General features: G+C 71.8%; 143 protein-coding genes, 2 tRNA genes and 2 pseudogenes (1 of these 147 only partly in view). 61 read left to right on the top strand and 86 right to left on the bottom strand.

What is annotated here, in order from left to right; translation table 11 throughout:
* The first annotated feature begins 471 nt into the window (after positions 1–471).
* The 7 genes and pseudogenes from ACWDVW_RS06765 (at position 472) to ACWDVW_RS06735 (ending at position 10,537) form a co-directional block, all read left to right on the top strand.
* Positions 472–972, top strand: coding sequence for a BlaI/MecI/CopY family transcriptional regulator (locus tag ACWDVW_RS06765; protein WP_449945589.1), 501 nt, complete (start codon positions 472–474; stop codon positions 970–972).
* 40 nt (positions 973–1,012) lie between these two features.
* Positions 1,013–1,888 carry a M56 family metallopeptidase gene (locus ACWDVW_RS06760; RefSeq protein ID WP_449945605.1) on the top strand — a complete coding sequence of 292 codons (876 nt, stop codon included), beginning with the start codon at positions 1,013–1,015 and terminating at the stop codon, positions 1,886–1,888.
* A gap of 127 nt (positions 1,889–2,015) precedes the next feature.
* Positions 2,016–3,686 carry a thiol reductant ABC exporter subunit CydD gene (cydD, locus tag ACWDVW_RS06755; protein ID WP_449945587.1) on the top strand — a complete coding sequence of 557 codons (1,671 nt, stop codon included), beginning with the start codon at positions 2,016–2,018 and terminating at the stop codon, positions 3,684–3,686.
* Positions 3,683–5,548 (top strand): thiol reductant ABC exporter subunit CydC, encoded by a 1,866-nt coding sequence (cydC, locus tag ACWDVW_RS06750; RefSeq protein WP_449945585.1) that lies wholly within the window; start codon positions 3,683–3,685, stop codon positions 5,546–5,548. The genes cydD and cydC overlap by 4 nt, the downstream gene beginning before the upstream one ends.
* A 383-nt stretch (positions 5,549–5,931) precedes the next feature.
* Positions 5,932–6,774 (top strand): annotated as a pseudogene (locus ACWDVW_RS06745) (DNA primase); the annotation flags it as partial.
* 40 nt (positions 6,775–6,814) lie between these two features.
* Positions 6,815–9,190, top strand: a complete 2,376-nt coding sequence (locus tag ACWDVW_RS06740; RefSeq protein ID WP_449945583.1) for a transposase — start codon at positions 6,815–6,817, stop codon at positions 9,188–9,190.
* A gap of 129 nt (positions 9,191–9,319) precedes the next feature.
* Positions 9,320–10,537 carry an ABC transporter substrate-binding protein gene (locus ACWDVW_RS06735; RefSeq protein WP_449945581.1) on the top strand — a complete coding sequence of 406 codons (1,218 nt, stop codon included), beginning with the start codon at positions 9,320–9,322 and terminating at the stop codon, positions 10,535–10,537.
* A 74-nt stretch (positions 10,538–10,611) separates the two neighbouring features.
* Here the strand turns inward: ACWDVW_RS06735 and ACWDVW_RS06730 are convergent, their stop codons facing one another.
* From ACWDVW_RS06730 to ACWDVW_RS06715, 4 genes are all read right to left on the bottom strand, one after another.
* On the bottom strand, positions 10,612–11,205 hold the full coding sequence (locus ACWDVW_RS06730) for a GTP-binding protein (RefSeq protein WP_334628720.1): 594 nt from the start codon (positions 11,203–11,205) through the stop codon (positions 10,612–10,614).
* A gap of 1 nt (position 11,206) precedes the next feature.
* Positions 11,207–11,584, bottom strand: coding sequence for a DUF742 domain-containing protein (locus ACWDVW_RS06725; RefSeq protein WP_396741472.1), 378 nt, complete (start codon positions 11,582–11,584; stop codon positions 11,207–11,209).
* Between the two features lie 100 nt (positions 11,585–11,684).
* On the bottom strand, positions 11,685–12,089 hold the full coding sequence (locus ACWDVW_RS06720) for a roadblock/LC7 domain-containing protein (protein WP_131057168.1): 405 nt from the start codon (positions 12,087–12,089) through the stop codon (positions 11,685–11,687).
* Complete coding sequence (locus ACWDVW_RS06715) at positions 12,086–15,541, bottom strand: nitrate- and nitrite sensing domain-containing protein (RefSeq protein WP_449945578.1); 3,456 nt, start codon at positions 15,539–15,541, stop codon at positions 12,086–12,088. Before ACWDVW_RS06715 ends, ACWDVW_RS06720 begins: the two co-directional genes overlap by 4 nt.
* Before the next feature lie 194 nt (positions 15,542–15,735).
* Here ACWDVW_RS06715 and ACWDVW_RS06710 point away from each other — a divergent pair, with 194 nt between their 5' ends.
* A complete protein-coding gene (locus ACWDVW_RS06710) occupies positions 15,736–16,344 on the top strand; it encodes a uridine kinase family protein (RefSeq protein ID WP_449945577.1) in 609 nt (202 codons plus the stop codon).
* Between the two features lie 16 nt (positions 16,345–16,360).
* On the opposite strand, the gene ACWDVW_RS06705 is transcribed toward ACWDVW_RS06710, so the two are convergent.
* Positions 16,361–17,440, bottom strand: coding sequence for an adenosine deaminase (locus tag ACWDVW_RS06705; RefSeq protein WP_357211655.1), 1,080 nt, complete (start codon positions 17,438–17,440; stop codon positions 16,361–16,363).
* Between the two features lie 74 nt (positions 17,441–17,514).
* Between ACWDVW_RS06705 and ACWDVW_RS06700 the strand changes: the two genes are divergently transcribed.
* Positions 17,515–18,408, top strand: a complete 894-nt coding sequence (locus tag ACWDVW_RS06700; RefSeq protein WP_449945575.1) for a putative RNA methyltransferase — start codon at positions 17,515–17,517, stop codon at positions 18,406–18,408.
* On the opposite strand, the gene ACWDVW_RS06695 is transcribed toward ACWDVW_RS06700, so the two are convergent.
* The 11 genes from ACWDVW_RS06695 to ACWDVW_RS06645 form a co-directional block, all read right to left on the bottom strand.
* On the bottom strand, positions 18,405–19,085 hold the full coding sequence (locus ACWDVW_RS06695) for a DUF4272 domain-containing protein (RefSeq protein WP_131051650.1): 681 nt from the start codon (positions 19,083–19,085) through the stop codon (positions 18,405–18,407). The two genes, ACWDVW_RS06700 and ACWDVW_RS06695, sit on opposite strands and share 4 nt — an antisense overlap.
* A gap of 109 nt (positions 19,086–19,194) precedes the next feature.
* Positions 19,195–20,475, bottom strand: coding sequence for a thymidine phosphorylase (locus ACWDVW_RS06690; protein ID WP_449945573.1), 1,281 nt, complete (start codon positions 20,473–20,475; stop codon positions 19,195–19,197).
* A 200-nt stretch (positions 20,476–20,675) separates the two neighbouring features.
* Positions 20,676–21,380, bottom strand: a complete 705-nt coding sequence (locus tag ACWDVW_RS06685; RefSeq protein ID WP_449945572.1) for a cytidine deaminase — start codon at positions 21,378–21,380, stop codon at positions 20,676–20,678.
* 16 nt (positions 21,381–21,396) lie between these two features.
* Positions 21,397–22,677 (bottom strand): ABC transporter permease, encoded by a 1,281-nt coding sequence (locus tag ACWDVW_RS06680; RefSeq protein ID WP_449945570.1) that lies wholly within the window; start codon positions 22,675–22,677, stop codon positions 21,397–21,399.
* 3 nt (positions 22,678–22,680) lie between these two features.
* Entirely contained in the window at positions 22,681–24,006 is a 1,326-nt protein-coding gene (locus ACWDVW_RS06675; RefSeq protein ID WP_449945568.1) for an ABC transporter permease, read from the bottom strand.
* Positions 24,007–24,162: 156 nt separating this feature from the next.
* Positions 24,163–25,812 (bottom strand): ABC transporter ATP-binding protein, encoded by a 1,650-nt coding sequence (locus tag ACWDVW_RS06670; RefSeq protein ID WP_449945603.1) that lies wholly within the window; start codon positions 25,810–25,812, stop codon positions 24,163–24,165.
* A 247-nt stretch (positions 25,813–26,059) separates the two neighbouring features.
* Positions 26,060–27,124 carry a BMP family lipoprotein gene (locus tag ACWDVW_RS06665; RefSeq protein ID WP_449945601.1) on the bottom strand — a complete coding sequence of 355 codons (1,065 nt, stop codon included), beginning with the start codon at positions 27,122–27,124 and terminating at the stop codon, positions 26,060–26,062.
* Positions 27,125–27,399: 275 nt separating this feature from the next.
* Positions 27,400–27,741, bottom strand: coding sequence for a hypothetical protein (locus ACWDVW_RS06660; protein WP_449945567.1), 342 nt, complete (start codon positions 27,739–27,741; stop codon positions 27,400–27,402).
* Between the two features lie 50 nt (positions 27,742–27,791).
* Positions 27,792–28,664, bottom strand: a complete 873-nt coding sequence (locus tag ACWDVW_RS06655) for a sugar ABC transporter permease (protein WP_449945565.1) — start codon at positions 28,662–28,664, stop codon at positions 27,792–27,794.
* Positions 28,664–29,683 (bottom strand): carbohydrate ABC transporter permease, encoded by a 1,020-nt coding sequence (locus tag ACWDVW_RS06650; RefSeq protein WP_449945563.1) that lies wholly within the window; start codon positions 29,681–29,683, stop codon positions 28,664–28,666. The genes ACWDVW_RS06655 and ACWDVW_RS06650 overlap by 1 nt, the downstream gene beginning before the upstream one ends.
* A gap of 100 nt (positions 29,684–29,783) precedes the next feature.
* Positions 29,784–31,088: an extracellular solute-binding protein gene (locus tag ACWDVW_RS06645; protein WP_396740756.1), complete on the bottom strand. Its 1,305-nt coding sequence runs from the start codon at positions 31,086–31,088 to the stop codon at positions 29,784–29,786.
* 326 nt (positions 31,089–31,414) lie between these two features.
* On the opposite strand from ACWDVW_RS06645, the gene ACWDVW_RS06640 reads away from it, so the two are divergent.
* Together ACWDVW_RS06640 and ACWDVW_RS06635 are read left to right on the top strand one after the other, a co-directional pair.
* The gene (locus ACWDVW_RS06640) at positions 31,415–32,497 is read left to right on the top strand and encodes a LacI family DNA-binding transcriptional regulator (RefSeq protein WP_449945561.1); all 1,083 of its coding nucleotides are present in this window, start codon (positions 31,415–31,417) and stop codon (positions 32,495–32,497) included.
* A gap of 205 nt (positions 32,498–32,702) precedes the next feature.
* On the top strand, positions 32,703–34,334 hold the full coding sequence (locus ACWDVW_RS06635) for a glycoside hydrolase family 13 protein (protein ID WP_449945559.1): 1,632 nt from the start codon (positions 32,703–32,705) through the stop codon (positions 34,332–34,334).
* A 126-nt stretch (positions 34,335–34,460) separates the two neighbouring features.
* Here the strand turns inward: ACWDVW_RS06635 and ACWDVW_RS06630 are convergent, their stop codons facing one another.
* From ACWDVW_RS06630 to ACWDVW_RS06610, 5 genes are read right to left on the bottom strand one after another with little or no spacing between them, the layout of a single operon-like run.
* Positions 34,461–34,898, bottom strand: coding sequence for a hypothetical protein (locus ACWDVW_RS06630; RefSeq protein ID WP_396740762.1), 438 nt, complete (start codon positions 34,896–34,898; stop codon positions 34,461–34,463).
* A 54-nt stretch (positions 34,899–34,952) separates the two neighbouring features.
* Positions 34,953–35,876: a YihY/virulence factor BrkB family protein gene (locus ACWDVW_RS06625; protein ID WP_449945556.1), complete on the bottom strand. Its 924-nt coding sequence runs from the start codon at positions 35,874–35,876 to the stop codon at positions 34,953–34,955.
* 3 nt (positions 35,877–35,879) lie between these two features.
* Complete coding sequence (locus ACWDVW_RS06620) at positions 35,880–36,425, bottom strand: 2'-5' RNA ligase family protein (protein ID WP_350695842.1); 546 nt, start codon at positions 36,423–36,425, stop codon at positions 35,880–35,882.
* A gap of 49 nt (positions 36,426–36,474) precedes the next feature.
* The gene (gene trpS, locus ACWDVW_RS06615) at positions 36,475–37,500 is read right to left on the bottom strand and encodes a tryptophan--tRNA ligase (protein WP_396740766.1); all 1,026 of its coding nucleotides are present in this window, start codon (positions 37,498–37,500) and stop codon (positions 36,475–36,477) included.
* 33 nt (positions 37,501–37,533) lie between these two features.
* Complete coding sequence (locus tag ACWDVW_RS06610) at positions 37,534–38,532, bottom strand: hemolysin family protein (protein WP_449945553.1); 999 nt, start codon at positions 38,530–38,532, stop codon at positions 37,534–37,536.
* A gap of 116 nt (positions 38,533–38,648) precedes the next feature.
* Between ACWDVW_RS06610 and galE the strand changes: the two genes are divergently transcribed.
* Together galE and galK are read left to right on the top strand one after the other, a co-directional pair.
* Complete coding sequence (gene galE / locus ACWDVW_RS06605; protein ID WP_449945551.1) at positions 38,649–39,632, top strand: UDP-glucose 4-epimerase GalE; 984 nt, start codon at positions 38,649–38,651, stop codon at positions 39,630–39,632.
* Entirely contained in the window at positions 39,629–40,786 is a 1,158-nt protein-coding gene (gene galK, locus ACWDVW_RS06600) for a galactokinase (protein ID WP_449945549.1), read from the top strand. The genes galE and galK overlap by 4 nt, the downstream gene beginning before the upstream one ends.
* 661 nt (positions 40,787–41,447) lie before the next feature.
* Here the strand turns inward: galK and ACWDVW_RS06595 are convergent.
* From ACWDVW_RS06595 to ACWDVW_RS06555, 9 genes are all read right to left on the bottom strand, one after another.
* Complete coding sequence (locus ACWDVW_RS06595) at positions 41,448–42,767, bottom strand: sulfate adenylyltransferase subunit 1 (protein WP_449945548.1); 1,320 nt, start codon at positions 42,765–42,767, stop codon at positions 41,448–41,450.
* Positions 42,767–43,678, bottom strand: a complete 912-nt coding sequence (gene cysD, locus ACWDVW_RS06590) for a sulfate adenylyltransferase subunit CysD (protein WP_350695852.1) — start codon at positions 43,676–43,678, stop codon at positions 42,767–42,769. Before cysD ends, ACWDVW_RS06595 begins: the two co-directional genes overlap by 1 nt.
* A gap of 74 nt (positions 43,679–43,752) precedes the next feature.
* The gene (locus tag ACWDVW_RS06585) at positions 43,753–44,574 is read right to left on the bottom strand and encodes an inositol monophosphatase family protein (protein ID WP_449945545.1); all 822 of its coding nucleotides are present in this window, start codon (positions 44,572–44,574) and stop codon (positions 43,753–43,755) included.
* A gap of 30 nt (positions 44,575–44,604) precedes the next feature.
* Positions 44,605–45,195 carry an aminoacyl-tRNA hydrolase gene (gene pth / locus ACWDVW_RS06580; protein WP_449945543.1) on the bottom strand — a complete coding sequence of 197 codons (591 nt, stop codon included), beginning with the start codon at positions 45,193–45,195 and terminating at the stop codon, positions 44,605–44,607.
* Between the two features lie 109 nt (positions 45,196–45,304).
* Positions 45,305–45,985, bottom strand: a complete 681-nt coding sequence (locus tag ACWDVW_RS06575) for a 50S ribosomal protein L25/general stress protein Ctc (RefSeq protein ID WP_449945542.1) — start codon at positions 45,983–45,985, stop codon at positions 45,305–45,307.
* Positions 45,986–46,291: 306 nt separating this feature from the next.
* On the bottom strand, positions 46,292–47,272 hold the full coding sequence (locus ACWDVW_RS06570; protein WP_131051673.1) for a ribose-phosphate diphosphokinase: 981 nt from the start codon (positions 47,270–47,272) through the stop codon (positions 46,292–46,294).
* Positions 47,273–47,332: 60 nt separating this feature from the next.
* A complete protein-coding gene (gene glmU, locus ACWDVW_RS06565) occupies positions 47,333–48,859 on the bottom strand; it encodes a bifunctional UDP-N-acetylglucosamine diphosphorylase/glucosamine-1-phosphate N-acetyltransferase GlmU (protein WP_449945540.1) in 1,527 nt (508 codons plus the stop codon).
* Between the two features lie 73 nt (positions 48,860–48,932).
* Positions 48,933–49,003 (bottom strand) — tRNA-Gln (locus tag ACWDVW_RS06560).
* Positions 49,004–49,047: 44 nt separating this feature from the next.
* Positions 49,048–49,776 carry a helix-turn-helix domain-containing protein gene (locus ACWDVW_RS06555; RefSeq protein WP_449945538.1) on the bottom strand — a complete coding sequence of 243 codons (729 nt, stop codon included), beginning with the start codon at positions 49,774–49,776 and terminating at the stop codon, positions 49,048–49,050.
* A gap of 132 nt (positions 49,777–49,908) precedes the next feature.
* On the opposite strand from ACWDVW_RS06555, the gene ACWDVW_RS06550 reads away from it, so the two are divergent.
* Complete coding sequence (locus ACWDVW_RS06550) at positions 49,909–50,874, top strand: acyl-CoA desaturase (protein WP_449945536.1); 966 nt, start codon at positions 49,909–49,911, stop codon at positions 50,872–50,874.
* Between the two features lie 112 nt (positions 50,875–50,986).
* Positions 50,987–51,676 carry a TetR family transcriptional regulator gene (locus ACWDVW_RS06545; protein WP_449945599.1) on the top strand — a complete coding sequence of 230 codons (690 nt, stop codon included), beginning with the start codon at positions 50,987–50,989 and terminating at the stop codon, positions 51,674–51,676.
* A 39-nt stretch (positions 51,677–51,715) separates the two neighbouring features.
* Here ACWDVW_RS06545 and ACWDVW_RS06540 read toward each other — a convergent pair whose 3' ends face one another.
* From ACWDVW_RS06540 to ACWDVW_RS06510, 7 genes are all read right to left on the bottom strand, one after another.
* On the bottom strand, positions 51,716–52,195 hold the full coding sequence (locus ACWDVW_RS06540; protein ID WP_449945534.1) for a DUF4383 domain-containing protein: 480 nt from the start codon (positions 52,193–52,195) through the stop codon (positions 51,716–51,718).
* 213 nt (positions 52,196–52,408) lie between these two features.
* Entirely contained in the window at positions 52,409–52,864 is a 456-nt protein-coding gene (locus ACWDVW_RS06535) for a DUF4383 domain-containing protein (protein ID WP_449945532.1), read from the bottom strand.
* Positions 52,865–52,981: 117 nt separating this feature from the next.
* Positions 52,982–54,784, bottom strand: coding sequence for an ABC-F family ATP-binding cassette domain-containing protein (locus ACWDVW_RS06530; protein WP_449945530.1), 1,803 nt, complete (start codon positions 54,782–54,784; stop codon positions 52,982–52,984).
* A gap of 335 nt (positions 54,785–55,119) precedes the next feature.
* Positions 55,120–55,359, bottom strand: a complete 240-nt coding sequence (locus tag ACWDVW_RS06525; protein ID WP_449945528.1) for a hypothetical protein — start codon at positions 55,357–55,359, stop codon at positions 55,120–55,122.
* A gap of 269 nt (positions 55,360–55,628) precedes the next feature.
* On the bottom strand, positions 55,629–56,576 hold the full coding sequence (locus ACWDVW_RS06520) for a 4-(cytidine 5'-diphospho)-2-C-methyl-D-erythritol kinase (RefSeq protein ID WP_449945526.1): 948 nt from the start codon (positions 56,574–56,576) through the stop codon (positions 55,629–55,631).
* A 97-nt stretch (positions 56,577–56,673) separates the two neighbouring features.
* The gene (rsmA, locus tag ACWDVW_RS06515; protein ID WP_449945597.1) at positions 56,674–57,546 is read right to left on the bottom strand and encodes a 16S rRNA (adenine(1518)-N(6)/adenine(1519)-N(6))-dimethyltransferase RsmA; all 873 of its coding nucleotides are present in this window, start codon (positions 57,544–57,546) and stop codon (positions 56,674–56,676) included.
* A 2-nt stretch (positions 57,547–57,548) separates the two neighbouring features.
* Positions 57,549–58,439 (bottom strand): TatD family hydrolase, encoded by an 891-nt coding sequence (locus ACWDVW_RS06510; RefSeq protein WP_449945525.1) that lies wholly within the window; start codon positions 58,437–58,439, stop codon positions 57,549–57,551.
* Positions 58,440–58,528: 89 nt separating this feature from the next.
* On the opposite strand from ACWDVW_RS06510, the gene ACWDVW_RS06505 reads away from it, so the two are divergent.
* The gene (locus ACWDVW_RS06505) at positions 58,529–59,779 is read left to right on the top strand and encodes a hypothetical protein (protein WP_449945524.1); all 1,251 of its coding nucleotides are present in this window, start codon (positions 58,529–58,531) and stop codon (positions 59,777–59,779) included.
* Positions 59,780–59,858: 79 nt separating this feature from the next.
* A complete protein-coding gene (locus ACWDVW_RS06500) occupies positions 59,859–60,710 on the top strand; it encodes an alpha/beta fold hydrolase (RefSeq protein WP_449945522.1) in 852 nt (283 codons plus the stop codon).
* Between the two features lie 131 nt (positions 60,711–60,841).
* On the opposite strand, the gene metG is transcribed toward ACWDVW_RS06500, so the two are convergent.
* A complete protein-coding gene (gene metG, locus ACWDVW_RS06495) occupies positions 60,842–62,656 on the bottom strand; it encodes a methionine--tRNA ligase (RefSeq protein ID WP_449945520.1) in 1,815 nt (604 codons plus the stop codon).
* Positions 62,657–62,805: 149 nt separating this feature from the next.
* Between metG and ACWDVW_RS06490 the strand changes: the two genes are divergently transcribed.
* Positions 62,806–63,768, top strand: coding sequence for a hypothetical protein (locus tag ACWDVW_RS06490; RefSeq protein WP_449945518.1), 963 nt, complete (start codon positions 62,806–62,808; stop codon positions 63,766–63,768).
* Between the two features lie 52 nt (positions 63,769–63,820).
* Here the strand turns inward: ACWDVW_RS06490 and rsmI are convergent, their stop codons facing one another.
* A complete protein-coding gene (rsmI, locus tag ACWDVW_RS06485) occupies positions 63,821–64,690 on the bottom strand; it encodes a 16S rRNA (cytidine(1402)-2'-O)-methyltransferase (protein ID WP_449945516.1) in 870 nt (289 codons plus the stop codon).
* A 66-nt stretch (positions 64,691–64,756) separates the two neighbouring features.
* Here rsmI and ACWDVW_RS06480 point away from each other — a divergent pair, with 66 nt between their 5' ends.
* Positions 64,757–66,436, top strand: coding sequence for a dolichyl-phosphate-mannose--protein mannosyltransferase (locus ACWDVW_RS06480; protein ID WP_449945514.1), 1,680 nt, complete (start codon positions 64,757–64,759; stop codon positions 66,434–66,436).
* 325 nt (positions 66,437–66,761) lie between these two features.
* Here ACWDVW_RS06480 and ACWDVW_RS06475 read toward each other — a convergent pair whose 3' ends face one another.
* Positions 66,762–67,052: a hypothetical protein gene (locus tag ACWDVW_RS06475; protein WP_396740803.1), complete on the bottom strand. Its 291-nt coding sequence runs from the start codon at positions 67,050–67,052 to the stop codon at positions 66,762–66,764.
* Positions 67,053–67,313: 261 nt separating this feature from the next.
* On the opposite strand from ACWDVW_RS06475, the gene ACWDVW_RS06470 reads away from it, so the two are divergent.
* The 4 genes from ACWDVW_RS06470 (at position 67,314) to ACWDVW_RS06455 (ending at position 71,571) form a co-directional block, all read left to right on the top strand.
* Positions 67,314–67,970: a 4'-phosphopantetheinyl transferase family protein gene (locus tag ACWDVW_RS06470; protein ID WP_449945513.1), complete on the top strand. Its 657-nt coding sequence runs from the start codon at positions 67,314–67,316 to the stop codon at positions 67,968–67,970.
* A 169-nt stretch (positions 67,971–68,139) separates the two neighbouring features.
* Positions 68,140–69,363, top strand: a complete 1,224-nt coding sequence (locus ACWDVW_RS06465; protein WP_449945512.1) for a hypothetical protein — start codon at positions 68,140–68,142, stop codon at positions 69,361–69,363.
* A gap of 97 nt (positions 69,364–69,460) precedes the next feature.
* Entirely contained in the window at positions 69,461–70,768 is a 1,308-nt protein-coding gene (locus ACWDVW_RS06460) for a VWA domain-containing protein (protein ID WP_449945511.1), read from the top strand.
* Entirely contained in the window at positions 70,768–71,571 is an 804-nt protein-coding gene (locus tag ACWDVW_RS06455) for a peptidase (protein WP_449945509.1), read from the top strand. The genes ACWDVW_RS06460 and ACWDVW_RS06455 overlap by 1 nt, the downstream gene beginning before the upstream one ends.
* Before the next feature lie 70 nt (positions 71,572–71,641).
* Here ACWDVW_RS06455 and ACWDVW_RS06450 read toward each other — a convergent pair whose 3' ends face one another.
* The 4 genes from ACWDVW_RS06450 to ACWDVW_RS06435 all read right to left on the bottom strand — a co-directional run bounded on the left by ACWDVW_RS06450 (position 71,642) and on the right by ACWDVW_RS06435 (position 76,707).
* Complete coding sequence (locus ACWDVW_RS06450) at positions 71,642–74,059, bottom strand: DUF4132 domain-containing protein (protein WP_449945507.1); 2,418 nt, start codon at positions 74,057–74,059, stop codon at positions 71,642–71,644.
* Positions 74,059–74,454, bottom strand: a complete 396-nt coding sequence (locus ACWDVW_RS06445) for a hypothetical protein (RefSeq protein ID WP_449945505.1) — start codon at positions 74,452–74,454, stop codon at positions 74,059–74,061. Before ACWDVW_RS06445 ends, ACWDVW_RS06450 begins: the two co-directional genes overlap by 1 nt.
* Positions 74,455–74,490: 36 nt before the next feature.
* Positions 74,491–75,885 (bottom strand): family 43 glycosylhydrolase, encoded by a 1,395-nt coding sequence (locus ACWDVW_RS06440; RefSeq protein WP_449945503.1) that lies wholly within the window; start codon positions 75,883–75,885, stop codon positions 74,491–74,493.
* Between the two features lie 372 nt (positions 75,886–76,257).
* A complete protein-coding gene (locus ACWDVW_RS06435) occupies positions 76,258–76,707 on the bottom strand; it encodes an SgcJ/EcaC family oxidoreductase (protein ID WP_449945501.1) in 450 nt (149 codons plus the stop codon).
* A gap of 315 nt (positions 76,708–77,022) precedes the next feature.
* Here ACWDVW_RS06435 and ACWDVW_RS06430 point away from each other — a divergent pair, with 315 nt between their 5' ends.
* The gene (locus ACWDVW_RS06430) at positions 77,023–77,229 is read left to right on the top strand and encodes a hypothetical protein (RefSeq protein WP_449945499.1); all 207 of its coding nucleotides are present in this window, start codon (positions 77,023–77,025) and stop codon (positions 77,227–77,229) included.
* A gap of 297 nt (positions 77,230–77,526) precedes the next feature.
* On the opposite strand, the gene ACWDVW_RS06425 is transcribed toward ACWDVW_RS06430, so the two are convergent.
* Together ACWDVW_RS06425 and ACWDVW_RS06420 are read right to left on the bottom strand one after the other, a co-directional pair.
* A complete protein-coding gene (locus ACWDVW_RS06425; protein WP_449945498.1) occupies positions 77,527–77,961 on the bottom strand; it encodes a VOC family protein in 435 nt (144 codons plus the stop codon).
* 24 nt (positions 77,962–77,985) lie between these two features.
* Complete coding sequence (locus tag ACWDVW_RS06420; RefSeq protein WP_449945496.1) at positions 77,986–78,465, bottom strand: hypothetical protein; 480 nt, start codon at positions 78,463–78,465, stop codon at positions 77,986–77,988.
* A gap of 69 nt (positions 78,466–78,534) precedes the next feature.
* On the opposite strand from ACWDVW_RS06420, the gene ACWDVW_RS06415 reads away from it, so the two are divergent.
* On the top strand, positions 78,535–79,227 hold the full coding sequence (locus tag ACWDVW_RS06415) for a HEAT repeat domain-containing protein (protein WP_449945495.1): 693 nt from the start codon (positions 78,535–78,537) through the stop codon (positions 79,225–79,227).
* The gene (locus tag ACWDVW_RS06410) at positions 79,214–80,245 is read left to right on the top strand and encodes a HEAT repeat domain-containing protein (RefSeq protein WP_449945493.1); all 1,032 of its coding nucleotides are present in this window, start codon (positions 79,214–79,216) and stop codon (positions 80,243–80,245) included. Before ACWDVW_RS06415 ends, ACWDVW_RS06410 begins: the two co-directional genes overlap by 14 nt.
* Positions 80,246–80,251: 6 nt before the next feature.
* Here ACWDVW_RS06410 and ACWDVW_RS06405 read toward each other — a convergent pair whose 3' ends face one another.
* Both ACWDVW_RS06405 and ACWDVW_RS06400 read right to left on the bottom strand, forming a co-directional pair.
* The gene (locus ACWDVW_RS06405) at positions 80,252–81,025 is read right to left on the bottom strand and encodes a M23 family metallopeptidase (RefSeq protein ID WP_449945492.1); all 774 of its coding nucleotides are present in this window, start codon (positions 81,023–81,025) and stop codon (positions 80,252–80,254) included.
* A 113-nt stretch (positions 81,026–81,138) separates the two neighbouring features.
* Positions 81,139–81,882 (bottom strand): SDR family oxidoreductase, encoded by a 744-nt coding sequence (locus ACWDVW_RS06400; RefSeq protein ID WP_449945491.1) that lies wholly within the window; start codon positions 81,880–81,882, stop codon positions 81,139–81,141.
* 254 nt (positions 81,883–82,136) lie between these two features.
* On the opposite strand from ACWDVW_RS06400, the gene ACWDVW_RS06395 reads away from it, so the two are divergent.
* A complete protein-coding gene (locus tag ACWDVW_RS06395) occupies positions 82,137–82,718 on the top strand; it encodes a DM13 domain-containing protein (protein WP_449945489.1) in 582 nt (193 codons plus the stop codon).
* Positions 82,719–82,813: 95 nt separating this feature from the next.
* Positions 82,814–83,509, top strand: a complete 696-nt coding sequence (locus ACWDVW_RS06390) for a proteasome protein (protein ID WP_449945488.1) — start codon at positions 82,814–82,816, stop codon at positions 83,507–83,509.
* Between the two features lie 100 nt (positions 83,510–83,609).
* Here the strand turns inward: ACWDVW_RS06390 and ACWDVW_RS06385 are convergent, their stop codons facing one another.
* A complete protein-coding gene (locus ACWDVW_RS06385; protein ID WP_449945487.1) occupies positions 83,610–84,068 on the bottom strand; it encodes an ArsI/CadI family heavy metal resistance metalloenzyme in 459 nt (152 codons plus the stop codon).
* Positions 84,069–84,174: 106 nt separating this feature from the next.
* Here ACWDVW_RS06385 and ACWDVW_RS06380 point away from each other — a divergent pair, with 106 nt between their 5' ends.
* From ACWDVW_RS06380 to ACWDVW_RS06370, 3 genes are read left to right on the top strand one after another with little or no spacing between them, the layout of a single operon-like run.
* The gene (locus ACWDVW_RS06380; protein ID WP_449945485.1) at positions 84,175–84,543 is read left to right on the top strand and encodes an ArsR/SmtB family transcription factor; all 369 of its coding nucleotides are present in this window, start codon (positions 84,175–84,177) and stop codon (positions 84,541–84,543) included.
* Positions 84,540–85,277, top strand: coding sequence for an aquaporin (locus tag ACWDVW_RS06375; RefSeq protein WP_449945483.1), 738 nt, complete (start codon positions 84,540–84,542; stop codon positions 85,275–85,277). The genes ACWDVW_RS06380 and ACWDVW_RS06375 overlap by 4 nt, the downstream gene beginning before the upstream one ends.
* Positions 85,274–85,714 (top strand): arsenate reductase ArsC, encoded by a 441-nt coding sequence (locus ACWDVW_RS06370; RefSeq protein ID WP_449945481.1) that lies wholly within the window; start codon positions 85,274–85,276, stop codon positions 85,712–85,714. The genes ACWDVW_RS06375 and ACWDVW_RS06370 overlap by 4 nt, the downstream gene beginning before the upstream one ends.
* A 195-nt stretch (positions 85,715–85,909) precedes the next feature.
* Here ACWDVW_RS06370 and ACWDVW_RS06365 read toward each other — a convergent pair.
* From ACWDVW_RS06365 to ACWDVW_RS06340, 6 genes are all read right to left on the bottom strand, one after another.
* Positions 85,910–85,986, bottom strand: a tRNA-Ala gene (locus ACWDVW_RS06365).
* 489 nt (positions 85,987–86,475) lie between these two features.
* Positions 86,476–87,369, bottom strand: coding sequence for a divisome protein SepX/GlpR (sepX, locus tag ACWDVW_RS06360; protein ID WP_449945479.1), 894 nt, complete (start codon positions 87,367–87,369; stop codon positions 86,476–86,478).
* Positions 87,370–87,548: 179 nt separating this feature from the next.
* Positions 87,549–88,190, bottom strand: a complete 642-nt coding sequence (locus ACWDVW_RS06355) for a GNAT family N-acetyltransferase (RefSeq protein ID WP_350695917.1) — start codon at positions 88,188–88,190, stop codon at positions 87,549–87,551.
* Between the two features lie 30 nt (positions 88,191–88,220).
* Positions 88,221–89,534, bottom strand: a complete 1,314-nt coding sequence (locus ACWDVW_RS06350) for a molybdopterin molybdotransferase MoeA (RefSeq protein ID WP_449945477.1) — start codon at positions 89,532–89,534, stop codon at positions 88,221–88,223.
* Positions 89,531–90,484: a UTP--glucose-1-phosphate uridylyltransferase gene (locus ACWDVW_RS06345; protein ID WP_449945476.1), complete on the bottom strand. Its 954-nt coding sequence runs from the start codon at positions 90,482–90,484 to the stop codon at positions 89,531–89,533. Before ACWDVW_RS06345 ends, ACWDVW_RS06350 begins: the two co-directional genes overlap by 4 nt.
* Positions 90,485–90,493: 9 nt before the next feature.
* The gene (locus tag ACWDVW_RS06340) at positions 90,494–92,734 is read right to left on the bottom strand and encodes a diguanylate cyclase (RefSeq protein WP_449945474.1); all 2,241 of its coding nucleotides are present in this window, start codon (positions 92,732–92,734) and stop codon (positions 90,494–90,496) included.
* Positions 92,735–92,852: 118 nt separating this feature from the next.
* On the opposite strand from ACWDVW_RS06340, the gene ACWDVW_RS06335 reads away from it, so the two are divergent.
* Both ACWDVW_RS06335 and ACWDVW_RS06330 read left to right on the top strand, forming a co-directional pair.
* Entirely contained in the window at positions 92,853–93,491 is a 639-nt protein-coding gene (locus ACWDVW_RS06335) for a 5-formyltetrahydrofolate cyclo-ligase (RefSeq protein ID WP_449945472.1), read from the top strand.
* Between the two features lie 61 nt (positions 93,492–93,552).
* Positions 93,553–93,912: an FmdB family zinc ribbon protein gene (locus ACWDVW_RS06330; protein WP_449945471.1), complete on the top strand. Its 360-nt coding sequence runs from the start codon at positions 93,553–93,555 to the stop codon at positions 93,910–93,912.
* A 98-nt stretch (positions 93,913–94,010) separates the two neighbouring features.
* On the opposite strand, the gene ACWDVW_RS06325 is transcribed toward ACWDVW_RS06330, so the two are convergent.
* A complete protein-coding gene (locus tag ACWDVW_RS06325) occupies positions 94,011–94,187 on the bottom strand; it encodes a hypothetical protein (RefSeq protein WP_396740846.1) in 177 nt (58 codons plus the stop codon).
* Between the two features lie 136 nt (positions 94,188–94,323).
* Here ACWDVW_RS06325 and ACWDVW_RS06320 point away from each other — a divergent pair, with 136 nt between their 5' ends.
* A complete protein-coding gene (locus ACWDVW_RS06320) occupies positions 94,324–94,779 on the top strand; it encodes a hypothetical protein (protein WP_449945470.1) in 456 nt (151 codons plus the stop codon).
* A 13-nt stretch (positions 94,780–94,792) separates the two neighbouring features.
* On the opposite strand, the gene ACWDVW_RS06315 is transcribed toward ACWDVW_RS06320, so the two are convergent.
* Positions 94,793–95,278 (bottom strand): DUF2231 domain-containing protein, encoded by a 486-nt coding sequence (locus ACWDVW_RS06315; RefSeq protein WP_449945468.1) that lies wholly within the window; start codon positions 95,276–95,278, stop codon positions 94,793–94,795.
* A gap of 197 nt (positions 95,279–95,475) precedes the next feature.
* Between ACWDVW_RS06315 and ACWDVW_RS06310 the strand changes: the two genes are divergently transcribed.
* On the top strand, positions 95,476–95,904 hold the full coding sequence (locus ACWDVW_RS06310; protein WP_449945467.1) for a Fur family transcriptional regulator: 429 nt from the start codon (positions 95,476–95,478) through the stop codon (positions 95,902–95,904).
* A gap of 31 nt (positions 95,905–95,935) precedes the next feature.
* Complete coding sequence (locus tag ACWDVW_RS06305; RefSeq protein WP_449945466.1) at positions 95,936–96,793, top strand: oxygenase MpaB family protein; 858 nt, start codon at positions 95,936–95,938, stop codon at positions 96,791–96,793.
* 126 nt (positions 96,794–96,919) lie between these two features.
* Here the strand turns inward: ACWDVW_RS06305 and ACWDVW_RS06300 are convergent, their stop codons facing one another.
* The 9 genes from ACWDVW_RS06300 to ACWDVW_RS06260 form a co-directional block, all read right to left on the bottom strand.
* Complete coding sequence (locus tag ACWDVW_RS06300) at positions 96,920–97,762, bottom strand: RecB family exonuclease (protein ID WP_449945596.1); 843 nt, start codon at positions 97,760–97,762, stop codon at positions 96,920–96,922.
* Between the two features lie 170 nt (positions 97,763–97,932).
* Positions 97,933–98,793: a PHP domain-containing protein gene (locus ACWDVW_RS06295; protein WP_449945465.1), complete on the bottom strand. Its 861-nt coding sequence runs from the start codon at positions 98,791–98,793 to the stop codon at positions 97,933–97,935.
* Between the two features lie 24 nt (positions 98,794–98,817).
* Entirely contained in the window at positions 98,818–100,023 is a 1,206-nt protein-coding gene (locus ACWDVW_RS06290; RefSeq protein ID WP_449945463.1) for a hypothetical protein, read from the bottom strand.
* 56 nt (positions 100,024–100,079) lie between these two features.
* The gene (locus ACWDVW_RS06285; protein ID WP_449945461.1) at positions 100,080–100,868 is read right to left on the bottom strand and encodes a SigE family RNA polymerase sigma factor; all 789 of its coding nucleotides are present in this window, start codon (positions 100,866–100,868) and stop codon (positions 100,080–100,082) included.
* A 102-nt stretch (positions 100,869–100,970) separates the two neighbouring features.
* Positions 100,971–101,846, bottom strand: a complete 876-nt coding sequence (locus tag ACWDVW_RS06280) for a PH domain-containing protein (protein ID WP_449945459.1) — start codon at positions 101,844–101,846, stop codon at positions 100,971–100,973.
* A gap of 6 nt (positions 101,847–101,852) precedes the next feature.
* Positions 101,853–102,011 (bottom strand): hypothetical protein, encoded by a 159-nt coding sequence (locus tag ACWDVW_RS06275; RefSeq protein WP_007455302.1) that lies wholly within the window; start codon positions 102,009–102,011, stop codon positions 101,853–101,855.
* A 116-nt stretch (positions 102,012–102,127) separates the two neighbouring features.
* On the bottom strand, positions 102,128–102,811 hold the full coding sequence (locus ACWDVW_RS06270) for a DUF6758 family protein (RefSeq protein ID WP_449945594.1): 684 nt from the start codon (positions 102,809–102,811) through the stop codon (positions 102,128–102,130).
* A 175-nt stretch (positions 102,812–102,986) separates the two neighbouring features.
* Complete coding sequence (locus ACWDVW_RS06265) at positions 102,987–103,610, bottom strand: TrmH family RNA methyltransferase (RefSeq protein ID WP_449945457.1); 624 nt, start codon at positions 103,608–103,610, stop codon at positions 102,987–102,989.
* A gap of 70 nt (positions 103,611–103,680) precedes the next feature.
* Positions 103,681–104,157, bottom strand: a complete 477-nt coding sequence (locus tag ACWDVW_RS06260; protein WP_449945455.1) for a hypothetical protein — start codon at positions 104,155–104,157, stop codon at positions 103,681–103,683.
* A 544-nt stretch (positions 104,158–104,701) separates the two neighbouring features.
* Between ACWDVW_RS06260 and trxA the strand changes: the two genes are divergently transcribed.
* From trxA to ACWDVW_RS06245, 3 genes are all read left to right on the top strand, one after another.
* Positions 104,702–105,064, top strand: coding sequence for a thioredoxin (trxA, locus tag ACWDVW_RS06255; RefSeq protein ID WP_117228612.1), 363 nt, complete (start codon positions 104,702–104,704; stop codon positions 105,062–105,064).
* A 146-nt stretch (positions 105,065–105,210) separates the two neighbouring features.
* Positions 105,211–105,651, top strand: coding sequence for a hypothetical protein (locus ACWDVW_RS06250; RefSeq protein WP_350695945.1), 441 nt, complete (start codon positions 105,211–105,213; stop codon positions 105,649–105,651).
* Positions 105,648–106,580, top strand: coding sequence for an MFS transporter permease (locus ACWDVW_RS06245; RefSeq protein ID WP_449945454.1), 933 nt, complete (start codon positions 105,648–105,650; stop codon positions 106,578–106,580). The genes ACWDVW_RS06250 and ACWDVW_RS06245 overlap by 4 nt, the downstream gene beginning before the upstream one ends.
* Before the next feature lie 22 nt (positions 106,581–106,602).
* Here the strand turns inward: ACWDVW_RS06245 and ACWDVW_RS06240 are convergent, their stop codons facing one another.
* Complete coding sequence (locus ACWDVW_RS06240) at positions 106,603–107,007, bottom strand: thiol-disulfide oxidoreductase DCC family protein (RefSeq protein WP_449945453.1); 405 nt, start codon at positions 107,005–107,007, stop codon at positions 106,603–106,605.
* A gap of 92 nt (positions 107,008–107,099) precedes the next feature.
* On the opposite strand from ACWDVW_RS06240, the gene ACWDVW_RS06235 reads away from it, so the two are divergent.
* The 3 genes from ACWDVW_RS06235 (at position 107,100) to ACWDVW_RS06225 (ending at position 109,996) form a co-directional block, all read left to right on the top strand.
* On the top strand, positions 107,100–108,143 hold the full coding sequence (locus ACWDVW_RS06235; RefSeq protein WP_449945451.1) for an Rv2578c family radical SAM protein: 1,044 nt from the start codon (positions 107,100–107,102) through the stop codon (positions 108,141–108,143).
* Between the two features lie 30 nt (positions 108,144–108,173).
* Positions 108,174–108,581, top strand: coding sequence for a CoA-binding protein (locus ACWDVW_RS06230; protein ID WP_449945450.1), 408 nt, complete (start codon positions 108,174–108,176; stop codon positions 108,579–108,581).
* A gap of 842 nt (positions 108,582–109,423) precedes the next feature.
* A complete protein-coding gene (locus ACWDVW_RS06225; protein WP_449945448.1) occupies positions 109,424–109,996 on the top strand; it encodes a DUF4190 domain-containing protein in 573 nt (190 codons plus the stop codon).
* Between the two features lie 72 nt (positions 109,997–110,068).
* Here ACWDVW_RS06225 and ACWDVW_RS06220 read toward each other — a convergent pair whose 3' ends face one another.
* Positions 110,069–110,905, bottom strand: a complete 837-nt coding sequence (locus tag ACWDVW_RS06220) for an SDR family NAD(P)-dependent oxidoreductase (protein ID WP_396741486.1) — start codon at positions 110,903–110,905, stop codon at positions 110,069–110,071.
* A gap of 187 nt (positions 110,906–111,092) precedes the next feature.
* Between ACWDVW_RS06220 and ACWDVW_RS06215 the strand changes: the two genes are divergently transcribed.
* Together ACWDVW_RS06215 and ACWDVW_RS06210 are read left to right on the top strand one after the other, a co-directional pair.
* Positions 111,093–111,599 carry a DUF4190 domain-containing protein gene (locus ACWDVW_RS06215; protein ID WP_449945447.1) on the top strand — a complete coding sequence of 169 codons (507 nt, stop codon included), beginning with the start codon at positions 111,093–111,095 and terminating at the stop codon, positions 111,597–111,599.
* 112 nt (positions 111,600–111,711) lie between these two features.
* Positions 111,712–112,557: an SDR family NAD(P)-dependent oxidoreductase gene (locus tag ACWDVW_RS06210; RefSeq protein ID WP_449945446.1), complete on the top strand. Its 846-nt coding sequence runs from the start codon at positions 111,712–111,714 to the stop codon at positions 112,555–112,557.
* Here the strand turns inward: ACWDVW_RS06210 and ACWDVW_RS06205 are convergent.
* Positions 112,554–113,474, bottom strand: coding sequence for a DMT family transporter (locus ACWDVW_RS06205; protein WP_449945444.1), 921 nt, complete (start codon positions 113,472–113,474; stop codon positions 112,554–112,556). The two genes, ACWDVW_RS06210 and ACWDVW_RS06205, sit on opposite strands and share 4 nt — an antisense overlap.
* A gap of 107 nt (positions 113,475–113,581) precedes the next feature.
* Between ACWDVW_RS06205 and ACWDVW_RS06200 the strand changes: the two genes are divergently transcribed.
* A complete protein-coding gene (locus ACWDVW_RS06200) occupies positions 113,582–114,325 on the top strand; it encodes an HAD family hydrolase (protein ID WP_449945443.1) in 744 nt (247 codons plus the stop codon).
* A 17-nt stretch (positions 114,326–114,342) separates the two neighbouring features.
* On the opposite strand, the gene ACWDVW_RS06195 is transcribed toward ACWDVW_RS06200, so the two are convergent.
* Positions 114,343–114,807 carry a hypothetical protein gene (locus tag ACWDVW_RS06195; RefSeq protein WP_449945592.1) on the bottom strand — a complete coding sequence of 155 codons (465 nt, stop codon included), beginning with the start codon at positions 114,805–114,807 and terminating at the stop codon, positions 114,343–114,345.
* A gap of 75 nt (positions 114,808–114,882) precedes the next feature.
* Positions 114,883–115,752 carry a PhzF family phenazine biosynthesis protein gene (locus tag ACWDVW_RS06190; RefSeq protein ID WP_449945442.1) on the bottom strand — a complete coding sequence of 290 codons (870 nt, stop codon included), beginning with the start codon at positions 115,750–115,752 and terminating at the stop codon, positions 114,883–114,885.
* A gap of 81 nt (positions 115,753–115,833) precedes the next feature.
* Here ACWDVW_RS06190 and ACWDVW_RS06185 point away from each other — a divergent pair, with 81 nt between their 5' ends.
* The 3 genes from ACWDVW_RS06185 to ACWDVW_RS06175 all read left to right on the top strand — a co-directional run bounded on the left by ACWDVW_RS06185 (position 115,834) and on the right by ACWDVW_RS06175 (position 118,986).
* Positions 115,834–117,144, top strand: coding sequence for a magnesium transporter MgtE N-terminal domain-containing protein (locus tag ACWDVW_RS06185; RefSeq protein WP_449945440.1), 1,311 nt, complete (start codon positions 115,834–115,836; stop codon positions 117,142–117,144).
* Positions 117,137–117,763, top strand: a complete 627-nt coding sequence (locus ACWDVW_RS06180; protein WP_449945438.1) for a DUF1003 domain-containing protein — start codon at positions 117,137–117,139, stop codon at positions 117,761–117,763. The genes ACWDVW_RS06185 and ACWDVW_RS06180 overlap by 8 nt, the downstream gene beginning before the upstream one ends.
* A gap of 74 nt (positions 117,764–117,837) precedes the next feature.
* Positions 117,838–118,986, top strand: a complete 1,149-nt coding sequence (locus tag ACWDVW_RS06175; RefSeq protein ID WP_449945436.1) for an Mrp/NBP35 family ATP-binding protein — start codon at positions 117,838–117,840, stop codon at positions 118,984–118,986.
* A 15-nt stretch (positions 118,987–119,001) separates the two neighbouring features.
* Here the strand turns inward: ACWDVW_RS06175 and ACWDVW_RS06170 are convergent, their stop codons facing one another.
* On the bottom strand, positions 119,002–119,436 hold the full coding sequence (locus ACWDVW_RS06170) for a preprotein translocase subunit TatB (RefSeq protein ID WP_449945435.1): 435 nt from the start codon (positions 119,434–119,436) through the stop codon (positions 119,002–119,004).
* Between the two features lie 73 nt (positions 119,437–119,509).
* Entirely contained in the window at positions 119,510–120,766 is a 1,257-nt protein-coding gene (locus ACWDVW_RS06165) for a S1C family serine protease (RefSeq protein ID WP_449945591.1), read from the bottom strand.
* A gap of 257 nt (positions 120,767–121,023) precedes the next feature.
* Here ACWDVW_RS06165 and ACWDVW_RS06160 point away from each other — a divergent pair, with 257 nt between their 5' ends.
* The gene (locus tag ACWDVW_RS06160; protein ID WP_449945434.1) at positions 121,024–121,698 is read left to right on the top strand and encodes an O-methyltransferase; all 675 of its coding nucleotides are present in this window, start codon (positions 121,024–121,026) and stop codon (positions 121,696–121,698) included.
* Between the two features lie 28 nt (positions 121,699–121,726).
* Here the strand turns inward: ACWDVW_RS06160 and ACWDVW_RS06155 are convergent, their stop codons facing one another.
* A complete protein-coding gene (locus ACWDVW_RS06155) occupies positions 121,727–123,193 on the bottom strand; it encodes a leucyl aminopeptidase family protein (protein WP_449945433.1) in 1,467 nt (488 codons plus the stop codon).
* A 143-nt stretch (positions 123,194–123,336) separates the two neighbouring features.
* Positions 123,337–123,504: a DUF3117 domain-containing protein gene (locus ACWDVW_RS06150; RefSeq protein ID WP_013283866.1), complete on the bottom strand. Its 168-nt coding sequence runs from the start codon at positions 123,502–123,504 to the stop codon at positions 123,337–123,339.
* A gap of 191 nt (positions 123,505–123,695) precedes the next feature.
* Here ACWDVW_RS06150 and ACWDVW_RS06145 point away from each other — a divergent pair, with 191 nt between their 5' ends.
* Together ACWDVW_RS06145 and ACWDVW_RS06140 are read left to right on the top strand one after the other, a co-directional pair.
* On the top strand, positions 123,696–124,520 hold the full coding sequence (locus ACWDVW_RS06145) for a PaaX family transcriptional regulator (RefSeq protein WP_449945432.1): 825 nt from the start codon (positions 123,696–123,698) through the stop codon (positions 124,518–124,520).
* The gene (locus ACWDVW_RS06140) at positions 124,517–125,308 is read left to right on the top strand and encodes an enoyl-CoA hydratase/isomerase family protein (RefSeq protein WP_449945431.1); all 792 of its coding nucleotides are present in this window, start codon (positions 124,517–124,519) and stop codon (positions 125,306–125,308) included. The genes ACWDVW_RS06145 and ACWDVW_RS06140 overlap by 4 nt, the downstream gene beginning before the upstream one ends.
* 10 nt (positions 125,309–125,318) lie before the next feature.
* On the opposite strand, the gene ACWDVW_RS06135 is transcribed toward ACWDVW_RS06140, so the two are convergent.
* Positions 125,319–125,942, bottom strand: coding sequence for a hypothetical protein (locus ACWDVW_RS06135; protein WP_449945430.1), 624 nt, complete (start codon positions 125,940–125,942; stop codon positions 125,319–125,321).
* A gap of 4 nt (positions 125,943–125,946) precedes the next feature.
* Positions 125,947–126,537 (bottom strand): DNA-3-methyladenine glycosylase I, encoded by a 591-nt coding sequence (locus ACWDVW_RS06130; RefSeq protein ID WP_449945429.1) that lies wholly within the window; start codon positions 126,535–126,537, stop codon positions 125,947–125,949.
* A 108-nt stretch (positions 126,538–126,645) separates the two neighbouring features.
* On the opposite strand from ACWDVW_RS06130, the gene ACWDVW_RS06125 reads away from it, so the two are divergent.
* Together ACWDVW_RS06125 and ACWDVW_RS06120 are read left to right on the top strand one after the other, a co-directional pair.
* The gene (locus tag ACWDVW_RS06125; RefSeq protein WP_131056284.1) at positions 126,646–126,894 is read left to right on the top strand and encodes a type II toxin-antitoxin system Phd/YefM family antitoxin; all 249 of its coding nucleotides are present in this window, start codon (positions 126,646–126,648) and stop codon (positions 126,892–126,894) included.
* Positions 126,891–127,274 carry a PIN domain-containing protein gene (locus ACWDVW_RS06120; RefSeq protein WP_449945427.1) on the top strand — a complete coding sequence of 128 codons (384 nt, stop codon included), beginning with the start codon at positions 126,891–126,893 and terminating at the stop codon, positions 127,272–127,274. Before ACWDVW_RS06125 ends, ACWDVW_RS06120 begins: the two co-directional genes overlap by 4 nt.
* 126 nt (positions 127,275–127,400) lie before the next feature.
* Here the strand turns inward: ACWDVW_RS06120 and ACWDVW_RS06115 are convergent, their stop codons facing one another.
* Together ACWDVW_RS06115 and ACWDVW_RS06110 are read right to left on the bottom strand one after the other, a co-directional pair.
* Positions 127,401–127,898 (bottom strand): SRPBCC family protein, encoded by a 498-nt coding sequence (locus tag ACWDVW_RS06115; protein WP_449945425.1) that lies wholly within the window; start codon positions 127,896–127,898, stop codon positions 127,401–127,403.
* A 439-nt stretch (positions 127,899–128,337) separates the two neighbouring features.
* Positions 128,338–128,698: pseudogene (locus tag ACWDVW_RS06110) on the bottom strand (DivIVA domain-containing protein); the annotation flags it as partial.
* 144 nt (positions 128,699–128,842) lie between these two features.
* Between ACWDVW_RS06110 and folP the strand changes: the two are divergent.
* Positions 128,843–129,712 (top strand): dihydropteroate synthase, encoded by an 870-nt coding sequence (gene folP, locus ACWDVW_RS06105; RefSeq protein WP_449945423.1) that lies wholly within the window; start codon positions 128,843–128,845, stop codon positions 129,710–129,712.
* A gap of 6 nt (positions 129,713–129,718) precedes the next feature.
* Here the strand turns inward: folP and ACWDVW_RS06100 are convergent, their stop codons facing one another.
* Positions 129,719–130,096 carry an NADH-quinone oxidoreductase subunit A gene (locus ACWDVW_RS06100; protein ID WP_396740900.1) on the bottom strand — a complete coding sequence of 126 codons (378 nt, stop codon included), beginning with the start codon at positions 130,094–130,096 and terminating at the stop codon, positions 129,719–129,721.
* A 329-nt stretch (positions 130,097–130,425) separates the two neighbouring features.
* Between ACWDVW_RS06100 and ACWDVW_RS06095 the strand changes: the two genes are divergently transcribed.
* Both ACWDVW_RS06095 and ACWDVW_RS06090 read left to right on the top strand, forming a co-directional pair.
* Positions 130,426–132,273 (top strand): 2-oxoacid:acceptor oxidoreductase subunit alpha, encoded by a 1,848-nt coding sequence (locus tag ACWDVW_RS06095; RefSeq protein WP_449945421.1) that lies wholly within the window; start codon positions 130,426–130,428, stop codon positions 132,271–132,273.
* Positions 132,266–133,300, top strand: a complete 1,035-nt coding sequence (locus tag ACWDVW_RS06090) for a 2-oxoacid:ferredoxin oxidoreductase subunit beta (protein ID WP_449945420.1) — start codon at positions 132,266–132,268, stop codon at positions 133,298–133,300. Before ACWDVW_RS06095 ends, ACWDVW_RS06090 begins: the two co-directional genes overlap by 8 nt.
* A 68-nt stretch (positions 133,301–133,368) precedes the next feature.
* On the opposite strand, the gene ACWDVW_RS06085 is transcribed toward ACWDVW_RS06090, so the two are convergent.
* The gene (locus ACWDVW_RS06085; protein ID WP_449945419.1) at positions 133,369–134,010 is read right to left on the bottom strand and encodes an FMN-dependent NADH-azoreductase; all 642 of its coding nucleotides are present in this window, start codon (positions 134,008–134,010) and stop codon (positions 133,369–133,371) included.
* Positions 134,011–134,093: 83 nt separating this feature from the next.
* Between ACWDVW_RS06085 and ACWDVW_RS06080 the strand changes: the two genes are divergently transcribed.
* Complete coding sequence (locus tag ACWDVW_RS06080) at positions 134,094–134,576, top strand: MarR family winged helix-turn-helix transcriptional regulator (RefSeq protein ID WP_449945418.1); 483 nt, start codon at positions 134,094–134,096, stop codon at positions 134,574–134,576.
* A 23-nt stretch (positions 134,577–134,599) separates the two neighbouring features.
* On the opposite strand, the gene ACWDVW_RS06075 is transcribed toward ACWDVW_RS06080, so the two are convergent.
* Positions 134,600–135,613 (bottom strand): potassium channel family protein, encoded by a 1,014-nt coding sequence (locus ACWDVW_RS06075; protein WP_449945417.1) that lies wholly within the window; start codon positions 135,611–135,613, stop codon positions 134,600–134,602.
* A 157-nt stretch (positions 135,614–135,770) separates the two neighbouring features.
* Between ACWDVW_RS06075 and ACWDVW_RS06070 the strand changes: the two genes are divergently transcribed.
* On the top strand, positions 135,771–136,430 hold the full coding sequence (locus ACWDVW_RS06070) for a helix-turn-helix domain-containing protein (protein WP_449945415.1): 660 nt from the start codon (positions 135,771–135,773) through the stop codon (positions 136,428–136,430).
* 201 nt (positions 136,431–136,631) lie between these two features.
* Positions 136,632–137,231 (top strand): ClpP family protease, encoded by a 600-nt coding sequence (locus tag ACWDVW_RS06065; RefSeq protein WP_449945413.1) that lies wholly within the window; start codon positions 136,632–136,634, stop codon positions 137,229–137,231.
* Between the two features lie 124 nt (positions 137,232–137,355).
* On the opposite strand, the gene ACWDVW_RS06060 is transcribed toward ACWDVW_RS06065, so the two are convergent.
* Entirely contained in the window at positions 137,356–137,733 is a 378-nt protein-coding gene (locus ACWDVW_RS06060; RefSeq protein ID WP_449945412.1) for a winged helix-turn-helix transcriptional regulator, read from the bottom strand.
* Positions 137,734–137,838: 105 nt separating this feature from the next.
* Between ACWDVW_RS06060 and ACWDVW_RS06055 the strand changes: the two genes are divergently transcribed.
* On the top strand, positions 137,839–138,687 hold the full coding sequence (locus ACWDVW_RS06055) for an SDR family oxidoreductase (protein WP_449945410.1): 849 nt from the start codon (positions 137,839–137,841) through the stop codon (positions 138,685–138,687).
* A gap of 149 nt (positions 138,688–138,836) precedes the next feature.
* Complete coding sequence (locus ACWDVW_RS06050; protein ID WP_449945409.1) at positions 138,837–139,286, top strand: hypothetical protein; 450 nt, start codon at positions 138,837–138,839, stop codon at positions 139,284–139,286.
* A 7-nt stretch (positions 139,287–139,293) separates the two neighbouring features.
* Here ACWDVW_RS06050 and ACWDVW_RS06045 read toward each other — a convergent pair whose 3' ends face one another.
* The 3 genes from ACWDVW_RS06045 to ACWDVW_RS06035 all read right to left on the bottom strand — a co-directional run.
* Positions 139,294–165,828, bottom strand: coding sequence for a hypothetical protein (locus ACWDVW_RS06045; RefSeq protein ID WP_449945408.1), 26,535 nt, complete (start codon positions 165,826–165,828; stop codon positions 139,294–139,296).
* A gap of 159 nt (positions 165,829–165,987) precedes the next feature.
* On the bottom strand, positions 165,988–167,367 hold the full coding sequence (locus ACWDVW_RS06040; RefSeq protein ID WP_449945406.1) for an EsaB/YukD family protein: 1,380 nt from the start codon (positions 167,365–167,367) through the stop codon (positions 165,988–165,990).
* A gap of 25 nt (positions 167,368–167,392) precedes the next feature.
* On the bottom strand, positions 167,393–167,551 hold the end of the coding sequence (locus tag ACWDVW_RS06035) for a right-handed parallel beta-helix repeat-containing protein (RefSeq protein ID WP_449945405.1). Its footprint extends 2,583 nt past the window's final position; 159 of the gene's 2,742 nt are visible here — the last part of the coding sequence; its start codon lies off the right edge, out of view; it ends in the stop codon at positions 167,393–167,395.

The following is a 167,551-nucleotide window of genomic DNA, read 5'->3' as shown; positions in this document are numbered from 1 at the left end:
TGTGGAGTTATGAGTTGTCCTCTGCAGTTCTGGGGGGGTTTCGGGGGGCAGCCCACCCGCTCCGGGCGGTCAGGCTTGATCCCTGCGCGGGTGGGCTCCCCCCGGAAACCTCTCGGGGACGCGGTCCGAGGGTCGGTGGCGGCTTTCGGGTGCCGCCTTCCGCTGAGTGATGGGTCAGCGGGGCGAGTGGCGGGTGTTCTCGCGCACGTCTGGCGCACGACTGGGCCACGCCTGACGCATGCCTGACGCACGTCGCGCCCGCTCGTGCGTCGCGCCCCGACAGCCGACGCGGAACGCGGACGACCGACGCCGGACGCCAGCCACGTAAGCCGAACGGCCGGCGCGGGGTGCGGGCGGCCGGCGCGGGGTGTGGGCGTGGGAGGGGTGCTCGACGTGGGCGGATGTTGAGGCGAGGCGGGGGTGGGGTGGTGCGGGCACTGGGGGGTCTACTACGGGGGGTAGGATTTAGGGGTGACTCGGCTGGGGGATCTTGAGCGTGCGGTGATGGACGTGCTGTGGGACACGGTTCCCGCCACGTCCGGTGGGGTGACGGTGCGCGAGGTCGCCGATGCGCTGGCCGGGCGCGAGTTGGCCTACACGACGGTGATGACGGTGCTGGACCGGCTCGCCGGCAAGGGCATGGTGCAGCGCGAGCGGGAAGGCCGGGCCTGGCGGTACCAGGCTGCCGCCAGCCGTGAGGCGTACATCGCCCAGATCATGCTCGACGCCCTGGACCTGGGTGGCAGCCGCGACGCGGCACTGGTCCGGTTCGCCCGGTCGGTGACGGGGACCGAGGCTGACGTGCTGCGGGCCGCGCTCTCCGCCGAGGCCGGGATGGCTTCGGGTACGCCGGACGCGCCGGGTGACGGCGCGGCGCTGACCGATCGCGTGGAGGCCCCCGCACCGGAACAGGCGACCCGACGGGACCGGACGACCCGGCCGGGTCGGGCCGACGAGACCGCGGAGCGGTAGGGGCGACGACGTGGCGCAGACCGTGCACTTCGCCGCCGCGATGCTGGCCTGCTGGCTGATCGCGCAGGTGCTCAGCCGCTCGACGTGGACGTGGCGTACCCCTCGGGTCGCGATCCTGTGCTGGCAGGCGGTCGGCCTGGCCGCCGGGCTGTCCGCGATGGGCCTGCCGATCGCGATCGGGCTAGCCGAGTATGACCGGGGCACCGGCAGCGCGCTGCTGGCGCTCGCGAACGACCTGTGGCACAGCACGCTTCCGGTGGGCGTCGGCCCGGTGCACCTGGGGCTGGTCGGCATCGGTCTCGGCATCGGCGCGGTGCTGCTGACCACGACGGTACGCAGCATCCACGGCACGGTACGCGCGCAGCGTCGGCACCGGGACCTGCTGGCGCTGGTGGCCCGGAGGGACCCCACCGTGCCGGGGGCGCTGGTGCTGGACCATCCGAGCGCGGCGGCGTACTGCCTGCCGGGGGTGAAGCCCCGGGTGGTGGTCAGTGCCGGCACGCTGAGTCTGCTCGACCGGGCCGAGTTGGCGGCGGTGCTGACGCACGAGCGGGCGCACGCCGAGGAGCGGCACGACCTGGTGCTGCTGCCGTTCACCGCGCTGTGCCGGGCGTTGCCCTGGCTGCGCTGGGTGCACGAGGCGCACGAGCGGGTGTCGCTGCTGGTCGAGATGCGCGCCGACGACAAGGCCCGGGAACTGCACGCGGAGGCCCCGCTGGCCGGTGCGCTGCGGCGGTTCGCCGCCGCCGGCAACCGGATCACGCCGGCCGGCACCCTCGGTCTGGGCGACCGGGACCTGGACGTACGCGTGCAGCGGCTGATGGTCGCCGAGCGCCCGGCCCGGCTGATCGGTGCCGCCGCGCTGACCGTGGCCACCACCGTGGCCGCCCTGCCCATCTCGCTGTTCCTGAGCTGACGACCGACGTGGTGTCCCGCGTACCGGCTCCGCGCCCGTCGGCGCTCGTCGCGGCCCTACTAGGCTGCCAGGCGATGTGCTGGCGGATTCTCCGGGGACGGACCGACGGTAGGGCACCGGTGTACCGGTGAACCGCCGCCCCTTCGACCCGCGGCTGCTGCGCCGGGTCCCTGCGGCCCGACGCGACCTCACCCTGCTCGCGCTGCTCGGGGTGCTCGCCGCCGGGCTGGTCGTGGCGCAGGCCACCGCCCTGGCGGCACTGTTGGCGACCGCGTTCACCGGGCGGCTGGACCGCGTCGCGCTGGCCGGTCTGGTGGTCGCCGTCGCGGCTCGCGCGCTGGTGGTGTGGGCGCAGGGCGTGGTCTCGGCGCGGGCGGCGGCCACGGTGAAGGCGGCGCTGCGGGCCGACCTGCTGGGCGCGGTCGCCCGGCACGGACCGGGCTGGGTCGCCGGTCAGCGGGCCGGACAGTTGGCCACCCTGGCCGGTCGTGGGCTGGACGCGCTCGACGCCTACTTCACAGGTTACCTGCCGCAGCTCGTGCTGAGCGTCACGGTGCCGGTGGCGGTGCTCGGTCGGGTCCTCTTCGCCGACTGGAGTTCGGCGGTGATCATCGCGTTGACCCTGCCGCTCATCCCGATTTTCGGAGCGCTGCTCGGCTGGCAGGCCCAGGCCGCCACCGAACGGCAGTGGCGGCGGCTGTCCCGCCTCGGCGGGCACTTCCTGGACATGGTGGCCGGGCTGCCCACGCTGCGGGCGTTCGGGCGCGCGCGGGCGCAGACCGACGCGGTGCGGCGGATGGCCGACGGGCACCGGGTCGCCACCATGCAGACCCTGCGCATCGCCTTCCTCTCCGCCCTGGTGCTGGAGCTGGTGGCCACCCTGTCGGTGGCGCTGGTCGCGGTCCCGGTCGGTCTCCGCCTGCTCGACGGCGGGCTGGTGCTCCAGACCGCGCTGCTGGTGCTGTTGCTCACCCCGGAGGCGTACCTGCCGTTGCGGGCCGCCGGCAGCCGGTTCCACGCCAGCATGGAGGGGCTCACCGCGCTGGACGAGGCGCTCACGCTCTCCGGTTCCGCCCCGACGCCCGCGCACCGGACGGGTGCGGCGCCGGACGGGCGCGGCGAGATCCGGTTCGAGGCGGTGACCGTCGAGTACGAGCGCACCACCGCGCTGCGGGACGTCACCCTGACCATCCGGCCGGGCGAGCGGGTGGCGGTCATCGGGCCGAGCGGTGCGGGCAAGAGCACGCTGCTCGGCCTACTGCTCGGTTTCGTCGCACCGACCTCCGGGCGGGTCACCGTCGGCGGTGTCGACCTGGCCGACGCCGACGTCGACGGGTGGCGTCGGCAGGTGGCCTGGGTGCCGCAGCGGGCCCACCTGTTCGCCACGTCGCTGGCCGACAACATCCGCCTCGGCAGCTCCGACGCCGCACCGGAGGCGGTCGACAGCGCGGTGCGCGACGCGGCGCTGGACGAGGTGGTCGAGTCCCTGCCCGACGGGCTGGACACCCGGCTCGGCGAACGTGGGCACGGCCTGTCCAGCGGTCAGCGGCAGCGGGTGGCGCTGGCCCGGGCCTTCCTGCGGGACGCGCCGGTGGTGCTGCTCGACGAACCGACCGCGCGCCTGGACGCCGCCGCCGAGGCGGTGGTGCTGTCGGCCACCCGTCGGCTGGTGACCGGGCGGACCGCGTTGCTGGTCGCGCACCGGCCGGCGCTGCTGGAGGACGCGGACCGCATCCTGCGCGTCGAGGACGGCCGCATCACCGAGCTGACGCCGCAGACGGCCGGGGAGGCCCGATGAGCGCCACCCGGGCCACCACGACCGGTCGCGTCGGCTCCGCACCCGAGGCGGCCGTACTCCGGCTGGCCCGGCCGTACCTGCGGCGGTTGGTCGGTGCGGGACTGCTCGCGGCGGCCACCGAGTTCGCCGCCCTCGCTCTGATGGCCACCGCCACCTGGCTGTTGATGACCGCCGCCGGTCAGCCGGAACTGGACCGACTCACCGTGGCGATCGTCGCGGTACGGGCGCTCGCGGTGAGCCGGGGTGTCCTGCGCTACACCGAACGACTGGCCGGGCACGACGCGGTGCTCCGGCTCGTCACCGACGTGCGGGCCCGGGTGTTCGCCACCCTCGCCGCCCGACGGGGTGCCCCACCGCGCACCGGCGACGCACTGAGCCGTCTGGTCTCCGACGTGGAGGCGGTGCAGGACCTGCTGCTGCGGGTACTCGTCCCGGCTGCCGCCGCCGCGACGGTGAGCCTGGTGGCCGTCGGCCTGACCGCCCTGGTCTCGCCCCCGGCCGCGCTGGCCCTCGCCGTCGGCCTGCTGGTCGCCGGGGTGGGCCTGCCACTGTTGGCCACCGCGCTGACCCGGCGGGCCGCCGCCGAGATGGCGCCGCTGCGCGGTGCGCTCGCCGCCGACGCGGTCGACCTGACCCACGGCGCGGCCGACCTGGCCGCCTTCGGCGCCACCGCCGGTGCGCTCGACGCCGCCGGTGGGCGGGCACGTCGACTCGCCCGGCTGGAGCGGCGGCTCGCCGCGCTCGGCTTCGCCGTCGACGGCCTCGGGGTGCTGGTGGCCGGGCTGACCACCGGTGCCGTGGTGGTCGTGGCACTGCGGGCCGACGTGTCCGGCGCGCTGATCGGAGTGCTGGCGGTCGGCACGCTGGCCGCGGTGGAGATCGCCCTCGCGCTGGTCGGCGCCGCCCGGCAGTGGACCGGCCTGCGGTCCGGACTCGCCCGGGTGGCCCCGCTGCTGACGTCGGTCGACGACCGCTCCGACGCACCGGTCCCGTCGCGCCGCGACACCGGCGTGGTCGACGCGTCGGCCACGCCGCGACCGGACGCCACCGGGAAGGCCACCGGTCGGCGGACTACGAACGGTGGCGACGTTCCCCGCGTCCGGTTCGACGAGGTCACCGTCCGTTACCGGGCCGGGGTGCCCGCCGCGCTCGACCGGTTCGACCTCGACCTGCCGCCGGGCCGCCGGATCGCGGTGGTGGGCCCGAGCGGGGCCGGCAAGAGCACCCTCGCCGCCGTGCTGACCGGCGCGGTACGCCCGGACACCGGTCGGGTGAGCCTGGACGGGCGGGACGTGTCGACGTACCCGCCGGAGGACCTGCCGAGGGCGGTCGGCGGACTGCTCGCCGAGGCGTACGTCTTCCACGCCACCGTCCGGGACAACCTGCTCCTCGGCCGCCCCGACGCCGACGAGGACGCGCTGGCCGCCGCCACCGAGGCCGCCGGCCTGGCGGATTGGGTACGGGCGCAGCCGGAGGGCTGGGACACCGTGGTCGGCGAGGAGGGCGGGCAGCTCTCCGGTGGTCAGCGGCAGCGGTTGGCGCTGGCCCGCGCGCTGCTCGCCGCACCCGGGGTGCTGGTGCTGGACGAGCCGACCGAGGGGCTCGACCCGGTCGCCGCCGACGAGGTGCTCGCCTCGACCCTGGCCGCCACGCCGGCCGGGCACTCGGTGCTCTTGATCACGCATCGACTCACCGGGCTCGACGGGCTCGACGAGGTGCTGGTGCTCGACGCCGGTCGGGTGATCCAGCGGGGACCGCACGCGGATCTGGTCGACACCGACGGCTGGTACCGCGACCAGTGGGTGGTGCAGCAGGCTGCCGAGCACGGTTATCTCGCGCTCTCCGGCCGGCACCGGCCCTGACCTGTGCGACGCGTCGCCGGTGCCGGGCCGCCCGGCACCGACCGGCCAGGCGGGCGGCGGTGGCGCGTCGCACCGGTTGTCGATGCCGCCATCGGGGTGCGGGCACCGATTACCCAGAGCAGCCCACTAGGGTATGTGCCCAGAGTCACTCACCGACATCGAGTCGGTGAGTGGGCAGCCCGACGCACACGGAGGTCACCGTGGCCCGCCAGTCGCCCCAACGGCCGGACGCCGACGAGCCCGAGCTCGATGACACCACCGGCCCCACCAAGCCGGACGCCACCGAGCCGGAGGCCGTCGCCGAGCCGGACCCCGCCGAGCGGGAGGCCGACGACGAGTCGTCGGACGTCGAGGAGGCGGACGACGCGTCGGCCCAGGCGTCCCGCGCGCTCTGGGACGAGCTGCGGATCGACCCGATCGAGGTCGCTCTGCCCGCCGGCACCGGCTTCACCCTGCGGGCCTACCGGCCGGCCCGTGACCTGACCCCCACCGACGTGGCCGAGCGCGACGCCGACGACCCGTTCCTGGCGCGCCGGCAGGTCGTCGAGACCGAGGACGACGAGGACGTCGTCATCCTCGACGAGGACGTCGCCCGTGAGTTCGCCGAGAGCGACGAGGACGAGAAGCGGGACACCGACGAGGACTCGGGCAAGACCGCCTCGGGCAAGACCGCCTCGAAGAAGGACGACGACACCGCCGACGAGGACGACGACGAGAAGGCGGAGGACGACGACGGCGACGAGGAAGTACCGGTCTTCCTGAGTCACCGGGGACGGCTGCTGCTGTTCAAGACCCCGGAATCCCTGGTCAGCTTCGTCCGTTCCGGTGCGCCCAACGATCTGTCCCAGCTGGACAGCTGGAATGAATTGTCCGAACGGGTGGAACCGGCGGACATCGCCCCGCTCGACGAAGACGTGTACGAGCTCGACCTGGTAGTGGAGAACCTCCGGGGCGGCCACGACGCGTGGGACGCGACGCTGCTCATCGAGGCGGGCGAGGTCGCTCGCGACATGTCGTACGCGCTGCGCCTGCCCGCCGTGCTCGACATGCTCTCCAGCGGTTCCAGCCTCGACGACCTGGACGAGGCGCTGCGTGCCTCTGTCAAGGGCGGGATCGGTGGATTCCTCGGTCGACGTAAGCTGAAGAAAATTGGGGCACAAACCGCAAGTCTGGGTTGGCGGACCATTGTCGGAAAGATCTCTGCGGTCGTGGACTGGCGCGACTGAGGCGCACCAGGGAGCATCAGTCTCTGGCAGAGAAAACCTTGTGTCCCGGGAGGAGGACGACGCCGTGGCGCTCGTGCGCGTGTACTGCGGTCTGGCCTCGGCGGATCCGGCTGGCCGACCGGTCTCGGCCGGTTCGACGCTGACGTCCGCTGTGGTCGACGACGCAGGCCGTCTGCTGCATGTCTGCGAGGTGAGCGACGACCCGGCGGGTTACGCCCTGCTGGTCACGCTGCTCGTGGAGCGCTCAGGCGGGCCGAGCGGTGCGGCGATAGCGGCCGACAGCGACGACCACACCGTCACCTCGCTGCTCAGCGCCGCCGGTCGTCCGCTGGCGATCGCCGACGACGACTCGGTCGACGACTTCGCCGAGCGCTTCGCCGACGACGACTCCCTGGAGGAGATGCAGGCGCCTCCGGCCGTACGACGGGCCGTCGGGTTGGCCCGCGCTCTCCAGGCGGGCGCCCTGTCCGCGGTGACCCTGCCGGCTCCCCGGGAACTCGCCGGCTACAAGCAGGTGCTCGCGGCGCACGCCGCCCTGGCCACCGGCCGGCACTCCGCTGCGGTCGCGCTGCGCGAGGTGCTGCGCGAGCTCTACCCGGCCGCGTTGCGCGCCTACCCGGATCCGGCCGACTCGATCCCGCTGGCGGTGCTGGACGCCCTGCCCGAGCCGGGCATGCTCACCGACGCCGCAGGGCGCGGTCGCGACGCGGCGGTCACCGCCGACGCCGTCACCGCACAGCTCGCGGCGGAGGGCGCGGGCGAGGCGGAGGCGATCGACGAGGCGGTCACCGCGCTGCGGGTGGCGATCTCCGAGACGCCGCGCCGGTCCACGGTCAACCGGGCACTCACCTCCGCCGCCGCCGAGACGATCCGCCAGGCGGTCGCCTCGGTCCGGGCCTGCGACGCCGGTTGCGAGGCGCTGGTCGGCGCCCTGCACGCCCGCACCGCGACCCCCACGCCGGCCGCCGGTCGTCGGGCCGCCGCCCGGCGTGGCGAGCCGGTGGGTGAACTGGCCTCCACCCCCACCGCCGCCGCACCTGCTCCCGCTCCCGCCCCCGGCCTGCGCCCGGTCCGCCCCACCGGCCCCGAGCCGGCCGGCGGTGGCCGCCGCAGCCGCCCCGAGCCGCAGCCCGGCAGCGGTCCCGCGTCGCCGCGTCCGCTCGGCCCGCCGCCGACGGCCCCGGCACCGCTCGCGCCACCGCCCGTCGCACCCACGCCGCTGACCCCGGCCGCGATGGCCGGCCCGCCGGTCTCCGCGCCGCCGACGCACGCCGAGTCCCTCCCGTCGCGGATCGACGGTCCGACCAATCGTCCGATCTCGGCGCCGCCCCCGCCGCCGCCCGGCATCACGCCGATCGCGCCCGCGCAGCGTGGGACGGTGCCGCCCGCCGAGGCGGGCGAGCCGTTCCGGCCGACGCTCACCACCGCGGCGATCAACAGCGCGCGGGCCGAGCGGCAGCGCACGATCATCCCGCCCCGCCCGAAGACCAACGGCGGCGAACCGCCGACCGGCGGATTCAGCGCCACCGACCTCAGCGTTCCGGTGCCGGCGCCCCGGCCCGACCAGGAGCCGGCGGCCCCCCCGGGATCGCGGGCCAACTGGCCGCTGGTGAACAACCCGGAGAACCCGGCGGACGTCACGTCGCCGCTCAACCCGGTGGTCACCTCCGCCTACGACGACCGGAAGCGGCACGAGGCACCGCAGCCGCCCGCCGACCTCGGCGTCGAGCGTCGGGTGACCCCTCCGTGGCTCGCCGACGACCTGCCGCCGGAGCCGCCGGTGCTGCGACTGGTCGAGCCTCCGCCGCTGGCCGACCGCGCCCTGCGCAACTCCGCCGAGTCGGCCCAGGAGAACCCGCCGCTGCGGCTGGTCGACCGGGGTGGTCCGGCACGTGACGGCCGGCCGGTGGAGCGGTTGGACCTCACCCCGCCGACCCGTCGTGCGGAGCCTTCGGTGGAGCACCGGCCGCCGCCGGTCTCCGACGAGGGCGACGGCGACCTGCTGATCTTCGCTCAGGCCAGGTCCGCCTGGTTCGTCGGACACGGCGAGAGCGCCGACCTGGACTGGTCCAGCATGGCCGACACCGGGTGGGAGGCCGCCGAACAGGCCGCCCGTCCGGCGGTGGGTGACGCGACCGGGGCCGGGTTGCCCAAGCGGGTGCCCCAGGCCAACCTGGTGCCCGGCTCACCGCTGCGCGAGGAGCGTCCGCTGCGCATCGTCCGGGACGCGGCCAGCCTCGCCGAGAACACCACCGGCTACTTCCGCGGCTGGCGTCGCGGGCAGGAGATCGGCGGTTTCGCGGTCGGTGGCCGACCGGGCCGGGAGTCCGCCGGTGGTTGGGACTTCACCCGGGACACCGGCGAGCGCGACGACGACCGGGAGTACGAGTACCGTTCCGCCGGCTACCGGTCCTGACGCCCGCCATACCCCCGCTCACCTGCGTGTTCCTACCCACACCCGGATGATTTGACGTCGGGTCGACGGGGCCGGGAGCATACCGGCGGAACAGCCGGCGGCAGGTCGCCGGGCGGGGGAAGGCGACTCATGGCGACACCGGCAACCAGTCGATCCGTGCTGACCCGACGGGGAGTACTCGCCGCGACGGCGAGCACTCTGCTGCTCAGCGCCTGCGGACGGGACCGGGAGCGACGCGACGCCGTCACCCGGCCGACCCCGGATCAGGAGCTGGTCGTCGGGGCGACGCTGGAGCTGAGCGGGTCGGGTGCGGCCCTCGGAGTGGCCCAGCAGCGGGCCCTGACGATCAGCGCGGCCACCCTCAACGACAAGGGCGTACAGGTCGGCAACCTCCGCCGGACCGTACGCCTGGAGCTGCGCGACAACCGCAGCGATCCTCGCCTCGCCGCCGAGCAGGCCGCCGAGCTGGGTCGGCGCGAGGACGTGCACGCCCTGGTCGGGGGCACGCTGGCGGAGACCTCGATGTCGGTCATCGAGGTGGCACAGGAGCTGCGCCTGCCGTTCGTGTCGCTGGCCTTCGGCGACTCGATCACCGTGCCGTTGGCCCAGCGGGCCTTCGTCTACAAGGTCACCCCGGACGCCGGGGACGTGGCCCGTCGGCTGGCCCAGCTCGTCGACGCCGAAGGGCTACGCCGAGTCGTGCTGCTGGCCGAGACCGGGCTGCACGGTGACTCGGGGGTGCGCGCCATGACCGGCGCACTGCGTACCGCAGGTGTGGGGTTGGTCCGTACGGCGCGGCTCCCCGCATCGTCCGCCGGCATCACCCGCGCCACCGAGCGCGCCGTGGCGGCCCGATCGGACGCCGTGGTGGTCTGGGCCACCGCACCCCGCTCCGGAGCCGCCGCACGCGCTCTGCGCCGGGCCGGACACGACGGGAAACTGTTCTTCGACGCCGGGGCGGTCGCCGAGGAGACGCTCGAGGACGCCAACCTGCGCGCGGTGGAGGGGGCGTACGCCGTCCACCCGTCGTCGCTGGGCGGCTCCACCATCGCCAACAGCAGCGCCGCCGGGCGTGCGTACCGTGACCTGGTCTCGCGGTACATCCGCGAGCACGGCGCCTACAACGGTTTCGCCCCGTACGCCTCGGACGCCCTGCTGCTGATCACCACGGCGGCCCGGCTGGCCTCCAGCGTGGACCGGGGGCGACTCCGGGCGTACCTGCAGAACCAGGTGACCGACGGGATGGCGGGCATGTACTCGTTCACGCCCATCCGGCACAGCGGCATGGAGCGTCACTCGCTCGGCGTCTACCGGGTCGACGCCGGCGCCTGGAACCGTCTGAGCTGAGCCGCCGACCGGGTCACGGACAGCATTGCGCGCCCGGTGTCGTCCTGGTCGACACCGGGCGCGGCAGCCGATCGTCAGGCGGGTGCGACGGCCCGGGTACGGCGCATCGTGAGCACGTACTCGACCAGCGAGATCAGCACGTGCTTCGTCGACTCGCGGTTCCGGGCGTCACAGGCCACCACGGGGACGTCGCTGGAGATCGCGAGCGCGTCCCGGACGTCCTGCGGATCGTGGTACTGCATGCCGTCGAAGCAGTTGATGGCCACCAGGTACGGCAGCCGCCGGTGCTCGAAGAAGTCGATCGCCGCGAAGCAGTCCGCCAACCGGCGGGTGTCCACCAGCACGACCGCGCCGATCGCGCCCCGGACCAGTTCATCCCACATGAACCAGAAACGGGTCTGACCCGGCGTACCGAAGAGGTACAGGATCAGGTCACGATCGATCGAGATACGACCGAAGTCCATGGCCACCGTGGTCGTCGTCTTACCCGGCACCTGCCGGGTGTCGTCGACGCCGACACCGGCGGACGTCATGATGGCCTCGGTGGTCAGCGGCGTGATCTCCGAGACCGAGCCGACCAGCGTCGTCTTGCCGACGCCAAATCCACCGGCGATAACGATCTTCGCCGACGTCACGCGCCCGCTCGGAGTCGGCGGACGGTGCGACATGTCAGAGCCTGCGAAGTCCACTCAGCACCCTCTCCAGCAATTCAGTGCCCACCGCGTCGTCCGAGTCGTCCAGGGTGGTCGGCTCGTGGACCGCGACCAGGCCGTCCGTCGCCATGTCGGCGATGAGCACCCGGGCCACGCCGAGCGGAAGTTGCATGCGCGCCGCGATCTCGGCGAGCGACTGCACACGTCCGTCACACAGCGCGGCGATGTACTGGTGCTCTCGGCCTTGTCCGCCGTTGCCTGTGGCAACGGCCCGACCGCGCACCGTGGTCTCGACCAGCGCCTCCAAGGCGATGTCGAGGCGAGGACGGGTACGACCGCGGGTTACGGCGTATGGACGGACCAAAGCGCCGGTCGGCTCGTCACGATCGGCCATGTCGCCGCTCACCTCCTTCGTACCCGGCACCGGCTCGCGCCGGCGCTACTCCTCGTATGTAGTGTTCGCGCCTCGCCCGCCCCACCGGCTGGCGCGACGATCAGCCCATCATCCCGACGGCGGTACGTGGCGCCGGGGTCAGCGCGTCGCCCACCCGGTCCACGAGCAGGGCCATCTCGTACCCGACCTGTCCGACGTCACTGGCGCGCGCGGCGAGGACCGCGAACGACGAGCCGTCGGAGATCGACATCAGGAACAGGAAGCCGTTGTCCATCTCGACCACGGTCTGCAGCACCGCCCCTCCCTCGAAACAGCGGGCCGCACCCTGGGTCAGGCTGACCAGGCCGGAGGCGATCGCCGCCAGCTGGTCCGCCCGGTCCCGCGGAAGGTCTCGTGACGACGCCAGGAGCAGGCCGTCCGCGGAGACGGCGACCGCGTGGGCGACACCGGGTACCCGATCGGCGAAGTTGGCCAACAGCCAACCGAGATCCTGCGTACTAGTCATCCTTCTTGCTCCTTCTGCCCGCTCCCGGCCACCGGGCCTGAGCCAGACTGCGAGGATTGCTGCCCGCCCGAAGTTCCCTCCGGGCCGGTCGGGTTGCTGTCCGACGGGTGGTTACGTCCCCGCTGGACACCCCGGTGGTAGGCGGAGAGCAGACCGCGCACCGACTCGGGGTTGCGTTTCTGCACCGTGGCCGCCGGCTTCTCCACCGCACCCGGCACGAGCTGGGCCATCGGCGTACGCTTCGGCAGCCCGGTCTGCGTGGTGGCGGTGGCGGCGACCGGTGCCTGGCTGGCCGCGCTGGCGGCCCGCCAACCGTCGTCGGCCGCAGTCTGCCACACACTATCCTGAGGCGCGGGCCGGTACGAGGGCCTGTTCTCGCCGCCGGGACGGAACCCACCGTTCCCGCCGGGCGCGCCTGCGGCCGTCGGTGTCTCTGCCATCGGTGCGTTACCTGTCGTCGCGCTCGGGGTCTGCGGTGCGGGCCGACCCGTGGCGTCGATCGCGGTGATCTGCTGGGTCGTGGCACCGTTGGCCGCCGGTTGGCGGGCCCCGGCCGACTCCTCCGGCCCCGGACGACGGGTGCGGAACCACGCGGACTCCAGCTCCCGGAAGATCGGCAGCTCCATCGTCTCATCCGCGTACCGCTGCCGGTTCTGTGCCTGCGGCGGCGTGGGCGTGGTCGGCTGGGGCTGCGGCGCCGAGGCGGGCCAGGCGGACGGCGTCTGCTGCGGCGCCGGGCGCGACACCCGGGGCAGCTCGGTGGTCATGTCCAGCGCGGCGGCCAGCCGCTCGGGCACCGCCGGGGCGGCCGTCTCCCCGGCCACCGGCGGCCAGGCCGGAGGTGCCGACTGCTGGTAACCGGTGCCCGGCGACACGGGCCGCTGCGGCAACCCGCCGGGCGCGCCCGAGACCGGGGAGCCCGAGACCGGAGCGCCGGAGACCGGCGGCGCGGAGTACGGCGTACCCGAGACCGGCGGCGACGAGATCGGCGGCACCGGCGGGGCGGACACCGCGGGCGGCGTGTAGGGAGCCGCCTCCGGGCTGCTCGAAAGCTGACGCGGGATGGTCGGCTGCTGCCCCGGGTTCGACTCGTCGGTGTGGCGGCGCTGCGGCAGCGGGTCGTGCGACGACCCGTTGGACGTACGCGACGCGAAGTTGTTGCCGCCGGGGACGCCGCTGGCACCGGTCAGGTCCGACCAGGCGGGCAGGTTGCCGGCACCGGCCATGGAGCCCGGCGTGCCGGCACCGTTGCGGCTGGCCGGGTCGAAGGGTCGCCCGCCCAGGGTCACCTGGTTGCCGGAGCCACCGGGACGCGGGGCGGGAGCCGCCGGCATGCCCGGACCGTTGCCGTTGTTGCCCATCGGCGGCATGCCGCCGAACGCGGGGGCCGGGCCGGGCGGCGGGCCGGCGGGAGGCAGCGCGGCGGGCTGCTGCCCACGGCCGGACAGCCCACGCGGCACGAGCACGGTCGGGGGCAGCGTGACGTCGGCGACGGTGCCCCGGTCGTTGCCGGGACGCAGCTCCACGCGGACGGTGTGCCGGGACGCCAGCCGGGCGACCACGACCAGGCCCATCATCCGGGAGACCGCGACGTCCACCTGCGGCGGCGTGGCGAGGCGCTCGTTGAGGTCGGTCAGCTGCTCCGCGCTGATACCGATGCCCCGGTCCTCGACGTACAGCGAGGCGCGGTCACCGACCCGACGGGCCTCCACCAGCACCTGGGAGTCCGGCGGGGAGAAGGCGGTCGCGTTGTCGAACAGCTCGGCGACCAGGTGGACCAGGTCGTTGACGGCGTGCGCGGCGACCTCGATGTCCCGGTCGATGACGCCGAACTCGATCCGGGTGTAGTGCTCGACCTCGGACTGGGCGGCCCGGAGCACGTCGATCAGCGCAGCCGGCTCCCGCTGCACACGGGTCGAGTCCGCGCCGGCGAGGACCAGGAGGTTCTCGTCGTTACGGCGCATCCGGGTGGCCAGGTGGTCGAGCTGGAACAGCTCGGCCAGGCGGTCCGGGTCCTCCTCGCCGCGCTCCAGCCGGTCGAGGTGACCGATCAGCCGGTCGACCAGGATCTGGGAACGGCGGGCGAGGTTGACGAACATGGTCGCGACGGACGCCCGCAGGGCGGCCTGCTCGGCGGCGGTCCGGACCGCCTCCAGGTGGACGGCGTTGAACGCCTCGGTCACCTGCCCGAACTCGTCCTTGCTGCGGACCGGCAGCGGCTCGGCGATCTGGTTGGCCAACTGCATCGGGGAGAGCTGGCCGGTGACCTGCGGGTCACGCAGCCGGGCCACCGCCTGGGGCAGGCCGTACTGGGCGATGGAGAGCGCGCCCTGCCGGAGCTCCCGCAGCGAGCGGGCCATCGAGCGGGCCACCAGGAACGCCAGGAAGATGGCGAACAGCAGCGTGGTCAGCAGCAGGCCGGTCTCCAGGAACACCTGCCGCTGCACGTCGGAGCGGAGGTTGGCGGCCTCGGCGGCGACGTCCGAGTCGAACTTGGACTCCACCGACCGGATCAGATTGCCGTTGGCGACCAGCGCCGCGTCCCACTCCTGCGGCGTGAAGGAGAGGCCGGCGAGGTTCGCGGAGGCGTCGGCGTTGACCTGGCTGATGTAGATCGTCGCCTGCCGCCGGTCACCACCACCGATGGTCTGGGCGTGGAACTCCGCCTCGGACTCGGTGGCGACCGCGTTGAAGCTCTGCTGCGCCTGCTGCTGGCCGGTCTCGCTGGAGATGTAGTCGGTGCGCAGGGTCGCGCTCATGCCGCCCTGGATCAGGGCGCGGTGCACGACCACCCGGCGGACGGAGAGCCACTCCTTCTCCCGCGCGACGGCGGCCGAGGCGCGCATCCGGTCACTCAGGTCGTTGTCACCGGCGAGCTGGCTGGCCGAGTCCCGCACGGAGAGCAGCTGGTTGATCAGCTCGTCGTAGGACTGGAGCGTATCGGTGATCTTGAACTTACCGTTGATCACCTGGCTCCGGGTGCCGGGCAGGTCGCCGAGCCGCTCGTCGATCTGCGTCAGCAACTCCTGGAGGCTGGGCGGCAGGTCGGTCAGGTCGGAGCGCTGCGACGAGTAGGGGTCCGTGGCCCGGTCCACAGCGCCGGAGACCTCGCTGTAGAGCGCGGAGGCGTTCTTCTTCTCCTCCGACTCGGCCTGCCCGGCCGACTGCGGCTCCAGGCCGAGGAGCAGGACGGCAGCCGTCCGCTCGTCCTGCAGACCGTCCACCAGCGCACCGGAGTGCCCGATGAGTTCGGCGAGGTCGCCGGCCCGGTTGGCGTCGCTGAGCGAGTCCAGGTGGTCGACCAGACCACTGGTGCCCACGACGACCGTGGCGATGGTCGGCACGATCATGATGAGACCGAGCTTGGACCAGATCGGCATGTCGCGGAGCCGACCGACCGGCCGACCCATACGCGACAGGAAGGAGCCTGCCGTCTTCGGTCGTTTGCTCACGTCACCGCCCTCGTGATTGCAGCGTCCGCGTTGTCTTACGGACAACGCCCAGCAGCCGACCCGGCGGGTCGGACCATCCGAGATTCCATCACGCCTCTGGGGAAAGAGAAAGCCCAGGTTGGCCCCAGCCAAAGGTGTGATGAGATGTTGACGCAATTTGATCGCGGTCCGTCCGTTCGGAGTCACTGAAGGTAATGGAACCCCCGCACCGAGTTGTCCTGCTCGCCGGCCCATCCGGCTCTGGAAAGTCATACGTAGCGCGACAAACCGGGCTGCCAGTGCTCTGTTTGGACGATTTCTACAAGAATGGCGATGACCCATCGTTACCGCGCCGAGATGGCCAGATCGACTGGGAGTCGCCCGCTTCCTGGGACGCCGAAACGGCCGTTGAGGTGATAACCCGACTGGCGAGGCACGGTCGGGCAGACGTCCCCGTGTACGCCATCAATGAGGACCGGCGGGTGGCCACTCGGCCGTTCGAGCTGGCCGATTCGCCACTTTTCGTGGCCGAAGGGATCTTCGCCGCGGAGATCGTCGAGGAATGCCGACTCCGGGGCCTGGTCGCCGGGGCGTACGCGCTGCGCCGGCCACGCGGGGCGACCTTCCTCCGTCGGCTGGCCCGCGACCTGGCCGAGCAGCGCAAGGGTCCCCGGGTACTACTGCGGCGGGGCGTGACGCTGTTGCGGGCCGAGCCGGCGGTGCTGCGCCGCCAGACCGGGCTGGGTGCCGAGGCCGCCCGGGCCCGGGAGATCCTGCGTCAGGTCGCCGGTCTGCACCGCCCCGGTCATCCACCAGCCCGCTGAGACCGGTGTCGGGCGCTCAGGCCAGCAGTTTGGCGTACGCGGGCTTGATGACCTCGTCGATGATCCGGAGCCGTTCGTCGAACGGGATGAAGGAGCTCTTCATCGCGTTGATGGTGAACCACTGCACCTCGCGCCAGCCGTAGCCGAACGCCTCGCAGAGCAGCGCCATCTCGCGGGACACCGAGGTGCCGCTCATCAGCCGGTTGTCGGTGTTCACGGTGACCCGGAACCGCAGGTCACGCAGCAGCCCGATGGGGTGCTCGGCGATCGACGCGACGGCACCGGTCTGCACGTTGGACGACGGGCAGAGCTCCAACGGGATCCGCTTGTCCCGCACGTACGCGGCCAGCCGACCGAGCACCGGCTCTGCGCCGACGGTGATGTCGTCCACGATGCGTACGCCGTGGCCCAGCCGGTCGGCCCCGCACCACTGGATCGCCTGCCAGATGGAGGGCAGCCCGAACGCCTCACCGGCGTGGATCGTGAAGTGGAAGTTCTCCCGCTGGAGGTACTCGAAGGCGTCCAGGTGCCGGGTGGGCGGGAAACCCGCCTCGGCACCGGCGATGTCGAACCCCACCACCCCGTGGTCGCGATGCCGGACCGCCAGCTCCGCGATCTCCTGCGACCGCGCCGCGTGCCGCATCGCGGTGAGCAGGGTGCCGACCCGGATCGGCGTACCGGCCTCGGCGGCGAGCGCACTGCCCTCGACGAACCCGGCCAACACCGCCTCGACCACCTCGTCCAGGCTCAGGTTGCGTTCCAGGTGCTGCTCCGGGGCGAAGCGCACCTCCGCGTAGACGACCCCGTCGGCGGCCAGGTCCAGCGCGCACTCCCGGGCCACCCGCCGCAGCGCCGGGGCGGTCTGCATCACGGCCACGGTGTGCGCGAACGTCTCCAGGTAGCGCTCCAGCGAACCCGAGTCGGCCGCCGCCACGAACCAGCGCCCCAGCTCCGCCGGGTCGGTGGTGGGCAGCTCGTGACCGACCTCGGCGGCCAGCTCGACGATCGTCGCGGGCCGCAGACCGCCGTCCAGGTGGTCGTGCAGCAACGCCTTCGGTGCCTTGACGATGTCCTCGTACCCGATGTTCGCGGCCATGACCAGACCCTAGTCCGCAGCGGACCGCTGGGTACGCTCGGGAGCGTGGATCTGGCCTGCGACCTGCTGTGGTGATGGACCCTCGCGTCGTCGCGCGACTGCGCTGCCCGGTCTGCGCAGACCCCCTGGGCGAGGTGTCCACCGGTGCCGCCCGCGTGCTGCGGTGCCCGCGCCGACACAGCTTCGACATCGCCCGACAGGGCTACGTCAACCTGCTCGCCGGCCGCGCCCCGCACGGCGGGGACAGCGCGGAGATGATCGCCGCACGGGCGGACTTCCTCGCCGCCGGCCACTACGACCTGATCTCCACCGCCCTCGCCGACGCCGGCACCCGCGTCACCGAGGAGGTCGCCGCCCCGCACCCGGGTGCCCCGACCGACGCCGCCGGGGCGTACCCGCTGGTGGTGGAGGCGGGCGCCGGCACCGGTCGGCACCTCGCCGCGGTGCTGGCGGCGCTGCCGGCGGCCGTCGGTCTCGCCCTGGACGTCTCCAAGCCGGCGCTGCGCCGGGCCGCCCGGGCGCACCCCCGGATCACCGCGGCGGTCGCCGACACCTGGCAGCGCCTGCCGCTGGCGGACGCCTCGACGGCGCTGCTGCTGAACGTCTTCGCGCCGCGCAACGGCGCCGAGTTCCACCGGGTTCTCGCACCGACCGGGCGGCTGCTGGTGGTGACGCCGGAGGCCGACCACCTCACCGAACTGGTCGACGCGCTCGACCTGCTCCGGGTCGACCCGGCCAAGGCGGACCGGATCGCCGCCGGCCTCGGCGGGCACTTCGTCGAGGAGTCGCAGACCGAGCACCGGCAGGAACTGAGCCTGGCCGGTCCGGAGGTCGCCACGCTCGTCGGCATGGGCCCGAGTGCCTGGCACACCGACCCGGGCGGGCTGGCCGACCGGATCGCCGCCCTCGGCGAGCCGGTCCGGGTGACCGTCGCGGTCCGGCTCGGCGTGTACCGCCCACGGCCCTAGGTGGAGAGGTCGACCTCTTCCCAGCCGGGCGGCTCGTCATGGTACGGCCCGCGCAGCATCACCGCCCACTCCAGAGCCCAGCGGCGCTGGCCGATGGCGTTGGCGTCCACCAGCCCCGGCAACAACCGCCCGGCCCGGCTCACCTCCAGGTACGCCCAGTCCAGGCAGTAGTGCAGGTCGAGCAGGGCGGCGGCGTCGGCCGGATGCTGCGGCGCGGTCAGGATGCGGGCCTGCCAGCGCCGGAAGGTCTCCCCCTCGACGATGTTCGGCAGGCGCTCCACCAGCCGCTCGTCCACCGGCAGCGTGGGGTCGAGCTGTTTGGTCAGGCCGAGTACCCAGGTCAGGGCGAACAGCGCGTCGTGATGCAGCACGAACGAGCGGTGGTCGCCCTTGGCGCCGGTGACGAACTGGAACTCCGGCGGGGTGACCATCTCCAGCAGGTGCGACGCCAGCAACCAGCTCATCGCCGCCTGCGGCGGCATGCCGAAGCAACGCGCCTGGATCAGGTGCAGCACGGCGATCCGCGCCTCGACCTCCGGAGTCGGCCGCAACTCGATCTCGTCACCGGGCTCCCACACCAGCGGGAACTGCGGCGGCGGCAACGGCAGTCGCAGCCGGGACAGCTCCTCCAGGCTCGCTTCACGCACCTCACGGGGGTCGGGAGCAGGCACGATCACGGCAACATCCCTGTCTGGTCGTGATGTCTCGGGCGCCGAGTAGTCCCCCCTGGCCTGCGAGGATAGCGGCCAGACCGGCCCGGCACCATGGGGCGCGACCAGGGTGGACTCACTCCACCCGTTCGAGCACCAACGGAACGGTGGCCGGCGGTGTGGCCGCGAGAGTCACCGCGCGGGCCGCCTCCGCCAGCGCCGCCGGAATCCTCTCCGGAGTCTCCGACCGCAGCTCGTAGAGGGGGTCACCGGCCCGGACCGGGTCACCGGGCCGCTTGTGCAACAGCACACCGGCGGGCACGCTGACCGGGTCCTCCTTGCGGGCCCGCCCGGCGCCGAGCCGCCACGCGGCCACCCCCATGGCGTACGCGTCGACGGTCGCGACGTAGCCGTCCGTCTCGGCGCGTACCACCTCGACCTCGGGCGCGGTGGGCATGGGCGCGTCGGGGTCACCGCCCTGCGCGCGGATCATCGACCGCCACACGTCCATCGCGCGCCCGTCGCGCAGTGCGGCGGCGGGATCGGCGTCGGGCAGCCCGGCGGCGTCGAGCATCTCCCGGGCCAGCGCCAGCGTCAGTTCCACCACGTCGGCCGGGCCGCCACCGGCCAGCACCTCGACCGACTCGGTCACCTCGACCCCGTTGCCGATGGCCAGGCCGAGCGGCGTCGACATGTCGGTGAGCAGGGCGACCGTGCGGACGCCGTGCGCGCCACCCAGCTCCACCATGGTCCGGGCCAGTTCGCGGGCGTCGTCGACGGATTTCATGAACGCGCCGGAGCCGACCTTCACGTCGAGGACCAGCGCACCGGTGCCCTCGGCGATCTTCTTGCTCATGATCGAGCTGGCGATCAGCGGGATCGCCTCCACCGTGCCGGTGACGTCACGCAGCGCGTACAGCTTGCGGTCGGCCGGGGCCAGCCCCGACCCGGCGGCGCAGACCACCGCCCCGAGATCGCGCAGTTGGGCGGTGAACTCCTCGTTGCTGAGCGCGGCCCGCCAGCCCGGGATCGACTCCAGCTTGTCCAGCGTGCCGCCGGTGTGCCCGAGGCCGCGCCCGGAGAGCTGCGGCACCGCCGCGCCGCAGGCGGCCACCAACGGGGTGAGCGGCAGGGTGATCTTGTCACCGACGCCGCCGGTCGAGTGCTTGTCCACGGTCGGCCGGGACACCGACGACAGGTCCAGCCGCTCGCCGCTGGCGATCATCGCGGCCGTCCACCGGGCGATCTCCGGCCCGGTCATCCCGTTCAGCAGGATCGCCATGGCCAGCGCCGACATCTGCTCGTCGGCCACCGCCCCCCGGGTGTACGCGTCCACCACCCAGTCGATCTGCGCGTCGGAGAGCACACCCCCATCCCGCTTCACCCGAATCACATCAACCGCAGTAAACACACTCACCTCTGAACCCCATCCCTCCACAAGTCACCACCGCCCACCCACGCCGCGGTCGACCCCCGCCGATTCCGCTCAACCCGTCGTCCCGCAGCAGACGCACAAGCCGCACGCCCGTCGGGCCGGGGGCCGACCGTGCCCGGCGCAGGGATCAAGCCTGACCGCCCGGAGCCGGGCACGGTCGGCCCCCGGCCCCCGCACCAAGATCAACCACCCCAGCGAACCGGAATCTCCACCGGCGGCTCACCCTCACCGGCCCAGAAGATCGTGCCCGACGCGTCCACCACCACGACCCGGGGCGTACGCGCCAACCCCCAGGTGATCGCCTCCGCCGGATCGTTCCAGCTCGGCGCTTCCTCCAGCACCCCGGTCTCGGCGCCCGCGTCGTCGCCGGCCGACCGTTCCCAGTAGGCCGTCCAGATCTGCTGGCCGGCGGAGAGGTCGGGGTGCACGAAGACGGTGCCGCGTCCCCGCCAGGCGGCGAGCCGGTCGGGAACCACCGGCACCGGCCGTTCCCGGGTGACCGCGTCGAGGTCGGCCACGTCGAAGGCGTGCGGCAGCAGTTCCGCCATCCGCAGCGGACCGTCCTTGGCCTCGATCAGGCACTCCGGCCCGCCCTGTTCCCAGAGCAGTTGCCGGCAGCGCCCGCACGGCATCAGCGGCTCGCCGGTGGCGTCGACGCAGGACAGCGCGACGATCCGGCCACCGCCGGTGGCGTGCAGCGAGGAGACCACGCCGCACTCGGCGCAGAGCACCACACCGTACGCGGCGTTCTCGACGTTGCAGCCGACCACGACCCGGCCGTCGTCGACCAGTGCCGCCGCGCCCACCGGGAACTTCGAGTACGGCACGTACGCGTGCCGCATGACCTCGGTGGCGGCGGCGCGCAACCGCGCCCAGTCGATCTCCATGCTGCGCTCCCCTGGATCAGCCCTTGATGTACGGCTTGCCGTCGGCGGCGGGTGCCCGGACCCGGCCGACCAGCCCGGCCACCGCCAGGATCGTCGCCAGGTACGGCAGCATGGCCAGGAACTGGCCGGGGATGATGCTGTTGATCGCGCCCAGGTAGGTGGCCAACTGGTCGGCGAAGCCGAAGAAGAGCGCCGCTAGCAGCGCCCCCGTCGGGCTCCACCGGCCGAAGATCAGTGCGGCCAGGGCGATGAAGCCCTTACCGCCGATCATGTTCTTGGTGAACGAGTAGAGCGCCAGCGTGTACGACGCCCCACCGATGCCGGCGACCACACCGGCCAGCAGCACGTTGCGGTAGCGCACCCGCAGCACCTTCACGCCCAGGGTGTCCGCCGCCGTCGGGTGCTCGCCGACCGACCGGGTCCGCAGACCCCACCGGGTGCGGAACAGCGCGATGTGGATCACGAGCACCAGCAGCAGGGCGAGGTAGAGGAAGATGCTGGACCGGAACAGCGCCGGCCCGAGGACCGGGATGTCGGAGAGCAGCGGGATCTCCCAGTTGCTGAACCGGGGAGCGCTGTTGTAGCGCGCGGCGTCGGTCTGCATCAGCCGCTCGTAGAGGAAGCCGGTGATGCCGACCGCGAGCAGGTTCAGCACGATGCCCATGACCACCTGGTCGACCAGGTAGCGGATGCAGAACACGGCGAGCAGCAGCGAGATGAACGCGCCGCCGATCGCGGCGGCGACCAGACCCACCCAGACGCTGCCGCTGATGCTGCCGAAGAGCGCGCCGCTGAACGCGCCCATCAGCAACTGGCCCTCGATGGCGACGTTGACCACGCCGGAGCGCTCGCAGAGCACACCGGCCAGCGCACCGAAGATCAGCGGCAGGGCGAGCAGGAACGTGCCGCGCACGATGTTGACCAGCGGCATGAAGTTCTGCCCGGTCGGTGCGGCGGAGACCTGCCAGCAGAGGAAGGAGAGCACGAAGCCGACCAGGCCGACGGCGAGCACCGGGACGAACCACCGTTTCGGCAGACCGGCCAGCATCGCCGCCCCGGCGGCCAACGTGATCAGTCCGAAGAGGATCGCGCCGACCGTCCCGTGGATCTCCAGCGCGGCCCCGGCGGAGTCCTCGCTCAGCGTGAAGCGGGCCTGCTCACCGGTGGCGAGCGCGCCGAACAGCACGGTGGCCAGCAGGCCGAGGGCCAGCAGCACCAGGCCCACCTTGCGGGTACGGGTCCAGAAACCCTCGTCGACCTGCGCGACCGCGACGTCGGGGACTGCCATGGTGGACATGCCTCACCAGCCCTTCGCGAGGCTCGTCTGCAACCGGGCGGCCCGCGCCGCCCGGAGCTGGAAGATCGCCTTCACCAGGGCCGGCGCGGCGATGAAGATGACGATCAGCGCCTGGAGCACGGTGACCAGCTCCAGCGAGATCCCCGAGTACGACTGCATCCGGTTGCCGCCGGCCTGCAACGCGCCGAACAGCAGCGCGGCCAGCGCCACACCCCACGGTTTCACCCGGCCGAGCAGGGCGACCAGGATGCCGTCGAAGCCGATCTGCGCGACCACCAGCGGGGTCAGTGCGGCGGCGGTGGTGCCGAGCACCATCTGCGAACCGCCCAGTCCGGCCAGCGCCCCGGCGAAGACCATGATCAGCACGTACGTCCGGGTGACGCTGATGCCGGCGGTGCGGGCGGCGTCCGGGTTGGCACCCACCGCACGTAGCTCGAAGCCGAGCGTGGAGCGGTTGAGCAGCCAGGCGACCGCGAGGGTGGCCAGCACGGCGAGGATGATCCCGGCGTGCGCCCGCAGCCCGTCCCCGAACAGGCGCGGCAGTTGGGCGGAGGCGTCCACCGGCCGACTGATCGCGTCGGTGCGATTCGGGTCCTGCACGCCGTTCTGCACGATCAGCCAGGTCAGGAAGTAGACCGCGATGTAGTTGAGCATGATCGTGTTGATCACCTCGTGCGCGCCGGTCCGCGCCTTGAGGATGCCGGGAATGAAACCCCAGATCGCGCCGCCGACCGCACCGGCCAGGACGGCGACCAGCAGGTGCAGCCCGGGCGGCAGCGGCAGCAGGAATCCGGCCAGCGCGGCCAGGATCACGCCCATGGTGGCCTGGCCCTGGGCACCGATGTTGAACAGACCGCCCCGGAACGCCAGCGCCACCGACAGACCGGTGAAGACCAGCGGCGCGGTGTAGGTGAGCGTCTCCGAGATCGGGCTCAGCGCCGCGTTGACCGTGGTGGCGGCCGGGTCGAAGACGCTGCCCTTGAACAGGTTCGCGTACGCCTCGCTGACCAGCGTCCAGCTCGCGTTGAGCGCGTCGCCGGGCCGGGCGGTGAAGTAGGCGTAGGTGGCCAGCACGTCCGGATCAGAAATGATCATGAGGATGGCGCCGACCAGCATCGCCAGCACCAGCGACAGCAGCGTCACGGTGAACGTGTTGGCCGCCCACAGGTTCTCCAGGAACAGCCGGCCCAGGGTGGGTCGTTCCTGCGGGGGCTGCCCGGTGGTGGCCGTCTCGGCGCGCTCGGTGTTGCCGATCGCGGTCCGGTTGGCCTGCTCCTCGCTCGCCGGTTCCTTGTCCGGCGAGCCAGGCTGTGGGATTGGCTCGCTCATGCCGGCACTCCGCTTCGCTCCGTACCGTCATGAGGCACCACCGCACTGAGCCTGATGATTCGCTCGCTGGGCTCGCTCATGCCGGCACTCCGCTTCGCTCCGTACCGTCATGAGGCACCACCGCACTGAGCCTGATGATTCGCTCGCTGGGCTCGCTCATGCCTTGCCGTCCTCGTTGCCGGGACCCTCGGGGGCCGGGGCCACGCCGTCGGTGGTGGCCGTGACGTCGCGGTCGGTGGTCGCGGTCGTGCCGTCGGCGCTCACCGCGTCCGCGTCGGTCACCGCCGGTTCGTCCGGGTCGCTGGTCGCCGCGGCGGTGCCGTCGGCGGCGGCGGTGCTGTCCGGTGAGCCGCCGGTCGCGTCGGGGCTGATGCCCGCCATCAGCAGACCGATCTCCTTGCGCGGGGTGTCCGGGCCGACGATGCCGATGACCCGTCCGCGATACATCACCGCGATCCGGTCGGCCAGCCCGATCACCTCGTCGAGTTCACTGGAGACCACCAGCACGGCGGTGCCCACGTCGCGCTCGCGGATGACCTGGCTGTGGATGAACTCGATCGAACCGACGTCCACGCCCCGGGTGGGCTGGGCGGCGATGAAGAGCTTGAGCGGCCGGGACAGCTCCCGCGCCACGATCACCTTCTGCTGGTTGCCGCCGGAGAGCGTGCCCACCGGTGCCTGGGCCGACGAGGTCCGGACGTCGAACTGGTCGATCCGCTCCTGCGCCGACTTCGCGATCGCGTCCGGCTTGAGCGACAACCCGCTGCCGAAGGGCGGTCGGTCGTAGATGTCCAGCACCAGGTTCTCCGCGACGCTGAACTCCTTGACCAGGCCGTCGACGCTGCGGTCCTCGGGGACGTAGCCGACCCCGGCGCGCAGCACCTTCTTGGTGCTCCAGCCGTCGACCCGCTGGCCGTCGAGGCTGATCGTGCCGGCGAGCACCGGACGCAGCCCCATGACCGCCTCGATGAGTTCGGTCTGCCCGTTGCCCTGCACACCCGCGACGCCGAGCACCTCGCCCGCGCGTACGGTCAGGTCGACGCCGTCCACCGCGCGGACCTGCCGGTCGTCGTCGACGACCAGGCCGGAGATCTCCAGCACCGGTTCGCCCGGCGTGGCCGGCGCCTTCTCGACGGTGAGCCGGACGCTGCGGCCGACCATCAGCGCGGCCAGCTCGTCCCGGCTGGCCTCGGGCGACGCGGTGCCCACCGTCTTACCGCGCCGGATCACCGTGATCCGGTCGGCGATCGCCTTGACCTCGCCGAGCTTGTGGGTGATGAAGACGATGGACTTGCCGGCGGCCTTGAGCGACCGCATCACGGTGAGCAGTTCCTCGGTCTCCTGCGGAGTGAGCACCGCAGTGGGCTCGTCCAGGATGAGCAGGTCGACGTCGCGGGTCAGCGCCTTGACGATCTCGACCCGCTGCTGGACTCCGACCGGTAGGTCCTCGATCACCGCGTCCGGGTCGACCCGCAGGTTGTAGCGCTCCGAGACCTCGGCGACCTCGCGGCGGGCACGACGCCGGTCCAGGAACCCGGCGATACCGCCGCGCACCTGTTCGGCACCGAGCATGATGTTCTCGGTGACCGTGAAGACCGGCACGAGCATGAAGTGCTGGTGCACCATGCCGATGCCGGCCGCGATCGCGTCGGAGGGGCCGCGCAGCTTGAGCGGCTTGCCGTCGACCAGGATCTCGCCCTCGTCGGGCTGGTAGAGCCCGTACAGGACGTTCATCAGGGTCGACTTGCCCGCGCCGTTCTCGCCGAGCAGGGCGTGGATCTCTCCAGGCTCCACCGTCAGGTCGATGTGGTCGTTGGCGACCAGATCACCGAACCGCTTGGTGATGCCGCGCAGTTCGAGTCTCAGCGCAACCTCCTGGAGTGCGAAGCGATGGTGCAGCGTAGCTGCTCGCGAACGGTTTGCGGCCGGGACCCGACCGGGGGCACGGACCGGCCGCCCCGAGCGCGGGTCTTCCCGCGCCGGAGCGGCCGGATCATGGGCTCCGCGTACCGGTCGCCCCGGTGATCGTCTCACCGGGGCGACCGGTGACGGGTCACTTCGGCTGGGCGGCCGACTCGACCTTGACGGTGCCTGCGGCGATGTCCGCCTTCAGCTTGTCGACCTCGGCCTTGAGCTCGGCCGGGACCTTGCTGTCGAACTCGTGGTACGGGGCGATCGAGACGCCCTCGTTGGCCAGCGTGCCGACGAAGCCCTCCTCGGCGTTGAGCTTCTCGCCACCGGCGGCCTTGAGCACGGCCTCCTTGACGGCACCCGGGATGTTCTTCACCACGGTGGTGATGATCGCCGAGCAGTCCGGCGTGCTCTCGCAGCCGTCGACGTCCACCCAGATGGTGTTGTACTTGCCGCCGGAGGCCTTGGCCGCACCGGTGGTGCCCAGGCCGGCACCGCCGGCGACCGGCATGATGATGTCCGCGCCCTGGGCGACCAGCGCGTCGCTGACCTTCTTGCCCTCGTCCTGCTTGATGAAGTCGTTGGTGAACGACCCGTTCTGGGTCTGCTTGTCCCAGCCCAGGGCCTGCACGTTGGCGCTCTTGGCCTGGTTGTAGTGCGCGACGCCGTCGACGAAGCCGTCCATGAAGATGGTCACCGGCGGGATCTTCATGCCGCCGTAGGTGGCCACCTTGCCGCTCTCGCTCATGCCGGCGGCGACGTAGCCGGCGAGGAAGCCGGCCTGGGCGGTGTCGAACTCCATCGGGTAGACGTTGCCCACCCCGGGGTTGGCGTCGACGATCGCGAACTGCTGGTCCGTGTTCGCCTCGGCGATCTTCTTCGTGGCGTCGCCCATCAGGCCACCGACGGCCAGGATGAAGTTGCAGTCCTGGTTCACGTACTGGGTGAGGTTCGGCTCGTAGTCCGCCTCGGCCTTGGACGCGACGTACTTGATGTCGACGTTGCTGTTCTCGGCCTTGGCCTCCTCGAGACCCTTCCAGGCCGAGGCGTTGAACGACTTGTCGTCGATGCCGCCGACGTCGGTGACCATACAGGCGGTGTACTTCTCGCCGCCCGTACCGGCGTTGTTGTCCTCATCCGGCGCCTCGCCACAAGCGGCGGCGCTCAGTACGAGCCCACCCGCCGCGATGACCGAGGCGATCCGCATCCCACGCACCGAGCGCAAGACGTCTCCTTCCCACTGCACACCGCGTGGTTGCGGTGGCTGCCCTTGAACCGGCCTGCGCTGTGCCGCCGGCATCCCACGTTACGGACGCAGAGCGTACGCCCGCGCCCACCTGCCGAACGACAATCGTGCAGGACTGTTGGAGGCCTGTTACCCGTACGTAATGCTCCGGTGGGGCAGATCACTCAGGGCGACGGCAAGTGGGCGACACTGTGTCTGTTAAGTCCTTTTCGAGCAGTGATCGGTGGGCTCGCCGCTCACCGCCAGAAGACCGCGACAGCGGCGTTGACCAGGGTCAATCCCACGATGGCGAGGAAGTGCCCGCGGTTGACCTCGTCCCGCTTGCGGGAGAAGAAGACCATTACGAAGATCATCAGCGCGAGCACCAACTTGACGCCGAGCTTCGCCGGTGCCGGCTCGTCGCCGTCGCGCAGCGGGGCGGACAGTCCGATGCCGGTGGCAAGTTGGATCACCGCGCCCCAGAGCATCGCGGCGTTGATCCGGATCTTGCCGGTGAGGTATTGGGCGATCGCGCCGCCGAGCAGCAGCGCGAAGCCGATCAGGTGGCCGAAGAGAAGGATGAGTCGGAGTGCTTCCACCCGACCCATCCTGCCCTATCAACGACGGTTTGTAGTAGAGGGCCTTCCGGTCAGCCCTTCGTACCGCCCGCGGTCAGGCCGGAGACGAGGTGCTTCTGGGCGAAGAAGAAGACCAGCCCGGCCGGGACGGTCACCAGGACGGCGGCGGCCGTCAGGTACTCCCACTGCGGGTTGAACTGCGGCACGAACTGCTGGAGCCCGTACGCCAGGGTGAACTTGTTGTCGGTCTGGATGAAGGCCGACGCGTACGCCACCTCGCCCCACGCGGTGAGGAAGGTGTAGAACGCGGTGACCGCCACCGCCGGGCGGGCCAGCGGCAGCACGACCCGCCAGAAGGTGGCGAACGGGCCGCACCCGTCCAGCGCCGCCGCCTCGTCCAGCGAGGTCGGGATGGAGTCGAAGTAGCCCTTCAACATCCAGGCGCAGAACGGCACCGCGATGGTCAGGTACGCGATGATCAACGCGGGCATCGTGTTGATCAGCCCGAGCCGCGCCATGATCGTGTAGATCGGCACGATCAGGATGGCCACCGGGAACATCTGGGTGACCAGGAAGACCATCATCAGCGGCCGGCGACCCGGGAAGTTGAACCGGGACACCGCGTAGCCGGTGGTGGCCGACAGGAAGATGCCGATCCCCATGGTGAACGCCGCGACGATCACCGAGTTGAGGAACCACCGAGGGAAGTTGGTGCTGGTCAGCACGTAGCTGTAGTTGGCCAACGTGGTGTCCCGGAACAGCGTCAGCTCGCTGCTCTGGATCGCGTACCCGGGCTTGAGCGACGACAGCAGCACCCAGGCGATCGGGCCGACCGCGATCAGCGAGGCCAGGATCAACGTGCCGTGCAGCAGGACCGACTTCAGCGGAGAACGGCGGCTGCGGCCGGGTCTGCGCGCCTGCGCGGGGCTCTGTGCCTGCGCCATCACCACACCTCGCCTTGCTTGCGCAGGGCCCGCCGGTAGAACATCGAGAACACCAGCAGGATCGACAGGATCAGTACGCCGTACGTGGAGGCGAGCGAGTAGTTGCGGATGCCCTCGAACGCCGCCCGGTAGGCACCGGTCACCAGGATCTCGCTCTGTCCCGCCGGCTGCCCCTCGGTCACCAGGAAGATGATCGGGAACATGTTGAACGTCCAGATGGTGCCGAGCAGCACCACGGTCATGCTGACCGGACGCAGGCCGGGCAGGGTGATGTTGACGAACCGCTGCCACGGCGTGGCGCCGTCGATCTCGGCCGCCTCGTACAGCTCGGACGGGATGGTCTGCATCCCGCCGAGCAGGGCCACCATCATGAACGGCACGCCGAGCCAGATGTTGGTCACGATGGCGGTCAGCAGCGCCGTCCAGCGGTCGGCGAACCAGGAGACCGGGTCGATCCCGACCGCCGAGAGCAGGGCGTTGGCCAGGCCGAAGCGCTCGTTGAAGATGAACTTCCAGGCGAAGGCGCTGACGAAGGCCGGCACCGCCCAGGGCAGCACCAGCAGCACCCGGTACATGCTGCGGCCCCACATCGGCCGGTTCAGCATGGTGGCCAGACCGAGACCGAGACCGAAGTGGCAGGCCACGCAGACGAACGTCCAGATCAGCGTGGTGCCGGTCCACTGCCAGAATTCGCCGACCTGGCCGGTGAGGACGCGGACGTAGTTGTCGAGGCCGACGAACTCCCACTTGTTGGGGTTGTCCCGGCAGACCTCGCTGCCGGTGATCGACTTGGTGCAGATCTCGGCGACCTGGTTGGCCTCGGTGAGGTCGGTGAAGGAGAGCCAGATCCCGCGGAACAGCGGGTAGAAGATCAGTACCGCCAGGACGATCACGACGGGCAGCACCATCGCCCAGGCGTACCAGTGCTTGTCCCAACTGCGGCGCAGCCGGGACGTTCGAGCGGACCGGCCGGGCGGCGTCGTGGACGACGGCGCCGGGTCGGCTGTCACGGTGGTCATCAGCGCTCCCGAGGAGAAGTCCGGCAGGGGCGCGCGACCGCGACGGCCGCGCGACCCTGCCGGGTGCCGAAAGGTCACCGGCCGGAGCCGGCGCGTTCGGTCAGAGCCCGTAGCCGGGCACGACCTCGGCCTTGTACTTCCTGGCGACGGTGTCCAGCGCGGCCTTCGGGTCCTTGTTCTGGATCAGGACCTCGGTGGCCATCTGGTCGAGCGGGCCGAAGAACTGACCGGCCTCGGGAATCCACGGGCGGCCCACACCGGCCTCCACGACCGGCTGGAACGCGGCCACGACCGGGTTGTTCTTGACCGGGTCGAGGGCGTACGCGGAGGTGCGGGTCGGCAGCAGGCCGAGCTTCTCGGACAGGAACGCCTGCGAGTCTGCGGAGCTCATGAACTTGACGAACGCGACGGCGGCGTCCACCTTCTCCTGCGGCATGCCGGACCAGATCACGTAGTTGTGGCCGCCGACCGGGCCACCGGCCCGCGCCGACCCGCCCGGCACCGGAGCGATGCCCAGGTTCTCCAGGCCACCGAAGCCGGGGGCCGACGTGACGTTGTTGACCTCCCACGGACCATTGATGATCATGGCGACCTTCTTCTCCTTGAAGAGGGTCATCATGGTGCCGTAGGCGTCGTTGGCGGACGGCTTGGCCGCCGCGCCGCTGGTGATCAGGTCCTTGGCGATCGCCAGCCCGGCCGCGTTCTGCTCCGAGTTGATGACGATCTTCTGGGTCGTGGTGTCGACCAGGTCGCCGCCCTCGCCGTACATGAAGGGCAGCATGAAGTAGCCGGCCGGGTTGACGTACACGCCCTCGGCGTCGGTCTTCTCCTTGACCGCCTGCGCGGCGGTCTTCAGCTCCGCCCAGGTCTTCGGCGGCGCACCGACGCCGGCCTGGCTGAGCAGCTCCTTGTTGTACATCAGTGCCAGGCTGTCGGTGACCTGCGGGACGCCGTACGTCTTGCCGTCGAACTTGTTGGAGGCCAGCGGCGTCTCCAGGAAGTCGGACTCATCGGCGAGCAGCTCGGAGCCGTCCAGCGCGTAGAGGTAGCCCAGCGAGGCGAACTCCGGCACCCAGGCCACCTCGGCGCGGAGGATGTCCGGAGCGCCGCTCTTGGCCTGCGCGGCGGTCTTGAACTTGTTCTGCGCCTCACCGAACGGGACCGACTGATAGTTGATCTTCACGTTCGGGTGCGTCTGGTTGAACTTGGCGATCAGTTCCTGGAACGCGGGGCCCTCGTTCTGCGGGTCCGAGGTGTCCCACCAGGTCAGCTCTGCGGTGAGGGAAGCGGGGTCGACGGTGGACTGCCCATCAGCCGGGTTGTCCTCTCCGCCGCCGCAGGCGGCGACGGAGAGGGCGAGGGTGGCGGAGGCGAGTACGGCGATCCCCCTGGCTGTGCGACGCATGTTCGCTCCTAGATTCCTGCCGGGTGTCGGCGGGACAGTAGCAAGAACTTTCGTAACTCGAAACCCCTTGCGAACATCACCGCAACAACCGAGCCGGATCCGCAACCCGACCACTCCACAACTGCGGCTTTACCGGCATTTCGCAGGGCTCGCGCAGACGGTGGACGGCGGGCGAATCACGCTCTGCGCACCGGAAAAGCACCCAACGTCGCGACGGCGGCCGTTGCGGGAGCAGGTTTGCAGGGGCGAACCGCCGCCTGCTGCTCGATTCTGCAAGTTCTTGCCGGCCACTGCGCAAGAACTTGAGGGTGAGCTACAGTGCGCCCATGCGCGCTCGCCTGTCCGACATAGCCCAGCAGGCCGACGTCAGCGAGGCCACGGTGTCGCGGGTGCTCAACGACCGACCCGGTGTGGCACCCGAGACCCGGCAGGCCGTCCTGACCGCCCTCGACGTGCTCGGCTACGAGCGCCCCGCCCGGCTCCGCAAGCGCAGTGCCGGCCTGGTCGGCCTGGTGGTGCCGGAGTTGGACAACCCGATCTTCCCGGCCTTCGCCCAGATCATCGAGTCGGCGCTGGCCCCGACCGGGTTCACCCCGGTGCTCTGCACCCAGACCCCCGGCGGCGTCCGCGAGGACGAGTACGTGGAGATGCTGCTCGACCGGCAGGTCTCCGGGATCGTCTTCGTCTCCGGGCTGCACGCCGACACCGCCGCCGACCACGACCGCTACCGCACCCTGATCGCCCGGCCACTGCCGATCGTCATGATCAACGGGTACGCCCCCGGCATCCCGGCCCCCTTCGTCTCCTGCGACGACCGCGAGGCGGCGGAGTTGGCCGTGTCGCACCTGGGCGCCCTGGGCCACCGCCGGATCGGCCTGATCACCGGGCCGGACCGGTTCGTGCCGGTGCAGCGCAAGGTCAGCGGGTACAAGACCGCGATGAGTCGCCTCGTCCAGCTCGACGACGACGAGTTGCGCGAGCTGACCGAGCTTTCCCTGTTCGGCGTGGAGGGCGGCGAGGCCGCCGCCGGCCGCCTGATCGAGCGGGGCGCCACCGGGATCGTCTGCGGCTCGGACCTGATGGCACTCGGCGCGATCCGGGCCGCCCGGCAGCGCGGACTCTCCGTCCCGGAGGACCTGTCGGTGGTCGGTTACGACGACTCGCCGCTGATGGCGTTCACCGACCCGCCGCTGACCACCATGCGCCAGCCGGTGGCCGCGATGGCGGTCGCCGCGGTCCGGGCCCTGGTCGACGAGATCAACGGCCACCCCGCCCCGCACTCGGAGTACCTGTTCCGTCCCGAGCTGGTGGTCCGTGGCTCGACCGCGGTGGTCCGCCGCGACGACAGCGCCCCGCAGGGCGACCCTGGTCGGCGACCGTCGTCGCCGGCGCTGTCCGTTCCGGCGTGACGCCGGACACCTGCCACCGCCTCCCCGAGTGAGGTCGGGCTGATTCCGGCCGCCCACCGCCCATCGGCACGGCACATCCACCGCCGACCTTGCGCAAGGAATGCTTGACTCTTGCAGCGGCATCGCGGCATTCTTCTCAGACACCCGCGCCACCTCGCCCATGCCCGGGTGCCGCCGTCCCGCACCACAGAACGGGGAACACCCGATGACCGTCAGCCCTCCGTCGCCGCTGACCTCCGACGCCGACTGGTGGCGATCCGCCGTCGTCTACCAGGTCTACGTCCGCAGCTTCGCCGACTCCGACGGCGACGGCATCGGTGATCTCCAGGGCATCCGCGAACGCCTGCCCTACCTGCGTGACCTCGGGGTGGACGCGCTCTGGCTGACCCCGTTCTACACCTCGCCGATGGTCGACGGCGGCTACGACGTGGCCGACTACCGCGACGTCGACCCGATGTTCGGCACCCTCGGCGACTTCGAGGCGATGATCACCGACGCGCACGCGCTCGGCCTGCGGGTCATCGTGGACCTGGTCCCGAACCACACCTCCGACCGGCACCCGTGGTTCCAGGCCGCGCTGGCCGCCGCCCCCGGCTCCGCCGAGCGGGCGCGGTATCTCTTCGCCGACGGCAAGGGCGCACACGGTGAGCAGCCCCCGAACGACTGGGAGAGCATCTTCGGCGGCCCCGCCTGGACCCGGGTCCCCGACGGCCAGTGGTACCTGCACCTGTTCGACCCGGCCCAGCCCGACCTGAACTGGCGCCACCGGGAGGTACGCGCCGAGTTCGAGGACGTGCTGCGGTTCTGGCTGGACCGTGGCGTCGACGGATTCCGCATCGACGTGGCCCACGGCATGATCAAGGCGGAGGGGTTGCCGGACGTCGGCTTCAGCTCGATGACCACCGGCCGCCGCCAGTCCGAACTGCTCGGCAAGGGCCGCCTGCCCTACTTCGACCAGGACGAGGTGCACGACATCTACCGCGCCTGGCGCCCCATCCTGGACAGCTACCCCGGACACCGGATGGCGGTGGCCGAGGCGTGGGCGGAGACCCCGCAGCGGCTGGCCCGCTACATCGGCCCGGACGAGCTGCACCAGGCGTTCAGCTTCGACTTCCTCGACGCCACCTGGTCGGCCGACTCGTTCCGTAAGGTGATCGACACCGCGTTGGGCGAGTCCACCATCGTCGGCGCCCCCACCACCTGGGTGCTCTCCAACCACGACCGGCAACGGCACGTCACCCGGTACGGCGACGGAGAGGCCGGGCTGCGCCGGGCCCGCGCCGCCGCGCTGCTGATGCTCGCCCTGCCCGGGTGCGCCTACCTCTATCAGGGCGAGGAACTGGGGCTGCCCGAGGTGCTCGACCTGCCCGACGAGCTGCGTCAGGACCCCGCCTTCCTGCGTACCGGGGAGAGCCGGGACGGCTGCCGGGTCCCGATCCCGTGGAGCGGCGACCTGGCGCCGTACGGCTTCGGACCGGCCGGCAGCGCGCTGAGCTGGCTACCGGCCCCGGCGACCTGGCAGGCCCTCTCGGTCGCCGCACAGTCCGACGTGCCCGGCTCGACCCTGGAGCTGTACCGGACGGCGCTGCGGATCCGGCACACCCACCCGGCGTTGGCCGGCACCGGCGGCATCACCTGGCGGCAGACCGGCCCGGACGTGCTCGCGTTCCACCGGGAGGTCGGCGCCACGGTGCTGACCTGTGTGGTGAACACCGGCGACTCGCCGGTGCTGATCGACGGGTACGGCACGCCGCTCGTGGCCAGCGCGCCGCTCACCGAACGCGACGGCGGCCACCTGCTCCCCGGCGACACGGCCGCCTGGTTCGAACGGCGCTGACCGGGGTATCACCTCGACGACCTGGTCCCCTGGGGCGACCGGGACGACGACCCCTTGTGGTGGGGGGTGTGGTGCTGGCACCGGTGCCCGGACGACGACGTCCGGGCACCGGTTGCCGGGTGGTCGTCAGCCCCCGGGCAGCCGCGTCGCGATCCGGGCGAACCCGGCCCGCAGCTCCGCCTCGTCCGGCACCGGCAGCGGCCCGCTCGCGTCCTCCCGCTCGGCCGCCGCCATCTCCTCCTCGTCGACGAGGTCCTCGTAGTCGCCGTACAGGTCGGCCTCGTCCACCCGGACCGTCTCGTCGGTGGCGGCGAGCTGCGCGGCGGCGATCTCGCCACGGATCTGCGCCACGTTCACGGCCGGCACCAGCGGCTCGACCACCGCCATCAACTGCTCCTCGGCCACCACCGCCTCGGCCAGCGCCAACGCGTGCGGCCGCTCGTACGGCCCGCAGACCACCGGCTCCCACTCGTCGGCGTCACCGAGCGGCCCGAACGTGATGATCCACGGCAGGTCGAGCAGCGGTGAATCGGTCGGCAGGTCCAACGTCACGAGTGCCCCCACGGGCCCATCATCGTCGGTGGCCGACGAGGTCGGGGCGGGTTCCTCACATCACGGTCAGCCGGCCCCGCCCGGGGTGCCGGGATCGCTCTCCACGTCGAGGTCGACCGGTCGCGGGCGGCTGGCCAGGTCGACCACCTGGCCGCGCCGGCTGGTCGCGGCCAGCGCGGCACCGAAGAGCACCAACTGGTTGAGCAGGTAGAGATAGACCAGCAGACCCACGGCGGTGGCCACCACGGTGTACGCCGGGTTGTGCTCCACCCGCCCCACCCAGAACCGCCCGACGGTGTTGAGCAGCGTGATGCCGACCGCGACGAGAAACACCACCGGCCGCAGCCGGGCCCGGCTCATCCGCAGCCGGGGCACCGCCACCAGCAGCAGCGTCGCCAGCACCGCGTTCACCACCACGCTGAGCACCGCGCTGACCGTGGTCAGCCCGACCGAGCCGGTGCTGCGCAGCAGGAACCGCAGCAGCGTCTCCAGCGCGTCGACCGCCGCCACCGAGATGCCGAGCAGCACGAAGACCAAGAGCAGGACGCCGAGGTCGACCAGGCGGCGGACGATCAGGTTGCCGGGATGCTGGTCCAGCCCGTGGATCAGCCGCTGCGACGAGCGGATCGCCTCCACCCAGCCGATCCCGGTCAGGACCAGGATCAGCAGACCGACCACGCCGACCGTGCCGCTGCTCTCGGCCACCTGCGCCGGGTCGAGGAAGGGCAGGTTCTCCCGGAGGAACTCCTCCGCCCCGGCGCGTACCTCGTCGTTCTCGTCGAGGATGGCGCCGAAGGCCGCGTACGACACCAGGGCGAGGGCGAAGACCGCGAAGAACCCGTAGTAGGCGATCGCGGCGGCCAGCCGCCCGCCGTGCAGGTCGGTGTAGCGCACCCCGGCCCGCCACAGGTGCCCGAAGGCCGGGGAGCGGTGGCGGGCGGCCCGCAACCCACGGTCGACGCCCGCCTCGACCCGCCCCAGCACGTTCACCGGTCAGCCGCCCAGCCGGAAGTCCCGGCGGGGCTGCCACCGGGTCTGCCCGCTGTGCGAGAACAGGGTGAAGCCCTCCACCTCGAACATCGCGGAGAAGTCGGCCAGGTCCTCGTATGCCCGGTCGAGGGCCTCCGGCGCGACGTCCTGGGCCACCGTCACGTGTGGATGGTAGGGAAAGCGCAGCTCACGGCGGAGCTGAGGGGCCGAATTGATCGCGGCGGCGAGCAGTTCGCACTCGCTGATGCCGGCCGCCACCGTCACGAAGACCACCTGCGTCACCGGCCGGAAGGTGCCGGTGCCGCGCAGGTGCAGGGTGAACGGCAGGTGCTCGGCGGCGACCCGGTCGAGGTGCCGTTCCACCTCCGGCAGCGCGGAGACCGGGATCTCGGTCGGCCCGAGCAGGGTGACGTGGGCCGGCACCGTGTTCGGGTCGCCGGAGGCCAGTCGACGTCGGGTCAGCTCGCCGCCCCACGGCTCGGGGATGTCGACCGCGATGCCGATCTGGACGATGTCACCGGTCGACGGGACACCGCTGCCCTGATCCACGCTCCGCGTCACCTCTCCGGCCACCGACTGCTCGCCCTCGTGCGGGCGACTACTCGCCGCGTACCGGCGGGAAGAAGCCCACCCGCTCGTACGCGGTCCGCAGCGTCGGCGCCGCCACCGACCTGGCCTTCTCCGCACCGGCCGCGAGGAGCTTGTCGAGCTGGGCCGGGTCGTCGAGGTACGCGCGGGTGCGCTGCTGGATCGGGGTGACGAAGTCCCGCACCACCTCGCCGAGGTCCTTCTTGAGATCGCCGTAGCCCTTGCCGGCGTACGCGGCGACCAGGTCGTCGATGCCGCGTCCGCTCAGCGCGGAGAAGATGGTGAGCAGGTTGGAGACGCCCGGCTTGGTCTCGGCGTCGAAGACGATGTCCCGGCCGGTGTCGGTGACCGCCGAGCGGATCTTCTTGGCCGACCGGGCCGGGTCCTCCAGCAGGTCGACGATGCCGCCCGGGGAGGACGACGACTTCGACATCTTGGCCGTCGGGTCCTGTAGGTCGGTGATCTTGGCGGTCTCCTTGACGATGTGCGGCGCGGGCACCGTGAAGGTCTTGCCGAACAGCGAGTTGAACCGCTGCGCCAGGTCGCGGGAGAGCTCCAGGTGCTGCCGCTGGTCCTCACCGACCGGCACGGCGTGGGCCTGGTAGAGCAGGATGTCCGCCGCCTGCAGGATCGGGTACGTGAACAGCCCGACGCTGGCCCGCTCGTTGCCCTGCTTCTGGGACTTGTCCTTGAACTGCGTCATCCGGCTGGCCTCACCGAAGCCGGTAATGCAGCCCAGCACCCAGGCCAACTGCGCGTGCTCGGGCACCTGCGACTGCACGAACAGGGTGCAGCGTTCCGGGTCCAGCCCGACGGCGAGCAGTTGCGCGGCGGCCGTCCGCGACCGCTGGAGCAACACCTTCGGCTCGTGCCCCGCCGTGATCGCGTGCTGGTCGACCACGCAGTAGAAGGCGTCGTGCGACTCCTGCAACGCCACCCAGTGCCGGACCGCGCCCAGGTAGTTGCCGAGGTGGAACGAGTCGGCCGTCGGCTGGATGCCGGAGAAGACGCGAGGTCGGGCGGGAACGTCGGACATGCCGCCGATTCTGTCAGCAACACCCGGCGTCCGTCATGACGGGCCGGCAGGTCGCGCCCGCTCGACGACGCCACCCGGATCGCGACGCTGTTCCGGCAGGCGGGCGACGGTGACCGCGAGCCGGGCCACCCGGCGGCCCTCCAGTGTGAGCACCCGCAGCAGCCAGCCGCCGGGGGCGGGATCGTCGCCCGCCCCGGGCACCGGGATCTCGTCGCCCGGCCCGGGCAACCGGCCGAGCGACGCCATCACGAAGCCACCCACCGTCTCGTACGGACCGTGCGGCAGGTGCACGCCGGTGCGCTCGGCGAAGTCGGTCAGGTTGAGCCGGCCGTCGACCACCGTGGGCAGGCCCGCGAGGGCCGGTTCGGGCGTGTCGGCGTACTCGTCGTGGATCTCGCCGACCAGTTCCTCGATCAGGTCCTCACAGGTGACGATGCCGGCGGTGCCGCCGTACTCGTCGATCACCACGGCCAGGTGGTGTCCCTCCCGCCGCATCTCGGTCAGCGCGGCGAGTACCCGCTTGCTGGCCGGCAACCGCTTGACCTCCCGGGCCAGCTCGCCGACGGTGGTGCCGGGGTCGCGGTCCGGGCGCAGCAGCACGTCGCGCAGGTGCACCACGCCGACCACGTCGTCGTGGGTGCCGTCGACCACCGGATAACGGGTGTGCGTACCGGCCCGGACCAGGGGTTCCGCCTCGGCGACGGTCAGCGCCGCGGAGAGGAACACCACCTCGGTGCGGGGCATCATCACCTCGCGGACCAGGCTGGCGCCGGCCATCAGCACCTCGTCGATGATGCGACGACCGACCGGGTCGAGCACGGTGTTCGCGGCGACCAGGTCCCGCAGTTCGGCCTCGCTGATCCGTTCCCGTCCGGCGGCCGGCCCGGCGCCGAGCAGGTCGGTGACGAGTCGCAGGGTGCCGTCGGCCGCCCGCACCACCACCCGGGCGACGGCTCTGGCCACCGGCCCGGGCTGGCGGCGGGACCGCTGTGCGCCCCGTCGCCTGGGTCCGCGCCGACGCGCTGCCCGCATGACAGTGATGGTAGTCAGCGGGACGCGCCCCGGCTGTGTTCGACTCTGTTCAGAAATGGTTGGTCGTGGTGGAGTTGTAGGGTGACCACCACAGGTCCAGGTAGGAGGAGAGCGACGTGAAACTGCTCGTCACCGGCGGCGCCGGCTTCATCGGGAGCGTGGTGACCCGGATGCTGCTCGACGCCGGGCACGACGTGGTGGTCCTGGACGACCTGTGCACCGGCCACCGGGAGGCGCTCGCGCCCGATGCCGTCCACGTCGAGGCCGGCATCCACGACGCGGCCCGGGTGCTCACCCCGCAGGCGGGATTCGACGGCGTGCTGCACTTCGCCGCCCTGATCGCCGCCGGTGAGTCGATGACCGCCCCGGAGAAGTACTGGCACACCAACACCGTCGGGTCGCTGGCGCTGATCGACGCCGTGCGCGCCGCCGGCGTACCCCGGATGGTCTTCTCCTCCACCGCCGCCGTCTACGGCAACCCGACCGAGCTGCCCATTCCGGAGACCGCCGTCAAGGCCCCCACCAACACGTACGGCGCGACCAAGCTCGCCGTCGACATGGCGCTCACCTCCGAGGCGATCGGGCACGGCCTGGCCGCCGTCTCGCTGCGCTACTTCAACGTCGCCGGGGCGTACCTCGACGGCGACACCGCCCTCGGCGAACGGCACGACCCGGAGACCCACCTCATCCCCATCGCGCTGGAGGTGGCCGCCGACCGGCGGGAGAAGCTGCAACTCTTCGGCGACGACTACCCCACCGCCGACGGCACCTGCGTCCGCGACTACATCCACGTCGCCGACCTGGCCCGCGCCCACCTGCTCGCCCTCGACGCGGCCACCCCGGGACGGCACCGCATCTACAACCTCGGCAACGGCAACGGCTTCACCAACCGGCAGGTCGTCGAGGTGGTCCGCGAGGTCACCGGCCACCCGGTGCCGGTGGAGGTGGCACCGCGCCGCGAGGGCGACCCGGCCGAACTGGTCGCCTCCTCCGCGCTGGCCCGCGCCGAGCTGGGCTGGGAGCCACGCAAGCCGACCCTGCACGACATGGTCACCGACGCCTGGGCCTTCTACCGCGCGCACGTGCTGGAACGGCCGTGACCGACGTCGCCGCCCGCGCCGAGGCCGGCTTCCGGCAGGTGTACGCCGAGCCACCCGCCGGCCGCTGGGCGGCTCCCGGCCGGGTCAACCTGATCGGCGAGCACACCGACTACAACGACGGCTTCGTGTTGCCGTTCGCGCTGCCGCTGCGCACCGTCGTCGCCGCGGCGCCCCGGCCCACCGAGGACTGGACGGTCTGGTCCGAACTGACCGGTGAGACGGTCGACTTCGGCCTCGACGAGGTGACCGCCCCCGGCCGGGTCACCGGCTGGGCGGCGTACGTGGCCGGGGTGGTGTGGGCGCTGCGCGAGGCCGGCCATCCCGTCCCCGGCGCCCGGCTGGCCGTCGCCTCCGACGTGCCGCTCGGCGCCGGTCTGTCCTCCTCGGCCGCGCTGGAGGCCGCCGTGCTCACCGCGCTGGTCGACCTCGGCGGGCTGGACCTGCCCGCCGCGCACCAGCCCCGGCTGGCGCAGCGCGCCGAGAACCACTACGTGGGTGCGCCCACCGGCATCATGGACCAGTCGGCCGCGATCCGCTGCCGGGCCGGCCACGCCCTCTTCCTCGACTGCCGCACCGAGCAGGTGGACCACATCCCGTTCGACCTGGACCACGACGGCCTGGCGATCCTGGTGATCGACAGCCGCGCCCCGCACCGGCACGCCGACGGCGAGTACGCGTCCCGCCGCGCCACCTGCGAGAAGGCCGCGCACCTGCTCGGTGTGCCGGCCCTGCGGGACGTACCCGCCGACGCCCTCGACGACGCGCTGGCCCGGCTGCCCGACGACGAGACCCGCCGCCGGACCCGGCACGTGGTCACCGAGAACCAGCGGGTACGCGACAGCGTCGCCCTGCTGCGGGCCGGGAAGATCCGGCAGATCGGTCCCCTGCTCACCGCCTCGCACGCCTCCATGCGCGACGACTTCGCCATCACCGTCGGAGAGGTCGACACCGCCGTCGACACGGCGCTCGCCGCCGGGGCGCTCGGTGCGCGGATGACCGGCGGCGGCTTCGGCGGCTGCGTGCTGGCCCTGGTCGAGGCGGACCGGGCCGTCGAGGTGGGCGACGCCGTCGGCGCGGCCTACGCCGCCCGTGGCTACGCCACCCCCACCAGGTTCACCGTGCTCCCGTCCGCCGGCGCAACCCGCCTCGCCTGACCCGCCGCCTCGCCCGACCCGCCCCGCCCGCCCTGACCCGCAGACCCCGCGCAGCCGCCCGCAGCTCCGCAGGCGTCTCGCAGGCCCAGGGCGTCTCGCAGGCCCAGGGCGTCTCGCAGGCCCAGGGGTCTCACAAGGCCGAGGGGCGGAGATCCTGGTGGCGGCGTTGGATCGGCTCGGTGTGGGTGCGTCCGCGCGGGAACGGGGGCGGGATGTCCCACATTGTGCAGGGCGTCTCGCACGCCCGAGATGTCTCGCAGGCCCGGGGTGTCTGACCGGTCGGGGGTGTCTCGCAGGCCCGGGGTGTCTCGCACGCCCGGGGTGTCTCGCACGCCGCCTGTCGAGCTGATGGCGTAAACGCATCAGCTCGACACGCCGGCACCCCCCATCACCCCGACGAGCTGACCCGACTCGCTCCCCGCCCTCGCTCTCGCCGCATCGGTCCCACTCGCGGCGCATCCCGCTCCATGATCACGCTCGATCCTGGATGAAGTGGTCTCGTGGCGCGACGAGACCACTCGATCCCGGATCGAGCATGACCTTGCGACGAGTCGCCGCACCTTGGGTCATCGGGGGAGGGTGACGAGGGTGGCCCGGGGAAGGGGGACGAGGGTGGCCAGGGTGCGCCGTGGGGGCTGGGGCCGGCCGGCCGGACGTGTGCTCAGGCGGTCTCCACGATCATGGCGGCGCCGACGGTGCGGTTGGTGGTCTCGTCGATGATGACGAAACCACCGGTGGTCCGGTTGCGGCGGTACTCGTCGGCAAGCAGCGGGACGGTGGTCCGCAGCCGTACCCGGCCGATCTCGTTGAGCCGCAACTCGGTCGCCGTCTCGTCGCGGTGCAGCGAGTTGATGTCCAGGCGGTAGTGCAGGCCACGCACGATCGCCCGCGCCGACCGGGTGGTGTGCTTGATGGCGTACTTGCCGCCGACCTGCAACGGACGGCTCTCGTCCATCCAGCAGACCATCGCCTCGATGTCCTGCGCGACCGCCGGGGCGTTGTTCGGGCGGCAGATCATGTCGCCCCGCGAGATGTCGATCTCGTCGGTCAGCCGTACCGTCACCGACATCGGGGGGAACGCCTCCGCGACCGGCCCGTCGGCGGTCTCCACCGACGCGATCCGGCTGGTGAAGCCGGACGGCAGCACCATCACCTCGTCGCCCGGCTTGAGCACGCCCGAGGCGACCTGACCGGCGTAGCCGCGATAGTCGGTGACCACCCTCGATTGCGGCCGGATCACGTACTGCACCGGGAACCGGACGTCGACCAGGTTCCGGTCGCTGGCGATGTGCACCCGCTCCAGGTGGTGCAGCAGCGCCGGGCCCTCGTACCAGGGCATGCTCTCCGAGCGGGTGACGATGTTGTCGCCCCTCAGCGCGGAGATCGGCACCACGGTCAGGTCCGGCACGTCCAGCTTCGCCGCGAACGCGGTGAACTCGTCGGCGATCCGCTCGAAGACGTCCTGCGAGTAGTCCACCAGGTCCATCTTGTTGACGCAGAGGACCAGGTGCGGCACCCGCAGCAGCGAGCAGAGGAAGGCGTGGCGGCGGGACTGCTCGACCAGGCCCTTGCGGGCGTCCACCAGGATCAGCGCCAGGTCGGCGGTCGACGCCCCGGTGACCATGTTCCGGGTGTACTGGATGTGCCCCGGAGTGTCGGCGATGATGAACTTGCGCCGGGGCGTGGCGAAGTACCGGTACGCCACGTCGATGGTGATGCCCTGCTCCCGCTCGGCGCGCAGGCCGTCGGTGAGCAGCGCCAGGTTCGTGTACTCGTCGCCCCGGGCCGCGCTGACCGCCTCCACCGCGGCCAACTGGTCGGTGAACAGCGACTTCGTGTCGTACAGCAGCCGGCCGATCAGGGTCGACTTGCCGTCGTCGACACTGCCGGCGGTGGCGAAGCGCAGCAGGTCCATCGGTCGGCCTTCCGACCCGACGGCCCGGCCCTCGGCGTCGCCCGGCGCGAGCGTCTCGGTGGTCATCAGAAGTAGCCCTCCCGCTTGCGGTCCTCCATCGCGGCCTCGCTGACCCGGTCGTCACCCCGGGTCGCCCCGCGCTCGGTGATCCGGGTCGCGGCGACCTCCTCGATGACCTTCTCGACGGTGTCCGCGTCCGAACTCACCGCCGCGGTGCAGGAGGCGTCGCCGACGGTGCGGTAGCGCACCTGGGCCTTGAACCGCTCCTCCCCCGCCCGCGCGGGCAGGAACTCGTTGACCGCGTAGAGCATCCCGTCGCGCTCGACCACCTCGCGCTCGTGCGCGTAGTAGATCGACGGCAGCTCGATCCGCTCCCGGGCGATGTAGTGCCACACGTCCAACTCGGTCCAGTTGGAGAGCGGGAACACCCGGATCGACTCACCCGGGTGGTGCCGGCCGTTGTAGAGCGACCACAGCTCGGGCCGCTGGTTCTTCGGGTCCCACTGGCCGAACTCGTCGCGGAAGCTGAACACCCGCTCCTTGGCGCGGGCCTTCTCCTCGTCCCGCCGGGCCCCGCCGAAGAGGGCGTCGAAACGGTGCTTCTCCACCGCTTCGAGCAGCACCGGCGTCTGGATGCGGTTGCGCATCCCGTCCGCCGACTCGCGGACCAACCCGCTGGCCAGTGCCTCCGGCACGCTGGCCACCACGAGTTGCAGGTTCAGCTCGGCGACCCGCCGGTCCCGGTAGTCCAGCACCTCGGGGAAGTTGTGGCCGGTGTCGACGTGCATCACCGGAAAGGGAATCTGGGCCGGAGCGAACGCCTTCTGCGCCAGGCGCAGCATCACGATCGAATCCTTGCCACCGGAGAACAGCAGGACCGGCCGCTCCATCTCGGCGACCACCTCGCGCATCACGAAGATGCTCTCCGCCTCCAGCGCGTCGAGATGCGTCACCTGGTAGGCAGCGGTGGCGGTCATGACACCGGCTCGATTCGCTCGGTCATCCGATTTCCAGACCTTTCCGGTCGGGGATGTCAGAAAGTAGCGCCAGGCTACCCGCAATGCCGGTGCAACGCTGCAAGTAACCGGCTGGCGAGATCCGCACGGCACACCAGTAGGTCAGGCAGACGCGGGTCGGCCTCGTTGTATTTCAGCGCAGAACCGTCGATCCGGGAAGCATGCAGTCCGGTGGCCGTCGCCACAGCCACCGGCGCCGCCGAGTCCCACTCGTACTGGCCCCCGGCGTGGATATAGGCGTCCACCTCGCCGGTGACCACCGCGGCGATCTTCGCGCCGGCCGATCCCATCGGCACCAACTCCGCCCCGACCTCCTCGGCGAGGTCGGTCAGGAACACCGGCGGCCGACTCCGGCTGGCCGCCAGACGCAGCCGCCGGTGCGCACCTCCGGCCCCCTCCGCCGGGTACGCCGGCGGCGCGTCCGTGGCCAGCACCTGCTGCTGTGCCGGTAATCCGACAGCACCCGCCACCAGACCGTGCGACGTCGACGCGTCCCGCGCCCAGAGCGCCACGTGCACCGCCCAGTCCGCGCGCCCCTCCTCGCTGAACTCGCGGGTACCGTCCAGCGGGTCGATGATCCACACCCGCTCGGCGGTCAGCCGGGAGAGCGACGCCTCGTTCACCTCGGCCGTCCACGCCAGCCGGGAACCCTCGTCCTCCTCGGAGAGCACCGCGTCATCCGGACGCCACTTCGCCAGCTCGGTCCGGATCAGGTCGTGCGAGACCTTGTCCCCCGCCGCCTTCAAGGCACCGGCGTCGGCGAACCCCGTCTCCGCCCGCAGACGCAGCAACGCCTGACCGGCGCGGCCCGCCAACCACCGCGCGAACGCCCCGTCGGCCATGGGTGGACTGCTCATGCTCTGGGCTCCCGTCGTCACAGCCGCACCTCACGCACCGTGGTAGAGGTTCTGCGTCGGTTCGACGCCTCGGATGACCACGGATTCCACCACGTCCGCCGCCCGATCCACCAGGAAGTCCAACTCCTTGCGCTCCGCCGCGCCGAAATCCGACAGCACGTAGTCCGCCGGATCCTGCCGCCCCGGCGGCCGCCCGATGCCGAACCGCACCCGCACGTAGTCCTTGGTGCCCAGCGACTTCGACATCGAGCGCAGACCGTTGTGCCCGCCCTCGCCGCCACCGCACTTCACCCGCACCTGGCCGTACGCGATGTCCAGCTCGTCGTGCACCGCGATCACCTGACCCGGCGGCACCTTGTGGAACTGGGCCAGACCGGCCACCGGCCCACCCGAGAGGTTCATGTACGTCAACGGCTTGACCAGCACCAACTTCGGGCCACCCAGCCCAAGGCGCCCCTCGGCGACCTCCGCCACCGCCCGCTTGTGCCGACCGAACCTGCTGCCCAGCCGACCCGCCAACAGATCCGCGACCAGGAAACCGACGTTGTGCCGGTTGCCCGCGTACTCCCGGCCCGGGTTGCCCAGACCGACCACCAGCCAGGGCCCGGTCTCCTCCGTCACCGCCCGCCCCTTCCCTCGTCCCGGCGGACCGCCACCCGGCGGCCGTCCCCGATACGTCGACAGGCGCCCCCGGAGCACGGGGACGCCTGTCGCACAGCCTGCGGACCGATCAGGCCTCGGTCTTGGCCTCGGCGGTCTCCTCGCCGGCCGACTCGCCAGCCTCGGCGGTCTCCTCGCCGGCACCGGCCTCGGCCTCGGCGTCCGCCGCCTCGACCTCGGGCAGCGTCGCCTCCAGCTGCTCCGCGGTCGGCGCCGCGGTGACCGTGGCAACCGTCATCTCCGGGTCGGCGGCCAGCTCGACGCCCGACGGAAGCTGCACGTCGGCGGCGGTGACCTGGGAACCCGCCTCGGCGCCCTCGATCGACGCCTCCAGGTGATCCGGCACCTTGGTGGCGTCGGCGGTCACCGAGAGGGTGTCGTGGTCGTGCACGATCAGCGTGTCCCGCGCCGCCTCACCGGTCAGCTGCACCGGCACGTCCACGGTGACCTTCTCGCCCCGACGCACCAGCAGCAGGTCGACGTGCTCGAAGGTGTCCCTGATCGGGTCCCGCTGGATCGCCTTCGGCAGCGCCAGCGCCTGCGTGCCGTCGCTGATGTCCAGGGCCAGGAGCTGGTTGGCGCCACCGTTACGGATGGCAGCCGCGAACTCGCGGGCCGGGAGCGCGATGTGCTTGGGCTTCTCGCCATGGCCGTACAGCACGGCGGGCACCTTGCCGGCCCGGCGGGTACGACGGGCACCACCCTTGCCGAACTCGGTGCGGGGCTCGGCGCTGATCTTTACCTCGGACACGGGGAAACTCCTGATGCTTCGCTACGGCAGCTTGTTGTCTGGCGGTGCTGGGCGGGGGGCTCGCAAGGGCTCAAGCGTCAGAACGACTGCCCGGAGCACCGCGTCGATCACGGTGCCTCCGTGCGGCGCTTTTCAGCGGCCCGCAGGGCACCCTCGCCGTGGCAACCGCACCAGTCTACCCGAGCGGATTCCCGGAGTTACGGCAGTCCCCGCCGCACCCCGCCGGGCCCCTCGTCAGCGCTGCGAGCAGCGGACACCACACCCTCGGACGGGCCGGCCCGAACGACCGACCCGCCCGCACCGACGTCAGCTCAGACCACCGAACAGGGTGGTCACCGACCCGTCGTCGAACACCTCACGGATCGCCCGGGCCAACAGCGGCGCGATGGAGAGCACGGTAAGCTTGTCGAGCTGCTTCTCCGGCGGCAACGGCAGCGTGTTGGTCACCACGACCTCGCTGATCGGGCTGTTCTTCAACCGCTCGGTCGCCGGGTCGGAGAGCAGCGCGTGGGTGGACGCCACGATCACATCCGCCGCGCCGGACTCCTTGAGGATGTCCGCCGCCTTGCAGATCGTGCCGCCCGTGTCGATCATGTCGTCGACGATCAGGCAGACCCGACCCTCGACCTCACCGACCACCCGGTTCGCCACCACCTGGTTCGGCTTCATCGGGTCCCGCGTCTTGTGGATGAACGCCAGCGGGCAGCCGCCCAACCGGTCGGTCCACCGCTCGGCCACCCGCACCCGACCCGAGTCCGGCGCGACCACGGTCATCGGCCGGCCCGCGTACTTGCGCTCCACGTACTCGGCCAGGATGTCCATCGCGAACAGGTGATCCACCGGGCCGTCGAAGAAGCCCTGGATCTGCGCCGTGTGCAGGTCCACGGTGAGGATCCGGTTCGCCCCCGCCGTCTTCAACAGGTCGGCGATCAGCCGCGCCGAGATCGGCTCCCGCCCCCGGTGCTTCTTGTCCTGCCGCGCATACGGATAGAACGGCAGCACGACAGTGATCCGCTTCGCCGACCCGCGCTTCAACGCGTCGACCATGATCAGGGTCTCCATGACCCACGTGTTCACCCCGTGCGTGACGGACTGCACCACGAAGGCGTCCGACCCACGCACCGAGTCCTTGAACCGTACGAAGATCTCGCCGTTGGCGAACTCGTACGCGTCGGCCGGCGTCGGCGCGACGCCGAGCACCTCACCGATCTCCCTGGCCAGCTCCGGAAACCCACGTCCGGAAAAGAGCATCAGGCTCTTGCGGTTTTCGGCGACGATGCTGCCCATGGGCCCGTCTGCTCCCGTTTTGGTCGGTGGTACCCGGCCACGGTGGTGGTCGACCGGGGACTATTCGGTTGCAGTATCTCCCGCCTCCGGCGCACCGCCCACCGACTCGGCGGCGCCGTGGATTGCCTCACCTTCACTTGCGGGCGGGGTCACACCCGGAGCACCCTGCAAGGCCCGTTCGGCAGCCGCCGCCGACGCCGTACCCGGCCGCCGACGGGTCACCCAGTCCTCCACGTTGCGCTGCGGTGCCCGCGTCACACCCAACGCACCGGGCGGTACGTCCTTGCTGATCGCGCTGCCCGCCGCCACGTACGCACCGGCGCCCACCTCGACCGGGGCGATGAGGCTGGTGTCGCAGCCCACGAAGGCCGCCTCGCCGACCACCGTGTGGTGCTTGTTCACCCCGTCGTAGTTGACGAAGATCGTCGCCGCACCGATGTTGGCCCGCGCCCCGATCGTCGCGTCACCCACGTACGACAGGTGCGGCACCTTGGCACCCGCCCCCACCTCGGAGTTCTTCACCTCGACGAACGTGCCCACCTTCGACTTCTCGGCCAACCGAGCCGCCGGCCGCAGGTACGCGTACGGCCCCACGCTCGCGCCCGCGCCCACCTCGGCACCGACCGCGTGGCTGCGCAGCACCGTCGCACCCGGCCCGACCACCGTGTCGATCAGCGTCACGTCCGGCCCGACCACCGCGCCCGCGCCCACCACCGAGCCGCCGCGCAACTGGGTGTTCTGGTCCACCACCGCGTCCCGGTCCAGGGCCACCGTCACGTCGATCCACGTCGTCTCCGGGTCCAGCAGACTCACCCCGGTACGCATCCAGCGCTCGTTGACCCGGTCCCGCAGCAGCCGCCGCAACCCCGCCAGCTCCACCCGGTCGTTGCAGCCGAGCGTCTCGGCGTGGTCGCCGGCCAGGTGCACGCCCACCGGCTCGCCGGCCGACACCAGCAGCTTGAAGACGTCGGTGAGGTACTCCTCACCCTGGTCGTTGTCGGTGGAGAGCTTGCCGAGCACGTCCCGCAGCCGCACCGCGTCGAAGGCGTAGATGCCGGCGTTGATCTCCCGGACGGCGAGCTGCGCCGGGGTGGCGTCGCGCTGCTCGACGATCTGCTCCAACCGGCCGTCGGCGTCGCGCACGATCCGCCCCAGGCCGGTGGGGTCCGGCACCTCGGCGGCCAGCACGGTCGCCGCCGCACGCTCGCCCTCGTGCGCCGCGACCAGCCCGGCCACCGTCTCGGGCCGCAGCAGCGGCACGTCGCCGTTGAGCACCACCACCGTGCCGGACGCCTCCGGTGCGGCCTCCAGCGCGATCCGGACCGCGTGCCCGGTGCCCAACTGCTCGGCCTGCAGGACCGGGACCGCTCCCGGCGCGGCCTCGGCCAGATGTGCCCGGACCTGGTCCGCGCCGTGCCCGACCACCACCATCGTCCGCTCCGCCGCCAGCGGCTGCGCCGCGTTGAGGACGTGCCCGAGCAGCGTCCGGCCGAGCAACGGGTGCAACACCTTGGGCAACGCGGACTTCATCCGCTTGCCCTCCCCGGCGGCAAGGACGACGACGGTACGGGGGTGGGGCTCGGACACGAGGTGGCTCCCGTCGGAACGCGGACAGTCTCGCGGCCATGCTAACCAGGCATCAGCCACGGATCAGGCGAAGCTCCCGGGAGAGGACTCGAACCCCTACAATCAGGACCAAAACCTGACGTCCTGCCATTAGACGACCCGGGACGGTCTAAAACGGACAAAGCTTCTGCTAGCCGGACTCCTACACTTTAGCGCCCCGCGTCGCCGACGCCATCGCTCACACCCTTCATGATCCCTTCGATCTTCCAATACAACCGACGGGACCGCGGCACTTCGACACTCAGGCAGCCCCGATAGGTCTCCCCGGTGTTGAGTCGGACCGTCGCGGGACGGTGCCGCTTGAGCGTGGTGGGCTGGAACGACTCGGGGGACACGCCCACCTGCTCTGCCCACCACCTGACCGCCTGCGCGGCGTCGGCGGTCTCGTGGATCGAGACGCGGTACCGCAACGCCTCCCGCCGCTCGCCCAGCGCCTCCACGAAGCGTACGAACAGGGCGACCAACGCCGGGTCGCTGTTGACGAAACGCACCCGACAGTCGTTCGGGCGCCAAGGCTTGGCCTTGGTGCCCTCGGCCCAGTACAGCGCCGCGCCGACCAACACCAACTCGCGATATCGCAGGCTCTTGACCCACCCGGCGGCCGCCTCGACGGTGGCCGCACGCGCCGCATCACGCTCCTGTCGATACTCCCCCCACTGAGCGTCGGTCATGACCTTGGAGTGGGCGCGCCGACGCTCCCGCACATCGTCCGGATCGCGCGGCAAGGGAAGGTGCCGAACCCACAGATAGGCCGTCGAGCGACTCACCCCCAACCGCCGCGCGATCTCCGGCACCGAGTGGCCGGCGGACCGCAACACCAGCGCCTGGGCACGCAACTCGTCCTTGGCACGGGAACGTCGGACGCCAGAATCGGTCATGGGGTGCAGGTTAGGACCGGGGTGTGACACTTCGGGCATCGTCAAGCGTCGCTGCCTGATGTGATCTTTCGACGCCGTAAGTTACGGTGACGTAGGCGTAGTTTGCTGTCTCACCGTCCCCTGCGAGGTGCCATGTCCAGCGCTGTTCTCGACTCCCACCCGACCGGCCCGAAGCCTCTCACCGAGGGCACCCAGTCGCGCGGCATCCTGGTCGCGCTCTGGGCGTTCGTGGTGATTCCGTTCGCGGCGCTGGTCGCCGCCGTGCCGGTTGCCTGGGGCGGCTGGCTGAGCTGGGTCGACGTGGGCATCGCGGCGTTCTGGTACGTGCTGGCCGGCCTGGGCATCACGGTCGGCTACCACCGCTACTTCACCCACGGGTCGTTCAAGGCCAAGCGGTGGTTGCGCGTCGCACTGGCGGTCTCCGGTTCGCTCGCCGTGCAGGGCGACATCATCCAGTGGGTCGCCGACCACCGGCGTCACCACGCCTTCTCCGACCTGGAGGGGGACCCGCACTCGCCGTGGCGGTTCGGGACGACGCTGCGCGGACTGACCAAGGGGCTGTTCCACGCGCACGTCGGCTGGCTGTTCGGTCGTGAGCTGTCCAACCGGGAGCGCTTCGCGCCGGACCTGCTCGCCGACCGGGACATCCGCCGGACGAGCGCACTGTTCCCCCTGCTTGCGGCCGCCTCGGTGTTGGGTCCGGCGCTGATGGGCGGGCTGCTGACCTGGAGTTGGCAGGGCGCGCTGACCGCGCTGTTCTGGGCGGGCCTGGTCCGCATCTCCCTGCTGCACCACGTCACCTGGTCGATCAACTCGGTGTGCCACGTCTACGGCGAGCGGCCGTTCATGATGCGGCAGGGTGACCGGGCCGCCAACTTCTGGCCGCTGGCCCTGGTGTCGTTCGGGGAGAGCTGGCACAACCTGCACCACGCCGATCCGACGAGCGCCCGGCACGGGGTGCTGCGTGGCCAGATCGACATCTCGGCCCGGGTGATCTGGCTGTTCGAAAAGGTGGGGGCCGCGTGGGACGTCCGCTGGCCGAAGCCGGAGCGGCTCGCGGCGAAGATGGCGAAGCCGGCGGAGCCCGGGGCGGCCTGACGGTGACCGGACCACCGACAGTCAAGTTACCTGGCAGTATGTTCGGGTGACCGGGCAGAGCGAAGGCAGGATCCCACGACAGGGCGTCACCGAGCGCCGGCGAGGTGACGAGGTGGCCGAGGTCTCCAGCGACGAGAGCGGCAAGCGCCGTCGGCGCGCGGTGCCGGCCACGTCGACGAAGGCGCCTTCCCGGGTACGCATGTCGGCGGCGCAGCGCCGTGAGCAGTTGATCGCGATCGGTCGGCAGATCTTCGCCGAGCGCGGTTTCGACGCCACCTCCATCGAGGAGGTGGCGTCCCGCGCCAAGGTCTCCAAGCCGGTGGTGTACGAGCACTTCGGCGGCAAGGAGGGGCTGTACGCGGTGGTGGTGGACCGGGAGGTCCGCTCGCTGCTGGACCGGATCACCACCGCGTTGACGGCGGGCGATCCTCGGGAACTGCTGGAGCAGGCGGCGTTGGCCCTGCTCGGGTACATCGAGGAGGAGACCAGCGGTTTCCGGGTGCTGGTGCGGGAGTCACCGGTGCTCTCCGCGACGGGCAACTTCAGCAGCGTGATGAACGACGTCGCGCACCAGGTGGAGCACATCCTGGGCGCGGAGTTCTCCAGCCGGGGGTACGACGCGAAGCTGGCCGAGTTGTACGCGCAGGCGCTGGTCGGGATGGTGGCGTTGACCGGTCGGTGGTGGCTGGAGGTGCGCAAGCCGCGTAAGGAGACGGTGGCGGCGCACCTGGTGAACCTGTCCTGGAACGGGTTGTCGCACCTGGAGGCGAAGCCGGGGCTGATCACGACGCGCGTCCGCTGAGGTCCGCCCGTAGGCGGTGCCGGTCAGTGGCCGTGCCGGTCAGCGTCGGCGGTGGATCTCGGCGACCGGGTGGTAGCGAAGGTTGCGTTCGGCCTCGGCGTGCTCGGGCGGGCCGACCTTGTCGTACAGGCCGGTGCCGAGCAGGATCAGGCCGAAGAGCATCGAGACGACCACGGTCGACATGGAGAAGTTCAGGAAGTTGGCCTCGGTCTGGAGCACCGACATCATCAGGATGCTGGTGACCAGGAAGACGGTTCCCGCAGTCAGGTTCATGTAGTGGCCGAGGTTGCCGCGCCGGGACGCGCCGACGATGAGCACGATCCCGAAGACGATGGAGACCAGCGAAAAGGCCAGGTTGGTGCGGAGCCCGAGGGCCCAGTTGCCGCCTCGGGCGAACAGTGGCTCACCCCAGGTGAGCGCGGTGCCCCAGACGCCGAAGACCAGGATGTAGAGCCCGATCAGGCCGGACAGCACCCGGTAGATCGGCCGCGCCGGGTGGTTGATCGGAAAGTGCGGCATCGGTCCTCCACCAACAGGGAACAATCAGGACAATTGTCCCCCACGGAGAAGCCGACCAAGGGCGGAACCTGCGGAGAATCAGCCTCGGGCGGACCGGGCCCCGACAGGTTCTCGCCGGAGCCCGACCCGCGCAGGGATCAAGCCTGACCGCCCGGAGCGGGTCGGGCTCCGGCGAGAACCCACCACCGCAACCGAAGGACCCAACCGGAAAGATCAGAGCACCAGCCGAGCCTTCTGCCACGCCTCGTGCTCGTCCTCGCTACCGACCTTGCCGTACATGCCGGCCATCAGCAGCACCAGGCTGAGCACCATCAGCACGACGATGCTGGACACGCTCATGTTGAAGACGTTGGCCTCGGTACGGATGAAGGCGAGCCCGCCGAGACTGACCACCATGATCAAGTACGCGGTCCACTGGTTGATCAGCACGTCGAGGTTGCGACCGATCACCGTGCCGAACAGGATGAGGCCGCCGACGACCAGGCAGAAGATCGAGAAGCCGAGGTTGGTGCCCTGCCCCAGGACCCGGGTGTCGCTCAGCCCGAAGGCCGGCTCACCGGCGCTGCCGACGAGTCCGAGCACACCGAAGACCACCAGGTACAGACCGGTCAGCCCGCCGATCGCCCGGTAGATCGGCCGCGCGGGGTGGTTGACGGGAGTGTGCGCCATGTCTGTGTCTCCAACGCCGTTGGGTGAGGGGTCGTCGGCGATTCTCCCGTACCCGGCCGTGTGACGCCGCACACGGGGTCCCCCGAGGGCCGCAGGTCGGGGCGGGCGGGTCGGCGGTCAGCCGGCGGGGATCTCCTCGGCCAGGGCGAGCCACGCCTCCTCGACCTGCTCCCGCTCCGTGCGGACCTGACCCAGTTGGGCGTCCAGCTCAGCGACCCTGGTGTAGTCGGTGGCGTTCGCGGCGAGCTGGTCGAGCAGCGCCGCCTCCTTCTGTTCCAGCTTGCCGACCTGTCGTTCCAGGCGGGTCAGCTCCTTGCGCGCCTGCCGGGCCTCGGCGGCGCTCATTCCCCCGCCGCCGTCGCCGGGCGCGGCGGCGGAGGGCGTGACGCTGCGCCCCGGGCCGGGCCGGTCGGCGGTACGCGCCAGGTACTCCTCGACGCCGCCGGGCAGGTGCACCAGCCGTCCGTCGCCGAACATGCCGTACGTGGAGTCGGCGACCCGTTCGATGAGGTAGCGGTCATGGCTGGCCACCACGATGGTGCCGGGCCAGGAGTCGAGCAGGTCCTCCAGCGCGGCGAGGGTGTCGGTGTCGAGGTCGTTGGTGGGCTCGTCGAACAGCAGCACGTTCGGTTCGGCGGCGAGCAGGCGGAGCATCTGGAGCCGCCGCCGTTCCCCGCCGGAGAGGTCACCGACCGGGGTCCAGAGCCGCCGGTCGTCGAAGCCGAACACCTCGGCGAGCTGCGCGGCGGAGATCTCCCGGTCGCCGAGGCGTACCCGTCGGGCGACCTCTTCGACGGCCTCCAGGACCCGCAGCTCGCTGGGGAGTTCGGCGAGTTCCTGGGAGAGGAAGGCGGGTCGTACCGTGGAGCCGGTGACCAGCCGCCCGCCGTCGGGGTGGGTGATGCCGGCGAGCATCCGCAGCAGGGTGGTCTTGCCGGCGCCGTTGGCGCCGAGGATCGCGACCCGGTCGCCGGGGCCGACCTGCCAGGTGGCGTCCGTCAGGATGGTCTTGGGACCGGCGTGCAGGCGGACGCCCTCCAGGTCGTACACCTGCTTGCCGAGCCGGGCGGTGGCCAGCCGTTGCAGCGACATGGTGTCGCGCGCCGGCGGCACGTCGGCGATGAGCGCGTTGGCGGCGTCGATGCGGAACTTCGGCTTCGAGGTCCGGGCGGGCGGGCCCCGGCGCAGCCAGGCGATCTCCTTGCGGAGCAGGTTCTGCCGCCGGGCCTCGGTGGCAGCGGCGATCCGATCGCGTTCGGCCCGGGCGAGGATCCAGGCGGCATAGCCGCCCTCGTAGGCCCGGACGGTCTGGTCGGCGACCTCCCAGGTCTGGGTGCAGACCGCGTCGAGGAACCAGCGGTCGTGGGTGACCACGACCAGGGTGCCCTTGCGGCCGAGCAGGTGGTGGGCCAGCCAGTCGACGCCGCCGACGTCGAGGTGGTTGGTGGGCTCGTCGAGGATCAGCAGGTCGGCGTCGCGGACCAGCAGTGCGGCCAGCGCCACCCGACGGCGCTCGCCGCCGGACATCGGCCCGACCGGGGCGTCGAGGCCCAGGTGCGGCATGCCGAGCCCGTCGAGAATGGCGCGTACGCCCGCGTCGCCGGCCCACTCGTGTTCGGCGCCCATGCTCTCGGCGAGCCACTCGGTGCCCAGGACGACGTCCCGGACGGTGGCCTCGGGGCTGAGGGTGAGGTTCTGCGGCAACCAGGCGACCCGCAGGTCACGGCGGTGGGTGACCCGCCCGTCGTCGGGTTCCTCGATCCGGGTGAGCAGCCGCAGCAGCGTCGACTTGCCGGCGCCGTTGAGCCCGACCACACCGATCCGGTCGGCGTCGTCCAGACCGAGCGAGACGTCGGTGAGCAGCGGCCCGGCGGCGCCGTAGCCCTTGGACACCCGGTCGAGGTTGACGATGTTGGCCACGAACCCACCTTTCATGATCAAGGCGTCCCGGTGCCGGCGGGCACCTGGGGACGCCTGGCCTTCCAGGGTACGCGGAACACCGTTACCCCTCGCCGCCCGCCCGACGGGGCCTGCCATCCGCACGGCCCGCCCTGCCTCGCCGCACCGACCCGCCGACGCACGTCCCTCCCCCGCGCGCCCGTGACCAGGTGCCGGCTCTCGCGCCGGAGCGCCAGGCCCCTCCCACTCCGCCGCGCTTGCCCTACCCCGGCGCGCCGGGACCCGACCTCCGGTCGACTGCCTGTCGAGCTGATCCGTCTGTGCTCTCGCCACCCGGCGTCGCCCGAACCACGAGATCATCCGGCCGGTTCAGCGCCGAACATCCAACGCGAACATCCAACGCGAACATCCAACGCGAACATCCAGCGCGAACATCCAGCGCGAACATCCAGCGCGAACATCCAGCGCGAACATCCAGCGCGAACATCCAGCGCGAACATCCAGCGCGAACATCCGGCGCGAACATCCGGCGCGAACATCCGGCGCGGACATCCGGCGCGGACATCCGGTCCGGCGCGGACATCCGGCGCGGACATGCGCCAGGACCTTGACGCGGGGACGGAGCGGCACAGGGGCGCAGGCTTTCGAGCGCGATTAGTTCCCGCCTCCAACTCGGCAGCGACCGCGATCGGCAACGGCCCGGCGCCACAACCCGAACGCGAACCGTCCCCGCCATCAGCTCGACAGGAACCGCGCCCGGCCACGACCCCGCGCCACAACCCGAACGCGAACCGTCCCCGCCATCAGCTCGGAAGGGACCGTGCCGGGCGGGCGGCAGGGCCGGTCTCGCGCGCGGGCGGCGGTGTCAGGTGACGCGGGCGCCGTGGACCGGGCCGTGGGCGATGCGGGCTTCGCGGCACACCCCGGCGGCTTCCAGTTCGGCGGCGACGCGTTCGGCGTCGGCGGAACCGGCGGTGAGGAAGACGCACGTCGGGCCGGACCCGGAGACGATGCCGGCGAGCGCGCCGGCCGCCTCGCCGGCCTTGAGGGTGTCGGCCAGGGCGGGGCGCATGGCCAGCGCGGCGTCCTGCAGGTCGTTGCCGAGGGTGGGGGCGAGTACCCGGGGGTCGCGTTGGCGCAGCGCGGCGAGCAGCGCGTCGGTGCTGCCGAGCGGTTCTCCGGCGGTGCCGGCGTCGCGGAGCCGGTCGAGTTCCCGGTATGCCTGCGGCGTGGAGAGACCGCCGTCGGCGATGGCGACGACCCAGTGCCAGGAGGTGGGCCGGGCCAGCACGGGGCTGACCGCCTCGCCCCGGCCGGTGCCGAGCGCGGTGCCGCCGTAGATCAGGAAGGGGACGTCCGAGCCGAGGTCGGCGGCGATGCCGGCCAGTTCGTCGCGGGCCAGGCCGGTGCCCCAGAGGGCGTCGCAGGCGACCAGTGCGGCGGCGGCGTCGGCGCTGCCACCGGCGAGACCGCCGGCGAGCGGGATCTGTTTGCGCAGGTGCAGCCGGGCGTGCGGCATCACACCGGCGTAGCCGGCGAGGGCGTGCGCGGCGCGGATGACCAGGTTGGAGTCGTCCAGGGCGAGTTCACCCGTACCCTCGCCCTCCATGGTGAGGGTGAGGGTGTCGCCCCGCCGCGCGGTCAGCTCGTCGTAGATCGAGATCGCGTGGTAGATGGTGTTCAGCTCGTGGTAGCCGTCGCGTCGCAGCGGGCCGATCCCGAGGTGCAGGTTGATCTTCGCGGGCACCCGTACGCGGACCGGTCCGCCGGCACCACGCCGTTCCTCACCCTCCGGTCGCCATGCCTCGGTCACCGGACGGCGTCCCGTGGACGCACCCGGATGTCGAACGGCTTCTCCACGATCAGCTCCTCGGCGATGTCGGCGACGGCGTACCGGCGTCCGCGTCAGCCTACTGCGCGGCCGGCGGGTGGTTCGGGGCCGACGCGGCGACGGCGGCGAACTGCTCCACGGTGAGTGACTCGCCGCGTGCGCCGGGGTCGACTCCGGCGGCGGTGAGTGCTGCGGCGGCCCGGTCGGCGCCGCCGGCCCAGCCCGCGAGGGCGGCGCGCAGGGTCTTGCGGCGCTGGGCGAAGGCGGCGTCCACCACGGCGAAGACGGCGGCCCTGGACACGTCGGTGCGGGGTGGTTCGCGGCGGGTGAAGGCGACCAGGCCGGAGTCGACGTTGGGTACCGGCCAGAACACGTTCGGGGGCACCTTGCCGGCGGCCCGGGAACGGGCGTACCAGGCGAGCTTGACCGAGGGCACGCCGTACACCTTGGAGCCGGGTCCGGCGACGAGCCGGTCGGCGACCTCCTTCTGCACCATCACCAGGCCGTGCCGGAGGCTGGGCAGTTCGGCGAGCAGGTGCAGCACGACCGGTACGGCGACGTTGTAGGGAAGGTTCGCGACCAGCGCGGTGGGCGCCGGGTCGGCCAGGTCGGCGGCGGTGGTCCGGAGCGCGTCGGCGTGGTGCACGGTGAGTCGGCCGGCGTCCGGGCCGGCGTGCCGGGCGGCGGTGTCCGGCAGCGCGCCGGCCAGCGTCGAGTCGATCTCGACGGCGTGCACGTGGGCGGCGGCGCGGAGCAGGGCCAGAGTGAGCGAGCCGAGCCCGGGGCCGACCTCCAGGGCCACGTCGTCCGGGGTCAGCCCGGCGGTGGTGACGATCCGGCGGACGGTGTTCGGGTCGTGCACGAAGTTCTGGCCGAACTTCTTGGTGGGGGCGACGCCGAGGCGGGCGGCGAGTTCCCGGATCTCCGCCGGGCCGAGCAGGTCTGCGGGCACGGTCAGGACCACGGCCCGAAGGCGCGTTCGCCGGTGGCGGAGATGGCGGCGCAGAGGTCGTCCAGGTCGGCGCCGGTGGTGTCGGCCAGCGCCCGGACGGTCAGCGGGATCAGGTACGAGGCGTTGGGGCGGCCCCGGTGCGGCATCGGGGTCAGGTACGGCGCGTCGGTCTCCACCAGGATCTGGTCGAGCGGGGTGAGCGCGGCGGCCTCCCGTAGTGCCCCGGCGCTGCCGAAGGTGACGGTGCCGGCGAAGCTGAGCAGGTAGCCCCGGCGGACGCACTCGGCGGCGAACTCGGCGTCGCCGGAGAAGCAGTGCAGCACCACGGTCTCCGGTGCGCCCTCGTCGTCGAGGATGCGCAGCACGTCGGCGTGTGCGTCGCGGTCGTGGATGACCAGCGTCTTGGCGTACCGCTTGGCGATGGCGATGTGGGCCCGGAAGCTCTCCTCCTGCGCGGCCCGGCCCTCGTCGCCGGTGCGATAGAAGTCCATGCCCGTCTCGCCGATGCCGCGGACCCGGTCCTCGGCGGCCAGCGTCTCGATCTCGCGCAGCGATGCGTCGAGGTCGCGGCACCGGGGTGCCTCGTTGGGGTGCAGCGCGACGGTGGCGACCACCGCCGGGTACCCGCCCGCCACCTCGGCGCCCCAGCGGGAGGACTCCACGTCGACGCCGACCTGCACCAGCCGGTCCACGCCGACGGCGGCGGCGACGTCGATCGCGGCGGCGACCGGGTCGGCGGCGGCGCTGCCCTGGGGTACGCCGACCTCGTTCACCGTGATGTCCAGGTGGGTGTGGCTGTCCAGTACCGGCCGGGGCAGCGGCTCCGGCGCGGGTGGGAACTCGCCGGCGCGGCGGGAGGCGCGCTGGCGGCGGGACTCGGTGGGCTCGCTCATCAGTCGACAGCATCACACACCGCCCGAGTCCACCCGCCCGCCACCCGTGGTTCACCTCGGCTACGCCGGAGACCCCTACCGTCGCTCCGGTGAGTATCGGGCCGCGAACGGACGACGGCACGGCGCGGCAGCGGACCGGACTGCGGGTGACGTTCGGCGGCGCGGTGTACGCGGCCGACGAGATCGCCCGAGGTGCGGCGTACGAGTTGTTCAGCGCCGACGAGGTGGCCGGTTTCGAGTGGGCGCCCCGGCCGAGTGCGGCGCTGCCGTGGCGGCGGTTCGTGCACGCCAGCGAGGTGACGGCGGTGCACGGGGCGGGTGAGCCGAGCGAGGACCCGGAGTCGCCGCTGCTGGTGCCGCTGCACCGCGAGCACGGCTGGTCGCAGGTGCACCGACTCAGCCAGCAGCCCGACGCGGCGGACGATCCGCTGGTCACGGCGGTGCGCGCCTCGGCGGTGGTGCGTCGGGGCACCCGGATGGTGAAGGTCCTCTCGGCCCGGCAGCTCGCCGGTTTCGTGCGGGGGTGGCTGCCGCACGGCTTCTGCTTCCGGGAACACGACGTGGCGCATCTGCGTACGCCGGCGGCCACCTCGGTACTGCGGACCGACGGCGGGGGCAGCCGGGACGGTGTGGACGTGACGTACGCGGTGCGGTGGCGGGCCGCCGACCCGACCGACTACGACGTGCCGGCCGGCGCGGCGTACCGGGGGCTGGCGGCGTTGGGGTCCCGTGACCGGGTCGGACCGGCGGTGCTGGGCACCGGGTTCACGCCGAGCAGTCATCACCTGATCCCGGAGTTCGTCACCCGGGACTTCGCCGACCTGCCGATGCCGGCGAACGCCACCCTGTTGGCGTATCCGGCGCAGGGGCCGGAGGTGGTGCTCTACGCGTACCAGGCGGAGCAGCGCGGCTGGTTGCGGATGGTGGGGCCGCAGTGGCGGCACCTGCTGGCCGCCGTGCCGGGCCTGTCGCCGGATCAGGAGTACGTGCCGACCGGCGAGGCTCCCCGGTCGACGAGGCTGGTCGGCGCGTACGGCGGCGGGGAGTACGAGGCGGTGGCGGATCTGCCCGGCGGGTTCCGGGTGCTGGCGTTGACCCGGGCCGCCCGGTACCCGGTCGACGGGGTGGGCCGGCGGGTGCGGGTCGCCACCTGGCGCGAGGTGCCGTGTCTGGTGTTGCGGGAGGAGTCGGGGTGGCTGCGGTTGCGGCTGCGCCGCCCGAATCCGGACGCCGTGCTGGTCACCGGGGCACAGTGTCACGAACGGGGTGTCTACGAGACCTGGGCACCGGGTGCCGAGGTGACCGACGACCGTGTGGTGGACCACCCGTACGTCCTCTGATGCCGGACCGGCTCGGGCATATCGGGAGGTCACGCGGGAATGCGTGGGCGACAGCGTTGTCCGAATCGTAGGAGTGGACATGCCCTTCATCACCGTCGGGACGGAGAACTCCGCGCCCATCGACCTGTACTACGAGGACCACGGCTCCGGTCAGCCGATCGTGCTGATCCACGGGTTCCCGTTCAACGGGGCGACCTGGGAGAAGCAGGTCAGCCCCCTGCTCGCGGCCGGTTACCGGGTGATCACGTACGACCGGCGTGGTTTCGGCAACTCGGCCCAACCGGCGTTCGGGTACGACTACGACACCCTGGCCGCCGACCTCGACGTGCTGATGACCGAGCTGGACCTGCGCAACGCGATCCTGGTCGGGCACTCGATGGGCACCGGCGAGGTGACCCGCTACCTGGGTGCGTACGGCTCGGACCGGGTGGACCGGGCGGTGCTGCTGGCGCCGCTGGCGCCGTACCTGCGGCAGGCCCCGGACAACCCGGAGGGTGTCGAGGGGAGCCTCTTCGAGGGCTTCAAGAAGGCCATCATCGAGGACCGGTTCGCGTACCTCACCGACTTCTGCAACGCGTTCTTCAACTACGACGAGAACCGGGGCAAGCTGGTCAGCGAGGAGGCGTACCGGGCGCACTGGGAGATCGGCGCGCGGGCCTCGGCCAAGGCCACGCACGACTGCGTGGACGCCTGGGGCACCGACTTCCGGGCCGACGTGTCGCGGATCGACGTGCCGATCCTGCTCGTGCAGGGTGACAAGGACATGGTCCTGCCGTACCCGAAGACGGGTCAGCGGTTGCAGCCGTTGATCTCGGACAGCCGGCTGGTCACCCTCAAGGGTGCTCCGCACGGTATCCCGTGGACCAACGCCGACCAGGTCAACGACGCGATCATGGAGTTCATCGGGTCGCCGTCGATGGTCCGGGCCTGACCCGGCACCCGGCGCGGCCGTAGCCGCGTCGGTCGACGCGCGGCGGGCGCGATCCCGATGTCGGGGTCGCGCCCGCCGAACGTGTCGTCACCGGTCGTCGGCGTCGCGACGACCTGCGTGGCTGGCCCGGGTCAGCTCTCCAGCCGGGCCAGTTCCTCGTCGACGATGGACGGGTCGAGCTTGCGGAAGACCGGCTTGGGCGCGGCGAGCGCCCGGCCGACCGTGAGCGGCACCGACTCCCAGCGCGTGCCCTGCGTGTAGTCCCCGGTCAGCACCGGGTACCCGGGCCCGCCGTCGAGGTCGTCGACCTCCTCGATCACCGGCATCGGCGCGTGGACGCCGGTGCCGCCGAGCAGCTCGTGCACCTTCTGCGCGGAGTGCGGCAGGAACGGGGTGAGCAGGGTGTTGGCGTCGCTGACCACCTGGAGGGCGACGTGCAGGATCGTGCCCATCCGGGGCTTGTCCGCCTCGTCCTTGAGCTTCCACGGCGCCTGGTCGGAGAGGTACCTGTTGGCCTCGGCGACCACCTTCATGGCCTCGCCGATGGCCTGCTTCTGCCGGTGCCGGGCGATCAGGTCGCCGACCGTGGCGAAGCCGGTGCGGGCCACCGCGAGCAGCGCCTCGTCGGCCTCGGTGAGACCGTCCGGGCCGACCGGCGGGATCGCGCCGAAGTTCTTCGCCGCCATCGACACCGACCGGTTGACCAGGTTGCCCCAGCCGGCGACCAGTTCGTCGTTGTTGCGGCGGAGGAACTCGGCCCAGGTGAAGTCGGTGTCGTTGTTCTCCGGGCCGGCGACCGCGATGAAGTAGCGCAGTGCGTCGGCGTCGTAACGCTCCAGGAAGTCCCGGACGTAGATGACCACCCGGCGGGAGGAGGAGAACTTGCGTCCCTCCATGGTGAGGAACTCGCTGGAGACCACCTCGGTGGGCAGGTGGAGCCGCCCGAGCCGGCCCGGCTCGCCGTCCTTGTCGCCCTCGCCGGAGTAGCCGGCCAGCAGCGCGGGCCAGATCACCGAGTGGAAGACGATGTTGTCCTTGCCCATGAAGTAGTAGGACTCGGCGTCCCCGTCGACGCCGCCCTCGGCGTCCTTCTGGTTCCAGTACCTTAGCCACGCCTCGGGGTCGCCGGAGCGGCGGGCCCACTCCACGGAGGCGGAGAGGTATCCGATCACGGCGTCGAACCAGACGTAGATCCGCTTGTCGGTGCGGTCGCGCCAGCCGTCGAGCGGGATCGGTACGCCCCATTCCAGGTCCCTCGTGATGGCCCGGGGCTGGAGGTCGTCCAGCAGGTTGCGGGAGAACCGCAGCACGTTGGGCCGCCAGCCCTCCCGGGTGTCCAACCACTGTCGCAGCACGTCGGCGAGGGCGGGCAGGTCGAGGAAGAAGTGCTCGGTCTCGACGAACTTCGGCGTCTCGCCGTTGATCTTCGACTTGGGGTCGATCAGGTCGATCGGGTCGAGCTGGTTGCCGCAGTTGTCGCACTGGTCGCCGCGGGCGCTGTCGTAGCCGCAGATCGGGCAGGTGCCCTCGATGTAACGGTCGGGCAGGGTCCGGCCGGTCGACGGGGAGATGGCGCCCATGGTGGTCTTCGGCACGATGTACCCGTTGCGGTACATCCCCTCGAACAACTCCTGCACCACCGCGTAGTGGTTCCGCGTGGTGGTGCGGGTGAACAGGTCGTAGGAGAGGCCCAGTCCGTGCAGGTCCTCCACGATCACCCGGTTGTACCGGTCGGCCAGCTCGCGCGGGGTGAGCCCCTCGGCGTCGGCCTGCACCTGGATCGGGGTGCCGTGCTCGTCGGTGCCCGAGACCATGAGCACGTCGTGGCCGGCCATCCGCATGTACCGGGCGAAGACGTCGGAGGGAACGCCGAAACCGGAGACGTGGCCGATGTGGCGCGGGCCGTTGGCGTACGGCCAGGCGACCGCCGCGAGAACGTGACTCATGCCCAGCAAGCGTAGTGACCCGCCTGGGGCCGCTGCGAACCAATAGGGCCGCCCGCTCGATAATCCGGCCATTCCGGGCGAACGGCTGGTCCGATTTGTCGCCGACACGCTGTCTGAGCTGCGCGTCCCAACACCCACGCCGGTGTCCAATGAACCGCGTGACTGGCAGCCGCGCCGCCCGCGACCACGAGGACGGCCTCCCCACCGAGACCTGGCCGGACCCGGCCACGCCGACGCGTACCCACGCCGTGGCCCCGCACCCCCGGACGGTGGCGCCCGACGGGGTGGCCCCGGCCGGCTCCAACCTCGGCGACGCGGCGGCAACGCCGGAGCAGGGTGTGGCGGTCGAGCACGGTGTGGCGGTCGAGCAGGGTGTGGCGGTGGAGCCGACCACCGGCGCACCGGTCGACGCGCTGCCGCACCGGGTGCCGGTGCGCACGGCACGGCATCTCGGCGCGGCCCCGTACGCCGATCCGGCCGACGCCGACGAGGACACGTTCTGGGCGCCGATCGAGGAGGTGCACTGGGACGGCACGCCGGTACGGCAGGATCCGCCGGGCGAGCGCGGGGCCTGGTGGCGTCGGCTCCGGCCGGTACGCCGCCGGGAGCGGAGCAGTCATCCGCCGGACCCGCTGCCGGGGATGGCCGCGCTCGTCGGGCTGAGCCTGGTGGCGGCGTTCTTCGCCTGGGTCAGCGCCGGTCCGCTCCTGCTCGCCGTCGGGCACGGCACCTCGGGGACCGCGGTGGTGACGGCGTGCACCGGTGACGGGTTGACCCAGCGCTGCCGGGGGATCTTCACCGCCGTCGGCGGGCAGTTCCGCACCCACGGCGTACGGATCAGCGGGGTGCCGGAGCAGCGGACGACCACCGGGTCGGCGCTACCCGCCCGGGTGACCGGGCCGGACGCCGCCGTCGCGTACGCCGATCACGGCGTCGGTGCCCACCTGCGCTGGCTGCTCGGCCTGCTGGGGGTGCTCGGCTGCGCGGCCGGGATCGCCCGGTGGACCGGCGCGACCCGGCTGCCCGATCCACGGGGCCGTCGCTGGGCGGTCACCGCCGCCTTCGTCGGCCCGCTGGTGACCACGCTCGGCTTCCTCGTCGCCGCCTGGTAGGTGCAAGGAAGGGACCCTTCCTATACACGAGGCGTTAGTAGGGGGCCCTTCCTTACACCTGGTGCACGACGGCATAGACGTCGCGACGACGCAGTCCGAAGGCGGTCGCCACCTCGGTGATCGCGTCCCGGCGGCTCTGGCCGGTGGCTTCGCGCTCGGCGACCGCGGCGCGCAGGGCGTCGTCGTCCGGCCGGGTCGGCGGCGTGGCCGGCGCCCCGGCCACCACGAGGGTGATCTCGCCGCGCGGATCACCGTCGGCGGCCCATCGGGCGAGGTCACCGAGCGGGCGGCGGAGCACCTCCTCGTACGTCTTGGTCAGCTCGCGGCAGAGCGCGGCGGGTCGGTCGGCGCCGAACGCGTCGGCCAGGTCGGTCAGCGCTGCGGTGATCCGGTGCGGGGACTCGAACAGGACCAGGGTCCGCTCCTCCGTCGCCAGCGCCCGCAGCCGGGACCGGCGGGCTCCGGGCGTACGCGGCAGGAAGCCCTCGAAGCAGAACCGGTCGCAGGGCAGCCCGGACAGCGCCAGGGCGGTGGTGACGGCGCTCGGTCCGGGGGCGGCGGTGACCGGGATCCCGGCGTCCAGGGCGGCGCGGACCAGCCGGTAGCCGGGGTCGGAGACGCTCGGCATGCCGCCGTCGGTGACCAGCGCGACGAGGTACCCGGCGGTGAGCACGTCGACCAGTTCGGGGGTACGGCGCTCCTCGTTGCCCTCGAAGTAGGAGACGATCCGGCCCGGGATGCTCACGTCCAGGTCGCGGGCCAGTCGACTGAGCCGCCGGGTGTCCTCGGCGGCGACCACGTCGGCGGTGCCGAGCACGTCTCGCAGTCGGCTGGAGGCGTCGGCGGGGTTGCCGAGCGGCGCGCCGAGGAGGACCAGGCGGCCAGTTTCGGACATTTCACCCACGAGTAGGCACTCCTTCATCGACGGTCGTACCGGATTCGGAGACGATGTACGCCAGCGGCCCCCTCCGCAGCCTACGATCGCCGGGTGACGAGTGCGTCGACAGCACAGAGCGCGAACGCGGACCAGCCGGGGCCGGAGCAGCCGGCCGCCTCGACCGGTGACACGGGCGGCGGTGGCGTACCGGCGGCGATCCGCCGTCGGCTGGCCACCGTCGAGGCCCGCGTGGACCGTAGATCGTGGTGGGCCACCGCCGTGGTGGTGGCGATCGCGGCGGTGTTGCGCTTCGCCAACCTCAGCCATCCGCCCGGCAAGATCTTCGACGAGGTCTACTACGCCCGGGACGCCTGGGGGCTGATCGACAAGGGCGTCGAGTGGAACTACAAGGACGGTGGACCGTCGTACGTGGTCCATCCGCCGCTGGGCAAGTGGTTGATCGGTCTCGGTGAGTGGGCCTTCGGCTACGCCGACGCCGAACACGGCATCTCGGTGCCCGGCGCGCTGACGACCACCTCGCCGGAGTTCGGCTGGCGCTTCTCGGCGGCCCTGTTCGGCACGCTCTCGGTGCTGCTGCTGATCCGCATCGGCCGCCGGATGTTCCACTCCACCGTGCTCGGTTGCGCCGCCGGCCTGCTGCTCGCGCTCGACGGCTTCCACCTGGTGCTGTCCCGCACCGCCCTGCTCGACCTCTTCCTGCTCTTCTTCGTGCTGGCCGCCTTCGGCGCGCTGGTGCTGGACCGGGACGCGCAACGTCGACGCTGGGCCCGGGCCCTGGAGGCGGGCCTGGACCCGACCGCCCGGGGCCGCGCCGGCCGCCCGCCCGGCGGCTGGCGGAACTGGCCCTGGTGGCGGCTCGCCGCCGGGGTGCTGCTCGGCTGCGCCTTCGCGGTCAAGTGGAGCGCGCTGTTCTTCGTGCCCGCGTTCGCGCTGCTGATGTTCCTCTGGGACGTCGGCGTCCGCCGCTCGGCGGGCGTGCCCCGACCGTGGCGGGCCACCATGCTCGACGGGGTGCCGTGGATGGCGCTCGCCGGCCTGCTGCTGGCGGTCACCTACGTGGCGTCCTGGTCGGGTTGGCTGCGCAGCCAGGAGGGCTACTACCGGGTCGCCGAGCGCTACCCCGACGCCGGGCTCAGCGACACGCCGGTGATCGGAGCGCTGTGGAACCTGATCCAGTACCACCAGGCCGCGCTCGGCTTCCACGGCCAACTCGACGACCCGCACAAATACCAGTCGTGGCCCTGGCAATGGCTGCTGCTGGGCCGACCGGTCGCCTTCCACTGGACCAGCGACAGCCCCTGCGGCGCGGCGAGCTGTGCCGAGGAGATCCTCCTGCTCGGCACCCCGCTGCTCTGGTGGTCGTTCCTGCCCGCGCTGGTGGCGCTGGTCTGGCTCGGCCTGGCCCGCCGGGACTGGCGGGCCGGCGCGATCCTGCTCAGCGTGGCCGCCGGCCTGCTGCCCTGGTTCTGGTTCGCCCTGGACGGCCGGACGATGTTCTCCTTCTACACCGCGCCCGCGCTGCCCTTCCTCGTGCTGGCGGTGGTCTACGTACTCGGGGCGATAGCGTCGCCGGCCGGGCCGAGCGGCACCCGGCCCGTGGCCGACGACGAGGCGACCCGGGACCGCCGCCTGGTGGGTGGGGTGATCGTGGGCGCGTACATGGTGCTCGTCGTCCTCTGCTTCGCGTACTTCTATCCGATCTTCGTCGGGCAGTCGCTGCCGTACGCGGAGTGGTCGGCACGGATGTGGTTGGACGGTCGCTGGATCTGACACCGACGGCGAAGGGCCCGCACGCCGTGGCGTACGGGCCCTTTCACGTCTGTCCCGACGATCAGTCCGGACAAAAGGACGCGCCCCGATCGCCTGCCACGGGGGAAGCGGGCGATTGGGGCGCGCATCTGCAGCTTAACCACCCATGACCAGCGGCACAACGGGGCGGCGCGGGTCAGATTTCCGACCGGGGCCCGTCACGGGGACGATCCGTGGCGGACGGCACCCTCGGGCGACGCCGGACGAGCGCCGCGCCGAACCGGAAGTCGCCTCACATTTCAGCTGGCCAGTGGCGTGCCCGGTCCGGGCGGCGTGGTGGCCGGGGTCACGTCGTCGGTGGGCTCGCCGGGTGCCTCGGGCGACGGGGCAGCCAGCCGAGGAACCGGTCCTGCAACGAGGTCGATCCGGGTGCGTGCAGGTCCTCGACGGCGGCGGCCAGGCACGCGCCCAGATAGACGCTGAGCATCGGCCGGTCCGTCCCGTACTCGATCAGCAACTGGGCACGCTTCGGCTCGCAGGGCCAGTCCGCGCCGCAGGTGCCGCAGGTCCAGTCGGGAGTCACCGGGGCGTGTTCGGCCACCCGTTGCGACGGCACCTCACCACCGGTCTCGGTCACCGCACTCCCCGAGCGATCCGCCACACCTGTCATCGCGCTCCCTTCCGCCTCCACACAGGACCGCGGGCTGGCACCCGCCGCCGCGTCACACGCACCGTGCGCCCCAACAGCGCCCGGCATCGGCACGGCGTTACGTCGTTGCGGTACGTTGACCAACCATGACCGCCGCGACACACCGTACGCGCCACCTTCACGCAGAGCACTCGCCGCCGGTCGACGGTACCGGGGCGGCCCGCCGAACGCACCACCCGGTGATCGCGCGTGCGTGACCTGTTGCCTCCCGAGGTGGCGGTGGCGGTGGCCCGGGCGCAGGACTGGTCCGGGCAGCTCTACGCCGAGGAGGCGGCCGGTCTCGGGGAACGCGCCGTGGACAGCCGGCGTCGTGACTTCACTGCGGGCCGGGTCTGCGCCCGACGGGCCATGGCGGAGCTGGGCCTGCCGCCGGTCGCGGTACCCGCCGCCGAGGACCGCGCGCCGGTCTGGCCGGCGGGCACGGTCGGCAGCATCACCCACACCCGGGGCTACTGCGCGGCGGCGGTCGCGCGACGCAGCCAGGTGCGCGGGGTCGGCATGGACGCCGAGCAGCACAAGGAACTGAGCCCGGGCGTACGCCGACTGATCTGCCTGCCCGAGGAGGAGGACCGGTACGCGCGCCTGCCCTCCGGCGTCTCTTGGCCGACGGTGGCGTTCAGCGCCAAGGAGACGGTCTACAAGCTGTGGCACCCGATCGTCGGCACCTGGCTGGACTTCCACGACGCGGTGGTGGAAATCGACCCGGAGACCGGGACCTTCACGGCGCGCATCGCACCGGCGCGGGTCGACGCGGCCCCGGTCGACCGCCCACCGACCCGGGTGACCGGCCGGTACGCGGTCGACGCGGAACTGGTCCGCACCGCCGCCGTACTCCTGCCGCAGTGAGCCCGCCACGCCCCCGTCGCCGGTACGCGCCTGAGCGTCACCACTCCTGACCGGGCCGTACGGCCCCTGGTCCTCCTCCGCTCGGACCCCTACCGGTGGCCGCTCGGTGTTGCCCGCCCGAGGTAGCGTCAGGCGGTTCGCGTTCGACGTCAGGTGCCCGAGGAGTACGGTGAGCGACCCCCAGCCCCCATCCGGGCCGCAGGACCCCTACCAGCCGCCGCAGCCGCCCAGCGATCCGTGGGCGCCCCTGCCGCCGGTCGGGCAGCCGAACGACGCGCAGCCCGACGGCACGTGGTCCGCCCTGCCCGACGACCACGGCAGCGCCTGGGCCGCCCCGCAGCCACCGCCCGCCCCACCGGTCTCGGGCGCGCCCCAGCCGCCGGTCTCCGGCGCCCCTCAGTACCCGGTCTCCGGTTCTCCCCAGTACCCGTCCGCAGGCTCCCCCCAGCAGCCGGTCTCCGGGTCGCCGCACTACCCGGCCCCGGGTGCCCCCCAGCCGCCCGCCTCGGGATCGCCGTACGCGCCACACCAGGCCGCCGCTGGCGGGTACCCGCAGCACGACCCGTACCAGGCCGGCGCCGGGTACCCGCAGGCCGGTGCCGCGTACCCGTCGCACGACCCCTACCAGCCGCCCGGCGCCTACCAGCAGCCCGGACCGTACGCGTCGGGTGGCTACCAGCAGGGCGGCTATCCGCCCGGCGGCACCGGCTATCCGCCGGCGGCGCCCGGCTACCCGTTGGGGCCACCACAGCCCAGTGGCGGTTCCGGCAACAAGACCGCGCTGATCGTGGTGGCCGTGATCGCCGCGCTGGCGCTGCTCTGCTGCGGCGGCGGCGTCATCGCGCTGCTCAACGGGTCGGGTGACGACCGGGAGACCGGCGCGCGGCCCATACCGTCGGCCGGCTCGCCGACACCGGAGCCGTCGCCGAGCGCCGCGCCGACCGAGGCCGCGCCACCGCCGCCGCCACCGCCCACCAACTCGCCGCCCAGCGGCGAGACGTACAACCTGAGCATCGGCACCACCCTCGTGGTGAACGACAACAACGGCACCGTCGAGATCACCGTGACCCGGGTGCGGACCGTGAACGAGGGCTGCCGGTCGTTCGCGCCCGAGCCGCGGAAGGGCCGCTACCTGATCGCCGACGTGACGGCCACGGTGACCAAGGGCACCGGTTCCATCAACCCGATCTACTTCGAGTGGGTGGCCGCCGACGGGACCTCGATCAACGGCCTGGCCGGGATCCTGGCCGGCTGCGGTGAGTCCCTCGGTTCCGGCAACAACCTGCCCGAAGGCACCAAGCGGACCGGCACCGTCGTCTTCGACGTCGCCGACACCAACGGCGTGGTGGAGTACAAGCCGCTGTTCCGCTCCGCCGGCTCCTGGCGGCCGTAGCGCATACCGGTGGTACGTCGGGCGAGCCGCGCGAGTCGGCCGGCTCGCCCGACGACCGGAGTGATCGTCCTGAGTGGACATCGCTACACTCCGCCCGGTGATCAACAAGAGATGGTCGTCAGCCGCCCTGTTGGGGCTGCTGGCGGCGACCACACTGGCCGGCCCCGCGTCGGCCCGGGCCGACGACGACCAGGCAGAACCCGTCGCCGAACCGCCTCGCGTCCAGCTCGTGCTGGACGTGAGCGGCTCGATGCGGGCCACCGACATCGAGGGACGCAGCCGCATCTCGGTGGCGCAGCAGGCGTTCGGCGAGGTGGTGGACGCCCTGCCCGACGAGACCCAACTCGGCATCCGGGTGCTCGGCGCCACCTACAAGGGGCAGGACAAGCAGCAGGGCTGCCGGGACACACAGCAGATCGTGCCGGTCGGCCCGGTGGACCGGGCGAAGGCCAAGGCCGCGGTGGCGACACTGCGCCCGACCGGCTTCACCCCGGTCGGGCTCGCCCTGCGGGAGGCCGCGAAGGACCTCGGCACCGGCACCACCGCCCGGCGGATCGTGCTGATCACCGACGGGGAGGACACCTGCGCCCCGCCGGACCCCTGCCAGGTGGCCCGGGAACTGGCCGCCCAGGGCACCACGCTGGTGGTGGACACCCTCGGCCTGGCACCCGACGAGAAGGTCCGCAAGCAGCTTCTCTGCATCGCCGCCGCCACGGGTGGCACGTACACGGCCGCGAACAGCGCCGACGACCTCACTGACCGGCTCAAGCAACTCGTCGACCGGGCCCGTGACACGTACGCCACCACGCCGGCCAAGGTCGACGGGACCGACGTCTGCGACGGCGCGCCACTGCTCTCCCCCGGCGTCTACACCGACCGGGAGACCTTCTCCGAGCATCGCTGGTACCGGGTGCCGGTCCGCCCGGGACAGGAACTGCGGGCCTCGGTCAGCATCGCGCTCGACCGCCCGATCAACCCGGACCACGGCGTCCTGCTGCGGGCCACCGCGACCGACGGCCGGGAACTGGTCCGGGGTGTGGACGCCGGCAGCGGACGCACCGACGTCGTCTCGGCCGGCCTGCGCTGGTCGGCCACCGAGGACGGCGACGACGCCGAGCGCGACGAGGACGCCACCCCCAGCCCGACGGCGAGCGCCACCCCGGCCGTGACCACCGTCTGTCTGGTCGTCAGCAACATGTTCTCGCCCCAGGCGGGCACCGCCAAGGACCCCGGCATGCCGGTCGAACTGACCGTCGACGTGGTCGCCGCCTCCCCTGCCCCGGACGGGCCGGACCTGGGTCGCGGCTGGGTGCTGCTGCTCCTGCTGACCCTGGCCGGTCTGCTCACCGGGCTCGTCACCGGCCTGCTCACCCGCTGGTGGGTCGCCACCTGGAGGGAGAACTGATGCGTACCCGATCGGCAACCGTGGCCACGCTGCTGGCCGCCGGCATCGCGCTGGCCCCGGGTGCGGCGCTGGCCGCACCCACCCCCACCCCGTCGCCCGGTGCCGCCACCGTGACCAAGGCCGGCACCACGTTCCTCAGCGCCACCCCGATCGCGGCGGGCCAACCGGTCCGGGTGGGTGCCTCCACCGGTGAGTACCTCTACTGGTCGTTCCCGGCGGCGGCGGGCGAGACCCACGAGATCACCGCGACGGTCTCCCTCGCCGAGCAGCGCACCGGCACGTCGACGTGGACCGTCGAGGTCTTCGACGGTCTGCGCCGCCGCCAGGCGTGTACGGCCGGCGCGCAGACCCCGACCGCCGACTCCTCGGTGCGTACCGTGGCCATCGGCTGCACCCTGCGGCGCGTCCGGCCCTGGGCGGAGCCGTGGTCCGCGGACCCGCTGCCCGGCACGTACTACGTGCGCCTGTCGGTGGTCGACGTGCCCGAGCCCGACCTGGGTCGTCCGATCGACGTGGACCTGCTGATCTCCGCCAGCGGGGACGCCGGCAGCGCCCCGGAGGACGGCCGGCTGGAAGCCCCGCTGGTGGCACCGACCAACGCCGGTGCCGTGCTGGCCACGGAGCCGACGGTCGCACCGGTCGACGAGGACGACGACGGCTGGAACATCGACCTCACCGGGTGGCTGCCCGAGGCCGGATCCCGCTGGATCTGGACCACCGCCGGTGGTGTCCTCGCCGCGGTGGCCGGCGTGGTCGGTTTCGCCCTGACCCGCCGCCCGTCCGCCCGGCGGGTCCGCGCCTAGCACCACCTGACCGCCGAAGATCTTGGTTCGAGACGGCACCGGAAAGGGCCGTCTCGAACCAAGATCGCTTTCAGGGCCTGATCTGGTGGGTGATCGTCGGGTCGGTGATCTCCGAGTCCTCGGCCAGCAGCATCGCCTTACTGAGGATGACCGCGAGCATGCCGTCCCCCTCGAACGGCAGGAAGTGCCGCTCCCCCGGGTTGGTGGCGCCACGGGCCGGCACGATGCAGAGGTACTCGTCGTTCGGGCTCATCAGGATGTTGCCCGAGCCGAGGTGGATGCGGTAGGTCCGCAGGTCACCCTGGACCACCAGGAACCGGCCGTCGACGTGGGCGCGCTGCCCCACCGCCAACCGGGGCAACAGCCGGATCAGCAGGTCGCGCCGGGTCTCGGCGGTCGCGGACAGCTCCCCGAAGCTGTACGACGTCCAGTAGTCCCGGAACCGGCCCTGCGGTCCGCCGTCCGACCAGGTCGGGTCGTTGCCGACACTGGACACCCCGACGAACAGGTCGACGTCCCGCATGACCTCGCTGAACACCAGCGGGGGAACCTGGTCCAGCGGCAGCGCGTCGGCCGGTCTGCCGTTCGTCCAGGCGCCCGTGGAGTAGCCGCCACCGGAGGCGTGTGTCCAGTTCTGCGCGGCGGCGATCGGATAGAAGCGCACCTGGTCGGTGACGAGCCGCAGGTACGACCCGCTCTCGGTGCAGTCGGCCTCGTAGTCGTCGCCGGCACCCTCCACCCAGTACTCGGCACGCAGGCCCCAGCCGGGCAGCTCACGGCTGGTCGGCGGGTAGGTGTCGTCGACCATCAGCCGCAGCCGGTCGGACCAGCCCCGGACCGCCGCCAACGCGTGATATTGATGTTGGCGCAGGATGTGGCCGGCGAACCGGTTGGAGTAGGTGCCGGTCGTCTCCTCGGCCGGGGTGAGCAGGTACACCTCGCGGTGGGCCTGCTTGAACGGCTGGACCACCTCGTGCCGTTCCAGCCACTCGCGCCAACCCACCACCTCCGGCACCGGTCGACCGATCGGGTGCCAGATCCGCACCTCGGCGTCGTCCGCGGCGGTGACCGGGGTGTCGTCCAGGGTGCGCAGTTCACCGTCGGCCCAGCCGCAGGGCACCCCGTCGACCAGCCAGAGCAGCCGGCGGGCCAGCGCGCCGACCAGCGGATGGTCGAGGTAGCGCTGCCGCCAGACGGTCAGTGTCCAGACGCGCTGGGCCAGGAACAGCCGGTCCAGCCGGGCCGCCTGGGCGGCGAGCATCCCGGTGATCTCCTTGGCCAGGCCCTTCAACTCGGCGAGTTCCGTGGCGTGGTCACGGCGTACCGCCGCCGGTGGACTCTTCACCTGCCGACCGGACTCGGCGAACCAGGCCAGGGTGGTGCCGGTGGAACCGATCAGCAGCTCGGCCCGGCAGCCGCCGAGGGCCACCCGGTGCCGACCCACCTCGGTCAGGCCGTAGTCCGGGACGGCCAGCTCCTCGATCTCGTCCCGCCCGATGCCCATCGCCGTGGCGCGGGCGTCGAGCGCCTTGTCGATCTCGTTGCGGGTGCCCTTGTAGGTGACCCGGGCCGACAGCCGGGCGAGTTGCGCCAGCGCCGCCTCGCCGTCGACCCGACCGAGCACCCCGACCGCCGCGTTGGCCACCTTCGGGCAGGCCGGCCCGATCCCGGGCAGCCGCCGCAGCATCGTCTCGACCAGGCCGCCGACGCGGCGTACCTGCTCGGGGGTCGGTGCGGACCGCTCGACCAGCCAGAGCAGGCCGCGCAGCACGTCCGCGTTGGCCGGGGCGGGCGGCGACTGCGGGGTACGGGAGGCGGCGGCCAGCCACCGGTCCAGCACCCGCGTCACCTCGGCCGGGTCGACCTCGGCGAGCAGCCGGGACGCCTCGGTCGACCAGCCGACCGTCGGACGGGCCGCGACCGCGGTGCTGGCATGGGCCACCAGCCGCTGCCAGGCCGGACCGAGGGTGGTCAGCTCGCGGCTGATCTGCTCGGCCCACGGGTCGCCCGGGTCGAGCTGTGGGCCGACCAGCTCGACCACCAACTGCCGCAGACGCTGGCTCTCCCCGGACCGTTCGGCAAGCACCTTGAGCAGGTCGGCCGGGAGCGGACCGGTCACGGCCACCCCTCGGGCCACGATCTCCAGCGTGCCGGGCGTGAGCGCACGCCAGCCCCGGACCGCGTACCTGGTCAGGTCCTTGAGCTGCTCCGGGGTCAGCTCGGTGGGGAGCCGCCGGCAGACCTGGTTGATCATTTCGCGGGCGGTCCAGTTCTGGCGGCGGCTGGCGAGCGCGATGACGACCATGGCGTGCACCAGTCGGGCCACGTCCGGGCGGGACAGTGGACGCAGCGCGTCGCGTACCGCCGGGCCGTCACAGCAGTGCCGGGCGTGGGTGTAGAGGTGGCTGGCAAGCTCGGTGAGGTCGTCGGCGGCGATCAGGTCGCGGACCCGCGCGGCGAACCAGGCGGTGTCGGTGGCGGTGGTCATCAGCCACCCACCAGCGGGACGAGCTTGAGGAAGGTGACCTCGGTGTCGCGGCGCAGGTCGACCTCGTCGTCGAGCTCGGTGACCTGACGGTCGTCGACCAGCACCACGAAACCGTTGCGTCCGAACGCCTCCTCGGCAAGCGCGACCTGCCGCTCGGCATCGACCCGGCGGCGCGCACGCTCGGCCGGGTCACCGTTGAGGGCCTGCTCCGTCGCGTGGGGCGCGACGAGCAACCGGCGCGGCTGCGGGGCGGCGGCGTTGTACTCGGCCACCTCCTGGTGGATCCGCCGCCGGATCAGCTCCCGCAGCGTCAGCCGCTCCTCGAAGATCTGCAGCGCCCACGCGGGCGTACGAGCACCGGCCGTGCTCTCGTCTACGAATGTCACCGTCGCCATGCCGCGGGAGTCTAGGTACGGCCCCCGACAGAGTGCTCAGTCCAGGGCGAAGGTGGCCGACGCGCGCCCGGAAGCGTCCGACACGGCTTCCAGGTGGAGCAGCCCGTCGCGGTGCCGGACGTACTGACCGGGGAAGTTCACCGACTCCAGCGACACCTTCGCCGCGTCGGCGAGCCCGGCCCGGCGGGTGAACGTGGCGTCCTGCCGGAACAATGTGGAGCCGTCGCTGCGCTCCACCCAGAGCTGGTGGTTACGGTGCCGCAGGTAGTAGCCGGGATAGTTGGTCGACTCCAACGAGATCGCTGCGGAGTTGGAGAGGCCGGCGACGATCCGGAACTGCGAGTCGGCCAGGGCGGTGACGTTCGGTTCCAGCCGCGCCCGGAACTCCCAGTGCCGGATGTAGCGGTCCGGCAGGTCGTGCGCGCGCAGCCGCACCGGGCTGAGGCCGTCCGGCACCGGTACGCCGAAGTTCGGCGTACCGTCGGCGTTCCAGTAGACCCGCTGGAGCCGGGTACGCCGGTTCGGGTCGGTCAGCGGGTCGTAGCCGTTGCCGAGGTACCGCTCGTAGTTGCGGGAGTGATAGACGATCACGTCGCTGCCGTCCTCGGCGACGGTGAACGAGTTGTGCCCCGGCCCCCACTGACCCGTCCGGGCGTCGCTGGCCAGCACCGGTGTGGACCGCTTGCTCCACGACGCCGGGTTGAGCAGGTCGCTGGTGGCCGAGGCGGTGAGCAGCCCGACCGCGTAACTGGCGTCGGTGGCGCTGGCCGAGTACGTCATGAACACCCGCCCGTTGCGGATCAGCACCGCCGGCCCCTCGTTCACGCGGTACCCCCGGGTCTCCCAGGCGTACGTGGGGGTGGCGATCAGGGCCGGGGTGCCCGCGTACGTCCACGGGTTGACCGCGCGGGCCAGATAGATGTTCGAGTTGCTACCGGCGTACTCGGCCCAGGCCAGATAGCGCACTCCGTTGTGGACGAACGTGGTGGCGTCGAGCGAGAAGCTGTTGCGGGCCGGTTGGAGTTGGCCACGTTCCACCCACGGCCCGTCCAGCGGGTTGGCTGCACTGCTCTCCAGCACGTACGGCCGGATGGCCCAGATGTCGTCGGTACGTCCGGCGGCGAAGTAGACGTACCACCTGCCGTCGATGAAGTGGATCTCGGGCGCCCAGATGTGCGCGCCCATCTCGCCACTGCCGTGTTTACGCCAGATCACCCGTTCGGTGGCGGTGGCCAGCCCCTGGAGCGTGGTGGCACGGCGCAGCACGATCCGGTCGTACTCGGGGACCGTGGCGGTGAGGTAGTAGTACCCGTCGGTGTGCCGGTAGACGTGCGGGTCGGCACGCTGCTCGGCCAGCGGGTTGGTGAAGGTGACCGCAGCGGCCTGCGCCGGCACCGTCCCCACCACCGCGGCGCCTGCCGACAAGACCACGACCGCCGCCACTGCCACGACCCGACGAACACCACGTCGCACCATAGCCCCGCCCTTCCGCCATGACAGGAACACTCTGACCGCATTGATAGCGTTAACAACCACCCCCGTCAAGAGAACGTCATCTATACGAAACCCCGCCGCAGCACACCACCCCTCCACCCCCTCCACCCACCCCGCCCGCCCCGCCCACCCACCCCGCCACCCGCGGTGATCAAGAAGTTTGCGCCCACGACGGCGTCCCGGAACGACCAAACCTCTTGATCAACACGGTGGCGGGGTGGGCGGGTGGCGGGGTGGGTGGCGGGGTGGGTGGCGGGGTGGGTGGGGTGGGTGGGGTGGGTGGGGTGGGTGGGGTGGGTGGGTGGGGTGTCAGCGGGGGGCGAAGACGGGGCGGTGGTGCGATGTCGAGGGCACCTCGTCGTCGGGCGCTGCGGTGTTCTGGCATGCCGCCAGGAGCCACCGCCCGCCTTCCTTCGACATGATCCACAGAGGAGACCCGACGTCGGGGCCCTCCGGCGACCGATAGACCTGACGTACCTTGACGGCAGCAACATCGGGCCGGACGAACAGCACGTGCTCCAGCTCGAAGGTCACGGTCAGGCCCTGCATCCCACCGGGCAGCACCTGACGGGTGAACGCCGAGATCGCATCGAGGCCGAAGAGGCGGGTGCCCCCAGCCGTGGTGTAGATCGCATCGGCGCGGAACAGGCCGAGAAACTCGTCCGGAGACTCGGTGTTCTGGGCGTGCTCGACCGTGGCGATCACCTGCTTGATCGCTTCGATCTCGACCTCAGGGTTCGACTGATCGACGTCACTCATGTCGACCACGCTAGGAGTTGAACCCCACTTGAGGTCAACGCGGGAACACCGGCTTCTCGCGCCGAGCGCACAGCCGGAGTCCCGGCGGACGACCCTGGAGGGTCGGTCTTGCCTCCTCGCGTGCACCTCGCGGCAGATATCCGGGCGCTCGGACGGTGTCGTGGTGGGATCACCCTGGCGAGGGCTCTGGCGTGGCTGGATGTTCACCCGGTCCCGACTCGGGTCGGCCTGCCCGCTACCGTCTGCGTATCGCGGCGGCCACGCTTGCGAACCCGCAGCGAACAGCCCAGTCCTGAACTGCACGAGGAGGCACCGATGGCCGACGCCACCAGCGACGCCGAGCCCACCGCTGACGCCGAAGCGGAAAGTGAGGGGCAGCCGCAACCCTTCGAGAACCGGGCGGCACGCCGGTCCAAGGGCAAGGCCACCGCCAAACACACCGGGAGTGCCGCGAGCCGCGTCCACGGCCGTTCCGGCACGGTGCAGAGTCCTCGCCAGTACGGCAACCGTCGAAGCGGCTGACTTCGGACCTCCTGGTCACGCGCGACTCGCGGCATGTCCCTGCCTCGGATCAACGTCCCGCCGACTCACTCGCTCGTGACCTTGGCACCGAGCGCATCACCGACCGCACGACGTACGCTCATCGGATGCGCGTGTCGCTGGGCGGCCGGTAAGCGACCATCATGTCGGCGGGTCGGGCGGCCATCAGGAGGTTCAGCCGGTCGTACGAGGGCTCCATCCGGCAGTTGGCGCGGGTCGGGGTGGGCGGGCGCTGTGCCGGGTAATGATCTCCGGGGTGTGCCTGGTGTGGGCGGCTCCTCAGTCGAGACAGAACTCGTTGCCCTCGACGTCCTGCATCACCAGGCAGGACTCGTTGAAGCCGTCGGCTTCCAGCAGCCGCACCCGGGCCCCGCCGAGCGCGACCAGCCGCGCGCCCTCGGCTTCGAGCGCGGCCACGCGTTCCGCGCCGACGAGCCCGGTGGCGGCCCGTACGTCGAGGTGCAGCCGGTTCTTGACCACCTTGCCCTCGGGTACGCGCTGGAAGAACAGCCTCGGGCCCGCGCCGGTCGGGTCGACGCAGGCGAACGCCGAGCCCTGCCGTTCGGGCGGCAGCGCGCGGTCGAACTCGGCCCAGTCGGCGAAGCCCTCCGGTGGCGGCGGCACGACGTATCCCAGCACCTCGCACCAGAAACGGGCGACGCGCTCGGGGTCTGCGCAGTCGAAGGTCACCTGGACCTGCTTCACGGACGCCATCGACCCACCGTATAGGGCAGTTCCTCAGGCCGGGGGCCTGCCCTGCGACAGCCGCGCGATCCGCGCGTACTCGGCGGCCATCTCGGGTGTCGCCAGGAAGTCGTCGAGGTCGGCGGAGACCTGGTAGTCGACCTGCTCGACGGAGCGGAGCGCCAGCTCGTAGAGTTCGCCCCGCTGCCCGGTCTCCAGGTACGTCGTCCAGTGTTCCAGCGCGGCGAGGACGATGAGCAGTTCCGGGTCCATGTCGCCGTCAGTGAGGACACCCTCGTCGATCCGCGTCATCAGTGCCCGTGACGCGGCGGCGTCGGCCGTCCCGACGGTCTCCCGGGCGAGCGTGAAGGCGGCTACCGCGTCCTCGTCCAGTTCCCCGTCGGCGGCGATGTCGACCAGCCGCTCGTCGCGGACGAGGCGGGCCACCGTCTCGATGCCGAACACCCGGAGCTCGTCCTCCCCCGCCGTGTCGACGAGTCGACGGATCGCTGCTTCGACCTGGTCGTATCGCACCACCGCAGTCTAGGGAACACGCGAGACTTGACCCTGTCACAGTGTCAAGGTCTTCACTGGTGGTCGGAGGTGGTTCCCATCGACTCGACAGGCAAGCCCACGCCCGCCGGACGAGTGGTCGCCGCATTGGCCGCCGACGACTCGTCGACACGACTCAACGCGGCCCTGGCCGTCGGCACACACCCGGACCCGGGCCTGGTGGACGCGCTCGTGGCCCGTTGCGAGGTCGAGCCGGACTTCTTCGTGCGCGACATGCTCACCTGGGCGCTGACCCGGTTGCCGGCGGAGATCACGATGCCGAGGCTGCTGGCGGAACTCGACTCCGCGCACGCCCAGGCCCGCAGTCAGGCACTGCACACCCTGTCCAAGATCGGGGACCGGAGCGCCTGGCCGGCGATCACCACGGCGCTGCTTCGCGACGCCGACGACACGGTGGCCCGGACCGCCTGGCGGGCGGCCGTCGTCCTGGTGCCCGACGCGGAGCGGTCGGCGCTGGCCACGGAGCTGGCCAGGCAGTTCGGCCGGGGTAACCGGGAGGTCCAGCTCAGTCTGAGCCAGGCCCTCGTCGCGCTGGCCGACGTGGTCGAGCCGGTCCTGGAGGCGGCGGCCACCCACCGGAACCCGGCGGTACGGGTACACGCCCGCGCCACGGAACGGCTGCTGTACGACCCGGACGCCGGATTCGACCTCGCCGTGCACGAGGCGAGACGGGTCACGGTCCTCGGACCGGACCGGGAGGAGTCGCCTGGTGCTGATCGGTGAGGTGGCGCGCCGCTCGGGGGTCAGTGCCCGGATGCTCCGGCACTACGACACGCTCGGGCTGGTCCGCCCCACCGGCCGCACGGTGGGCGGCTTCCGGGAGTACACCCCGGAGAACATCCGGCGGATCTTCCATGTGGAGGGGCTGCGCTCGCTGGGGCTGTCGCTGCGCGAGATCGGTCGTACCCTCGACGATCCCGGCTTCACCCCGGCGGCGCTGGTCGGCGACCTCATCCGCCGGACCGAGGAGCGGCTGCACCGGGAGCGCGAGCTGCTCGACCGGCTCCGCACGGTCGATGCCGCCGAGCCCGCCGACTGGCCGGAGGTGGCGCGCCTGATCGAGCTGCTGCACGGTCTCGGTTCCGGCAGTGCGGCGCGGCGTCAGCAGGCCGTCCTGGCCGAGCACGCGTCGGCACCCGCCGAACTGCTGGCCGAGGCGGTGCTCGGCGAGACGGATCCGCACGTCGCCGGTGCGTTGCGCTGGGCTCTCGCGCGGGCGTCCGGCGGCGGCGCGGCCCGGGTGGCGTCCGGCCTGACCTCGGATGACGCCGAGGTCAGGCGGCGCGCGGTCCAGGCGCTGGCCGAGTTGCCCGGAGACGAGGCGAGCGGCGCCCTCGTCGACGCGCTCGCTGACGCCGAGCCGACGGTACGAGGGCCGGCCGCGCTCGCGCTCGGTGCCCGAGGCGACACCCGGGCGGTACCGACGCTGGTCGGCCTCGTGGTCGACGGCCCCAACGACGTCGAGGCGGCCGAGCTGCTGGGCACGCTGGCCGTGGACCCGACGTGGGCGGAGCGGATCATGACGGCGTTGGTCGACGCACTCGCCGATCCGGGCGCGGACTCGGCAGCGCGGATGCGACTGACCCAGGCCCTCGCCGAGATGCCGGGGACCCTGGCGGCGGACACGCTGCGCCGGTTGACCCGCGACGACGACCGACCGGTGGCGCTCGTCGCGTCGGCCCTGCTGGCCGTCCTCGACGGGCGCGTGGGTGACGCCGGTGACCGGCGCGGCGCGACCTGACGCCGGTCAGGCGGGGACGTGCCCGTTCAGGTACGCGTTGATCTGGTCGATCTCCAGTTGGTTGAAGACCTCGGGCTGGTCGGCGGCCTGGTTCGAGTTGATGATCCGCTTGAAGAGGTTGTAGTGGGCCATCGACCGCAACCCGATGACGCGGTTGGGGGTGACCAGGTACCCGGTGCCGCCGGTGCTCCAGATGAGGTACATGAGTCCGTCCTTCGTGAGAATCGCGGGTGGCTGGCCGGGCGCCCCGGCGTAGGGAGCGCCGGTGAGGATCGACTCCGGGTCCACGCGGTGCCCGTTCGGATGGAAGATCTCCAGGTGCAGGTGCGGCCCGGTGGAGCGGCCCGTCGACCCGACGTTGCCGAGGTGCTGCCCGGCCGCGAGCTGCGCGCCGACCCGCACCACGGGTACGTCCCGCAGGTGGCCGTAGACGCTGCGCCACCCGTCGGCATGGGTGACCGTGGCGTGGTGGCCGAGCCCGGCGGCACTGTAGGTGACGCCGGTGACGGTGCCGGCCGCGATCGACCGGACCGGGTAGCCGAGGATGCCGGCGGCGCTGTAGTCGGTGCCGTTGTGCTGCCGCCGCTCGCCGGTGATCGGGTCGACCCGGACCCCGAACGACGAAGTGATCGGGATCCACTTGTCGAAGGGGCGGTTCCAGCGGGGTGTCGCTCCGTACGCCGCCTCGGCGAGCCACGCCTCGGGGATGACGCCGACGGCGAGGGTGGCGGTGATCAGGCCCAGCAGGCGCCGGCGATCGACCAGGTGACCTTCGTCCACAACCGCTCCAGCCGGTAGCCGGGACACGTCCGTCGACACCGCCGAGCGAAACGACGATCTTCGATCGGCTGAGGTCTGGAGTCTAGGTCACCGTGCAGTCGGGACGCCACCGGTCAGGCGGTCGCACCACCGTCGATCGCGATCGACGCACCGGTGATGTGCCGACCGCCGTCGCCCACCAGGTGACTGACCGTCGCGGCCACGTCGGCCGGCGATGCGTACCGCCCGAGGGCGATCTGCGTCCGCTGCGCGTCGGCACCGTCGCTGTCAGCCGGGTTCATGTCGGTGTCGGTCGAGCCGGGCAGGATCAGGTTGACGGTGATGCCGCGCGGGCCGAGCTCACGGGCCAGCGCCCGGGTCAGCCCGTTCACCGCGCTCTTGGTCATCGCGTACGCGCTGACTCCGGGCGCGGGGACGCGACTGGCGAAGCTGCTGCCGATGTTGACGATCCGCCCACCATCGCCCATGTGCCGCACCGCCGCCTGGGTGGCCAGGTACACCCCGCGCACGTTCACCGCGACCGCCCGGTCCAGCGCGTCGAGGCTGACCGACTCGATGGGCCCACCCGCGAACACCCCCGCGTTGTTGACCAGGATGTCCAGCCGCCCCAGCTCGGCCACGGTCCGCTCCACCGCACCGACGACCGCCCCCGAATCCGCGCTGTCCGCGCTGATCGACAGGCCCGTGCGCCCGTACGCCTCGATGTCGGCCAGGACGGACTTCGCGTTGTCCCCCGCCGTGCGGTAGGTGAACGCCACGTCGATCCCGTCCTCGGCGAGCCGGCGCGCGACGGCGGCGCCGATGCCCCGACTTCCACCCGTGACCAGGGCAACCCTGCCGGCAGTTCTGACCGTCATACCGCAATCCTGACAGTTCACTCAGGATCGCGATCATCCGGGTCACCCGTCACGACAAGCTGTTACGCGGCCCCCATCCACATCCGGCGATGAGTTCCGAACACGTTCCGTTCCCGGATCGGGGCGGCCTCGCACCCTCGACGAGACACCCGTGCGGACGCTGCGTCCACGAGCCGCCGTACACAACGTGACCGGAAGATCCGAAACGGACTGGAGTCGCCTGACGGCGCGGCCACCCGACGTAGGCTCCGACGATGACGCGCAAACCCCTGACCTGGCTCCTGATCGTGCTGCTGGGCGGAGGCGCGGCGTTCGGCCTCTTCTGGTTCCAACCATGGAAGCTGTTCACCAACCAGGTGGTCGCCGAGATACTGCCGATCACCGACGCAACCGCGCCGCAGGGATCACCGTCAGCAGAGGTGGGCCCCTCGGCCGAGGCGTCACCCTCCGCCGAGGCATCCGCCGCGCCGAGTCCGAGGAACGTGCTGCTGGCCAGCGGAGAGTTCGTCACGCATGAGCACGAGACCACCGGCACCGCCCGACTGATCCGGCTCTCCGACGGCAGTCACCAGTTGGCACTAGAGGACCTCGCCACCTCCAACGGCCCCGACCTGCGAGTCTGGCTCACCGACCAGCCGGTGCTCCCCGGCCGGGCCGGCTGGCACGTCTTCGACGACGGGCGATGGCTCGAACTCGACCGGCTCAAGGGAAACCGGGGCGACCAGGTGTACGACATCCCCGCCGACGCGAATCTCGACGACTTCCGCAGCATCTCGATCTGGTGCAAGCGGTTCTCGGTGTCCTTCGGCGCAGCCGAGCTGCGGAAACCGTCCTGACCCCCGCTGTGGTTGGCCCGACACCTGTCGGGGTGTAGGCGGACGGGATGCCGGGTACCTCGCGCCCAACCCCGCACCCCTGCCCAGGAGGACCCATGACCGTCGTACTCGCCATCGTCTGCAGCGACGGGGTGGTGATCGGCGCGGACTCCCAGATCACCGAGAGCGACCGCGGTCTGAGCTTCCCCGCCCAGAAACTGCACCCGCTGGGCTCCTGCGCCGCCTGGGGCGGCAGCGGCGCGCGGGGCGTACTCAACGACCTGCGCCCACTCCTTGAGGAGTCGGCCACCGCCATCCTCGAAGCACCCGACATCGGCGGCGAGTTGCAGGAGCGCGTCCTACCCGTCTTCAAGAAGCACTACGCGAACTACATCCCGGACGTGCCCGGCGAGAACGGCGGCGGTGGGGTGTCGGCGTACCTGCTCGCGGTCGGCTACAGCCAGGGCGGGCCGTGGATCGTGGAGATCAACCCCAACGGTCTCATCGGCCGCTACGAGGACGTGGGCTTCCACGCCATCGGCTCCGGCGCGCCCATGGCCCAGCAGGCCGGCGCGCTGCTGTCCCACTTCCGGATGACCACGCGCACCGTCGAGTACGGCGTGGTGGGCGTGGTCCGGGTGCTGGAGGCGCTGGAGCGGACCTCGCCATCGGTCGGCGGGCCGTTCAGCGTCGCGTGCATCCGTGAGGAGGGCGCGCACCACCTCGACGAGAAGGAGATCGCCAAGGCGCTGAAGGACGCCCAGCGCTGGCGCGACCTCGAACAGAAAGCGCTCGACGGGCTGTTCGACTGACACCGGGCTTGCCACCGTCCCGCCCGCCGCCCGGCTCGCACCCTCCCACGAGGGCCGAGGCGTCACGGGCGGGACGTTTGCTGCTGCGGTCGTGTGCAGGTCAGCAGCAGGTACCGGCGGCTCCGGTGGTGGCCGGCTCCTTGTCGGCGGCGGGGGTGCCGCAGGCGCTTGCGGTGGCCTTCTCCAGGTGGTCGGAGTCGGCCTTGACGGTGTAGACCTCCCAAGGCTCGTCACCGGGGCCACGCACCCAGACCTTGTCCTGGAGGGCGTAGCAGCATTCGGTGCTGTTCTCCTCCAGGGTGATCAGGCCGGATTCGGTGAGGCGCCGGGTGGCGGCGTTGACCTCTTCGGTGGTGGAGACCTCGACGCCCAGGTGGTCCAGCACGGTCGGCTGGCCGGGCTCGCCCTCCAGGAGCACGAGCTTCAACGGCGGGTTCTGGACGGCGAAGTTGGCGTAGCCGGGGCGACGCTTGGCCGGTTCGACGCCGAACAGCTTCGAGTAGAAGGCCACGGAGCCTTCGAGGTCGGACACGCGCAGGGCAAGTTGAACGCGGGACATGGGCTCTCCTCTCGACAGGACCGCCATCGCCGACCCGTCCTGTCTAGATGAATTTCGAATCAGCCCCCACGTTGCCTCTTGTTTTGAGATCTGTCAACCTAGACGCATGTCGAAACAAGCCGTACCGGTGGTCGACCTGAACGCCGTGGCCTGCTGCGCCCCGATCGCGGCCCGTCCGATGGACGACGGCCAGGCGGCGGTGGTCGCCCCGATGTTCAAGGCCCTGGGCGACCCGGTCCGGCTCCGGCTGATGTCGATGATCGCCTCGGTACCGGAGATCTGCGTCTGTGACCTGACCCCGGCGTTCGACCTGTCCGGGCCCACCATCTCCCACCACCTCCGGGTGCTGCGAGACGCGGGCCTGGTGGACTCCGAGCGGCGGGGCACCTGGGTCTGGTACCGGGTCCGCCCGGAAGCCTTCCGGCAGCTCGGCGCACTGCTGGACATCCCCACGGCCACTGCGGCCACCGGGTGAGCCTCGCGCTGGCCCGGCGGGCAAGCGCAGAGTTCACCGGTACGGCCCTGCTGGTCACCGCCGTCGTCGGCTCCGGGATCGCCGCCACCCGGCTCTCCCCGACGGATGTGGGGCTCCAACTCCTGGAGAACGCGGTTGCCACCGCCCTCGCTCTGGGCGCGTTGATCCTGATGTTCGGCCCTGTGTCGGGCGCGCACCTCAATCCGGTCGTCTCGGCCGTCGACTGGTGGCTCGGCCGCCGGTTCGGGACCGGTCTGACCCTCCGGGACCTGGCCGGCTACGTCTGCGCGCAGGTCACCGGGGCCGTCGCCGGGGCGGTTCTGGCCGCCCTCATGTTCGGGCTCCCGCCGGTCACCTGGTCCCACACCGACCGCACCGGCGGGAATCTGTGGCTGGCCGAGGTGGTCGCCACCGCCGGGCTGGTCCTCCTGGTCTTCGCTCTCGCCCGTTCCGGCCGCACCACCGTGGCCCCGGCCGCCGTCGCCGCCTACATCGGAGCGGCCTACTGGTTCACCTCCTCGACCTCCTTCGCCAACCCGGCGGTCACCATCGGCCGCGCCTTCACCGACACCTTCACGGGCATCGCCCCTGCCTCCGTGCCCGGCTTCGTCGCCGCCCAGCTCGTCGGCGGCCTGGTGGCCGTCACCGCCCTCGCCGCCTGGTACCCCCACGCCGGACACGCCGCTGACGCGGTGGTCGTGCCCCACCCCACCCGAGAAAGCGAAGCTCGATGACCGACAAGCCCAGCGTCCTGTTCGTCTGCGTCCACAACGCCGGTCGCTCCCAGATGGCCGCCGCCTGGCTACGCCACCTCGCCGGGAACACCGTCGAGGTCCGCTCCGCCGGCAGCGCGCCCACCGACCAGATCAATCCCACCGCCGTCGAAGCCATGCGGGAAGTCGGCATCGACATCACCGACCGGACCCCGACCCGACTCACCTGGGACACCGCCGAAACCAGCGACGTCATCGTCACCATGGGCTGCGGCGACGCCTGCCCCGTCTTCCCCGGCAAACGCTACGAAGACTGGAAACTCACCGACCCCGCCGGTCAACCCCTCGACGTCGTCCGCCACGTGCGCGACGACATCAGGACCCACGTCACCGAACTGCTCGCCAGCATCAAGCCGGAGACCGGGCAACCACCCGCCCGCATCTCCCGGCTTCCCTGAGGATGCCCGGGGTCGGACTCGGGTCGGAGACGTACCTGCACCGGTGGCCGAAGGAGAACCGTCGCCGCGACATCGTCAGCACGGCGCTTCGGGAGGCTGCGGAGAACCGCTCGGGGTCGGCGCTTCCGGGCTGAGTTGTGCCGGATCTGTGCCAAATGATCAATGGCCAGCGTTTCCGCTGGCCATTGGTATTGCTGGTGGAGCTGAGGGGATTTGAACCCCTGACCCCCTCGATGCGAACGAGGTGCGCTACCAGTCTGCGCCACAGCCCCTCCGCCGGTTTACCGGCATTGGTCCCGTCCGGCTTTCACCGGGCGGGCCGGTGACAAGGCTAACAGGTCGGCCGCCTTCGCCGCGAACCGCCCCGCCCGCCCGACACCCCAAGATCCACGCGATCTCACCGGACACCAGCCCCTCGGGCCGACGAGCCAGCAACATCCCCGATACCGCTGCCTCGCCTCACCGGACGCCAGCCCCTCGGAGCCCATGAGGCAGCAACATCCCCGATACTGCTGCCTCCCACCACCGTCGAGGCAGCAATATCCCTGAAACTGCCGCCTCGACCCGCCACGAGTCGCACGTCCCCGTCCGCGACCAGGCGCCGGAGAGGGCCGGGCGCCGGAGAGGGCCGGGCGGCAGGCGGGACCGAGCCGACAGGCGGGACGGGTGGGACGGGCAGAACGGGCGGGACGGGTGGGTGCACGGCGGCTCGCCGCAGTGCGGGAGGTGCGTTGTGCGAGTCGCCGGCAGGGCGGGACGGCTCAGGCGCTGTGCGAGCCGCGCCCGGCCTCGTAGGGACGACCGCGCAGGCCGCCGGCGCGGCGGTAGGAGACCGAGCCGCCGCTGGCGACCTGTGGCAGGTCGGCGGGGCGGTCCAGGCCCATGGCGGAACGCCGGACGGACTCCCGCTGGGCGGCCAGGCGACGCTGGGCCTCCCGACGGGCTGCGGCGCGGCGTGCCTGTTCGCGGCGCACCTCGGCCTGCCTCGCGGCCAGCCAGGCGGCCTCGCGGGCCCGGGCACGCCGACGACGGCGGTCGGCGAGTGCGCGGGCGCGCAGGTGGACGACGTACACGACGAGCAGGGTGCCGGTGACCGCGAAGCTGATCCAGAAGCCGGGGCCGACCACCAGGACGCCGACCAGTTCGACGGCGTTGAGCAGCACCAGGGCGGCGAGGACCCGGCGGCGGCGGTAGACGGCGGGGGTGTGCGGGCGGCGGCGGTCGGGGCGGCGGCGTGGACGGTTCCCGGTCGGCGCGACGGAGCGCAGCCGACTCGGCCGCCCGGACCGGCGCGATGCGGGAGCGCTGTCGACCGAGCCTGCGGGGGCCGGATCGCCGGCCGCACCACCGGAGCGAGCAGATGCGTCCGGGGAGTCGCGGGTGCGGGGTGCGGGTGGGCCGGAGACGGGGGCGGCGAGCTGCCCCGAGCTGGCATCCTCGCTGAGGGTGACGACGAGGGCACGGGACGGGTTGACCGGTCTGCGGCCGGGGACAGTGCGGCGTCGTCGGCGGCGCTGGAGCACCCGCGCCGTCGACTGCGCCCGCTCCGCCACCAACCGCTCGGCGGCGTCGTACCGGCGAACCAGCGCCGGAGCGAGAGCGAGCAGACCGGCGGCGGCGAGGACGGCGAGGAGCACCGAGGTCGGCACCCTCACCCCTCCCGTCACCAAGATTCGGAGCAACCGCCGACCGGCCGCAGGATCTTTCACCGATCGGCGTCGGCGACGTGAATCATGCGGAGCGGGCAGCGCCTGCCGCAGCTTGCAGTTACCTGAGGTTACGGGTCAGGCTGGCCGGAACAACCGCGCCGCGCCGATTCCGCACGTGGGACGGCTCACGGCGTACGGGCGCGCAGCCGGTGCCAACGGGCCAGCAGCCCGCCCTCGGCGGCGATCTCCTCGCTCGTCATCGCGTACCCGATGTGGTCCCGCCACGCACCGTCGATGTGCATGTAGCGCGCGTGGTACGCCTCCTCGCGGAAGCCCAGCTTCTCCACCACGCGGCGGGACGGCCCGTTCTCCGGCCGGATGTTGACCTCCACCCGGTGCAGTCCACCGGGGCCGAAGGCGTGGTCGACGGCGAGCGCCATCGCGGTAGGGATCACACCCTGGCCGGCGACTCGACGGTCCACCCAGTAGCCGACGTAGCCGGAGCAGAACGCCCGGCGCACGATACTGCCGATGTTGATGTGCCCGACCAGGCGTTCCGCGCCGTCGGCGTACAGGCAGACCGCGAACGGCATGCCCTCACCGGTACGCGCCGAGCGCCGCTGGTCGCGGTGGACCCAGCGGAAGGTGGCCGGCGAGTTCAGATCGGCCCAGTCACCGGCCGGCGTGGACTCCCACGGGGCCAGCCACTCCCGGTTGGCGCAGCGCACCTCGGACCAGGCCGCCGCGTCGGAGCGTCGGTACGGCCGCAGCAGCACCGGCCCGTCGGAGAGCACCACCGGCCAGCCGGGCGCCCGTCGGAACCGCACCACTCCTCCACTCCCGAGCGTCACCCGGATTCACCGTCGACGGTCGAGCAGCAGCACGTCCACGGTGGAGCCGGCAGCGGCGGCGGTGACCCGCTCGCCGAGAACGAGAAGCCCGTTCGCCTCGGCCAGGCCGGCGAGGGTGAACGGACCGCCGTTGAGCGGTTGGACAGTGTAACCCCCACCTCGGCGCTCCGCGACGTGCGCGGGGCGGAACTCGCGCAGGCCCACGGGCGAGGAGACCGTCTCCAGCAGGTGTGCCCGCACGCTGGGCCGGAACACCGGTTCGGCGCCGGCCAGCAGGTTGATGGCGGGGCGGGCCAGCACCTCGAAACCGATCATCGCGGCGCCCGGGTCGCCGGGCAGGCACACCACCGGCACCTCCTCGGCGCCGACGGTGCCGAACCCGAGCGCGGTGCCCGGATAGAGCGCCACGTCGGTGAAGGTGACCGGTCCGGCGCGGCTGCCCTCGCGGCGGGACAGGATGCGGCGGACCATGTCGCCCGGCCCGGTGCCGGTGCCGCCGGTGGTGATGATCAGGTCGGCCCGCAGGGTCTGGTCCTCCAGCAGGCCACGCAACCCCTCCGGGTCGTCGTCGCAGATGCCCACCCGGTACGCCAGGGCGCCCGCCTCCGCCGCCGCGGCGGTCAGCGCGTGCGAGTTGGCGTCGACCACCTGACCGGGCTGGCTGCCCCGGCCCACGTCCACCAGTTCGTCGCCGGTGGCCACGATCACCACCCGGGGGCTGGGGCGGACCACCACGTGCCCGATGCCGGTGGCGGCGAAGACCGCGACCAGTGCCGGTGAGACGTACGTGCCGGCGCGGGCGAGCAGAGTGCCTGCGGTCACCTCCTCGCCGGCCCGGCGTACGCCGTAACCCCGCTTCGGGGCGCGGAAGATCTCCACCGCCGCCATGCCCTGGTCGGTCCACTCGACCGGGACGACCACGTCGGCGGCGACCGGCAGTGGTGCTCCGGCGGCCACCGAGAAGCACGAGCCGGGGGTGAGTCGGACCGGCCGCCAGCTCGCCGCGCCGAGGTCACCGACCACGTTGAGGCGTACCGTGCGGCCACCCGGACGGCCGGACTGGGCCGGGACGTATCCCACGCCCCGGGCCCCGCCGGCGATGTCCTCCCAGCGCGCGGCGTACCCGTCCAAGGCCGCCTGGTCGAAGGCCGGGAACGAGTGCGGTGCGACGACGTCCTCGGCGAGGACGTTGCCGTGCGCCTGGGTGAGGTCGAGGTCGAGCGGAGGCAGCGCGCGTAACCTGCGCAGCACACTGCCCAGGTAGTCGGCGAGCGGCGTCAACCCGTTTTCGGCCGCCTCGGCGTCGGCCGTCGCGGTCATGTATTCGGACCGCCCGACGCGTCGGAGTTGACGAACTCGGCCAGCCACTTGCGGAACTCCGCGCCCAGGTCCTCGCGCTCGCTGGCGATCTGGACCACGGTCTGCAGGTAGCCCAGCGGCATACCGGTGTCGTAGCGGATGCCGCGGTAGACGATCGCGTGCACCGGGGTGCCCTCGGTCCGCAGCAGCTCCATCGCGTCGGTGAGCTGGATCTCGCCGCCGCTGCCGGGCTTGGTACGCCGGATCGCGTCGAAGATCTTGCCCGGCAGCACGTACCGGCCGAGCACGGCCAGGTTGCTCGGCGCCTCCTCCGGCTTGGGCTTCTCCACCATGCCGGTGACCCGGACGACCTCGCCGATGTCGGTCAGCTCGGACTCGGCCGGCTCGACCGAGGCGATGCCGTAGCGCGTGGTCTCGGCCGGGTCGACCTCGAAGAAGGCGAGCACCACGCCACCCGTCCGGGCCTGCAGCTCCAACATGGCCGGCAGCAGCGGCTCGGAGAGGTTGACGAACTCGTCGCCGAGCAGCACGGCGAAGGGCTGGTCACCGACGTGCGACTCGGCGTACCCGACGGCGTGGCCGAGGCCGAGCTGCTCGGGCTGGCGGCAGGTGTAGATGGCGGCCAGTTCCTCGGTGCGCTTGACGGCGGCCAGCAGCTCGGGCTTCTCCGCGAGCCGTTCCTCCAGATCGGGCCGGCGGTCGAAGTGGTCGACCATCGATGTCTTGCCGCGCCCGGTGATCAGTAGCACGTCGCCGATACCGGCCTGGGCGGCCTCCTCGACGATGTACTGCAACACGGGTCGGTCGACGACCGGCAGCAGCTCCTTGGGTACCGCCTTGGTCGCCGGCAGGAACCGGGTGGCCAGGCCGGCGGCCGGGATGACGGCCTTGACGGCACGGGGACGACCGGTGGCGGCGGTCGCTGAGGGGTTCGCTGAGTGCTCCGACATGTCGCGAGACTATCGGCCGGGGCCGTGACGCGGCGGGTGAGGACCAGAAGACGCGCCGCCCGCCGGAGCAGTTCTGCCGGTCGTGGCGGAACCGGCCGGGGCCGGTTCGTCGTCGGTGGTCGGTTCGCCCGGATCGCCCTCCGGTCCGGCCCTGGGCAGCCCGTCCTGCGGGCTACGGGTCGCCACCAGCACCGGTAGCTCCCGGGTGGCCGACGCCTCCCGGGCAGGAGCCAGCCGCCAGGTGTCCCGGCCACCCGTCTTCGCGGCGTACAGCGCCTCGTCCGCTGCCTGGAGCACCTGCGGTCCGGTGTCGGCGTGATCCGGAAAGACGGCGATCCCGATCGATACCGTCATCGAGACGGTGTCCGGCGCTCCGGTGTGCCGTGCCACGTGGACCGGACTGTCCCGGACGGCCGCGGCGAGCCGCTCGGCGACGATCGTCGCGCCCCGGGCGTCGGTCTCCGGCAGCAGCACCACGAACTCCTCCCCGCCCTGCCGGAAGGCGAGGTCCACCTCGCGGATCTCGCCCCGGACGCGCCGGGCGAACTCGGCCAGCACGGTGTCCCCGGCCGGGTGCCCGTACGTGTCGTTGATCCGTTTGAACCGGTCCAGGTCCAGCACGAGGACGCTGACCGTCCGGCCGAACCGGCTGGCCCGCTCCACCTCCCGGCGTACCGACTCGCGCAGGTAGCGGTAGTTCCAGAGCCCGGTCAGCGGATCGGTGAGCGAGAGCCGCTGCGCCTCCTCGTGGACGCGGACGTTCTCCACCGCCACCGCCGCGTGACCGGCGAAGGTGCGCAGCGTCGCCAGGTCGTCGTCGTCGAACTCGGCCCCGCCCGGCCGGTCGTAGAGGGCGAGCACGCCGAGCACGGTCTCCGCCGGGCCGGTCCGGGAGGCGTCGGACCCCGGGCCGGGTTCGGCGCGGACAAGCGCCTCGGGCGCGGTGAACGGCACCGCGACGTACGTCCGGCAGGGCGGTTCGCCGGAGGCGTCGTCGGCCGGGTCCACCCGTCCCCGGCAGGGTCGGCCGGTCGCCGCGACCTCGCCCAGCAACCCGCTGCCGACCGGCACCGACCCGGTGCCGGGCCAGCGTCCGTCGAGCCCCTCGGAGCACTGGGCGACCAGCACGCCACCCGGCTCGGTGAGCAGCACCGCACCGGCCCGGGCGCCGGTCGCGGCGAGCGCGCTGCGCAGGATCACCCGCAGGATCCGTTGCAGGTCGTGGGTGCTGGCCAGGGTGTCGCCCAGCACCGCGAGGTGCCCGCGTAGCTGGTCGCGGCTGCTGGCCAGCGCCGCCAGATGGCCACCGGTCTCCTGGGCCATCCGGTTGAACGCGGCGGCCAACCGGCCGACCTCGTCGTCGCTGCGTACCGGCACCCGGGCGGTCAGGTCGCCGGCCGCCACCCGGTCGACCGCGCCGGCCAGCTCCACCAGCGGGCGGGTGGTCACCCGGGCCAGTCGCCAGGCGGCGGCCACCCCCACCAGGGCGGCCAGCAGCACCACGCCGACCAGTACGGCGTGCAGCCCGGGCGGCTGGTCGCTGGGGACCGAGAGCACCAGGTGCAGCGGCTGGCCGGGCGTCGGACCGGCGCGGCGCAGGTACCGGCCGTCCGGCGTGCCGGTCACCCGCTCGCCGCGCAGTGACGCGGCTGCGGCGAGCACCTCGTCCCGGCCGTTCGCCGACTCCGTGGTGTGCGCGACGTACGGCGCGCCGCCGCCGTCGAGCAGCGTCACCGCGACGCCGGTCACCGCCGCGAGACGCGCCACGAACCGGGGGTCGACCGGTTGGGCGGCGGAGACCGTGCCGAGCGCCGCGCCGGCCGGGTCGCGCAGTTCCACCCGGACGGCGAGCGCACCGACCGGTCCGGCGGTGGCCGGGCCGAGACCGACCGCAGGTGGCATCGGTGGGCCGCAGTCCCGCCAGGGGGCCGGTGGAGCGTCCGGGGTGGCGTAGCTGACCCGGCCGGTCACGTCGGTGACCAGCACCGCCGAGGCCAGTCCCCGCCTGACCACCTGTCCGGCGGCACCCGGCCGGTCGGCGGTGAGCGCGACCGCGTCCGCCGCGGCACGGAGCTGCTGGCAGAGCGCGTCGATCGAGGTACGTACGGCGGTGGCCGCCACCGCCAGGCGCTCGGTAGCGCGACTGCGGTCCATCGTCGCCACGGTGGAGGCGACGAAGACGGCGCCGAGCAGGACCGGGCCGAACGCCACGGCCAGGAACGCTGCGGTCAACCGCCCCCGTAGCGTCAACGCTTCCCCTTCCCCCCGGAAGTTGCGCGACCGTCGCCTGCGATGCTGACACAGAGCAACGGTGCGACACGCGTTGCGTGAGGGGTGTTGCGTGCCGGAATTTGCGGAAGGAGCGGAAGTGACGCATGACGCGAAGCGGGCGACACGGGTGACGCTGCTGGCCCGCCGCCGGGCGTTCACCGCCGCCGAGCGCGAGGCCGCGACCGAAGCCGTCCAGGCCGCACTGGTGGCCCTGGTACGCAGGCTGCGGCCGACCCGGGTGGCCGCGTACGCGCCGGTGGGCGGCGAGCCGGGCGGACCGGACCTGCCGGCGGTGCTCGCCGACGCGCTGCCGCCCGGCGCCGACCTGCTGCTGCCGGTGCTCCGTGACGACCTGGACCTGGACTGGGCCCGCTGGGCGGGAGCCGGCGCGATGGTCGCCGCCGGTCGGGGCATCCGCGAGCCGGACACTCCTCGGCTGGGTGTCGATGCGATCGCCACGGCCGAGGTGGTCGTGGTGCCCGCGCTGGCCGTCGACCGCCGGGGCGTACGGCTGGGCCGGGGTGGCGGATCGTACGACCGGGCGCTGGCCCGGGTGCCCGCGAGCGCCCTCACGGTGACGCCCCTGTACGACGGCGAACTGCTCGACGAGGTCCCGGCCGAGCCGCACGACCGTCCGGTACGCGCGGCGCTCACCCCGAGCGGCGGCCTGCACCCGCTGCCGACCGCCTCGGGTGTCGCGCCCCACACTTCCGCTGGACGAACCGACCCCCGATGACGCACCATTGGCACTCGAATACGTCGAGTGCCAACCGGCCGTGTCAGACCCGGAGGAGAACGTGCCCACGTACCAGTACGCCTGCACCGCGTGCGGTCACCAGCTCGAGGCGGTGCAGTCCTTCTCCGACGAGCCGCTGACCGACTGCCCGGCGTGCGAGGGGCGGCTGCGGAAGCTCTTCAACTCCGTCGGCATCGTCTTCAAGGGCTCGGGTTTCTACCGCACCGACTCCCGCTCCAACGGCTCGGCGAGCACCGACACCGCGTCGAGCCCGAGCAAGTCGGGTACGTCCGAGTCGTCGTCCTCCTCGACCGGCTCGACCTCCTCGTCGACCAGCACGTCGGGTGGCAGCACCGGCTCGTCGGGCAGTTCCTCCGGCGGCGGCACGAGCAAGGCCCCGGCGGCGGCGAGTACCCCCTGACGGTGACCTGACCGGGCACCCGTCGCCCCGCGTCGTCGATCGCGACGGTCGCCGGGCGACGGCCCGGCGGGGCGTTCGTTCCCGGCTCGGCCCGGCGCTCAGTCCCAGTGCGGCGGACGCTCGGCCAGCAGCCAGTCGTCGTTGCCGCCGGCCCGCTCGCCCCAGCCGCGATCGGTGTCGTCGGTGCTCTGCTCGGGCAGCACCACGAAGTCGTCGTCGCTCAGGTCGACCGCGCGATCGTCGTCGCGCCGCCCGCCCGGATCCCCACTCGTCACGAGCGCCAAGGCTAACGCACCTCCAGCCCGCTCCCGAGCCGTCGACCACGCCGTGTGCGGGCGGACCGATCGCGGTGTGCGGGGCACGGCGCGGCCCGACGGCGTGGCGCACCGGTCATTGGTAGCGTCGGTCGACGTGACGACGCCTCACCCCGGCCCGGCCTCCGACGATCCCTGGCGCCGGCCCGACACCGGGGACGAGCCCACGCCCGGCTCCGGTGCGGAGTCCACCGCCGCCGCCCGGCCGGAGTTCACGCCCGGCCCCGCGCCACGCCGACCCGCGTCCGACGATCCCTGGCGTCCGCCGACGGCTCCCGCCCCGGGCGCCACGACCGGCACGGGCGGCGTCGCGCCGGGCGGTCGAGGACCGGCCGGGTACGACGGCCCGCCGCCCACCACCGCGCCGCCGCCCGGTTGGCGTCCACCGGTGCACCTCCAGGCGGCACCGCCACGGCGGCTACCGGCACAGGACATGGCGGCGCTGGACGCGCAGGAGCAGCGGGCGCAGCGGCTGACCTGGGTGATCGGCGGGGTGACGGGCGCCGTCCTCGTGGTGGTGGTCTGCCTGCTCTGCTCGCGAGCCTTCCTCTGACGGCGGCGGGCCGTCAGTCGAACGTGTTGCCCCAGACCATCTCGGATCCCGAGTGACCGGTGAGCCAGACGTAGACGAGCGCGGCCACCCCCGCCCCGATCACCAGCACCGACAGCACCGGCGTCAGCCAGCTCGGCAGCTTCGGCGCCCGGGGGTGGGTGCTGGTCGCGACCAGCAGCAGGATCGTCACCAGGGCGAGCCCCAGCGTGATCAGGAACAGCACGTCACCGTAGGCGGCGTGCGCGTTCATCTGGTCGATGATCTCGCCGGAGAAGCCTCGGGCGATCTGCCGTTCCTGCAGGGCCTCGCCGGACTGCATGCCGACGAACGCCGTGATCGGCGCGACGATCGCGAGGATCGCCACCGCCCAGTCCAGGCGGGAACGGAATCTCGGCAGCGCGATGTACGCGGCGGCGAGCAACACCAGCAGTGGTACGAAGACCACGACCGCATGCACGACGAGCACGTGCATGGGCAGGCCCAGCGCCTTCTCGAACATCGGCACCTCCGGCGATAGGTGATCGTGACATGTCAGCGTACGGGCCGGGGCTGGCCCCGCCCAGCGCGCTCCTGCTTGACACGGCTCTCCGGCGTCCAGGGTTCACCGAGACGTCACCCGGGAGGGCTGGCTGTGGCCCGAACCACCGAACCCACCGGTCTGTTGTCCGGTCGGTGTGCGCGTGCTGTCATTGACACATGTCCAGCGGTGCGGATCTGCTGCGGTCGCACGGCCTGCGGGTCACCCGGCCACGCCTCGCCGTACTCGACGTGTTGGCGGACGGCGGTCACCTGGACGTCGACGAGATCACCCGGCGGGTACGCGAGCGGATCGACTCGGTCTCCACGCAGGCGGTCTACGACGTATTGGGGGCGCTCTCCCGCGCGGGACTGTCCCGCCGGATCGCACCGGCCGGCAGCCCCGCCCGCTACGAGGCCCGGGTCGGTGACAACCACCACCACGTGGTGTGCCGGGGCTGCGGCGAGATCGCCGACGTGGACTGCGCCGTCGGCGAGGCCCCCTGCCTGGATCCGCGCACTGCGGCCGGCTTCCACGTCGACGAGGCCGAAGTCACCTTCTGGGGGCTCTGTCCCGGTTGTCAGGCCCGTCGCTCCGCCGACTCCTGAGCGTTTCCGCAGGCCGTGGCACCCTTGGTGGGTGGATTCCACTGACACCGGCCTGTTCGGTCCCGACTCGGTCACCTGGAAACTGCACGCGGAACCGATCCTGCTCCTCGCCGGGCTGCGCTCGCTCTATCTCCAGGCGCTGCACCCCCGGACGATGGCCGGGGTCGCCCAGAACAGCAACTACCGCCGGGACGCCTGGGGCCGACTGCACCGCACCGCCACCTACGTCGACACCACCGTCTACGGCACCACCGCCGAGGCGGAGGAGGCCGGGCTACGGCTACGCCGGCTGCACGCCCGGATGACGGCCGTCGACGCGGCCACCGGGGAGCGGTTCCGGGTCGACGAGCCGGACCTGCTGCGCTGGGTACACGTCACCGAGGTGGAGTCGTTCCTCGACACCGCGCGCCGGGCCGGCGTACCGCTGGACGACGCCGAGGTGGACGGCTACTACACCGAGCAGCGGCGGTCCGCCGCGCTGGTCGGGCTGGACCCGGAGACCGTCCCGGGCACCGCCGCCGAGGTGGCCGAGTACTACCGCCGGGTGCGCCCGGAGCTGCGCATGACCAAGGAGGCAGCCGAGACGGCCCTGTTCCTGACCGCGCCGCCGTTGCCGTGGAAGCTCAGCCTGCCCGCCCGGGTCGGGCTCAACCTCGGGCCGCTGAGGTGGGCGTACTTCGGCGTGGCCGGCACCGCGCTGGCGCTGCTGCCCGGCTGGGCCCGGCGACTGTACGGCGGGCTGGGCCTGCCGACCACCGCCCTGTCGGCGGACGTGTCGGTACGCGCGCTGCGGCTCGCCCTCACCGCGCTGCCGCGCGACTGGCGGGAGGGGCCGATGCGGCGCGCCGCCGAGGAGCGGGCGGCCCGGGCGGCGTCCCTGTCCGGCTGACCGGACGGCTGCTCCGACCTGACCGACCGGATACACGGCCGGGTCGACGCAGGCCCCGGCGGCCGTTCAGCCCGGCTCGGCTGAGGGCGCGGCCGTTCAGCCCGGCTCGGCCGAGGGCGCGGCCGTTCAGCCCGGCTCGCCCGGGGGCACGGCGGGACGGTCGACGGCCGCCCAGGGTTCCTTGCCCGGCTGCTCGGCTCCGGCCGGGCAGGTACGCCGGAAGTCGCACCAGGCGCAGCGCGGGCCGGGCGTGGTCGGGAAGGCGGTGTCCGGGTCGCCGCCGTCGGTGACCGCCCGCTCGGCGGCCATGATGTCCTGGGCGGTCTGCTCGGCCCGGGTCACCTGCCGGGCCAGCGACTCGACGGTGTGCTCGTGCGCCGCGACCGTGCCGCTGGGCAGGTGGTGCAGTTCGACCCGACGGCACGGGCGACGGAACACCCGCTCGGCCGCGTACGCGTAGAGCGCCAGCGCCTGCGAGCCCCGCGCGTCGTCGGCGTCCATCCCGGTGCGGCCGGTTTTGTAGTCGACGATGACCAGCTCAGGGCCGTCCGGCCCGGGTCGGGAGTCGATCCGGTCGGTGCGCCCGTTGAACGCCAGCACCCCGGTCTTGGTGGCCACCACCCGCTCCACGCCGACCGGCTCGTCGGCCGGGTCGAGCCCGCCGACGTACACCTCCAGCCAGCCCAGTGCCCGCCGGTAGACGTCCCGCTCCTGCGCGTCGTCGCGGTAGCCGTCCCGCACCCAGGTGCCCTTGAGCAGGGTCGGCAGCACCTCCGGGCGACGCCGGTCGACGGGCAGTGCATACCAGTTCTTCAGAGCGGTATGCACGCTGGCGCCGAGTGAGTTGTGCGCCCACGGCGGCCCCTTCGGCGGGGCGGGCCGGTCGACGTAGGAGTAGCGGTAGCGCCGGGGGCAGTCCGCGTACGCACCCAGTTTGCTCGGGGTGCAGACGAACAGCCGCTCCGGCATGCCCTCGAAGCCGAGCTGCTCGGGCTGCCCGTCGCGGGGCCGGGGCGCGCGGCCACCGGCGGCGGGTCGTCCTGCTGGGGATGCTCGTCGCACGGCCCCGATCCTGCCATCCACCCCCGACAGTCGCATCGGCGGTGAGCACCTCGATGCCGCCGGGACGGAACGCGAGGTCAGGCCGAGACGACCTCGGTCACCCCGGACGAGGCGGCGACGAGGCGCTCGTACGCCTCGGGCGCGGTGGTGAAGGCACCGAGCCGGACGGTCTTGTGCGTGCCGTGGAAGTCCGACGACCCGGTCACCAGCAGGTCCAGGTCGGCGGCGAGTCCGCGGACGTGGGCCCGCTCGGCGGGCGAGTGGTCCTCGTGGTCGGCCTCCAGACCGGCCAGGCCGACCGCCGCCAGCTCGGCGATCAGCGTGTCCGGCACGACCGGGCCACGTCGGCTGGCCCGGGGATGGGCGAACACCGGCACCCCGCCGGCCGCCCGGACCAACCGGACCGCCTGGAAGACGTCGATGTCCTCCTTCGGCAGGCGGTACCGCTCCCCCAGCCACTCCGGGCCGAACGCCGCGCTGGTGGTGGCGACCAGCCCGGCCCGGATCAGCGCCTGCGCGATGTGCGGTCGCCCGACCGTCCCACCGCCCGCCGTGGCGAGGATCTCCGGCCATCGCACGTCGACACCGTCGGCACGCAGCAGCTCCACGGTGCGTTCGCCACGGGTCAGCCGGACGGCCCGCATCCGGGCCAGCTCGGCGACCAGCTCCGGATGGTCCGGGTCGAAGAGGTACGCCAGCAGGTGCAGCGACATCGGCGGCTGCGCGCCGTACCAGCGGCAGGACAGTTCCGCCCCGCGTACCAGACGCAGCCCGGGCGGCAGCGCCCGCAGGGCCGGCGCCCACCCGGCGGTGGTGTCGTGGTCGGTGATCGCCACCACGTCCAGCCCGGACTCGGCGGCGGCCCGGACCAGCTCGGCGGGACCGAGCGTGCCGTCGCTGGCCGTGGAGTGGGTGTGCAGGTCGATCCGGGGGGTCATCGCCCGACGCTACCGGGCCGGCGGTCAGCCGCCGGTCACCACCACCAGCGGTTGGTCGTCGTGCAGGCCGGCGACAGTGACCCGGATGGCGGACCGACCGGCACGGACCCGCTCGACGTCCACCCGGACCAGCGCCCCGGTCGCGTCGGCGTAGTGCGCCACGTCCGGCTGGCTCCAGGACACCGTGCCGGTTATCGCCGGTCCGGCGGTCCGGGCCGGGACGGTCGGATCGAGTCGGGTCAGGTCGACCAGCAGTGCCCGGTCCTGTTCGCCGACGCGCCCGTTGACCAGCAGCCACCGCCCGTCCGGGGAGACCGCACCGAGGCCGTCGCCCTCGATCGTGGGGCCGCAGGCCGGGGGCTCGGGTGGGCGAAGGTCCACCGGGTCGAGCAGGGTCAGGCAGGCGTCCTCGGTCGGCTCGGCGGGCACCTCGCCGACCAGGCGTCCGTCCGGCAGCGCGCCGAAGATCCGCTGGCTGGTCCGGTCCGTGCCCTCGTCGAGCGGGCCCGGCCGCAGCGGCCAGAGCACGTGTCCGGGGAGGGCGGGGTCGAGTCGTACCAGCACCGCGTCGTCGACGAACCGCAGCGGTACGGCCGTGGCCGGCGCGTCGGCGCGTACGGTGCCGGTCAGTTCACCGTCCACGATGCCGGCGGCGGCCAACACCCGGTCCTGCTTCCAGGCGACCTGCCGGCCGGACCGGTCGAGGACGATCTCGTCGGCGCCCGCCAGCAGTGCCCGGGCGGTCCCGTCGGCAGCCACCGCCCACAGCGACCGCCCGGACAGCGACGGTTCGCCGACGGCCAGCCAGCCCCGCCCGTCGGTGAGACGGTGTACGCGCTCCACCGCACCGATCCCGATCAGGGTCACCCGGCGACCCTGCGCGGTGGCGATCGTCCGGTTGACCAGCAGATCGACCTCGGCCAGCGGAGTCTCGGTGCTCGGGCCGGTCGGCGGGAGGCTGGTGCGGAACGTGTCCGGCGCCGGGTACGGGTCCGCGATCACCACCGTGTCGGCGCCGTGCGGCGGACGGTCGTCACCCAGTTGCATCGCACCGGCGCTGACCAGCACGATCGCGGACGCGGCCAGGCTCATCCCGGCCACCACACGGCGACGCTGAACGCGGGTGGCCCGGCGGAGCACCGCACTCGCCGGGTCGTGCGGGGCGCGCGGGGTCGCCACCTGCCGGGAGAACGTCTCCCGGACGGCGCGCTCCAACTCGTCCTGCGACATGCTGACGAGACGATCCGGAGTCCCGCTCTGGTTGTCACGACCTCCGGAAACGGTGTTCACCGGTGCTCACCGACCAGGGCGTCGTCCGGTTGCCGCAGTCGCTCCGCCGCCTCGGGCGGTGCCTCGGGCGGCGCCCCGGGTCGCAGGGCCGGGACCTGCGTGTCGGGTCGGCCGGTCGGAGGCGGTGTGTCGGCTCTCGCGGCCGGAGGCGGTGCGTCGACGCCGGTGGCCGGGCGAGGGCGAGCGGTCGACGTGGAGCGGGCGGCCGGGCGACCGCTCCGACGGGCGGCCGGCGTCGGCGTGGCCGCTGATGCGGGAGGGGTCGCCGGTGCGCCGGGGAGGGTGACCGCCTCCTCCGCACCGAGCCGCCGCCGCAGAGTGGCCAGGGCCCGCGAGGTCTGGCTCTTGACGGTGCCCGGTGAGATCTCCAGCAGGGCGGCGGTCTGTGCCTCCGACATGTCCTCGTAGTAGCGCAGCACCAGCACCGCGCGCTGCCGGGCGGGCAGCGCGCGGAGGTGCCGCCAGAGCACGTCGCGGTCGAGTTGCTGCTCGATCGCGTCGGCGGCGGCACGCTCCGGCAGCACCTCGGTCGGTCGTTCGCCGTGCCAGCGGCGCCGCCACCAGCTCGTAGACGTGTTGACCATGACGCGCCGGGCGTACGGCTCGATGGCCTCGATGCCGCCGAGGCGTTTCCAGGCCAGGTACGTCTTGGTCAGCGCGGTCTGGAGCAGGTCCTCGGCGGTGCCCCAGTCGCCGGTGAGCAGGTACGCGGTGCGCAGCAGCGCGGCGGAACGGGCCGTGACGAAGTCACGGAACTCGTCCTCCAACGGATTGCTGCCGCCCACGCGCCACCCCCGAACTGATCCTGCTCGGCAGCCTGCCACGACCCGGGGTAGCGGGTCGAGGGCGAAAGGTGCGCGGTGACTCCGATGTTCGGTCGGAAAGTTTCAGGCGCCGTCGTCGGCCTTGGCCTCGTCCTGCTCCTTGCCCAACCGCGCCTCGACCGCCTGCGGCTCGTACATCTCCTCGACCACACGCAGGTAGAGCTCGTTGGGGTTGGGCAGGTTCTTGACCTCGCGCAGCGCCTGCTCCTGACCGGCCGACTCCAGCACGAAGGTGCCGTAGTTGAGCGCCCGCCCGGCCGGCGTCTGCTCGTACTTCATGTCGGTGACCCGGACCAGCGGCATCATCGCGACGCGCCGGGTGATGATGCCGTTGACGACCATCACCCGCTTGTTGGTCAGGATGAACCGGTCGTACCACCAGTCGGCGACCTTCCAGGCCACCCAGCCCATCACACCGAACCAGAGGAGTACGGCGATCGTGGTGAGCGCGCCGACGTTCTGCCCGGCGAGGAAGCCGGAGAGGTAGCCGAGCACGAAGGTGGCGGCGATCCCGATCAGGATCGGGGTGACGAGGTGGATCCAGTGCCGCTTCCACTCGCCCCGGTAACGCTCGGTCGGGAAGAGATAGCGGGCGACCAGTGAGCTGGGTTCGTCCTCCAGCGGCAGCACCCGTCGGGGTGTCATGCCACTGGCGTCGGAGCGCAGCCCGGCCAGTTCCTCCTCGGAGATCTGCGGGGGCTGGTAGCCGCCCTCGGGATCTCGTACCCAGGCTCGCTCGGAGCGTGCCTCCCCGGCGTAGGCCGGGCCGTCGCCGTAGCCGGCGTCGTCGGAGAAGGCGGGCCCGTCGGAGAGCCGCGCACCGGACCCGAAGCCCGGACCGTCGTCAGGATCGATCCGGGGTATCGGCTCGGTGTCGCGTTCCCGGCGCGCCCGGTCCGGGTCGTCGGGGTCGAAGGGTGGGCCGGAGGGGCTTCCCATCGTGGGCTAGGCGACCAGGCTGGTGAAGAAGTCGCCGAAGCCTTGAGCGATATCCATGATCCCGCCGCCCAAAGACTTGAACACGTCCGCGGCAGAATTTGGCCGGTAGGCGACGAAGAAGATCAAGAAAGCGATACCGGCCCAGGTGAGGACCTTCTTGACCATGGCGGGCCATCCTCTCGCACGGCGCCGGGTTCCAGTTACCGCAGCGGCACCCAGAGTATCAGCGTGGTGTCTTACCGTGAATATCTGCGTCCGTTCTCCGACATTCCGGGGGGCCGTCAGGCCTTCCCGTGCAGGTACGGAGATGGTGCGCCGTACACGAGTTCGGGCGGCGTCCACTCGACCAGGTCGTGCAAGACCACGTCCTCGGCGAGCAGATGCCCCGCACTCGCCGGCCAGGCTATCGCATACAGCCACATTCCCCGAGCCTCGCCGGCGTACGCGCTTCGATCTGTCAGCGAACTCACGAGCCACAGTGGAGTGGGATGACCGCCCACCCGGATTCCCGCGCGCCCGACATGACCGGGATGCCCGGGACCCGGCTCGGTCAACGCCTCCGCCAACTCGGGCCCGGCATCCGGACCGGGAACACCCGCGTACCTGGTGCCCAACCCGACGCCTGGCTCCTCGGCCACGAAGACCAGATCGGCCGGTCCACCACCGAGCGGCGCCGGGCCGGCACAGGCGACGGCGGTGGCGCGTACTCCGATCCGATCGTCGCCGGCCCACGCCACGCCGGTGGTGGTCCAGCCCGGAGGCAGCGGCCACGGGCACCACAGCGGGACCGGCGGTTGCTCCGGTTGCGCCACCGACTGGATGCGCTCCACCACGCTGGCCACGATCTCGGCGCCGATGTTCTCGGGTACGTGTAACGGCGCCACCGGCCCGCAGTCCGGGCAGCGCGACTCGGCGTGCATCAGGTCCGGTGCCCGCACGGACCCCCCACATCTGGGACAACTCACCGCAACAGTCACCACTCCACCGTCGCCCCGTCCGGGCGAGCCGTCAAGCGGAGCGGCACCTTTGCCCGGCGTGGCGCGTCGTCGAACCACCGCCGGGCGGGCCGCCGGAGTGCGCCCTGACGGCGGTTCGACCTGGCAGTGGTTCAGCCCGGCGGCGGTTCAGCCCGACAGCGGTTCAGCCCGGCGGCGGACCGGCGTGTGCGCGGATCCAGGCGTGCATGGCGATCCCGCTCGCCACGCCCGCGTTGATGGATCGCGTCGAGCCGTACTGGGCGATGGAGAAGAGCTGGTCGCAGGCGGCCCGTGCGGCGTCGGAGAGGCCGGGACCCTCCTGACCGAACAGCAGGACGCAGCGCCGGGGCAGCGTGGTGGTCTCCATCGGACGCGAGCCGGGCAGATTGTCGATGCCGACCAGCGACAGGTCCTGCCCGGCCGCCCAGCCGGCGAACTGCTCGATCGTCTCGTGGTGCCGTACGTGCTGGTAGCGGTCGGTCACCATGGCGCCGCGACGGTTCCACCGGCGGCGGCCGACGATGTGCACCTCGGCGGCGAGGAAGGCATTGGCGTTACGGACCACCGTGCCGATGTTGAAGTCGTGCTGCCAGTTCTCGATCGCCACGTGGAAGTCGTGTCGCCGCTCGTCCAGGTCGGCGACCACCGCCTCGCGCCGCCAGTACCGGTAGCGGTCGACCACGTTGCGCCGGTCGCCCTCGGCGAGCAGTTCCGGGTCGTAGCGGGGGTCGTCCGGCGGGTCGCCGGGCCACGGGCCCACGCCGACGTCGAGTTGCTCACCGGTCACGACCACGCAGGGTACGCGCGCCGCCGCGCCGGTTTCGGCGCGGCCCTGGCGCCCGGGCGAGGTCCGGGGATCAGCGCAGGGCGAGCGCGCCGCCGAGCCGGTCCAGGAAGCGGCGGTCGGCCGGAGCCAACGCCGCGTCCGGCACCACCGCCGACGCGGTACGGCACACCCGGGCACCCACCGACTGCACCCACTGCCGGTACGCCGCCGAGTCCGCCGGGTCGGCCCGCCGCTCCAGCACCCGCACCGCCGTCCGGCACGCCGCGAGCAGGTCCACGCCCTCGCCGGGGCCCACACTTGTCTCCAGCGCGCCGTCGTGGCGCGCGTAGATGGCGGCCACCACCGCCCGGATGAGATCGCTGTCGAAGACCCGGCCGGCCGCCACCGCGTCCAGACCGGCGAGGCCGGCGGCCACCGACGGGTACGCGTGTCCTGGACCGGACCGGGCGGCGACCACGATCACCCGGCCGGGCAGCCCGGTGAGCAACTCCCACTCGGTGGCGGAATAGCCCGCGGCGATCGTGACCTGCGCGCTGCGCTCGCTCATCTGCGGGACCTCCGACTCCGAGCATATGTGCCGGGTCGGTCCTGAGTCAGGAGGAAGGGCCGTTCTGCGGTGGCCGCGCCGGGTCGGACTCAGCGGTCAAAACCGGGGCCGGACGCAATGAGCGGCGGGGCCCTCCCCGGCACCCGCCGCCCACGCTCTGATGCTTCAAGATTCTGCCGTACGACCCTCCGACTGCACAGAGACCGGGATCACATTTATCTTTTCGTTACATTACCCAACGTGACCAAACATCCGCCCAGAAGGGATCTCCGCAGGTCGAATCGGTCCTCGTCAACGCCAAAGTTACCGTGTCGTAGCAGTAACTGGGCTTGATCTCCTTGGAACCGCTCCCATCACACCCGGTCACGCAATTGCGACGTGCATTTGCGATCTGCGGACGCACGACAAGACCGATGACAATCGATGCGGACAAAGGCTCCCAAGGCGGCCAGGACCGGGTTTTGGTGGCACCCCGGCGGGAATGCGTCGAGGTACGGTCGGGTTCCACCAGGCGTAGACGTTCCGCGTGATCGGAGAGATAGACATGGCAACCGTCGAGCTGACCACGGCTAACTTCGACCAGGTGACCGAGAGCGACGGCATCGTGCTGGTCGACTTCTGGGCCGAGTGGTGCGGTCCGTGCAAGCGGTTCGCCCCGGTCTACGAGCGCTCCTCGGACAAGCACCCGGAGATCACCTTCGGCAAGGTGGACACCGAGGCGCAGCAGAGCCTCGCCGCCAAGTTCGACATCCGCTCCATCCCGACGATCATGGCCATCCGCGACGGCGTGATCGTCTTCGCACAGCCCGGCGCGCTGCCCGAGTCGGCCCTGGAGAACCTCATCGAGCAGGTCCAGGCGCTCGACATGGACGACGTCCGCAAGAAGCTCGCCGAGCACAACCACTGACCTCCCCCGCCGACGGCCGGGCCCCGACACCGGGGCCCGGCCGTCGGTGCTTCTGCCCACCGCCACCGGCCCACTCGTCACATCTGCGACACAGGCCGGTCGACGGGAGCCGTACCAGGGCGTCCGTGCCGTATCTTCGGCACCCGATGGATGCGTTGACGAACCACGGCCGCGCGATCCGGGTGGCAGCGACCGCACTCGGCCTGACCCTCCTGCTCGCCGGCACGGCCTGGGGCGACGACGACCACTTCCCGTTCGGGCCCTTCCGGATGTACTCCACCTCGGACCCGGCCGACGCCGACGCCCCGGACACCCGGGTGGAGGGCGTGGACACCACCGGCACCGTGGTCGACCTCGGCGAGCGGGCGACCGGCATCCGCCGCGCCGAGATCGAGGGCCAGCAGGCCCAGTACGCCGCCGACCCGAGCAGACTGCGCGAGGTCGCCGACGCGTACGCCCGGCGTCAACCCGACGCGCCCCGGCTGACCGAGGTCCGGATCGTGATCCGGTGGCACGACATCACCGACCGCCGCCCCACCGGACTGTGGTCCGACGAGACGGTCGTGCGCTGGCAGGTGAACCCGTGATCCGCTGGCTGACCGAGGCGGTGCCCCGCGGCCGGGTGGCCGCCTTCCGCACCCTGGTCTACCTCTTCGTCGCCGCCGACCTGGTCGTCTTCACCCCCTGGGTACGCGCCAAGGTGGACGTGCCCGGCGACATGTACCAGCCGCTGTTCGTCGGCCGCCTCCTGCCGCTGCCCACGCCCAACCCGGCACTGGTCGGCATCGTCTTCTGGGCCCTGCTGGTGCTCGCCCTGGTCGCCGCCAGCGGACGGGCGCCCCGACTGCTCGGCTGGACGGTCTTCGCCCTCTACTTCCAGTGGATGATCGTCGCGATGAGCTACGGGAAGGTGGACCACGACCGGTTCGCCCTGCTCGTCGCGCTCGCGGTGCTACCGACCGCAGGCCGCGCCCGGCACGGGGACGCCACACCCACCGAGGCCGGCGGCTGGGCCCTGCGGGTCACCCAGATCGCCGTGATCTGCACCTACTTCCTCGCCGCCCTGGCCAAGTTCCGCTTCGGCGGCCTGGACTGGGCGACCGGCTCGGTGCTGGCCAAGGCGATCATCCGCCGGGGCACCGACCTGGCCGACCTGCTCGCACAGGTGCCCCACCTGCTGCTCGTGGCGCAGTTCGGCATCCTCGCCTTCGAGCTGCTCAGCCCGGCGATCTTCGTACTACCGGCACGCTGGCGGCACGCCATGGTCGGCTTCTTCTACTCGTTCCATCTGATCACCATCGCCACCATCACCATCTCCTTCGCGCCGCACCTGGTCGCCATGACCAGCTTCCTGCCGCTGGAGAAGGTCCGTCCGATCCTCCTGGCACGACGATTGATGGCGCGCCGGACCACGATCGATCGCGCCGCGCCGGACGTGGGGATCAGTACGCCACCGCCGCCGCGCGCCGGGACATCGCCGACGGCGTCCGGAACTCAGCCAGCCGACGGACCGTAGCGGCGGTCGCGCGCCCCGAGGCTCAACCCGCCGACGGACCGTAGAGGCGGTCGCGCGTCTCCTGGGGCAGGGAGCAGGCGGCCGTACCGCCGGGCATCCGGTGCCGGTTGCGGGCCACCCAGCGGTACGCCGGCCAGGCGACGGCGCGTACCGGCGGGAACCGCAGCCCGGCCCCGGCGATCCGCCAGAGTCGGCCGCTACCGGCCAGCAGCGCGGCGATGGCGTCCGGACCGGCGGCCCGGTGCCCGTCGGCGCCGACCCACTGCACCGCCTCCTCGCACTCGGCCTCGGTCAACCCGAGCCGATCCAGGTCGGCGAACTGCCAGGGCAGCACCGTCGCGCCGGTCGGAATCCGGCGCTCGATGAACTCGGCACAGCGGGTGCAGAACGCGCAGTCCCCGTCGTAGACGAAGGTCGACCTCTCCATACCTGCCATCCTGCCCCGCCACCGGCCCGTGCACACCACGGTGTCCGGTGCGCCACTTGCACCGGTGTCGTACGTGTGTTCGAATGACGGTCATGCGCTGGGACAACCTCGCCGCTCCCCCGGACGAGGGAGATCCCGGAAGGGCAGCGCCAGCGACGCCACCCCTGCCGCTGGCGCTGCCCGACGCGGTCGTGCGCACCTTCGACACCCCCGGCTTCGCCGGCATGACCTTCTACGAGGTACGCGCCAAGTCCATCCTGAACAAGGTCCCCGGCACCTCCCGCGTCCCGTTCGAGTGGACGATCAACCCGTACCGGGGATGCAGCCATGCCTGTTTATACTGTTTTGCCCGAAACACCCACACCTATCTGGACTTCGATGCCGGGGCGGACTTCGACCGGCAGGTGGTCGTCAAGGTCAACGCCGGTGAGTTGGTCCGGCGGGAGTTGGCCGCGCCGCGCTGGCGGGGCGCGCACCTGGCGATGGGCACCAACGTCGACTGCTACCAGCGGGCCGAGGGCCGATACCGCCTCATGCCACCGATCATCGAGGCGCTGCGCGACTTCGCGAACCCGTTCTCGATCCTCACCAAGGGCACGCTGATCCTGCGTGACCTGCCGCTGTTGCGGCGGGCGGCCGAGGTCACCCGGGTCGGCGTGTCGTTCTCGGTGGGCTTCGTCGACGAGCGGCTGTGGCGGTCGGTCGAGCCCGGCACCCCGAGCCCCCGGCGGCGACTCGACGCCGTACGCCAACTCGCCGACGCCGGCTTCGCGGTGGGGGTGCTGATGGCGCCGATCCTGCCCGGCCTCAGCGACTCCGACGAGTCGATAGACGCCACCGTGGCCGCGATCGCCGCCGCCGGTGCGGCCAGCGTGACGCCGCTCCCGCTGCACCTGCGTCCCGGCGCCCGCGAGTGGTACGCGCACTGGCTCTCCCGAGAGCATGCCGACCTGGTTCCCCGCTACCGGGAGCTGTACCGGGCGGGCGCCTACGCCCCGCAGTCCTACCAGCGGGAGCTGACCGCACGGGTTCGCATCGCCGCCCGGCGGTACGGGCTGCACCGGCCGGATCCCGGTGAGCACCGTCAGGTGGCCACACCGGTCCCGCCCGCCCCCGAACAGCTCAGCCTGCTCTGACGGCCCTTCGGGCACGGATAGAGTCGGCTGGTGCGTACCGCTCAGCAGATCCTCGCCGACTCCGCCGTGATCGCCGTCGTGGGCGCGTCCCGCGACCCGAGCAAGGCCGCGCACGCCGTACCGGCCGAGATGCAGCGGTACGGATGGCGGATCGTCCCGGTCAACCCGACCGCCGACGAGTTATTCGGCGAGCCGGTGTACCGCTCCCTGGCCGACATCCCGCACCCGGTCGACCTGGTCGATGTGTTCCGGCCGGCGGAGGACGCCGTCGAGGTGGTCCGCCAGGCGGTGGCGATCGGTGCCCCGGCGGTCTGGCTGCAGCTCGGCATCGTCTCCGCGCAGGCACGGGAGATCGCGGAGCAGGCCGGCATCGACTACGTCGAGGACCGCTGCCTGATCGTCGAGCGCGCCGCCGCCAGCCTGACCCGACTCACCTGACCTCGCTGCGCTGACCTCGCTGAGCCGACCCGGGTGGGCTGACCCGCTGCGCTGACCTCGCTGAGCCGACCCGCTGGGCTGACCCGGACGGGCTGACCTCGCTGGGGCGACCTGGATGGGCTGACCCGGCTGGTCGGTTCTGCAGGCCGATCCGGACGGAGCTGACCCGGACGGAGCTGACCCGGACGGGGCTGATCTGAACTGGGCGGAGTTGGGCTGTGCCGACCCGCTCAGCCGATACGGGGTCACGTCCGCGCTGGTGGGACGGCCGAGACGTCAGATGCGATCGGGCTGACTGACGTCGGATCCGGGAGGTGGCCCGACGACTGCCGTGCCGGGCACGGGCACTATCGAGCTGAGAGCGAAGACGGATCGCGCCGTCCAGCCCGCTGGTCGGCCAGAGCGGTGACCGCACAAACGACTCAGCTCGACAGCAAGCCCGGAGGACACCGTCGGGACAACCAACCGGAACGGCGACGGCACGGACGGCTCAGCTCGACAGCGAGCCCGGAGGACCACCGAGTCCGCCAGCCCGGAACGGCGACCGCACAGACGACTCAGCTCGACAGCCGCCCCGCAGGACACCGTCGGGACAACCAGGCCGGAACGGCGACCGCACGGACGGCTCAGCTCGACAGTGAGCCCGGAGGACACCCATGACACGGCCAGCCAGGAACGGCGACGGCACGAACGATCCGCTCGACAGCGATCCCCGGGGACGATCGGGGCGGCTGGGCGGGGCCGCCGAGGTGTCGCCCAAGCAATTCGGCGACTGCGCGACAGCGACCCCTTCCTGACAACCGTAGGGACAGGGTCCATCACTGCGGGTAACGTCGAGGGACGTGAGCCAGCCACCGGAGCCGGACCAGCCACCGTCGCCCTACGAGCCGCCGCCGGGCGGCCAACAGCCGCCGTACGGCCAGCCGGCAGGCGATCAGTACGGGCAGCCGACAGGGGATCAGTACGGCCAGCGTCAGGGCGACCCGTACGGCCCGCCCTCGGGTGAGCAGTATGGTCAGCCGGCCTACGGACAGCCGTCGTACGAGCATCCGGGGCAGCCGCCGCACGGGCCGCAGTGGGGGCAGCAGCCGCCGTACGCGCCGCAGGGCCCCTACGGGCAGTACGGACCGCCGTCACCGCAGCCGGGCGGAGGCGGAAGCGGCTATGGCGGTGGCGGTGGCGGCACCAACGTGCTCGCGATCCTGTCGCTGGTCTTCGCGTTCGTCTTCGCGCCGGCCGGCATCGCCCTCGGTCATCTGGCCAAGCGTCAACTCCGCACCAGCGGCGAGGACGGCGACCAGCTCGCCACCTGGGGGCTGGTGCTCAGCTACATCTTCACCGGCCTCTACCTGGTGGCGTGCTGCGGCTGGTTGGCTCTGGTCGTCTGGGCCGGATCGAGCGGCACAAACACCTGAACGCGGCCACCCGAACACCTGACCACGGCCACCCGAACACCTGACCACGGCCACCAGAGCACGCGAGCGCGGTCAGCGGAACTGCGACTCCCGCACGCTGTTGCCACCGTCGACCACCAGCATCTGCCCGGTTATGTACGACGCCGCCGGTGAGCAGAGGAAGGTGATGGCGGCGGCCACCTCGTCGGGGGTGCCGGGACGCCCGACCGGGGTCCCCAGACCTTGCTTGATCTCGGCCATCGTGGAGGCGGCGGTGTAGATGGTGCCGGGCGCGACCGCGTTGACGGTCACCCCGTCGGCGATCATCTCCATGGCCAGGGCCCGGGTCAGGCCCACCACGCCGGCCTTGGCCGCCGCGTACGCCGCCTCGGTGGGCAGGGCGTTGACCGGCCCGGCGGTGGCCGCCAGGTTCACGATGCGACCCCAGCCGCGTTCGGCCATCCCGCCGATGAAGGCCCGGCTGCACAGGAACGCGGTGGTCAGGTTCCGGTCAATCTCGGCCCGCCACTCCTCGTAGCTGAGCTGGGCGACCGGCCGCAGCACCTCCGGGCTCGCCCGGCTGGCCAGCCCGGCGTTGTTGACCAGGACCTCCACGTCGCCGAGCTGCTCGGCGACGGCGTCGGCCAGCGCGCCGACCTCCGACTCGTCGGTGAGGTCGGCGACGAAGCCGGTCACCCCGAGTTCGCCGGCCCGCTCGTGGATGCGCCGTGTGGTGGAGACGATCGCCACCCGGGCGCCGAGGTCGGTCAGCCGACGGGCGGTGGCGTACCCGATGCCGTCCGGGCTGCCGGCCCCCGTCACCAGGGCGACCTTGCCGTCCAGCCGCATGGTCACCGGCTCGGGCAGCGGTGCCGGCGCGTCGTCGTCCGCCGCGTTCGGTGTGGCGACCGGGCGGGGGCGTCGGGCCACACCCGGCCGGCTCACGTCCCGCCTCGGTCTGCTGCCGGAACGGTCCGCCGCGCGCGCGTCAATCCCCATGCCGCGATCCTGCCTGCTGCCGCCGTGCCGGGCAACGCGCACCCGCTGTCGGGCGCGTCGCGGCCTACCCGGCGGTGGCTACCCTGACTGCCACCACATCGCGACGGAAGTGAGCCCGATGACACAGCCCCCACCGGCCGGTGGCTGGCCCGACCCCGCGTCGGCCGGTCAGCCTTCCGGGCCGCCGGTCGATCCTCTCCTGTCGGTCCCCTCGCAGCCCGCCGGGTACGACCCGTACCGGCCGGCCGATCCCTACCCGCCGATCGACCCGTACGCCGCGAAGTCCGACCTCCCGCCGGCTCCGGCGCAGTACCCGCCCGCCGGCTACCCGCCGCCGGTGCAGCCCGGCTACGGCTACGGCTACCCGCCGCGGAGCACCAACTCGCTGGCCCTGGTGGCCCTGATTCTCTCGTTGATCGGGATCGGCTCGTGCATCACCGCTCCGATCGGCGCGATCATGGGGCATGTGGCCATGCGCCAGATCCGGGAGACCGGTGAGGAGGGCGAGGGGATGGCGAAGGCGGCCATCATCGTCGGCTGGATCCTCACCGCCTTCATCGGGCTGGCGGTGCTCGCCTACGTGTCGATCTTCATCATCTGGGCCACCAGCGTGACCACCGTCTGAACAGGTCGGCCCGCCCCGGCCACGGCTCGGGGCGGGCGGCCGGTCCGACGGTCGTCGGATCGGTGGGAAAGTCGAGGTACAGCGAGATCGGCGATCACGGTAATCTCGTGCCGTGACCGGGGTGGATGGACCTGCGGATGATCTGACCGGCCGTCGACTCGTGCTGGTGACCGGAGCGAGTTCCGGGATCGGGTTGGCCGCCGCGATCGACCTGGCGCGTCGTGGTGACCGGCTGGTGCTCGTCGGGCGGGACCCGGCCCGGCTGCGGGCCGCCGCCGACGAGGTACGCGAGGCGTCCGGTGAGCGTCCCGAGACGTTCCGTGCCGACTTCGCGGCCCTGGACGACGTACGGCGGTTGGCGGAGCAGGTGCGGGCCGCGTACGACCGGATCGACGTGTTGGCCAACAACGCGGGTGCGATCGTGCTCCAGCCGATCACCACGGTCGACGGTTTCGAGCTGTCCATCCAGGCCAACCATCTGGCGCCGTTCCTGCTCAGCAACCTGTTGGCCGACCGGGTCGGGCGGATGGTGGTGACCGCCTCCGGCGCGCACCGCAGCGGCTCGCTGGACCCGGACGACCTGAACCGGCCGCTGCGGCGATACCGCCCGATGGGCGCGTACGGCACGAGCAAGCAGGCCAACATCCTGTTCACGGCCGAGGCGGCCCGGCGGTGGCCGGCGGTCGACTCGTACTGCTTCCATCCCGGTGTGGTGCGGACCCGGTTCGGCAGCGACAGCCGGCTGGTCGCGTTGGGGATGCGGTTGTTGCCGCTGCGCGGTCCGGTCAAGGGGGCGCAGACGCTGGTGTGGCTGGCCAACCAGGATCGGTCCCGCCTGATCAGCGGCGGCTACCACTTCGACTGCCGACCGCGCCGTCCGCTGCGCAAGGCGTCCGATCCGCAGCTCGCGGCCCGGCTCTGGGCGGCCAGCGCGGCAGCGGTCGGCCTGCCCGCCTAGCGGCTGGCCCGGCGGGCGGACCGGGCGCTGGTGAGCACCACCACGGCGACCCCGACCAGCAGCAGGAGCAGGCCGGGCACGCTGGACGCGGCGGGCAGCTGCCCCAGCCAGGCCCAGCCGAGCAGGGCGGCGCCGGGGGCCTCCAGCAGGATCAGCACGCTGACCGTGGTGGCCGGGATCCGTCGCAGCGCGAAGCTGAACATCGAGTGGCCGAGCAGTTGGGCCCCGGCGACCAGCGCGATCACGACGAGCCAGGTGCCGGTGTCGAAGCCACCCAACGGCACCCGGCCGACCAGGCAGACCACCAGCAGGACGAGTCCGCACACCGCGTAGCAGATGGTGGTGTAGGTGGCGGTGCTGACGGTGACCCGGGCCCGCTCGCCGAGCGCGGTGTAGATCGCCCCGAACAGGCCGCCGGCCAGGGCGAGCAGGTCACCGGCGAAGGCGGCGCCGGAGACGGTGAAGTCGGCGCCGGTGGCCAGGACCGCGCCGAGCACCGCCACCCCGATGCCGGCCCACACGCCCAGCGGCAGTCGGCGGCCCTGGAGGCGGGCGATCAGCCCCTGCCAGACCGGCTGGGTGGCGACCAGGGCGGTCGCGGCGGCGACCGTGGTGAGCTTCGCGCTCGGCATCCAGGTGGCGAAGTGTGCGGCCAGCGCGACCCCGGAGAGTACGCAGAAGACGCCCTGACGCCGGTTCGCGCCGGTCAGCAGGGAGCGGAACTCGGTCCGTCGACGGGTGAGCGCGTACGGGCTCAGCACGGCGACCGAGAGCACGTTGCGCCAGAAGGCGAGGGCCAGTGCGGGCGCGGCGGCGAACGCGATCAGCGGCGCGGACGAGGAGACGGCCACCACGGCGATGGCGAGTGCGCCGGTGGTCAGCAGGTCGACCGGGGGACGGTGTGGTTCGGGTGGCACGAGACGCAATCCTCACACGACCGCGATGACCACTTTCCGTCAGCGGTCCGTTACGATCATGCGCAGCCCGTCGGGACCCCCCTCACCCCGCCCGGAGGCGCTTCCCCATGCCCAGGTTCCAGGCGGTGCTGTTCGACTTCTTCGGCACGCTGACCCGTCCGGTCCAGCGCGGTCCCGGTCACCACGTCACCGCCCAGTTGCTCGGTTGTCCGCCGGAGACCTTCGTCGAGCTGCTCGACCGCACGTTCTACGAGCGCGCCGCCGGGCGCTTCGGCAGTGCGGAGGCGACCCTGCGCTGGTTGTGCGAGCAGGCCGGCGTACGGCCGACCGAGGAGGCGTTGCGGGCTGCGGCTGCGGCCCGGCTGGACGCCGTGCGTAGCGACACCCGGTTGCGGGACGAGGCCGTCCCGACGCTGCGCGCGTTGCGGGACCGGGGGATGCGGACCGGTGTGATCAGCGACTGTACGCACGAGCTGCCGGTGCTCCTGCCGGAGTTGGCCGTGGCGCCGCTGCTCGACGTGCGGATCTACTCGGTGCAGGTGAGGCGCTGCAAGCCGGACGCGGCGTTGTACCTGGCGGCGTGTGCGCGACTGGGCCTGCGTCCGGAGGACTGCCTGTACGTGGGCGACGGCGGCAGTCAGGAGCTGAGCGGCGCGCGGCGGGCCGGGCTGAGCGCGGCCCGGTTGGCCGCCCCGGATCTGGTCGACCATCTGGTCTTCAACGTCGACACCGAGTGGACCGGTCGGGTGCTGGGCGCCCTCGGCGAGGTAATCGACCTGGTCGAGTCGGCGGAGGGGGACCGGCGGCAGCGGGTGCCGGCCGGGCGGGCCGCACCGGTGACGGTGCCGTAGCAGGGGTGGTGCTGCGGTCAGCGCCGCCGGACGCGGTGCAGCCGGAACGGCTTGCGGACGGCACGGATGGCCGGTGAGGGTCGGGGCGGCTCGGCGAGCGAGTCGGCGGGCAGGTCGGCGCCGTGGACGGGCGTGCCGCCGGGCGTCAGCCGGAGCAGTGCGCAGTCGTCGGCGGCCCAGCGGGCGACCAGGTCACCGGTGGTGCCCGAGGCGTTCAACCGCTTGGCTCCGACCAGCGGGGCCAGGGTGTCCCACTCGTCGGTGCCGGGCCGTACCCGGGTCACCCGGGCGGGCCAGGTGACGATCGCGCCGCCGTGGTCGCCCCGGAGCGTCACCCGGGCCTCGTCGGCCTCGGCCAGTCCGGGCGCGCGCTGCTCCCCCGGGCCGCTGACCACGAACAGGGCGCTCTCCAGGGGCACGCACCACAGGGCGAGCGAGGGTCCGCCCGCCACCGCGACCCAGGCCACCGAGGCCTTCTTCATCGCCTCGTCGATAAGGGGGGTGCTGTCACGCTCGTCGGTCACCACCACATCCTCCCGTACGTGTGCCCCGGCCGGTCAGCCGACGAACGGCGGCACCAGGATCTCGCCCCGGGCCACCGGCATGACGTGGCCGGCCACGCTGGCACCCAGCGCCGTGCCACCGGCGGCGGTCACCGTGCAGCTCAGCGTCGACGGTCGGCCCATCTCGACGCCCTGCCGGACGGTGTACGACGAACGTCCCTCGCCGGGCAGCAGGCCGGTGGCGACCAGCCACACGCCGAGACCGAGTGCGGCCGAACCGGTCGCCGGGTCCTCGGGTACGCCGAGGCCGGGGACGAAGACCCGAGCCTGTGCGGTTTGCGTGTCGGCGTTCCAGGAGAAGACGCTCACGTGTTCGATTCCGTACCGCCGGGCCGCCACCGGATTGACCTCGGCCCGCGCCAGCGCGTCGGGGCGTACCGGCAGGAACGGGAACTCCAACCCGCAGCCGGCCACCCGGGGTGCCGGGCCGAGATGGTCGTCGGCGGCCAGTCCGGCCACCTCCAGCAGCGGCTCCGGGTCGAACTCGGGCCCGAGGGTGGGGGTGCCACCGGTCAGCGTGGCGCCGCCGTCGGTCACCTCGATCGGCAGGACCCCGGCGCCGCACTCCTGGCTGACCTGTCCCGTCCCGAACAGGCCGCGTCGGCTGGCGGTCACCGCCGCACCCACGCTGGGGTGGCCGGCGAACGGCAACTCCTCGGTCGGGGTGAAGATCCGGACCCGGTAGGTGGCGCCGACCTGGGTCGCGGGCAGCACGAAGACCGTCTCGGAGAGGTTGAACTCCCGGGCCAGGGCCTGCATCTGTTCGGTGGCCAGCCCGTCGGCACCGAAGACCACCGCGAGCGGGTTCCCCGCGTACGGACGATCGGTGAAGACGTCCACGATCTCGTAAGCCAAGGTCGACATGTTGGTAAAGACTAGGCCCTCCGGGCTGTCCGGAAGTGACAGCCGGGGACTGAGTTCCGCGTACGCCCTAGGCTGGTGCCCGTGAGCACGCCGACCCGGGTCTACCTCGCCCGTCTCGCCGGAGTCGCCGTTTTCGATCCCAACGGCGACCAGGTGGGCCGGGTACGCGACGCCGTGGCCCGGCTCCGCACCGGCCCACGGCCGCCCGAGGTGGTGGGCCTGGTCGCCGAGATCCCGATGCGGCGACGGATCTTCCTCTCCATCAACCGGATCATCTCGATCGACGCGGACGCGGTGGTGCTCGGCAGCGGCACGTTGAACCTGCGGCGCTTCGAGAAGCGCCCGAACGAGTTGCTGGTGCTCCAGGAGTTGCTCGACCGTCGGGTGCAGCTCGGCCCGGAGAACCGGGCGGCCACGGTGGTGGACGTGGCGATGGAGTGCAGCCGGGCCGGCGACTGGTCGCTGACCCGGGTGGCGGCCCGGGAGCAGACCGGCCGGCTGGCCCGCCGGGGCAACCTCCAGCAGGTCGAGTGGGAAAAGGTACGCGGGCTCAGCGGCCTCGCCGAGCCCGGCGGGACCGCCAACCTGCTGGCCGTGCTGGAGGACATGCGCCCGGCGGACCTGGCCAACGCGTTGCAGGATCTGCCGGACGCCCGCCGCAACGAGGTCGCGGCGGCGCTGGACGACCCGCTGCTGGCCGACGTGCTGAGCGAGCTGCCCGAGCGCGACCAGGTGGAGATCCTCACCGCGTTGGGCCGGGAGCGGGCCGCCGACGTGCTGGAGGAGATGGATCCGGACGACGCCGCCGACCTGCTGGGTGAGCTGCCGCCGCCGGAGCAGGACGTGCTGCTCGACCTGATGGAGCCGGACGAGGCCGATCCGGTCCGGCAGTTGCTCAAGTACACCCCGGGCACGGCCGGCAGCGTGATGACCTCGGAGCCGGTCATCCTGCCGCCGGACGCGACGGTGGCGGAGGCCCTGGCGCGGATCCGGGAACCGCAGCTCTCCCCGGCGGTCGCCGCGCAGGTGTTCGTGTCCCGCGCGCCGATGGCCACGCCGACCGGCCGCTACCTGGGCATGGTGCACTTCCAGCGGTTGCTCCGCGAGCCGCCGGCGGACCTGCTCGGTGGGGTGGTGGTCAACGACATCGACCCGTTGCGGCCGGCCACGCCGCTGCCGGAGATCACCCGCCGGATGGCCACCTACGACCTGGTCGCGATGCCGGTGATCGACCTGAACAACCGGCTGGTGGGTGCCGTCACGGTCGACGACGTGCTCGACCATCTGCTGCCCCCGGACTGGCGGGACCGCGACGCCGTGCCGAGCCCTCCACCGGAGGCCGCGAACGGTGCGGCGTCCGCCGACGTGAGCACGGAGCGAGTCGATGACTGAGCAGCGGCGCACCGAGCGGCTGGACCTGCCCCGGGAGCCGCGTGGCCTGAGGTTGCCCCGGGTCGACCAGGAGACCTTCGGTCGCTGGTCGGAGGGGATCGCCCGGGGCATGGGTACGGCGAACTTCATCGTCTACATGACGCTGTTCATCACCCTGTGGTTCGTCTGGAACACGCTCGCCCCGACGGCCCTGCGCTTCGACCCGTACACCTTCACCTTCCTCACCCTGGTCCTGTCGATCCAGGCGTCGTACGCGGCGCCGCTGATCCTGTTGGCGCAGAACCGGCAGGCCGACCGGGACCGGGTGGCGCTGGACGAGGACCGGCGGCGGGCGGGCATGCAGAAGGCCGACACGGAATACCTGGCCCGGGAGATCGCGGCGTTGCGGATCGCGATGGGTGAGGTGGCGACCCGGGACTTCCTCCGTTCCGAGCTGGCCCGGATGGCCGAGGAGCTGGACGAGGCGGCGCAGCGTCGTCAGCGGTTGGAGCGGCGGCTCCGGGAGGAGTCGGCGGCACGGGGCGACGACGCCGACCCGCTGGACGAGCCGCGCGACGAGATGGACGGGGACCTTCCCGGGGACGGTCGGCGCGACCGCGACACCCCGCGCCACTCCTGACCCTGGTCATCGACTGGCTCACACCGTCGCCGCTGCCACCGGTGGCGGATCACGACCGACGTAGCATTGCGGGCATGTCAGCTCCCGTCAGCACCGTCCACGACGCCGTCCAGGCCGCCCTGGCCACCGTCAACGACCCGGAGATCCGCCGGCCGATCACCGAACTCGGCATGGTCAAGTCCGCCGACATCGGCGACGACGGTGTGGTCCGGGTCGCGCTGCTGCTCACGGTGGCCGGCTGCCCGTTGAAGGACAAGCTGCGGGCGGACATCACCGCTGCGGTGAGCGCGGTGAGCGGGGTCACCGGCGTCGAGATCGACTTCGGGGTGATGAGCGCCGAGCAGCGTCAGCAGCTCCAGGCCACGCTGCGCGGCGGTGGGGCGTCCGAGGAGCCGGTCATCCCGTTCGCGCAGCCCGGCTCCCGCACCCGGGTGTACGCGGTGGCCAGCGGCAAGGGTGGCGTGGGCAAGTCCAGCGTGACGGTGAACCTGGCGGCGGCGCTGGCCGCCCGAGGGCTCTCCGTCGGCGTGGTGGACGCGGACATCTATGGACACTCGGTGCCCCGGATGCTCGGCGCGGACGGCCGCCCGACCCGGGTCGAGGACATGATCATGCCGCCGGAGTCACACGGTGTGAAGGTCATCTCGATCGGCATGTTCACCGCCGGCAATGCGGCTGTGGTGTGGCGCGGGCCGATGCTGCACCGCGCGTTGCAGCAGTTCCTCGCCGACGTGTACTGGGGCGACCTGGACGTGCTCCTGCTCGACCTGCCTCCGGGCACCGGTGACGTGGCCATCTCGCTGGCCCAGTTGCTGCCCAACGCCGAGATCCTGGTGGTCACCACGCCGCAGGCCGCTGCCGCCGAGGTGGCCGAGCGGGCCGGTGCGATCGCGTTGCAGACCCACCAGCGGGTGGTCGGTGTGATCGAGAACATGTCCTGGCTGGAACTGCCGGACGGCTCCCGGATGGAGGTCTTCGGTGCCGGCGGCGGTCAGACCGTCGCCGACTCGCTGACGCAGACCATCGGCGCGCAGGTGCCGCTGCTGGGTCAGGTGCCGCTGGACACCCGGGTGCGCGAGGCCGGCGACGAGGGGAACCCGATCGTGCTGGCCGCGCCGGACTCTCCGGCGGCGAAGGCGCTGGGCCAGGTCGCCGACCGGCTCGCACTGCGCCGGGAGTCGCTGCTGGGCAAGCCGCTCGGTCTCACGCCGGCCGGTCGCTGACCGCCAGGCGCGCCGTCAGGTGATCTCGTCGTAGCTGGCGGCGCGCGGGGCCGGCGGGGACGCCGCCGGTGCGGTGGTGCGCGCCGCCGACGGCGAGGCGGCGGGGGTACGCGGGTCGGCGGCGGTGGCGACGTCCTTGAGGTCGTTGTGCACGCCGGTGACGTCCGACCGGAGGTTGTCGTAGACACCCTGCAACGGCTTGCGGATCGCCTGCTCGTCTTCCTCGCTGAGCAGGTGCTTGCGGATGAACGCCTTGGGGTGCAGGTCCTCGAGCTGGATGTCGGTGCCGAGTTCCTTGCTGAGGTCGGTGGTGGCGTTGCGCGCCATGTTCCGCAGGTTGCGCACCATCCGCAGGCCGTCGCTGATCACCTGCGGCAGCCGGTCACCGAAGATCAGCAGCGCCAGCAGCAGCAGCGCGCCGACCTCCCACACGTTCAGGTTCTCGAACACCCCGTCCTCCTCCCCCGGCTACCGCAGCCAGAGTACGCACGTCGGGGGCCCGGCCAGAAGGGGTTCTGCGAGGTCACTTCGCATCCGCCGCCAGCGTGACCGAGGCGTTCTGCTGGTCGCTGCCCCGCCGGTACTCGACGGTCACCACCGAGCCCGGGGCGTACTTGCGGACCAGGGCGATCAGGTCGGTCGGCTCGGTCATGGGTCGGCCGTCGAGCCGCAGGATCACGTCGCCGGCCCGGAGTCCGGCGCCGGCCGCCGGCCCCGCCGGTTCCACCGCGGCGAGGCGGACACCCGAGCCGCCGGTGTTGGCGCCGGGTCCACCCACCTGAGCGCCGATCACCGTACGCCGGGCCTTGCCGGTGCCGATGATCTCCTGGGTGATCCGCTTCGCCTGGTTGATCGGGATGGCGAAGGCGAGACCGATGTTGCCGGCCTCCTGGCCGTCCGCCACCAGGGACTTGATGGTCGAGTTGACGCCGATCACCCGTCCCGCCGCGTCGACCAGCGGACCACCCGAGTTGCCGTGGTTGACGGCGGCGTCGGTCTGGATCGCGGCGTAGTAGCGCGTCGGGCCGCCCGGCTCGCCGGCCTGCATGGTCCGGTCCAGCGCGCTGACGATGCCCGAGGTGACCGTGTTCGCCAGCGACAGCGGCGAGCCGAAGGCCAGCACCGGGTCGCCGACCGCCAGGGCGTCGGAGTCGCCGAACTCGACCGGGCGCAGGCCGGTACGTGAGACCTTGATCACGGCGATGTCGGACTCCGGGTCCTGACCCACCACGGTCGCCGAGTCGGTGCTGCCGTCGTTGAAGACCACCGACGCCTTGCCGCTGCCACCGGCCACCACGTGGTCGTTGGTGATCACGTGTCCGTCGGTGCTGACGATGAAGCCGGAGCCCTCGCTGGTGCCGCCCACCCCGGCCACCCGGACGGTGACCACGCTGGGCAGGACCCGCTCGGCCACCCCGGCCAGCGACTCCGGCGGGCGCTGGGCGAGCGTGGGGGCGGTCCCGGGCGCGGCGCCGAGCACCGGCCCGGCCGCGCCGCCACGGACCGCGAAGGCGTACCCGAGGGCACCGCCGAGTGTGCCGGCGAGCAACGCGGCCAGCAGGGGCACCAGCAGCATCTGGTGCAGTTTCGGGCGCCCGGGCGCGTCCGGGTCGGTGACCCGTTCCGGCTCTGCACCGGCGACCGGTGCCGCCGGCAGCACCACCGCCGTCGGAGCGTTCGGGTCCCGCCACGGGTCGCTGAGCGCGTCGGACCACCACGGTGAGGCGCCCGGCGGGGCGCCCTCGCGTGCCGACGAGCCTGCCGGCGGAGTTCCGGGCACCGGCTGTCCCGCCGGTACGCCGCTCGCGCCGGGCTGGCGCCAGTCCCAGCCGTCGGTCACTCGGTGCCTCCCAGTCCGTCCCCCGGTGTCCCGCGATCCGGCGATCGGACGCCGCCCCGATGCCGTCGACGGGATACCGCTTCCAGGATTGCACGGATGTGCCGTATGGGGTCAGCGGTTGTCACTGCGGGTGGACGCGCGGCTGCGCCGGTGGCGGGCCGCCTCTAGAGTCACAGTGCCCACCCGCCCTGCGCATCATGCTCGCCGCCCGGAGGTGTCCCATCGCCACGGTCGCCGGTTCCGGCAGTTCGACGAACCCGGCTCTCCAGTTCGCCGAGTCGTACGTCACCGAGGATCTCGTGCTGCGTACCGCCCGCAGCCTCGCCCGGGAGGTCGGACTCGACGCGGTCACCCCGGGTGCGGGCGCCGCGTTGCGCCTGCTCGCCGCCGCCGGCAACGCACGGGCGGTGGTCGAGATCGGCACCGGCACCGGCGTCAGCGGCGTCTGGTTGCTGCGCGGGATGCGGTCCGACGGGGTACTCACGACCATCGACGTCGAGGTGGAGCACCAGCGGATCGCCCGCCGGATCTTCACCGAGGCCGGTTTCGTCGCCGGTCGGACCCGCATCATCACCGGACGCGCGCTGGACGTGCTGCCCCGGCTCGCCGACGGCGCGTACGACCTGGTCTTCGTCGACGCCGAGGCGACCGGCTTCACCGCCTGCGTGGAGGCCGCGCTGCGGCTGCTGCGGCCGGGCGGGGTGCTGGTCCTCAACGGCACGCTGGCCGGGGGCCGGATCGGTGACCCGGCCGCCCGGGACGCGGAGACGGTGACGGTACGCGAGACGATCAAGGCCATCCGCGAGTCGGAGCACTGGATCCCGGCGATGCTGCCGGTGGGGCACGGGCTGCTGGCCGCGGTGCGCTGCTGATTCGCGCGCACCGCCGCCGAGCCGTCGGTCAGGAGAGGGTCGCCAGCCAGCGCAGCAGGCCGCGTACGCCCCAGCCGGTGGCGCCCCGGGTCAGCTCCGCGTCGTCGCGGTCGCACCACGACGGCGCCGACATGTCGATGTGCAGCCACTGCTGACGCAGCTCGCCGGTGAACTCGCGCAGGTAGAGCGCGGCCAGCACCGATCCGGCCCCCTGCGTCGGTGCGCTGTGCAGGTCGGCCACGTCGCTGCCGAGGTGCTCGACGTAGTCGGCGGCCAGCGGCATCCGCCAGGCGGACTCACCGGCCGTGTCGATGGCCGCCAGCAGGTCTGCGGCCAACTGGTCGTTGTCGCTGTAGAGCGCGCCGATGCGGGTGCCGAGCGCGACCGCGTTCGCCCCGGTCAGCGTGGCCAGGTCGATCAGCAGGTCCGGTTTGAGCTCCTGCACGGCGTACGCCAGCACGTCGGCGAGGACCAGCCGGCCCTCGGCGTCGGAGTTGGTGGTCTCGCTGGTCAGGCCGCCATAGTGCCGGATGACGTCGCCGGGGCGGAACGCCGAGCCGCTGACCATGTTCTCGGCCAGCGGGGTGAGCGTGGTGATCCGGACCGGCAGCCGCAGGGCCGCCGCGCCCAGGGTGGCCGCGACGACGGCCGCCGCCCCGGCCATGTCCTTGCGCATCAGCTTCATCGCCGGCACGGGCTTGATCGAGATGCCGCCGGTGTCGAAGGTGATGCCCTTGCCGACCAGCACCACGTGGGTCCGGGCGTCGGCCGGGTGCCAGTCCATCTCGACCAGGCGGGGGCCGCTGGCCGAGCCGCCGCCCACCGCGAGGATCCCGCCGAACCCCTCGGCGGCCAACTGCTCCGGCTCGCGTACCCGTACCCGGAGTCCGGGCAGGTCGGCGGCGGCGTCGGTGACCTGGGCGGCGAACCATTCCGGGTTCTTGATCGAGGAGGGCGTGTTGGTCAGGTCCCGGGCCAGCCGGGTCATCTCGGCGGTGGTCCGGGCCGTCGCGACGGCCTGCGCGTACGCGTCGGGGTCGGTGACCGCCAGGTCGACCCCGGTCAGCGTCGGGGCGTCCGCGTCGTCGCCGAGGCGGAAGCGGTACGAGCCGAGCAGCAGGCCCTCGACCAGCCCGCGCACCGCCTCGGGCGAGACCTCCGTCGGCAACGCCACTGTGATATGAGTCTCATCTCGGGCTGCCCGGACCAGTCCGGCACCCGCCGCACGCCAGGCCGCCTCGTCCGCCTCACCCACGCCGAGCAGCAGCAGCCGGGCGGGGGTGCCACCCGGCCGCACCTGGGTGTGGACCTGACCGGGTCGACCGGTCACCCGGGCCGGCGCGACCAGCGCGGCAGCCTCGTCGGCGACCCCCGTGGGCAGCGTCGCCCCGGTGGGCACCGGCTCGGCCGACGTGTCGTCGTCGTTGCCGGGTCGGACGGGCAGGACCAGGACGTCGAGCCGGTCCGGCTCGGCGGTCAGACGGATGGCGAGCACGCGGAGCCGTACCTCCTGGGGACGATCGCGGGGCGACTGCCCGGCGAGATGGTGTGAAGGCCCTGAGCCACCGGCTCAGCCGGTGGCTCAGGGTGTGACGAACCGTCCGCGGCGGCGAGCGTCGCCGACGAACCGGCCTTCTTTCAGCCGGCGGCCGCCTTCAACGCGTCACCGAGCGCCGTCGCCTCGTCGGGAGTCATCTCGACGACGAGCCGGCCACCGCCCTCCAGCGGGACCCGCATGACGATGCCCCGGCCCTCCTTGGTGACTTCCAGCGGACCGTCGCCCGTCCGCGGCTTCATCGCCGCCATGTTGTCTCCCCTCAGACCTACACCAGGGTCGGTGGGTTGCCCCACAGCCACTTCGCCATGACCACCCGCAATGCGCACGGGAGGTGTCGACCAACGATTTTCCCTGATGAACACCGCCGGACCCAAACCGAAGCAGCATTGATGTAACAGCATCTAGCTTATCGCGAGATGGCCTGTCACAATGTGCGGTCATGCAGGCACGGTCGGCACTCTTCGACCTGTACGGCGACCACCTTCGACCCCGGGGTGGCCGCGCACCCGTTGCCGCCCTGGTGAAGCTGCTGGCGCCGCTCGGGATCGCCCCACCCGCCGTACGGACGGCGGTCTCCCGCATGGTCCGTCAGGGGTGGCTCGAACCGGTCAAACTGACCTCCGGACCGGGCTATTCGATCACACCCAAGGCGGCCCGACGGCTGGACGAGGCGGCCTCCCGGATCTACCGCACCGGTCGGGTCACCTGGGACGGCCGGTTCGACCTGTTGGTGCTCGACGCGCCGACGGCCCGACGTGACCGCCAGCGCCTCGCCGCCAACCTGCGGTATCTCGGCTACGGCACGCTCGACGAACAGACCTGGGTGGCCACCCGCCCGGCCGAGGACGTCGACCTGCTGCTCAGCGAGGCGGGCGTCCGGTTCGAGCGGTTCAGCGCGGCGCACGCCGCCGGCACGCCGGGCGCGATGGGCCTGGTCCGCCGGGCCTGGGACCTCGCCGAGATCGGCCGGGCGTACGAGCAGTTCGTCACCGAGCAGCGCAACCTCTTGAGCGGAGTCTCCGCACGTAGCGGCGACGAGGAGGCGTACGCGGCCCGGTTCCGGCTGGTGCACGCGTGGCGTACCTTCCTGTTCCGGGACCCGCAGCTACCGCCGGCGCTGCTTCCCGAACGCTGGCCCGGCACCGCCGCGGCCGGCTTCTTCGACCGGCACGCGGCCCGGCTCCGGCCGGCCGCCGACCGGTACGTCGAACAGTGCCTCGACGGAGGACACCGGATCGCCCGACAGAAGGGTCGCCACACGTGACAGAGCCGCTACTCGTCGACCGCACCGACGCCGTCGCCACGCTCACCCTGAACCGCCCGACGGCGATGAACGCGCTCGACGTGGCGCTCAAGGAGGCGCTCCGGGACACGCTCGCCGAGCTGGAGGCCGACCGCGGCGTCCGCGCGGTGGTGCTCGCCGGTGCCGGCGGGAACTTCTGCGCCGGCCAGGACCTGCGCGAGCACGTCACCACCCTCCAGGAGGGCGCGGGTCGGCCGTTGGACACCGTGGCGCTGCACTACAACCCGATCGCCACCCGGCTCGCCAACCTGACCAAGCCGGTCGTGGCGGCGGTACGCGGCATGGCCGCCGGCGCGGGCGCCTCGCTGACGTTCCTCGCCGACTTCCGCGTCGGCGGGCCGTCGACCAGCTTCCTGATGGCGTTCGCCAAGGTCGGGCTCGCCGCCGACACCGGCGCGTCCTGGACGCTGCCCCGGCTGGTCGGCCACGCCAAGGCCGTCGAGCTGCTGATGCTGGCCGAGCCGGTACGCGCCGACGAGGCTGCCCGGCTGGGCCTGCTCACCCGGCTGCTGGACGACGACGAGCAGGTGCTCCCCACCGCCCAGGAACTCGCCACCCGACTCGCCGCCGGCCCGACCGTGGCCTACGGGGCGATCAAGCGTCAGCTCTCCGTCGCCGACGCCGGCACGCTGGCCGACGCCTTGGCCGCCGAGGCGAAGGCGCAGGCGATCTGCGGCGGCACCGCCGACCACCGGGCGGCCACCGTGGCCTTCGTCAACAAGCAGAAGCCGGTCTTCGAGGGACGCTGACCCGGACGGGTCAGTCGTCCTCCTCCGGGTCCTGGTTCGCCTCGGCGCCCAGCACGAAGGCCTGCATGGCCAACTCGTCGCCGGAGGGCGAGACGAAGGCGGGCAGCTCCCGGGGGCCCAACTCCTGCACGTACGCCCAGAACAGCCGGACCGCCTCGGCCGGCGAGTCGGCCTCGATCGGCAGGTCCAGGCTGACCAGCCAGGTACGCCGCTGCGGCGCCGGGCCGAGCCGGTCGGCCAACTCGCGGAAGGTCACCGGGTCGAGCGGGGTGACCGGCCCGTCGAGGGCCAGCGTCTCCGCCGGCACCGGCTCGTCGAAGGCCCGCCGGGTGTACGTGACCACCAGCGCGTCGGGCCCCCGGTCGGACTGCGGGTCCTCCGGGTCGTCGGGAGCGTGCCCGGTCGGCACGGCGACCCGGCCCAGCGCCACCAGCCGGGGCGGCTCGTCGGCCAGCACCGCGATCTGATCGCCGGGGCCGGGCAGGCGGCGGTCGTCCAGGCCGGTCAGCTCCAGCGTGTCGTGGTGCACGAGCCGCTCGGCGTCGTACCTGCCGGGCGGCAGCAGCACCGCCCAGGCTCCGGTGCCCTCCGCGTGGCTCACGCCGTTGCGCCGGTGCGCGGTGTCGGTCGTCATGTCCTCATCTCATCACGTTCGCCCGGGTCGCCACGACGTGGCAGCCCGCCAGGTGATCGTCGACCATCCCGGTCGCCTGCATCAGCGCGTACGCCGTGGTCGGGCCGACGAACCGGAAGCCGCGCCGCTTGAGCGCCTTGGCCATCGCGGCGGAGGCGTCGGTCGACGCCGGCACCCCGGTCAGCGCGGTGGGGCGGTCTCGGTCGGCGGCCGGCGCGAACGACCAGAGCAGCGCCGACAGCCCCTCCGGCAGCTCCAACGCGGCCCGCGCGTTCGCGATCGCCGCCTCGATCTTGGCGCGGTTGCGGACGATGCCCGCGTCGGCCATCAGCCGCGTGACGTCGGCCTCGCCGTAGCCGGCCACCGCCTCGATCCGGAAGTCGGCGAAGGCCGCCCGGAACGCCGGACGCTTGCGCAGAATCGTCAACCAGGACAGCCCGGACTGGAACGCCTCCAGCGTCATCCGCTCGTAGAGCGCGTCGTCGCCGTGCAGCGGGCGGCCCCACTCCGTGTCGTGGTAGACCGCGTAGTCGGGTGTACTCGCCCCCCAGGCGCAGCGGGCCAGCCCGTCGGCACCGATCACCAGTTCAGTCACGGCCCCGAGGCTACGTCGCGGGTGTGACCGTCGCGGCCCGGAGGATCGGCCGCAGCGAGGTGCTGATCGACCCTCGGGGGCAGGTAGCACATGTGCTACAGTGCCCGTATGCATGAGGTGGGGTTGCGGGAGATGCGGCAGAACGCCAGCGACCTGGTACGTCGGGCGCAGGCGGGCGAACGTGTGACGATCACCGTCGCTGGCCGACCGGCAGCCGTGCTCGGCCCCGTCAGTCCTCGCACCTGGCGCGAGTGGGACGACCTTGCCGGCGTGTTCGACCAGCCCACGGACCCAGGGTGGGCGGGCGATCGGGACCTGCTCGACGACGCCATCACCGATCCGTGGGTCGAGAGGTGAGTCGCGGCATCCTCGACACCAGCATCCTTATCGCCACCGACGTAACCCCGATTCCCGGCGAGCTGGCCATCAGCGTCGCCAGCCTCGCCGAACTCCAATTCGGTGTCCTGGTCGCGAAAACCGCCGAGGCGAGGGCACTCCGGTTGGCACGGCTGAGCACCATCCAACGTCGATTCGATCCACTTCCCATCGACGAAGTGGTCGCCGACAGCTACGCACGGTTGGCCGCACGCGTCGTCGAGACCGGCCGCCAACCGCGAGCCAGGGTGATGGACCTGCTGATCGCGGCAACTGCGCACGCCCATGACGCCGCCGTGTACACCCGCAACGCCGAAGATCTCGCAGGTCTCGAAGACCTCATCACGATCCACAAGATCTGATCTACACACCGCCCACTGGCAAGGAAGCTCGTGGTGCGCGCGGGTCTGCTCAGTTCGGAACAGATTGAGCGCCCACTGCGCCGCCAGACATCGCGAGGCGGTTCAGCGATCGGGGGTGCACCGGGGTCAGGGCAGGCGGCCCTGCTCGACCTGGCGGGCGAACCGGCGCAGCGCCTGGGTGAGGCTGAACTTCGAGCCGGGCCAGAGCACCGGCCAGGCCGCCCTCCCGGCGGTGCCGCCGGGCAGGTGGAACCACTCGTGCCAGACCACCTGGGTACGCCCGCCCGCCAACGGGGTGCAGCGCAGCACGCCGGGCCCGCGCAGCAGGGTGCCGCAGTGCACCACACCGATCTCGTACGGCGCGTCCACCCGGACGACCCGCATCTTGTCCCGCAGCACCGCCGGGCCGAGCGCGGTGACCGCCTCGACCAGGCTGCCCTCGCCGCCGTCGCCCTCGACCACCCGCACTCTGGTGAACGGGATCCAGTCGGACTGCCGTTCCCAGGCGAGCAGGGCCGCGAAGACCTTCTCGGCGGGAGCATCGACGATCACGGTCGCGGTGACCTCACCGGCGCCCGGCTGGGCCGCCTGGCGCAGATCGTCCTGCCCCTCCGGATCGCTCACGCCGACTCCGAGCGGACCACCGGCCCGCGCGGCTCGGCCTCCGACGCGTCGTCGTCCGACGTGCGGTCTGTTGCCCCGGCGGGTCCGGCGCCCTGCCGATCATCGGCCGCCGTGGCGCCTTGGACGCCGGTCGGCGCGGTCGCCGCGCTCTGGCCACCACTGGTCGCGGCGTCGCCCTGGCCGCCCGCCGGGGCGGTCGTCGCCGGGGCGGTCGTCGGCGCGTCCTTGGCAGTCGGCAGGTCCTTGGCGGTCGTCGCGGCAGACGCGGCGGTACCGGACGTGGCCGAACTGGACGGGGCAGCGGTGCCAGCGGGCGAGGAGGCGTTCGCCGGAGTAGCGGAGAGATCCGGTTCCGCCGGGGTGACGGTGATGTCGGAGACCGACGGGGTGGAGGGGTCGGGTGCGGGCGGGGTGACGTCGGGGGCCGGGCCGGTGGCCAGGCCCACGGACTGCTCGCGGGCGCGCTGCAGGGCGTCGGCCTCGGCCGTCCGCCCGTCGCGCAACGCGGTCACCTCTGCCTCCAGCACCCCGATCAGCTCGGTCTTGTAGCCGATGTCGTACGCCGCCCGGCGCAGCGCCTGGTCGACCTGGGCCATTCGATATCCACGCAGGGCGGTGTCGAAACGCACTTCGCCCACGTCCGACTCGCGCAGCGGACGGTCGCCGGGCAGCGGCACCGCCCGCCCGTCCGCCTCGACCGGCACCAGGCCGGGATCCCGGCCGGTGACCAGCACCGTGACCCCGAACACCACCGCCGCGACGGCGACCGCCACGACCAGCAGGAGCAGAAGCTGACCCATACCACTGATCGTGGCATGTCGACGGCCCCGGAGCGACCCCACCCGGCGCGCCGTACCGGACGGTGCCCGTGACCTGGCGCGGGATAGCGTCGTGGTCGGCGGCCGGGTGAGCGGCCGGCGGCGTACGGCGATGGAGGAGGCGGCGTGGCCGGGGAGCTGCGGCTCGGTGGACGGACGTTCGGTCCCGACGAGCTGGTGGTGATGGCGATCGTCAACCGCACTCCGGACTCCTTCTTCGACCGGGGCGCGACGTACGAGGCGGACAGCGCGCTGCGGGCGGTGGCCCGCGCCGTGGACGAGGGCGCGCAGATCGTCGACATCGGTGGGGTGAAGGCCGGGCCGGGTGCCGAGGTGGACGTGGCCGAGGAGATCCGACGGACGGTGGACACCATCGCCGCCGTCCGGGCCGCCTTCCCGGACGTGGTGATCTCCATCGACACGTGGCGGGCCGAGGTGGCGGTGGAGGCGGTGGCCGCCGGTGCGGACCTGCTCAATGACACCTGGTCGGGTGCGGACCCGGCGCTGGCCCGGGTCGCCGCGCGGACCGGGGCCGGGCTGGTCTGCTCGCACGCCGGAGGACTGAGCCCACGGACCAGGCCGCACCGGGCGGCCTTCGACGACGTGGTGGCCGACGTGGTGACGACGGTGACCGGGCTCGCCGAGCGGGCGGTGTCCCTCGGGGTACGCCCCGACGGGATCCTCATCGACCCGGCGCACGACTTCGGCAAGAACACCCGGCACTCGTTGGAGATCACCAGGCGGCTCGGTGAGCTGGCCGACACCGGGTGGCCGTTGCTGGTGGCCCTGTCGAACAAGGACTTCGTCGGCGAGACGTTGGACCTGCCGGTCGCCGAGCGGCTGGAGGGGACGCTCGCCGCCACGACGGTCTCCGCGTGGCTGGGCGCCCGGGTCTTCCGGGCCCATCAGGTCCGCCAGACCCGCCGCGTGCTGGACATGGTGGCGTCCATCCGGGGCACCCGCCCGCCCACGGTGACCCGGCGCGGGCTGGCCTGACCGGGGTCAGGTCCAGTCGAGGATCCGGCGACGCCAGGCGTACAGCAGGCCGAGCGCGAGGATGGCCACGAAGATCGCCATCTCCACGACCGTGACCAGGCCGAAGCCGGGCCGGTCGAAGACCACCGCCCAGGGGAAGAGGAACACCGCCTCGACCGCGAACAGCACGTACAGGTAGGCGTAGACGTAGTAGCGGATCTGCATCTGCGCCCAGTCGCCGCCGACGGGGTCGACACCGCACTCGTAGTTGGCCCGCTTGCCGGGCGGGTCCGCCGGGCGGGCCGGGCGCAGCACCCGGTTGGCCGAGAAGGCGACGACGAGGAAGAGGACGCCGGCGAGCAGCAACAGCCCGAGCGTCGCGTACGAGCCCAGGTAACCGGTCACGATCGCTCAGCCTACCGGCGGAAACCGTCGGCGGGTCGGGTCAATCCCTGGCGGTCCGCCCGGATTGGGCGGTGATCTGGATTACGGCGTGCCGGGCGAAACCCCCCAAGGGGCCGCATAGACCCCCACAATCCAGTCCCAGTCGGCGGACCTCCGGGGCAGGCGGAGCCTCGATCCGACGTAGGCTCTGGGTGAGGAATGACAGGCGGGCCGGACCTTTCGCGGACGGCCGGTGCAGCGGCGCGTCAAGGAGGTCTCGTGGCCGGGCAAGGCGAGGTCACCATCCAGTTCAGCCGAGCGGGCCACGCACGACGGAGCGGGGTGCGGCCGTGAGCAAGCAGATCCGCCAGCTGGAGCGGGTGGTCATCCGGTTCGCCGGTGACTCCGGCGACGGCATGCAGCTGACCGGCGACCGGTTCACCTCCGAGACCGCGCAACTGGGCAACGACATCTCCACGCTGCCCAACTTCCCGGCCGAGATCCGGGCACCCGCCGGCACCCTGCCGGGTGTGTCGAGCTTCCAGGTGCACTTCGCCGAGTACGACATCCTCACGCCCGGCGACGCGCCGAACGTGCTGGTGGCGATGAACCCGGCGGCCCTCAAGGCCAACCTCGCCGACCTGCCGCGCGGGGCCGACATCATCGTCAACACCGACGAGTTCACCAAGCGCAACCTGGCCAAGGTCGGGTACGCCAGCAGCCCGCTCGACGACGACAGCCTCGACGCGTACGCGGTGCACCCGGTGGCGCTGACCTCGATGACGATCGGTGCGCTGGCCGAGCAGGACGTGTCCAAGAAGGACGCCGAGCGGGCCAAGAACATGTTCGCTCTCGGGCTGCTGAGCTGGATGTACTCCCGCCCGTACGAGTCGACGCTGCGGTTCCTGGAGCGCAAGTTCGCCAAGCGCCCGGAGCTGGTCGCCGCCAACATCGCCGCCTTCAAGGCGGGCTGGAACTTCGGCGAGACCACCGAGGACTTCGCCGTCCGGTACGAGGTCAAGCCGGCCAAGATGCCGTCCGGGACGTACCGCAACATCACCGGCAACGCCGCGCTCTCGCTCGGTCTCGTCGCCGCCGGGGTCCGCTCCGGCCTGCCGGTGTTCCTCGGGGCGTATCCGATCACCCCGGCCTCGGACATCCTGCACGAGCTGAGCAAGCACAAGCGGTTCGGCGTCACCACCATGCAGGCCGAGGACGAGATCGCCGCGATCGGGGCGGCGCTGGGCGCCTCGTACGGCGGCGCGCTCGGGGTCACCACCACCAGCGGTCCCGGCGTCGCGTTGAAGGGCGAGACGATCTCGCTCGCGGTGGCGTTGGAGCTGCCGCTGGTCATCGTCGACGTGCAGCGGGCCGGGCCGTCCACGGGTATGCCGACCAAGACCGAGCAGGCCGACCTGAACATGGCGCTGTTCGGGCGGCACGGCGAGGCGCCGGTGGCGGTGATCGCGCCGAAGTCCCCGTCGGACTGCTTCCACGCGGCGCTGGAGGCGGCGCGGATCGCGCTGACCTACCGCACCCCGGTGATCCTGCTGTCGGACAACTACGTCGCCAACGGCTCCGAGCCGTGGCTGCTGCCCGAGGTGGAGTCCCTGCCCGACCTGCGGGTCGAGTTCGCCACCGCGCCGAACGGCGAGGACGGCACCACCTTCCTGCCCTACCTCCGCGATCCGCAGACGCTGGCCCGTCCGTGGGCGGTGCCCGGCACCCCGGGCCTGGAGCACCGGATCGGCGGTCTGGAGAAGGCCGACAAGACCGGCGACATCTCGTACGACCCGACGAACCACGACTTCATGGTGCGGACCCGGGCGGCCCGGATCGAGACCATCCCGGTGCCGGACATCGAGGTCGAGGACCCGGACGGCGACGCCCGGGTGCTGGTGCTCGGCTGGGGCTCCACGTACGGCCCGATCGGTGCCGCCTGCCGGGCGCTGCGCCAGCGCGGGCTGCCGGTGGCCCAGGCGCACCTGCGCCACCTCGCGCCGATGCCGGCGAACCTGGGCACGGTGCTCGGTGCGTACGACCGGGTGGTCATCCCCGAGATGAACCTCGGCCAGCTCGCCCACGTGATCCGGGCCCGCTACCTGGTCGACGCGATCGGCTACAACCAGGTCCGCGGCCTGCCGTTCACCGCCGCCGAGCTGGAGTCGATGCTGGAAGAGGTCCTGAAGAATGTCTGAGCCCGTCGCTCTGAAGCTCACCGCCAAGGACTTCAAGTCCGACCAGGAGGTGCGCTGGTGCCCCGGCTGCGGTGACTACGCGATCCTCGCGGCCGTCCAGCAGTTCATGCCGGAGCTGAACATCCCCCGGGAGAACATCGTCTTCGTCTCGGGCATCGGCTGCTCGTCGCGCTTCCCGTACTACATGAACACCTACGGGATGCACTCGATCCACGGGCGTGCCCCGGCGATCGCCAGCGGCCTGTCGGTCTCCCGTCCGGACCTGTCGGTCTGGGTGGTCACCGGTGACGGTGACGCGCTCTCCATCGGCGGCAACCATCTGATCCACGCGCTGCGCCGCAACGTCAACCTCAAGATCCTGCTGTTCAACAACCGGATCTACGGTCTGACCAAGGGCCAGTACTCGCCGACCTCCGAGGTCGGCAAGATCACGAAGTCGACGCCGGTCGGGTCGGCGGATGCGCCGTTCAACCCGCTGTCGCTGGCGCTCGGTGCGGAGGCCACCTTCGTCGGCCGCACCATCGACTCGGACCGCAAGCATCTCCAGTCGGTGCTGCGCGCGGCGGCCGAGCACGAGGGTTCGGCCTTCGTGGAGATCTACCAGAACTGCAACATCTTCAACGACGGTGCGTTCGAGCAGCTCAAGGACCCGGGCGTCCGGGACGACCACCTGATCCGGCTGGAGCACGGTCAGCCGATCACGTTCGGCAGGGACGGGCAGTTCTGCGTGGTGCACCCGCCGCGCGGCTTCGGCCTGGAGGTCCGCGAGACCGCGTCCACCCCGGCGGAGGACATCGTGGTGCACGACGCCACGGTCGACGACCCGGCGTACGCCTTCGCGCTGTCCCGGCTGCCCGGCTTCGACCTGCGCAACACCCCGATCGGGGTGTTCCGGTCGGTGCGCCGGCCGTCGTACGACAGCGTGGTCCAGGGGCAGGTGGCCGAGGCCCAGGCCAAGGTCACCGAGACGCCGGAGCAGCAGCTCGCCGGCCTGCTGGGCAGCGGCGACACCTGGACGATTCTCTGAGCCACCGGATCATCCGCAACGGCCGGGCCGCCCCCTGACGGGGCGGCCCGGCCGTTTTCCGTACCAGGTCAGACCGTGGCCGGCACCCAGAGTTCGTCGATGCTCCGCTCGGCCACCGTGAGGCTCTCCTCGTGCAGCGGGATCAGCTCGGACAAGGCCGGGACGCTCGGCGCCAGGGTCAGCTCGCAACCGATGAACCTCGGCTCCAGGCCGGTCATCGACAGGCCGTGCGGCAGCCAGGGCGCGGCGTGGTCCCAGCCCTCGCGTGGGGTGCCGGAGCCGTAGCCGCCGCCCCGGGAGGCCAGCACGATGAACTCCCGGTCGCCGAGCAGCCCCGCGCCGGTGGCCGGGTCGTACGACAGGCCGGGCGCGATCAGCAGGTCCACCCAGGTCTTCACGCTGCTCGGCGCGCCGTAGTTGTAGAGCGGCAGGCCGAGCAGCACGGTGTCGGCGGCCTTCACCTCGTCGATCACCTGCTCGATCAGCTCCCAGGTGCGGCGCTGCTCCGGGGTGCGCTGGTCGGGCGGCGTACTGCGGGCCGTCTCGGCCGCCTCGTCGAGGTGCGGCAGCGGCTCCTTACCGAGGTTGCGGTAGGTGATCGTGCCGCCCGGGTGTGCGGCCTGCCACGCGGCGGCGGCGCGGGCGGTGAGCCGGCGGCTGACCGACTGCTCTCCCCGGATGCTCGAGTCGATGTGCAACAGGTGCGGCATTGGCTAACCCCTCACAGATGGTTTGTGTAGCGCCAACTATTTATAGCAGGCCAATGTTTCGCGGTGGAGGTAAACTCGGTCACATGACTGCCGGGCCGGCTGAGCACAGGGAGCGCCGTTCCGGCGCCCTGCTCGAATTCCTGGCCCGCCGGATGCGGCTGCGCTCGGAGTCGGTGCTGGCACCGCTCGGTCTGCGCCCCCGGCACCTGGTCGCGCTCACCGTGCTGCGGGAGGCCGGCGACATGAGTCAGCAGGCGCTCGCGAGCAGCCTGCAGCTCGACGGCACGAACGTGGTGGGGCTGCTCAACGACCTGGAGACGGCGGAGCTCGTCGAGCGACGCCGCTCCCCCGAGGACCGCCGCCGACACGTGGTCAGCCTCACCGACACCGGGACGAAACGGCTCAACGAGGCCGAGTGCGCCCTGGCCGGCGCCGAGGACGACGTGCTCGCCTCACTCGATCCCGCCGAGCGGGACACCCTCTACGACCTGCTGCGGCGGGCCAGCAGCGGGGCACCGGCGACCTGCACGGAGGCCATCCAGGACGACCCCGACGTGCTCTGCTGACTCCTACCGACCGCGACTGCGGGTCAGGGCAGGGTGGTGGCGGTGGGCCGGTCGTCGCGTACGTGGACCAGCATGTCGCCGGTCTCGACCACCGCGCCCGCCTGGTCCGCCAGCGTGACCACCTTGCCGCGCCGGACCAGGGCGATCACCAGGGACTCCAGCTCGCGCGGATTCCGGCCCACCTCGTTCCGCTCCGCCGAGCGCATGGCCAGCGCCATCCCCTGACCGGGGGTCAGCAGATCCTCCACCACGTCGATCAGCGGCGGCGCGGAGGTCGACAGGCCCAGCAGACGCCCGGCGGTCGCCGACGAGACGATCACGTGGTGTGCGCCGCTCTGCTTGAGCAGCGGCGCGTTCTCCGCCTCCCGCGCGGCGGCGATGATCCGCACCTGTCCGGCGGTGAGCTGCCGTACGGTCAGCGCCACCAGCACCGACGCGTCGTCGCTGTCGGTCGCGATGATCACCGCCTTGGCGGTCCGTACGTGCGCCTGGTTGAGCACCGAGGAGCGGGTGGCGGAGCCCTCGATGGCGACCAGCCCGTTCGAGGTGGCCTGCCGCAGCGCCGCGCCGTTGCGCTCCACCACGACGATCCGGGACTTCTCGAACCCGTTCTCCAGCAGCGCCGAGACCGCGCTACGGCCCTTGGTGCCGTAGCCGCAGATGATGACGTGATCCTTCACTTTTCTCTCCCACCGGTGCAGGCGGCGGCCGGTCCGGTACTGCTCGGTCAGGACTTCCAGGGTGGTGCCGACCAGGATGATCAGGAACAGCACCCGGGCCGGCGTGATGAACAGGACGTTGATCAGCCGCGCCGAGTCGCTGACCGGGGTGATGTCGCCGTACCCGGTGGTGGAGAGCGAGACGACCACGTAGTAGAAGCAGTCAAGGAGCGTGATGCCGTCCTCGTTGACGTCCCGGTACCCGTCGCGGTCGAGGTAGACCACCGTGACCACCGCGAGCACCAGTCCGACGGCGGCGGCCAGCCGCATACTCAACGCGCTGAGCGGGCCTCGCCGCTGCGCGGGAAAGTGGATCACCGCGGGGCCTGGCCCGACTCGGTCGACTGCACGCCCACAAGATAGCCCCTGCCCGCCGATCCGCACGGCGGGGTGGCGGAGCGAGGGGCGGCGCGGCGGGCGTCGGCCCGGCATGATGGGTACGGTCAGCGCAGACCGGCGAAAGTGAGGCCCACGCATGACGTTGCTGCGACGGGTGATCGGTGCGGTGCTGCGCCGCCAGCGCCAACGACAGCACCGCACGCTACGCGAGGTGGCCGAGGCCGCCGGCGTGTCGGTGCCCTATCTCTCCGAGGTCGAGCGGGGGCGAAAGGAAGCCTCCTCCGAGGTGCTCGGCGCCGTCTCCCGGGCGCTCGGCCTCCCCCTGTCCGACCTGCTCGGAGAGGTACGCGACGAGTTGCGCCGGGTCGAGCGGCCGGCCTCGACCACTCCCCAGGGCAGTTACGTCCCGGCCGTCCGGGGTGGCAACCCCACCGCCTCCGTCCCGCGCGGCACGGACGGCTTCGCCCACCCGGTCGCGCAGTTCGGCGGCATCGGTTTCGGCAGCAGCCTGGTCGACGCCGTGTCACTCGGCAGCGGCCAGGCCGGCGGGTCCCGGGGCGGCGGTGGGACGGCGGCGGTCGGAGGGTTCACGCACCTGGCCGGCGAGTTCGGTACCGGTGGTGCCGCCGCTGGTGGTGTCGGTGCCGGACCAGGCGACGGCTTCGGATTCGGCTTCGGCGGCGGTCTTCGCATCATCGTCTTCGGCGACACCGCAGAGGTCGGCGCGGGTGACGACGGTCCCGACCAGGCCACATCCGAACCGGCCGGACGTCACCTGCAACCACTGTCGAGCTGATCCGCCCACGCCCTCAACGGCGTTTGCGTGGCACTCACGAGGTCGGCGAGGGTACGCGCCGGGGACATGGTTGGTCCGTTCTGCCGTGGGCGGATCTGCCCGGGGCAGAAGTGCTGGGGACCAGCCACCCGACCGGCGCACGCTGGACGGGCCGGTTCCCGAGCGGCGGAGGTCGCCCACCGGCGGGTGGAGGTGGACGAGATGGTCACGATGCTGGACGACGGTCAGCGGACCTTCGGCGACCAGGTGTACGAGCGGCTGTTACGGGAGCGGATCGTCTTCCTCGGCAGCGAGGTGACCGACGAGGTCGCCAACCGGATCAACGCCCAGATCCTGCTGCTCGCGGCGGAGGATCCGGACCGGGACATCCACCTGTACATCAACTCGCCGGGCGGCTCGGTGAGTGCGGGACTGGCGATCTACGACACGATGCGCTTCGTCCGTAACGACGTGGCGACGCTGGCGCTGGGCCTGGCCGCCTCGATGGGCCAGTTCCTGCTCTGCGCGGGTGCCGCCGGCAAGCGGTACGCGCTGCCGCACACCCGGGTGGTGATGCACCAGCCGCACGGCGGCTTCGGTGGCACGGTCAGCGACATCACCATCCAGGCGGAGAACATGCTGCACGTCAAGCGGACCATGCTGGAGTTGATCGCCCAGCACAGCGGACACCCGCTGGACGAGGTCCAACGCGACTGGGACCGGGACCGCTGGTTCACCGCCGACGAGGCCCGCGAGTACGGCCTGATCGACCAGGTGGTCCGCGCCGCGACCGACCTCCCGACGCCCCTGACCGCAGGCTAGCGGCCACGCCGACCGCCGGGCCGAGCGCGCAGGGCCACGCGGACCGGCGGTCGGAGCCGCCAGCGACCACCGTCCCGCGAGCCCGACCCGAGGGGCACGCCGACCGGCGGGCCGGAAAGGGTGGCTACGCCTGCTGGCGGGCGTCGTAGCGGGCGCGGGCGGCCTCCACCTCGGCGAGGTGGTCCGTCGCCCAGGCTTCCAGGCCGGCGACCAGTGACCGCAGGTCGTGCCCCAGGTCGGTGAGCTCGTAGTCGACGCGGGGCGGGACGGTGGCGTGCACGGTGCGGGTGACCAGGCCGTCGCGTTCCAGGCCACGCAGGGTCTGGGTGAGCATCTTCTGGCTCACCCCGTCGATCCGCTGGGCCAGCTCGCCGTACCGTTTGGGGCTGTTCGCGAGGGTCAGCACCACCAGGACGCTCCACCGGTCCCCGATCCGGTCGAGGACCTGTCGGCTGCCGCACTTCCGGTCGTACAGGTCGGGTTCCACGCTATTACTCTCCATCAGGATGTGGCGCACTTCAAGGTGCCTACTCTCCAACGGGAAGTGAAGGCCCGATGTTCCGGTTGCCTCCGACGTCAGGCAGTTTCCGTGGAGGGAGCAGTACCCATGTCCATCGTCGTCACCGGTGCCACCGGGCACCTCGGCCGGCTCATCGTCACCTCGTTGCTGGATCGGGGCGTACCGGCCGGGCAGATCGTGGCGCTCGGCCGGGACACCGGCCGCCTCGCCGACCTGGCCGGGCGGGGCGTCACCGTCCGGCAGGCCGACTACGACGACCCCGAGTCGCTGCGGACCGCGTTCGCCGGAGCCGAGAAGCTGATGTTCGTCTCCGGCAGCGAGGTGGGCCGGCGGGTGGCGCAGCACCGCAACGTGGTCGCCGCCGCCACGGAGGCCGGCGTCGGGCTGGTCGTCTACACCAGCATCCCGAAGGCCGACACGTCCAGCCTGATCCTCGCCACCGAGCACCGCGCCACCGAGCAGGAGATCGTCGCCTCCGGGCTGCCGTACGTCCTGCTGCGCAACAGCTGGTACCTGGAGAACTATCTCCCGCAGCTCCCGACGTACCTGGAGCACGGGGTCGCGGGTGCGGCGGGTGACGGCCGGATCAGCGCCGCCGCCCGCGCGGACTTCGCGGAGGCCGCCGCCGTGGTGCTGACCGGCGAGGGGCACACCAACCGGGTGTACGAGCTGGGCGGTCCGGCGTTCACCCTGGGCCAGCTTGCCGCCGAGGTGTCCCGGCAGAGCGGCCGGGAGGTGGGCTACCTGGACCTGCCGGTGGAGAAGTACGTGGAGGTGCTGGTCGGTGCCGGGCTGCCGCAGGGGTACGCGGAGGTGCTGGCCGACGCCGACCGGGGTGCCGCCGAGGGTGAGCTGTACGTCGAGGGCGACGACCTGGCCACGCTGATCGGACGGCCGCCGGTGACCCTCGCCGAGGCGATCCGCACCGCGCTCTGACCACGGACGGCCCGTCGCCCTTGGTGGCGGCGGGCCGTTGTCCTTGGTGTGGGGCGTTGTCCTGGGTGGCGGGCCTCCGTCCGCGGTGACGTGGGCTCGTCGCCGGTGGCGGACGGGGCGTTGTCACAGGGGCGGGTTAGCGTCGCGGCATGACGCAGGCAACGGGGGAACGAGTGACGTCGGGTCGGACGGTGGCGCAGAAGATGGGCGTCAAGCCGGGCAGCCGGGCCTATCTGGACGCGGCGCCCACCTCAGCGGTCGAGGCGCTGCGGCTGCCCGAACTGGACGTCACCGACACGCTGACCGGGGAGTTCGACTACCTGCACCTCTTCGTCACCACGCAGGAGGAGATGCGGCACCGTTTCCCGGTGCTGCGGGAGCACCTGCGCAGGGGCGGGATGCTCTGGCTCTCCTGGCCGAAGGGCGGCCGGCTCGGCTCCGACCTGGAGCTCAAGAGCGTGATCCGGATCGGCTACGACTTCGGGCTGGTCGAGAGCACCTGCCTGCGGGTGGACGAGGTGTGGGCGGGCCTGAAGTTCACCCACCCCAAGCCGGGCAAGGTCTACCGCAACAGCTACGGCACCCTGCCCGGCTCCTAACGGCCGGTCAGCAGTTGGCCAAGGTGTAGGTGAGCACCACCAGTAGTGCCGCGTGGTGTGGCGCCGGGCCGTCCACGTGGCCCGGGATGCCGTTGGCGCCGACCTCGCCGAGGAGTTCGTCGAGCCTGTCCACCCAGTACATGCGATGCGTGGGGTTGGCCTCGCAGCAGGCCACGTCCTTCAGGGCATTTCTCCAGGCGTCGACGAAGCCAGGCTCCCGGGCTTCCTGTGGGGTCATCCGCAGCACGATGGAAACGGCACCGAAGACGGTGGCGTTCCAGCGTCCGTCGTCGACCTGGTCCGGTTGTTCGCCGACGATGCCGGCGGCCAGTGCGGCGGCCAGTTCGCGGGCCTTACGGTCGGTGTACATCAGGCGAAGCAGGCGGTCGTCCCAGGGCTTGCGGTGCAACGGATTCGGCTTCGGTTCGAGGTAGTCGAGGGCGAAGGTGACCGTCATCGGGCCCCGTACGGTGGTGCGGGGCTCCATCTCGAACGTCTGGATCGGTTCGGTCGGCTGATACCGGGACTCGGCCGGGTCGACGACGCCGTTCGCCGCCTCGACCAGGTCGAGCACAGCCTTGTGGGCGGAGAGCAGTCGGTTGTCCGCGCGGGCGTAGAGCCGTCGGGGGTCGCCCTCCTCGCGGGCGAAATCCCGGAGGTGGTCCGGGTCGTGCTCGCGGTCGACGAGCCGACGGAGTTCGGCCACGACTTCCGGCCGCCGCAGGTCTGCGACGTTCTGGCGGAGGTACTCCTCCGCCGCGGGCCAGTCGGGCTGTCCCACCCACTCGGACAGGGTCACCGATGCCGATCGTGCGACCGGGCCCGTGATGAGCTGACCGGCGCTGGTGAACAGCGTCGGGACGAACGTCGCCGTAGACCAGCGCACCGCGCCGTCCGGGCCGGTGACCTGCCAGCCGGCGTCCGGGCCGGCGCTGGGTGGACTGACCACGGCAAGGTGGTAGCGGTTGACCAGCTTGATCACGACGTCGGCGGGCGCGGTGGCGACCACGATCGGCTGCAACTGTCGTTCACCGAATTTGATCAACGTCAACCCGAGCACGGTCCGCACCGCGTGGCGTTCGTCGACCCGGGGACCGACCTCCACCACCACCACCGGACGCCGCACCGCACGCGCCGCCTGGCGGATCGCCTCCGCCGTCGGATGGTCCCGCCATCTGGCGAGGTCGCCCACGACCAGCACCCCAGCGTCGTACGCGGTGCCCCGAGGTGCCTCGATCCGAGGCGCGCCGAAGGGCACCGGATGCCGCTGTGGCGTACGAACTCCGGAGGGCCTGCTGAAGATCAGCAACGCCTCCATCGCCCGCGCAGCCGAGGCGCTGAGTGCCTTCGGCGCCGTCTTCGGTGTCGAACCCCGCTCGCGCTCATGATGGACGAAGGTGCCTGCGGGCTCGACCATGGGGTGACCGGCGAGGTCGGTGGTCAGTGTCCCCAGCTGCACGTCCTCATCGTTCGGGAGAATGTGGGCGTTGCCGACCGATACCGTCACGTCGGTGCCGCGAGCCTCGTGCACCCGCTGTCCGAAGCGGGAGAGCGCGTGGCGCTCCGCCTCGGAACCCTGTCCCCCACCGGGGAGGAACAGCACCAGCAGCAACGCGCCCTCGGGACCGGCGTTGCTACGCGCCAGGTCACGGTTGAAGTTCCGGGGACCGTACCGCCCCTTGCCGGTGACCACCTCACCCGTCTCCGGATCGAGGGTGGCGAAGACCGACCACACCGGGCGGAACTCGGGCATCCGCCGCACCGCGTTCAGCATGTCCAGGCTGTCGTCGGGATGCGGGTAGTAGATCTTCGAGTTGAACTCGTATCGCGGCTCGACCTGCACCATGCTGCCGCGCACGCCGGGCAGCACCGGCTCGCGTACCTGGTCGGCGATGATCCGGGCCGCTTCACGCAACCAACGCTCCAGGTCCTGGTGCGCCCCGAGACGTTCTGCGTTGTACCTACCGGAGACTCCGTCCAGCGCCCAGGTGCCGGTCTGCGGGTCCCGCCGCATGTTTCCGGCCACCCCGGCCCGGGTCAGCGTCGCGGTGCCGTTGCCCTGGAACCGCGCTGCCAGCGAGGGATGACCGGGCCCGTCGAGCATGTCCCGGACATCGGCGAGGGTGACGTCGGGGTTGACCTTCCGCAGCGACGTGAGCAGATCGTCGAGCTGCCCCCTCGACATCGCGTCGGTCGCGGTCTCCGAGCCGACGAACACCAGGAGGTCACGCGCGTCGTCGCCGTCCTGCGGGTCGCCCTCCTTAACCTCGGCGTACGACCCGCGTTCCAGGACGAGGAAGATCCATTCGTGGCCCGGACGTCCGGCCCAGACCTCGGGTGTGAACTCGGCCAGCGGCATCCACAGTGGGTTGAGTCGGACGTCGAGCTCGTCGGTCTGAGGCTTGATCACCTCAGGGCTCTGCGGCGCCTGCTCGATCTCCTGGACGTGAGCCGCGCTGGTGTTCTCCGGCCGGTCGTACCGTCGCGACGCGGTCGGATCGGTGGTGCCCTCGGTGGGTAGCACGGCCAGCGGTGGGTCCTCGGCGCGGCGTTGCACGAGGAACCAGCCTTCGTCCGCCTCCTCGACGAACCGTGCCCAGGACAGTAGCTCCGTGTCGGTGTCGCTGCGGGCCGGGCGGTAGGTGAGCAGGTCACCGTTGAGTTGACGGGTGGCCGCCAGCACCTGCCCGGAGGCAGAGACGGCGATTACACCAGCGCCACGCCGCAACGCGGGGAGAGTCCCCCGCACCGCTGTCACTCGCGGGGACTGCTCGGCGAGCAGCGCACGCATCCAGTGGGGCAGGTCCTCGACCGCGATCTGCTGCTCGTTCAGCTTGGTAGCGTACTCGGCGGCGGCCCGGAGGTCCGACTGCCCCAGAGTCGACGGGTTCACCCCGTCGACCGGTCCGCCGGCCGCCAGCCAGCGCAGGGCGAGGAACGGTGAGGCATCGCCGAGCGGCCACCAGCCGTCCGGCGGTGCGGCGAGGCGATCGAGCCGGATGACGCCGTCGCCGTCCACGAACAGGCCCGGAGGTGGCAGGTCGTCGGCGGCAGGAGGGGCGGGCCGGAGCGCCAGCACGGTGAGTCCCTCGGCTGAGGGGGGTAGGTTCGTCGCGAGCCGCAGGTCGACGGTGGTCGCACCCGCGGCCAGGTCGCCGCCGAGCGGTACGACGGAACCACCGTCGGCGGGGAAGTACCGGAACTCCGATGGCGGCGCGTCGTGGAGATCGACCGTGCCGTCGGGCCGCCGATTGACCCGCACGGCCGAAACTCGTCCCCGCGGGTCGAGTGCGATGTCGTCGACGGGAGCGATCACGCCCTGCCGCATCCGGTCTCGGAAGCGTTCCGCCAACAGACCATCGGTACCGTCGCCACGGGCGGCGCCGCCCACCAGCAGCACTAGCGGTGCCGAGGTGTCCGGGGCACCCATCGCCCAGCGCTCGACGAGCTCGTCCCCGGTAAACCGGGCCGTCAGGTCCCGGTGGCGTCGGCCGTCGAGCACCACCGGCACTCGCGCCACGTCCGTGGCCGGGTCGTACTCGGCGAGCAGGGCCGGCGCCGAGCCGAAGGCGGCGGGGCGCCCCCAGGAGCCGGTCGGACGGTACGACTGGAAATGGTCTCCGTCCACCCGACGCACGAACAGCGTCGAGCCGCCGGCCGGGTACGTGCGGGCGACCTCGTCGCCCACGACGACCAGGTCGACTCCCAACGCGACGGCGAACACCGCGGCGACCTCGTCGAGGATGGCGGAGTTCCACGTACGCGGCGCCTCGATCGCGGCGATCAGCAGCGCGGCGACGTCCCGGCCGGGGTTCGCATCAGGCGAGCCCGCTCGTACCAGCGCGCCCGCCGCATCGTTGCCCGGAGAGAACAGGGTGGTGACGAGCAGCCGATAGAGGCGGGGATCGTCCTCGTTCGCCATCGTGACCAGCCGGGTGCGCAGCGACGGCTCACCGGGGGACGGCTCGGCCAGGCCCAGTACCTCGGCGAGCTGGGAGACCGCCCCGTCGGCCAGACTCCCGATGATCAACTCTCCAATGGACCGGATCATGAAGCGGTGCGGGTCGTCGTGCACGACCTGCGCCGCATGCTGGAGCAGGGTGGCTTCGTCCCGGACGTTCGCCGGCATCGTGAGTCCCTGCGCGCGGGCGCTGTCCAGGACCGCCCGGGTCAGGCTGCCGGCCTGACCGCCGATGTCCTGTGGACTCAGGTGGTACTCCCACTCGCGAGCGACGGTCGGTACACCGTCGTCCGGTAGTCGGGTGGTGACGGGCTCCACTCGACCCGACAGCACGAGTGGCGCCGGCTGCCGGCTGCGCCAGAGGGTCGCCAGCATGATCACGGCGCGTAGCGGCGGCTCCGCCACCCGCGCGAAGGACGTGAGCGTCAGCGGCGGCAGCGCGCTCACCCTACGGTCAAGGCGGCCACGGTCATAGGGAGCGAACTCGTATCCAAGGTAGGCCAGAAGGTCGGGATACTCGGCCGGCCCCCCGTCCAGCCCGTGGATCGCCGCCAACGCACCGAAGACCGGCCCGGCGGTGTCTACCTCGCCGACCCGGACGATCGCGCCGGACGGGGTCTGGAAGTCCACGGACACCGTCTTGGTCCCCGCGCTGTGCAGCCGACTCAGTTCAGTGTTCGCCGCGCGCAGGTCTTCATCGCTCGCCAGATCCCAGGCGCGGGACTCCCGATCCCCGACGGTGGCTCCGGGTGGGTTGACGTCAACCCGGACCCCGGGAAGCTGGACGCTCGTCCACAACAGATTCCTGTGGTCGATCCGACTGTCGATGGTCCGCCAGACGAGTTCGTCGAGCCGGTCGTGCATCTTCATGAGGTCGCCGTCACGCAGACGGGTGACGTACCGGAAATCGGTGTCCAGGTTGAGCCCCCTCCACAGGGCCGTGAGCACCCGCTCGGCATCGTCGACCGGCAGCGTCGCGAGTTCCTCCAGCGACCAGCCGGTGTGTCGCATGATGCCAAACGTCTCGGCGATCTGGCCGTCGAAGTCCGGAATGCTGTCCAGCCGAGAGACCCACTCCCGAAGCCGGGTCGCCGTCACCTCAGGCGTCAGAGCGCTCGGCGACGGCGCGGCGATCTCGCCCCCTACCGTCGTGCCCGGCCCGTGTCGCGGGCGGTCGGTAGTCAACTCCATGAACGACAGCGCCACGTCGAGTTCGACCTCGGCCAGTTCCGCGACCTGGAACGCGTCCTCGATCGACGGGGTGACGCCGGCCTGCCGTGCGAGAAGCCCCAGGCGCTGCGGTAGGCGATCGTTCCCGGCGAGGCCGAGCCGGAGCAGCTTGGCGGTGAGCGATCCCCGCGGCTCCGGCGCCTTCCCCCGCGCCTGGATGCGCGACATGGCCCGGTCCACCACGGCCTGCCGTGACAGCGAACGATCCATCACCTCGGTCAGCAGCGTACGGAACTGTTTCGGCACGTCACGCGAGTCCATGCGAAGTGCCGTGGCGAGCAGGAAGACGTACGCGCCGTCCCGTTTCTCCGCCAGTTCCACCGGCACCCGGCCCATCCGGACACTGTGACCGGTGACCAGGTAGCTGCTGAGGCCCAACGCGTCCGCCAGGGACTCGATGTCGTGCCGTTCCCATTTGCCGCCGGGGTCGCGTGCGGCGAACCCGCGACGCACCAGGTCAACGAGGCCGAGAAGCGACCGGAGGGTGACGCCGTGGGCATTGTCCAGATCCTCGGGGTCCATCCCGAGAATGTCGGCCTCCCACCGATGTGCCCAACCGACGAGCCTGCCGGCGGGAAGCTCGGCGAGGGCCGTCGTGCGCAGGTCGACGTCGGTCAGGAAGGCGAGCCGACGCCGAGGTGACCTCGCGATCCGGTCCGGCAACTCCACCCGTCTCAGGGATGCCTTTATCTGCCGCGGGTCGGCGATCGCATTCCGTGCGCCCAGCAGGGTCCGGAGCGGCGACAACAACCGCACCGGCACCGATTCCTCGTTCGCCAGACGGTATATGTCCTCAAGGGACCGCCCCAGGTTCCAGCTCTTCAGCAGCTCCGGTACGCGCTCGGAGAGGTACTCGTTGCGTCGGGCGTACTCGTAGACCACAGCGGACGGAACCCGGAACTCCCTGGCTGTCTCGACCACCGCCAGGTGATCCAACCAGGGGCGACGGTATAGGTCCTCCTCGATATCGGACTCGGGTACGCCGATGAGCGTGGCCCACGACGGGGCGAGGACGATGTCCGCGCTGCGGCCGTCCGTGATCGCCCGGCCTCGGACCTGCGTCTGACCGTCGGTCACCGCAGCGGCCAGCTCCGTCGCGGAGAGGCCACCGGCCAGCTCGTCCCAGGCCGCCACAGTCGCGGTGAGCCGTCGAGCGGCCTCGACCGCCTGGGCGGCGACGGCCATCGCGATCGACGCTGTCCCCGGCGGAGCGGCAGTGCCGGCCCCCATGACCAGACGAGCGATGTGCGTGGCCGCAGCCTCGATCACCATGGCGGACGTTCGATAGACGCTGCCCACCTCCGTGGGCCGAGTCAGCGAGTGGAGCAGTGCGCGGATCCCGGTCAACATCGCGGCCAGGTCGTCACGATCGGTCGACGTGGAGGTCCGTACCGCGCCGGGCGGCAATGACCGCGACGGGTCGGATTCACGCACCGGATCGCCGGCCGAGGGGATCGGCCGGTCGGCGTGCCGGACGGCCCAGACGCGTACCGCGTCGACCACGGCGTCGGCGGCCTGGACCGCCCCCCGAACCACCTCCGCCACGTTGGGTGAGTTGATGTTGCGGGTCAGCGAGGGCACTGCCGCAGTCGCCGCCGAAGCGACGACCGTCGCCTGCCGGGTCAGCGTCCCCAGCTCGGGATCTGCGGCGACTTTCTCGGTGTACTGCCGCAGTTCCTCAGCCGACATCGAGCTGATTTCCGCCCACTGGTGCAGCTTGTGGCGACGATCGCGGACCACCGTCCGGAGACGGTCCAGGACCTCTAGCCCAGCCCCCTCCGGGCCGACCCCGAGACCGGCCACCCGGAACAACGCCGCTGCGTTCCGGCGGCTCCGGCCGACACCGTCCGCCCTGGTCCAGGTCGGGCGGCCGCTGTAGACGAGCGCGGCGAGGCTCGTGTGTGCTGCCTGCTGTTCGGCACCGTCCGGGCTGGACAGGTGGCTGCGTGAGCGGTGCGGCTCGGCCGTGGTGTCACGGTCCGGGCCGTCGTCGTCGGTCACCGTCCGCTTGTCGGTGCCCGCACCGCTGTCGGCGCTCGACACCAAGTCCTCGGTGGTACCCCACATCCGGAACTGGTCGTCGGTGTCGCGCTCGGCCTGCCGGTCGAGCGACAGTACGGCCGAGAGGCCGGTAGCGGGCTCTGCGTGGTACTCCCCACCCGAGCGACCCGGGTCCGCCCACCGCCCGACCAACTCCTCGATCTGCGACGGTCGCCCCTGCGCGGGCATCTTCGCGATTCGCGCGAACAGCGGGCGCAACGGCGTCAGCCGGCGCGGATGGATCTCCCAGTAACTGGAGAGCCAGACCAACAGGTAGGGATCGGCGAACACGCCCAGCCGGTAGGCGGACGAGAGCACGTCCTCGGCTGCCGGCACCCGACCGGTGACCTCGACCAGCCGGACCAGGGCGGCCGCTCGGGCGGGGGACAGCGCGAGGAGGTCCGCCAAGGCCGGCAGCGCACGCCCGTCGACGCCGGGCATGACCAGCACCCGCCGCAGGTAGGGGGCGGGCACACCGAGCCGGGTCGACCACTCGGCCAACTCGACCGGGGTGGGCACGGCGCGGTACGCGGGAGTGATCGGCGCCGGAGCCGCCGTAGACGGCATCAGCGGCACGAGAGCCTCGGTGACCCGACCTCCGGGCACGTCACCTAGGGCCACCCAGATGAGTTCTTCGAGCATCGGAATCTCGGCCAGCGGACGGAGTCGGTCCACCGGGAATCCGAGCCGCGCACTCCACCGCACCCACCGGTCGAGACCCGGTCCGTCGGGTGTGGCCTCGTTCCGTAGTCGGTCCGCGACCCGTAGCCCCTGGTCCCGCAGATCGTCCGGTCCCATGCCGGACAGCGGTGGAGCATCGGCCACGGCCGCCCGAATCCGGTCGCCGAGAGCAACGGCCAGGTCGGCCGGGGGTACGCCGAGCCGCTCAGCCGCCGCCTCCAATGCGGCCGGGCCACCCAGTCCCGTCTCGGCGGCCAACGTCGCCAGACCGCTGCCGGCCCGACGCCGACCGTCCAACGCCGCCCGGACGTACTCGTCGGGCAGCTCGTGCAGGAGTTCCAGCGACACCCCGAGATCGCGCAGCTCGCCCAGCCACGTGCGGTCGGTGGGGGCCAGGCCCATCCGGCGGGTCAGCCGCATCAGCCACACCAGATCGCTGTTGGTGCGGACACCGGCGTCGGCCAGTGCCGTGCGTAGCAGGTCGACCCAGCTGCCCTCGTCCGGTTCGACCGCGGACGAGCCGGCCGCGACCCGGGCCAGCACATCGCCGAGTGTGGCCGCGTCCACGGGGGCCACCGCCAGCTCACGGACCACACCGAACAGCGGCCCAGGCCCGGCGAGTCCGGCAGCGGCGGAGCGTTCCCGCAAGTCCAGGGGAACCGCGCCGAGGACCTCGGTCAGGTCGACCAGTTCCCGGACGTCGGCTTCCTCGCCCAGCATCCGCACCATCTGGTCGACCTGTCCCGGGTCGAAGCGCAGCCGTCCGTCGATCACTAGTCGCGCGACCTGCCGGGCCGGCACGTTCGCCCGGGTCAGCCACGCTCGGGTCGCCGGATCGCTCACCAGTGCGGCGGTGTCGGGCGCAGCCTCGGGCCGGGGCGGTACCAACTCCACCGGGAAGGCCGGCATGGGCACCGAGGGGACCGGCACGGCGCCGTCGTCGGCCGCGAAGGCAGGCGGGCCGGGCGGCGCCAGATGCGGTAGGTCCAGCGCCAACGCCGTCAGCCGGTCGCGTACGGCCTGATAGGCGTTCGCCACCGCAGCGACGTCCAGTCGCGCACCAGCGTCCTGTTGCCGGTTCGGCGTGTTGGCTGCCGCCAGCACATCCCGGTACGCCTCGACGGCGGCCAGCGCCTCGTCGGCGCCCGGACGGCCCTCGTCGGCCAACCGCCGTAGCTCGACGAGCCGATCCGGCACAGCCCAACTGACCAGCCTCGCCTGCGCCCGGGTCACGACCAGCTCGTCCTCGACCCCGTTCGTCCGGCCGGGAACGGGCGGCGGGATGGGCGGCGCCGGCCGGACGTCCCGCACCGCGATCGAGTCAGGCGAGCCGCCCAGGAGGCGGGGCATCCACTCCCCGTTGTTCGACAGCCAGAAGGACGCGGTCACCTCGCCCGTCTCCGGATGGATGCTCCGCACCCCCGAATTGCCATCGATCAGCACCCGGTATTCGTCGAACCCCCGATTACCAGCCGACTGCCGACGAACCCTGATGTAGCTCACCAGGCCCCGCTCGGTCTCCTCGACCGGGTGATTGGCCGTGATCGCGGTCAGCTCGGCGACTCGCGCCGCCAACCGGGCGATCTCCGACTCAGCCTGGACCCGATCCTCCGACCGGCCCGCGCCACCGTCTCGCTCGACCGCCTGCAACCACGTCAGGTGGCTTTCCCATCTGGCGAGATGTTCCCGCAACTCCGCCAGTCGCACCGGACCGACATTCGCGGACCGCGGCTCCACTGCCGGTTCGGACGCGGGCTCACCGGCCGCGACGAAGAGGGCCGGCCCGAACACTGCCGTGGACCATCGGGCCTCGCCGTCCGGGCCGATCGCGTGCCAGCGCGTGCCCTGGCCGGCGGTCTCCGCGAGCACCACCGGTACGTGGTGACGATTCGCCACCGCCCGCAGATCGGCAAGATCCGCAGTCGTGACCACCAGCGGCCGAAGGTGCCACCGCACGAGCCGCTGCACCGTCTCGGCCAGAGTGGCCATCTCGGCAGTCCGTGGAACGGGGCCGGCACCGACATCGGCCACGACGATCGGACGAGCCGACATCCGCGCAGCCTCCACCACCGCGTCGGCCGCCGGCCACTGCCGCCACCTGGCCAGGTCACCCACCACCAGCACACCCCGGTCGTACTCGGCGCCCGGGGGCAACTCGATGCGAGGTGCGCCGAACGGAACCGGATGCTGCTGCTCCCTCTCCTCACCGGCGTACGGCTCGGCGTAGGCGCGGAGCATGGCCATGGACGCGTACGCCGACTGCTTCAGTGCGTGAGTCTGCATGCCCGCGCGAAGCAACACGAACATCCCGCTCGGCGCCACCACCAGAGCGCCGCTGTCATCCGTCGCCAGGGTTCCCAGTTGCACGTCGTCGAGGCCGGGCAGAATTCGGGCGACCCCGTAGTTGGTCACGATGTCGCTGGAGCGGATGACTTGGAGCTGCCTCGCGAACCGCACCAGCGCCTCACGGTCCGACGCCGACCCGTCGGCGTCGGCGGGCAGGAACAGCACCAGCAACAGTTTCGTGTCGGTCTTGAGATAGACGCGATCGATCTGGTTGTTGAAGTTCCTCGGGCCGTACCGGCCCGCCCTCGTGACCACTTCGAGCGTTCGCGGGTCCACGGTGGCGTAGACGGACTTGTAGTCCTCGTACGCTGGCATTCGCTGCACTGCCGCGAGCGTGTCCTGAGTGTCGTCGGGATGCGGGAGATAGAGACCGGAGTGGACCTCTCGTCGGGTGTCGAACGCCGCCATTCCGCCGTCCAGTCGCGCCGTACGCGGCAGGACCGGCTCACGTACCTGGTCTGCGACGATCTGCGCGGCGACTCGAATCCACCGTTGCACGTCGTCGGCTGGGACCGAACGCTGCTCCCCTCGCATGTACCGCCCGGAGACGTCGTTCATCTCCCAGGTGCCACTCTCCGAAATCCTGCGCAGCTCGCCCGCGACACCCGCCGACGTCACGATCGCGGCCCCCTCCCGCCGGGGCGCCGTGGAGAACGTGACACCCAGGGAGGGGTGTCCGGGACCGTCGATCAGGTCCCGGACCTGCCCCGGCGTGATGTCCGGCTCGACCTGTCGCATCGAGGTCACCAGGTCGCCGAACTGACCATCGGCAAGCGCGTCGGACGCCGCCTCCGAACCGACGAAGACCAACAGGTCATCGGGGCGCCCGGCGGGGATCCCCGTCCGGTCCGGATCGCCGGCGTACGCCCGGCGCTCCATCACCAGGTACAGCCACTTGTGCCCCGGCCGTCCCGCCCAGATCTCCGGAGTGAACTCGGCCAGCGGCATCCACAGCGGGTTGAGCCGTACCTCGGCACCGCGTGTATCAGCCCCGAGTACCTCCTTGCGCTGCGGCTCCTGCTCGATCTCCAGGATTCGGTCGGGTAGCACGTCCGGCGGCCGGTCAGACCACCCTGAGTCGATCGGATCGGCCGAGCGATCGCCCGGGTACACCGGAGTCCAGTCGCTCCGCAGTCGACGGCGGACCAGGAACCATCCGGAACCGGACTCCTCGACGAACCGGGCATGGGACATCCGCTCGACCGAGGCATCGCCCAGGGTGGGCCGGTACACGAGCAGTTCGCCGTTGGGTCGCACGGTGGCTGCGTGTGCCCGACCCGCGCGGCTGACGAAGACGACCTCGTCACCAGGCAACACTGCGGGAAGCCGCCGGTGTATCCGGACGCCGCCCCTGGGCCGCCGTGCGAGCACCGAACGCATCAGGTGCGGCAGATCACGCACCGATCGTTGACCCAGGCGGAGGCTGATGCTGTCCGACGCGGCAATCTGGAGGTCCTGCTGCTCGGCTGCTGCGTCGAGCCCACGCACCGACCCGTCGTTGAGCAACCACCGCAGCGCCAGATGCGGGCTGGCGTCACCGAGTGGCATCCAGCCGTCCGGCGGCGTGGAGTGCCGACCGATCCGGATCACGCCGTCACCATCGCTGAAGAGCCGTGGCTCCGACACCTCAACCTCGACTGCCGGAGCAGGCCGCACGGCCAGGACGGTCAGGGTGTCGCCGGCCGGCGGAAGGTTCACTACGAGCCGTAGGCCGATCGACTCCGCGCCCGTCACCAGGTCATCGCCGAGCGAAACGGGCGCTCCACCGTCGGGAGGGAAGTACCGGAACTCGCTCCTCCCCGGATCGCTCAGATCGACGGCGCCGTCGGACCGGCGGCGCAGTGCGACCGCATAGACCCGGCCGTGGGGGTCGAGCACGATGTCGTCCGTGGCGGCGATCACGCCCCGGCCGAGCCGGTCCCGGAGTCGGGCGGCGAGCATCGACTCTGCACCGGCCTGCTGGGCTGCGCCACCGATGACCAACACCACGGGTTGCGCCGCGCCGGTCGGCCGCATTGCTAGGAGACCGATCAACTCCTCGCTGCTGAGGCGGGCGGTCAGGCCATGGTGTCGCTGGCCGTCGGCACCGGTCAGGACGACCGGATTGCGTACCACGTCGGAAGCGGGGTCGTAGTCACCGAACAGTCCCTGCGCAGCCCCCAGGTCGATCGTTCGGCCGGGGACGCCGGCCGGAAGATAGGGTTGGAAACGGTCCCGCTCGACCCGGTGCAGATAGAGGGTGGAACCACCGCCCGGATAGGTGCGCGCGGTGTCGCCGGTCACCACCACCAGGTCGACGCCGAGAGCGACAGCGAGGACCGCGGTGATCTCTTCGAGAAGCGTGGAGTCCCACAACTCCGGATCGCGGATCGCATCCTGCAGCAGGCGGGACACCGCCCGGGTCCGGGTGCTGTCTCTCGTCGTCGCGCGGCGCGCGATCCATGCCGAACCGGCACCGGACGTCAGCGAGGAGATGGCGAGGAGCCGGTTGAGGCGTGGGTCGTCCTGGTCGGCGGCGAGCGCGATCCTGGATCGCAGCCGGTCTCCCAGCGGGCCGGTCTGCTCGGTGGGCCAGAGCACCTCGGCGAGCCGGAGCACCGTCTGTTCGTCGAGGTCCGCGCTGAGCACCGTGCCGATGCTGCGGAGCACGAACCGATGCGGGTCGTCGTGCGCGGTCTGCGTCGCACGCTCGATCATTGTGGCTTCGTCGCGTACGCCGGCCGGAAGGTCCACTCCCTGTGCGCGAGCACCGGCCAGGATCGACCTGAGCAGAGACCCCGCCCCGGTCCCCACATCCTGCGGGCCGAGCTGGTAATCCGCCGCCAGGTGCGGTCCGGGCCCAGGTTCATCGCGCAGCCGGGTCGTGTCCGGTTCCAGTCGGGCAACCGGATCGAGCGGAGAGGCGCGTCGTTGGTGCCAGATGGCCGCGGCGATCACGACGGTCCGCGCCGCTGCGGACTTCAACGGCTCGAACACCTCGGGCTGCAACGGTCGGACCCAGCTGACCCGCCGGTCCAATCGACTCGCGTCGTACGGAGCGACCTCGTAGCCCAGGTACGCCAGGAGTTCGGGATACCCCGTCAGCCCGCCGGGCAGACTGTTGACGGCGATCAACGCGCCGACCAACAACGGTTGCGGGTCGAGCTCGCTGATCAGGACCTTCTCCCGGGCTCCACCGCTTGTTCCGTCGGACAACCAGGCAGGCACGGATCGGAGCCCCTCCTGCCGCAGTCGACGCAGTTCAGCCACTACGGTCTCCCGGTCCTCGGCACCGGAGAAGTCCCACAGCCTCAGCGCCAGATGGCGCCCCGCCGATCCGTGCAGGGCCGGCCTCGGCTGGTCCGGCTCGGTCGCCGGCAGCAGGAGTTCCAGGAGCATGGAGGGAGACCTGCCGATCTCCGGCCACAGGGGCAGCACCTCGTCGATACGTGCGTCGACCGCTGCGTTCACCACCGGAACGAGTCGGTCGAGCGTCTCCTGAGCGTCGGCCGCATCGTCGGCGGTGGCGTGGAGTTCGTCGACCACGTGCCCAACGGGGAAGCTCGACAGGTTCTTGAGCACCCGATCGGCCACGTCGGACGGCAATGCCGCCAGTGTCGCTGCGGTCCACCCCCCGTGGTTGGCGGTCTGGAACACCTCCTGCATGTCGTTCGGCTCGACCTGGAACCGGTCGTGGAGTCGGCTGGTCCAGTCGCGCAGGTGCCCGGCGACAACCTCCGGAGACGGCTCGTCCCGGGAGGTGGCCGCACCGACGACGCCCGGTGCGAGGTTCTGCTCGGTCGCCTCGGGACCGCCGCCGAAGGCGAACCTGACGAACTCCGACACCGTCCGGAGGTCGACATTGCCCGCCAGCTCCGCCGTCTCCACCAATTTGTCGACGGACATGCCGGAGTCTCGGACGACCGCACCGAGGGAGGCCGGAAGACGCTCGTTCGCGACACCGAGACGCAACAACCGACCGACGAGGGACTCCCGGGGAGTGGGCGCCCGGTCTGCGCGGCGCAGTGCGGCCACCAGAGCGTCCACCGTGACGTGACGCGGCCCGTTCGCATCAACGGAGGATTCCAGCAGGTCCCCGATAGACGCCAGGCCGGCCGGGTCGGCCTGTAGCCGGCTGGCCACCAGCAGGGTGATCGTGCCGTGTGCCTGGCCTGCCAGTTCCCGAGGCACTCGCCCGATCCGTACGCTGAGGCCCGTCACGAGCAGGCTGCTGAGCCCCAATTCGTCAGCCAGGTGTTCGAGGTCGTGCTTGGTCCAACCACCACTGGGCTCGCGCTCCTCGTAGTGCTCCCGGAGCAGCTCGACCACCGAATGCAGCCTGTCGAACCAGTAGCGGTCGAGGATTTCCAGGTCGATCGGGTCGACTGCCAGGACCTCGGTGAGCCACCGGTCCCCCAGGACCCGGAGTTGGTCCGGAGCGATGGCCTGGGGCAGGGCGGCCCCGAGGTCGGTCAGCAGGGCAAGCCGTCCCGAATGGCCGCTGATCGCCTGGGGGAAGCCGGACAGTCGGTCCAACGAGCGGCGGATCCGACCCGTGCTGGCCGGAGGCTGCCCGTTCATCAGGCCCGTGAGCGGCTCCAGCAGCCGCACCGGCACGTCCAGTTCGTCCGCCAACTCGTACACCGTCTGGCTCGTGTGGTGCAGGTTCCACCGCGTGATCAGGGCCGGAGCCCGACCGGAGAGGTGTTTGTGCCGGATGGCGTGCTTGTAGACGCGGCCCGGCTCCAGCCGCAACCCTTTGGCAGTGTCGAGGACCGCTGAGTAGTCCAACCAGGGTCGGCGGTGATAGTCCTCTTCGACCTCGTCCGTGGAAATGCCGATCCGCTCCGACCACCACGAGGTGAGCAGGACATCCCCGTCCTGGTCCCAGGTGTCCCGGATGGTCTCGACGCCCGCGACGACGTCGGCTGCGGCGGCGCTCACCTGCACCGCCGTCAGACCACCGGCCAGCCGGTCCCAGTCCGTCAGCGCCGACGCGACGGTGCGGACGCCTCCGATCGCCTGGGCCACCATGCCGTACGCGGCCAGCGTCGTCGGAGTCGGCTTGTCGGCACCGGCTGCCACGACCATGCGGGCGATCTGCGCCACCACGGTGTGCAGGAGCCGGGCCAGTGCCTGATAGGTGCTCCGGGTCGAGTCCGAGCCACTGAGCGTGTCGAGGAGGCCACGAAGCTCGGCCACCATCGGACCGAGATCGTCGCCTCGTGACGCCGTACTCCGCTTCGCTTCTTGGCGCACGGTGGCCAGGAGCCCTGGGATGTCTCCCGATGCCACCGTCTCGGCGTCGACCGGAGGTATCGGCCGGCCGGCTTGGTGATCCCGCCACCACCGCACACCATCGATCACCGTGTCGGCCGCACGGATGGCGGCGCGGACTGCCTCGCCCCGGTTCGAGGCGGTGGTCTCCAATGTCATGGCAGAGACGGCCGCCCTGGCCGCCGCAGCGACCACCGCCACCCGCACGGCCAGGTATCCCAGGTCAGGATCGTTGGCCACGAAGTCGGCATCTCGCCACAACTCGGTCATTGTTCGACCGGAGACGTCCTGCCACCGCTGCAGCGCTTCGTACCGCTCGGCGATGGTGGCCATCCGCGTCTGGCGAAGGGGACTCACCACCCGCAGCCCGGCCCCGTCCGGACCCGCACCATTGCTCGCGAACCAGAGCAGCGCGGCGACATCTCGGCGGTCCGGAGCGGCGTCATCGGAGTCGACCAGAGTCGATCCATCGCCGTGGTCCAGCGCGGCGAGCATCCCGCGCTGCTCTGCCGTGGCCCGCCGCCGCCCCCACGGACTCCGCGCCGACATGTCGTCCGACAGTGAGTCCCGGTAGATGGTCGGCGAACTCTCCGAGCCCGATGACGACTCACTGTCGGCACCGGCCCCGGGCGCACCAACTGGTCGGTCATCCCGAACGCTACTAGCGCTGCTCCCGGCAGAGCTAGCTGCCGGCTGCTGGACGAAGGCCGCCGCGCCGCCGAAGTCGTCGACGATCGTCGATACTTTGAAGTCCAGGTCGTCCGGGACAAAGCGGAGCAGGTCCTCGTCCCGAGCATGCGATGCCGCCCAGGTGCGAACCAGTTCCTCCATCTGCCGTGGATCGGGACGCTTGTCCGAAGGTAGCTCCTTGATCCTCGCGATCAGCGGGCGCAGTGGCATCAGACGGCGCGGATCCATCTCCCAGTACGCGGCGAGCCAGATCAACAGATAGGGGCGATGCGCCAGACCCAGTCTGTAGGCGAAGGAGAGCAGGTCGGTCCGCACCCGACCGGTCACCTCGATCAGCCGGACCAGAGCTGTCGCCTCGGTGGGAGACAGTCCGAGGTCGTCGGCCAGTGAGACCACTTCATTGCCGTCGACGTCTCGCCGCACGAGGACGCGCCGCAGGTACGTGGCGGGGACGCCGAGCCGGACCGCCCACGCGGCCAGCTCGCCCGGAGCGGGTACCGCCGCCGGCGACTGCCGGGCCAGCGCTGCGGCAAGCCGGTCCGATGTATCCGTCGCGGGGAACGCCGGCACCAGGGCGTCGGCCACCCGGCCCCTCGGCACGTCCCCGAGTGCCTCCCAGATCAGGTCGGACATGACCGGGGCGGAGGCCAGTGGGCGGAGCTGGTCCACCGGGAAGCCCAGGCGGGCGCTCCACCGCACCCAGTCGCTCAGGCTGGGCCCGCCCGGATCGAACCGGTCCAGCAGCCGATCAGCCACCTGCTGCCCCTGTAGCCGCAGGCGGTCCGGCCCATCGGCGACAGGCACCCCTCGCGCAACCTCCCGGAGCTGGTCGCCGAGCGCCGACGCCAGGTCGACCGGGGGCACGTTTAGCCGCTCGGCCGCCGCCTCCAGTGCGGTCGGCCCATTGAGGCCGGCGGCAGCGGCCAGCGCGGTCAGGCTCGTCCCGGCCCGATGCCGCCCCTCCAGCGCCGCCCGCACGTGCTCGTCAGGCAGCTCGTGCAGCAGTTCCAGGGAAACCCCGAGGTCACGCAGCTCCCCCAGTCTCGTCCGGTCGGCAGGTGTCAACTCCAGCCGGCGGGACAACCGCATCAGCCACACCAGATCGCTGTTGGTGCGGACCCCGGCGTCGGCAAGTTCAGCCCGTAACCGGTCGGTCCAGGTCCCGTGGTCCGGCTCCAGGTCCCGCGAGTCTGCCGCGACCCGAGCCAGCACGTCACCGATCGCAGCGACGTCGTCCGGGGGTACCGCCAACTCGTGGATCACGCCGAAGAGTGGCTCCGGCCCGGCCAGCCCCATGGCCCGAGACCTGGCCGGCAGGTCGAGCTGTGCCGTGCCGATGACCTCGACCAGATCGACCAGGCCCTGGACCTCGTCCTTGTCGAATCGCAGGGTGGTGGCCAGTCGGTCGACCTCGGCCGGGTCGAACCGCAGCCGTCCGTCGGTCAGCAGTCGGGCGGCCTGTGCAGCCGGGACGCCGACGCGCTCGACCCACCGAATCTCCTGCGGATCTGTCATCAGCTCGTCGAGTCGGTGCCGGGCCGGTGAGCCGGGGGGACTCAGCTCCACCGGGAAGGTCGCCGCCGGCACCGGGACGTCACGCTCGGCGTCCGTACCGGTCGGCGAGGCCGGCGGGGCGAGATGCGGCAGGTTCAACGCCGCCAACCGGTCGTACAGGCTCCGGTAGGCGGTGGACACCTCTACGGCCTCGTCCAGCGGCCCTTCTGCGAACCGTGCCAGCGCCTCCCGGTACACCTCGACGGCGGCCAGCGCCTCAGGAGCGCCCCAACGGCCCTCGTCGGCCAACCGCCGCAGCTCGACGAGCCGATCCGGCACCGCCCAACTGACCAACCGCGCCTGCGCCCGGGCCACAACCAGCTCGTCCTCGACCTCGTTCGTCCGGCCGGGAACGGGCGGTGGGGCGGTCGATGCCGGCCGAGACTCGTGCCCGGTGGCATCGATCGATACCGGCTCCTCGGCGGGTTGCACCGGACTACCGGTCAAGTACGGCGGGTATTCCGGGTCCACCGATTCGTCCGGGGCTCGCCAGCCGTATGGCTGCCCCACCGTGGCCGCCGTCTCGTCCAGGCTCATCTGCGCGAATGCCGCATCGACGTCGTCGTCCGACACCAGGACGACCGGCTCGGCCATCGTCACCCCGAAGGCCAGCCGGTTCTCGAAGTCCATCAGCTCCGAGCGCAGCCGGTGGCTCTCGACGGGCACGCTCGTCACCGGCACCAGCAGCACCGGCTCTTCCCGTTCGCCGGGTAGCCCCCGCCGCAGCAGTTGGCCCACCCGCACCAGCAGGGCCGCACCGCCGGGGACCGTCAGCCCCACCGGAAGAAGATCGGCATCCGCCTCGTACGCGAGCACGAGCGCGCCTTCGACGGGGTCGACGAGGTGCCGCTGCACCACCGGCCCCAGCCACCAGACGTCCCTGCCGTCCCGCGTGCGCCCCGACAGCGCATGGTCGACCCAACGCCTATCCTGCCCGATGATCTGCTGCACGTACTCGGAGGCCAGTCCCTCGGCGGGCCAGGTCGTGTCCGGATGGGCAAGCCATTCCAGGAGTCGGGCGAGTTCCTGCTTGGCGCGACGCTCGTCGTCCTGGGGGACCAGGCGGCGGAAATCGGTGAGGAGCCAGCTCGTGATGGGCTCACCGGTGTCCCTGGGCGCGTTCGACTCATATCCGTCACCGAAATCGAGTTCGGGCCGATAACCGGTCAGGGTCGACAGTGCCCGCGTCACCACGGCCAGGCGTGGCACGGTGACGTGACCGATGCCGAAGGCGTACGCCGTGGCGAAGCCCACCGGGAGCAGTTCCGCACGAGTGATGCCGAGCGTGTCGGCCAGGCCGCTGAGCACCTCGACGAGTTGGAACTCCGAGAGCGCCTCCGGTGCCGGTTCCACGGCTCCCACCAGAGCGGCGGTCAGCATGAACGGGTCGATGTCGAAATCGTCCACGCCAGATGTGTGCTTGAGCTGCGAATCGTGGACGGCGTCCTCACCGAAGGCGCTGATCAGGAGTTGACTGGTCCAGGGCTCGGCGGTCTCATGAGTGAGCAAGTCGGTCAGCTCAGGTGGTTCGAGAACCGGCCGGTGGATCTGCACCAGGTCCGGGTCGACGCGACTGTCCGGGATACCCATGAGCCGCTCGGCCAGCAACAGTCCGAACTGCGCGATCTCCCACGGGGTGTCCCGGTCGGGCGTGCCGACAATGATCCTCGGCATGCCGCGATCGGACTCCACCGCCACTGGCAGCGCCGTCGGAGAATCATCGGTAGCGTGTACCCAGAGCGTCTGCCCGACCGGCCTGATCTGCCAGTCCGGCTGGTTGATCCGCGCGAAGACCCCGCCTCCGAGGTTGACCAGCTGCACGCCGCCGACCTCGAGGTCGAACGTGGGCCGTTGCGGTTTCGTGTGCACGGTGAGGTAGTCGGCGAAAAGACTCATCGACTGTGTGTGCCACCGCGAGTACGGAACAAAGTGATCGAACAGCGGATCGGCCGGGTCGATCTGGAAACCGGCTGGGAACGAGACCGCCAGCATCTGGCCCGCGCCGACGATCGAAGCCAGCCCCACCGCCTCGGCCGGCGTCAGTGGATCACTTGTCACCGCCTCCACCAGAGCGTTCGCCGGCAGTCGGTGCACGATGTCCGCAAGACGTGACGGTGCGGCTTCGGCTCGACCCAGCTCGAGCACCACGATGGGTCGGGAGTGGTGGACCAGTCGCGCGGAGTGGTCCTGCCGCTCACGCGACCGCCACAGATGTGTCCCGGCCGCGCTGCTCTTCGCCTGATAATGGGAGAACGCCGGCACCCTGGCGGCCGAGACCTTCCGCCAGTCCCGCACGGAGCCACCAGCCGGGAACTCCAAATTCGTGCGATATGCCGGACCTTCCAGACCGAGCCGAACCATCATGGTGTTCAGCAGGGAACTTCGTGCCGATTGGCCGATCATCCGCGCTTCCAGCAGGTGCCGTACGGGCGGACTGAACTGCTCGATCTGCCTGACCTTCAACACCTGGTCGGCGTTCCGAATGGCCAGCGTGTCTGCGCTATGCGCCATCCCCTTGATGTCCTCGTCGAGGAGTGAATGGCGTAGCCACCACATACGCAATGCCAACGGATAGCGTGGATCGTCATGCGGAAGCGGCTGCGCCCACAGCACCTTCCGCACATGATCGTTCTGCGTGATCATGTGCATGGCATCGGGGTCGTTGGCGGCGCCGGCAACGAGCCGGCCCATCAGCACAAACTGCTCGGCATGGACCCCCTCATGCGTAAAGGACGCGACCTTCTCGTCGACAGTGTCCGGTCTTCCGAGCTTCACGGACCAGCTCGCGCCCTGGAAGGCGGCTACGTAGGCCTCGTCCCTCAGGTCCCTGACCTCGGTGAAGGCCGGCGGTATCCCATAGCGGGTGCCGCTACTGAGATACTGGAAAAGCAGGTCGGTCCTGCTCTGCCAGGCGCGGGTCTGGCCACGCCTGGCACCCAGGGACTCGTACTCCTCCCGGGCTCGACGTCGTAGCTCCGTCCAGTAGGCCGGACTCACCGCCTGCAACAACTCGTAGTCTTCGGCGACCTTGCTCGGCTTCCACTCCGCACCCCCGCGAACGAGCGTCGTGTCACGGCCCATCGCGAGGTCGACCAGCATGGCGGCGAGCGCATTATCCAGCTCTGCCAACCCAGGTGGGGTTACCCCTGGGAAGTACTCACCCTTCCGGCGCACCGAGAAGTGGGGATTCACCGCCCCTTGACTCAAGATCGTTTCGCCGGTGTCCGGGTCCACCGAGACCAACCACCCGGCGATGACGGTGCTCCCCGGGAATTGTCCCAGGATGTCGGGTGCCGTCATCGGTGACGCCGCTGCCGTGGCCCGGCTCCCCCACACGTCGATACCACCGCGCGCCATGACTGCGTACACCATCTCGCCGTCGGCGGGCATCCGATGCAACCGGTCGACTCCGAAGGCCACCAGCCCGTTCGCCATGCCTGCAGCGCCATCGAACACCGGCTGGATGCCGCCCGGATCGCCGTCCGGAGTCACGCGCTGCTGTAGGCCGATGGTGAAGGCAAGCTCCGGCGGGATCGGCGCGGCAGCCCAGAGCGTTTCCGTCTCCCAGCCCGGCCGCCGACTCTTGGAATACCAGTCGGGCCACTCCTGTCGTAGTTGCTTCTCAGTCAGCCCCGGGGGCACCACGATGGTGGGAGCGTTCGGTGCCGAACCGGACGCCACCGTCCCCACCGATGACGATCCCGACCCGCTCCGCCGTGCCGACGACGAGCCAGGTGCGCCGCCCAACAGCCGACGCGTCCACTCACCGTTGACCAGACGGAGGTCACCGGTCCGTTCACCGGTCTGCGGGTGCAGGCCGTGCACTCCCGAGTCGTCGAAGGCGACCGGAATGTCGACTCGATCCATACGGCCGTCCACCCACTGCCGCACGCCGACCCAACCGAGAAGCACACCGCCTGACGCCGACACCGGGCCATGAGCCGCGATCGCGGTCAACTCGGTGATGCGCTCCCGCAACCGGTCGATCTCCGCCTGGGCCTGCGCCACCTCAGCCGACACGTCGGCGCCCGCACCGTCCGCACGCAGCCGCACCAGCTGCGCCGCCCACCTGGTGAGATGCTTCCGCATCGTGGCCAGGTGCACCCGACCGGCGTCCTCGGGCTGCTGCCCGGTCGCCGCCCCGGTCACACTCTCGTCGAGGTCCATCGGGCCGGAAGCCGGATCGATCCGGTCGGCAGGGGTGACGAGCGGCTCGGCCATCGTCACCGTGTAGCCGAGCCGGTTCTGCGTCTCCGTCAACTCGGCCCGCAGCCGGTCGTTCTCGGTCGGGGCAGAGGTCACCGGCACGAACAACACCGGCTTGTCCCACTCCTGCTCGGGTAGCTTCTGCCGCATCAGGTTGCCCACCCGCACCAGCAGGGCGGCACCCCCGGGAACCGACATCCCCACCGGCAGAAGATCAGCACCAGCCGCGTACGCGAGCACGAGGGTGTCCTCGACGGGAGCGACGAGGTGCCGCTGCACCACCGGCCCCAACCACCAGACACCGCTGCCGTCCGGCGTACGCCCTGACAGCAACTGGTCGATCCCACTCCTGTCCTCACCGACGATCTGCTGTAGGTACTCGGAGGTCAGTCCCCCGGGCGGCCAGGTCGTGTCGGGATGAGCAAGCCACTCCAGCAGCCGCATGAGTTCCTGCTTGGCACGACGCTCGTTCTCGTCCGGCACCAGGCTGCGGAAACTGTTCAGGATCCGGCCCTCGTTCGGCTGTTCCCTCCCCCGGTCGGGCAGGGCCAGCAGAGCCCGCGTCACCACGGTCAGGCGCGGCACGGTGACATGACCGATGCCGTAAGCGAACGCGGTGACAAACCCCACCGGAAGCAGTTCCTCGCGGGTCACGCCAAGCCTGGCGGCCAGGCCGGTCAACACCTCGACCAGTTGGTACTCCGACATCGCCTGCGGTGCCGGTTCCACCGCACCCACCAGAGCAGCCGTCAGCACGTACGGGTCGATGTCGAAGTCGTCGATCTTCGACGTGTGGGTGAGCCTCGGATCGTCGACACCGTGCTCACCGAAGGCGCTGATCAGGAGTTGCCGGGTCCATGGTGCGGCGGTCTCGACGGGGGTCAGGTCATGCAGCTCGGGTGGCTCCAGGACAGGCCGGTGAATCTGCACCAGATCCGGCATACGGCGGCTGTCCGGAACACCGGTGAGCCGCTCGGCCAGCAGCAACCCGAGCTGGACGATCGCCCAGGGGGTGTCCCGACCGGGAGCGCCGACGACGATCCTCGGCATGCCGGAGTCGGTCTCCACCGGCACCGGCAACGCCCCAGTCGGCTCGTTGGAGGCGTGCACCCAGAGCGTCTGTCCCACCGGCCTGATCTGCCAGTCGCTCAGGACCTGCCGGATGAACACCCCGCCGCCAAGATTCTGCAGCGGCGGAAGCGCGTGAATGAGCCTGAGTAGGGGCTGTCGCGGTGTGGTGTGCACGGTGAAGTAGTCGGCGAACAGGCTCATCGACTGGGCATGCCACCGCGAGTACGGCACGAAGTGGTCGAACAGCGGATCGGCCGGATCGATCCGAAGACCAGACCTGACAGAGACGGCCACCATCCGTCCCTCGCCGGCCATGGAGGCCAGTTCCACCGCCTGAGTCGGCGTCAGTGGATCGGAGGTCACCACCTCCACCAGGGCGTCCGCCGGCAGATGAGGCACGACGACGGCCAGACTCGCCAGCGCGTTCTCGGCGGGGCCCAACTCCATCACCACCGTCGGGCGGGAGTGGTGCACCAGCCGCAAGGAAGAGTCCTGCCGCTCGGCCGACGCCGGCCACAGGTGGGTTCCGGCCTCGTTCCGCTCGCCCTGATAGCCGGCGAGCGACGGTACCTCGGCGGCAGCGACCTCCCGCCAGTCCCGCACGGAGCCGCCGGTCGAGAAGTCCAGAGCCGCTCGGTACGCCGGGCCTTCCAGCCCGAGCCGCACCAGCAGGATGCTCAGTTCGAAGTTGCGTGCCGCCTGGCCGAAGGTCCGCGCTGCCAGCAGGCCGCGCACGGGCGCACTGAACTGCTCGATCCCCAGCAGCTTGACCATCTGGGTTTCGGTCCGTCTGCGCAGTAGCGCCCCGTCTCGGCGTACGTCATGGATGCGCGCATCCAGCTCTGAGTGGTGGTGCCACCAGAGGCGCAGTGCCAACGGATAGCGTGGATCACTGCGGTCGAGTGGCCGTGCCCACAGCGCCTTACGCACATCGGCGACCCCGGTGACCAGGTCCAGCGTCTCGGGGTCATTACTGGCACCGGCGACAAGCCGCCCCATCAGCGCATACTGCTCGGCGTGGAGTCCCTCGTGCGCAAAGAACGCGAGCCGGTCGTCGACGGAGTCCGACTGCCCGACCTCCACCGTCCAGCCTGTTCCGTCGAACAGGGCTGGGGAGCCCGTCTCCGCCAGCTCGGTGACGACGGTGCTGGCTGCGGGAATGCCGTTGGTGCCGGCGTTGAGGTGCCGGAAGAGCAGGTCGCTGGCCTCCCGCCAGGCATGGCGCTGCCTGCTCCCGCTGCCCAGGGCGCGGTAGTCGCTGCGGGCCAGACGCCGCAGCTCCGCCCAGTAGGCCGGGTTCGTCGCCTTCAGCGACCCGTAGTCCTCGATCATCCTGCTCGGCGTCCACCCCGCGTCCCCGCGAGTGAGCGTCGTGCCGCGTTTTCCCGCGAGGCGGGTAAGCATGGCGGCGAGCGCACCGTCCAGAGCTGTCAACGTGGCTGCGGGTGAGCCTTCCCGGTGCAGCGCCAGGTTGGGGTTCGCCGCCGCCTGGCCCAGGATGACTCGACCGGTGTGCGGATCGACCGTGACCAGCCATCCGGCCACGACGGTGCTTCCGGGGAACTGCCCCAGGACGTCGGGGGCCGTCGGCGGCGCCGCCGCCGTGGCCGGGCTCCCCCACACGTCGATACCACCGGAGGCCACGACGGCATACACCATCTCGCCGTCGGCGGGCATCCGGTGCAACCGGTCGATGCCGAAGCCCACCAGCCCGTTCGCCATGCCCGCAGTGCCGCCGAGCACCGGCTGGACACCGCCCGGGTCGCCGTGTCGAGTCACGCGCTGCTGCAGGCCGGTGGTGAAGGCAAGCTCCGGCGGAATCGGTACGGAGGCCCACAGCGTCTCCGTCTCCCAGCCCGAACGCCGACTCTCGACATACTGGTCGGGCGAATTTCGCCGCGGGTCCTGCTCGGTGTACCCGGCAGGCACCTCGATGGCGGAAGCACTCGGCGTCGCACCGGGCACGGGCGCCCAGGCCGCCGACGATGATCCGGGCCCGCTCCGCCGAGCTGACGACGGGCCGGAACCGCCCCGCCGAGCTGACGACGAACCCACCCGCCGCTGCGACGAGCCGGGCGAGCCGCCCCGCAGTCGACGCGTCCACTCACCGTCGACCAGACGGAAGTCACCGGTGATCTCGCCCGTCTCCGGGTGGGTGCTGTGCACCCCCGCCTCGTTCACGACCACCGGGATCCGGAGCCATCGCGCACCGTCCGGCGTCGCCTGACGTACCCAGACGTGGCTGTGCAGGAGGTCCTCCGAAGCCTCCTCGATCGGTTCGTGGGCGGCGATCTTGGTCAGCTCGGTGATCCGCGTCCGCAGACTGTCGATCTCTCGCTCCCGTGCCGACAGGTCGGCAGGCGCGGCGGAGGCAGTCGGGTCTCCGGCGGTCTGGCTCTGGTCGGCCTCGACCGGCGCACCACGCAACTGCTGCAGCTCGGTGGCCTGTTCGATCAACCCGCGCCGCATCTGGGCCAGGCGCGCCTCCAGCTCTGCGGAGCGCTGCTCGATGACCGGCGGGTGATCCGCCCACTCTTCGGCAGTCTCACCGGACACGGCAGGTGCAAGCGGGGTGTCATCGTCCACACTGAGCGGTCGGCCGTCCACGTCGACCAGCAGCGCGGTGGTGGTGGCATCGCGCAGCGCCACCATCCGCCAGTCGTCGGTGAGCCGGGTGGCGATCGGCGCCGCGTCCGACTCCGGCGATCCGATCCACAGCACGTCCTCGCCGTCCGGCAACAGCCACGCCGCCGTCGGCCCGCCGTTCGGCGCCAGGAACGACACCAGCGCGGCCGAGTCCGGAGTGTTGCGCAGGGCATCGAGGAGCACGTCGGCGGCGATCGGCTCCGTGGTGCCGCCGACCAGATCCGGCAGGTCCGAGGTGGCGACCGGCAGTACCTTCCGGGCCAGGATCTCCGCGTCGGCCTCGTTGCCCGCCCGGGCCAGGTGCACGGCAGCGGCCAGACTCCCGGGCGGAATCGTGTCCCGCAGCGCCAGTCGGATCTCCGCCAGGTCCGCCAACAGGGCGTCGACCCGCTGGCGGCCCGGCTTCTCCCCGGCCCTCATCCGCCCGTACGCGCTCTGCAACGCTGCCCGCCCGGCCACGTGCGACCACGGCAGCACCCGTACCGACGTGGCGTCGTCCCACGACGCCTCCCGGCCGCGCGCGTCGACCGGTACCAGTTGCGGTGCACGGGCCTCGCCCACCGGCACCTGCACCTGGAGGCGGTAGAGGTCGGCGAGGTTACCGAGGCCCTCCGGGTCGTCCGGGAGCGGCTGCCCCCCGGTGGCCCAACGGTCGAGGTCCCACGGCACCAGCACCAGGGCGTCGGGGAACGGCTGTCCGCGCAGGTAGTCCAGGCCGACCGCGGAGCGTGGCGTCTCCTCGATCAGGTGGATCAGCGTGCCGTCGTCCGGTGCCGGGGTGGTGACCGCGATCGCCTGGGCGACCGGGTGCGCCGTCTGGGTCATCGCGCCGGTGAGCACGAATCGGCCAGGAACGGCCATGATCTCCTTGCAACCGTCGCCGCCGGACACCTGATACCTCGCCTTGTCGCGACTTCATGCGGGTCGCCGCCACCGCGCCACGCCCGTCGTTCACCATGACACCCCGCACTGGGATGCCCGAAAGTCCCCATTCGGGCCGTGGTCTCGTCCCCACGGGGGTCAGAAGATGTTGCGACCCACCTCGACCATGTGCCGGAAGGCGCCGAGTACGCCCAGCGCCAACGGGACCATGAGCAGACTGGTGATCACCCCGAACACCTCGGCCCGGCTGCGGCGACGTGCCGAGGGGTGCACCATCGGCCCGTCCCTCGGCGGCTCGGGGGACGAGGGACGCAGCAGGCTCAGCGCCACCCCGGCTCCGGCGACGCCGAGCCCGGCCAGCACCAGCACGACCATCGTTCCGCCGGGACCCGCGCCAAGCATCTTCACCACCGCGACGATCAAGCTGAAGCAGCCGACGAGCGCCGCGATGCCGAGCAGGAGCAGTTCGGCGGAGAACGCCACCAGACGACAGCGGGCCATCAGTGCGATGCTCGCCACGGCGGTCAACGCGACCGCCCATCCACCGCCGTTCCAGGCCAGCACCGGAAGCGCGGCGGCCAGTGCGAGCGCCGGACCGATCAGCACGACCGAGAGCAGGCGGTGCGAACGGTCGACCAGGCCGACCGTGACCGGCAACGCGGCCGACTGGTCCGGTGGTCGGCGTTGTCCCCAGGACGCCACGGTGGCGGCGATCCGCCGGGCCACCGCGATGATTCCCATCGCCGTCACGGTGACCACTGCGGCGGCACCGGCGCGGTCGGTGTCCAGCGCCCGGATAAGGGACACCAGCGCCAGGCCGACGGTCAGGTGCAACTGCACCACGACCAACGCCGCCGTCGGGATGACCACCAGCGCCATCAGCGCGGCCAGGCAGGCGCCGAACACCGCGCCGTCCCAGCGGTACGCCGACACGCCCAGCACCCGGGTCACCAGCATGCCGGCCGCCGCCAGGCACGGCACCGAGGTCAACGCGACCGCCATCCGCAGCCAGTCCGGCACCACCTCGCGGTGCTGGGTGAGGCTCCACGCTCCGGCGAGCAGCCCCAATCCGGCCAGGACGAGCCCGGCGGCGCTGCCGGCACCCCCCTCGAACCGGAGTCCCGCCGTGATCGCGGCCACCGTCGTCCACAACAGACCCAGGCTGAGGACGATCGTCCCGCCCCGGAGCCGCTGCTGGCGATGCCGGTGGGTCTCGTCGGCGACGAGTTCCTCGATCTCCTCCACCAGCGGCGCGTCGTTCGGCTCCTGGGCCGCGTCGCGGAGATACAGCACCTGGCCGTCGACCACGCCGACGTCGAGCAGGGTGGCGTCCAGCGGCAGTGGCGGGTGACCGGCCGGGGCCAGGGACCAGGCCGGCGGGAGCACGTCGGCCCGGTCCTGGCCGCACATCTCGGCCAGGCGGGCGGAGTACTCGCCGACCGGCGCCCCGGAGGGCACCGACACGTCCAGTCGGCGGCGGGTGCCGACCACCGTGATCCGGCTCCGTTCGCCGCTCATCGGTCCTCCCTGCACCCGAGCCGTGTCATCCGGCCACCTCCAGGTCGTCGACGTGCAGGTCGTCGGCCTCCAGCGTGCTCAGCTCGGCGGTGCTGGGCGCGTCCATCTCGGCGATCCGGGCGGCGTGCCGCTCGGTCATCATCTGGAAGACCTTGCGGGCGAACCGGCCGTTGCCGAAGCCCTC

The organism is Micromonospora sp. NPDC003241, from assembly GCF_053589795.1.
Note: the sequence above shows the minus strand (reverse complement) of the source record. Positions and strands in the feature narration are given on the sequence as shown.

What these genes read in the sequence shown, in the direction of transcription:
- ACWDVW_RS06760 (WP_449945605.1), top strand. Translation starts at nt 1,013, where the DNA reads ATGCTGGCCTGCTGGCTGATCGCGCAGGTGCTCAGCCGCTCGACGTGG.
- cydC (WP_449945585.1), top strand. Translation starts at nt 3,683, where the DNA reads ATGAGCGCCACCCGGGCCACCACGACCGGTCGCGTCGGCTCCGCACCC.
- ACWDVW_RS06735 (WP_449945581.1), top strand. Translation starts at nt 9,320, where the DNA reads ATGGCGACACCGGCAACCAGTCGATCCGTGCTGACCCGACGGGGAGTA.
- ACWDVW_RS06730 (WP_334628720.1), bottom strand. Translation starts at nt 11,205, where the DNA reads ATGTCGCACCGTCCGCCGACTCCGAGCGGGCGCGTGACGTCGGCGAAG.
- ACWDVW_RS06725 (WP_396741472.1), bottom strand. Translation starts at nt 11,584, where the DNA reads ATGGCCGATCGTGACGAGCCGACCGGCGCTTTGGTCCGTCCATACGCC.
- ACWDVW_RS06720 (WP_131057168.1), bottom strand. Translation starts at nt 12,089, where the DNA reads ATGACTAGTACGCAGGATCTCGGTTGGCTGTTGGCCAACTTCGCCGAT.
- ACWDVW_RS06710 (WP_449945577.1), top strand. Translation starts at nt 15,736, where the DNA reads ATGGAACCCCCGCACCGAGTTGTCCTGCTCGCCGGCCCATCCGGCTCT.
- ACWDVW_RS06705 (WP_357211655.1), bottom strand. Translation starts at nt 17,440, where the DNA reads ATGGCCGCGAACATCGGGTACGAGGACATCGTCAAGGCACCGAAGGCG.
- ACWDVW_RS06700 (WP_449945575.1), top strand. Translation starts at nt 17,515, where the DNA reads ATGGACCCTCGCGTCGTCGCGCGACTGCGCTGCCCGGTCTGCGCAGAC.
- ACWDVW_RS06685 (WP_449945572.1), bottom strand. Translation starts at nt 21,380, where the DNA reads ATGGAGATCGACTGGGCGCGGTTGCGCGCCGCCGCCACCGAGGTCATG.
- ACWDVW_RS06680 (WP_449945570.1), bottom strand. Translation starts at nt 22,677, where the DNA reads ATGTCCACCATGGCAGTCCCCGACGTCGCGGTCGCGCAGGTCGACGAG.
- ACWDVW_RS06675 (WP_449945568.1), bottom strand. Translation starts at nt 24,006, where the DNA reads ATGAGCGAGCCAATCCCACAGCCTGGCTCGCCGGACAAGGAACCGGCG.
- ACWDVW_RS06665 (WP_449945601.1), bottom strand. Translation starts at nt 27,124, where the DNA reads ATGCGGATCGCCTCGGTCATCGCGGCGGGTGGGCTCGTACTGAGCGCC.
- ACWDVW_RS06655 (WP_449945565.1), bottom strand. Translation starts at nt 28,664, where the DNA reads ATGGCGCAGGCACAGAGCCCCGCGCAGGCGCGCAGACCCGGCCGCAGC.
- ACWDVW_RS06650 (WP_449945563.1), bottom strand. Translation starts at nt 29,683, where the DNA reads ATGACCACCGTGACAGCCGACCCGGCGCCGTCGTCCACGACGCCGCCC.
- ACWDVW_RS06645 (WP_396740756.1), bottom strand. Translation starts at nt 31,088, where the DNA reads ATGCGTCGCACAGCCAGGGGGATCGCCGTACTCGCCTCCGCCACCCTC.
- ACWDVW_RS06640 (WP_449945561.1), top strand. Translation starts at nt 31,415, where the DNA reads ATGCGCGCTCGCCTGTCCGACATAGCCCAGCAGGCCGACGTCAGCGAG.
- ACWDVW_RS06635 (WP_449945559.1), top strand. Translation starts at nt 32,703, where the DNA reads ATGACCGTCAGCCCTCCGTCGCCGCTGACCTCCGACGCCGACTGGTGG.
- trpS (WP_396740766.1), bottom strand. Translation starts at nt 37,500, where the DNA reads ATGTCCGACGTTCCCGCCCGACCTCGCGTCTTCTCCGGCATCCAGCCG.
- ACWDVW_RS06610 (WP_449945553.1), bottom strand. Translation starts at nt 38,532, where the DNA reads ATGCGGGCAGCGCGTCGGCGCGGACCCAGGCGACGGGGCGCACAGCGG.
- ACWDVW_RS06595 (WP_449945548.1), bottom strand. Translation starts at nt 42,767, where the DNA reads ATGACCACCGAGACGCTCGCGCCGGGCGACGCCGAGGGCCGGGCCGTC.
- cysD (WP_350695852.1), bottom strand. Translation starts at nt 43,678, where the DNA reads ATGACCGCCACCGCTGCCTACCAGGTGACGCATCTCGACGCGCTGGAG.
- ACWDVW_RS06585 (WP_449945545.1), bottom strand. Translation starts at nt 44,574, where the DNA reads ATGAGCAGTCCACCCATGGCCGACGGGGCGTTCGCGCGGTGGTTGGCG.
- ACWDVW_RS06570 (WP_131051673.1), bottom strand. Translation starts at nt 47,272, where the DNA reads ATGGGCAGCATCGTCGCCGAAAACCGCAAGAGCCTGATGCTCTTTTCC.
- ACWDVW_RS06555 (WP_449945538.1), bottom strand. Translation starts at nt 49,776, where the DNA reads ATGACCGATTCTGGCGTCCGACGTTCCCGTGCCAAGGACGAGTTGCGT.
- ACWDVW_RS06550 (WP_449945536.1), top strand. Translation starts at nt 49,909, where the DNA reads ATGTCCAGCGCTGTTCTCGACTCCCACCCGACCGGCCCGAAGCCTCTC.
- ACWDVW_RS06540 (WP_449945534.1), bottom strand. Translation starts at nt 52,195, where the DNA reads ATGCCGCACTTTCCGATCAACCACCCGGCGCGGCCGATCTACCGGGTG.
- ACWDVW_RS06535 (WP_449945532.1), bottom strand. Translation starts at nt 52,864, where the DNA reads ATGGCGCACACTCCCGTCAACCACCCCGCGCGGCCGATCTACCGGGCG.
- ACWDVW_RS06525 (WP_449945528.1), bottom strand. Translation starts at nt 55,359, where the DNA reads ATGTCCGCGCCGGATGTCCGCGCCGGACCGGATGTCCGCGCCGGATGT.
- ACWDVW_RS06510 (WP_449945525.1), bottom strand. Translation starts at nt 58,439, where the DNA reads ATGAGCGAGCCCACCGAGTCCCGCCGCCAGCGCGCCTCCCGCCGCGCC.
- ACWDVW_RS06500 (WP_449945522.1), top strand. Translation starts at nt 59,859, where the DNA reads ATGCCCTTCATCACCGTCGGGACGGAGAACTCCGCGCCCATCGACCTG.
- metG (WP_449945520.1), bottom strand. Translation starts at nt 62,656, where the DNA reads ATGAGTCACGTTCTCGCGGCGGTCGCCTGGCCGTACGCCAACGGCCCG.
- ACWDVW_RS06490 (WP_449945518.1), top strand. Translation starts at nt 62,806, where the DNA reads ATGAACCGCGTGACTGGCAGCCGCGCCGCCCGCGACCACGAGGACGGC.
- rsmI (WP_449945516.1), bottom strand. Translation starts at nt 64,690, where the DNA reads ATGAAGGAGTGCCTACTCGTGGGTGAAATGTCCGAAACTGGCCGCCTG.
- ACWDVW_RS06455 (WP_449945509.1), top strand. Translation starts at nt 70,768, where the DNA reads ATGCGTACCCGATCGGCAACCGTGGCCACGCTGCTGGCCGCCGGCATC.
- ACWDVW_RS06450 (WP_449945507.1), bottom strand. Translation starts at nt 74,059, where the DNA reads ATGACCACCGCCACCGACACCGCCTGGTTCGCCGCGCGGGTCCGCGAC.
- ACWDVW_RS06445 (WP_449945505.1), bottom strand. Translation starts at nt 74,454, where the DNA reads ATGGCGACGGTGACATTCGTAGACGAGAGCACGGCCGGTGCTCGTACG.
- ACWDVW_RS06435 (WP_449945501.1), bottom strand. Translation starts at nt 76,707, where the DNA reads ATGAGTGACGTCGATCAGTCGAACCCTGAGGTCGAGATCGAAGCGATC.
- ACWDVW_RS06430 (WP_449945499.1), top strand. Translation starts at nt 77,023, where the DNA reads ATGGCCGACGCCACCAGCGACGCCGAGCCCACCGCTGACGCCGAAGCG.
- ACWDVW_RS06425 (WP_449945498.1), bottom strand. Translation starts at nt 77,961, where the DNA reads ATGGCGTCCGTGAAGCAGGTCCAGGTGACCTTCGACTGCGCAGACCCC.
- ACWDVW_RS06400 (WP_449945491.1), bottom strand. Translation starts at nt 81,882, where the DNA reads ATGACGGTCAGAACTGCCGGCAGGGTTGCCCTGGTCACGGGTGGAAGT.
- ACWDVW_RS06395 (WP_449945489.1), top strand. Translation starts at nt 82,137, where the DNA reads ATGACGCGCAAACCCCTGACCTGGCTCCTGATCGTGCTGCTGGGCGGA.
- ACWDVW_RS06390 (WP_449945488.1), top strand. Translation starts at nt 82,814, where the DNA reads ATGACCGTCGTACTCGCCATCGTCTGCAGCGACGGGGTGGTGATCGGC.
- ACWDVW_RS06385 (WP_449945487.1), bottom strand. Translation starts at nt 84,068, where the DNA reads ATGTCCCGCGTTCAACTTGCCCTGCGCGTGTCCGACCTCGAAGGCTCC.
- ACWDVW_RS06380 (WP_449945485.1), top strand. Translation starts at nt 84,175, where the DNA reads ATGTCGAAACAAGCCGTACCGGTGGTCGACCTGAACGCCGTGGCCTGC.
- ACWDVW_RS06370 (WP_449945481.1), top strand. Translation starts at nt 85,274, where the DNA reads ATGACCGACAAGCCCAGCGTCCTGTTCGTCTGCGTCCACAACGCCGGT.
- ACWDVW_RS06350 (WP_449945477.1), bottom strand. Translation starts at nt 89,534, where the DNA reads ATGACCGCGACGGCCGACGCCGAGGCGGCCGAAAACGGGTTGACGCCG.
- ACWDVW_RS06345 (WP_449945476.1), bottom strand. Translation starts at nt 90,484, where the DNA reads ATGTCGGAGCACTCAGCGAACCCCTCAGCGACCGCCGCCACCGGTCGT.
- ACWDVW_RS06315 (WP_449945468.1), bottom strand. Translation starts at nt 95,278, where the DNA reads ATGTTCGAGAAGGCGCTGGGCCTGCCCATGCACGTGCTCGTCGTGCAT.
- ACWDVW_RS06310 (WP_449945467.1), top strand. Translation starts at nt 95,476, where the DNA reads ATGTCCAGCGGTGCGGATCTGCTGCGGTCGCACGGCCTGCGGGTCACC.
- ACWDVW_RS06300 (WP_449945596.1), bottom strand. Translation starts at nt 97,762, where the DNA reads ATGCCGGAGCGGCTGTTCGTCTGCACCCCGAGCAAACTGGGTGCGTAC.
- ACWDVW_RS06295 (WP_449945465.1), bottom strand. Translation starts at nt 98,793, where the DNA reads ATGACCCCCCGGATCGACCTGCACACCCACTCCACGGCCAGCGACGGC.
- ACWDVW_RS06290 (WP_449945463.1), bottom strand. Translation starts at nt 100,023, where the DNA reads ATGTCGCAGGACGAGTTGGAGCGCGCCGTCCGGGAGACGTTCTCCCGG.
- ACWDVW_RS06280 (WP_449945459.1), bottom strand. Translation starts at nt 101,846, where the DNA reads ATGGGAAGCCCCTCCGGCCCACCCTTCGACCCCGACGACCCGGACCGG.
- ACWDVW_RS06275 (WP_007455302.1), bottom strand. Translation starts at nt 102,011, where the DNA reads ATGGTCAAGAAGGTCCTCACCTGGGCCGGTATCGCTTTCTTGATCTTC.
- ACWDVW_RS06260 (WP_449945455.1), bottom strand. Translation starts at nt 104,157, where the DNA reads ATGAGCGAGCGCAGCGCGCAGGTCACGATCGCCGCGGGCTATTCCGCC.
- trxA (WP_117228612.1), top strand. Translation starts at nt 104,702, where the DNA reads ATGGCAACCGTCGAGCTGACCACGGCTAACTTCGACCAGGTGACCGAG.
- ACWDVW_RS06250 (WP_350695945.1), top strand. Translation starts at nt 105,211, where the DNA reads ATGGATGCGTTGACGAACCACGGCCGCGCGATCCGGGTGGCAGCGACC.
- ACWDVW_RS06240 (WP_449945453.1), bottom strand. Translation starts at nt 107,007, where the DNA reads ATGGAGAGGTCGACCTTCGTCTACGACGGGGACTGCGCGTTCTGCACC.
- ACWDVW_RS06235 (WP_449945451.1), top strand. Translation starts at nt 107,100, where the DNA reads ATGCGCTGGGACAACCTCGCCGCTCCCCCGGACGAGGGAGATCCCGGA.
- ACWDVW_RS06215 (WP_449945447.1), top strand. Translation starts at nt 111,093, where the DNA reads ATGACACAGCCCCCACCGGCCGGTGGCTGGCCCGACCCCGCGTCGGCC.
- ACWDVW_RS06200 (WP_449945443.1), top strand. Translation starts at nt 113,582, where the DNA reads ATGCCCAGGTTCCAGGCGGTGCTGTTCGACTTCTTCGGCACGCTGACC.
- ACWDVW_RS06195 (WP_449945592.1), bottom strand. Translation starts at nt 114,807, where the DNA reads ATGAAGAAGGCCTCGGTGGCCTGGGTCGCGGTGGCGGGCGGACCCTCG.
- ACWDVW_RS06190 (WP_449945442.1), bottom strand. Translation starts at nt 115,752, where the DNA reads ATGTCGACCTTGGCTTACGAGATCGTGGACGTCTTCACCGATCGTCCG.
- ACWDVW_RS06180 (WP_449945438.1), top strand. Translation starts at nt 117,137, where the DNA reads ATGACTGAGCAGCGGCGCACCGAGCGGCTGGACCTGCCCCGGGAGCCG.
- ACWDVW_RS06175 (WP_449945436.1), top strand. Translation starts at nt 117,838, where the DNA reads ATGTCAGCTCCCGTCAGCACCGTCCACGACGCCGTCCAGGCCGCCCTG.
- ACWDVW_RS06160 (WP_449945434.1), top strand. Translation starts at nt 121,024, where the DNA reads ATGCTCGCCGCCCGGAGGTGTCCCATCGCCACGGTCGCCGGTTCCGGC.
- ACWDVW_RS06150 (WP_013283866.1), bottom strand. Translation starts at nt 123,504, where the DNA reads ATGGCGGCGATGAAGCCGCGGACGGGCGACGGTCCGCTGGAAGTCACC.
- ACWDVW_RS06145 (WP_449945432.1), top strand. Translation starts at nt 123,696, where the DNA reads ATGCAGGCACGGTCGGCACTCTTCGACCTGTACGGCGACCACCTTCGA.
- ACWDVW_RS06135 (WP_449945430.1), bottom strand. Translation starts at nt 125,942, where the DNA reads ATGACGACCGACACCGCGCACCGGCGCAACGGCGTGAGCCACGCGGAG.
- ACWDVW_RS06125 (WP_131056284.1), top strand. Translation starts at nt 126,646, where the DNA reads ATGCATGAGGTGGGGTTGCGGGAGATGCGGCAGAACGCCAGCGACCTG.
- ACWDVW_RS06090 (WP_449945420.1), top strand. Translation starts at nt 132,266, where the DNA reads ATGTCTGAGCCCGTCGCTCTGAAGCTCACCGCCAAGGACTTCAAGTCC.
- ACWDVW_RS06085 (WP_449945419.1), bottom strand. Translation starts at nt 134,010, where the DNA reads ATGCCGCACCTGTTGCACATCGACTCGAGCATCCGGGGAGAGCAGTCG.
- ACWDVW_RS06080 (WP_449945418.1), top strand. Translation starts at nt 134,094, where the DNA reads ATGACTGCCGGGCCGGCTGAGCACAGGGAGCGCCGTTCCGGCGCCCTG.
- ACWDVW_RS06070 (WP_449945415.1), top strand. Translation starts at nt 135,771, where the DNA reads ATGACGTTGCTGCGACGGGTGATCGGTGCGGTGCTGCGCCGCCAGCGC.
- ACWDVW_RS06065 (WP_449945413.1), top strand. Translation starts at nt 136,632, where the DNA reads ATGGTCACGATGCTGGACGACGGTCAGCGGACCTTCGGCGACCAGGTG.
- ACWDVW_RS06060 (WP_449945412.1), bottom strand. Translation starts at nt 137,733, where the DNA reads ATGGAGAGTAATAGCGTGGAACCCGACCTGTACGACCGGAAGTGCGGC.
- ACWDVW_RS06055 (WP_449945410.1), top strand. Translation starts at nt 137,839, where the DNA reads ATGTCCATCGTCGTCACCGGTGCCACCGGGCACCTCGGCCGGCTCATC.
- ACWDVW_RS06050 (WP_449945409.1), top strand. Translation starts at nt 138,837, where the DNA reads ATGACGCAGGCAACGGGGGAACGAGTGACGTCGGGTCGGACGGTGGCG.
- ACWDVW_RS06045 (WP_449945408.1), bottom strand. Translation starts at nt 165,828, where the DNA reads ATGGCCGTTCCTGGCCGATTCGTGCTCACCGGCGCGATGACCCAGACG.
- ACWDVW_RS06040 (WP_449945406.1), bottom strand. Translation starts at nt 167,367, where the DNA reads ATGAGCGGCGAACGGAGCCGGATCACGGTGGTCGGCACCCGCCGCCGA.